At 60.1% G+C, this 227,150-nt stretch carries 212 protein-coding genes, 3 tRNA genes and 3 pseudogenes (1 of these 218 only partly in view); 107 read left to right on the forward strand and 111 right to left on the reverse strand.

The window, feature by feature from the left end; genetic code table 11:
* Positions 1-117: 117 nt before the first annotated feature.
* The 10 genes from EIY72_RS01285 (at position 118) to pdeM (ending at position 13,130) form a co-directional block, all read left to right on the forward strand.
* Positions 118-2,568 (forward strand): penicillin acylase family protein, encoded by a 2,451-nt coding sequence (locus EIY72_RS01285; RefSeq protein ID WP_093225955.1) that lies wholly within the window; start codon positions 118-120, stop codon positions 2,566-2,568.
* Positions 2,569-2,746: 178 nt separating this feature from the next.
* Entirely contained in the window at positions 2,747-3,778 is a 1,032-nt protein-coding gene (locus EIY72_RS01290) for a ligase-associated DNA damage response exonuclease (RefSeq protein ID WP_093225957.1), read from the forward strand.
* Positions 3,775-5,445, forward strand: a complete 1,671-nt coding sequence (locus tag EIY72_RS01295) for an ATP-dependent DNA ligase (protein ID WP_093225961.1) — start codon at positions 3,775-3,777, stop codon at positions 5,443-5,445. The genes EIY72_RS01290 and EIY72_RS01295 overlap by 4 nt, the downstream gene beginning before the upstream one ends.
* 224 nt (positions 5,446-5,669) lie before the next feature.
* The gene (locus tag EIY72_RS01300; RefSeq protein ID WP_093225964.1) at positions 5,670-6,452 is read left to right on the forward strand and encodes a transporter substrate-binding domain-containing protein; all 783 of its coding nucleotides are present in this window, start codon (positions 5,670-5,672) and stop codon (positions 6,450-6,452) included.
* A gap of 56 nt (positions 6,453-6,508) precedes the next feature.
* Positions 6,509-7,237, forward strand: coding sequence for an ABC transporter permease (locus tag EIY72_RS01305; protein WP_093225967.1), 729 nt, complete (start codon positions 6,509-6,511; stop codon positions 7,235-7,237).
* A complete protein-coding gene (locus EIY72_RS01310; protein WP_093225969.1) occupies positions 7,234-7,944 on the forward strand; it encodes an ABC transporter permease in 711 nt (236 codons plus the stop codon). Before EIY72_RS01305 ends, EIY72_RS01310 begins: the two co-directional genes overlap by 4 nt.
* A gap of 28 nt (positions 7,945-7,972) precedes the next feature.
* Positions 7,973-9,091 carry a succinylglutamate desuccinylase/aspartoacylase family protein gene (locus EIY72_RS01315; RefSeq protein WP_093225971.1) on the forward strand — a complete coding sequence of 373 codons (1,119 nt, stop codon included), beginning with the start codon at positions 7,973-7,975 and terminating at the stop codon, positions 9,089-9,091.
* A gap of 13 nt (positions 9,092-9,104) precedes the next feature.
* The gene (locus EIY72_RS01320; RefSeq protein ID WP_093225973.1) at positions 9,105-9,869 is read left to right on the forward strand and encodes an ABC transporter ATP-binding protein; all 765 of its coding nucleotides are present in this window, start codon (positions 9,105-9,107) and stop codon (positions 9,867-9,869) included.
* 106 nt (positions 9,870-9,975) lie between these two features.
* Positions 9,976-12,465, forward strand: a complete 2,490-nt coding sequence (locus tag EIY72_RS01325) for a ligase-associated DNA damage response DEXH box helicase (RefSeq protein ID WP_093225975.1) — start codon at positions 9,976-9,978, stop codon at positions 12,463-12,465.
* A complete protein-coding gene (pdeM, locus tag EIY72_RS01330) occupies positions 12,462-13,130 on the forward strand; it encodes a ligase-associated DNA damage response endonuclease PdeM (protein ID WP_093225978.1) in 669 nt (222 codons plus the stop codon). The genes EIY72_RS01325 and pdeM overlap by 4 nt, the downstream gene beginning before the upstream one ends.
* A 115-nt stretch (positions 13,131-13,245) precedes the next feature.
* Here the strand turns inward: pdeM and EIY72_RS01335 are convergent, their stop codons facing one another.
* Together EIY72_RS01335 and dcd are read right to left on the reverse strand one after the other, a co-directional pair.
* Positions 13,246-13,455: a hypothetical protein gene (locus tag EIY72_RS01335; RefSeq protein WP_093225980.1), complete on the reverse strand. Its 210-nt coding sequence runs from the start codon at positions 13,453-13,455 to the stop codon at positions 13,246-13,248.
* Positions 13,456-13,562: 107 nt separating this feature from the next.
* Complete coding sequence (gene dcd, locus EIY72_RS01340) at positions 13,563-14,129, reverse strand: dCTP deaminase (RefSeq protein WP_007954988.1); 567 nt, start codon at positions 14,127-14,129, stop codon at positions 13,563-13,565.
* Between the two features lie 353 nt (positions 14,130-14,482).
* Here dcd and EIY72_RS01345 point away from each other — a divergent pair, with 353 nt between their 5' ends.
* A complete protein-coding gene (locus EIY72_RS01345; protein ID WP_002554837.1) occupies positions 14,483-14,692 on the forward strand; it encodes a cold-shock protein in 210 nt (69 codons plus the stop codon).
* Between the two features lie 125 nt (positions 14,693-14,817).
* Here EIY72_RS01345 and EIY72_RS01350 read toward each other — a convergent pair whose 3' ends face one another.
* Entirely contained in the window at positions 14,818-15,825 is a 1,008-nt protein-coding gene (locus EIY72_RS01350; RefSeq protein ID WP_093225983.1) for a DUF481 domain-containing protein, read from the reverse strand.
* Positions 15,826-15,960: 135 nt separating this feature from the next.
* On the opposite strand from EIY72_RS01350, the gene EIY72_RS01355 reads away from it, so the two are divergent.
* The 4 genes from EIY72_RS01355 to EIY72_RS01370 all read left to right on the forward strand — a co-directional run bounded on the left by EIY72_RS01355 (position 15,961) and on the right by EIY72_RS01370 (position 20,776).
* Positions 15,961-16,341: an MGMT family protein gene (locus EIY72_RS01355; RefSeq protein ID WP_231985606.1), complete on the forward strand. Its 381-nt coding sequence runs from the start codon at positions 15,961-15,963 to the stop codon at positions 16,339-16,341.
* A 44-nt stretch (positions 16,342-16,385) separates the two neighbouring features.
* Positions 16,386-17,945 carry an AmpG family muropeptide MFS transporter gene (locus tag EIY72_RS01360; RefSeq protein WP_093225986.1) on the forward strand — a complete coding sequence of 520 codons (1,560 nt, stop codon included), beginning with the start codon at positions 16,386-16,388 and terminating at the stop codon, positions 17,943-17,945.
* 142 nt (positions 17,946-18,087) lie between these two features.
* Positions 18,088-19,803 carry a proline--tRNA ligase gene (locus tag EIY72_RS01365; RefSeq protein WP_093225988.1) on the forward strand — a complete coding sequence of 572 codons (1,716 nt, stop codon included), beginning with the start codon at positions 18,088-18,090 and terminating at the stop codon, positions 19,801-19,803.
* Positions 19,804-19,822: 19 nt separating this feature from the next.
* The gene (locus EIY72_RS01370; RefSeq protein WP_093225991.1) at positions 19,823-20,776 is read left to right on the forward strand and encodes a hypothetical protein; all 954 of its coding nucleotides are present in this window, start codon (positions 19,823-19,825) and stop codon (positions 20,774-20,776) included.
* A gap of 50 nt (positions 20,777-20,826) precedes the next feature.
* On the opposite strand, the gene dinB is transcribed toward EIY72_RS01370, so the two are convergent.
* Entirely contained in the window at positions 20,827-21,888 is a 1,062-nt protein-coding gene (gene dinB, locus EIY72_RS01375) for a DNA polymerase IV (protein ID WP_093225994.1), read from the reverse strand.
* Positions 21,889-22,187: 299 nt separating this feature from the next.
* Between dinB and EIY72_RS01380 the strand changes: the two genes are divergently transcribed.
* The 4 genes from EIY72_RS01380 (at position 22,188) to EIY72_RS01395 (ending at position 26,788) form a co-directional block, all read left to right on the forward strand.
* Positions 22,188-22,264: transfer RNA gene (locus EIY72_RS01380), tRNA-Met, on the forward strand.
* A gap of 231 nt (positions 22,265-22,495) precedes the next feature.
* A tRNA-Met gene (locus EIY72_RS01385) sits at positions 22,496-22,572 on the forward strand.
* Between the two features lie 278 nt (positions 22,573-22,850).
* On the forward strand, positions 22,851-25,493 hold the full coding sequence (gene mprF, locus EIY72_RS01390) for a bifunctional lysylphosphatidylglycerol flippase/synthetase MprF (protein WP_093225998.1): 2,643 nt from the start codon (positions 22,851-22,853) through the stop codon (positions 25,491-25,493).
* Positions 25,493-26,788 carry a virulence factor family protein gene (locus tag EIY72_RS01395; protein ID WP_093226001.1) on the forward strand — a complete coding sequence of 432 codons (1,296 nt, stop codon included), beginning with the start codon at positions 25,493-25,495 and terminating at the stop codon, positions 26,786-26,788. The genes mprF and EIY72_RS01395 overlap by 1 nt, the downstream gene beginning before the upstream one ends.
* A gap of 256 nt (positions 26,789-27,044) precedes the next feature.
* Here the strand turns inward: EIY72_RS01395 and EIY72_RS01400 are convergent, their stop codons facing one another.
* On the reverse strand, positions 27,045-28,946 hold the full coding sequence (locus tag EIY72_RS01400) for a potassium transporter Kup (RefSeq protein WP_093226004.1): 1,902 nt from the start codon (positions 28,944-28,946) through the stop codon (positions 27,045-27,047).
* Positions 28,947-29,237: 291 nt separating this feature from the next.
* Here EIY72_RS01400 and rimO point away from each other — a divergent pair, with 291 nt between their 5' ends.
* The 5 genes from rimO (at position 29,238) to EIY72_RS01430 (ending at position 33,521) form a co-directional block, all read left to right on the forward strand.
* A complete protein-coding gene (gene rimO / locus EIY72_RS01410; RefSeq protein WP_093226007.1) occupies positions 29,238-30,575 on the forward strand; it encodes a 30S ribosomal protein S12 methylthiotransferase RimO in 1,338 nt (445 codons plus the stop codon).
* Between the two features lie 201 nt (positions 30,576-30,776).
* Positions 30,777-31,250, forward strand: a complete 474-nt coding sequence (locus EIY72_RS01415) for a GNAT family N-acetyltransferase (RefSeq protein ID WP_093226010.1) — start codon at positions 30,777-30,779, stop codon at positions 31,248-31,250.
* Between the two features lie 105 nt (positions 31,251-31,355).
* A complete protein-coding gene (locus tag EIY72_RS01420; RefSeq protein WP_093226013.1) occupies positions 31,356-32,066 on the forward strand; it encodes an rRNA pseudouridine synthase in 711 nt (236 codons plus the stop codon).
* Positions 32,067-32,144: 78 nt separating this feature from the next.
* The gene (locus EIY72_RS01425; protein ID WP_093226016.1) at positions 32,145-32,615 is read left to right on the forward strand and encodes a YehS family protein; all 471 of its coding nucleotides are present in this window, start codon (positions 32,145-32,147) and stop codon (positions 32,613-32,615) included.
* A gap of 135 nt (positions 32,616-32,750) precedes the next feature.
* Entirely contained in the window at positions 32,751-33,521 is a 771-nt protein-coding gene (locus tag EIY72_RS01430) for an SDR family oxidoreductase (RefSeq protein ID WP_093226019.1), read from the forward strand.
* Between the two features lie 25 nt (positions 33,522-33,546).
* On the opposite strand, the gene EIY72_RS01435 is transcribed toward EIY72_RS01430, so the two are convergent.
* From EIY72_RS01435 to EIY72_RS01450, 4 genes are all read right to left on the reverse strand, one after another.
* Positions 33,547-34,782, reverse strand: a complete 1,236-nt coding sequence (locus EIY72_RS01435; RefSeq protein WP_093226023.1) for an RNA polymerase sigma factor — start codon at positions 34,780-34,782, stop codon at positions 33,547-33,549.
* Positions 34,782-35,267: an SRPBCC family protein gene (locus tag EIY72_RS01440; protein WP_093226026.1), complete on the reverse strand. Its 486-nt coding sequence runs from the start codon at positions 35,265-35,267 to the stop codon at positions 34,782-34,784. Before EIY72_RS01440 ends, EIY72_RS01435 begins: the two co-directional genes overlap by 1 nt.
* A gap of 26 nt (positions 35,268-35,293) precedes the next feature.
* Positions 35,294-35,638, reverse strand: coding sequence for a YciI family protein (locus EIY72_RS01445; RefSeq protein WP_093226029.1), 345 nt, complete (start codon positions 35,636-35,638; stop codon positions 35,294-35,296).
* A gap of 79 nt (positions 35,639-35,717) precedes the next feature.
* On the reverse strand, positions 35,718-36,143 hold the full coding sequence (locus EIY72_RS01450; RefSeq protein ID WP_093226032.1) for a YybH family protein: 426 nt from the start codon (positions 36,141-36,143) through the stop codon (positions 35,718-35,720).
* A 142-nt stretch (positions 36,144-36,285) separates the two neighbouring features.
* On the opposite strand from EIY72_RS01450, the gene EIY72_RS01455 reads away from it, so the two are divergent.
* Complete coding sequence (locus EIY72_RS01455) at positions 36,286-36,771, forward strand: GNAT family N-acetyltransferase (RefSeq protein ID WP_093226035.1); 486 nt, start codon at positions 36,286-36,288, stop codon at positions 36,769-36,771.
* Between the two features lie 67 nt (positions 36,772-36,838).
* Here the strand turns inward: EIY72_RS01455 and EIY72_RS01460 are convergent, their stop codons facing one another.
* From EIY72_RS01460 to EIY72_RS01470, 3 genes are all read right to left on the reverse strand, one after another.
* Positions 36,839-37,327: a GNAT family N-acetyltransferase gene (locus tag EIY72_RS01460; RefSeq protein ID WP_093226037.1), complete on the reverse strand. Its 489-nt coding sequence runs from the start codon at positions 37,325-37,327 to the stop codon at positions 36,839-36,841.
* A 103-nt stretch (positions 37,328-37,430) separates the two neighbouring features.
* Positions 37,431-37,916 carry a GyrI-like domain-containing protein gene (locus EIY72_RS01465; RefSeq protein ID WP_093226040.1) on the reverse strand — a complete coding sequence of 162 codons (486 nt, stop codon included), beginning with the start codon at positions 37,914-37,916 and terminating at the stop codon, positions 37,431-37,433.
* A 68-nt stretch (positions 37,917-37,984) separates the two neighbouring features.
* Positions 37,985-38,605: a LysE family translocator gene (locus EIY72_RS01470; RefSeq protein ID WP_231985607.1), complete on the reverse strand. Its 621-nt coding sequence runs from the start codon at positions 38,603-38,605 to the stop codon at positions 37,985-37,987.
* Between the two features lie 181 nt (positions 38,606-38,786).
* On the opposite strand from EIY72_RS01470, the gene alaC reads away from it, so the two are divergent.
* A complete protein-coding gene (alaC, locus tag EIY72_RS01475) occupies positions 38,787-39,998 on the forward strand; it encodes an alanine transaminase (RefSeq protein ID WP_093226043.1) in 1,212 nt (403 codons plus the stop codon).
* 239 nt (positions 39,999-40,237) lie between these two features.
* Here the strand turns inward: alaC and EIY72_RS01485 are convergent, their stop codons facing one another.
* Positions 40,238-41,590, reverse strand: a complete 1,353-nt coding sequence (locus tag EIY72_RS01485) for a GntP family permease (RefSeq protein ID WP_093226046.1) — start codon at positions 41,588-41,590, stop codon at positions 40,238-40,240.
* Between the two features lie 81 nt (positions 41,591-41,671).
* Entirely contained in the window at positions 41,672-42,205 is a 534-nt protein-coding gene (locus EIY72_RS01490; RefSeq protein ID WP_093226049.1) for a gluconokinase, read from the reverse strand.
* 215 nt (positions 42,206-42,420) lie between these two features.
* On the opposite strand from EIY72_RS01490, the gene gntR reads away from it, so the two are divergent.
* Positions 42,421-43,452, forward strand: a complete 1,032-nt coding sequence (gene gntR / locus EIY72_RS01495) for an HTH-type transcriptional regulator GntR (protein WP_093226052.1) — start codon at positions 42,421-42,423, stop codon at positions 43,450-43,452.
* 53 nt (positions 43,453-43,505) lie between these two features.
* Here the strand turns inward: gntR and EIY72_RS01500 are convergent, their stop codons facing one another.
* The gene (locus EIY72_RS01500; protein WP_093226055.1) at positions 43,506-44,378 is read right to left on the reverse strand and encodes a LysR family transcriptional regulator; all 873 of its coding nucleotides are present in this window, start codon (positions 44,376-44,378) and stop codon (positions 43,506-43,508) included.
* Positions 44,379-44,498: 120 nt separating this feature from the next.
* On the opposite strand from EIY72_RS01500, the gene EIY72_RS01505 reads away from it, so the two are divergent.
* The 3 genes from EIY72_RS01505 (at position 44,499) to EIY72_RS01515 (ending at position 46,329) form a co-directional block, all read left to right on the forward strand.
* The gene (locus EIY72_RS01505) at positions 44,499-44,930 is read left to right on the forward strand and encodes a PACE efflux transporter (protein WP_093226058.1); all 432 of its coding nucleotides are present in this window, start codon (positions 44,499-44,501) and stop codon (positions 44,928-44,930) included.
* 54 nt (positions 44,931-44,984) lie between these two features.
* Positions 44,985-45,617 carry a glutathione S-transferase family protein gene (locus tag EIY72_RS01510; protein WP_093226061.1) on the forward strand — a complete coding sequence of 211 codons (633 nt, stop codon included), beginning with the start codon at positions 44,985-44,987 and terminating at the stop codon, positions 45,615-45,617.
* 148 nt (positions 45,618-45,765) lie between these two features.
* A complete protein-coding gene (locus EIY72_RS01515) occupies positions 45,766-46,329 on the forward strand; it encodes a hypothetical protein (RefSeq protein ID WP_093226064.1) in 564 nt (187 codons plus the stop codon).
* Between the two features lie 55 nt (positions 46,330-46,384).
* On the opposite strand, the gene EIY72_RS30270 is transcribed toward EIY72_RS01515, so the two are convergent.
* The 6 genes and pseudogenes from EIY72_RS30270 to EIY72_RS01540 all read right to left on the reverse strand — a co-directional run bounded on the left by EIY72_RS30270 (position 46,385) and on the right by EIY72_RS01540 (position 51,872).
* Positions 46,385-46,924: a methyl-accepting chemotaxis protein gene (locus tag EIY72_RS30270; RefSeq protein ID WP_371315376.1), complete on the reverse strand. Its 540-nt coding sequence runs from the start codon at positions 46,922-46,924 to the stop codon at positions 46,385-46,387.
* A gap of 6 nt (positions 46,925-46,930) precedes the next feature.
* Positions 46,931-47,704, reverse strand: a pseudogene (locus EIY72_RS30275) (PAS domain-containing protein); the annotation flags it as partial.
* A gap of 664 nt (positions 47,705-48,368) precedes the next feature.
* Positions 48,369-49,382 (reverse strand): ABC transporter substrate-binding protein, encoded by a 1,014-nt coding sequence (locus EIY72_RS01525; RefSeq protein WP_093226070.1) that lies wholly within the window; start codon positions 49,380-49,382, stop codon positions 48,369-48,371.
* Positions 49,379-49,921, reverse strand: a complete 543-nt coding sequence (locus EIY72_RS01530) for a sigma-70 family RNA polymerase sigma factor (protein WP_093226073.1) — start codon at positions 49,919-49,921, stop codon at positions 49,379-49,381. Before EIY72_RS01530 ends, EIY72_RS01525 begins: the two co-directional genes overlap by 4 nt.
* A 190-nt stretch (positions 49,922-50,111) precedes the next feature.
* Positions 50,112-50,903, reverse strand: coding sequence for a phosphate/phosphite/phosphonate ABC transporter substrate-binding protein (locus EIY72_RS01535; protein WP_093226075.1), 792 nt, complete (start codon positions 50,901-50,903; stop codon positions 50,112-50,114).
* Between the two features lie 27 nt (positions 50,904-50,930).
* Positions 50,931-51,872 (reverse strand): fatty acid desaturase, encoded by a 942-nt coding sequence (locus tag EIY72_RS01540; protein ID WP_093226078.1) that lies wholly within the window; start codon positions 51,870-51,872, stop codon positions 50,931-50,933.
* Positions 51,873-52,199: 327 nt separating this feature from the next.
* On the opposite strand from EIY72_RS01540, the gene EIY72_RS01545 reads away from it, so the two are divergent.
* Entirely contained in the window at positions 52,200-52,619 is a 420-nt protein-coding gene (locus tag EIY72_RS01545) for a GNAT family N-acetyltransferase (protein WP_093226081.1), read from the forward strand.
* 31 nt (positions 52,620-52,650) lie between these two features.
* On the opposite strand, the gene def is transcribed toward EIY72_RS01545, so the two are convergent.
* The 3 genes from def to EIY72_RS01560 all read right to left on the reverse strand — a co-directional run bounded on the left by def (position 52,651) and on the right by EIY72_RS01560 (position 54,518).
* The gene (def, locus tag EIY72_RS01550) at positions 52,651-53,190 is read right to left on the reverse strand and encodes a peptide deformylase (protein ID WP_093226084.1); all 540 of its coding nucleotides are present in this window, start codon (positions 53,188-53,190) and stop codon (positions 52,651-52,653) included.
* On the reverse strand, positions 53,187-54,149 hold the full coding sequence (locus EIY72_RS01555; protein WP_093226087.1) for a YihY/virulence factor BrkB family protein: 963 nt from the start codon (positions 54,147-54,149) through the stop codon (positions 53,187-53,189). Before EIY72_RS01555 ends, def begins: the two co-directional genes overlap by 4 nt.
* Before the next feature lie 177 nt (positions 54,150-54,326).
* A complete protein-coding gene (locus EIY72_RS01560) occupies positions 54,327-54,518 on the reverse strand; it encodes a CsbD family protein (protein ID WP_093226090.1) in 192 nt (63 codons plus the stop codon).
* Between the two features lie 200 nt (positions 54,519-54,718).
* Here EIY72_RS01560 and EIY72_RS01565 point away from each other — a divergent pair, with 200 nt between their 5' ends.
* Positions 54,719-55,096 carry a hypothetical protein gene (locus EIY72_RS01565; RefSeq protein WP_008054262.1) on the forward strand — a complete coding sequence of 126 codons (378 nt, stop codon included), beginning with the start codon at positions 54,719-54,721 and terminating at the stop codon, positions 55,094-55,096.
* Between the two features lie 237 nt (positions 55,097-55,333).
* Here the strand turns inward: EIY72_RS01565 and fadD1 are convergent, their stop codons facing one another.
* A complete protein-coding gene (gene fadD1, locus EIY72_RS01570; protein WP_093226093.1) occupies positions 55,334-57,031 on the reverse strand; it encodes a long-chain-fatty-acid--CoA ligase FadD1 in 1,698 nt (565 codons plus the stop codon).
* 356 nt (positions 57,032-57,387) lie between these two features.
* Positions 57,388-59,076, reverse strand: a complete 1,689-nt coding sequence (gene fadD2, locus EIY72_RS01575) for a long-chain-fatty-acid--CoA ligase FadD2 (protein WP_093226096.1) — start codon at positions 59,074-59,076, stop codon at positions 57,388-57,390.
* 245 nt (positions 59,077-59,321) lie between these two features.
* Here fadD2 and EIY72_RS01580 point away from each other — a divergent pair, with 245 nt between their 5' ends.
* A complete protein-coding gene (locus EIY72_RS01580; protein ID WP_093226099.1) occupies positions 59,322-60,266 on the forward strand; it encodes an alpha/beta hydrolase in 945 nt (314 codons plus the stop codon).
* Between the two features lie 40 nt (positions 60,267-60,306).
* Positions 60,307-60,777 carry a MaoC family dehydratase gene (locus EIY72_RS01585; RefSeq protein ID WP_007995982.1) on the forward strand — a complete coding sequence of 157 codons (471 nt, stop codon included), beginning with the start codon at positions 60,307-60,309 and terminating at the stop codon, positions 60,775-60,777.
* Between the two features lie 126 nt (positions 60,778-60,903).
* Here EIY72_RS01585 and EIY72_RS01590 read toward each other — a convergent pair whose 3' ends face one another.
* Positions 60,904-61,371, reverse strand: coding sequence for a ferritin-like domain-containing protein (locus tag EIY72_RS01590; RefSeq protein ID WP_093226101.1), 468 nt, complete (start codon positions 61,369-61,371; stop codon positions 60,904-60,906).
* 202 nt (positions 61,372-61,573) lie between these two features.
* On the opposite strand from EIY72_RS01590, the gene EIY72_RS01595 reads away from it, so the two are divergent.
* Positions 61,574-61,810, forward strand: a complete 237-nt coding sequence (locus tag EIY72_RS01595; protein WP_003227425.1) for a DUF3820 family protein — start codon at positions 61,574-61,576, stop codon at positions 61,808-61,810.
* A gap of 21 nt (positions 61,811-61,831) precedes the next feature.
* Positions 61,832-63,013, forward strand: coding sequence for an aminotransferase class V-fold PLP-dependent enzyme (locus EIY72_RS01600; RefSeq protein ID WP_093226104.1), 1,182 nt, complete (start codon positions 61,832-61,834; stop codon positions 63,011-63,013).
* Between the two features lie 3 nt (positions 63,014-63,016).
* Here the strand turns inward: EIY72_RS01600 and EIY72_RS01605 are convergent, their stop codons facing one another.
* From EIY72_RS01605 to zwf, 4 genes are all read right to left on the reverse strand, one after another.
* Positions 63,017-63,742 carry an intradiol ring-cleavage dioxygenase gene (locus EIY72_RS01605; protein WP_093226106.1) on the reverse strand — a complete coding sequence of 242 codons (726 nt, stop codon included), beginning with the start codon at positions 63,740-63,742 and terminating at the stop codon, positions 63,017-63,019.
* 196 nt (positions 63,743-63,938) lie between these two features.
* The gene (locus EIY72_RS01610; protein WP_093226109.1) at positions 63,939-64,604 is read right to left on the reverse strand and encodes a bifunctional 4-hydroxy-2-oxoglutarate aldolase/2-dehydro-3-deoxy-phosphogluconate aldolase; all 666 of its coding nucleotides are present in this window, start codon (positions 64,602-64,604) and stop codon (positions 63,939-63,941) included.
* Positions 64,605-64,621: 17 nt separating this feature from the next.
* Positions 64,622-65,335 carry a 6-phosphogluconolactonase gene (gene pgl, locus EIY72_RS01615; RefSeq protein ID WP_093226112.1) on the reverse strand — a complete coding sequence of 238 codons (714 nt, stop codon included), beginning with the start codon at positions 65,333-65,335 and terminating at the stop codon, positions 64,622-64,624.
* On the reverse strand, positions 65,322-66,791 hold the full coding sequence (zwf, locus tag EIY72_RS01620; protein WP_093226115.1) for a glucose-6-phosphate dehydrogenase: 1,470 nt from the start codon (positions 66,789-66,791) through the stop codon (positions 65,322-65,324). Before zwf ends, pgl begins: the two co-directional genes overlap by 14 nt.
* Positions 66,792-67,019: 228 nt before the next feature.
* Here zwf and EIY72_RS01625 point away from each other — a divergent pair, with 228 nt between their 5' ends.
* Entirely contained in the window at positions 67,020-67,880 is an 861-nt protein-coding gene (locus EIY72_RS01625; RefSeq protein ID WP_197678872.1) for a MurR/RpiR family transcriptional regulator, read from the forward strand.
* Positions 67,881-68,124: 244 nt separating this feature from the next.
* Here EIY72_RS01625 and EIY72_RS01630 read toward each other — a convergent pair whose 3' ends face one another.
* The 11 genes from EIY72_RS01630 to edd form a co-directional block, all read right to left on the reverse strand.
* A complete protein-coding gene (locus EIY72_RS01630; protein WP_093226121.1) occupies positions 68,125-68,979 on the reverse strand; it encodes a D-hexose-6-phosphate mutarotase in 855 nt (284 codons plus the stop codon).
* A gap of 112 nt (positions 68,980-69,091) precedes the next feature.
* Positions 69,092-70,438 (reverse strand): carbohydrate porin, encoded by a 1,347-nt coding sequence (locus EIY72_RS01635; RefSeq protein WP_093226124.1) that lies wholly within the window; start codon positions 70,436-70,438, stop codon positions 69,092-69,094.
* A gap of 124 nt (positions 70,439-70,562) precedes the next feature.
* Positions 70,563-71,723, reverse strand: a complete 1,161-nt coding sequence (locus EIY72_RS01640) for an ABC transporter ATP-binding protein (RefSeq protein WP_093226127.1) — start codon at positions 71,721-71,723, stop codon at positions 70,563-70,565.
* A gap of 2 nt (positions 71,724-71,725) precedes the next feature.
* The gene (locus tag EIY72_RS01645) at positions 71,726-72,571 is read right to left on the reverse strand and encodes a carbohydrate ABC transporter permease (RefSeq protein WP_093226130.1); all 846 of its coding nucleotides are present in this window, start codon (positions 72,569-72,571) and stop codon (positions 71,726-71,728) included.
* Positions 72,564-73,472, reverse strand: coding sequence for a carbohydrate ABC transporter permease (locus EIY72_RS01650; protein ID WP_093226133.1), 909 nt, complete (start codon positions 73,470-73,472; stop codon positions 72,564-72,566). Before EIY72_RS01650 ends, EIY72_RS01645 begins: the two co-directional genes overlap by 8 nt.
* Positions 73,473-73,628: 156 nt before the next feature.
* Entirely contained in the window at positions 73,629-74,930 is a 1,302-nt protein-coding gene (locus EIY72_RS01655) for an ABC transporter substrate-binding protein (protein WP_093226135.1), read from the reverse strand.
* Positions 74,931-75,060: 130 nt separating this feature from the next.
* Entirely contained in the window at positions 75,061-76,320 is a 1,260-nt protein-coding gene (locus tag EIY72_RS01660; RefSeq protein ID WP_093226137.1) for a D-mannose isomerase, read from the reverse strand.
* Between the two features lie 242 nt (positions 76,321-76,562).
* Complete coding sequence (locus EIY72_RS01665; RefSeq protein ID WP_093226139.1) at positions 76,563-78,032, reverse strand: ATP-binding protein; 1,470 nt, start codon at positions 78,030-78,032, stop codon at positions 76,563-76,565.
* Positions 78,022-78,753 (reverse strand): response regulator, encoded by a 732-nt coding sequence (locus EIY72_RS01670; RefSeq protein WP_093226141.1) that lies wholly within the window; start codon positions 78,751-78,753, stop codon positions 78,022-78,024. Before EIY72_RS01670 ends, EIY72_RS01665 begins: the two co-directional genes overlap by 11 nt.
* Positions 78,754-78,929: 176 nt before the next feature.
* Complete coding sequence (locus tag EIY72_RS01675) at positions 78,930-79,889, reverse strand: glucokinase (RefSeq protein ID WP_093226143.1); 960 nt, start codon at positions 79,887-79,889, stop codon at positions 78,930-78,932.
* Positions 79,886-81,712, reverse strand: a complete 1,827-nt coding sequence (edd, locus tag EIY72_RS01680; protein ID WP_093226145.1) for a phosphogluconate dehydratase — start codon at positions 81,710-81,712, stop codon at positions 79,886-79,888. The genes EIY72_RS01675 and edd overlap by 4 nt, the downstream gene beginning before the upstream one ends.
* A gap of 220 nt (positions 81,713-81,932) precedes the next feature.
* Between edd and gap the strand changes: the two genes are divergently transcribed.
* From gap to EIY72_RS01720, 9 genes and pseudogenes are all read left to right on the forward strand, one after another.
* Positions 81,933-82,934 carry a type I glyceraldehyde-3-phosphate dehydrogenase gene (gene gap, locus EIY72_RS01685; protein WP_093226148.1) on the forward strand — a complete coding sequence of 334 codons (1,002 nt, stop codon included), beginning with the start codon at positions 81,933-81,935 and terminating at the stop codon, positions 82,932-82,934.
* Positions 82,935-83,158: 224 nt separating this feature from the next.
* Positions 83,159-83,677, forward strand: coding sequence for an RNA polymerase sigma factor (locus tag EIY72_RS01690; RefSeq protein WP_093226150.1), 519 nt, complete (start codon positions 83,159-83,161; stop codon positions 83,675-83,677).
* A 112-nt stretch (positions 83,678-83,789) separates the two neighbouring features.
* Positions 83,790-84,755, forward strand: a complete 966-nt coding sequence (locus EIY72_RS01695; RefSeq protein WP_093226152.1) for a FecR family protein — start codon at positions 83,790-83,792, stop codon at positions 84,753-84,755.
* A 122-nt stretch (positions 84,756-84,877) separates the two neighbouring features.
* On the forward strand, positions 84,878-87,442 hold the full coding sequence (locus tag EIY72_RS01700; protein WP_093226154.1) for a TonB-dependent receptor: 2,565 nt from the start codon (positions 84,878-84,880) through the stop codon (positions 87,440-87,442).
* Between the two features lie 112 nt (positions 87,443-87,554).
* Positions 87,555-88,157 (forward strand): biliverdin-producing heme oxygenase, encoded by a 603-nt coding sequence (locus tag EIY72_RS01705; protein WP_093226157.1) that lies wholly within the window; start codon positions 87,555-87,557, stop codon positions 88,155-88,157.
* Positions 88,158-88,319: 162 nt separating this feature from the next.
* Positions 88,320-88,712 (forward strand): YbaN family protein, encoded by a 393-nt coding sequence (locus EIY72_RS01710; RefSeq protein WP_093226160.1) that lies wholly within the window; start codon positions 88,320-88,322, stop codon positions 88,710-88,712.
* A gap of 486 nt (positions 88,713-89,198) precedes the next feature.
* Positions 89,199-90,215: pseudogene (locus tag EIY72_RS30280) on the forward strand (methyl-accepting chemotaxis protein); the annotation flags it as partial.
* 102 nt (positions 90,216-90,317) lie between these two features.
* Complete coding sequence (locus tag EIY72_RS30285; RefSeq protein ID WP_427678349.1) at positions 90,318-91,073, forward strand: methyl-accepting chemotaxis protein; 756 nt, start codon at positions 90,318-90,320, stop codon at positions 91,071-91,073.
* A gap of 179 nt (positions 91,074-91,252) precedes the next feature.
* The gene (locus tag EIY72_RS01720) at positions 91,253-92,602 is read left to right on the forward strand and encodes a CoA transferase (protein WP_093226166.1); all 1,350 of its coding nucleotides are present in this window, start codon (positions 91,253-91,255) and stop codon (positions 92,600-92,602) included.
* Between the two features lie 4 nt (positions 92,603-92,606).
* On the opposite strand, the gene EIY72_RS01725 is transcribed toward EIY72_RS01720, so the two are convergent.
* Together EIY72_RS01725 and arcD are read right to left on the reverse strand one after the other, a co-directional pair.
* Positions 92,607-93,470, reverse strand: coding sequence for a DNA-3-methyladenine glycosylase family protein (locus tag EIY72_RS01725; protein WP_093226169.1), 864 nt, complete (start codon positions 93,468-93,470; stop codon positions 92,607-92,609).
* Positions 93,467-94,894 carry an arginine-ornithine antiporter gene (gene arcD / locus EIY72_RS01730; RefSeq protein WP_093226172.1) on the reverse strand — a complete coding sequence of 476 codons (1,428 nt, stop codon included), beginning with the start codon at positions 94,892-94,894 and terminating at the stop codon, positions 93,467-93,469. The genes EIY72_RS01725 and arcD overlap by 4 nt, the downstream gene beginning before the upstream one ends.
* A gap of 317 nt (positions 94,895-95,211) precedes the next feature.
* On the opposite strand from arcD, the gene EIY72_RS01735 reads away from it, so the two are divergent.
* The 8 genes from EIY72_RS01735 (at position 95,212) to EIY72_RS01770 (ending at position 104,892) form a co-directional block, all read left to right on the forward strand.
* Complete coding sequence (locus tag EIY72_RS01735) at positions 95,212-95,574, forward strand: DUF5064 family protein (RefSeq protein ID WP_093226175.1); 363 nt, start codon at positions 95,212-95,214, stop codon at positions 95,572-95,574.
* 210 nt (positions 95,575-95,784) lie between these two features.
* Positions 95,785-97,293 (forward strand): sigma-54-dependent transcriptional regulator, encoded by a 1,509-nt coding sequence (locus EIY72_RS01740; RefSeq protein WP_093226178.1) that lies wholly within the window; start codon positions 95,785-95,787, stop codon positions 97,291-97,293.
* A 409-nt stretch (positions 97,294-97,702) separates the two neighbouring features.
* Entirely contained in the window at positions 97,703-98,086 is a 384-nt protein-coding gene (gene gcvH, locus EIY72_RS01745; protein ID WP_093226181.1) for a glycine cleavage system protein GcvH, read from the forward strand.
* 11 nt (positions 98,087-98,097) lie between these two features.
* Positions 98,098-100,950 (forward strand): aminomethyl-transferring glycine dehydrogenase, encoded by a 2,853-nt coding sequence (gene gcvP, locus EIY72_RS01750; RefSeq protein WP_093226183.1) that lies wholly within the window; start codon positions 98,098-98,100, stop codon positions 100,948-100,950.
* A 115-nt stretch (positions 100,951-101,065) separates the two neighbouring features.
* Positions 101,066-102,442 (forward strand): L-serine ammonia-lyase, encoded by a 1,377-nt coding sequence (locus EIY72_RS01755; protein WP_093226185.1) that lies wholly within the window; start codon positions 101,066-101,068, stop codon positions 102,440-102,442.
* 124 nt (positions 102,443-102,566) lie between these two features.
* Positions 102,567-103,691 (forward strand): glycine cleavage system aminomethyltransferase GcvT, encoded by a 1,125-nt coding sequence (gene gcvT, locus EIY72_RS01760; RefSeq protein ID WP_093226188.1) that lies wholly within the window; start codon positions 102,567-102,569, stop codon positions 103,689-103,691.
* A 405-nt stretch (positions 103,692-104,096) separates the two neighbouring features.
* Positions 104,097-104,309, forward strand: a complete 213-nt coding sequence (locus EIY72_RS01765; RefSeq protein ID WP_007977299.1) for a cold-shock protein — start codon at positions 104,097-104,099, stop codon at positions 104,307-104,309.
* A gap of 94 nt (positions 104,310-104,403) precedes the next feature.
* A complete protein-coding gene (locus EIY72_RS01770; protein WP_093226191.1) occupies positions 104,404-104,892 on the forward strand; it encodes an RDD family protein in 489 nt (162 codons plus the stop codon).
* Between the two features lie 67 nt (positions 104,893-104,959).
* Here the strand turns inward: EIY72_RS01770 and nadA are convergent, their stop codons facing one another.
* From nadA to EIY72_RS01865, 19 genes are all read right to left on the reverse strand, one after another.
* A complete protein-coding gene (gene nadA, locus EIY72_RS01775; protein ID WP_093226194.1) occupies positions 104,960-106,018 on the reverse strand; it encodes a quinolinate synthase NadA in 1,059 nt (352 codons plus the stop codon).
* Positions 106,019-106,287: 269 nt separating this feature from the next.
* A tRNA-Lys gene (locus EIY72_RS01780) sits at positions 106,288-106,363 on the reverse strand.
* A gap of 63 nt (positions 106,364-106,426) precedes the next feature.
* Positions 106,427-107,119: a 7-cyano-7-deazaguanine synthase QueC gene (queC, locus tag EIY72_RS01785; protein ID WP_093226200.1), complete on the reverse strand. Its 693-nt coding sequence runs from the start codon at positions 107,117-107,119 to the stop codon at positions 106,427-106,429.
* A gap of 1 nt (position 107,120) precedes the next feature.
* Positions 107,121-107,768, reverse strand: coding sequence for a 7-carboxy-7-deazaguanine synthase QueE (gene queE / locus EIY72_RS01790; protein WP_007995628.1), 648 nt, complete (start codon positions 107,766-107,768; stop codon positions 107,121-107,123).
* A gap of 166 nt (positions 107,769-107,934) precedes the next feature.
* A complete protein-coding gene (gene ybgF / locus EIY72_RS01795; RefSeq protein WP_093226203.1) occupies positions 107,935-108,780 on the reverse strand; it encodes a tol-pal system protein YbgF in 846 nt (281 codons plus the stop codon).
* A 6-nt stretch (positions 108,781-108,786) separates the two neighbouring features.
* Entirely contained in the window at positions 108,787-109,284 is a 498-nt protein-coding gene (pal, locus tag EIY72_RS01800; RefSeq protein ID WP_003178634.1) for a peptidoglycan-associated lipoprotein Pal, read from the reverse strand.
* 52 nt (positions 109,285-109,336) lie between these two features.
* Positions 109,337-110,617: a Tol-Pal system beta propeller repeat protein TolB gene (tolB, locus tag EIY72_RS01805; RefSeq protein ID WP_197678874.1), complete on the reverse strand. Its 1,281-nt coding sequence runs from the start codon at positions 110,615-110,617 to the stop codon at positions 109,337-109,339.
* A 17-nt stretch (positions 110,618-110,634) separates the two neighbouring features.
* Positions 110,635-111,714, reverse strand: coding sequence for a cell envelope integrity protein TolA (gene tolA, locus EIY72_RS01810; RefSeq protein ID WP_093226207.1), 1,080 nt, complete (start codon positions 111,712-111,714; stop codon positions 110,635-110,637).
* Complete coding sequence (tolR, locus tag EIY72_RS01815; RefSeq protein ID WP_162276464.1) at positions 111,714-112,166, reverse strand: protein TolR; 453 nt, start codon at positions 112,164-112,166, stop codon at positions 111,714-111,716. Before tolR ends, tolA begins: the two co-directional genes overlap by 1 nt.
* A 23-nt stretch (positions 112,167-112,189) precedes the next feature.
* Entirely contained in the window at positions 112,190-112,885 is a 696-nt protein-coding gene (tolQ, locus tag EIY72_RS01820) for a protein TolQ (protein WP_060539647.1), read from the reverse strand.
* Positions 112,875-113,342, reverse strand: a complete 468-nt coding sequence (ybgC, locus tag EIY72_RS01825; protein ID WP_093226212.1) for a tol-pal system-associated acyl-CoA thioesterase — start codon at positions 113,340-113,342, stop codon at positions 112,875-112,877. The genes tolQ and ybgC overlap by 11 nt, the downstream gene beginning before the upstream one ends.
* 127 nt (positions 113,343-113,469) lie before the next feature.
* Positions 113,470-114,531 (reverse strand): Holliday junction branch migration DNA helicase RuvB, encoded by a 1,062-nt coding sequence (ruvB, locus tag EIY72_RS01830; RefSeq protein ID WP_093226215.1) that lies wholly within the window; start codon positions 114,529-114,531, stop codon positions 113,470-113,472.
* Positions 114,532-115,140 carry a Holliday junction branch migration protein RuvA gene (gene ruvA, locus EIY72_RS01835; protein ID WP_093226218.1) on the reverse strand — a complete coding sequence of 203 codons (609 nt, stop codon included), beginning with the start codon at positions 115,138-115,140 and terminating at the stop codon, positions 114,532-114,534.
* A 114-nt stretch (positions 115,141-115,254) separates the two neighbouring features.
* Entirely contained in the window at positions 115,255-115,779 is a 525-nt protein-coding gene (gene ruvC / locus EIY72_RS01840) for a crossover junction endodeoxyribonuclease RuvC (RefSeq protein WP_093226221.1), read from the reverse strand.
* A 158-nt stretch (positions 115,780-115,937) separates the two neighbouring features.
* Positions 115,938-116,684 carry a YebC/PmpR family DNA-binding transcriptional regulator gene (locus tag EIY72_RS01845; RefSeq protein WP_093226224.1) on the reverse strand — a complete coding sequence of 249 codons (747 nt, stop codon included), beginning with the start codon at positions 116,682-116,684 and terminating at the stop codon, positions 115,938-115,940.
* A 129-nt stretch (positions 116,685-116,813) separates the two neighbouring features.
* Positions 116,814-118,589 carry an aspartate--tRNA ligase gene (gene aspS / locus EIY72_RS01850; RefSeq protein ID WP_093226227.1) on the reverse strand — a complete coding sequence of 592 codons (1,776 nt, stop codon included), beginning with the start codon at positions 118,587-118,589 and terminating at the stop codon, positions 116,814-116,816.
* A 122-nt stretch (positions 118,590-118,711) separates the two neighbouring features.
* Positions 118,712-118,933, reverse strand: a complete 222-nt coding sequence (locus tag EIY72_RS01855; protein WP_007977333.1) for an FmdB family zinc ribbon protein — start codon at positions 118,931-118,933, stop codon at positions 118,712-118,714.
* A 142-nt stretch (positions 118,934-119,075) separates the two neighbouring features.
* Positions 119,076-119,405, reverse strand: coding sequence for a ribbon-helix-helix domain-containing protein (locus tag EIY72_RS01860; RefSeq protein WP_093226230.1), 330 nt, complete (start codon positions 119,403-119,405; stop codon positions 119,076-119,078).
* A 268-nt stretch (positions 119,406-119,673) separates the two neighbouring features.
* A complete protein-coding gene (locus EIY72_RS01865) occupies positions 119,674-120,144 on the reverse strand; it encodes a Dps family protein (RefSeq protein ID WP_093226233.1) in 471 nt (156 codons plus the stop codon).
* Between the two features lie 307 nt (positions 120,145-120,451).
* Here EIY72_RS01865 and EIY72_RS30195 point away from each other — a divergent pair, with 307 nt between their 5' ends.
* Positions 120,452-121,054 (forward strand): cold-shock protein, encoded by a 603-nt coding sequence (locus tag EIY72_RS30195; RefSeq protein ID WP_093226237.1) that lies wholly within the window; start codon positions 120,452-120,454, stop codon positions 121,052-121,054.
* Between the two features lie 76 nt (positions 121,055-121,130).
* On the opposite strand, the gene EIY72_RS01875 is transcribed toward EIY72_RS30195, so the two are convergent.
* A complete protein-coding gene (locus EIY72_RS01875; protein WP_093226239.1) occupies positions 121,131-121,337 on the reverse strand; it encodes a SlyX family protein in 207 nt (68 codons plus the stop codon).
* Positions 121,338-121,340: 3 nt separating this feature from the next.
* A complete protein-coding gene (locus tag EIY72_RS01880) occupies positions 121,341-121,766 on the reverse strand; it encodes an HIT domain-containing protein (protein WP_093226241.1) in 426 nt (141 codons plus the stop codon).
* Positions 121,767-122,664: 898 nt separating this feature from the next.
* On the opposite strand from EIY72_RS01880, the gene EIY72_RS01885 reads away from it, so the two are divergent.
* Entirely contained in the window at positions 122,665-123,996 is a 1,332-nt protein-coding gene (locus tag EIY72_RS01885; protein WP_093226243.1) for an OprD family porin, read from the forward strand.
* Positions 123,997-124,136: 140 nt separating this feature from the next.
* On the opposite strand, the gene EIY72_RS01890 is transcribed toward EIY72_RS01885, so the two are convergent.
* Together EIY72_RS01890 and EIY72_RS01895 are read right to left on the reverse strand one after the other, a co-directional pair.
* Complete coding sequence (locus EIY72_RS01890; RefSeq protein WP_093226245.1) at positions 124,137-124,976, reverse strand: mechanosensitive ion channel family protein; 840 nt, start codon at positions 124,974-124,976, stop codon at positions 124,137-124,139.
* Positions 124,977-125,113: 137 nt separating this feature from the next.
* Positions 125,114-125,599 carry a YajQ family cyclic di-GMP-binding protein gene (locus EIY72_RS01895; RefSeq protein ID WP_077045697.1) on the reverse strand — a complete coding sequence of 162 codons (486 nt, stop codon included), beginning with the start codon at positions 125,597-125,599 and terminating at the stop codon, positions 125,114-125,116.
* A gap of 142 nt (positions 125,600-125,741) precedes the next feature.
* Between EIY72_RS01895 and EIY72_RS01900 the strand changes: the two genes are divergently transcribed.
* Genes EIY72_RS01900 through EIY72_RS01910 form a run of 3 tightly spaced genes read left to right on the forward strand, consistent with a single transcriptional unit; the run spans position 125,742 to position 129,325 of the window.
* Entirely contained in the window at positions 125,742-126,659 is a 918-nt protein-coding gene (locus tag EIY72_RS01900; RefSeq protein ID WP_093226247.1) for a putative 2-dehydropantoate 2-reductase, read from the forward strand.
* A 45-nt stretch (positions 126,660-126,704) separates the two neighbouring features.
* Positions 126,705-128,741 carry a sensor histidine kinase gene (locus EIY72_RS01905; protein WP_093230714.1) on the forward strand — a complete coding sequence of 679 codons (2,037 nt, stop codon included), beginning with the start codon at positions 126,705-126,707 and terminating at the stop codon, positions 128,739-128,741.
* A gap of 2 nt (positions 128,742-128,743) precedes the next feature.
* On the forward strand, positions 128,744-129,325 hold the full coding sequence (locus EIY72_RS01910) for a cob(I)yrinic acid a,c-diamide adenosyltransferase (RefSeq protein ID WP_093226249.1): 582 nt from the start codon (positions 128,744-128,746) through the stop codon (positions 129,323-129,325).
* Positions 129,326-129,421: 96 nt separating this feature from the next.
* On the opposite strand, the gene EIY72_RS01915 is transcribed toward EIY72_RS01910, so the two are convergent.
* From EIY72_RS01915 to secA, 4 genes are all read right to left on the reverse strand, one after another.
* Complete coding sequence (locus tag EIY72_RS01915) at positions 129,422-130,366, reverse strand: Nudix family hydrolase (RefSeq protein WP_093226253.1); 945 nt, start codon at positions 130,364-130,366, stop codon at positions 129,422-129,424.
* Positions 130,367-130,370: 4 nt separating this feature from the next.
* Complete coding sequence (locus tag EIY72_RS01920) at positions 130,371-130,994, reverse strand: glutathione S-transferase family protein (RefSeq protein WP_093226256.1); 624 nt, start codon at positions 130,992-130,994, stop codon at positions 130,371-130,373.
* 134 nt (positions 130,995-131,128) lie between these two features.
* Complete coding sequence (argJ, locus tag EIY72_RS01925; RefSeq protein WP_093226259.1) at positions 131,129-132,346, reverse strand: bifunctional glutamate N-acetyltransferase/amino-acid acetyltransferase ArgJ; 1,218 nt, start codon at positions 132,344-132,346, stop codon at positions 131,129-131,131.
* Positions 132,347-132,468: 122 nt separating this feature from the next.
* Entirely contained in the window at positions 132,469-135,204 is a 2,736-nt protein-coding gene (gene secA / locus EIY72_RS01930) for a preprotein translocase subunit SecA (protein ID WP_093226262.1), read from the reverse strand.
* 308 nt (positions 135,205-135,512) lie between these two features.
* On the opposite strand from secA, the gene EIY72_RS01935 reads away from it, so the two are divergent.
* Positions 135,513-135,968 carry a DUF721 domain-containing protein gene (locus EIY72_RS01935; protein ID WP_093226265.1) on the forward strand — a complete coding sequence of 152 codons (456 nt, stop codon included), beginning with the start codon at positions 135,513-135,515 and terminating at the stop codon, positions 135,966-135,968.
* Between the two features lie 83 nt (positions 135,969-136,051).
* On the opposite strand, the gene EIY72_RS01940 is transcribed toward EIY72_RS01935, so the two are convergent.
* The gene (locus EIY72_RS01940; RefSeq protein ID WP_093230718.1) at positions 136,052-137,533 is read right to left on the reverse strand and encodes a helicase HerA-like domain-containing protein; all 1,482 of its coding nucleotides are present in this window, start codon (positions 137,531-137,533) and stop codon (positions 136,052-136,054) included.
* A 186-nt stretch (positions 137,534-137,719) separates the two neighbouring features.
* On the opposite strand from EIY72_RS01940, the pseudogene EIY72_RS30490 reads away from it, so the two are divergent.
* Positions 137,720-138,751: pseudogene (locus tag EIY72_RS30490) on the forward strand (HAMP domain-containing protein); the annotation flags it as partial.
* Positions 138,752-138,844: 93 nt separating this feature from the next.
* Positions 138,845-139,609, forward strand: a complete 765-nt coding sequence (locus EIY72_RS30495; RefSeq protein ID WP_442587043.1) for a methyl-accepting chemotaxis protein — start codon at positions 138,845-138,847, stop codon at positions 139,607-139,609.
* Positions 139,610-139,712: 103 nt separating this feature from the next.
* Here the strand turns inward: EIY72_RS30495 and EIY72_RS29820 are convergent, their stop codons facing one another.
* Positions 139,713-139,883: a hypothetical protein gene (locus EIY72_RS29820; protein WP_165939578.1), complete on the reverse strand. Its 171-nt coding sequence runs from the start codon at positions 139,881-139,883 to the stop codon at positions 139,713-139,715.
* A gap of 100 nt (positions 139,884-139,983) precedes the next feature.
* The gene (purU, locus tag EIY72_RS01950; RefSeq protein ID WP_093226271.1) at positions 139,984-140,832 is read right to left on the reverse strand and encodes a formyltetrahydrofolate deformylase; all 849 of its coding nucleotides are present in this window, start codon (positions 140,830-140,832) and stop codon (positions 139,984-139,986) included.
* A 337-nt stretch (positions 140,833-141,169) separates the two neighbouring features.
* Here purU and mvaT point away from each other — a divergent pair, with 337 nt between their 5' ends.
* Complete coding sequence (gene mvaT, locus EIY72_RS01955; RefSeq protein WP_007933316.1) at positions 141,170-141,547, forward strand: histone-like nucleoid-structuring protein MvaT; 378 nt, start codon at positions 141,170-141,172, stop codon at positions 141,545-141,547.
* 98 nt (positions 141,548-141,645) lie between these two features.
* Here mvaT and sbcB read toward each other — a convergent pair whose 3' ends face one another.
* A complete protein-coding gene (sbcB, locus tag EIY72_RS01960; protein ID WP_093226276.1) occupies positions 141,646-143,076 on the reverse strand; it encodes an exodeoxyribonuclease I in 1,431 nt (476 codons plus the stop codon).
* A gap of 186 nt (positions 143,077-143,262) precedes the next feature.
* On the opposite strand from sbcB, the gene EIY72_RS01965 reads away from it, so the two are divergent.
* From EIY72_RS01965 to EIY72_RS01990, 6 genes are read left to right on the forward strand one after another with little or no spacing between them, the layout of a single operon-like run.
* The gene (locus EIY72_RS01965; RefSeq protein WP_093226278.1) at positions 143,263-143,988 is read left to right on the forward strand and encodes an RDD family protein; all 726 of its coding nucleotides are present in this window, start codon (positions 143,263-143,265) and stop codon (positions 143,986-143,988) included.
* Entirely contained in the window at positions 143,985-144,962 is a 978-nt protein-coding gene (locus tag EIY72_RS01970; protein ID WP_093230720.1) for a stage II sporulation protein M, read from the forward strand. The genes EIY72_RS01965 and EIY72_RS01970 overlap by 4 nt, the downstream gene beginning before the upstream one ends.
* Positions 144,949-146,493 (forward strand): DUF4129 domain-containing protein, encoded by a 1,545-nt coding sequence (locus tag EIY72_RS01975; RefSeq protein WP_093226281.1) that lies wholly within the window; start codon positions 144,949-144,951, stop codon positions 146,491-146,493. Before EIY72_RS01970 ends, EIY72_RS01975 begins: the two co-directional genes overlap by 14 nt.
* Positions 146,490-147,653, forward strand: a complete 1,164-nt coding sequence (locus EIY72_RS01980; protein ID WP_093226284.1) for a DUF4350 domain-containing protein — start codon at positions 146,490-146,492, stop codon at positions 147,651-147,653. Before EIY72_RS01975 ends, EIY72_RS01980 begins: the two co-directional genes overlap by 4 nt.
* The gene (locus EIY72_RS01985) at positions 147,650-148,651 is read left to right on the forward strand and encodes an AAA family ATPase (protein WP_093226287.1); all 1,002 of its coding nucleotides are present in this window, start codon (positions 147,650-147,652) and stop codon (positions 148,649-148,651) included. The genes EIY72_RS01980 and EIY72_RS01985 overlap by 4 nt, the downstream gene beginning before the upstream one ends.
* On the forward strand, positions 148,648-149,979 hold the full coding sequence (locus tag EIY72_RS01990; protein ID WP_093226290.1) for a DUF58 domain-containing protein: 1,332 nt from the start codon (positions 148,648-148,650) through the stop codon (positions 149,977-149,979). The genes EIY72_RS01985 and EIY72_RS01990 overlap by 4 nt, the downstream gene beginning before the upstream one ends.
* Positions 149,980-150,089: 110 nt before the next feature.
* On the opposite strand, the gene EIY72_RS01995 is transcribed toward EIY72_RS01990, so the two are convergent.
* The 3 genes from EIY72_RS01995 to EIY72_RS02005 all read right to left on the reverse strand — a co-directional run bounded on the left by EIY72_RS01995 (position 150,090) and on the right by EIY72_RS02005 (position 152,275).
* Positions 150,090-150,992 carry a hypothetical protein gene (locus EIY72_RS01995; RefSeq protein ID WP_132680097.1) on the reverse strand — a complete coding sequence of 301 codons (903 nt, stop codon included), beginning with the start codon at positions 150,990-150,992 and terminating at the stop codon, positions 150,090-150,092.
* Between the two features lie 306 nt (positions 150,993-151,298).
* Positions 151,299-151,658: a PilZ domain-containing protein gene (locus EIY72_RS02000; protein ID WP_093226293.1), complete on the reverse strand. Its 360-nt coding sequence runs from the start codon at positions 151,656-151,658 to the stop codon at positions 151,299-151,301.
* 233 nt (positions 151,659-151,891) lie between these two features.
* Complete coding sequence (locus EIY72_RS02005) at positions 151,892-152,275, reverse strand: tetratricopeptide repeat protein (RefSeq protein ID WP_093226296.1); 384 nt, start codon at positions 152,273-152,275, stop codon at positions 151,892-151,894.
* Between the two features lie 173 nt (positions 152,276-152,448).
* Here EIY72_RS02005 and pyk point away from each other — a divergent pair, with 173 nt between their 5' ends.
* On the forward strand, positions 152,449-153,900 hold the full coding sequence (pyk, locus tag EIY72_RS02010; RefSeq protein WP_093226299.1) for a pyruvate kinase: 1,452 nt from the start codon (positions 152,449-152,451) through the stop codon (positions 153,898-153,900).
* A 112-nt stretch (positions 153,901-154,012) separates the two neighbouring features.
* Here pyk and EIY72_RS02015 read toward each other — a convergent pair whose 3' ends face one another.
* Genes EIY72_RS02015 through EIY72_RS02025 form a run of 3 tightly spaced genes read right to left on the reverse strand, consistent with a single transcriptional unit; the run spans position 154,013 to position 156,826 of the window.
* The gene (locus EIY72_RS02015) at positions 154,013-154,762 is read right to left on the reverse strand and encodes an enoyl-CoA hydratase-related protein (RefSeq protein ID WP_093226302.1); all 750 of its coding nucleotides are present in this window, start codon (positions 154,760-154,762) and stop codon (positions 154,013-154,015) included.
* Between the two features lie 29 nt (positions 154,763-154,791).
* Positions 154,792-155,727: an iron-sulfur-binding ferredoxin reductase gene (locus EIY72_RS02020; RefSeq protein WP_093226305.1), complete on the reverse strand. Its 936-nt coding sequence runs from the start codon at positions 155,725-155,727 to the stop codon at positions 154,792-154,794.
* Positions 155,720-156,826: a GGDEF domain-containing protein gene (locus EIY72_RS02025; protein WP_093226308.1), complete on the reverse strand. Its 1,107-nt coding sequence runs from the start codon at positions 156,824-156,826 to the stop codon at positions 155,720-155,722. The genes EIY72_RS02020 and EIY72_RS02025 overlap by 8 nt, the downstream gene beginning before the upstream one ends.
* Before the next feature lie 446 nt (positions 156,827-157,272).
* Here EIY72_RS02025 and EIY72_RS02030 point away from each other — a divergent pair, with 446 nt between their 5' ends.
* From EIY72_RS02030 to EIY72_RS02050, 5 genes are all read left to right on the forward strand, one after another.
* Entirely contained in the window at positions 157,273-158,796 is a 1,524-nt protein-coding gene (locus tag EIY72_RS02030; RefSeq protein ID WP_085689500.1) for a fumarate hydratase, read from the forward strand.
* Between the two features lie 142 nt (positions 158,797-158,938).
* Entirely contained in the window at positions 158,939-160,705 is a 1,767-nt protein-coding gene (locus EIY72_RS02035; protein WP_093226310.1) for a sensor histidine kinase, read from the forward strand.
* On the forward strand, positions 160,699-162,024 hold the full coding sequence (locus EIY72_RS02040) for a sigma-54-dependent transcriptional regulator (protein WP_093226313.1): 1,326 nt from the start codon (positions 160,699-160,701) through the stop codon (positions 162,022-162,024). The genes EIY72_RS02035 and EIY72_RS02040 overlap by 7 nt, the downstream gene beginning before the upstream one ends.
* A 51-nt stretch (positions 162,025-162,075) precedes the next feature.
* Positions 162,076-162,276 (forward strand): hypothetical protein, encoded by a 201-nt coding sequence (locus tag EIY72_RS02045; protein WP_093226316.1) that lies wholly within the window; start codon positions 162,076-162,078, stop codon positions 162,274-162,276.
* A gap of 58 nt (positions 162,277-162,334) precedes the next feature.
* Entirely contained in the window at positions 162,335-163,654 is a 1,320-nt protein-coding gene (locus tag EIY72_RS02050; protein ID WP_093226319.1) for an MFS transporter, read from the forward strand.
* A 66-nt stretch (positions 163,655-163,720) separates the two neighbouring features.
* Here the strand turns inward: EIY72_RS02050 and EIY72_RS02055 are convergent, their stop codons facing one another.
* On the reverse strand, positions 163,721-164,476 hold the full coding sequence (locus EIY72_RS02055; protein ID WP_093226323.1) for a COG4705 family protein: 756 nt from the start codon (positions 164,474-164,476) through the stop codon (positions 163,721-163,723).
* A 200-nt stretch (positions 164,477-164,676) separates the two neighbouring features.
* On the opposite strand from EIY72_RS02055, the gene EIY72_RS02060 reads away from it, so the two are divergent.
* Positions 164,677-164,910, forward strand: a complete 234-nt coding sequence (locus EIY72_RS02060; protein ID WP_093226326.1) for a hypothetical protein — start codon at positions 164,677-164,679, stop codon at positions 164,908-164,910.
* Positions 164,911-165,057: 147 nt separating this feature from the next.
* Positions 165,058-165,687 (forward strand): flavin reductase family protein, encoded by a 630-nt coding sequence (locus EIY72_RS02065; RefSeq protein WP_093226329.1) that lies wholly within the window; start codon positions 165,058-165,060, stop codon positions 165,685-165,687.
* On the opposite strand, the gene EIY72_RS02070 is transcribed toward EIY72_RS02065, so the two are convergent.
* Together EIY72_RS02070 and EIY72_RS02075 are read right to left on the reverse strand one after the other, a co-directional pair.
* Positions 165,688-165,918, reverse strand: coding sequence for a hypothetical protein (locus EIY72_RS02070; RefSeq protein WP_093226331.1), 231 nt, complete (start codon positions 165,916-165,918; stop codon positions 165,688-165,690).
* A 41-nt stretch (positions 165,919-165,959) separates the two neighbouring features.
* The gene (locus tag EIY72_RS02075; protein WP_093226334.1) at positions 165,960-166,313 is read right to left on the reverse strand and encodes an antibiotic biosynthesis monooxygenase family protein; all 354 of its coding nucleotides are present in this window, start codon (positions 166,311-166,313) and stop codon (positions 165,960-165,962) included.
* A 338-nt stretch (positions 166,314-166,651) separates the two neighbouring features.
* Between EIY72_RS02075 and EIY72_RS02080 the strand changes: the two genes are divergently transcribed.
* Positions 166,652-167,581 (forward strand): AraC family transcriptional regulator, encoded by a 930-nt coding sequence (locus tag EIY72_RS02080; RefSeq protein ID WP_093226337.1) that lies wholly within the window; start codon positions 166,652-166,654, stop codon positions 167,579-167,581.
* Between the two features lie 149 nt (positions 167,582-167,730).
* Here the strand turns inward: EIY72_RS02080 and EIY72_RS02085 are convergent, their stop codons facing one another.
* The 6 genes from EIY72_RS02085 to EIY72_RS02110 all read right to left on the reverse strand — a co-directional run bounded on the left by EIY72_RS02085 (position 167,731) and on the right by EIY72_RS02110 (position 175,161).
* Entirely contained in the window at positions 167,731-168,786 is a 1,056-nt protein-coding gene (locus EIY72_RS02085) for an ABC transporter ATP-binding protein (RefSeq protein ID WP_093226340.1), read from the reverse strand.
* A 15-nt stretch (positions 168,787-168,801) separates the two neighbouring features.
* Positions 168,802-169,650 (reverse strand): ABC transporter permease, encoded by an 849-nt coding sequence (locus EIY72_RS02090; RefSeq protein ID WP_093226343.1) that lies wholly within the window; start codon positions 169,648-169,650, stop codon positions 168,802-168,804.
* Positions 169,647-170,555: an ABC transporter permease gene (locus tag EIY72_RS02095; protein WP_093226346.1), complete on the reverse strand. Its 909-nt coding sequence runs from the start codon at positions 170,553-170,555 to the stop codon at positions 169,647-169,649. The genes EIY72_RS02090 and EIY72_RS02095 overlap by 4 nt, the downstream gene beginning before the upstream one ends.
* 203 nt (positions 170,556-170,758) lie before the next feature.
* Complete coding sequence (locus EIY72_RS02100; protein WP_093226351.1) at positions 170,759-171,862, reverse strand: extracellular solute-binding protein; 1,104 nt, start codon at positions 171,860-171,862, stop codon at positions 170,759-170,761.
* Between the two features lie 216 nt (positions 171,863-172,078).
* Positions 172,079-173,527, reverse strand: a complete 1,449-nt coding sequence (locus EIY72_RS02105; protein WP_093226355.1) for an aldehyde dehydrogenase family protein — start codon at positions 173,525-173,527, stop codon at positions 172,079-172,081.
* Positions 173,524-175,161 (reverse strand): 5-guanidino-2-oxopentanoate decarboxylase, encoded by a 1,638-nt coding sequence (locus EIY72_RS02110; RefSeq protein ID WP_093226358.1) that lies wholly within the window; start codon positions 175,159-175,161, stop codon positions 173,524-173,526. The genes EIY72_RS02105 and EIY72_RS02110 overlap by 4 nt, the downstream gene beginning before the upstream one ends.
* A 160-nt stretch (positions 175,162-175,321) precedes the next feature.
* Between EIY72_RS02110 and EIY72_RS02115 the strand changes: the two genes are divergently transcribed.
* A complete protein-coding gene (locus EIY72_RS02115; protein ID WP_093226360.1) occupies positions 175,322-176,203 on the forward strand; it encodes a LysR substrate-binding domain-containing protein in 882 nt (293 codons plus the stop codon).
* Between the two features lie 56 nt (positions 176,204-176,259).
* Here the strand turns inward: EIY72_RS02115 and EIY72_RS02120 are convergent, their stop codons facing one another.
* Positions 176,260-176,874: an NAD(P)-dependent oxidoreductase gene (locus EIY72_RS02120; protein ID WP_093226363.1), complete on the reverse strand. Its 615-nt coding sequence runs from the start codon at positions 176,872-176,874 to the stop codon at positions 176,260-176,262.
* A 157-nt stretch (positions 176,875-177,031) separates the two neighbouring features.
* Entirely contained in the window at positions 177,032-177,907 is an 876-nt protein-coding gene (locus EIY72_RS02125; RefSeq protein WP_093226365.1) for an MBL fold metallo-hydrolase, read from the reverse strand.
* 119 nt (positions 177,908-178,026) lie between these two features.
* On the opposite strand from EIY72_RS02125, the gene EIY72_RS02130 reads away from it, so the two are divergent.
* Together EIY72_RS02130 and EIY72_RS29825 are read left to right on the forward strand one after the other, a co-directional pair.
* Positions 178,027-178,932: a LysR family transcriptional regulator gene (locus tag EIY72_RS02130; RefSeq protein WP_207919385.1), complete on the forward strand. Its 906-nt coding sequence runs from the start codon at positions 178,027-178,029 to the stop codon at positions 178,930-178,932.
* A gap of 351 nt (positions 178,933-179,283) precedes the next feature.
* Positions 179,284-179,460, forward strand: coding sequence for a hypothetical protein (locus EIY72_RS29825; RefSeq protein ID WP_165939579.1), 177 nt, complete (start codon positions 179,284-179,286; stop codon positions 179,458-179,460).
* A 9-nt stretch (positions 179,461-179,469) separates the two neighbouring features.
* Here EIY72_RS29825 and EIY72_RS02135 read toward each other — a convergent pair whose 3' ends face one another.
* Positions 179,470-180,366 carry a helix-turn-helix domain-containing protein gene (locus EIY72_RS02135; protein WP_093226370.1) on the reverse strand — a complete coding sequence of 299 codons (897 nt, stop codon included), beginning with the start codon at positions 180,364-180,366 and terminating at the stop codon, positions 179,470-179,472.
* A gap of 323 nt (positions 180,367-180,689) precedes the next feature.
* Between EIY72_RS02135 and EIY72_RS02140 the strand changes: the two genes are divergently transcribed.
* Positions 180,690-182,207 carry an MDR family MFS transporter gene (locus tag EIY72_RS02140; RefSeq protein WP_093226373.1) on the forward strand — a complete coding sequence of 506 codons (1,518 nt, stop codon included), beginning with the start codon at positions 180,690-180,692 and terminating at the stop codon, positions 182,205-182,207.
* A gap of 109 nt (positions 182,208-182,316) precedes the next feature.
* Here the strand turns inward: EIY72_RS02140 and EIY72_RS02145 are convergent, their stop codons facing one another.
* From EIY72_RS02145 to EIY72_RS02160, 4 genes are all read right to left on the reverse strand, one after another.
* Entirely contained in the window at positions 182,317-183,165 is an 849-nt protein-coding gene (locus tag EIY72_RS02145) for a cache domain-containing protein (protein ID WP_093226376.1), read from the reverse strand.
* Positions 183,166-183,289: 124 nt separating this feature from the next.
* Positions 183,290-184,165 (reverse strand): coiled-coil domain-containing protein, encoded by an 876-nt coding sequence (locus tag EIY72_RS02150; RefSeq protein WP_093226379.1) that lies wholly within the window; start codon positions 184,163-184,165, stop codon positions 183,290-183,292.
* Between the two features lie 118 nt (positions 184,166-184,283).
* Positions 184,284-185,276 carry an NAD-dependent epimerase/dehydratase family protein gene (locus EIY72_RS02155; RefSeq protein ID WP_093226382.1) on the reverse strand — a complete coding sequence of 331 codons (993 nt, stop codon included), beginning with the start codon at positions 185,274-185,276 and terminating at the stop codon, positions 184,284-184,286.
* Between the two features lie 54 nt (positions 185,277-185,330).
* Positions 185,331-186,224 (reverse strand): LysR family transcriptional regulator ArgP, encoded by an 894-nt coding sequence (locus tag EIY72_RS02160; protein WP_093226385.1) that lies wholly within the window; start codon positions 186,222-186,224, stop codon positions 185,331-185,333.
* Between the two features lie 96 nt (positions 186,225-186,320).
* Between EIY72_RS02160 and EIY72_RS02165 the strand changes: the two genes are divergently transcribed.
* From EIY72_RS02165 to EIY72_RS02210, 10 genes are all read left to right on the forward strand, one after another.
* Entirely contained in the window at positions 186,321-186,722 is a 402-nt protein-coding gene (locus tag EIY72_RS02165) for an ACT domain-containing protein (protein WP_093226388.1), read from the forward strand.
* Positions 186,723-186,728: 6 nt separating this feature from the next.
* Positions 186,729-187,331: a LysE/ArgO family amino acid transporter gene (locus EIY72_RS02170; protein ID WP_093226391.1), complete on the forward strand. Its 603-nt coding sequence runs from the start codon at positions 186,729-186,731 to the stop codon at positions 187,329-187,331.
* Between the two features lie 177 nt (positions 187,332-187,508).
* A complete protein-coding gene (locus EIY72_RS02175) occupies positions 187,509-188,105 on the forward strand; it encodes a superoxide dismutase (RefSeq protein ID WP_093226394.1) in 597 nt (198 codons plus the stop codon).
* Positions 188,106-188,437: 332 nt separating this feature from the next.
* The gene (locus EIY72_RS02180; protein WP_093226397.1) at positions 188,438-190,489 is read left to right on the forward strand and encodes a putative bifunctional diguanylate cyclase/phosphodiesterase; all 2,052 of its coding nucleotides are present in this window, start codon (positions 188,438-188,440) and stop codon (positions 190,487-190,489) included.
* Positions 190,490-190,745: 256 nt separating this feature from the next.
* Positions 190,746-192,092 (forward strand): imelysin family protein, encoded by a 1,347-nt coding sequence (locus EIY72_RS02185; protein ID WP_093226400.1) that lies wholly within the window; start codon positions 190,746-190,748, stop codon positions 192,090-192,092.
* Between the two features lie 189 nt (positions 192,093-192,281).
* Positions 192,282-193,709 carry a di-heme oxidoreductase family protein gene (locus tag EIY72_RS02190; RefSeq protein ID WP_093226403.1) on the forward strand — a complete coding sequence of 476 codons (1,428 nt, stop codon included), beginning with the start codon at positions 192,282-192,284 and terminating at the stop codon, positions 193,707-193,709.
* 30 nt (positions 193,710-193,739) lie between these two features.
* Complete coding sequence (locus EIY72_RS02195; protein WP_093226406.1) at positions 193,740-194,804, forward strand: imelysin family protein; 1,065 nt, start codon at positions 193,740-193,742, stop codon at positions 194,802-194,804.
* A gap of 14 nt (positions 194,805-194,818) precedes the next feature.
* Positions 194,819-195,916, forward strand: coding sequence for a DUF1513 domain-containing protein (locus EIY72_RS02200; protein ID WP_093226408.1), 1,098 nt, complete (start codon positions 194,819-194,821; stop codon positions 195,914-195,916).
* 137 nt (positions 195,917-196,053) lie between these two features.
* Positions 196,054-197,202 carry an efflux RND transporter periplasmic adaptor subunit gene (locus EIY72_RS02205; RefSeq protein ID WP_093226411.1) on the forward strand — a complete coding sequence of 383 codons (1,149 nt, stop codon included), beginning with the start codon at positions 196,054-196,056 and terminating at the stop codon, positions 197,200-197,202.
* Positions 197,203-197,215: 13 nt separating this feature from the next.
* Positions 197,216-200,254: a multidrug efflux RND transporter permease subunit gene (locus tag EIY72_RS02210; RefSeq protein WP_093226414.1), complete on the forward strand. Its 3,039-nt coding sequence runs from the start codon at positions 197,216-197,218 to the stop codon at positions 200,252-200,254.
* Positions 200,255-200,312: 58 nt separating this feature from the next.
* Here EIY72_RS02210 and EIY72_RS02215 read toward each other — a convergent pair whose 3' ends face one another.
* The 5 genes from EIY72_RS02215 to colR form a co-directional block, all read right to left on the reverse strand.
* Positions 200,313-200,537, reverse strand: a complete 225-nt coding sequence (locus EIY72_RS02215; RefSeq protein WP_093226417.1) for a hypothetical protein — start codon at positions 200,535-200,537, stop codon at positions 200,313-200,315.
* Positions 200,538-200,539: 2 nt separating this feature from the next.
* Positions 200,540-201,253: a lipopolysaccharide kinase InaA family protein gene (locus tag EIY72_RS02220; RefSeq protein ID WP_093226420.1), complete on the reverse strand. Its 714-nt coding sequence runs from the start codon at positions 201,251-201,253 to the stop codon at positions 200,540-200,542.
* Positions 201,254-201,257: 4 nt separating this feature from the next.
* Positions 201,258-201,926 carry a class I SAM-dependent methyltransferase gene (locus tag EIY72_RS02225; protein ID WP_093226422.1) on the reverse strand — a complete coding sequence of 223 codons (669 nt, stop codon included), beginning with the start codon at positions 201,924-201,926 and terminating at the stop codon, positions 201,258-201,260.
* Positions 201,927-202,073: 147 nt separating this feature from the next.
* The gene (locus tag EIY72_RS02230) at positions 202,074-203,354 is read right to left on the reverse strand and encodes a sensor histidine kinase (RefSeq protein ID WP_093226424.1); all 1,281 of its coding nucleotides are present in this window, start codon (positions 203,352-203,354) and stop codon (positions 202,074-202,076) included.
* Complete coding sequence (gene colR, locus EIY72_RS02235; RefSeq protein WP_093226426.1) at positions 203,344-204,027, reverse strand: two-component system response regulator ColR; 684 nt, start codon at positions 204,025-204,027, stop codon at positions 203,344-203,346. The genes EIY72_RS02230 and colR overlap by 11 nt, the downstream gene beginning before the upstream one ends.
* A gap of 202 nt (positions 204,028-204,229) precedes the next feature.
* Between colR and EIY72_RS02240 the strand changes: the two genes are divergently transcribed.
* Together EIY72_RS02240 and EIY72_RS02245 are read left to right on the forward strand one after the other, a co-directional pair.
* On the forward strand, positions 204,230-206,179 hold the full coding sequence (locus tag EIY72_RS02240; RefSeq protein ID WP_093226428.1) for an LTA synthase family protein: 1,950 nt from the start codon (positions 204,230-204,232) through the stop codon (positions 206,177-206,179).
* 54 nt (positions 206,180-206,233) lie between these two features.
* The gene (locus EIY72_RS02245; RefSeq protein ID WP_093226431.1) at positions 206,234-206,977 is read left to right on the forward strand and encodes a phosphatase PAP2 family protein; all 744 of its coding nucleotides are present in this window, start codon (positions 206,234-206,236) and stop codon (positions 206,975-206,977) included.
* 181 nt (positions 206,978-207,158) lie between these two features.
* Here the strand turns inward: EIY72_RS02245 and groL are convergent, their stop codons facing one another.
* The 4 genes from groL to EIY72_RS02265 form a co-directional block, all read right to left on the reverse strand.
* Positions 207,159-208,805, reverse strand: coding sequence for a chaperonin GroEL (gene groL / locus EIY72_RS02250; protein ID WP_093226434.1), 1,647 nt, complete (start codon positions 208,803-208,805; stop codon positions 207,159-207,161).
* Positions 208,806-208,854: 49 nt separating this feature from the next.
* Positions 208,855-209,148 carry a co-chaperone GroES gene (locus tag EIY72_RS02255; RefSeq protein WP_017126247.1) on the reverse strand — a complete coding sequence of 98 codons (294 nt, stop codon included), beginning with the start codon at positions 209,146-209,148 and terminating at the stop codon, positions 208,855-208,857.
* 248 nt (positions 209,149-209,396) lie between these two features.
* Positions 209,397-209,873, reverse strand: a complete 477-nt coding sequence (locus tag EIY72_RS02260; protein WP_093226437.1) for an FxsA family protein — start codon at positions 209,871-209,873, stop codon at positions 209,397-209,399.
* Between the two features lie 67 nt (positions 209,874-209,940).
* The gene (locus EIY72_RS02265) at positions 209,941-210,672 is read right to left on the reverse strand and encodes a HugZ family pyridoxamine 5'-phosphate oxidase (protein ID WP_093226440.1); all 732 of its coding nucleotides are present in this window, start codon (positions 210,670-210,672) and stop codon (positions 209,941-209,943) included.
* 162 nt (positions 210,673-210,834) lie between these two features.
* On the opposite strand from EIY72_RS02265, the gene EIY72_RS02270 reads away from it, so the two are divergent.
* The gene (locus tag EIY72_RS02270) at positions 210,835-211,593 is read left to right on the forward strand and encodes an SDR family oxidoreductase (protein WP_093226443.1); all 759 of its coding nucleotides are present in this window, start codon (positions 210,835-210,837) and stop codon (positions 211,591-211,593) included.
* Positions 211,594-211,658: 65 nt separating this feature from the next.
* Here the strand turns inward: EIY72_RS02270 and apbC are convergent, their stop codons facing one another.
* Complete coding sequence (gene apbC, locus EIY72_RS02275; RefSeq protein ID WP_093226446.1) at positions 211,659-212,753, reverse strand: iron-sulfur cluster carrier protein ApbC; 1,095 nt, start codon at positions 212,751-212,753, stop codon at positions 211,659-211,661.
* Positions 212,754-212,939: 186 nt separating this feature from the next.
* On the opposite strand from apbC, the gene metG reads away from it, so the two are divergent.
* From metG to EIY72_RS02315, 8 genes are all read left to right on the forward strand, one after another.
* Complete coding sequence (metG, locus tag EIY72_RS02280; protein ID WP_093226449.1) at positions 212,940-214,991, forward strand: methionine--tRNA ligase; 2,052 nt, start codon at positions 212,940-212,942, stop codon at positions 214,989-214,991.
* 145 nt (positions 214,992-215,136) lie between these two features.
* Complete coding sequence (locus tag EIY72_RS02285) at positions 215,137-215,706, forward strand: electron transport complex protein RnfA (RefSeq protein WP_093226452.1); 570 nt, start codon at positions 215,137-215,139, stop codon at positions 215,704-215,706.
* Positions 215,703-216,722: an electron transport complex subunit RsxB gene (gene rsxB / locus EIY72_RS02290; protein ID WP_093226455.1), complete on the forward strand. Its 1,020-nt coding sequence runs from the start codon at positions 215,703-215,705 to the stop codon at positions 216,720-216,722. Before EIY72_RS02285 ends, rsxB begins: the two co-directional genes overlap by 4 nt.
* A complete protein-coding gene (locus tag EIY72_RS02295) occupies positions 216,709-217,695 on the forward strand; it encodes an RnfABCDGE type electron transport complex subunit D (RefSeq protein WP_093226458.1) in 987 nt (328 codons plus the stop codon). Before rsxB ends, EIY72_RS02295 begins: the two co-directional genes overlap by 14 nt.
* On the forward strand, positions 217,692-218,303 hold the full coding sequence (locus EIY72_RS02300; protein WP_093226461.1) for an RnfABCDGE type electron transport complex subunit G: 612 nt from the start codon (positions 217,692-217,694) through the stop codon (positions 218,301-218,303). The genes EIY72_RS02295 and EIY72_RS02300 overlap by 4 nt, the downstream gene beginning before the upstream one ends.
* Complete coding sequence (locus EIY72_RS02305) at positions 218,296-218,880, forward strand: Rnf-Nqr domain containing protein (RefSeq protein WP_093226464.1); 585 nt, start codon at positions 218,296-218,298, stop codon at positions 218,878-218,880. The genes EIY72_RS02300 and EIY72_RS02305 overlap by 8 nt, the downstream gene beginning before the upstream one ends.
* Before the next feature lie 25 nt (positions 218,881-218,905).
* On the forward strand, positions 218,906-219,544 hold the full coding sequence (nth, locus tag EIY72_RS02310) for an endonuclease III (protein WP_093226467.1): 639 nt from the start codon (positions 218,906-218,908) through the stop codon (positions 219,542-219,544).
* A gap of 106 nt (positions 219,545-219,650) precedes the next feature.
* Positions 219,651-219,830: a PA3496 family putative envelope integrity protein gene (locus EIY72_RS02315; protein ID WP_093226470.1), complete on the forward strand. Its 180-nt coding sequence runs from the start codon at positions 219,651-219,653 to the stop codon at positions 219,828-219,830.
* Between the two features lie 81 nt (positions 219,831-219,911).
* Here EIY72_RS02315 and EIY72_RS02320 read toward each other — a convergent pair whose 3' ends face one another.
* A complete protein-coding gene (locus EIY72_RS02320) occupies positions 219,912-220,538 on the reverse strand; it encodes a response regulator transcription factor (protein ID WP_093226473.1) in 627 nt (208 codons plus the stop codon).
* A 524-nt stretch (positions 220,539-221,062) separates the two neighbouring features.
* On the opposite strand from EIY72_RS02320, the gene EIY72_RS02325 reads away from it, so the two are divergent.
* Positions 221,063-221,668 (forward strand): hypothetical protein, encoded by a 606-nt coding sequence (locus EIY72_RS02325; RefSeq protein ID WP_093226477.1) that lies wholly within the window; start codon positions 221,063-221,065, stop codon positions 221,666-221,668.
* 113 nt (positions 221,669-221,781) lie between these two features.
* On the opposite strand, the gene EIY72_RS02330 is transcribed toward EIY72_RS02325, so the two are convergent.
* Both EIY72_RS02330 and EIY72_RS02335 read right to left on the reverse strand, forming a co-directional pair.
* Positions 221,782-222,999 carry an argininosuccinate synthase gene (locus EIY72_RS02330; RefSeq protein WP_093226480.1) on the reverse strand — a complete coding sequence of 406 codons (1,218 nt, stop codon included), beginning with the start codon at positions 222,997-222,999 and terminating at the stop codon, positions 221,782-221,784.
* 129 nt (positions 223,000-223,128) lie between these two features.
* Positions 223,129-224,034 carry a flagellar protein MotY gene (locus EIY72_RS02335; protein WP_093226483.1) on the reverse strand — a complete coding sequence of 302 codons (906 nt, stop codon included), beginning with the start codon at positions 224,032-224,034 and terminating at the stop codon, positions 223,129-223,131.
* Between the two features lie 159 nt (positions 224,035-224,193).
* Here EIY72_RS02335 and pyrC point away from each other — a divergent pair, with 159 nt between their 5' ends.
* The gene (gene pyrC, locus EIY72_RS02340) at positions 224,194-225,240 is read left to right on the forward strand and encodes a dihydroorotase (protein WP_093226486.1); all 1,047 of its coding nucleotides are present in this window, start codon (positions 224,194-224,196) and stop codon (positions 225,238-225,240) included.
* Positions 225,237-225,914, forward strand: coding sequence for a ribonuclease T (gene rnt, locus EIY72_RS02345; protein ID WP_093226489.1), 678 nt, complete (start codon positions 225,237-225,239; stop codon positions 225,912-225,914). The genes pyrC and rnt overlap by 4 nt, the downstream gene beginning before the upstream one ends.
* Before the next feature lie 189 nt (positions 225,915-226,103).
* Here rnt and EIY72_RS02355 read toward each other — a convergent pair whose 3' ends face one another.
* The gene (locus EIY72_RS02355; RefSeq protein WP_093226492.1) at positions 226,104-226,706 is read right to left on the reverse strand and encodes a peroxiredoxin; all 603 of its coding nucleotides are present in this window, start codon (positions 226,704-226,706) and stop codon (positions 226,104-226,106) included.
* Between the two features lie 303 nt (positions 226,707-227,009).
* Between EIY72_RS02355 and EIY72_RS02360 the strand changes: the two genes are divergently transcribed.
* Positions 227,010-227,150: the 5' portion of a bacterioferritin-associated ferredoxin gene (locus tag EIY72_RS02360; protein ID WP_093226494.1), read on the forward strand. 78 nt of this gene lie beyond the right edge of the window; 141 of the gene's 219 nt are visible here — the first part of the coding sequence; it begins with the start codon at positions 227,010-227,012; the stop codon falls past the right edge of the window.

A 227,150-nucleotide genomic window follows, 5' to 3' on the forward strand; every position in this document is an offset into this window, starting at 1 on the left:
TGAATGGACGGTTTGCCGGACAAATGCAGAAATAACTTTCCAGCCCGCTTGCGCGGCCATCGACGGCTCACTAACGTAGCGGCTTTATTGCGCCACCACCCCCGCAGGAGCTTTGCCATGGCCTCGCCAGCCCTTTCTCGATTTCTACCCCGGTTCGGCGTTGCCGCAGCAGTAGCCGGCGCGTTGAGCCTGACCGGTTGTCAGAACTTCAACGCCCAGGAGACCCTGCCGCCCACGTCCGGCGTGCAGCCTCTCAAAGGACTGGCGCAGAACGTCTCGGTGCGCCGCAATGCCATGGGCATGCCCCTGATCGAGAGCAACAGCTTCCACGACGCCCTCTTCGCACTCGGCTACGTGCACGCCAGCGACCGCATCACGCAAATGGCGACCCTGCGCCTGCTGGCCCAGGGTCGCCTGGCGGAAATGTACGGCGCGGACCTGCTCGACGCCGACCGCTACATGCGCGCGGTCAATCTGAAGAAAAGCGCCGGTGAGTTGTACAAGGCCTCTTCGCCGCGCCTCAAGCGCTTCTTTGAAGTCTATGCACGCGGGGTCAACGCCTACCTGTTCCGTTACCGCGACAAGTTGCCGACCGATCTCGCCGCCACCGGCTACAAGCCTGAATACTGGCAACCGGAAGACTCGGCGCTGATTTTCTGCCTGTTGAACTTCAGCCAGTCGGCCAACCTGCCGGAGGAGATTTCCTCGCTGGTGCTGGCGCAAACCGTCACCACCGACAAACTGGCCTGGCTGACGCCGTCCGCCCCCGACGAAAAACTGCCGCTGGCTGAGAGCGAAAAACTGCAAGGCATCAAGCTCAACGGGCAAGTCCCCGGCCTCACCGAGCTGAGCAAGGCCACCGGCCAACTGGCGGACCTGAACCTGCTCGGCGCCACTTCATCGAATAACTGGGCTATCGCGCCGCAACGCAGCCGCAGCGGCAAGAGCCTGCTGGCCAACGACAGTCATGGCCCGCTCGGCGTGCCGTCGCTGTTCACTTACGTACAGATCCGTGCGCCGAAGTATCAGGCCTCCGGCGTGACCATCGCCGGCTTGCCGATGGTGCTGGGCGGGTTCAACGGCAAAGTGGCCTGGAGCATGGCCGCCGTGATGGGCGATAACCAGGACCTGTTCCTGGAGAAAATCAAACGCCAGGGCAGCGGCCTCACCTACGAAAACAACGGCAAGTGGCAGCCAGTGATCGTGCGCAACGAAACCTACTTCGTCAAAGGCCAGCGCCCGCTGCGCGAAGCAGTGTACGAAACCCGCCACGGACCATTGCTCAATAGCGCCCAGGGCACCACGCTGGCCAATGGTTTTGGCCTCGCCTTGCAGACGCCGAGCTTCACCGACGATAAAACCCTGGATGCGTTTTTCGACCTGACCCGCGCCCAGACTGCCGAGAAAGCCTCGGACGCCAGCCGGGAAATTCGCGCCATCGCCCTGAACATGGTGTTCGCCGATGCCAGTAACATCGGCTGGCAAGTGACCGGCCGCTACCCGAACCGCCGCGAAGGCGAAGGCTTGCTGCCGTCACCGGGTTGGGAAGGCCGTTACGATTGGGACGGTTATGCCGACCCGATGCTGCATCCCTACGATCAGGACCCGGCCCAGGGCTGGTTGGGGACCGCCAACCAGCGGGTCATTCCCCATGGCTACGGCATGCAATTGTCCAACTCGTGGGCGGCACCGGAGCGTGGCGAGCGTCTGGCCGAACTGGCCGGTGCGGGCAAGCACGACAGTCGCAGCCTGATCGCCATGCAGTACGACCAGACCACCACGTTTGCCATCAAGTTGAAGAAGATGTTCGAGGCGCCGGGCATGGCCCAGCCGCTCAAGCAGGCGATCAATGCATTACCGCCAGCCGATCGGGCCAAGGCGCAGGAAGCCTACACTCGCTTGATGGCGTTCGACGGCAAACTCAGCCCGACTTCGGCCGACGCGGCGATTTACGAACTGTTCCTGCAAGCCAGCACCGAACAGATCTTCCTCGACGAACTGGGCCCGAAAACCAGCCCGGCGTGGCAAGCCTTTGTTGCCAACGGCCAGTTGTCCTACGCGGCCCAGGCTGATCACCTGCTGGGGCGTGAAGACAGCCCGTTCTGGGATGACGTGCGCACCCCGCAGAAAGAAGACAAACCGGCTATCCTCGCACGCAGCCTTGCCGCAGCGATCAGCGCCGGCGATAGCCAGTTGGGCGGCGATCACCGCGCCTGGCAATGGGGCAAGCTGCACCGCTACGAGTGGAAGAACAGCAGTGGCCAGGTCGTGCGCGGCCCTGTCGCCGCCGGCGGCGATCAGACCACCCTCAACACTGCCGCATTCGCCTGGGGTCAGGACTTCAACACCACGCGGGCACCGGCTGTACGCTTCATCGTCGACTTCGGCCAGTCCGAACCGCTGATGGCGCAGAACGGCACCGGCCAGTCCGGCAACCCGGCGAGCCCGAACTACCTCAACAGCATCGAGCCGTGGCTCAAGGGTCAGTACATGAGCCTGCCGATGCAGCCGCAGAACTTTGACAATGCCTATGGCAAGACGCGGCTGACACTCACCCCAGGCAAATAATCCCCCCCACTGTAGGAGCGAGCTTGCTCGCGATGGCGCCCTGTCAGACAACATCATTGCTGACTGATACACCGCCATCGCGAGCAAGCTCGCTCCCACATTTGCCGATGAAATCCGATAGAACTTCTCGCCTCCCGCCCTGCTCATAGCTAACAAGTCCCACCACTCCGGCACCGCCATGGACCTTGTCATCTCGCGTCCCGAAGGTTTGTATTGCCCTGCAGGCGATTTCCATATCGATCCGTGGCGCCCCGTCGAGCGCTCGGTGATCACCCACGCCCACAGTGATCATGCCCGCGCCGGCAACCGGCACTACCTGGCGGCGTCTCCCGGGGAAGGCCTGTTGCGCACGCGGCTGGGCCAGGACATCAACCTGCAAACCCTGCCCTACGGCGAACGGCTGCTGCACCACGGTGTGATCCTCAGCTTTCATCCCGCCGGCCATGTGCTGGGTTCGGCGCAACTGCGCCTGGAATACGGCGGTGAAGTCTGGGTCGCCTCCGGGGACTTCAAGACCGAAGCCGACAACACCTGCACACCGTTCGAACCGGTGCGCTGCGACACCTTCATCACCGAATCGACCTTTGGCCTGCCTATCTACCGGTGGCAACCCCAGGCGCAGGTGTTTGCCGAGATCAATCAGTGGTGGCAGGCCAACGCCGCGCAAGACAAAGCCAGCGTGCTGTTCTGTTATTCGCTGGGCAAGGCGCAACGAATCCTGCATGGCATCGATGCCACCATCGGTCCCATCCTGGTCCACGGTGCCGTTGAACCGATCAATCAGGTGTACCGCGATGCCGGGGTGTATCTGCCGCCGACCCTGCATGCCAGCGAAGTGAAAAAGAGCGACCCGATGATGCGCAAGGCGCTGATCATCGCGCCACCCTCCGCCGGCGGCAGTAGCTGGATGAACCGCTTCGGCGACTACAGTGATGGTTTCGCCAGTGGCTGGATGCGCGTGCGTGGCACACGCCGACGCCGTGGCGTCGATCGCGGTTTCGTCCTGTCCGACCACGCCGACTGGCCCGGATTGCTGTGGGCCATCGAACAGACCGGTGCCGAACGGGTCATGGTCACCCATGGTTCGGTGGCAACCCTGGTCCGTCATCTGCGCGAGCAGGGCCTCGACGCCAGGGCGTTCGACACCGAATACGGCGATGAAGACGAGGCGGTGACCGACGAACGCGAACACGCCGAGGTGCTGTCATGAAAGCGTTCGCCGAGCTCTATGCCGAACTCGACGCGTCCACCTCGAACAACGTCAAACTGGCGGCCATGCAACGCTACTTCGCCAGCGCCGCAGCGGAAGACGCCGCCTGGGCGGTGTACTTTTTATCCGGCGGGCGTCCGCGGCAACTGGTGCCCGTGCGGGTGTTGCGCGAGCTGGCGGTGGCGTGTTCCGGCCTGAGCGAATGGCTGTTCGAGGAGAGTTACCAGGCCGTCGGCGATCTGGCGGAAACCATTTCCCTGGTGTTGCCGGAATCGCCACATCGCTCAACCGACGGCCTGGCCAGCTGGATCGAAGACAAGCTGCTGCCATTACGCGGTGCAACTCCGCAGGCCCTTGCCGCTCAGCTTCCGGCGCTATGGGCACAATTGGACCGCAGCAGCCTGATGGTCTGCATCAAACTGATCACCGGCAGTTTTCGCGTCGGCGTGTCCAAGCTGCTGGTGACGCGCGCACTGGCCGCGATGGCCCACCTGGACAGCAAGCGTGTCGCCCAACGCATCGTCGGCTACACCGACTTGAGCCATCGCCCCGATGCCGCCAGCTATTTGAAGCTGATCGCCCCCGAGTCATCCGATGAACACGCGCAACGCGGCGGCCAGCCCTACCCGTTCTTTCTCGCCCATGCCCTGTCGCCCGCCGTTGAACAATTTGATGCCGTACTCGGCCCTGTCGAGCAATGGCAAGCGGAATGGAAATGGGACGGCATTCGCGCGCAAGTGATCAAGCGCGACGGCCAATTGTGGATCTGGTCGCGGGGTGAGGAACTGGTCACCGAGCGCTTTCCGGAACTCGGCAGCCTGACCCAGGACTTGCCCGACGGGACCGTCATCGACGGCGAAATCGTGGCCTGCAAGAGCGGCTTCTCAGGTGATCAAGCAACGCTGGAACCGGCGGTCTTGCCGTTCGCGCTGTTGCAGCAGCGCATTGGTCGCAAAACCCTGGATCGGAAAATTCTTGCAGAAGTGCCAGTAGTGGTTCTCGCCTACGACCTGCTCGAATATCAGGGCGAGGACTGGCGCAGCCGGACCCAGCAAATCCGCCGCGAACAACTTGAGCAGGTGGTCTGTGAATGTGCCAATCCGTTCCTGCGCCTGTCTCCACTGTTGAAAGGTGACAGCTGGGCGGACCTTGCCCGGCAGCGAGAAGCCTCGCGCAAACTCGGCGTCGAAGGCTTGATGCTCAAGGCCCGGGACGCCCTGTATGGCGTCGGCCGCACCAAGGACATGGGGGTGTGGTGGAAATGGAAAATCGATCCGTTCAGCGTTGACGCTGTACTCATCTACGCGCAACGCGGCCATGGTCGCCGCGCCAGTCTTTACAGCGATTACACCTTCGCGGTCTGGGACGGGCCACCGGGCGCCAGCGAGCGCAACCTGGTGCCTTTCGCCAAGGCCTATTCCGGGCTGACCGACGAAGAAATTCGCCAGGTCGACAACATCGTGCGCAAGACCACCATGGAAAAATTCGGCCCGGTGAGCAGCGTTCAGCCAAGTCTGGTATTCGAACTGGGTTTCGAAGGCATCGCCCTCTCGCGCCGACACAAAAGCGGCATCGCCGTGCGTTTCCCGCGCATGCTGCGCTGGCGCAAGGACAAGACAGTAGAGGAAGCCGACAGCCTGGCGACCCTGCAAAACCTGCTCGGCTAACCCTTCGTGCAACGCAAAAATTAATTCTTTTTGTTCCAAGCTGGTGCGGTCATTTCCTTGCGCCCGATTTCGTGCATAAATCTGCCTCCGGCCATTCTCCGCGCGCCTTTTAAAACGCTCGTTCGGCACTCTGGTTCGGAAATTGCTACTTTCAATAGGTCTCACGCTTCCAGTAACAATAATTCTGCGCCACAAGCGCTCATATTGGTTTTAGGGATTGAATAATGAAAAAAGCATTGCTGACCCTTTCTGCACTGGCATTGTGCGTGGCTGCTGGCTCCGCCCTGGCCAAGGAGTACAAGGAACTGCGTTTTGGCGTTGACCCGTCCTATGCACCGTTCGAGTCGAAAGCGGCCGATGGCAGCCTGGTCGGCTTCGACATCGACCTGGGGAACGCGATCTGCGCCGAGCTGAAGGTCAAGTGCAAGTGGGTCGAAAGTGACTTCGACGGCATGATCCCGGGCCTGAAGGCCAACAAGTTCGACGGCGTGATCTCGTCGATGACCGTGACCGAAGCCCGTGAGAAAGTCATCGACTTCTCCAGCGAGCTGTTCTCCGGCCCAACCGCTCTTGTGTACAAGAAAGGTTCCGGCATCTCCACCGACGTCGCCTCGCTCAAGGGCAAGACCGTCGGTTACGAGCAAGGCACCATTCAGGAAGCCTACGCCAAGGCCATCCTCGACAAGGCCGGGGTGAAAACCCAGGCCTACGCCAACCAGGACCAGGTGTACGCAGACCTGACTTCCGGTCGTCTCGACGCCGGCATCCAGGACATGCTGCAAGCCGAACTGGGTTTCCTGAAGTCGCCACAGGGTGCCGATTTCGAAGTCAGCAAGCCGGTGGATGACCCTCTGTTGCCAGCCAAGACAGCTGTCGGCATTAAGAAAGGTAACACCGAGCTGAAAGCCCTTTTGGATAAAGGTATCAAAGCGTTACACGATGATGGCACCTACGCCACCATTCAGAAGAAACACTTTGGCGATCTGAACCTGTACAGCGGCAAATAATGCCCGGCGCCCATCTCGCGATGGGCGCTTTTTTCATCCGATCAGGTTGCTGATTTATGTTCGAAACCCTCTTACAAAATCTGGGGCTCTCTGCCTTCAGCCTCAAGGGCTTCGGCCCGTTGCTGATGCAAGGCACCTGGATGACGATCAAGCTGTCGGCAATGTCGCTGTTGGTAGCCGTGTTGCTCGGGCTGCTGGGCGCCAGTGCCAAGTTGTCAAAAATCAAACTGATGCGCGTGCCTGCCCAGCTCTACACCACCCTCATTCGCGGCGTGCCGGACCTGGTCCTGATGCTGCTGATTTTCTACAGCCTGCAAACCTGGCTGACGTCGTTGACCGACTACATGGAATGGGAATACATCGAAATCAACCCGTTCAGCGCCGGGGTCATTACCCTGGGCTTCATTTATGGTGCGTATTTCACTGAAACCTTCCGTGGCGCGATTCTCGCCGTGCCGCGGGGCCAGGTCGAAGCCGCCACCGCCTATGGCCTCAAACGCGGTCAGCGCTTCTGGATCGTGGTGTTCCCGCAAATGATGCGTTATGCCCTGCCGGGCATTGGCAACAACTGGATGGTGATGCTCAAGGCCACCGCCCTGGTGTCGATCATCGGCCTGGCCGATCTGGTCAAGGCTGCCCAGGACGCCGGGAAAAGCAGCTATCAGTTGTTTTACTTCCTGGTGCTCGCCGCGCTGATCTATCTGCTGATCACCAGCGCGTCCAATTTCATTCTGCGCAGGCTTGAACGTCGTTACTCCGCCGGCACACGGGAGGCAGTACGATGATCGAACTCCTGCAGGAATACTGGAAACCCTTTCTTTATACCGACGGCCAGAACATCACCGGCCTGGCCATGACCCTGTGGCTGCTCAGCGCTTCGATTTTCTTCGGTTTCCTCGTATCGATTCCGCTGTCCATCGCCCGGGTCTCGACCCACCGCTACATCCGCTGGCCGGTGCAGTTCTACACCTACCTGTTTCGCGGCACGCCGCTGTATATCCAGTTGCTGATTTGCTACACGGGGATCTACAGCCTGGCGGCAGTGCGTGCACAACCGCTGCTCGACAGTTTTTTCCGCGATGCGATGAACTGCACCATCCTGGCATTCGCCTTGAACACCTGCGCCTACACCACGGAGATCTTCGCCGGTGCCATCCGCAGCATGAACCACGGTGAAGTCGAAGCGGCCAAGGCCTATGGCCTGACCGGTTGGAAGCTGTATGCCTACGTGATCATGCCCTCGGCCCTGCGTCGCTCGTTGCCCTACTACAGCAACGAAGTGATCCTGATGCTGCACTCGACCACCGTGGCGTTCACCGCGACCATCCCGGACATCCTGAAAGTAGCGCGGGACGCCAACTCGGCGACCTTCCTGACGTTTCAGTCGTTCGGCATCGCCGCCTTGATCTACCTGACCGTCACCTTTGCGCTGGTCGGCCTGTTCCGCCTTGCCGAACGCCGATGGCTGGCCTTCCTCGGGCCGACCCACTAAGGCTCAATACCGTTTCAGGAAACAACCAATGCGCCACCAGACACATGACCTGCTGGCCCCGCTGCCGGGGACAGCACGACAGATCCACAGTTTTCACTTCGGGCCCCAAGCGGCCAACGGCAAGATCTACATCCAGGCATCCCTGCATGCCGATGAAATGCCCGGCATGCTGGTCGCCTGGCACCTCAAGCAGCGTTTGACGGAGCTGGAAGCCGCCGGGCGCCTGCGCAGCGAAATCGTCCTGGTGCCCATCGCCAACCCGGTGGGCCTGGAACAGGTGCTGATGGATGTACCGCTGGGCCGCTACGAGCTGGAAAGCGGGCAGAACTTCAATCGCTGGTTCGTCGATCTCAGCGAAGAAGTCGGCAACGCCGTCGAAGGCTTGCTCGGTAATGACCCGCAAAGCAACCTGCGACTGATCCGCAACCATCTGCGCGAGGCACTGGCACGGCAGACGGCCGATACCCAACTGCAATCCCAGCGCCTGACCCTGCAACGACTGGCCTGCGATGCGGACATGGTGCTCGACCTGCACTGTGATTTCGAAGCCGTCGCGCATCTGTACACCACCCCCGAAGCCTGGCCACAGGTCGAGCCGCTGGCCCGCTACATCGGCGCCGAAGCCAGCCTGCTGGCCACGGATTCCGGTGGCCAGTCGTTCGATGAATGCTTCACCCTGCTCTGGTGGCAGTTGAAAGAGCGCTTCGGCGAACACTTCGACATTCCGTCGGGCAGCTTTTCGGTGACCGTTGAATTGCGCGGCCAGGGCGACGTCAATCACCCCCTGGCCAGCCTCGATTGCCAGGCGCTGATTGACTACCTGACCCACTTCGGCGCGATTGCCGGTGAGCCGGCTCCACTGCCTGAGCTGCTCTATCCGGCGACACCACTGGCCGGTGTGGAACCGGTCGCCACGCCGGTCGGCGGCCTGCTGGTGTTCAGCGTGTTACCGGGCGAGTACCTGGTAGCCGGGCAATTGATCGCCGAAATCATTGACCCGATCACCGATCGGGTCACTCCCGTCCATTGCTCCACCGCCGGGCTGATGTACGCCCGTTCGCTGCGTCGCATGGCCACCGCCGGCATGGTCATCGCCCATGTCGCAGGTGCCGAAGCCTATCGCAGCGGCTATCTACTTTCGCCTTGAGGATGCATGCCCCATGTACAAATTGACCATCGAAGGCCTGCATAAAAGCTACGGCGATCACGAGGTGCTCAAAGGTGTTTCGCTCAAGGCCAAAACCGGCGATGTCATCAGCCTGATCGGCGCCAGTGGTTCGGGTAAAAGTACCTTCCTGCGTTGCATCAACTTTCTCGAACAGCCCAACGACGGCGCCATGAGCCTCGACGGCCAGAGCGTGCGCATGATCAAGGATCGCCACGGCATGCACGTGGCCGATGCCGACGAACTGCAACGGATCCGCACGCGCCTGGCCATGGTGTTCCAGCACTTCAACCTGTGGAGCCACATGACCGTGCTTGAGAACATCACCATGGCCCCGCGCCGGGTGCTGGGTTGCGACAAGAAAGAAGCCGAAGACCGTGCCCGGCGTTATCTGGACAAGGTGGGCCTGGCCTCCCGTGTCGCCGATCAATACCCGGCCTTTCTCTCCGGTGGCCAGCAACAACGGGTCGCCATTGCCCGCGCACTGGCCATGGAACCGGAAGTGATGCTGTTCGACGAGCCGACCTCGGCGCTCGACCCGGAACTGGTGGGTGAAGTGCTCAAGGTGATCCAGGGCCTGGCCGAGGAAGGCCGGACCATGATCATGGTGACCCACGAAATGAGCTTCGCCCGCAAGGTGTCGAGCCAGGTGCTGTTTCTGCATCAAGGGCTGGTGGAAGAAGAAGGCGCACCGGAAGACGTGCTGGGCAATCCGAAGAGTGAGCGGTTGAAGCAATTCCTCAGCGGCAACCTGAAGTAAATATCTGTGGGAGTGGGCTCGCCCGCTCCCACAAAAACAAAGCAATTAAACTTGTTCCAATCTCCTGCGGTCACTGAAGGAACACCTTCAGAGCGCACTCCGCGGCATGGGAACCTCCCCCGACTACGCCAGACAATGGTTCACCGCTCGCGGCTGGAAGCCGTTCGCCTTTCAGAAACAGGTGTGGACGGCGGTAAAGCAGGGTCAGTCCGGGCTGCTCCACGCCAGCACCGGTGCCGGTAAAACCTATGCGGTCTGGTTTGCCGCACTCAATCGTTTCGCCCCAACGGCGCCTCTCGCTGAAACAACGCGCAAACGCAAACCCGTCGCCGAACCGCTGACGGTGTTGTGGATAACCCCCATGCGCGCGTTGGCTGCCGACACCGCGAGGGCACTGCAAACACCGCTGCTCGATCTGCAAATTCCCTGGAGCGTCGGTCTGCGCACGGGCGATACCAGTAGCAGCGAACGGGCGAAGCAGAGTCGGCGCCTGCCCACCACGCTGATCACTACCCCGGAAAGCCTGACCCTGATGCTGGCCCGTGGCGATGCACAATCAGCACTGGCGAGCTTGCGTATGGTGGTGGTCGACGAGTGGCACGAACTGCTCGGCAACAAGCGCGGCGTGCAGCTGCAACTGGCCCTGGCGCGCTTGCGCCGTTGGCAGCCGCAGCTGATTGTCTGGGGCATTTCCGCGACACTGGGTAATCAGGCCCACGCCGAACAGGTATTGATCCCGCAAGGTGGCGGCATCAGCGTGCAGGGCCAGAGCAGCAAGTCGTTGCGCGTCGATACGCTGATTCCGCCCGCCATCGAGCGCTTTCCATGGGCCGGGCACATCGGTTTGACGATGTTGCCGCAGGTTGTCGCCGAACTCGAATGCAGCCCCAGCACGCTGGTGTTTACCAACACCCGTGCGCAAGCGGAGATCTGGTATCAAGCCTTGCTCGAGGCCCGTCCGGACTGGGCCGGTCTGATCGCACTGCACCACAGTTCGCTGTCGCGCGAGACCCGCGACTGGGTTGAGCGTGCGCTCAAGGACGGCCAGCTCAAAGCCGTGGTTTGCACGTCCAGCCTGGATCTGGGCGTGGACTTTCTGCCGGTGGAGCGTGTGCTGCAGATCGGCTCGGCCAAAGGTGTCGCACGACTGATGCAGCGTGCCGGGCGTTCCGGGCATGCACCGGGGAGAGCATCACGGGTCACATTGGTGCCCACCCACAGTCTTGAGTTGATCGAGGCGGCCGCGGCCCGGGACGCCGTGGCGCAACGACGCATCGAACCGCGGGTCTCACCGGACAAGCCGCTGGATGTGCTGGTCCAGCATCTGGTCAGCATCGCGTTGGGCGGTGGTTTCCTGCCCGATGAGCTGTACGAGGAAGTTCGTGGCGCCTGGGCTTACCGCGACTTGAGCCCGGCTGACTGGGCCTGGGCGTTGGCTTTTGTGCGCCACGGCGGGCTTTCCCTGACGGCTTATCCGGATTATCGCCGGGTCGAGCCTGATGAACAGGGCGTGTGGCGTGTCCCCGATGCACGACTGGCGCGGCGTCATCGCATGAGCATCGGCACCATCGTCAGTGATGCAAGCATCCAGTTGAAGTTCTGGAGCAAGGGCGGTGGCGGCAAGCAACTGGGCAGCGTCGAGGAAGGTTTCATCGCGCGCCTCAGGCCCGGCGACGGTTTCTTGTTCGGCGGACGTTTGCTGGAACTGGTTCGAGTGGAAAACATGACTGCCTACGTCAAGCGCAGCACCGTCAAGAAAGCCGCCGTGCCGCGCTGGAATGGCGGGCGCATGCCGCTGTCGAGCGAGTTGGCCAATGCCGTGGTGGCGCGATTCAGCGCGGCCGCCCAGGGCGAACTGCTCGGCCCGGAAATGCAGGCATTGCGTCCGCTGCTGGCGCTGCAACAGCGCTGGTCCGGCCTGCCGACCGAAACCAGTCTGTTGGCCGAATCGCTGAAATCCCGCGAAGGCTGGCATCTGTTCCTGTATCCCTTCGCCGGGCGCCAGGTGCATCTGGGCCTGGCCAGCCTGCTGGCCAGGCGCATCAGCCAGCGCCAGGCCGTGACCTTTTCCATTGCCGTCAACGATTACGGCCTGGAATTGCTCAGTGCGACCGCTGTGGATTGGTTCGAACAACTGAACCCCGACCTGCTGAAACCCGATCATCTGCTGGAAGACGTACTCGCCAGCCTCAATGCCGGCGAACTGGCCTTGCGTCGTTTCCGCGAGATTGCCCGGATCGCCGGGCTGGTGTTCGCCGGTTACCCCGGTGCAGCGAAAAGCACGCGTCAGGTTCAAGCTTCCAGTGGATTGTTCTTCGAAGTGTTCAAGCAGTACGACGCCGGTAATCTGCTGCTGGCCCAGGCAGGAGCAGAAGTCTTGCGCGAGGAGCTGGATATTCGCCGCCTCGAACAGACCCTGGAACGGATCAACCGACTGCGCCTCGACCTGCATGGGATCAAGCGCCCGACGCCCCTCGCCTTCCCTTTGTTGGTGGAGCGCATGCGCGAAAGCATGAGCTCGGAAAAACTCGCCGACCGTATCCGACGACTGATCGGTGATCTGGAAAAATCCGCCGAATCGCGGAAAGCGCAATGAACGCCCCTTATCCCGTAAGACTGGCGGGCGAAGAGCTGTGGCTGTTGCCGCAGAAAGCCATGTATTGGCCGGTGCAGCAGGCCTTGCTGGTGGCAGACGTGCATTTCGGCAAGGCTGCAGCTTATCGCAGCTTTGGCCAACCGGTGCCTCGGGGTACCACGGCGCAAAACATTGCACGGCTGGATGGCCTGTTAGCGAACCTGCCCGTTCGCCAGCTGATTTTTCTCGGCGACTTCCTCCATGGCCCCGGCTCCCATGCCCAAGCCACTCTTCAAGTCCTGGCCGAGTGGCGCGGGCGACACCCTGACCTGGCCATGACACTAATCCGTGGTAATCACGACAAAAGCGCCGGCGACCCACCTGCGGCGCTGAACATTCGCGTCGTGCCCGAGCCTTTTCTGTTTGGGCCGTTCGCCTTGCAGCATGAGCCACAACCGCATCCGGACCGGCATGTGCTGGCCGGTCACGTACATCCGGTCTATCGGCTGAAGGGTCGAGGGCGGCAAAGTCTGCGACTGGCGTGCTTCAGGCTGGGCCAGGACGTCAGCCTTTTACCTGCCTTTGGCGCATTTACCGGCGGGTATCAGGTCACGCAGGACGAGCACTGCAAAATCTTCGTTATCGGCGATAACGAAATCTGGCCTGTGACCCCCGCGAACCTGTAGGAGCGAGCTCGCTCGCGATGGTCGTTAACGATAACGCGGGGCGCCTGATGCCCCACGGCGTTCGCTGGTTCATCGCGAGCATGCTCGCTCCTACAGCAGGCAGATCCAATTGAAATCAGACCACAGGCGCAGGCGGTGGCTCATCCGGAAGGGTGGGCTCACCGGGCTCGGTAGGCTGTTCATTGGGGGTATCGGGATCAGGCTGGCCGGGGATGCCTCCTGCCATACTGACGGGCGGATGGGCCAGCAATGACCAGGCCAGAACGCCAACCTGATTGGGTTCCAGCCTTGCCAGTTCGGCACTGATGCGCGGATCGATCTTCATTCGGTACTCCTGAGCGATAGCCCGATCCGCCTTGCGTGGATCGGAGCAGTACACCCCATAGAGTGTACGCTCGCTGAAGAATTCCCGACGTCGGTCAGACGGTTGACTCAGGTACGCGGCAGGGTCACGCCACGCTGGCCCTGGTACTTGCCGGCACGGTCCTTGTAGGAGACTTCGCATTCCTCGTCGGATTCGAGGAACAGCATCTGCGCCACGCCTTCGTTGGCGTAGATCTTCGCTGGCAGGTTGGTGGTGTTCGAGAACTCCAGGGTCACCTGGCCTTCCCACTCGGGCTCGAGCGGGGTGACGTTGACGATGATGCCGCAGCGCGCGTAGGTGCTCTTGCCCAGGCAGATGGTCAGGACGTTGCGTGGAATACGGAAGTATTCAACGGTCGTGGCCAGAGCGAAGGAGTTCGGCGGAATGATGCAGACGTCACTGTGGACATCGACGAAGCTGCCGGCGTCGAAGTTTTTCGGATCGACGATGGCCGAATTGATGTTGGTGAACACCTTGAAATGATTGGTGCAACGCACATCGTAGCCGTAGCTCGACACACCGTAGGAGATCACACGGCTGTCGTCGCTGCCACGTACCTGGCGCTCGACGAACGGCTCGATCATGCCGTGTTCCTGCGCCATGCGGCGAATCCACTTGTCCGATTTGATGCTCATGGCGGGTGTCCTGAATAGCGAGGTCGAAAAATTCTGTTGGGCATCTTACCGGGCGCGCCGCCGGGTTCAAAGTCCGCGCTGCAATTCTCGCCGAACATGCAGGAAATACGCGCCCTGGCGACGAACCGTCACACCGCCGATCCCTAAAACGGAGAAACCTTCGCAAGAAGCATTGGCACGTTCCGGAAAAAGGGTTAAGGTGGCGCCACTGTGCTGCTTGTGTCACTGAGAATCTCTACACGATATGTTGAATTTCGATCCAACCATCTACAAGAATTTTTCCTGCTCTTTGCACTCAGTCTCGGCCAGGGTTCTTCCTGAGTCGCAGTTATCTTTGTTCAAGGAGTTACACCATGTCTAATCGCCAAACCGGTACCGTTAAGTGGTTCAACGATGAAAAAGGCTTCGGCTTCATCACTCCACAATCCGGTGACGACCTGTTCGTTCACTTCAAAGCTATCCAGTCCGACGGCTTCAAAAGCCTGAAAGAAGGCCAACAGGTTTCTTTCATCGCTACCCGCGGTCAGAAAGGCATGCAAGCTGAAGAAGTTCAAGTTATCTAACTTGTACTTGCTTTAGTAAAAAGCCCCGCCCTTAACAGCGGGGCTTTTTTGTGGGCGAGTATTTTTCAGCCCACAAAAAAAGATCGCCCGAGCGCAGGCCCGGACGATCCCGATATTGACGATGTTTACCAGGTCACGCCAAACCCCGCCGTGTACCGGGTCTTGTCCAGATCCGCATCATCCGTGCCGCTGATGATGTCGCGTTCAGCCTTCAGATTCAGCGACGCCCAGTCAGTTACCTTGTAGCGCAGCCCCATCTCCGCATCCAGCGCGTAATTGGCCACGTCCGACAACGGCTTGCCGAGCTCGCCGTTAGTGAAAAATTCGACCTTCTTGCCAATCAGGTAACGGTTGTAGTCCCACTTCATGGCGACGGAGTAGAAGTTGTCCTTGCTGCCATCGGCAAACTCATAGTCGGTATGGTTGAGCAGCGAGCCCAGGGAGAAGGCCCCAAGCTCGTCATCCCAGAACTGATAACCGGGACCGGTACCGACCGTGCGCTGCCGGGACAGGTCTTCGACCTTGTCACGCTTGTACACCAGGCGCCCCTGCCAGAACCATTTATCCGTGAGGAAGCGGTCGATGGAGTACTCGGCGCGCCAGTTGTCGGTGGTCACCACATCGTCCTGGAACTCACGGTTGTACTCACCTTCGGCCGTGTGCCGCCAGCGACCATGGCGCGCTGTGGTCTTGAAATCGACGTCGTAGTCGTCGGTCTTGTTTTCCGCCCGCTGATAATCCAGCGCCACGTCGACATTGCCCTTCCACACCAGATCCTCGACCACGGGTTTGGGCTTGAGAATCTGCTGCACGCTGGCCAACTCCACGGTCTTGGGCGCTTCACCATTGGCCAGGGTCACTTTGCCGTCATCCGCCGCTTTCAGCGACTTGGCTTTCTCCCCGGTGTAGGCATCCTGCTTGACCAGCAACTCCTGATCGCTTTCCAGGGTTTTTACCTGTTTCCAGTCGATGGTCACGCCACCGGCGTACGCGGTCTGTATCAGCAGTTTGCCACCGTCGAACAGGGTTATCTTGCCGCTGAGCTTGTCGCCGTTCTTCAACCACACGGTGTCGGCAAGCAAGGGCGTCGAGGCGCAGGCCACCGCCACGCACAACAGGGTTCTGGATAACATAAGCAAATACAGGCTCAGTTGGCGAAAAAAGGCGGCATTATCCGTTGGAACAACGCCCTAGCAAGGACTGACCCGACGAATTCCATCGAGTTCATTTCGAAACAACCCGCGCACGAATTACTCTATAGGAAGGTAATGCAGGCTTTTTCAGGGAACACACCGGTGACCGACTCAATAGATGAACCCGAAAGCCCGGCGCAAATCCGACGCACGGCGCTGTATCTGACGCTCGCCCAAGTACCCGAAGGTAAAGTCGTGAGCTACGGTCAATTGGCAGAGCTGGCGGGACTGGGCCGCGCCGCCCGCTGGGTCGGCAGGACACTCAGCCAGCTACCGGGCGACAGCAAATTGCCCTGGCACCGGGTGTTGGGCGCCGGCGGACGCCTCAGCCTGCCGGCAGGCAGCGTTTCGGGGGACGAACAGCGTGCACGTTTACGAACCGAAGGGGTCAGTATCCTGAACAATCGTGTTGATATTCAGCGCCATGGCTGGCGCCCGGTAGAGCACAGCGGTTAGAGTGCGCGCTTTGTTTTCGTATTTCTTGAGGCAGACTCCAGCCCATGCCCCGTAAAACCTGGCGCGCCGCGCTCGCCGCCTATGCCAGCCCTTCGACACTCGTGCTGTTGCTGCTTGGTTTCGCCGCCGGCTTGCCTTACATGCTGGTGTTTTCGACGCTTTCGGTCTGGCTGCGTGAAGCCGGTGTGGCTCGCGAAACCATTGGCTATGCAAGCCTGATCGGCCTCGCCTATGCCTTCAAATGGGTATGGTCACCCCTGCTCGACCAGTGGCGCCTGCCCTTGCTGGGCAAGCTCGGTCGACGACGTTCCTGGCTCGTACTGTCTCAGTCGCTGGTGATCCTCGGCCTGATCGGCATGGGCTTCTGCGACCCACAAAAACACTTGTCCTGGCTGATCGCCATTGCCGTCGTGGTTGCGTTCGCCTCGGCGACGCAAGACATCGCGGTCGACGCCTACCGCCTGGAAATCGCCGAAGACAACCGCCAGGCCGCCCTCGCCGCCAGCTACATGTCCGGCTACCGGATCGCCGCGTTGCTGGCCACGGCCGGCGCGCTGTATTTCGCCGAAGGTTTCGGTTCCACTGGCTTCAACTATCAACATTCCGCCTGGGCCGGCACCTACGTGCTGTTCGGCGCGCTGATGGTGCCGGCACTGCTGACCAGCCTGTTCATGCGCGAACCGCCGGTGCCCCTGCGCACGCAATTGCAGGCCGGGCGCTACAGCTTCGCGCACCAACTGGCATCGGTATTCGTGCTGATCGTCTTGCTGGTTTCCGTACCGGCGATGTTCACCCAGCTCTACAACACTGACTTTGCCAGCGTGCTGTTCCATGGTGTCAGCCTGCTCGACCTGCTGCTGGAAGACCGCGCGTTCCTGCGTGCCATTCTCTACACCCTCCTCACCGCCCTGTGCCTCTCGGCCATGGGCCGTCGCGGACTGGCGCCAGTGCTGACACCGGTCAATGACTTCATCCTGCGTTATCGCTGGCAGGCATTCCTGCTGCTCGGGCTGATCGCCACCTATCGGATGTCCGATACGGTGATGGGCGTGATGGCCAACGTGTTTTATATCGACCAGGGCTTCACCAAGGACCAGATCGCCAGCGTCAGCAAGATTTTCGGCCTGATCATGACCCTGGTGGGCGCCGGCATGGGCGGCCTGCTGATCGTGCGCTTCGGCATTCTGCCGATCCTGTTCATCGGCGGTGCGGCGTCCGCTGCCACCAACCTGCTGTTCCTGATGCTGGCCGACATGGGCCCGAACCTGCAGATGCTGATCGTGACCATTTCCCTGGACAACTTCAGTTCCGGCATGGCGACCTCGGCGTTCGTGGCCTATCTATCGAGCCTGACCAACCTCAAGTTCTCCGCCACCCAGTACGCCCTGCTCAGCTCGATCATGCTGTTGCTGCCGCGCCTGATCGGCGGCTATTCCGGGGTCATGGTGGAAAAATTCGGTTACCACAACTTCTTCCTGATCACCGCGTTGCTCGGTGTTCCGACCTTGGTGCTGATTGCCCTGCACTGGTTCCAGGAAAGCCGCCGCGAAGGTCCGACCCCCACGCCGGAGCCGGTACAGGCACCGGTCGCCGAAGAATCGTAGGATCTTTACACAGGAAATTTCGCAGGAGGCGGTACGAATTCCGCCCCCTGCCACACCACCGACCGCACGCCTGTACGCCAGCGGATCTCGCCCGTACAATGCTCCGTCATTTCTCGTCATCAGCAATCGATAACGGCCAACCATGCGCACCAGTCAATTTTTGCTCGCCACACAGAAAGAAACGCCTTCCGACGCGGTCGTGATCAGCCATCAGCTGATGCTGCGCGCCGGCATGATCCGCAAACTCGCCTCGGGCCTGTACACCTGGCTGCCGATGGGCTTGCGAGTGATGCGCAAGGTCGAAGCCGTCGTTCGTGAAGAAATGAACGCTGCCGGTTCTCTCGAAGTGTTGATGCCGAGCACCCAGCCAGCCGAGCTGTGGCAGGAATCCGGGCGCTGGGAAGAGTACGGCCCTGAATTGCTGCGTTTCAAGGATCGCCACGGTCGCGATTTCTGCGCCGGCCCGACCCATGAAGAAGTCATCACCGACCTGATGCGCAACGAATTGAGCAGCTACAAGCAGCTGCCGATCAACCTGTATCAGATCCAGACCAAATTCCGTGACGAAATCCGCCCACGCTTCGGCTTGATGCGCGGCCGCGAATTCATCATGAAGGACGCCTATTCGTTCCACGCTGACCAGCCTTCGCTGCAGGTCACCTACGACCGTATGCACCAGGCGTACTGCAATGTGTTCACTCGCCTGGGCCTGAAGTTCCGCCCTGTGGAAGCCGACAACGGCTCTATCGGTGGCGCCGGTTCCCACGAGTTCCACGTACTGGCCGAGTCCGGCGAAGACGACATCGTCTTCAGCAACGGCTCCGACTACGCGGCGAACATCGAGAAAGCCGAAGCCGTACCGCGTGAAACCTCCCGCGCTGCGCCAAGCGAAGAACTGCGTCTGGTCGATACCCCGGACACCAAGACCATCGCGGCCCTGGTGGAAAAATTCAATCTGCCGATTGAAAAGACCATCAAGACCCTGATCGTCCACGCCGAAGAAAAAGGCAAGCTGATCGCCCTGATCATCCGCGGCGACCACGAACTGAACGAAATCAAGGCAGCCAACCAGCCTGGTGTCGCCAGCCCGCTGGTCATGGCCTCCGATGCCGAACTGCGTGACGCCATCGGCGCCGGCGCCGGTTCCCTCGGCCCGCTGAACCTGCCACTGCCGATCATCATCGACCGTTCGGTCGAGCTGATGAGCGACTTCGGCATCGGTGCCAACATCGACGACAAACACTACTTCGGCGTGAACTGGGAGCGTGACCTGCCGGTTCCAACCGTTGCCGACCTGCGTAACGTCGTGGCCGGTGATCCGAGCCCGGACGGCAAAGGCACTCTGGAAATCAAGCGCGGCATCGAAGTCGGCCACATCTTCCAGCTGGGCAACAAGTACAGCAAGGCGATGAAGTGCGAAGTGCTGGGCGAGAACGGCAAGCCGGTCACCCTGGAAATGGGTTGCTACGGTATTGGCGTGTCCCGCGTGGTGGCCGCCGCCATCGAGCAGAACAACGACGAAAACGGCATCATCTGGAGCGATACCCTCGCGCCTTTCCAGGTTGCCCTGGTACCGCTGCGCTACGAAACCGAGCAGGTGCGCGAAGCCACCGACAAGCTGTACGCGGAACTGACCGCCGCCGGCTTCGAAGTGCTGCTGGATGACCGTGACAAGAAAACCAGCCCGGGCATCAAGTTCGCGGACATGGAGCTGATCGGCATTCCGCACCGCATCGTGGTCAGCGACCGTGGTCTGGCCGAAGGCAACCTGGAATACAAGAGCCGCACCGAGGCCGAAGCGCAAGCGCTGCCGGTTGCCGATGTGCTGTCCTTCCTTCAGGCCCGCATCCGCCGCTGATACCAGATATAGAGACGTCATGTTCAAGCGAAACACCTTAGGCCTCGGTGGTGCCGCCCTGTGCGGCTCCCTGCTGGTCAGCGGCTGTGCCAATCACATGTCGCAACGCAGCGAGCACGAGGAACGGGTCGAGCGCAAACTGCTCGATCACAGCCTGCAGGTCGAGGTTGGCGAGCCCAATGTGCTGGAACTGCCGCAGCGACGGGTGAAAATCCACGAGCAGAAGACCTTCGAAGTCACCGAGTACGAAGTGACGCGTCACTACGACCGCTACACGCCGTACCAACCCTGGCGGGAGATCTACGAGATCCCGCTGGGCGCGGTTGCGGTGGTGGCGGGCGCAGCAGCCAACGTGGTCAACGTGTTTGCCCTCGGCAACCTGCCGGACAGCATGACCAAGGATTGGCTCAGCTACGGTATCGCCGGGCTCAACCCGTTCATGAACGTGCAGTCCCATGGTCGCGCGCAGCAGAACCTGGCCGGCATCGACGAAGTCCAGCGTGACAAGCGCACGGAATATTCGAGCCTGCCCTGGAGCGAGCGCCCGGTGGAGGTCAAGGCCGGCAAGGAAACGTTCGAGCTGAGCACCGACAAGAACGGCATCCTGCGCCTGAACCTGCTCGACAGCCCGTTCGCCGAACATGACATCAACCATCTGACCCGCTTGCTGATCAGGGTCGAAGACGCCCAGGACAATGTCCACACCGATGCGGCCCTGGCAATCAGCAGCACGTTGCGTAGCAAACTCTATGAAGCTCACGGCTTGATCTACGACGATCTGGAAGGCGATGACGTCAGCCAGTGGGTTCACCGGGTCAAGCGCCTGTCAGAACTGGGTCTTGAAGAAGAAGCCAACGAGCTGGAACAGAGCCTGATCGAGCTGACACGCAATGATCCGGAGTTGCAGCGAGAATTCCTCAAGTCGCTGACCCGGGATGGCGAACGCCTGGTTGCCAACCCGGAACTCAATTAAGCGCTACCACCAAACAAAAACGCAGCCATGGCTGCGTTTTTTGTTTGTGCCTAGCGCTCGAACAGCTCCATCTGTTCATACCCGCCGCGCAAATCCTCCAGCCTCACCCCAACCCCGAGCAAGCGCACCGGTTTGCCACCGCGATTGAACGCTTGGGTGAGCATCAACTGATAGCTGCCCAAATCCCGCCCTGCCCCGGCCTGCTCCAGGGTGGTCTGGGTGAAATCGTGGAATTTCACTTTGACGAAGGGCTTGCCCGGTCGATAGCTGCTGTCGATTCGTGCCATGCGCCCGGCCAGGGTGTCCAGCAACTCAGGCAACTTATCCAGACAGCTGCGCAAATCGGGCAGGTCGACATCGTAGGTATTTTCCACGCTGATCGACTGACGACGACTGTCGTTATGCACGACCCGCTCATCAATCCCACGCGCGAGGCTCCAGAGTCGTTCGCCAAAACTGCCGAATTCGCGCACCAGCGCCAACTTGTCCCACTCCCGCAACTGCGAGCAATCGGCAATGCCGAGTTTGCCCAGTCTGTCAGCGGTGACCTTGCCGACCCCGTGCAACTTGCTGACCGGCAGGCCGCTGACGAAATCCTCGACCTGATCCGGAGTAATCACGAACAAACCGTTGGGCTTCTTCCAGTCACTGGCGATCTTGGCGAGAAACTTGTTCGGCGCCACGCCCGCAGACACGGTGATATGCAATTGATTGGAAACGCGGCGACGGATGTCCTGGGCGATCCGCGTAGCGCTGCCGCCAAAATGCGCGCTGTCCGAAACATCGAGGTAAGCCTCGTCGAGCGACAGGGGCTCGATGATCTCGGTGTAATCGCGAAAGATCGTATGGATCTCCTTCGACGCTTCTCTATAGGCATCCATGCGCGGCTTGACGATGGTCAGGTCCGGACAGAGCTTCAAGGCATGCCCCGAAGACATGGCCGATCGCACGCCATAGGCTCGCGCCTCGTAATTGCAGGTCGCAATCACGCCCCGACGGTCTGCCGAGCCCCCCACCGCCAGCGGTTTGCCGGCCAGGCGCGGGTCGTCGCGCATTTCGATGGCGGCGTAGAAACAGTCACAATCGACGTGGATGATCTTTCGCTGAGTCATATCAAAGCAGTGTTCATGGCAGGAAAAGGCGTCAATGCGTGCCGGATAAACAGTATCGCACCGACACCTGTATATAGCACCAGTAGTCTGAATGTTCTTCTGCTTACGTAGGAGGAGTCGCTGCAGAATTTATTTTTTCAATCGAAAAAACACTTTCGATAGAGCCGCAGCCCTTGCCCTGCCTGCGTCTCAGCCTGACAAGCGACGACATTTTGCAGCTAAGCAATTGAACCAGAACAGCTTTTTTCAATATTGGCGGTTGACACCCCCACGTATCTCTATAGAATGCGCCACACAGACGCGGGATGGAGCAGTCTGGTAGCTCGTCGGGCTCATAACCCGAAGGTCGTCGGTTCAAATCCGGCTCCCGCAACCAAACATCAAAAAAGGCTACTCGAAAGAGTGGCCTTTTTTGTGCGTGCTCGTTTTTCACTGCCCTGCCGCCAACCGGCGCACAGCGCAGAATCGCAGCGAAACAAGAAATCGTTCTGATTCCGAAACTTAAGTAGCACCTGCGACCGTTTGACGCGATTGAACGTTTATTTGACCTGCCGCCGGATTAACGGTTGACACCCCGGAGTTTCTCTATAGAATGCCGCCACACAGACGCGGGATGGAGCAGTCTGGTAGCTCGTCGGGCTCATAACCCGAAGGTCGTCGGTTCAAATCCGGCTCCCGCAACCAAACATCAAAAAAGGCTGCTCGAAAGAGTGGCCTTTTTTGTATCTGTTGAAAAAGTCCTTTCGCAACAATGATCTGTCACTGTGTAGCACGCCGTTCGAGGTCTGCAATGCGCTGAGTTCCGTCTATGCTCTATCGCAAGCTAAACCCTCTACGACTGATAGCACGTCGTCCCCGTCATCCGGTGATAGGCGTTAATATTTGTGATTATTTTTTTCTACAGGGATTGGTAACTTGGCTGGATACCTCCATCCTGTCGCGCACAATCCAAGAGGTGATTGATGCGCGCCAACTCGTCTGATTCACAAGACACCGTCACCGCGACACAACCGATCAAGGCTGAGCGTCTGCGCCTGCTTGATCGTTTGAGCAAATACCGTCAACCCATCGGATTGGCGGTAACCCTGCTGTTGTTCGCGATCGCCCTGATTGCCTGCCGACATTTGTTGAGCGAGCTCGACCTCTACGCCCTGCACGACTCGATCCTCGAAGTGCCCAAGCCTGCCTTGCTCGGCGCCCTGGGCGCCACCGTGGCCGGCTTCATTATTCTGTTAGGTTACGAATGGTCGGCCAGTCGCTATGCCGGCGTGAACCTGGCCCCGCGCACACTGGCCCTCGGCGGCTTCACCGCGTTCGCCATTGGCAACGCCATCGGCCTGTCGATGTTGTCCGGCGGTTCGGTGCGCTACCGTCTATATGCACGGCATGGCCTGGGGGCGGCCGAAGTCGCCCACATGACGCTGTTCGCCAGCCTCTCCCTGGGCTGCGCCCTGCCCCCGCTGGCCGCACTGGCCACCCTGAGCAACCTGCCCGCCGCCTCCACGGCACTGGGCCTCTCAGAGACCTTGCTGGGCAGCATTGCCGCAGCGGTGCTGGTGTTGTTCTCGGTGCTGGCCATCGGTATCTATCGTCGCCGCCTGCCGGAACAACCTTACGAGGATAATCTGCTGGTTCGGGTCGGCCGTCGCACGTTGCGCCTGCCAGGTCGCCGCCTGACCTTCCTGCAACTGATCATCACCGCGCTGGACGTGGCCGCCGCCGCGACCGTGCTTTATCTGTTGCTGCCCGAAGCTCCGCCCTTCGGCGCGTTCCTGCTGGTCTACCTGCTGGCCCTGGCCGCCGGCGTGCTCAGCCATGTACCCGGTGGTGTCGGCGTCTTCGAAGCCATCCTGCTGGCGGCATTCTCCGACACCCTCGGTGCCGCGCCACTGGCCGCTGCCCTGCTGCTCTATCGCTTGATCTATGTGGTGCTGCCGTTGCTGGTGGCCTGCCTGTTCCTGCTGATCAATGAAGGCCAGCGCCTGTTCCAGACACGCCAGACCCTGCGCGCAGCCTCGGGCCTCGCGGCGCCGATTCTGGCCTTGCTGGTGTTCATGTCCGGCGTGGTCCTGCTGTTCTCCGGCGCGACGCCGGAAATCGACACCCGCCTTGAACACATCGGCTTCCTGATCCCCCATCGCCTGGTTGACGCCTCGCACTTCGGTGCCAGCCTGGTCGGCGTGCTGTGCCTGTTGCTGGCCCAAGGCCTGCGCCGGCGCCTGTCGGCCGCGTGGATGCTGACCACCATACTGTTGCTGGTCGGCGCCCTGCTCTCGCTGCTCAAGGGATTCGACTGGGAAGAAGCGAGCCTGATGGTGCTGACCGCGAGCCTGCTCGGGGTTTTCCGTCGTTCGTTCTATCGGCCAAGCCGCTTGACTGAAGTGCCGTTCTCGCCGCTCTACCTGGTGTCCAGCCTGTGCGTGCTCGGTGCATCCATCTGGCTGCTGCTGTTCGCCTATCAGGATGTGCCGTACAGCCATCAGCTGTGGTGGCAATTCACCCTCGACGCCGACGCCCCGCGCGGCCTGCGCTCGTTGCTCGGCGCCGCGGTACTGCTGGTGGTGGTGTCGCTGACCTGGCTGCTGCGCACCGCGCGTCCGACCATTCACCTGCCGATGGCCGAAGAGCTGGAGCGCGCGAACAGGATTCTGATGGCCTCCGCGCAGCCCGATGGCGGCCTGGCCCTGACCGGTGACAAGGCGCTGCTGTTCCACCCCAACGACGAAGCCTTCCTGATGTATGCCCGCCGTGGCCGCAGCCTGGTGGCGTTGTATGACCCGATTGGCCCAGGCCAGCAACGTGCGGAAATGATCTGGCAGTTCCGCGACCTGTGTGACCTGCATCACGCCCGTCCCGTGTTCTATCAAGTGCGCGCCGAGAACCTGCCGTACTACATGGACATCGGCCTGACGGCGATCAAGCTCGGTGAAGAGGCCCGGGTCGACCTCAAGCGCTTTGATCTCGAGGCCAAGGGCAAAGAGATGAAAGACCTGCGCTACACCTGGAACCGTGGCACCCGTGATGGCCTGTCGCTGGAAATCCATGAGCCGGGTCATGCGCCGATGGATGAACTCAAAGTCATTTCCGATGCCTGGCTGACCGGCAAGAACGTCCGTGAGAAGGGCTTCTCCCTCGGCCGCTTCAGCGATGACTACCTCAAGTATTTCCGCATAGCGGTGATTCGTTTCGAAGGACGCCCGGTCGCGTTCGCCAACCTGCTCGAGACCTACGGCCACGACCTGGCCAGCCTCGACCTGATGCGCGCGCACCCGGACGCCCCGAAGCTGACCATGGAGTTCATGATGGTCGGCCTGATCCAACATTATAAAAACCATGGATACGCGCGCTTTAGCCTGGGCATGGTGCCGTTGTCGGGGTTGCAACCCCGTCGCGGTGCACCACTGACCCAGCGCCTGGGCTCGATGGTATTCCGCCGTGGTGAGCAGCTCTACAACTTCCAAGGCTTGCGCCGCTTCAAAGACAAGTTCCAGCCTGACTGGGAACCCCGTTATATGGCCGTGCCCGCCGGACTCGATCCGTTGGTGGCACTGGCCGACACTGCTGCCCTGATCGCGGGCGGCTTGACTGGATTGGTGAAACGCTGATGATTCAACGCTCCCTGAAGTACATCCTGGCCGCATTGATTGTGCTGGCCGTGATTCTCGGTGGCGGTTACTGGTACCTGAAACGCCCGGCACCGGAACCGACCCTAGAACAGCTGACCCCGGCCGACGGCACGGCGATAACCCGCGTCATCCCCGGCACCCGCCCCCGCGCCCAAGTGCTGGTGGCAGTCAATGACGAGCAAAAACTCAGCGACCAGCAACTGCTGACCCTGAGCCGCAGCGGCTCGGCGCAGATCGTTCAGGTGATCCTGCCCAAGGACTGCCTGCTGCAAAGCCGCGCCCTGCAAACCGGCCTGCGTGAGCTTAATGGCCCGGCGACCCTGGTCAGCGGTATCGGCCCCGGCGCCGTGCTGGCCTGGCGCTGGCTGGCCGAGCAGAAAGACGACAAGGCCCAGGCCGTCTCTGTTGACCTGGCCCTGGAAAAAGGCGGCTGCACCCACCTGTTCCCGAAAAGCGCCGCCCACGGCCACTGGCTGGTGGCCTGGAACGACAACCCGGACGATGCCAGCGCCGGTTTCGTGCGCGATCAACCCAACGCCGAAACCAGCATCAGCGACTACGACATCAACCTGCCGCAAGTGCTGAACAACGAACTGCGCAAGATCCTCGTCGGTGGCGACAAGGCCGCGGGCGGCCTGCAGATCCCGGTGGTCGAAGTGCCTGCAGGCCAGGCCAAGGACACCGTGACCCTGTTCCTCTCCGGTGACGGCGGCTGGCGCGACCTTGACCGCGACGTGGCGGGCGAGATGGCCAAGATCGGTTATCCGGTGGTCGGCATCGACACCCTGCGCTACTACTGGCAACACAAGAGCCCGGAACAGAGCGCCCTCGACCTCGCCGAGCTGATGCAGCACTACCGGCAGAAATGGGGCACCAAACGCTTCATCCTGACCGGCTACTCCTTTGGCGCCGACGTACTGCCGGCCATCTACAACCGCCTGGCCGAGTCCGAGCAGAATCGCGTCGATGCGATCATCCTGCTGGCCTTCGCCCGCACCGGCAGCTTCGAAATCGAAGTTGAAGGCTGGCTGGGCAACGCCGGCAAAGAGGCCGCCACCGGTCCGGAGATGGCCAAGTTGCCGGCCGCCAAAGTGGTGTGCATCTACGGTGAAGAGGAAGCCGACGAAAGCGGCTGCACCGACAAGACCGCCGTGGGCGAAGCCATGAAGCTGCCAGGTGGCCATCACTTCGATGAAAACTACCCGGCACTGGCCAAGCGTCTGGTGGACATCATCGAGAAGCGCCAGCCGAAGGACGAAACGGCGGCGGAGTGATCCACGCCGCAACAAAAAAGCCCTCGCTGCCTGACGGTCGCGGGGGCTTTTTCATTACAGCAAACACCACATTCCCCCAGTAGGAGCGAGCATGCTCGGGGCGGCGTTCCGACGATGGCGGCGTGTTAGTCAACATTGATGTCGCTTGTTACATCGTCATCGCGAGCATGCTCGCTCCTACAGGGGAAGTTTCGTAGTTAGCGAGCACAAAAAAGCCCCCACTGCCGCAAGGCAACGGGGGCTTTTTGTCAGTGGCTTACATCTCCACCTGCGTCCCCAGCTCAATCACCCGGTTCAGCGGCAGGTTGAAGAAGCGCAAGTTGCCGTTGGCGTTCTGCAACATGAACGCAAACAGCGCCTCACGCCAGCGCGACATCCCTTCCAGCTTGGAGGCGATGACCGTCTCACGACTGAGGAAATAGGTGGTGCGCATCGGGCTGAAATCCAGCTCGTCGAGGTGGCAGAGCTTCAGCGCCTTGGGCACGTCCGGCTCGTCGGTAAAACCAAAGTGCAGGATCACCCGGAAGAAGCCTTCGCCATAGGAATCGACTTCGAAGCGGCGCGATGGCGGCACCCGCGGAATGTCTTCGTAGACCACCGTCAGCAACACCACCTGCTCGTGCAACACCTGGTTATGCAGCAGGTTGTGCAACAGCGCATGGGGCACGGCATCCGGGCGCGCCGTCAGGAACACCGCGGTGCCCTGCACTCGATGCGGCGGTTGTACGGCGATGCTGCTGATGAAGATCGGCAGCGGCAGGCCACCTTCGTCGATGCGCTCGACCAGCAACTGCTTGCCGCGCTTCCAGGTGGTCATCAGGATGAACAGCGCGAGACCGGCGACCACCGGGAATGCACCGCCCTGGACGATCTTCGGCACGTTGGCGGCGAAGTACAGGCCATCGACCAGCAGGAAGCCCAGCAGGATCGGCACCACCAGCACCGGTGGCCACTTCCACAGCAGCAGGATGACCGCCGACACCAGGATGCTGGTCATCAGCATGGTACCGGTCACGGCCACGCCGTAGGCCGAGGCCAGGGCGCCGGAGGACTCGAAGCCCAGCACCAGCAGGACCACGCCGACCATCAGCGACCAGTTCACCGCGCCAATATAGATCTGCCCTTGCTCGGCGCTGGACGTATGGCGGATGTGCATGCGTGGAATGTAACCGAGCTGGATCGCTTGGCGGGTCAGGGAGAACGCACCGGAAATCACCGCTTGTGAGGCGATCACTGTGGCCAGGGTCGACAGGCCGACCAGCGGAATCAGTGCCCAGCTCGGCGCCAGCAGGTAGAACGGGTTGCGCGCCGCTTCCGGATCGCCCAGCAGCAAGGCGCCCTGGCCGAAGTAGTTGAGCACCAGTGCCGGCAGCACGAGGATGAACCAGGCACGGGCAATCGGTTTGCGGCCAAAGTGGCCCATGTCGGCATACAGCGCTTCGGCACCGGTCAAGGCCAGCACCACCGCGCCGAGGATCGCCACGCCCATGCCCGGGTGCTCTCTGAAGAAGCGCACGCCCCACAGCGGGTTCATGGCCTTCAAGACTTCCGGGTGCTGGGTGATGCCGTAGACGCCCAGCGCGCCCAGCACCAGGAACCAGGTGACCATGATCGGCCCGAACAGGATGCCGATGCGCGCCGTACCGTGGCTCTGGATCAGGAACAGCCCGACCAGTACGACCAACGACAATGGCACCACCCAGTGGTCGATGCCGTCGAAGGCCAGCCCGAGGCCTTCAATGGCCGAGAGTACGGAAATCGCCGGGGTGATCATGCTGTCGCCGTAGAACAGCGCCGCGCCAATCAGCCCGCACACTACCAACAGCGAACGCAGTTTGGTCCGGTGGCCCGCCGCCCGCCGCGCCAATGCGGTCAGGGCCATGATGCCGCCCTCGCCCTGGTTGTCGGCACGCAGCACGAACATCATGTACTTGATCGACACGACCCAGATCAGCGACCAGAAAATCAGCGCCAGGATCCCCAGAACCCCGTCATGGTTGACCGGCACGCCATACCCGCCGGAGAACACTTCTTTGAGGGTGTACAACGGACTGGTGCCGATATCGCCATAAACCACCCCGACTGCCGCGACCAACATGCCGATCGGCTTGACCGCCGAATGTTCGGCGCCCGCAGTCTGACTACTTGCCTGACCCATCCACCACTCCTACTACCCAGACTCGGGCTTCTTTAAAGAAGCACTATGCTTTGATGTGCAGCATGCGCCGTTTTACTTCACGTTACAGACGTTTTGTTGACTATAAAAAATCAGTAAAGCGTTACGGCGCGAAGCATAGCGCAGCACTCGTCGTATTTCCCTGCATAAAGCTGGTCAAGTGCGTCTCTCATCGCTAGAATTGCGCACTTTTTGATCAGAGGCGTGCATCAAGCGCCCGTCCGTCGTCTTGCCACACCCGGCACGAGGCGTCACAAAACACCGAGGTTAGACATGTCCACCACTCCTGCGTCGGCCAATCCAAAGGTTGGCTTCGTATCCCTGGGCTGCCCCAAAGCACTGGTCGACTCCGAGCGCATCCTTACCCAGCTGCGCATGGAAGGTTATGACGTTGTGTCCACCTACCAGGACGCCGACGTCGTGGTCGTCAACACCTGCGGCTTCATCGATTCCGCCAAGGCCGAGTCCCTGGAAGTGATTGGCGAAGCCATCAAGGAAAACGGCAAGGTCATCGTCACCGGCTGCATGGGCGTCGAAGAAGGCAATATCCGCGACGTGCACCCAAGCGTGCTGGCCGTGACCGGTCCGCAGCAGTATGAGCAAGTGGTCAACGCCGTGCACGAAGTCGTGCCGCCGAAACAGGACCATAACCCGCTGATCGACCTGGTGCCGCCACAAGGGATCAAGCTGACCCCGCGCCACTACGCCTACCTGAAGATTTCCGAAGGCTGCAACCACAGCTGCAGCTTCTGCATCATCCCGTCGATGCGTGGCAAGCTGGTCAGCCGCCCGGTGGGTGATGTACTCGACGAGGCCCAGCGCCTGGTCAAGTCCGGCGTCAAAGAGCTGCTGGTGATCTCCCAGGACACCAGCGCCTACGGCGTCGACGTCAAGTACCGCACCGGTTTCTGGAACGGCGCGCCGGTGAAAACCCGCATGACCGAACTCTGCGAAGCCTTGAGCACCCTCGGTGTCTGGGTTCGCCTGCACTATGTTTACCCGTACCCGCACGTGGACGAACTGATCCCGCTGATGGCCGCCGGCAAGATCCTGCCGTACCTGGACATCCCGTTCCAGCACGCCAGCCCGAAAGTGCTGAAGTCGATGAAACGCCCGGCGTTCGAAGACAAGACCCTGGCGCGGATCAAGAACTGGCGTGAAATCTGCCCGGACCTGATCATCCGTTCGACCTTCATCGTCGGCTTCCCGGGCGAAACCGAAGAAGACTTCCAGTACCTGCTCAACTGGCTGACCGAAGCCCAGCTCGACCGCGTCGGCTGCTTCCAGTACTCGCCCGTCGAAGGCGCACCGGCCAACGACCTGGACCTGGAAGTGGTGCCGGACGACGTCAAGCAGGACCGTTGGGAGCGCTTCATGGCGCACCAGCAGGCCATCAGCTCGGCGCGCCTGCAAATGCGCATCGGCCGTGAAATCGAAGTGCTGGTCGATGAAGTCGACGAGCAAGGCGCGGTTGGCCGCTGCTTCTTCGATGCCCCGGAAATCGACGGCAACGTATTCATCGACAACGGCAGCAACCTCAAGCCCGGCGACAAGGTCTGGTGCAAAGTGACCGACGCCGACGAATACGACCTGTGGGCTGAACAGATCTGACCTGTAAGAGCGAGCCTGCTCGCGATGCGATCCGGCCCTCAACACATCGTTGACTGATCCGACGTTATCGCGAGCAAGCTCGCTCCCACATGATTTTTTCTGCTCCGAAGCCCCGCATCCCCTTGGATGCGGGGCTTTTTTACGGCTATCGTTTGAGATTGAACGGATTCACCTCACTCACAGCAAAAGGGGCAGGCGGGCATGCGTCAGCATTCGGTCATCCACACACCGAAACAAAGCGATTTCGAAGAATTGACCCGGGTCTGGGAGGCCTCGGTGCGCGCCACCCATGACTTTCTGCCGGACAGCTACATTGAGCTGTTGAAGAACCTGGTGCTGACCCGCTACCTCGACATGGTCATGCTGATCTGCACCAAGGATTCGAACCAGCGCATTACCGGGTTTGCCGGGGTGGCGGCGGGCAAGATCGAAATGCTCTTCATCGATCCGGCCCATCGCGGCCAGGGCCTGGGCAAGAAGCTGCTGCGCTATGCCCTGGAACACCTCAACGCCGATGAACTGGACGTCAACGAGCAGAACCCGCAGGCCCTGGGGTTCTACTTCAAGCAGGGCTTTGAAGTGATCGGACGCTCGGAAGTCGACGGCATGGGCCAGCCGTATCCGCTGCTGCACATGCGCATGCGCCACGCAGAACAACTGACGCGTAACGGCTGATACACAGACTCCACGCCCACAAAAAGCCCCTGCGGCAAAATGCTTCCGGGATTAACCGGCGCCCAGCAGGTACAATGCCTACCCCCTTTTTGTTACGGCCCTGACATGACTGACCCGATTCGTCTCTCCAAACGCCTCATCGAACTCGTCGGCTGTTCCCGTCGGGAGGCTGAGCTGTTCATCGAGGGCGGCTGGGTCACCGTCGATGGCGTCGTGATCGACGAGCCGCAGTTCAAGGTCGACACCCAGACAGTCGCACTGGACCCGGAGGCCAAGGCCACCGCGCCGGAGCCGGTGACCATCCTGCTCAACGTGCCCGCCGGCATGGACGCGGACACCGCCATGGCAACCCTCAGCGCCGAGACCCTGAGCGAGGAGCACCGCTACGGTAAACGCCCGCTGCGTGGCCACTTCGTGCGCCTGACTGCCAGCACCGACCTGCAGGCCAATGCCAGCGGCCTGCTGGTGTTTACCCAGGACTGGAAGATCCTGCGCAAGCTCACCGCTGACTCCAGCAAGATCGAGCAGGAGTACGTGGTCGAAGTGGAAGGCGATATGGTGGACCACGGCCTCAATCGCCTGAACCACGGCCTGACCTACAAGGGCAAGGAGCTGCCGGCGGTGAAAGCCAGCTGGCAGAACGAAAACCGCCTGCGCTTTGCCATGAAGAATCCACAGCCGGGGATCATCGCCCTGCTCTGTCAGGCCGTCGGCCTGAGCGTCATCGGCATCCGTCGCATCCGCATTGGCGGCGTGTCCATCGGCAAGGTGCCCGTGGGGCAATGGCGCTACCTGTCCGGCAAAGAGAAGTTCTAAGAGTCTCCCGGTTGCCCTACATTTTTCGGCGCGGCAGTTATCTGCGGCGCCCACAGCGAAATCATCAGGACCGCACACATGATTCATAACGACGTACTGCGCAGCGTGCGCTACATGCTCGACATCAGCGACAAGAAAGTCATCGAGATCATCAAGCTCGGCGGCATGGACGTGGCCCTGGCAGACCTGGTGACCTACCTCGACAAGAAAGAGGAAGACGAAGAAGGCTTCGTGCGCTGCCCCGACGAAGTCATGGCGCACTTTCTCGACGGCCTGGTGATCTTCAAGCGCGGCAAGGACGACAGCCGTCCGCCGCAGCCCATCGAAGTGCCGGTGACCAACAACATCATCCTGAAGAAACTGCGCGTCGCCTTCGAACTGAAGGAAGACGACATGCACGCGATCCTCAAGGCCGCCGAATTCCCGGTGTCCAAGCCGGAGCTGAGCGCGCTGTTCCGCAAGTTCGGCCACACCAACTACCGCCCATGCGGCGACCAGTTGCTGCGCAACTTCCTCAAGGGCCTGACCCTGCGCGTACGTCCACAGTAAGAAGAAGCCCCCGTAGACGCTGGCCAGCCAGTGCCTGCGGGGTCGAATGCCTGCCTATTCCGCGCAAAAATAGTGGCTCCGCTTTCGGCATCTGACGGCTAGGGTGTAATGACCCTCAAGTCCTCAGGATTCGCCATGCATCCCTACTTTTCCCTGCAAGGCCGCACCGCACTGGTGACCGGCGGCACCCGCGGTATCGGCAAAATGATCGCCAAGGCCTACGTCGAGGCCGGCGCCACCGTGTACGTCTGTGCCCGTGACGTCGAAGCCTGCCTGCAAACGGCGGACGAGCTCGGCGCCCTCGGCCGCTGCCATGGCATTGCCGCCAACCTGGCCACCGAGGAAGGCGTGCAGCAGCTGGCCGCCCGTCTGGGCGAGCAGATCACTCACCTCGACATTCTGGTGAACAACGCCGGCACCACCTGGGGCGCGCCATTGGAGAGCTACCCGGTCAAGGGCTGGGAAAAGGTCATGCAGCTCAACGTGACCTCGGTGTTCAACTGCATCCAGCAGTTCCTGCCCCTGCTGCGCAAGGCCGGCTCCGAAGCCAACCCGGCACGGATCATCAACATCGGCTCCGTGGCCGGGATCTCCTCTTTCGGCGAACAGGCCTACGCCTATGGGCCGAGTAAAGCCGCGCTGCATCAACTGTCGCGGATTCTGGCGCGGGAACTGGTCAGCCAGCACATCAACGTCAACGTGATTGCGCCAGGGCGTTTTCCGAGCAAGATGACCCAGCACATCGGCAACGATGAACAGGCTCTGGCCCAGGACACGGCGCTGATCCCGATGAAACGTTGGGGCCGCGAGGAAGAAATGGCCGCGCTGGCCATCAGCTTGGCCAGTACTGCCGGTGCCTACATGACCGGCAATATCATTCCCCTCGATGGTGGATTCAGCCTTTAGGCATCACGAATGCGGCTTTCGGCCATCATTCCAGCGCCTTGAGCCGCTCCTCGATGAATTGCCGCTCGGGTTCCTGCCGAGTCAGCTCCAGCGCACGCTGATAGGCCTCCCGCGCCTCCTCCACCCGGCCCAACTGCCGACAGAACTCGGCCCGCGCCGAATGCGCCAGGTGGTAATCGAGCAGTTCGCCCCGCGCCAGAATGGCCTCCACCAGCGTAAGTGCCGCCAGCGGACCATCGCGTTTGGAGATCGCCGCGGCGCGATTCAACTCAATCACCGGCGACGGCATGGCCCGTTGCAACACGTCATACAAACCGACGATTTGCTCCCAATCGGTATCCGCAGCCGTCGCCGCCTCGGCATGTACCGCGGCAATCGCTGCTTGCAGGCAATAAGGCCCGAAGCGCCGCGAGGCCAAAGCGCGCTCGATCAAGCCGCAGCCTTCGGCGATGAGCTCGGCGTTCCACAGCGAACGATCCTGCTCGTCCAGCACGATCAGTTTGCCGTCCTTGTCAGTTCTGGCCGGCCGTCGCGATTCATGCAGCAGCATCAACGCCAGCAAACCCATGACTTCCGGTTCCGGCAGCAACTCCATCAGCAGGCGGCCCAGGCGGATGGCTTCGCGGATCAGGTCCTCGCGAATCAGCTCTGCGCCGCCGGACGCCGAGTAGCCTTCGTTGAATACCAGATAGATTACCCGCAGCACGCTATCCAGGCGTTCCGGCAGTTCGCCGAGGGTCGGCACCTGATAGGGGATTTTCGCGTCACGAATCTTGGCTTTCGCCCGCACGATGCGTTGGGCGATGGTCGCTGGGGCCGACAGGAAGGCCCTGGCGATTTCTTCGGTGGTCAGGTCGCACACTTCGCGCAGTGTCAGCGGGACTTGCGCATCCGCCGCCAGCGCCGGGTGACAACAGGTGAAGATCAGCCGCAGGCGATCGTCTTCCACGTCTTCTTCACTCCACTCGACCTGCTCCAACTCCTCCAATTGCGCGATCAGCAGCGGCTGCGAAGCGGCAAATCGCGCGCGCCGGCGCAAAGCGTCTATGGCCTTGAAGCGCCCGGTGGACACCAGCCAGGCACGCGGGCTGGCGGGCACACCGTCCCGCTGCCAGCGTTCGACCGCGACGAAAAACGCCTCGTGCAAGGCTTCTTCGGCGAGGTCGAAATCCCCCAGCAAACGGATCAGGGTCGCCAGGATGCGCCGCGAGTCCTCGCGGTAAACCTGCTCGACCCGTGCCGCGACCGATACACCCAACATCAGTCGGGCAAGCCTTCGATCAGCGTGACCATGCGGTCCAGGCTTTGTCCCCAGCCATCGTGAAAGCCCATGGCCTCGTGGGCCTGACGATCCTCTTCGGACCAATGCATGGCGCGCGCGGTGTACAGGGTCTTGCCGTGTTGCTCTTCGAAGGTCACCTCGGCGGTCATGAACGGTTTGCCCGAGGGAATCCAGCCCGGTACGAAGGCGTCGGTAAACACCAGCCGCTCTGGCGCGACAATCTCCAGGAACACACCCATGGTCGGGTACTCGGCACCGTCCGGGGCGCGCATCAGGGTGCGAAACTGGCCGCCGACCCACAGGTCCATGTCGCATTCGGGGGTGGTCATGCCATGGGGCCCCCACCACTGGGCGAGCAAACCCGGCTCGGTCCAGGCTCGGAAGACTTTTTGCGGGGGCGCATCGATCAGGCGGCTGATCGATAATTCAATCGGGGCTTTCTGCTTGGCAGCTGACGAACTCATCGGGACACTCCTGTTTATTGTTGTTTTCAGACGTTCAACTGGCGAATCGGACGGACCTCGACACAGCCAACCCGGGCTGCCGGAATATCCTTGGCCACCTGGATGGCTTCGTTGAGGTCCCTCGCATCGATCAGGTAGAAGCCGGCCAACTGCTCCTTGGTTTCAGCGAACGGGCCGTCGGTGATCGACACCTTGCCGTTGCGCATGCGCACCGTGGTCGCGGTCTGCACCGACTCCAGCGCTTCGGCAGCGATCATCCGGCCACTGCCCTGGATGGACTCGGCATAGGCCAGGCACTCTTCATCCTTCGGGCTTTCCGGCAGCGAATGCAGCAAGTGCTCATCGCTGTAGACCAGGCATAGATACTTCATGAATCTCTCCAGGATCGAACGGAACAACTATGGGCGCAGTTGAAGGGTTTGCGCGGTTTGCCGACCAATAACGCGGCCGTCAGGGCTTCAGATCGAACAAGGCCGCGCCGCTGGCCATGTCGAAGGGCGCCGACCAGTGCTCATGCACGATTGCCCACACGCCGTTGACCTGACGATAGCCCGCCGTGCCACGCATCCAGCAGGACTGGGTTTCACCTTTGTCGTTGGTGCCGCCGCAATGGGCCAGCCAGTGGGCGAAAGCGGTCTCCTGACCCGCTTCGATGCGGATGTCGTGAAACTCGAAGATGTGCGGGCCCGGGCACATCTCCATGCAGTCCTGCCAATGGGCGCGGTACGCGGCCTTGCCCTTGAATTGCAGGGCTTTCACTGCATCGAAGGAGACGATGTCGTCGGCGTACAGGGCCATGATCTGGTCCACGTTCTTGGCGATGACGGCCTGACGATAGGCCTCGATCAAGTTCTGAATCTGGGTGTGCGCACTCATGGTGGTTCTCCGTGGTTTTCATAAGGAAGACACCCTTTGTCGATTGGGCGAACGCCGAATCGACAGCCTAAATAAAAATAAATCCATCGGAGCAAACTCGTTAGAATTCGAAACACATTCGTGTTGGAAAAAGGACACTCCAGTGACAGCTCGTCTCGTGCCGTATGAAAGCCTGAATGCGCTGCAACGCCAGCAGGTCGAGGCCATCGAAGTACACCCGGAGCAGGTGCGCTTCAGCGGCGATATTCACGGTGCCTTGCACACCCTGCTGTCCAAACCGGGCCCCGGCGTCAAAGGCTTTGCCTTGCTGGCCGAAGACCTTCCCGTAGCCTTCCTGTTACTCAAACGCCCGCCGGTGCTACCGGCCTGGGCCGATGAGCACAGCGCGACCCTGCACGCCCTGCAAGTCGATCAGCGCGCCCAGGGCATGGGTTACGGCAAGGCGTGCCTGCAAGCGTTGCCCGAGGCAGCGCGCCAGGCATGGCCGGAAATCAAGGGGCTGGAGTTGTCGGTGGACGCGGACAACGAAGCGGCGATTGCGCTTTATGGTCGGTATGGTTTTGTCGACAGTGGCGAAGCGTATCGGGGGCGGATCGGCTATGAGCGACGGATGGGGATGGTGTTCTGATCCCACTTGAATCGACACCTGGAATTATTGTGGGAGCAAGCTCGCTCCCACAGAGGATTTTTGCCGCTTAGAGCGTCAACACCATCTCATGCCAAGCCATCCCGCCATGGTCGGATGCCGATGGCTTGATATAGGCAAAGCCGAAACCGGCATACAACGGCACATGCCGTTCCTTGCACATCAAGTTGATGCTGACCTTGCCCATGGCGCGCATGCGCTCGATGAACTCGTTCATCAGGCGCTTGGCCAACCCCTGTCCCTGATAATCGGGGTGCACCACCACCGACATGATCACCACGTGCGGGCCGTCCGGGTCGTGGCCGATCAGCTCCTTGAACGCCTCGTCCGACATTTCCACTTCAAAGGCTGCGCCGGAATTGATGAAGCCGGCGACCACGCCGTCCACTTCGGCGACGATAAAACCCTCGGGCCAGGTCGCGATGCGCGTGGCGATTTTTTCTCGCGTCGCGGCCTCGTCACCTTCGTAGGCGAGGGTTTCGATGGCAAAGCAGCGGTCCAGGTCAGCGGGCGTGACGTTGCGAATGACGGTGTTCATGGCAGCTCGGAATCAGCGGGGGGAAGGCTGCGATGATAGACAATCGGCGGCGCTTTGGAACAGCTCCAGTGACGGATCGGCCATCCGCCGCTGGAGAACAGCTTCACACCTTGAGCGGCACCCAGATCTCCAGCGTGCCGGTGTGCAGTTTCGGGTTGAAATCTTCACTGTAGCGCTCCAGCTCCGGCGCATCGGCCACCACTCGCCCCGACCGCGGCAGCCAGGTGTCGAAGATGTAGCGAAAGGTCTGCGGCAAGGCACTCAGCGGGCCTTGATGCTCGAACACTGCGTATTGCTGCGGCTGGATTTCGATCCAACGGTACTTTTCCGGCAAATCGTCGAGTTTGCTGATCTCGACCCCGGCAATGTATTCGAAGCCGCCCTTGCCGTCGAAATTGCAGCAGACGCCGTAGGTCACTTCGCCTTTCTGACCGGGAATCCGGCCCAGATGCGGGATGAACTTCTCCCAGAGTTCGGGAATGTCCTGGGTGGTCTGCGGGCTGAATCGCCCGCCAAAGCCTGCAATGAGCAGGAAGTGACCGTGTTCCAGACGCGGCTCCGTCAGTGCAACGCGTGCTTGCTCTTCCATGACTCGACTCCTGACGCACAAAAAATGGGTTCGGCTGGGAGTATAGAAGCCACAGCCGATTCGCCCAGTTACAGGGCGTGCAGCTGCTCGACGGCAGCTGCGCCGAAAAATTCGTTATAGCCAGATAGGATCACGTACACCGCGAAATAGCAGAAGATCGCCGCCGATGCCATGTACGAGTAGCGCAACAGCTTGTCCCCCAGCAACTTGCCGCCGTGGCTCGCGGCGAAGCACAGGCCGGCCGACCAGAGCAGACCGGCACAGAGGAAACCACCGAGGAACAGTGCCGAACTCATGGGGCCACCACCGCCGGATCGGGCAATCAAGGTGCCGCCCACGGCGGCGAACCAGAGAATCGCGCTGGGCGAAGACATGGCGAGGAAGATCCCGCGGAAAAACTCCTTGCGATGGGAGTTGTGCCCCACCTCCGCCGTTTGTGCCAGGACCGCTTCATGGTGAATAGCCGAATGGATCATCTTCACCGCGAAGTACACCAGCAACGCCGAGCCGCCGATCCACAGGACCCAGCGCACCGTCTCGTATTGCAGCAGGACGGTCATGCCGGCCAGGGCCAGCACGGCGTAGATCAGGTCACCGACGCAGGTCCCCAGGCCCAGGGCAAAGCCTTGAAAATAGCCGCGCTGCATGGCCAGGGTGATCATCGCGATGTTGGCGACGCCGATAACCAGTCACAGCGAAAGGCTCAGCAGGAAGCCGCTGGTAAATTCCATCAAACCCTATCCTTCGGAAAAATTTGTTTACATCGAGGCTGGACAGTCTGCCACAGCTGCCCGTACATTCCGCCACAGGTCACCGCAGTGACCAGCGTCGCTCGGACGGTTCCGGGCGCTTACGTTATCCGAGGCAACAATGGCCGAACAAGGTTCGCCGCGCCGCTTTGCGCGCATAGATCGACTCCCCCCCTACGTTTTCAACATCACAGCCGAGCTGAAGATGGCCGCCCGACGCCGTGGCGAAGACATCATCGACTTGAGCATGGGCAACCCTGACGGCGCCACGCCACCGCACATTGTCGAGAAACTCGTGCAGGTTGCCCAGCGCGAAGACACCCACGGCTACTCCACGTCCAAGGGCATTCCGCGCCTGCGCCGGGCGATTTCCAACTGGTACAAGGAACGCTACGAGGTCGACATCGACCCGGAAAGCGAAGCCATTGTCACCATCGGCTCCAAGGAAGGCCTGGCGCACCTGATGCTGGCCACCCTGGACCAGGGCGACACGGTGCTGGTGCCCAACCCGAGCTACCCGATCCACATCTACGGTGCCGTGATTGCCGGCGCCCAGGTGCGTTCGGTGCCGCTGGTGCCGGGGGTGGATTTCTTCGCCGAGCTGGAGCGGGCCATTCGCGGTTCGATCCCCAAGCCGAAAATGATGATCCTCGGCTTCCCGTCCAACCCGACCGCACAGTGTGTGGAACTGGACTTCTTCGAACGGGTGATCGCCCTCGCCAAGCAGTACGACGTACTGGTGGTGCACGACCTGGCCTACGCCGACATCGTCTACGACGGCTGGAAAGCGCCGTCGATCATGCAGGTGCCGGGGGCCAAGGACATTGCGGTGGAGTTCTTCACCCTGTCCAAGAGCTACAACATGGCGGGCTGGCGCATCGGCTTCATGGTCGGCAACCCGGAACTGGTCAACGCCCTGGCGCGGATCAAGAGCTACCACGACTACGGCACCTTCACCCCGCTGCAAGTGGCGGCGATTGCCGCGCTCGAAGGCGATCAGCAATGCGTGCGCGACATCGCCGAGCAGTACCGGCAGCGCCGCAACGTACTGGTCAAGGGCCTGCATGAACTGGGCTGGATGGTGGAAAACCCGAAGGCGTCGATGTACGTCTGGGCCAAGATCCCCGAAGCCTACGCGCACCTGGGTTCGCTGGAGTTCGCCAAGAAACTGCTGGCCGAGGCCAAGGTCTGTGTCTCGCCGGGTGTTGGCTTTGGTGAGTATGGCGACGATCACGTGCGCTTCGCGCTGATCGAGAACCAGGACCGGATTCGCCAGGCCGTGCGCGGGATTCGCGGAATGTTCCGGGCGGATGGGTTAGTCAGCAAACCCTGATCCCTGACACATAACCAATTGGAATCACACTACTGTGGCGAGGGAGCTTGCTCCCGCTCGGCTGCGAAGCAGACGTAAAAACCGCTAGACGCATTCTTCCTGATGTAACGCGGCGTCTGGTTTGGGGCCGCTTCGCAGCCCAGCGGGAGCAAGCTCCCTCGCCACAAGAAGTGCACATCTACAATGTTTTTCCACAAAAAAACCGCATCGCTGCGGTTTTTTTGTGTCTGCGCTATCGCTTAAACGAACATCGACAACAGCAGAATAAAGCCTAAACCCACCACCGACAGGATGGTTTCCATCGCCGTCCAGGTCTTGAAGGTTTCGGCCACGGTCATGTTGAAGTACTGCTTGACCAGCCAGAAACCGGCGTCGTTGACGTGGGACAGGATCAGCGAGCCGGCACCGGTGGCCAGCACCAGCAGCTCACGGTTGACCCCGGGAATCATCCCCACCACCGGCACCACGATGCCCGCGCCGGTAATGGTCGCCACGGTCGCCGAACCGGTGGCGATACGAATCACCGCCGCCACCAGCCAGGCCAGCAGGATCGGCGAGATCTGTGCGTTGACCGCCATGTGGCCGATCACATCACCCACACCGCTGGTCACCAGCATCTGCTTGAAGCCACCACCGGCACCAATGATCAGGATGATCGCCGCGGTCGGCGCCAGGCTCGCGTCGAGCAGCTTGAGGATCTGCTTGGAATCGATGCCCTGACGGTGACCGAAGGTGTACAGCGACAGCAGCAAGGCCAGCAGCAGCGCCGAGATCGGGTGACCGACAAAGTCCATCAGGGTGCGGAAGAAGTGACCGTCCGGCAGCACCACGTCGGCAAAGGTCTTGAGCAGCATCAGGAACACCGGCAACAGCACGGTGATCAGGGTGATGCCGAAGCTCGGCAGTTCCTTGGCGTCCGGTTCGCGGGCCAGTTGCGCCACCAGCTCCTGGTTGGCCACACCCGGGATGTATTTGGAAATGAAGGTGCCGTAGATCGGACCGGCAATGATGGCCGTCGGCAACGCCACAATCAGGCCGTACAGGATGGTCTTGCCGATGTCGGCACCGAATACACCGATGGCCAGCAGTGGGCCCGGGTGCGGCGGCACCAGGCCATGCACTGCGGACAGGCCGGCGAGCAGCGGGATACCGATCTTGATGATCGACACGCCTGTGCGCCGCGCCACGATGAACACCAGCGGAATCAGCAGCACGAAGCCGATTTCGAAGAACAGCGGAATGCCGACCAGGAACGCGGCGAACATCATCGCCCACTGCACCTTGTCCTTGCCGAAGGCGCGAATCAGCGTCTGCGCGATCTGATCCGCACCGCCGGATTCAGCCATCATCTTGCCGAGCATGGTGCCCAGGGCGAGGATGATGCCGACGAAACCGAGCACGCCACCAAAACCGTCCTGGAACGCCTTGATGATGGTGCCGATCGGCATGCCGGAGGTCAGGCCGAGAAACGTGGCAGCGATGGTCAGCGCAATAAAGGGGTGCAACTTGAACTGGGTGATCAGGACGATAAGCCCGACCACCGTGACCACTGCATCGAGCAGCAGAAACGTCTCGTGGGACATGCCAAACATGGGGGGTGTCTCCTGGTTGTTGTTGTTATTAAAGCGGGTTAATCAGAGGCCGTGAGGACAGCGCTGTCTTTGCAAGCACACTCATACCGCCTGCTTCAGGCCGTTGGCCTGCCACCAGACATGTGCTTGCGAAGCGAGTTCTTCGACGCTGTTAATCGAAGCATTGAGCGCCAGGGTCAACGGCTCGCCCTTGGGCGACTCGAGGGTGGCGAACTGGCTTTCGATCAAGGTTGCCGGCATGAAATGCCCCGGCCGATGGGACACACGCTCGGCAGCGACTTCAGGGGTCAGCTCAAGAAACACGAAACCCAGGCCCGGCAAGGCACTGCGCAGACGCTCGCGATAAATGTGCTTGAGCGCCGAACAGGTCAGCACCGGACGCTTGCCGAGGGCATCGACGCGGCGCAATTCATCGCACAGGCTGTCGAGCCAGCCGGCACGGTCTTCATCGTTCAGGGGGATACCCGCGCTCATCTTTTCGATATTGGCGGCAGGGTGGAAAGAGTCGCCTTCAATGGCAGTGGCGCCGCTCAGTTGGCACAGGGCCTCGCCGACGGACGTCTTGCCGCAACCGGCAACGCCCATGATGACCAGGGCGGTGATGGGATGATTCATGTAACACCTCAGCGCGCAGACAGCGCTACCTTTGCCAGTTATGACACTAGACCAAAAGCAGAAGTTGCCGACGCCTTTCTTGTCATTTTGTGGGTTGCAGCAGGTTTGTTGCCCAACGCCAAAAAGCGAGGATCAGGCAACCCTCGCTCACGCATTTGCAGCCGCATTGAGACAGCGCTACCTTAGTGCCTTGAATTTTGTTTGGCAAGCCGTCGATGAACCCAACCAAGAACGATAAAAATACCCGCACCACGGGCCGCCCTACCCTCAACGAAGTCGCTCGCCTGGCTGGCGTCAGCCCGATCACCGCGTCCCGCGCGTTGCGTGGGGTGAACACGGTGGCCACCGAGCTTGTGGAAAAAGTCCAGAAAGCCGCGCTCGAACTCAACTACGTGGTCAACTCCGCCGCCCGCGCCCTGGCCTCGGCCCAGAGTCATTCGGTGGTGGTGTTGGTGCCCTCGCTGTCGAACCTTTTGTTCATCGACACCCTGGAAGCCATCCATCAGGTGTTGCGCCCAAAAGGCTTCGAAGTGCTGATCGGCAACTTTCACTATTCGCGGGAGGAAGAAGAAAACCTGCTGCGCAATTACATGGCCTATCAACCCCGTGGCCTGTTGCTGACCGGTTTCGACCGCACGGAAAGTTCGCGGCGGATGATCGAAGCCAGCAACATTCCCTGCGTGTACATGATGGAGCTGGACAGCGCCGCCGGGCTCAATTGCGTCGGTTTCTCGCAACTGGCCGCCGGTGAAACCGCCGCCGAACACCTGCTGTCCCGCGGCCGCAAGCGCCTGGCCTACATCGGCGCGCAACTGGATCAGCGCACCCTGCTGCGCGGTGAAGGCTTCCGCAAGACCCTGCAAAAGGCCGGTCTGTACGACCCGGACCTGGAAGTACTGACCCCGCGCGCCTCCTCCGTCGGTTTGGGTGGCGAGCTGTTTCTGCAACTGCTGGCGGCCCATCCCGACGTGGATGCGATCTTCTTCGGCAACGACGACCTGGCCCAGGGCGCGCTGCTGGAAGCCATGCGCAACGGCATCAGGATTCCGGAACAAGTGGCGATTCTCGGCTTCAACGACTTGCCGATGTCGGAACACATGGTCCCGCGTTTGAGCAGCATCAATACGCCGCGAGAAGCCATAGGCCGGCGCGCGGCGGAGCAGATGCTGACGCTGATGGCCGGCAACACCGTGGCCAAGCCGGTGCAAGACATGGGGTTTGAGTTGAAGGTACGCGAGAGCACTTGAGCAGCCCGCTAACTGTGGGAGCCGCCGCAAGCCGGCTCTCTGGCCTGCGGATCTCAACGCCCCATCAACTCCACGAACGCCAATGCGCCCTTCTGCAACGGTCGACGCTTGAGCCACACCGCGTGCACCGGCAATACCAAACCATTGTCGATGTTGCGAAAGTTCAGGCGCTTGAGCCGGCCGGCATCCAGCAAGGGCTGCACCACCGACAACGGAAAATTGCCCCAGCCCAGGCCCGCTTCGACCATTTCCAGCGCCATGTCGAGGGTGTCGGTGCGCCAACAGGATTCGGCCACCAGCGGCCGGGTTTCGCTGATCGGCAGATCGCGACTGGCGACAATGATCTGCCGTACCTGCACCAGGTCTTCGAGAAACAGATCCTGCCCTGCCAGCAACGGATGGTTCGCCGCCAAGGTAGCAATCACCCGTTCGTTGCCGACGAACTGGAAACGCTCGAGCACGTTCACGCTCAATCCGGCGAACGCCAGACAAACGCTGACCCTGCCACTGTGCAGCATGGCCAGTACATCATCCTGCGGCGCGCTCAATACTTCGACCTCCAGCAGCGGGAAGCGCGCGGCGATGATCTTGATCGCCTCCAGCAAAGGCGCCTTGTCGATGTCTGCCACCACGCCAATCGACAACTTGCTTTCCAATCCCAGCGACAGCTCGACGGCATGCACCTGCAATTGCTTGAGCTGGTCGGCGATCAACCGCGCATGGGGTACCAGCGCACTGGCCATGGCCGTGGGCACTGGCTCGCGATGGCTGCGGTCGAACAGCGCGTAGCCCAATTCGGCTTCGAGGTTGGCAATGCCCATGCTCACCGCCGAAGGCACCTTGCCCAGGGAGCGGGCGGCGGCGGAAAACGAGCCGCGTTCGATCACCGCGAGAAACAACTCGATGCTGTCGCTGTTGAAGTTCATCCATCGTCCTGTCAATAAACCTGAAAGCTTCTAACTTTTTCTGTCAGGTCTATTGAAGCTATCTTTCGCCGCCTTCGCCAGCACCGCTGGTTCCCGGTTCGCAAGAAAGAGGCAATCCCCATGCAAGGCGTCAAACGCAAACTGGTCTATGTATCGCTCTACGAAATCATCGGCATGACCTTTTCCGCCCTCGGCCTGGCCCTGCTGTCGGGCACCTCACCGGGCAGCACCGGACCTCTGGCAGTGATCATCACCAGCATCGCGGTCAGCTGGAATTTCATCTACACCTCGCTGTTCGAGCGCTGGGAAAGCCGCCAGACCTTGCGCACCCGCACCGTCAAGCGGCGCATCGCCCACGCCGTGGGGTTTCAACTAACCTTGATAGTGTTCCTCATCCCGTTGATCGCCTGGTGGATGAACATCAGCTTGGTGCAAGCCTTCCTGCTCGACCTGGCGCTGATCATTTTCATCCCCTGCTACACCTTCGCCTTCAACTGGTTATTCGATCGTACGTTCGGCTTGCCGGCGTCGGCGCTGCCGGATCCGGCCTGAGGCAGCGAAGTCTGTTAACTTTCCGCAGCGTCGAATCGCTAACGGAGTAGCCCCATGGAACACACACTGAAGATTCTCGGCAAAGCCTCGTCCATCAACGTGCGCAAAGTCCTGTGGACCTGCGAAGAGCTTGGCATTGCCTATGAACGCGAGGACTGGGGTAGCGGTTTTGCCTCCACCCACAGCCCCGAGTTCCTGCGGCTCAACCCCAATGCCCAGGTGCCGGTGATCATCGATGAGGCCGGTGTGCTCTGGGAGTCCAACACCATCTGCCGCTACCTGGTGGGCAAACATCACCACCACGACCTGCTGCCGGGCGAACCGGCGGCGCGGGCGCGGGTGGAGCAGTGGATGGACTGGCAAGCCACCGAGCTCAACCCGTCCTGGAGTTATGCGTTCATGTCGCTGGTGCGCAAGGACCCGGAATACCAGGACGCCCATCGCCTGGTTGTCGGCGCACGCGGCTGGAACCAGAAAATGGCCATCCTCGAACATCAGCTGGCGACCACCGGCGCCTATGTCGCCGGGCCACGCTTCACCCTGGCCGATATCGTCATCGGCCTGTCGGTCAATCGCTGGTTGATGACGCCGATCGACCGTCCCGACTACCCCGCCGTCGACGAGTACTTCCAGCGCCTGGCCCAGCGTCCGGGGTTTCTCAAGCATGGCTGCAACGGCTTGCCTTGAATTGCCGCCCGGCGGCAAACACTGACCGGCCACGCGCCTGAGCATTGTCGCGAACAAATCCTAAGCCATTGATTTAAAACAAATAATACTGAGAGGCACGCTATTTGCTGAAGAGAGGCATCATCCTTTGCCACAAGGTCTCGTCATCATGTTGGTCAGCGCCAATTCATCGTTAGTCACCCCACTGCCGAAAAAACCCGGCGACGATCCTTCCTCGGATGCCGCCGCCGGCCTGCAAAGCGGCGTGCAAGCGGCCATGAACCTGGCCCTGCAGAACAATCTGCAAGCGCAATCCAACGCCACCAAACAGGTGCAGGATTCCGCCACCCAGCTCACCACGCAGCAAGTCAGCGAAGCGACCAAGATCAGCGACAACGTCGACGAAGCCTTCGCCAAGACCCGCGTCAACCTGCAGGCCACCGATGCCACCGGCACCGCCAAGACCAGCACAACCTCGGCCACCGATGAGTTCAAGGACTACATGAGCAAGACGCCGGAACAGCGTTTGCACGACAGTATCCTTAAAGAAATGGGCCTGACCGAAGAAGACGTGAAGGCCATGCCGCCGGAGCAACAGCAAGCGGTGGCTCAGGAAATTGCCAATCGCATGAAGGACAAGATCCAGATCGCTCAGGCTGACAAGGCATCCACGGCTAGTCAGACTGACACCGGCAGCGCCCAGGTCACCGACAAGTTCCTCGCTTCGCTCTGAACCTCGCCGCATAAAAAAGGGGCCCTCTACCGGGCCCCTTTTTCATTTGCCGCAATCAGTTCAATTGCAGGGTCGAATTGAACTGACTGATCGCATCAACCACATGACGCGAACCCTGTTGAATTTCCAGAATCACCTCCCCCGCTTCGTTCGCCAGCTCCACCCCAAGCCCGGTTCGGCTCAGGCTGGACTGCATGCTTGACACCGCACTGAGCGACAGGTCGTGGTTCTTGCGCACCACTTCGACGATCTCCAGCGTCGCCTGGCTGGTGCGTGCCGCCAGGCTGCGCACCTCGTCGGCAACCACGGCAAAGCCGCGCCCGTGCTCCCCGGCGCGCGCCGCTTCGATGGCAGCGTTCAGGGCCAGCAGGTTGGTCTGGTCGGCAATGCCGCGAATGGTCTGCACAATGGTGCCGATGATGTCGGATTGTTTGCTCACTGCATCGATGCTCAGCGCAGCCTGGTTAAGGTCGCGGGAAATGTCCTGAATGATCTGCACCGTCTGCTGTACCACTTCCGAGCCTTTGCGCGCGCAGGCATCGTTCTGTACCGAGGTGCTGTGGGCCGATTCAGCGGCGGTTTGCAGGGTGGTCATCTGCTGGGTGATGTCGCTGGCGAACTTCACCACTTTGTAGAGACGGCCCTTGGCGTCGAACAGCGGGTTGTAGGACGCTTCGAGGAACACGGTCTGACCTTGCTTGTTCCGACGCTCGAAACGGTGCGAGTGATATTCGCCGCGATTGAGCGACGCCCAGAAATTCTTGTACGCCTGGGACTCGCTTTCGGCACGATGGCAGAACAGGCTGTGGTGCTGGCCCTGCACCTCATTGAATGAATACTGCATGGTGTTCAGGAAATTCTCGTTGGCCTTGGTTACCCGGCCTTCCGGGGTGAACTCGATCACGGCCATGGACCGGCTGATGGCCGCCAGCATGCTTTCGTTTTCGTGTTCCTTGTTGACCCGGGCGGTGATGTCGGTGGCCACCTTGATCACGCTTTTTACCTGGCGGTCGGGGCCGAGCACCGGCATGTAGCTGGCCTCGAGCCAGATCTCCCGGCCACTCTTGTGCAGACGCGAAAAGGTCCCGCTGATGGGCTCGCCGCGGGCCAGGTCACGCCACAATCGGGTGTAGTCCTCGCTGCGATAGAACGCTTCTTCACAGAAGATCCGGTGATGTTTGCCACGCACTTCTTCTGCGCTGTAGCCCATGGCGCTGCAGAAGTTTTCGTTGGCATCGATGACGATGCCGTCGGGGGTGAACTCGATCATTGCCATCGAACGACTGATCGCCGCCAACTTGGCGTTGGCCTCGGTCAGGGCGCAACTGAAGCGTTCGATTTCCAGCAGGTCAGCCTTGTGATGTAGGTTGAACATTGTCGTATCACCTTAAGCGCGGTCTTTTGATTGTTGAAAGTTGCTGGTCTTTCAAATCCACCACTACGTTCCATGGAACAGGCACACACGCAACCCTCCACACAGAAGGGTTTGTCAGGTGATAAATGATGATCAATCGGAGGGTCCCTGGGACGGCACACTCATCAAGACATCCTTCTCTTGATAGCCCGCACGCGGGCCAGCCCTAACAGTTTCAAAAACAAAATCCATTTAGCAGACCGCTCCCTGTTGGTCAGTGACGGTGCCTTGGGTTGCGCACTCTGTCGGCAGAATCTCGACCACCTCGTCGACCACCAAAAAGCGTTCGACATAGTTAGTTACAAGTGATGATAGACAGCTACCTTGGCCTTGCAAGGCCACTAGTCGGCCAGTATCGAGGACAAAATCGGTTCAGCCGGGTGGTTGCTCGCTGTTTATTCAGCATAGCTGGCTGGGGCTGGGTTGCAGGCGAAGGTGATGTGGACCGCGAAGGGGCGCTGTCATTTTTGGCAGCGGAGGGACCGGAATAGAGGGTGGCTTTGGATCCCATCGCGAGCAAGCTCGCTCCCACATGGGATCGAGGCTATCCACAACGTTGGTGGTCACCCTCAACCTCTGTGGGAGCGAGCTTGCTCGCGATGGCTATCTATCGGCTATCGGAAAATTACAGGCTGGCGCCCACTTTAGAGGCCACCTCTCTCGGCACCCAGCCGTGCCACACCTGCGGTTGTTCGCGCAAAAACGCTTCGGCTACTTCACGAGGCTTCTGCCGCTTTTCGCTCATTTGCGCCAAAGTCTGGTTCAACAGATCAATCGGCAAATCGACCTTTTCAAAGAAACTCACCAGGTCCGGGTACTGCGCTTTGAACGGCGCCGACACACCGATGGCCAGGCTGGCCGGCATCGAGCGCGTGCCTTTCGGGTTTGGGTTTGTGGCATCGGCCAGGGTCTTCCAGGCTTCGGCGTCGAATGGCGGCTCATCCAGTTTCACCAGTTTGAAACGCCCCAGCAGTGGCGTCGGCGACCAGTAGTAGAACAGCACCGGCTTGCCCCGACGAATCGACGACGCCACTTCGGCGTCCAGCGCGGCACCTGAGCCGGTGCGGAAGTTGACGTAGCTGGCGGTCAGGTCATAGGCCTTGAGCTTCTGGCTGTTGACGATCTCCGAGGTCCAGCCGGTCGGGCTGTTGAGGAAGCGTCCACGGCTTGGGTCCTCGGGGTCGCGGAACACGTCCTTGTACTTCGCCAGATCGGCCACCGATTTCAACTCAGGTGCCAAGGGCTTGATGCCGCGCTCGGGGTCGCCCTTGATCACGTACTCGGGCACCCACCAACCCTCGGTGGCCCCTTTGACCGTATCGCCCAGGCCAAACACCTTGCCTTCGGCGGCGGCCTTCACCCACGCCGGACTGCGCCCGGCCCACTCTTCGCCGATGACTTGAATGTCGTTCTTGGCCAGCGCTGCTTCAAGACTGACGGTACTGCCCGGCAAGGTATCGGTCGGGTAGCCATAACCTTTCTCGACGATCAACCGCAGAATCTCGGTGATCAGGCTACCGCTTTCCCAGGTAATGTCGCCAAAGTGAATGGGCGCGTTTTTTTCCGTGGCCCCGGCCTGATTGGCCAGAAGGCTGAGCGCCAGCAGCGAACTGCCGAGCAGGGTTTTGATCGATCTCATGCGGACCTCGTCAGGGTTGGATTCCAGGAATGATTGGCGCTGTGCCGGGCGCACAGGGCTTGCGAGCGGGTCATGTAAACGCTGACCGAGCGCTGGGAAATGCCCAGCTCGGCGGCGATTTGCGGGTAAGTCAGGCCATCTATGCGTGACAGGAGAAAGGTCTTGCGGACCTTGCTCGGCAAACGCTCGAGGGAGCGATCAAGGCCATGCAGCGTCTGGTTGATCTGTGCCAGCTCTTCAGGCGAAGGCGTGGGCGCTTGATCAAGGTGCTGCAACTGGTCGAGGTGCCGGCGTTCAACGTTGCGTCGCCGCCACCCTTCGAAGACCAGGCGTCGGGCGATGGTGGTCAGCAATGCCCGCGGTTCGCGAATGGGCGTGAGGCTTGGCGATTCGAGCAGTTGCACGAAGGTTTCGGCGGCAATGTCTTCGACACCGGCACTGGCACCCAAATATTGGTGTAGGTGATTGCACAACCAGGGGTAATGGGCGCGAAACAAGGCGCCCACGTCGATGCGATGGGACAGGTCGGTGCCGGACATAGAGGCTCCAGAGTTAGGGGTCGCTGAATGTCCGGTGGTCCGGTGAGGCGAATCCTAGCAAGGCGCCTTATTCTTTAATAATACTTAAAACTTATTTTTATATTCCTTTTCAGAGTTACAGATTTTCATCGACTGACAGGTCGTCTTCGCGAGCAAGCTCGCTCCCACAAAGACTGGTGCGTGCTCACCCTCAGCGCAATATTCCGAACCCCAACGCTTCAGCCTCTCGCTGGTAATCCAGAACGACCTCGTAGTCATCTTCTCCAGCGGGCAAAACCTCTGGTAGGCCAAGTATCTCGACCACATCCGGCAGCTCACGCAGTGCCTGGTTCATCACCCGCAACAGCTCTGCCGTTTGCTGATCACTGACCGTCGCTGCCGTGATAAACGGCAAGGTCGGGCTGAAGGCGCTGCGTGCCACCACTCGCAGCCCTGCCACTTCCGCTTCGGCATGGCGCGCCAGATAAGCGAAGGTCACGCTGTCGATGGCAGCCAGGTCGGCACGCCCTTCGCGCAACCAGCGCAGGCTTTCACGGTGGGCGCCGCTGATGGCGACCTCGCGGAAGAAATGCCCGTCCTGCTGCAAGGCTGCCAGTCGATGGCGCAACAGGTTCATGCCACTGTTGGAATCTTCGCCATTGATCACGCCACGGCTGCCGCGAAAGTCCGCCAGGCTTCTTCGCGGATCGTCGATGCGCCCCAGGATCAGGCTGCAATGATTGCCGCCGCTGCTGTCCGGCAGTTCATAAAGAGGTCGGCCCAGCACACGAACCTTGCCGCGTAATGCGGTCATCAGCGGGTAGCCACAGGTTTGCGTGAGCAGCAATTCCGGAGACAGCCACAGCGCTGTCAGCGACAGACCCTGGGCATCTCGACGAGTCGCGCCCAGCAATTCGACGATGCGCGTCAGCCAGCGCTCATTGGCCTGCCGGATGGGCTCCGGGGCGACGTACATCAGCAACTCGGCAAAGTGTTGGGTCATCAACCATTGTCCATGTCATTCAAAAAATCAGTAAAACGGGTGCCGCGGACTATCGATGGCTTTCACCCCATATACCCGCCACAACTGCCCATACCCCTGCACCAGAAACCCGCCACTGCGTGCCACCCACTGCTCGCGACGACTGCGATAGACGCGCGGCAGGTCGTACCAGGGCAGCCCCGGCAGATCGTGATGCACCAGGTGAAAGTTCAGGTTCAGGAACAGCCAGCGCCACGGCCAACCAGCCTCGTTGAGCACGGTGCGCTGCTGTGGTGCTGCATGGGGTCGATGTTCATAGTAGGAGCGAACCATCGCAATCGACAGCGCCGGCACACTGATCAGCAACAGGTAGTGCCACACCGGCAGCGCGCTGAAATGCGCAATCCACAGCAGCATCACGACCGTCAACGAGCCGTGACTCGCCCACATCAGCCAGGCATGGCGATCACCGGCCAGCAGACGCTGCAGTTCTTCCCGGGCCAAGCCGAACAGGGCCAGCGGCGCGCCGACAGCAAAGCGACCGAACGTGGTCTTGTTCAGCCAGTGCAGGCTGCGCGCGAACATCGAACTGCCCTGCCATTGCTCGGCGCTCAGGTAACGGCTTTCCGGATCGCGACCAGGCAGCGTCAGGTCTTCATCGCGGTGATGCAGTAGATGACTGTCGCGATAAAGCGTGTAGGGATACCAGACAGCGAACGGCGCATAACCGAGGATTTTGTTGACCGCAGGCCAGCGTGTCGGATGACCGTGCAGCAATTCATGCTGCACTGACAACCACAGCACCAGCAGTGGAATCAGCAACAGCGTACTAACCCACACCCCCAGCCAATGGCTGCCCAGCAGGATGCCGAACCATGCGGTATACACGCCGATCAGCAACAGCCAGGTCGGCCATTCGCTGCGAGCGGTGAAGCGGCGGCGCAGGCTTTCAATTTCTCGTTGGTGGGCACTGTCGAAGTAATGGGGCATGGCGTTGCTCGGATCGGGAACCAGTCCCTTTCTGTGCAACTGCCTGGGGAAATCTTGCAGATTTTTTACAGGTACCGTTCCCACCTTGCGCGGGAACGGTACGTCAACGCTGGTTCAATGGCCGAACACGCCGACCTTCTTGGCCTTCTTGTCGGCACGCTTTTCAATGGCGGTCTTGGCCGGTTTCTTTTTCGCGGCTTTCTTTGAATCCATACCTTTGGACATGATGCGTACTCCACTCACAGGGGATGTGAGATCAGGTATACACCTATCCGTGCGCCGGCGTTCTTTTATAATCGCCGCTTTGCCCAGCGACAGCCCAAGACCATGCCTGATACCCGATTCACTCGACTCGACGAGCAGCTGTGGCCGTTGATGAACAAGTTCTACCGTGCCCATCAGTCGTCGATGAAAGCGGTGCGCGATGCCCAGTTGTGGGTGGCGCGACGTGATGAGATCGTGGCGGCGCTGTGTTTGCGCCCGGTCGCTGGCGGGCATTGGCTGACGGGGTTGTTCGTCGCTCCGGCCTGTCGTGAGCAAGGGCTGGCAGGGGCGCTGATTGCGGCGGCAATAAAGGATTGCGAATTGCCGGTGTGGTTGTTCTGTCATCCGGATTTGCGCGGGTTTTATGAGGGTCGGGGGTTTACCTTCGACCCGGAGATGCCCTACGCGATGGTTGAGCGCTTGAGCCGTTATGCGCGCAGCAAGCCGATGATTGCGATGGGGTGGGTGCCCACTCAAATCTGATGCGGATTTTTTGTAGAGGTTGGTTATGGCTTCAGTCGTCGGCGTTCGGGTCGAGATCGGGGAACATCACTTCGGTGAAGCCGAACTTGCTGAAATCGGTGATGCGCGACGGGTACAGGCGGCCAATCAGGTGATCGCATTCGTGCTGCACCACCCGCGCATGGAAACCTGAGGCGACGCGCACGATCGGCTGGCCCTTGGGATCGACGCCTTCGTAGCGAATGTGCTGGTAACGCTGTACCGCACCGCGCAGGCCGGGTACCGACAGGCAACCTTCGTAGCCCTCCTCCAGGGTCGGACTCAGCGGCGTGATCAACGGGTTGATCAGGATGGTCTGCGGCACGGCTTCGGCATCCGGATAGCGCTCGCTGTGCTCGAAGCCGAAGATCACCAGTTGCAGATCGACACCGATCTGCGGCGCCGCCAGACCAACACCGCCGACGCTTTCCATAGTCTGGAACATGTCGTCGATCAGTTGCCACAACTCCGGGCTGTCGAACATCTCGGTCGGGACCGGCGGGGCAATACGCAGCAGGCGTTCATCGCCCATTTTCAGAATGTCACGAATCATGATCCGGCTTCGTCAGAGGTCGGCTTGAGCGAGTGATCGCGCCCGATGCCCGACACGTGGTGTTTTTCGTCCTGGCCAGGGCCATGCTCACCAGGGACTTTTTCCCCGGGGTCCTTGCCTTCGTTGGACATGTGTTCGATCACCGCATTCATCTCCGCGCCGAGCAGCAGCACGGCAGCGGAAATGTAGAAGTACAGCAACAGCACGATGATCGCGCCGATACTGCCATACATGGCGTTGTAGTTGGCGAACTCCTTGACGTACAGACCAAAGCCCAGCGAGGCAATGATCCACACCACCACCGCCAGCACGCTGCCTGGGGTGATGAAGCGAAACTCCTGTTTGACGTCAGGCATCACGTAATAGATCAGAGCCACCGCAACCATCAACAGAATCACGATCACCGGCCAGCGCGCGATGGTCCAGACCGTGACGATGAAGTCCTCGAGGCCGACCTGCGAGGCAATCCAGCTCATCACTTGCGGCCCGAGCACCATCAGCGCGGCCGCGATCAAGAGCATGCCGGCGATGCCGACGGTGTAGAAAATCGACAGCGGAAAACGCTTCCACACCGGCCGGCCTTCAGCCACGTCATAGGCGGCGTTCATTGCGCTCATCATCAGCCGTACACCGGCAGACGCGGTGTACAGCGCGATCACGATACCCACGGACAACAAGCCACCCTTGGACTGCTGCAACTGATCGATCACCGGGTTGACCTGCTCCAGCGCCTGGGGTGGCAACACCAGTTCCGATTGCAGGCGCAGCCAGCTGAAAAAGTCCGGCAAGTGCAAAAAGCCGATCAGGGCAATCAGGAACAGGATGAACGGAAACAGCGAAAACAGCATTTGATAGGCCAGCGCCGAGGCATAGGTCGACATCTCGTCTTCGATGAACTCGGTGACCGTGCGCAACATCACACGGTGCAGGGGCAAGCCTTTCATGTCCGGGAAAATCATTAGCGTCTCCATTCGCCGCAGTGAACAGTGGGTTGAAGTCGTGGCGACTCAGGGGCGGTGTGCTTTCATCACGGTAGCCCAGTTGGCGACTTTGAAACAAATTCCGGGCTCAAGTTCAGGCTGACACAAAAACGGCCATCCGTGGATGGCCGTTCCTGACGCGTATCAACGACCGGATCAGGCCTTGTCGATGCCTTTCTTCAACGCATCCTTGGCTTTGCCCACCGCTTGCTGGGCTTCGCCTTTCTTTTCCTGCATCACGCCTTCGGCGCGCATCTTGTCGTTGCCGGTGGCCTTGCCGACGCCTTGCTTGACGTTACCGGCGGCTTCGTTGGCCATGCCTTTTACTTTATCGCCTGTGCTGCTCATGGTGATTCTCCTGCTTGCATGTCGATGGAGGAAAATTCGTTACACAAGGTTGACCGAGGGCGTTTGCAGGGAGTTTCATTTATTTTCACCACGGCATTTCATCGTTCAGTGCAGGTTGGGCTTTATGTTTGCCGGCCAACCCCCGAGAATGCGCCACACATTCAGGCCAAGCACTGAAGATCCAACCCCGTAGGAATGTTATGAAACTCGATAAAAAGCAGGCCATTGCCCGTAGAAACCAGGAACTGGGCGGTGCGGTGCTCGGCGTCAACAACTGCCACTTCGCCGAACTGAACCGCAACCGCAACATCTGGTGGTTCGACCTGCCGGTGACGCGCCTGGCCATCGGTCAGTACGAGTGGATTCACCTGCTGATGCACACCCCGGCCACCGACGAACTGCTGCACCTGAAAGTGCCAACGGTGTTCCTGCGCGAGAAGCTCGAAGGCCTGGTGGTGCGTAACGAAGGCAAGCGTAAGGCGGCCTTGAGCCTGGAGCTGAGTGCGGACAAGGATTCCTTCCTGCAGGACATGCGCCCGGCGGGGACCAATGTGAATTTCGCGCCGTTCCGGCAGTAAGATTGCGGGAGGCCCCTCTCCCCTCACCCTAGCCCTCTCCCGGAGGGAGAGGGAACTGACCGAGGCGCGTGGGCAAGTTACGCCGACCTGAAATTTCGAGTCGAACTCAGGTTTTGAAGTACACGCGAAAGGCCCCCTCTCCCTCGGGAGAGGGCTGGGGTGAGGGGCAGGTTCACCGCTTAATTTAAGCCTTGCTCTGTACCAACAAAAAGCCCCGCATCTGCGGGGCTTTTTGTTTTACGCGGCGCTCTTGGCCTTGATCTTCTTCAGCTCTTCGTCACGCAACTCGCGGCGCAGGATCTTGCCGACGTTGGTGGTCGGCAACGCATCGCGGAACTCCACCGAGCGCGGCACCTTGTAGCCGGTGACGTTGGCACGCATGTGCTCCATCACCGCTTCCTTGGTCAGGGTCACGCCCGGTCTGGCGACGATGAAAATCTTGATCGCCTCGCCGGATTTCTCGTCCGGAATACCAATGGCCGCGCATTGCAGCACGCCCGGCAGCGTAGCCAGCACGTCTTCGAGTTCATTGGGGTACACGTTAAAACCGGAGACCAGGATCATGTCTTTCTTGCGATCGACAATACGCATGTAGCCATCAGGCTGGATCAACGCGATGTCACCGGTCTTCAACCAGCCTTCGCTGTCGAGGATTTCATCGGTGGCTTCCTGGCGCTGCCAGTAGCCCTTCATGACTTGCGGGCCCTTCACGCACAGCTCGCCGATTTCGCCCATCGGCTGTTCGACGCCGGCATCATTGACGACTTTGCAGAGGGTCGAAGGCACCGGAATGCCGATTGTGCCGACCTGGATGTTCTGGATCGGGTTTACCGTCGCTACCGGGCTGGTTTCGGTCATGCCGTAGCCTTCGCAGATGGCGCAACCGGTCACTGTTTTCCAGCGTTCGGCAGCGGCCAGTTGCAAGGCCATGCCGCCGGACAAGGTGACTTTCAACGCCGAGAAATCCAGCTTGCGGAAACCTTCGTTGTTGCACAGCGCCACGAACAGCGTGTTCAGGCCGACGAAACCGCTGAACTTCCACTTGGACAATTCCTTGACCATCGCCGGCAGGTCGCGCGGGTTGCTGATCAGGATGTTGTGGTTGCCGATCAGCATCATCGCCATGCAATGAAAGGTGAACGCATAGATGTGGTACAGCGGCAACGGCGTGATCAGGATCTCGCAGCCCTCGTTGAGGTTGGAGCCCATCAGCGCCTTGCACTGCAGCATGTTGGCGACCAGGTTGCGGTGGGTGAGCATCGCCCCCTTGGCCACGCCCGTGGTGCCGCCGGTGTATTGCAACACTGCGACATCACCGCTGTTCGGGTTGGCTTCGGCGACTGGCTGGCCCAGGCCCTTGCTCAGTACGTCATTGAACTTGACGGCCTTGGGCAGGTGATAGGCCGGCACCATCTTCTTCACGTACTTGATGACGCTGTTGATCAGCAGGCGCTTGAGCGGCGGCAACAGGTCGGCCACTTCGGTGACGATCACGTGCTTGACGGAGGTCTTCGGCACAACGGTTTCCGCCAGGTGCGCCATGTTGGCCAGGCACACCAGGGCTTTGGCACCGGAGTCGTTGAACTGGTGTTCCATTTCCCGCGCGGTGTACAGCGGGTTGGTGTTGACCACGATCAACCCGGCGCGGATCGCACCGAACACGGCTACCGGGTACTGCAACACGTTGGGCAGTTGCACGGCGATTCGATCACCGGGCTGCAAATCGGTATGCTGTTGCAGATAAGCGGCAAAGGCACCGGACAATTCGTACAGTTCACCGTAGGTGATTGTCTTGCCCAGGTTGCTGAATGCCGGCTTGTTGGCGAAGCGTTGGCAGGACTGCTTCAGCACTGCCTGAATATTCGGGTACTCGTCTGGATTGATGTCGGCAGCAATCCCAGCTGGGTACTTATCCTTCCAAAAGTCTTCGATCATGGAAGCCCACTCCTCAGCAACGCGAATTCAGCACCGCATTTGATGCGATTATTATTGGTGTTTGTTTAAAGGTGAATCCGGCTTTTACAGCAGGCCCGGAAGTCACAAAGCGCGCCGAGAGTAGCAGCTTTGCCAAGGGTCGACTAGAGCCAAAAGCGGCCTCTACGGTCACATTTGTGACTCAAGACCACGAAACGGTCATTTTAGAGCAAAAAACCTATATGTCGCTGAAAGCCCCGTATTCCGGGGCCTTCAAAAAAAAATCGCGAGCAGGCTCGCTCCCACAGGTTCAACAGAAACCTTTGTGGGAGCGAGCTTGCTCGCGATCCGCGCGATGCGCGGCCATTCACCACCGATTAAGCGATATCCCGCAACTCCCGCCGCAATATCTTGCCCACCGGCGTCATCGGTAGCGACTCACGCAAGACAATGTGTTTCGGCACCTTGTACGCGGTGAAATTCTCTTTGCAGTAGGCCTTCAACTCTTCAAGACTGACACCGGCCTCCCGCGCCACCACGAACAACTTCACCGCCTCCCCCGAACGCTCGTCAGGCACGCCGATCACCGCGCAGTTGGCGACTTTCGGATGGGCCATGACCACGTCTTCGATCTCGTTGGGGTACACGTTGAAACCGGAGACGATGATCATGTCCTTCTTGCGATCGACAATGCGCACGAAACCGTCCGGATCGATCACCGCAATATCGCCGGACTTGAACCAGCCTTCGCCATCCAGCACTTCGGCGGTGGCCTCGGGCTTCTGCCAGTAGCCCTTCATGATCTGCGGGCCCTTGATGCACAACTCGCCACGCTCGCCCAAAGGTTGTTCAACGCCTTCGTCATTGATGACTTTGAGCGAGGTGCCCGGCACCGGCAGGCCGACCGTACCGAGTCGCGACTGGTCGCCGTAGGGGTTGGTGCAGGCGACAGGGGAAGTTTCGGTCAGGCCGTAACCTTCGGTGATGCGGCAACCGGTCAGTTCTTCCCAGCGTTCGGCCGTGGCCTTGACCAGCGCGGTGCCACCGGAGTTGGTGAGCTTGAGGGAAGAGAAATCCAGGGTCTTGAAGTCCGGGTGATCCATCAACGCGACGAACAGCGTGTTGAGCCCCAGCAGCGCCGAGAAACGCCAGTTCTTCAGCTCCTTGATGAAGCCGCCGATGTCCCGCGGGTTGGTGATCAACACGTTGTGATTGCCCGAGACCATCATGCACATGCAATTCGCGGTGAAGGCATAGATGTGATACAGCGGCAGCGGCGCGACCATAACCTCCTGCCCTTCGCGCAACAACGGTTGGCCGTCGCTGCCGAACTGCTCCAGGCACGCGCGCACTTGCTGCATGTTGGCCACCAGGTTGCCGTGGGTCAGCATCGCGCCCTTGGCCAGGCCCGTGGTGCCGCCGGTGTATTGCAGCACAGCGATGTCGTCGAGGCCCACGTTCAAAGGCTTGATGCCCAGGCCACGGCCCATGCGTAGCGCACTCCTGAACGAGATGGCCTGAGGCAAGGAGTAGTCAGGGACCATCTTCTTCACCCTCTTGACCAGGGTGTTGACCAGCCAGCCCTTGGCGGTGGGCATCAAGTCGCCCATCTTCGCTTCAATCAGGTACTGGATATCGGTGTCGGGCAGCACTTCCTGGACTTTCTGGCCGAACATGTTCAGGTAGACCAGTGCCCGGGCACCGGAGTCCTTGAACTGATGGCGCATCTCCCGCGCGGTGTACAGCGGGTTGGTGTTGACCACCACCAGCCCGGCGCGCAAGGCACCGAACACGGCAATCGGATAATGCAGGACGTTGGGCATCTGCACCGCGATGCGGTCGCCCGGCACCAGGTCGGTGTGGGCCTGCAGGTAACCGGCAAACGCTGCACTGTGGCGTTCCAGTTCGGCATAGGTCAGGGTCACGCCCATATTGCTGAACGCAGGTCGGTCAGCAAATTTCTTGCAGGAACGCTCGAACACCTCGATCACCGACTTGTAGGCCCCGACATCAATGTTCAGGGGGACGCCGGCCGGGCGTTTGTCATTCCAGAAATCAGGTTGCATTGTTCTTGTCCTCTTACCTGAGCCTATCCGATACCGTTATGTGCCGATCATCAAAAAACCGGCAGCTAAAACGGAGCTTCACGGACACTAGCAGTTATGGCGATTCAGGCAAATATGCCCACAACCGTCATTGATCACGTGAATCTTGATGCCGTTGTGTGGCCTGATCAGACGCAGGGCGAAGGATGCGCTATAAAATGCAACGAGCTGTTTCCGACCCGGCAGCCCCATGCAAAGGAACCGCAATGATCCATGACACTTTCTGGCTGACGACCAGCGATCACCAGATTCTGTTCGTCAATCAGTGGCTTCCCGAAGGCAGCCTCAAGGCAATGATTCTGCTGGCCCATGGCATGGCCGAGCACAGTGGTCGTTACGCCCCTCTCGCGGAAAAACTCTGCGCCCAGGGGTATGGCGTGTGCGCGCCGGACCAGCGCGGGCACGGCAAAACTGCCGAAAACGGTACGCTCGGGCATTACGCCGACGATGACGGCTGGTGCACGGTGGTCAGCGACCTGGCCAAACTCAACCAGCACATCGGCCAGCACTATCCCGGTATTCCGATACTGCTGCTGGGTCACAGCATGGGCAGCTACATCGCCCAGGCCTACCTGTTGCATCACAGCGCCAGCCTGCACGGGGCGATTCTCAGTGGTTCGAACTTCCAGCCCGTGGCGCTCTATGGCGTGGCGCGGCAGATCGCCCGCCTGGAACGCTGGCGCCAGGGTCCGAAGGGGCGCAGCGCGCTGATCGAGTGGTTGTCGTTCGGCTCGTTCAACAAGAAATTCAAGCCTGCACGTACGCCGTTCGACTGGCTCAGCCGCGATCCGGCCCAGGTCGATCTGTACATCAACGATCCGCTGTGCGGCTTTCGCTGCACCAATCAACTGTGGGTCGACCTGCTCGGTGGCTTGCAGCAAATCAGCAAAGCGTCCAATCTCGCCCAGATCGACCCGGGCCTGCCGCTGCTGGTGATTGGCGGTGAATGTGATCCGGTGAGTGAAGGCAAACGTCTCAAGGATCTGGCCGACGCGCTGCGTGCGGCCGGCAGCCGGCACCTGCAATTGACCATTTACCCGCAGGCACGCCACGAACTGTTCAACGAGAGCAATCGCGATGAAGTCATCGCCGACGTGCTGAACTGGATCGCACAGGCCTTGAGCACCCCTCGGCCACAGCGATCCGAATAGTTTTTCCGTATTCATTAATTCGTGACAGGAATAGAGACAGATGACCCAGGTTACCAACACCCCTTACGAAGCCCTTGAAGTCGGGCAGACCGCCAGTTTCAGCAAGACCGTTGAAGAGCGCGACATTCAGTTGTTCGCCGCGATGTCGGGCGATCACAACCCGGTGCACCTGGATGCCGAATACGCCGCCAGTACGATGTTCAAGGAGCGCATCGCCCACGGCATGTTCAGCGGTGCCTTGATCAGTGCCGCCGTGGCCTGCGAACTGCCTGGGCCCGGGACCATCTACATCGGCCAGCAAATGAGCTTCCAGAAGCCGGTGAAGATCGGCGACACCCTCACCGTGCGCCTGGAAATCCTCGAAAAGCTGCCAAAGTTTCGCGTGCGCATCGCCACCCGCGTGTTCAACCAGCGCGATGAGCTGGTGGTGGATGGCGAGGCGGAAATCCTTGCGCCGCGCAAACAGCAGAGCGTGACCCTGACCACCTTGCCGGCGATCAGCATCGGCTGATTGTTCCTGCCATAAAACAATGTGGGAGCGAGCTTGCTCGCGAATGGGCCAGATCATTCAACATCGGTGTTGAATGTCAGTCCGTCATCGCGAGCAAGCTCGCTCCCACAGGTTTTTCAGTGTTGCTTACGAACGGGCGCGAGCCTGGTTACGCAGGGCCTTGACCTGATCGTGGTTGCGTTGCACGCCGTGGTACTGGCGTTCAACCAGGTCACGAATACCGACCAGGTTGTGCTTGTTGATTTTCTCCATGGCATCGCGGTAAGCCTTCAGCGCATGGTCTTCACCGCGCTCGGCTTCGTTGAGCACGGCTTCTTCGCCCTTGCCGGTGAACATCGACTTCACGTCGACCCAGCGACGGTGCAAATCACCGCTGACACTGGTGGTGGTTTCCGGATCGCCACCCATCGAACGCACGGCGGATTGCAATTCGGCCGCAGCGGCCGCGCAATCGGCAGAACGATTCACGAACAGGGTTTTGAGTTCCGGATGCTTGATGTCTTCAGCGCAAGTCTTGAACCCTTCCTGACCGTCCTTGCTGGTTTCAATCAGGTCGTTGAGTACAGAAATCGCTTCTTTATTCATGTCGGTCATTTTTCAATTCCTTGCGGTGGATGAAGGTGTAATAGGTATTGCACCCTGCATGCCAGCTTGGAAGTTGTTATTTTTTACTTAGATATCAATAAGTTATTCATTATCCAGAAATCTGTATCCGTTTTATTTGCATGATCTGTCAATTGGCCTGCATGCAGAATGCCTGTATTTTCCAGACTGACTGAATCAAGACGACCGAGCGATGAACCCTGAAAAACTTGAACTGCTGATCACCCGGGAAATGCCTTTCGGCAAGTACAAGGGACGCATCATTGCCGACCTGCCCGGCCCGTACCTCAACTGGTTCGCCCGCGAAGGTTTCCCCCATGGCGAACTCGGTGGCCTGCTGGCACTGATGCAGGAGATCGATCACAACGGTTTGTCGGACCTGCTCGAACCGCTACGCGCCAAACACGGCAAGCCTGCCCCGCGTCACTGATTCATTCACTGAGTAGCCCCCATGCCCGATAACACCCGACGCGCCCGTGACGAAGACTTCTGGCAAACCTTTGCCGATCGCTACGACAGCGAACCCGGACCGATCAATCTGGAAAACGGTTATTTCGGGCGCATGTCGCGCACGGTGGTTGAGGAGTATCAGCGCAACATCGAGCTGATCAACCGCAGCAACTCGGTGCATGTGCGTCAGCGTTTCGAACCCGTCGACGGCCTGAGGATTCGTGCTCAGCTGGCCCGACTGATGGGCGTGCCCGCCGATGGCATCGCCCTCACCCGCAATGCCACCGAGGGTCTGCAGTCGCTGATTCGCAACTACAACCGTCTGCAACCCGGTGATCAGGTGCTGTTCTGCGACCTGGAGTACGACACGGTCAAGGGCGCCATGGGCTGGCTGGCGCGCCATCGCGGCGTCGAAGTGATCGAGATCGAGCACGCGCACCCGGCGACCTACGACAGTTTGCTCAATAACTACCGCGAAGCTTTCGCCCGTTATCCGCGCCTGAAATTGATGGCGCTGACCCATGTCACCCACCGCACCGGCCTGGTGATGCCGGTACAGGCCATTGCTGCCGCCGCGAAGGAACAGGGGATCGACGTGATCCTCGACGGCGCCCATGCCCTGGGTCAAATCGAGTTTGACCTGAACGAGCTGGGCATCGTGTTCGCGGCCTACAACCTGCACAAGTGGATAGGCGCCCCGCTGACCCTGGGCTTTCTGTACATAGCACCTGAGCACCTGGTCGACATCGACCCGGACATGGGCGAGATGCACTTCCCGGTCAGCGACATTCGAGCCCGTACCTCCTACAGCACGCCGAACATACCGGCCCTGATGACCTTGCCGCTGGTGCTTGAAGAACATGCTGCGATGGGCGGTGCTGCTGCCAAAGGCGCGCGGCTCAACTATCTGCGCAACCGCTGGGTCAACGCGGCGCGTAAGTTACCGGGTATCGAGGTCCTGACACCCGATGACCCGCGACTGTATTGCGGCATCACCTCGTTGCGTTTCACCGATCACAACGACCAGCAAGTGATGGCTGAGCGACTGCTCCATGATTACAACCTGTTCACCGTTGTACGTACTGGCGCGGCGTGTGGCCCGTGCATCCGTATCACGCCGGGGCTCACCACCACGGCGGCCGACATGGATGCACTGATCAAGGCGCTGACCGAACTGAGCTGACCCTCAGACGGTGTACTTGTCGAAGTCTTCTGGCCTGATCTGCGTCGACACGGCAAAGGTGTCGATGCCGATGGTCATGTGCCCGAAAAATCCGTCCTCGTTCGAATCCCGACCCAAGGTGTGCACGCTCAGGGTCGAGCCTTCACCGCCCATGCTGGTGTAGAAAAAGTCCTGTTCGTTGCTCAGTGCCGGTACCGCTCGACCGCTGTATTGCCGCCCGTTGAGTACTGAGCGCGACGCCACGTCCGGCAGGTAAAGCTGCCCGACCCAGGCGACATGGCGCTCTTCCAGATGATTGTTGCCGGCGGTAATGCGCACCGCGACGTGAATGTGCAAGGCACGACCGGCGTAGTAACCCGGATAGATCGTGGTAAAGCGCACGATGCCCGCCTGGTCGCTGAACTGCGCACCGCGCAGCCAGGTATCGTCATCGGTTCGAGGAACTGCACCGATGTCGCCGGACTCGGCTTCGATGTCCGGATTGATTTTGCTCCAACCCGAATAGGCTCCCCGTGCATTGCAGTGCCAGATGTCCACCAGCGCGTCGGGCACCGGCTCGCAAGTCATGGCATCGACCAGGGCCAGGCGCAGCACCAGGGGAACTCCGTCGACACCTTCGCTGATGTTTCGGCGGATCAGGTTCGGGTTACGAAAATAGGGGCCGGCAATCTGCTCCGGAGACAGAAGGCAGACCGGGGTTGCAGGTGCATCGGGGGTAATGACGTCCATGACGTTCTCTCTTCCATAAGATGAACTTCAGGTTAGCGCTGGATGCATGTACAGAGGCGATAACTATGTATCGCAGGATGTCCTTTTCCCGGATAGCTGAAAATCCCAGGCTTTTTCCAGGCCAAAAAAAAACGGTGCACCGACCAAGCGCACCGTAAAGCCGTAGAACACACAACGAAGTGTCGGGGTGAAGCGATCAGTCCAGCAGCGCCAGGGCCTCGGCGGTGCATTCCTGAATGCGGGCCCAGTCGCCGTTCTTGATCCACTCCGGATCAAGCATCCAACTACCACCCACGCACATGACGTTTTTCAATGCCATGTAGCTCTTGATATTGGCCGGACCCACGCCGCCAGTCGGGCAGAATTTCACTTCGCCGAACGGACCGCCCAGGGCCTTGATGGCCGCGACGCCACCGCTGACTTCGGCGGGGAACAGTTTGAAACGGCGATAGCCCAGGCCATAACCTTCCATGATGCCCGAGGCATTGCTGATGCCTGGCAGCAGCGGAATCGGGCTGGCAACGCTGGCTTCCAGCAGGTCACGGGTGATGCCTGGGGTGACGATGAACTGCGAGCCTGCCGCTTCAGCCGCCGCCAGCATCTGGCGATCAAGCACGGTGCCAGCACCGGTCACCAGTTCCGGACGCCGCTCGCGCAGGATCTGGATGGCCTTGAGACCGAACTGCGAGCGCAGGGTCACTTCCAGGGCGGTCAGGCCACCGGCGGCAAGGGCGTCGGCCAGCGGCAGGACGTCCTGCTCACGGGCGATGGTGATCACCGGCAAAATCCGCGCCTTGGCGCAGAGGTTGTCGATCAGGGTCACTTTATCCGCCATGGAAACGGTTGGGGATGGATTTGTCATAGCGGCTGTTCCTTGGCTCATGGGCACCAGTAAATCTCTAACGTGGGTTGCAAAAACGCGCGAATCGGCATGGCGGCAACATCATCACCGGCCAATGCGGCATCGAGGGTGGTCAGCTTGGACTGACCGGAAATCGACAGAATCTTGTGTTTGGCCGAAGCCAGCAGTGCACGGCTCATGGTCAGGCGCTGACGCGGCACGGTCGGCGCCATCATCGGCCAGCAGCGACGAATGCCATCGGCTTTCAGGGCTTCGGCGAGGTTCGGGCTGTTGGGGAACAGCGACGCGGTGTGACCGTCATCACCCATGCCCAGCACCAGCACATCGATCACCGGCAACTCGGAGAGCAGACGATCAGCCTGCTCGGCCGCCTCTTCCAGATTGGCGCTGGCGCTGTACAGGCTGAGGAACTGCGCCTTGGCCGCCGGACCTTGAAGCAGGTAGCGCTTGAGCAGACCGGCATTGCTGTCGGCGTGCTCGACCGGTACCCAGCGTTCGTCCGCCAGGCTGATCACCACGTTCGTCCAATCCAGCGGCTGCTTGGCCAAGTGCTGGAAAAACGCCACGGGGCTGCGCCCGCCGGAGACCACCAGGGTCGCCGTGCCTTGCGCTTCAATCGCCTCGCTCAGTTGTTTGGCCACCGCCAGTGCCTGGCCTTCAGCCAGTTGCGCCGGGTTCTTGAACTCATGGGCGCTGACGCCCTGAGGCAATTCGAGTTTAGATATCGCCATACCACGACCTCCCGTCCCGCGTGATCAGAGCAATGGAGCTCATGGGGCCCCAGGACCCGGCCGCGTACGGCTTGGGCGCATCACCGGATTTTTTCCACCCGGCGATCAACTGGTCACACCACTTCCACGCGGCTTCGATTTCATCTTTACGGACAAACAGGTTCTGATTGCCGCGCATCACTTCCAGCAACAACCGTTCGTAGGCATCGGGGATCCGTGCACTGCGCCAGGTGTCGGAAAAATTCAGCTGCAACGGACCGCTGCGCAGCTGCATGCCCTTGTCCAGGCCTTGTTCCTTGGTCATCACGCGCAAGGAGATGCCTTCGTCCGGTTGCAGGCGGATAATCAGCTTGTTGCTGATTTGCAGGCGCTGCTCGGGAGCGAAGATGTAGTGCGACGGTTCCTTGAAGTGGATGACGATCTGCGACAGCTTCTGCGGCATGCGCTTGCCGGTGCGCAGGTAAAACGGCACGCCCGCCCAGCGCCAGTTGCGGATGTCGGCGCGCAGGGCAACGAAGGTTTCGGTGTCGCTCTGGGTGTTGGAATTCGGTTCTTCCAGGTAACCGGGCACCGACTGCCCTTCACTGTGCCCGGCAATGTACTGGCCGCGCACCACCTGGGTGGTCAAGCCTTCCGGGCTGATCGGCGCCAGCGCCTTGAGGACCTTGACCTTCTCGTCGCGGATGCTGTCGGCGGAGAGGTCGGCCGGCGGGTCCATGGCAATCAGGCAGAGCAGCTGCAACAGGTGATTCTGGATCATGTCGCGCAGCTGACCGGCCTTGTCGAAGTAACCCCAGCGGCCTTCGATGCCAACCTTCTCGGCCACGGTGATTTCCACGTGGGAGATGTAGTTCTGGTTCCACTGGGTTTCGAACAGGCTATTGGCAAAACGCAGGGCAATCAGGTTCTGCACCGTCTCTTTGCCCAGGTAGTGGTCGATACGGTAGGTGCGGTTCTCCGGGAAGTACTGCGCCACCGCGTCGTTGACCTTGCGCGACGACTCCAGGTCCGAGCCGATAGGCTTTTCCAGCACCACACGGGTGTTTTCGGCCAAACCGACTTTCGCCAGGTTCTCGCAGATCGCACCGTAGACCGCTGCCGGCGTGGCGAAGTAGGCAATGACGCGCTGTGCGGTACCGGCCATTTCGGCCAGGGCGACATAATCTTCAGACTTGAGGAAGTCGACGTGCAGGTAGCTCAGGCGCGCCAGGAAACGCTCGACCACGGCTTCGTCGAGGTCTTTGGCTTCGACGTAGCGGCGCAACTCGGCGGCGATGAACGTCAGGTGCTCCTGTTCGCTGCCAGCCTCACGGGCCAGCGCGATGATCCGCGTGTCCTCGTGCAACAGGCCTGCGCCGTCGAGTTGATAGAGGGCAGGAAACAGCTTGCGCAAGGCCAGATCGCCGAGGGCGCCGAACAAGGCAAAGGTGCACGGTTCAACCGTAATCGAGAGCATGATGTTTGTTCTTTTATCAAGTTAAGCTACAAATACCTTTTTTCAAGGCATCACTCAAGGGGAAATGTAGTAATAACCACAACATTTCCGCAAAATACAGATTCCGAGTGGTGGTCGGTCGGAGCCATCAGTAGGATAGGCCACCGTGACGGGCCTCACCAAAGGCCCTTTTTGCATTAGCCGCGCGCTTATCGGCGCCGGTGAATCAAGGAATTTCATATGGACCGCGTGCGGAATTTACTGGAACAAATCCAGAATCGCCTTGAAGAGCTGAACAAGGCCGAGCGCAAAGTCGCCGAAGTGATCCTGCTCAACCCGCAGCAAGCCACTCGGTTCAGCATCGCCGCCCTCGCCCAGGCTGCCTCGGTCAGCGAACCGACGGTCAATCGTTTCTGCCGTTCGTTCGGCGTCAGTGGCTACCCCGAACTCAAGTTGCAACTGGCCCAGAGCCTGGCCAGCGGTGCCGCTTATGTCAGTCGTGCCGTCGAGGCCGATGACAATCCCGAGGCCTATACCAAGAAGATTTTCGGCAGCGCCATGGCCTCGCTGGACAGCGCCTTGCAGGCCCTGGACCCGAACCTGATCAGCCGCGCTGTCGACCTGCTGATCCAGGCCCGGCAGATCCATTTCTTCGGCCTAGGCGCCTCGGCGCCGGTGGCGCTGGATGCGCAGCACAAGTTCTTCCGCTTCAACCTCGCCGTGACGGCCCATGCCGACGTGCTGATGCAGCGCATGATTGCTTCGGTGGCGCACACCGGCGAGCTGTTCGTGATCATTTCCTACACCGGCCGCACCCGCGAACTGGTGGAAGTGGCGCGAATCGCCCGGGAGAACGGCGCTTCGGTACTGGGCCTGACCGCCGAGAACTCGCCACTGGCCAAGGCCAGCACCCTGAGCCTGAACATTCCGTTGCCAGAGGACACCGACATCTACATGCCGATGACTTCGCGGATCATTCAGTTGACCGTGCTCGACGTGCTGGCCACCGGCATGACCTTGCGCCGAGGCGTGGACTTCCAGCCACATCTGCGCAAGATCAAGGAAAGCTTGAATGCCAGCCGGTATCCGGTTGGGGATGAGTTCAACTGAAGATCAAAAGCCCCTCACCCTAGCCCTCTCCCGGAGGGAGAGGGGACTGACCGGGGTGTCTTACGTCCGATATCGACCTGAACGACCGAGTCGATTGTAGATACCGATCACCGCGGCCTCTCGCTTGGCCAAGCCAAGATCACCGCCGTAGTCGCAGGTCGATGTACATAGCCAATTCAACTCGGTCAGTCCCCTCTCCCTCCGGGAGAGGGTTAGGGTGAGGGCAGCGATTCAACTGACACACTCAAGCACCCACCCAAGCCTGCAAACTCAAATGCGCCTTCTCCCCCGGCGCCAAATGCAGGCTGTCGGTCCCCCCCGCCGCCGCTTCAACACAGACAAACTCCGAGATCTCATCCCAAGTCACGCCCAACAACGGCCGTGTCCCCGGATGCCAGACCACGGTGTCCGCCGTCTCCCCGGTATCGATGCACAACGCCCGCTGCCAGGCATGGTCGTTGAGCTGCAATTCGCCGTCATGCTGGAACACTCGCTGACAGCCGCCATCGACGCGCAACTCGCCTTCCTGCTGGCAAACCTGACGGCTCAACTGGTCATAACCCTGTGCGCCTTCGAGGCCAGACAGCGCTACCTCACCAACGTCACCAATACGCCAGTAAGCGTGCAAGGCCTGGCTCAACTGGCACGGCATGTCGTCCTGATGCTCGGTACTCAAGCGCAGATCCATGCGTTCGCCCAGGTGCGCATGCAGGTCGACCTGCCAATCACACAGCTTCAACTGCCAGTGCAAATGCACGCCGTCGTCCTCACTGCGGCTGTCGAGCAGCTTCCAGTCGAGCAGGCGTGCCCAGCCATGGGACGGCCAGGCGTTTTCACTCGGATGACGCCCATACCAAGGCCAGCACACCGGCACGCCACCACGAATGGCGCCGACCTGCGGCCACTTCGCCGCACACCACAACCAGGGTTTCTGACCCTTGGGCTGGAAGTGCAACAACTGCGCGCCCTGACGACTGAACACCGCCTGGCACAGCGGATGATCGATCACCAGCACGTCGCGGGTCTGATAGCGTTCCCAGGCAAACACCGGACGTTCGCGCAGGGATTTGAAGAAGCGTTGTAGCGGATGCTCAAGCATGTGCCACGGTCCTGAAAATCATCTTTGCCGGGGTGCGCCACCCCAAAAAAAAGCGGACAGCCTGGGCTGTCCGCAAAAATGCGCACATGGAGAGAAGCTTATCGCAGACCCGTCAGAACACCGACTGAATTTTCAGGCCGGCCACCAGCGCGTTGTCGACTTCATCCACACCACCCGGGTGAGTGATGTACTGCAGGTTTGGACGCACGGTCAGCCAGTTGGTGACGTGGAAACCGTAGTTGATCTCGTAGTTGTATTCGGTTTCACGAATAGGCGAGAACACCGGGTTGTCGTAGTCCGAGACTCCATTGGAAGCGTTGACCAGTTCGGCGTTTTTCTTCACGTCGTCGTTAACGTGAATGCGCGCGAAACCGATGCCGACGTCGTCTTTCGGACGCGCATCGAACGGACCTTTGTACACGAACATCAACGACTGGTAGTTGTCGATGAAGTTGGTGTCCTTGTCGTGGAAGGTCGCGTTGGCCGCAATGTTCAGGCCGCGAGAAGCATCGCCATTGTGGCTGGTGAGTTGCTGCTGAGCGACAAACCAGTAGCCGTGCTTGCTGTCGTGGACGCGATACGGGTTGCCGCTGGTTGCAGCGTTCTGACCGTTGTCGTCTTCGAGCACGTCATCGGCAGGCGCGGTGCTCTTGTAGTAACCGACGCGGTATTCGCCTGGCAGGCTGTTGACCTTCGGCGACCAGACCAGCTCGACCGGCAATACAGTACCGGCAGTGCCGCTACCGCTCAGCTTGAAGCCGTTGCCGTGTTCCAGCTGCGACGGGTTCTGGTTGTACGCGCCGATCTGCGCGTAGAGCTCGTCGTTGATGTTGTACTTGATGCGCAGCGCCGCCTGGCTGACCGGCCAGTTGTACCAGATGTTGGTCGCCCAGTTACCCACCTGGGAGCCGCAGAACGCCAGGTTCTGGAATTCGCACGGGAAGGTGTTGAAGTCTTCGCCTTCACCGAAGTAACCGGCCTTGACGTCCAGCTTGTTGTCGAAGAACTGGTGCTGAATCCACAACTGGGTCAAGCGGACCATGTGCCCACGGCCATAGACCTCTTGCGAGGAACTCAGGGTGCCGGCACGCGGATCGCCAATGCGGTCGTTGGAGATGTTTTCGCCGTTACGGTTGGTCAGCTGGATCTTGGCCTGGGTGTTGTCCCAGCCCAGCAGTTTTTGCAGGTCCAGCGCCGCGCCCAGACCAAACTGGTCGCTGTAGCGCGCGGTCTTGTCATCGTTGAAGCCGCCATGCAGGTTGCCGCCGACTTCACCGACGTAATCCATCTTGATGTCGATACCCTGCTCGATCAGCTTGGTACGCTCGCCACCCCAATCGCCCGTCATCCACTTGGAGTCGGAGCTGAACGCTTCATCGGCCATGGCATTGCCGGCCAGGACCAGTGCTGCCGCGGCTGACACTTGGCAGATCAACCGGGCCTTGTTCTTCATCTTCATCCCTACATCCTCGTTTTATTGTTATTAACTTTTACGTTTCCAACGCGGTTACATCAGGTGCGAAGGATGTCTGCATCCAACGCAAATCCCCCAGTGGGAGCAGGTTTGCTCCCACCTTTGATCTTCAGCGGCCCTTGAACTGGGCGACATTGGCACTGTGCGCCTCGGCTTTCGCCGTGCCGGCCACACCCAGACGCTCACCGGTCTTGGCATCGAACAGCAGCACTTTTGACGGATCGAATTGCAGGGTCAGGGTTTCGCCCACGGCCGGCGCCACGTCCGGTGCCAGGCGGCAGCAGACCTTGGTGTCATTGAGGTTGACGAAAACCAGCGTGTCCGGACCTGTTGGCTCGGTGACCTGGACTTCCGCCTTGATGCTCGGCAGGCCATTGCCTTCGCCGTTCGCCAGTACGATCTGCTCAGGGCGCAGGCCGAGGATCACTTCGCGATCTTCCAGTCCTGCGTCCTGCATGCCCATCGGCAGCTCACAACGGGCCTGGCCGCTGTCGAGCAGTGCCAACAGACGACCGTCCTTGCGCTGCAATCGCAGGGGGATGAAGTTCATCGGCGGCGAACCGATGAAGCTCGCCACGAACAGGTTGGCCGGATCGTTGTAGATCTCTTTCGGCGTGCCGAACTGCTGGATGATGCCGTCCTTCATCACCGCCACCTTGTCGCCTAGGGTCATCGCTTCGATCTGGTCGTGGGTCACGTAGACGGTGGTGGTCTTCAGGCGCTGGTGCATCAGTTTCATTTCGGTGCGCATCTCGACCCGCAGCTTGGCGTCGAGGTTGGACAGCGGTTCGTCGAACAAATAGATCTTCGGCCGCCGCGCCAGGGCACGCCCCATCGCCACACGCTGCTGCTGACCGCCGGAGAGCTGGCCAGGCTTGCGATTGAGCAGGTGTTCGATCTGCAACAACTTGGCCACGCGCGCGACTTCTTCGTCGATCGCCGACTGGCTCATCTTGCGAATCTTCAGGCCGAACTCGATGTTCTCGCGCACGCTCATGGTCGGGTACAGCGCGTAGGACTGGAACACCATGGCGATGTCACGATCCTTCGGGCTCATGCCGCTGACGTCCTGGTCGCCGATCATGATCGCGCCGCCGGTGATGGTTTCCAGGCCGGCGATGCAGTTCATCAGGGTCGACTTGCCGCAGCCCGATGGCCCGACAAGGATCAGGAACTCACCGTCCTTGATCGACAGTTCGATGTTCTTCAGGGTGTCCGGCAGGCCGGCACCGTAGGTCTTGTTTACGTTGCGAAGTTCGAGCGTTGCCATGATTACCCCTTGACTGCGCCGGCCGTCAGCCCGCGCACGAAATACTTGCCTGCGACCACATAGACCAGCAGGGTCGGCAGCCCGGCGATCATCGCCGCTGCCATATCAACGTTGTATTCCTTGGCCCCGGTGCTGGTGTTGACCAGGTTGTTCAGCGCCACCGTGATCGGTTGCGAGTCGCCGCTGGAGAACACCACACCGAACAGGAAGTCGTTCCAGATCTGAGTGAACTGCCAGATCAGGCAAACCATGATGATCGGCGTCGACATCGGCAGGATGATCATGCGGAAGATGGTGAAGAACCCCGCACCGTCCAGGCGTGCGGCCTTGATCAGCGCATCCGGAATGCTCACGTAGTAGTTACGGAAAAACAGCGTGGTGAACGCCAGGCCGTAGACCACATGGATGAACACCAGGCCAGTGGTGGTGCTCGCCAGGCCCATCTTGCCGAGGGTGAACGATGCCGGCAGCAGCACGGTCTGGAACGGCAGGAAGCAGCCGAACAACAGCAAACCGAAGAACAGCTGCGAACCGCGGAAGCGCCAGAACGACAGCACGTAGCCGTTCAACGCACCGATGGCGGTGGAGATGACGACCGCCGGAACGGTGATCTTGATCGAGTTCCAGAAGTAACCGTCGACCGTGGCCCAGGCCTTGATCCAGCCGATGCCGGTGACCACGGTCGGCCAGCTCAGCAGGTTGCCGGTGCTGATGTCTTCCGGGGTCTTGAAGCTGGTCAGCAGCATGACGACCAGCGGAATCAGGTACAGCAGGACGGCGAGAATCAGCACCGCGTAGATCGCGATGCGGCTCAGGCTCAGGGGTGGTTTGGCAGCGAGACTAGTCATGACGCTTGGTCCTCAGCTCGGAGTACAGGTAAGGCACGATGATCGCGAGAATCGCACCGAGCATCAGAATCGCACTGGCCGAGCCCATGCCCATCTGGCCGCGACTGAAGGTGAAGGAATACATGAACATCGCCGGCAAATCGGAGGAGTAACCCGGGCCACCGGCGGTCATCGCCGCCACCAGGTCAAAACTCTTGATCGCGATGTGCGCCAGGATCATCACGGCACTGAAGAACACCGGACGCAGGCTCGGCAACACCACCTTCCAGTAGATGGTCGGCATGCTAGCGCCGTCGATCTGCGCGGCGCGGATGATCGATTGATCAACGCCACGCAGGCCGGCGAGGAACATCGCCATGATGAAGCCCGAGGCTTGCCAGACCGCGGCAATCACCAGGCAATAGACCACGCGATCCGGGTCGATCAGCCAGTCCAGGCGGAAGCCTTCCCAGCCCCAGTCACGCAACAATTTGTCCAGGCCCATGCCCGGGTTGAGCAGCCATTTCCAGGCGGTACCGGTGACGATCATCGAGAGCGCCATCGGGTACAGGTAGATGGTGCGGATGAAGCCTTCGCGGCGGATTTTCTGGTCGAGAAAAATCGCCAGTGTCACGCCGATCACCAGGGTGATGCCGATGAACATGCCGCCGAACACGGCCAGGTTCTTGCTCGCCACCCACCAACGGTCGTTGTCGAACAGACGGGCGTATTGCGCCAGGCCTGCCCATTTGTAATTCGGCAGGAAGGTCGAGGTGGTGAACGACAGAACGAACGTCCACAGGATGTAGCCATAGAAGCCCACCAGAACGATGAACATGCTCGGCGCCAGCACCAGTTTCGGGAGCCAACGCTGCAATGCATCGAACGGCGAGGCCTTGCTGAACACAGCAACAGAACTCATGGGAAAATCCAGTACAGGGAATTGAAACTACAGTGACATCCCTTGTGGGTGTGGGCTTGCTCGCGAGAGCGGTGTATCAGACGACGGATGGAGCGACTGACACGTCGCCTTCGCGAGCAAGCCCGTTCCCAAAGGAGGGGCCGATGGTGCTACCGGTTATTTGGCCGACTGAATCGCCGCACCCAGTTTCTTGGCCGCATCGGCCGGGTCGGCTTTCGGGTCGTTGATGTAGTTGGTGACTACGTCAAAGAACGCGCCCTGCACTGCCAGCGTGGTCGCCATGTTGTGCGCCATGCTCGGTTGCAGGCCGCCGGACTTGGCGTCCGCCAGAAAGTCCTTGGCCGCGGTCTGGGCGCAGGAGTCGAAACCGTACTTGCCCATGTCGGCGAGCATGTCGTTACGCACCGGGATCGAGCCCTTGTTGATGCTGAAGACTTTCTGGAAGTTCTCGCCCAGCACCACTTTGGCGATGTCCTGCTGACCGGCAGCGGTGCCTTTGTCTTTCTGCTTGAACACGGCCAGCGAGTCGATGTTGTAGGTGAACGCCTTGTCGGTACCCGGGAACGCTACGCACTCGTAGTCCTTGCCGGCGACTTTCTTCGCGGCAGTCCATTCGGACTTGGCCCAGTCACCCATGATCTGCATGCCGGCCTTGCCGTTGATGACCTTGGCCGCTTCCAGGTTCCAGTCCTGACCCTTGCCGTCGACGTCCATGTAGGTCGCGACTTTCTTCAGCTCGGTCAGCGCCTTGATCATTTCCGGACCAGTCAGCGCCTTGTTGTCCAGGTCGACCAGGGCTTTCTTGTAGCCATCAACCCCCATGACCGAGAGCACTACGGCTTCGAACACAGTGCTGTCCTGCCAAGGCTGACCGCCATGGGCCAGCGGGATGAAGCCTGCAGCCTTGAGCTTGTCGCCGGCGGCGTAGAATTCTTCAAGGGTGGTCGGGTTCTTGGTGATACCGGCTTTCTTGAAGACTTCCGGGTTGATCCACAGCCAGTTAACCCGGTGAATGTTCACCGGCACCGCCACGTAATCACCGTCGTACTTCACGGTATCGGAGACTTTCTTGTCGAGCAGGCTGTCCCACTTCTCTTCTTTGGAAACATCTTTCAGGACGTCAGTGTCGAGCAGGCCGGTCGACGCCCATTCCTGGATGTCCGGGCCCTTGATCTGGGCCACGCCAGGCGGGTTGCCGGCTACGGCACGGCTTTTCAGCACGGTCATTGCCGTTGCACCGCCACCACCTGCGACGGCGCCGTCTTTCCAGGTGAAACCGTCTTTTTCGACTTGGGCCTTGAGCACATCAACGGCCGCTTTTTCACCACCAGACGTCCACCAATGCACGACTTCCACCGTACCTTTGGAATCGGCGGCGGACACACTGAGCGGCAGGAGAGCAAGCGGGAACAGGGAGGCGACAGAAATGACAGTAGCGAGGCGAGAAATCGCATTCATCTGAGATGTACCTTTCTTGTTGTTATGCATGCAAGTCTGGTGCTTGCGCTGCACAAGAGTTTAAACAGCAGGATTCCCGTCGCAGGTAACGAAGGGACGTGCAAATGTCACCACATGGTTACACGATCAGTTACGTAGCAGGGCTCTGGGACAATTGCGCCAGCGCCGAAGCCATACTCGGCGACAAGGGTAGCCGAGGAATCAGCAGCGCCTGCCAGGCGTGATACAGGTCGGGTTTGCCTGCCCAGATATCGGCACTCGGGATGTTTTGCGGGTTGAGCTCGTGATGCCAGCTGCCATCACAACGGTCGATGAAATGCGTTTCGCAAAACTCCCAGAACTGGCGGTACCAGGTTTCGTATTGCGCATCGCCGGTGCGTTTGAGCAACGCGCTGGCCGTGGCGCTGGCTTCGCAATGGGTCCAGTGCAGCCGATGGCGCACCACGGCCTTGTTGTGCCAGTCGAGGGTGTAGACGATGCCCGGCGCGCCATCGACATCCCAGCCGTGCCGGCAATTGGTTTCGAAGAGTTTCTGCGCGTCGCAGACCAGCCACCCGGGCGTGAGCATGCCCGCCTGTACGCGCGCCGCTTCGAGGTGCAGCAGCAACCGCGCCCACTCGAAACCGTGGCCGGGCGTGGTGCCGTAAGGGCGGAAGCCATCGGCAGGATTGTCGTGGTTGTATTCGCGCAGGGGTTGCCAGTCGCGGTCGAAATGCTCGATCACCAAATAGTCGTTGGCGGCGGCGTGGCCATGAATGATCCGCTCGACGATGCGTTGCGCCCGTACCAGCCAGCGTGGGTCTTCGGTGACATCCGCCAGTGCAAGGAAGGCTTCGGTGGCGTGCATGTTGCTGTTGGCGCCGCGATAGGCTTCCTCTTCGCTCCAGTCGCGATTGAAGGATTCGCGCATGGCGCCTTCGGCTTCGCTCCAGAAATAGCTGTCGATGATGTCGATGGCGTCATCGAGCAAAGCCTGGGCGCCGGGGCGTCGAGCCACCACCGCCGAACTCGCCGCCAGGGCGACGAAGGCATGCAGGTAAGCGTTCTTGCCGGTGTTGCCGTCGCGATGTCCGGCGCTGGCGAACCAGCCGCCATGCAGTGCATCGCGCAATGGCCCGCGCAGCGCTGCGATGCCGTGATCGACCAGTTCGGCGTACCCCGGCAAGCCCTGGATGTGCGCCATGGCGAAGCTGTGGGTCATGCGCGCGGTGTTCATGGTTTCGGCCTGGGCGTCGGCCGGGAGGCGACCTTTTTCGTCGAGGTTGCCGAAGCCCTCAGGCAGTTTCGATGCCTTGGCAAACGCCAGCAGGCGCAGGCCTTCGGCGGCGAGCCAGTGCTGGTGGGCAGGCGCGTTCAGCCAACTGTTGAAGGCAGGTTGGAAGTGATCCATGGGTGGCCTTTTTTGTTGTTATGACTGCGGGGAGTCTAAACAACGGGCCGCGGCGGGCTTGTAACGAAGGGGACGGGGTTTGTCACCATTCAGTGACAATCACCCAATGTTGTGGCGAGGGATATTTGTGGCGAGGGTGCTTGCTCCCGTTGTGGCGCGACGCGGCACCCAAAAAGAAGGCCTGCTGCGCAGTCCAGCGGGAGCAAGCTCCCTCGCCACATGGGTAAGAGTAAGGCTCAGGCTTAATCAACACCCCGAGGCAATTGCAGGGTCACGCGCAAGCCTCCCTCACGCAGATTCTGCAAGCTCACCTCGCCGCCATGGCTGTGGGCAATATTGCGCGCAATGCCCAATCCCAACCCATAGCCCTGCTGCTGCCCGGCCAGACGAAAGTGCGGTTCGAACACCTGCTCCAGGCGCTGCTCCGGCACGCCCGGCCCCTCATCGTCGACGTGCAGCACAAACACATTTTCGTCGTCTTCGACATGCAGATGCGCGTTCTGCCCGTACTTCAAGGCATTGTCGATCAGGTTGCCAATGCAACGCTTGAGCGCCAGCGGTTTGCCGGGGTACGCCGCCAGTGCCCGACCATCCTGGGTCACGCGTCCGTTGCCGGTGGGCGCCAGGTAAGGTTCGACCAGACAGTGCAGGACATGGTTGAGATCAACCGGCTCGATATTCTCGTGGATGTCGGTGTCCTTCACACACTGCAGCGCACCCTTGACCAGCAACTCCAACTCATCCAGGTCGCGGCCGAACTTGGCTTGCAGCTTTTCGTCTTCGAGCAATTCCACGCGCAAGCGCAGGCGGGTGATCGGTGTGCGCAAGTCGTGGGAAATCGCACTGAATAGCTGGCTGCGCTCAGTCAGGTAACGGCTGATGCGCTCACGCATGGTGTTGAAGGCACGCCCCACTTCCACCACCTCGCTGCCACCGCCCTCCGCCACCGGCTCGACGTCAGCACCCAGGGACAGATCCCGTGCCGCCAGCGCCAATCGCTTGAGCGGCCGGCTCTGCCAATGCACCAGCAGGCCGATGAACAACAACAGAAAACCACTGGTCAGGACGATGAACCACACCTGCTGCGCCGGCAGGCCTTGTTCTTCCAGGCTGGTGTAGGGCTCGGGCAGCAACGAGGCGATGTACAGCCACTCGCCCGGCGCCATCTGGATCTGGGTGACCAGCACCGGCGGGTTCACCGGTTCCAGTGTCAGCGCGTAGTGTGCCCAGGAGCGCGGCAGTTCATCGAGCTTCAGGCCGGCATTGAAAATCCGCAGGTCCTCCGGACTGACGAAGGTGACCGAGATATCGGTGTCATGGCCCAGGGACTCACGCAGCACTTCGTCCACCGCTTTCATCACCGCCGCTTTGCGCGGGGTGGTCGGCAGCACTTCCATGCCCAGGGGTTTGTCGTTGAGCGTCACCACGAAGCGGGTGCCGCCCATGCTGCGCAGTTGATCGAGGACCAGCGGGCGATAAGCCACCGGCAGCGAACGGAAGTAACTGACGCTGGCGGTCATCGAGTGCGCCAGGCTGCGGGCACTGGTGACCAGGCCTTCAAGCTGTGTAGCGCGCAGTTGCGAGACCCAGATCACACTCGACAGGGTTTGCGCGAAAAGCACCGCGAGCAGGGTCAGCAGCAACATCCGCCCGAGCAGCGAACGTGGCATCGGCACCTTGGCGGCGAACTTGCGCAGCGACTCAGTGACCATTGCCGGCAACCACATTGGCCGCCAGTTGGTAGCCACTGCCACGCACGGTGCGGATCAGCCGTGGCGGCTTTTCCGTGTCGCGCAGGCGTTGGCGCAGACGGCTGACCGCCATGTCGACGATACGATCGAGCGGCATCAGGTCGCGCCCGCGGGTGGCGTTGCCGATGGTGTCGCGGTCGAGGATTTCCTGCGGGTGATCGAGGAACAGTTTCAGCAAAGCGAAATCGGCGCCGGAGAGAATCACTTCTTCGCCGTCGACGTGGAACAGGCGGTGACTGACCATGTCCAGGCGCCAGTCATCGAAGGCAAGCACTTCGCCGCCGCTGCGCTCCTGGCCGAACTGGGCACGGCGCAGCAGGGCCTTGATCCGCGCTTGCAGTTCCCGTGGGCTGAAGGGTTTACCGAGATAATCGTCCGCCCCCAGTTCCAGGCCAATCACGCGATCGGCCTCATCGGAGCTGGCAGTGAGCATGATGATCGGCACTTGTGCCTGGCGTGGGTGCTGGCGAACCCAGCGACACAGGCTGAAGCCGTCCTCGTCCGGCAGCATCACATCAAGGATCACCAGATCGCTCGGCGCGTCGTTCAAGGCCTGGCGAAAACCGGCGCCGTCGGGCGTGGTACGCACCTGAAACCCGGCACGGGTCAGGTAGGTGTCCAGCAACTCGCGTATCTCCTGATCGTCATCGACCAACAAAATCGACTTGTTGACTGAGCTCACGGGGCGGCGTCCTTGATATTGGAATTGTGCGGATTATGCCTTAGCGCTGATCTTACAAACACCACAGAACCAATGTGGGAGCGAGCTTGCTCGCGATGGCGTTTTTACATTCAACATCTCTGTTGACTGACCCAGCGTCATCGCGAGCAAGCTCGCTCCCACAAGGGGATGGCATTTCAAGCGAGGCTGGATTGCTCCAGCGCCACACCCGCCCCCATCAACCCGGAATACGGCGCCGTCACCAGCCACACCGGTATCCCCTTGAAGTAATCGCTCATGCAGCCCTTGTCGGCGAAGCAACGGGCGAAACCGCTTTGCACGAAGAAATCGGCAAACCGCGGAATCACGCCACCGACAATGTACACGCCACCGCGCCCACCGGTGGTCAGCACGTTGTTGCCGGCCACACGGCCGAGCCAGCAACAGAACTGCTCAAGGACTTCCAGGGCAATCGGGTCACCTGCCAGGCCGGCCGCGGTGATCGCTTCCGGCGTTTCCAGTACCGGCGCATGCCCGTCCACCGCACAGATCGCCCGGTAGACACGCGGCAAGCCGCCGCCGCTCAACGCGGTTTCCGCACTGACATGGCCGATCTCATTGAAGATGTGCTGCCACAACTGGGTTTCGCGCGGGCTGCTCAGGGGCAGGTCAACGTGACCGCCCTCCCCCGGCAATGCGGCGAAGCGGCCATCGCCGAGGTCGAGCAAGGTGCCGACGCCCAGGCCGGTGCCCGGGCCGATTACCACCGCCGGGCGCAGCGGCTCCGGCGCGCCTTCGCAGACCACGCGGAATTCGCCCGGCTGCAAACGGGTCATGCCCAGGGCCATGGCCGAGAAATCATTGACCAACAGCAGTTGATCGACCTGCAAGGTCGCGCAGAAACCCTTGCGACTCAGGCGCCAATGGTTGTTGGTGAAGCGGAATTCGTCGCCGCTCACGGGACCTGCCACCGACAGGCACACCGAGCCGATCGAACCCGGCGCCAGGCCGAGCCCGCTCAGGTAGAGACTGATCGCCTCTTCGGGGCTGGCGTGGTCCGCCGTCGCCAGCACCTGGACCGATTCCAGCTGCTGGTTTTTCCACAACGCGAAACGCGCGTTGGTGCCACCGATGTCACCGACCAAAGCCAGTCTCAATTAAGCGTCTCCAGGGCAGAAGTGAAGGCGCTGGCGCCCTGCTCCGCCGAGCTGAAGGCCATGCGCATGAAACCGAACAGCTCGCGACCGGTGCCGATGTTGTTGCCCAACAAACCCTTGGCCGGCGTACGCGCTGCAAATTCTTCGGCGTCCACCTTAAGCTCCAGGGTGCCTTTGACGCCATCGACGCGGATGATATCGCCCTCTTGTACCCGCGCCAAAGGACCGCCCACAAATGCTTCGGGACTGACGTGGATGGCCGCCGGGATTTTCCCGGAGGCGCCGGACATGCGTCCGTCCGTCACCAGTGCCACCTTGAAACCGCGATCCTGCAACACGCCGAGGAACGGCGTCATCTTGTGCAGCTCCGGCATGCCATTGGAGCGCGGGCCCTGGAAGCGCATCACCGCGACAAAGTCCTTCTCCAGCAAACCGGCCTTGAACGCATCAGCCAGGTCCTGTTGATCCTGGAACACCATGGCCGGCGCTTCGACGATCTGGTTTTCCAGGGCCACGGCCGAGACCTTCATCACGCCGCGACCGAGGTTGCCCTCCATCACACGCAGGCCACCCTCCGCCGAGAACGCACGGGCGACCGGGCGCAGAATGCTTTCGTCGAGGCTGTCGGTCACACCTTCGCGCCAGACCAGCTCGCCGTTGTCGAGGAACGGCTCCTGGGTGTAGCGGCTCAGGCCATGGCCCATCACGGTGTTGACGTTTTCGTGGAGGAGGCCGGCTTCGAGCAGCTCGCGAATCAGGAACGACATGCCGCCCGCCGCCTGGAAGTGGTTGATGTCGGCCTTGCCGTTCGGATAGACGTGGCTCAGGGTCGGCACGACTTCGGAGAGGTCGGCCATGTCCTGCCAGGTCAGTTGAATGCCCGCCGCCATGGCGATGGCCGGCATGTGCAGGGTGTGGTTGGTCGAGCCGCCGGTGGCGTTGAGCGCGACGATCGAGTTGATCAGCGAACGTTCGTCGACGATTTCGCCGATCGGCATGAACTGGCCGTTCTGTTTGGTCAGGCGCGTTACCTGGTGCGCCGCCTCACGGGTCAGGGCATCACGCAGCGGCGTGTTCGGGTTGACGAAGGACGCGCCCGGCAGGTGCAGGCCCATGACTTCCATCAGCAACTGGTTGGTGTTGGCCGTGCCGTAGAAAGTACAGGTGCCGGGGCTGTGGTAGGACTTCATCTCCGATTCCAGCAGCTCCTCGCGGGTCGCCTTGCCTTCGGCGTACTTCTGGCGCACGTCGGCTTTCTGCTTGTTGGAAATGCCCGACACCATCGGCCCGCCCGGGACGAAGATCATCGGCAAATGGCCGAAGCGCAGCGCGCCCATCATCAGGCCCGGGACGATCTTGTCGCAGATCCCCAGCATCAGCGCGCCATCGAACATGTTGTGGGACAAGGCCACGGCGGTGGACAAGGCGATTACTTCACGGCTTGGCAGGCTCAGTTCCATGCCCGGCTCGCCCTGGGTCACGCCATCGCACATGGCTGGGGTGCCACCGGCGAACTGGCCGACCGAACCGATCTCGCGCAGGGCCTTCTTGATCATTTCGGGGAAGACTTCGTACGGCTGGTGCGCCGAGAGCATGTCGTTATATGACGAAACAATTGCGATGTTGGCGGAGTTCATCATCCGCAGGCTGTGCTTGTCGTCGCTGCTGCAACCGGCCACGCCATGGGCGAAGTTGGCGCATTGCAGCTTGCCGCGTGTCGGACCGTCGCTGGCCGCACCGCGAATCAACGCAAGGTAGGCCTCGCGCGTGGCGCGGCTGCGGGCGATAAGCCGTTCGGTGACCTCAAGGACGCGGGGATGCATGTGTAGAACTCCAGGCTAACGGATGTGGCGACCTGATTGTCTATGCTGATCAAAGCCCGGTGTCGATGGAATGACAGACGGTTTTTTTGACCGGTTGGACCAGTTGATTCAGGTCGCTCGTTGTAGATTGAACAAAATATTGCCATCAAAAAGGCTTGTTTTCTATTTTTTTGCGAATAATCTTGTAATTCCAACAACAAAACGACGGTAGCGCAGGTATATGACTCTTCGAATCGCAATCAATGGCTTTGGCCGCATCGGCCGTAACGTACTGCGCGCACTCTATACCCAGGGCTACCGTCAGGATCTGCAAATCGTCGCCATCAATGACCTGGGCGACAGCGCGATCAATGCACATCTGCTGAAATACGACACCGTTCATGGCACGTTCGATGCGGATGTCCAGCACGATCAGGAAAGCCTCACGGTCAATGGCGACCGTATTTCGGTAAGTGCCATCCGCAACCCGGCCGACCTGCCCTGGGCTGCGGAAAAGATCGATGTGGTGTTCGAATGCACCGGCCTGTTCACCGACCGCGCCAAAGCCGCCGCGCATATTACGGCCGGCGCACGCAAAGTGATCATCTCGGCCCCGGCCAAAGGCGCCGACGCCACCGTGGTTTATGGGGTGAACCACGACATTCTGCGCCAGTCGCACCAGATCATTTCCAACGCATCGTGCACCACCAACTGCCTGGCGCCGGTGGCCCAGGTGCTGCACCGCGAGCTGGGCATCGAAAGCGGCTTGATGACCACCATCCATGCCTACACCAACGACCAGAACCTGACCGACGTCTACCACACCGACCCGTACCGCGCCCGTTCGGCGACCCAGAACATGATCCCGAGCAAGACCGGCGCGGCCGAAGCCGTGGGCCTGGTGCTGCCGGAACTGGCGGGCAAGCTGACCGGCATGGCCGTGCGTGTACCGGTGATCAATGTGTCGCTGGTGGACCTGACCGTGCAGCTCAAGCGCGAAGCCTCGGCCGATGAGGTCAATGCGCTGATGAAGGAAGCCAGCCAGCACTCGAAGATTCTCGGCTACAACACCCTGCCGCTGGTTTCCAGTGACTTCAATCACAACCCGCTGTCGTCGATCTTCGACGCCAACCACACCAAGGCCAGCGGCAAACTGCTCAAGGTACTGGCCTGGTACGACAACGAATGGGGCTTCTCCAACCGTATGCTCGATAACTGCCTGGCGTTGTGCAACGCGGAGTAATCCACAACACTCTTGTAGGAGCGAGCACGCTCGCGATGGACGTCAACGATAACGCGGGGCACCAGACAGCCCGCGTTGTTTCCACCTCCATCGTCGGAACGCCGCCCGGAGCATGCTCGCGCCTACAGGTTTTGTAGGCTTTACATTGCGCTGACAAATCAAGACTTGACCACTCGCACAGATGATAAGCATTATCATTCGCTCGAAATGGATCAGGTTCTCCCGTGAGTCAGTCGCGCTTCAATCATGTTTTCCTCACCCAGCGCACCTCGCTGCTGCGCACGCTGGAGCGGATGGTCAACAACCACAGCACCGCCGAAGACCTGCTGCAGGAAACCTACCTGCGCGTGACCCGGGCGCTGAGCGAGCGCGCCATCGATCACCTTGAACCCTTTGTCTTCCAGACCGCACGCAACCTGGCGCTGGACCATTTGCGCGCGCGGCGCATCCACTCGCGCACCATGGTCGACGATGTGCCGCAGGAGGTGATGCACAGCATCGCCGCCCCCACCAGCAGCGCCGAAGACGCCGCACACGCCGAACAATTACTGGAGCGTCTGAACGTGAGCCTCAGTGAGCTCAGTAACCGCCAACAGCGAATCTTCATCCTCAGCCGTCTGCACGGACACAGCTACCAGCAAATCGCCGACGAACTCAGCGTGTCCCTGAGCACCGTGCAAAAAGAGCTGAAGCTGATCATGTCGATCTGCATTGGCGTGGCCGATCGCCTGAACGCTGACTGACCAGCAACATTCCCCACCGACTGCACTGATCATCGGGCTTTGCTACCCTGCCCAGACTTTTTACGCTTCACTAAAAAAAACAGCCGTGCACAGACACTGCCGAGGAAACACCGTGACGGACAATCACCGCTCCCCTGAGCCTTCGCCGGCGCAGGACCCCGCAAGCGCGATGGACCAGGCGTTGGACTGGCTCATCGTGCTCGGCTGTCCTGACGAGGAGCAGACCCGGCAGTTCCACGTCTGGCTCGACGCCGACCCGTTGAACGCCCAGGCCTTCGCCAAGGCCCAGGCGATCTGGGACGGCCCGCAGGTGGCGCAATGCGCGCAAAGCCTGGCCGCTCGCCCGGCGAAAATCAGCGTACTGTCACGACTGCGTCCGCACTGGAAACCCCTGGCCACCGCTGCGGTGCTGCTGCTCGGCCTGTTCAGTTTCAGCAACCTGCCGATGCGCCTGCAGGCCGATCACCTGACCGTGGTCGGTGAGCGCCAGCGCCTGCAACTGGAGGACGGTTCGAAAGTCCTGCTCAATACCAACTCAGCCTTCTCCAGCACCATCAACGACAAACAACGCGTTGCGCGCCTGTACCAGGGCGAGGCGTTTTTCGAAGTGCCGGCCAATCGCGGCCAGCCACTGGAAATCGATGTCGGCCCGATCACCGCCAGCGTTCACGACACCGCGTTTGCCGTGCGCTACCTCGATGGCGTGGCACAGGTGCGGGTGCAGCGTGGCGATGTCGATCTGCGTGCGACCCGGGACGATGCGCGGGTGCGCTTGTCCGCCGGGGAAAGCATCCGCATCGGCCCCAACGGTTTCGACCGCCCGGCCAAACTCGACGCCGCCACCGACCTGGCCTGGGTCCAGGGGCGACTGGTGTTCGAGAACTGCCCGCTGAATCAGGTGCTGGCGGAACTGCGTCGCTATTACCCGGGTTGGATCATCAACACCAACGAGCAGTTGGCCGACATTGCCGTGACCGGCAACTATCGCCTCGACCAGCCGCTGGACGTGGTGCGCTCACTGGCACACATCACTTCGGCACGGCTGCAGGAATTCCCGGCGCTGGTCATCTTGAACTGAATGAGAATTATTTTTACTCGATAGCGAAATCCCGTTCGTCTCGTTATAGCCAATGCAATTGATTCGCATCTCACCATGCCGATCAGCACCTATAAAGATTCGTGCGACACGGAGCGCTATCGATGTCCTCTCGCCTCACCCGCCAGACCTCTTCACCTTCCCGCGTGCTGTCACTCCTGACCGCTGCCATCCTGATGGCCGGCGCTGCACCGCTGATGGCCGCCACCGCTGCCGAACAGCAGACGCGCAAGATGGGCGACTACGCCTTCGCCATTCCTCAGCAGTCGCTGGTCTCGGCGCTCAACGCCTTTACCGCTGTCACCGGCTGGCAGGTCGGCGTGTCGTCGGAGCTGACCCAAGGTGTCGCCTCGCCGGGTGTGCGTGGCTCGCTGCCGCCGGAGAAAGCCCTGGAGCGCCTGCTGGTGGGGACCAACCTGAGCTATCGCAAGCTGGGCAACAACAGCATCGTGCTGGAAAAGCGCAGCGGTAGCAGCGCCCTGAATCTGGACCAGGTGACCATCAGCGCCACCCGCAACGAGCAGAGCGTGAACAGCGTACCGAGCACCGTCACCGTGCACACCCGTGAAGAACTGGACCGCAACAACGTCAACACCATCAAGGAACTGGTGCGCTACGAGCCCGGTGTTTCGGTGGGAGGCGCAGGCCAGCGTGCCGGCATCACCGGCTACAACATCCGCGGGATCGATGGCGACCGCGTGTTGACCCAGGTCGACGGCGTGCAAGTGCCAGACGGCTTCTTCAACGGTCCCTATGCCCAGACCAACCGCAACTATGTCGACCCGGAAATCGTCAAGCGCGTGGAAATCCTCCGCGGCCCGGCCTCGGTCCTGTACGGCAGCAACGCCATCGGCGGCGCCGTCAGCTACTACACCCTGGACCCGGACGACATCATCAAGCCGGGCCAGGATGTCGGCGCGCGCCTGAAAACCGGCTACAGCTCCGCTGACGAAAGCTGGCTGACCTCGGGCACCGTGGCCGGCCGTACCGGCGACTTCGATGGCCTGCTGCACCTCAGCCAGCGCAACGGTCATGAAACCGAATCCTACGGCGAAACCGGCGGCACCGGCTTGAACCGCACCGAGGCCAACCCTGAAGACGTGCGCACCACCAGCGTGCTGGCAAAAATGGGCTGGAACTACGCTGACGACGCACGCCTGGGCCTGACCTACGAGCACTACAAGGACGACCGCGACACCAATCAGTTGAGCGCCGTGGGCGGCCCGTTCAACGCCGGTCGCGGCTTCGGCTTCTACAAGGCCCGCGGCGGTAATGACACCATCACCCGCGAACGCTTTGGCCTGGAGCACAGCTTCGGCCTGGACAGCGCACTGGCCGACAACATCAAGTGGTCGCTGAACTACCAGATCGCCAAGACCGACCAGAGCACCGAGGAAATCTACGCGCCGTCGCGGACCGTGCTACGTAACCGCGACACCACCTACAAGGATCGCCAGTGGGTGTTCGATGCCCAGGCCGACAAGTCGTTTGTCATCGCCGACACCGATCACCTGGTGACCTACGGCACCACCATCAAGCAGGACAAAGTGACCGGCCTGCGTACCGGTACCGGCACCTGCCTGACCGTGGCCGGCACCTGCCGGGTGATCGGTGCGCCAAGCGCCAGCGACACGCTGACACCGGCCAGTGACTTTCCGGACCCGACCATCAACAGCTACAGCCTGTTCGCCCAGGATCAGATCAGTTGGGGTAACTGGACCTTCCTGCCCGGCGCCCGCTACGACTACACCGAACTCAAGCCGCACATCACCGACGAGTTCCTGGCCACCGCCGACCAGAGCGGCAATGGTTCCATCAGCGACGAGACCAAGACCTGGCATCGCCTGTCGCCGAAGTTCGGCACCACCTACAGCTTCAACGATCACTACACCTGGTACGGCCAATACGCCGAAGGCTTCCGTACGCCGACGGCCAAGGCTCTTTATGGTCGATTCGAGAACATCGCCGGCGGCTATCAGGTAGCGCCCAACCCGGACCTCGAACCGGAGAAAAGCAAAAGCTACGAAACAGGTCTGCGCGGCAACTTCGAGCAGGGCTCGTTTGATGTAGCGGTGTTCTACAACAAATATCGCGACTTCATCGACGAGAACGCCATCACCCCCGGCTACACCGAGACCACGTTCCAGAGCAACAACATCAAGCACGCCACCATCAAGGGTGCCGAGGTCAAGGGACGTCTGAACCTTGATGCCTTTGGCGCGCCACAAGGTCTCTACACCCAGGGTTCGGTGGCGTATGCCTATGGTCGCAATGACGACAGCGGCGAACCGCTCAACAGCGTCAACCCGCTGACCGGTGTGTTCGGTCTCGGCTATGACCACGACAACTACGGCGGCTTGCTCAGCTGGACGCTGGTGAAGAAAAAAGATCGCGTCGACAGCACCACGTTCAAGACCCCGGACGGCACCAGCACTCAGTTCAAGACCCCGGGCTTCGGCGTTCTGGACATGAGCGCGTTCTACAAGGTGACTGACGATGTCACCGTCAGCGGCGGCGTCTACAACCTGACTGACAAGAAGTACTGGCTGTGGGATGACGTGCGCGGCTACGACAGCGTCGGCGAAGCCTCGGTGACGCAACCGGCCAACCTCGATCGCCTGACCCAGCCGGGTCGCAACTTCGCGGTCAACCTGATCTGGGACATCTGATCGGGACGTCCTCGGCGAGCGGCCCTGTCAGCGCTCGCCGAGGATTTTTTACTGTCAGGCGCCGGCTGATTCGTCTCGTTAGCAAGCGCCTCTTCTTTCCCAAGGATTTGCCATGACTACCCAGGACACCGCTCAACGCCCCCACCTGCGTTCGCAACGCTTGAACCAGATCACCCATGAGCCGCACAGCAAACTCGATGCGCTGGTCAAAGCCCATGCACCGTTCGAAACCCAGGCCAACTTCGCCCGTTTCGTGGTGGCCCAGTACCTGTTCCAGTCGGAACTGGTCGCGCTGTACAACGATGCCGAACTGACCGCCATCGTCAGCGACCTGCCAGAGCGCTGCCGCGCCGACGCGGCCAAGGCTGACCTGGCGGACCTCGACACCGAAGTGCCGGCCCCGGTTACCGGTGCCCTGAAGAACCCGAGCAAGGCCGAAGCCCTGGGCTGGATCTTCGTTTCCGAAGGCTCCAAGCTTGGCGCAGCTTTTCTGATCAAGCGTGCCGTGGGCCTGGGCCTGAGCGAAACCTTCGGCGCCCGTCACCTCGGTGAACCCGCCGGTGGCCGTGCCGAAGGCTGGAAGCGTTTCGTCAAGACGCTGGACGGTCTGGAGTTCACTGCCGAGGAAGAAGCTGCAGTGGAAAAAGGCGCCATCGATGCGTTCAATCGCTTCACTGTATTGCTGGAACAGGCATACGCCACTGAAGCGGCCTGATTGATCCCCGCATCCTTGTAGGAGCGAGCATGCTCGCGATAGCGGACTGATATTCAATAGAGATGTCGGCTGTCAGACCGTAATCGCGAGCAAGCTCGCTCCCACAAGGGGGCGTTGTAATTCTGTAAGATCTCGATTCGCCTCACGTATTGCCTTGAGCCCATGCCCGCTTCTTCCTCGAAAATCTCGCGCCTCCTATTCGGTCTGCTGGCCTATGTCAGCCTGGGCATCGGCCTGATTGCGATCGTCATTCCCGGTCTGCCGACCACCGAGTTCATCCTGTTGGCCGCCTGGGCCGCGACCCGCAGCTCGCCGCGCCTGAGTGCCTGGCTGGAGAACCATCGCCTGTTCGGCCCGATCCTGCAGAACTGGCGCAACGGCAAGATCATCGCCCGTCGAGCCAAGATCAGCGCCACGGTCAGCATGCTGCTGTGCGCCACCTTGATGCTGGTGATGCTCGATCACGGCTGGCCGGTTTACCTGGCCATTGCCGGCATGAGCCTGGGCAACCTGTGGATCTGGTCACGACCGGAATCCCTGCCAAAAGTGTCGTAAGACTGCGTTTACCGGCGGCAAATCCTCCACGCTTTTTTACTATTTTTAACGCCATTTTCGGCACATTTTCCTGCGCAAACGTTCAACCACTACCGTTCGTCGGGTTGTCATTCATGTAACCTCGTCGCCACGCCGATGTGCATTGAATGGCGCTAAATGGATTTAGCGTGCCGAGCCCTGAGCGCTCGCAGCCAACACTTCATCCATTCGCGAGTTCGCCCTATGTTCGACTCACTGTCCATCCGCCTGAAAATCGTCCTGTTGTCCGGTCTGTGCCTGTTGGGTGTAGTCGCGCTGATAGTGGGTATGAACATCTACCAGACCCGTCAGAACAACGGTCTGGTCAATGATTCCAGCAGCAGAATGCTCACCGCCAGCGTGCAGGACCTGCTCCAGGCCAAGGCGGCCGAGCAGGCGGTGCGGGTGCAGAAGACCTTCGGCGAAACCCTGACGGTGGTCACCGCGCTGGTGGACCAGATCCAGGACATGCGCACCCTGGCGGCCAAGCGCTCGCTGGAACCCGGTGCCTTGCGTGAAGAGTTGAACCTGAGCCTGAAAACCGCCTTCGAGCGCAACAGCAAAGTGTTGGGCGTCTGGCTCGCCTTCGAACCCAATGGCCTGGACGGCAAGGACAGCGAGTTCGTCAACGATGCCGCGCGCCAGTCCAACGAGGCCGGTCGCTTCGCCACCTATTTCAGCCGCGCCGGGGGCGAAACGCTGAACACGATCATGGTCGAAGAGGACATGACCAAGACCACCCTGAACCTCAGCGGCACGCCCTACAACGTCTGGTACACCTGCCCGCGGGACAGCAAGCGCATCTGCCTGCTCGACCCGTACGCCGATACCGTCGGCACCAAGGAAGTGCTGATGACCACCATTTCCGCGCCGCTGGTGGTGGATGGCAAGTCCATCGGTGTGGTCGGTGTCGACATCGCTCTCGATGCCCTGCAAGCGGCGGCCGTTGGCTCCCAACGCGAGCTGTTCAACAGTGCCGGGCACATGCTGATTGTCTCGGGCACCGGCGTGCTCGCCGCCTACAGTGCCGACGCCGGTAAAGTCGGCAAGAACATCGGTGACACCCTGGGCGCGGACGGCAAGGACGTCATGCAACTGCTCGGCGGTGGTGCGCCAAAAATCCTCCAGCAGGGCGACCTGATCCGTGCCGTGTACCCGGTCAGCCCGATTCCGGACGCCAAGCCCTGGGCCGTGGTGATCGACCTGCCCAAGCAAGTGCTGCTGGAAGACTCGGTGAAACTGCAGGCGGTGCTCGACGATGCCCAGCAAAGCGGCACGATCAAAGCCGTGCTGGTGGCGGTGATTGCCGGCGTGATCGGACTGCTGCTGATCTGGCTGACCGCCTCCGGCGTAACCCGCCCCATCAACAGCGTGGCGGTCATGCTCAAGGCGATCGCCAGTGGCGACGGTGACCTGACCCAACGCCTGCACTACAGCAAGAAAGACGAGTTGGGCGAACTGGTGAGCTGGTTCAATCGTTTCCTCGACAAGCTGCAACCGACCATCGCGCAGATCAAGCAAAGCATCACCGACGCCCGCGGCACTGCTGATCAGTCTTCGGAGATCGCCCGTCAGACCAGCGAGGGCATGCTGGTGCAGTTCCGCGAAATCGACCAGGTCGCCACCGCTTCCAACGAAATGAGCGCCACCGCCCACGACGTCGCCAACAGTGCCTCGAACGCGGCCAGCGCCGCCAAGGGTGCCGATCAGTCGGCTCGCGATGGCATGGCGATCATCGAGCGCAGCACCCGCGACATCAATCAACTGGCCGACGAGGTCAGCAAGGCGGTGACTGAAGTCGAGGCGCTGGCGGTCAACAGCGAGCAGATCGGTTCGGTGCTGGAAGTGATCCGCAGCATCGCCGAACAAACCAACCTGCTGGCCCTTAACGCCGCGATCGAAGCGGCCCGTGCCGGTGAAAGCGGTCGCGGCTTCGCGGTGGTTGCCGACGAAGTACGCAACCTGGCCAAGCGCACCCAGGATTCGGTGGAAGAAATTCGCCTGGTGATCGAGCGCATCCAGTCCGGCACCCGCGGCGTGGTGGCGACCATGCATTCGAGCCAGACCCAGGCCCACAGCAACGCCGGGCAAATCCAGCAAGCGGTTCAGGCCCTGGGCAAAATCAGCGACGCGGTGACCGTGATCAGCGACATGAACCTGCAGATCGCCAGCGCCGCCGAGCAACAAAGCGCCGTGGCCGAAGAGGTCAACCGCAACGTCTCGGCGATCCGTACCGTGACCGAAACCCTGACCGGCCAGGCGACTGAATCGGCGCAGATCAGCAATCAGCTCAACTCGCTGACCACCCAGCAGATGAAATTGATGGATCAGTTCCGCGTGTAAGCACACATCCCCCTGCAGGAGCGAGCCTGCTCGCGATAGCAATCTGTCAGTTATTACTTTGGCGGCTGACACACTGCAATCGCGAGCAAGCTCGCTCCCACAAGGGATTGCCCACAGGGATCTTCATCTGGCTTGAGGTTTTTTGATCTAAGATCGGGCTCTCTGACGGAGGGCCTTCGATGACTGATCTGCTCACATCCATGCAAGCCGCACTGGACTTGCCTCACACGCCGCTCCCTTTCCTCTCCAGCGGCGCCCTGCCCTCGGCGTTTGCCGTCACCGATCTGGCCTGCGCCAGTATCGGCGTGGCGGGCCAGGCCGTCAGCGAATTACTGCACCAACAAACCGGACACTTGCCGTCGGTGGCAGTCGACCGACGGCTGGCCTCCTTCTGGTTTGCCAGCTCAATTCGCCCGACAGGCTGGAGCGTGCCGCCGTTGTGGGACCCGGTGGCCGGTGACTACGCCACCCGCGACGGCTGGATTCGCCTGCACACCAATGCGCCGCATCATCGCGCCGCTGCCGAGAGCGTGCTCGGTGCCTGTGTGGATCGTGCAGCGATGGCCAGCAAGGTGGCGCAGTGGACCAAGCGCGATCTCGAACAGGCCGTGGTCGACGCCGGTGGCTGCGCCGCCGAGATGCGCAGCTGGCAAGCGTGGCAACGCCATCCTCAAGGTCAGGCGGTCAACGCTGAACCGCTGGTCCTGTTCACCCGTCATCAGGGTGAAAACCGCACTGAGTGGAAAGGCTCAAGTGACCACCCGCTCGCCGGGATCAAGGTACTGGATTTGACCCGGGTCCTCGCCGGCCCCATCGCCAGCCGTTTTCTCGCCGGCCTTGGCGCCGATGTGTTGCGCATCGACCCGCCGACCTGGAACGAACCCGGTGTCGTGCCTGAAGTCACCCTCGGCAAGCACTGTGCACGCCTCGATCTGCACAAGACGGCAGATCGCGCGGTCTTCGAAAACCTGCTCAGGGACGCCGATGTGCTGCTTCACGGCTACCGCGCCGACGCACTCGAACGTCTGGGCTTCGGTGTGAGCGAACGACAGCCACTCAATCCCCGCCTGATCGATGTCTGCCTCAATGCCTACGGCTGGAGTGGCCCCTGGCTGAACCGTCGAGGTTTCGACAGCCTGGTGCAAATGAGCAGCGGCATTGCCGAGGCCGGCATGCATTGGCAAGGTGCGGACAAACCGACGCCCCTGCCAGTACAGGCGCTGGATCACGCCACTGGGTACTTGATGGCGGCCAGTGTGATTCGCTTGTTGGCGCAGCGACTGCACAGCGGCCAGGCGGGTTCTGCGCAATTGTCACTGGCACGCACGGCAGCGTTGTTGATCGGGCAAGGAGCGGGGTCGGTTGAGGCGTTGCGTGGGGAAGACGAGTTGGATCAGGGACCGCAGATTGAGCGGACACCATGGGGGCCGGCGCGTCGGTTGCGGCCACCGGTGAATATTTCAGGGACGCCATTGCACTGGGCATTGCCAGCCTCTGAGTTGGGTTCACATCGTGCACAGTGGTGGTGACGAACTAATCGCCCCGACTCAACGACGTCCACAACAGCTGCGCCGCATACCCCCGATAGGGCCGCCAACCCTCAGCCCGCGCCAATAATTGCTTCGCTGTCACCGGCCCACCCTCCAGCGCCGCCAGGGCATTGATCAGGCCGATATCGCCATTGGGGAACCCATCCATCTCGCGCAACTGGCGCAACGCAACGTACTGCGCAGTCCAGTCGCCAATGCCGTGCAGGGCCAGCAGCCGGCCGACGCCACCTTCGCGCCCCGGCTCAAACAACCGGGGATCATCGAGCAAGGCTTGCGCCACACCCGATAACGTCCGACCGCGACTGCGGGGCATGCCCAACGCCGCCAGATCCGCCGCTGCCAACACCTCTGCCGTAGGAAACACATGGCTCAGCCCCGGCACTGGCGTGTTCAGTGCAACGCCATACTGCGCCACGAGTTTGCCCGCCAGTCTGATCGCTGCAACCACGGTAATCTGCTGCCCCAGCACGGCACGAGTAGCCAGTTCCAGCCCATCCCAGGCGCCCGGTACGCGAAGCCCCGGACGCTGGCCAATCAGGGCCTGCATCAGTGGATCGGCCGCCAGGTGCCGGTGCATCGGCACAAGGTCGGCGTCCAGATCAAACATCCGCCGCACGCGGCTGATGATGTCAGGCATGGCAGCCGGGTCGGGAAAATCCACGCTCAGTTCAAGGGCGTCTGCAGTGCCGGGCCGAATGGAAAAACTACCCTGCTGGCCACCCAGCCCGATGCTGCGTGAGTAAACATCCTCGACGACGGTTTCCAGCCCGGTGATTGCCCTTGCCCGCAAGAACCCCAGCATCGCCGGCCAGTCATAGGGCGGCTGGTACGCCAGCATCACCTTCATAAGCTCAACAGCCCGCTGTACAAGGCATAAGCGGCCAGCCCCGCGCCGCTGATCACGCAGGTGAAGATGCCTTTCTCGATCGCTGTGAACAGTGGCTTGCCCTGTTCATGTCGCGCCTTGGCAAACAGGATCACGCCAGGGGCATAGAGCAGCGCCGAGAGCAGCAGGTATTTCAATCCTCCAGCGTAGAGCAGCCACAGCGCGTAACAGACCGCAGTGGCGGCAATCAGCAGGTCCTTGCTGCGCTCGCCCGGCGCCTGCTCATAGGTTTCGCCTCGCCCGCTCAACAGCAGCGCATAACCTGCCGACCACAGATACGGCACCAGAATCATCGATGACGCCAGGTAGATCAGGCTGGTGTAGGTGCCGGCGGAAAACAGCGTGATCAGCAGAAACAGCTGGATCATGGCGTTGGTCAGCCACATGGCGTTGACCGGCACATGGTTGGCGTTTTCCTTGGCCAGGAAGGCCGGCATGGTTTTGTCCTTCGCCGTGGCGAAGAGAATTTCGGCACAGAGCATGGCCCAGGACAACAAGGCTCCCAGCAGCGAAATCGCCAGCCCGACACTGATCAACAACGCGCCCCACGGGCCAACGATATGCTCCAGAACCGCCGCCAGCGACGGGTTCTGCAGCTTCGCCAGTTCCGGCTGGGTCATGATGCCCAGCGACAGCACGTTCACCAGCACCAGCAACGCCAGTACGCCGATAAAGCCGATGACCGTCGCCCGGCCGACGTCCGAGCGTTTCTCGGCCCGGGCCGAATACACGCTCGCACCCTCGATGCCGATGAATACAAACACAGTGACCAGCATCATGTGGCGCACCTGGTCCATCACACTGCCGAATGCCGGGTTCTCGTGTCCCCAGAAATCCAGGACGAAGATATCAGCCTTGAAGGCCACCCCCGCAATCACGATGAACATGACCAGCGGCACGATCTTGGCGACGGTAGTCACCTGGTTGATGAACGCCGCCTCCTTGATTCCGCGCAGTACCAGGAAATGCACAGCCCACAACAGCACCGACGCGCAGGCAATGGCGATCGGCGTGTTGCCTTCGCCAAACACCGGAACGTAATAACCCAGGGTGCTGAACAGCAAAATGAAGTAGCCGACATTGCCCAGCCAGGCACTGATCCAGTAGCCCCAGGCGGACGAAAAGCCCATGTAGTCACCGAAGCCCGCCTTGGCGTAGGCGTACACCCCGGAGTTCAGCTCCGGTTTGCGATTGGCCAGGGTCTGGAACACGAATGCCAGGGTGAGCATGCCGACGGCGGTAATCCCCCAGCCAATCAGGATCGCTCCGGCTTCCGCACGCGCTGCCATGTTCTGCGGCAGGGAAAAGATCCCGCCACCGACCATCGACCCCACCACCAGCGCGATCAGTGCGCCCAGGCGAAGCTTTTGCGGTGGTTGCGACATGTCGGGTGTCTCCATTCACGGGCGTCAACTGAACGGGTGAAGCGTAATAAGCTTTGTGCGATTGCGCCAACCTACGGGGATCCGGGTCAGCGCGGCGAATGAGCTCTTTTGTGATCTAACGCAGGCAACCTGTGGATTCCCACGCCATACTGCAAGGGTCGTGGTGATAGGCGTGTCGAACATCCACGCCATCGCTCAGAGCAAGGCGGGTACAAGTTGCAGTACCGGCGTATCTGGCATCACCTATCCGCAGATGAAACTTCGGGGACAGGCGTAGCGTCTGCCCTGATTCAAGACCTTTTGAAGGAGAGTCGACAATGGCAATGTTCGAACCCGGCCACCTGCACCTCGAGCGACATGCGATCGGCAAGGACGATGTCAGCTACGACATCAGCATCGATTACGAAGTCAGCCAGGACCCCAAGGAAGGCAAGGGGATGCTGTTCAAGATGCACGGCAGCATTCAGAACAAGGACATGAGCGAGTCGTTCTTCCTGCCCAAGGACATGGCCTGCAACTTCGCCAGCAATGTCACGCGCATTGCCGAGAAGCACGGGATTCCCAAGACCCACAGCAACATGGGCTCGGTCCACAAGCATTACGACCTGATGTTCGAGGATGTACGCGAACAGTTGGGCATGAAATCGGGAGATCCGGTCAAACCCGAACACCTCGAGTAACCCTTACTCCCGGTGAACGCTGTACCTGTGGGAGCGAGCTTGCTCGCGATGGTCGCCAATGATGACGCGGGTTTGCAGATGCTCCGCGGCGCTTACGGGTTTATCGCGAGCAGGCTCGCTCCTACAGGTGTTGCATCACGCTGATTTCACCTCGACCCCCGCCCCAAGGCATACTTGCCACCCTCCGCCTCCAGAACCCAACACCGCCCCATGCGTATCCACGTCAGCTTCATCGACCGCGTCGGCATCACCCAGGAAGTACTGGCCCTTCTCGGCGGCCGCAACCTCAACCTGGATGCGGTGGAAATGGTCCCGCCCAACGTCTACATCGACGCCCCGACCCTGAGCCCGCAAGTGCTCGAAGAGCTGCGCGATGCCCTGTTCAGTGTGCGCGGCGTGCAAGCGGTGACCGTGGTCGACATTCTGCCCGGCCAGCGCCGGCACTTGCAGCTCGACGCCTTGCTGGCGGCCATGACCGACCCGGTGCTGGCCCTCGACAGCGATGGCAAGGTGCTGCTGGCCAACCCGGCGCTGATTGCGCTGTACGGCCGCGAGCCGGCGGGTGAAAGCGTCGCCGACCTGTTTGCCGACCCTGGGTTGCTCGACACGCTGCTTGAACACGGCTTTCGCCTGCCGCTGCGGGAAATCACCGTCAACGGCCAGACCTTGCTGCTGGATGCGACGCCTATCACCGATGCCGGTGCCCTGCTGACCCTGTATCAACCCAACCGGATCGGCGAACGACTCTCGGCATTGCACCACGATCACGCCGAAGGCTTCGATGCCCTGCTGGGCGACTCGCCGGTGATCCGCACCCTCAAGGCCCGCGCCCAGCGAGTGGCGGCCCTCGATGCGCCGCTGTTGATTCAGGGCGAAACCGGCACCGGCAAGGAGCTGGTGGCCCGTGCTTGCCATGCCATCAGCGCCCGCCACAGTGCGCCGTTTCTGGCGCTCAACTGCGCGGCCCTCCCGGAGAACCTCGCCGAAAGCGAACTGTTCGGCTACGCCCCCGGTGCCTTCACCGGCGCACAACGCGGCGGCAAGCCGGGGCTGATGGAGCTGGCGAACCAGGGCACGGTGTTTCTCGACGAGATCGGTGAGATGTCGCCGTACCTGCAGGCCAAGCTGCTGCGCTTCCTCAACGACGGCAGCTTCCGCCGCGTCGGCGGGGATCGCGAGGTAAAGGTCAACGTTCGTATTCTCAGCGCGACCCACCGTGACCTGGAGAAAATGGTCAGCGAAGGTCTGTTCCGCGAAGATCTGTTCTATCGCCTCAACGTGCTCAATGTCGAAGTCCCGCCGCTGCGCGAGCGCGGCCAGGACATCCTGTTGCTGGCCCGCTATTTCATGCAGCAGGCCTGTGCGCAGATCCAGAGGCCGATCTGCCGGCTTGCGCCGGGCACCTATCCGGCGCTATTGGGCAACCGCTGGCCGGGCAACGTGCGCCAGTTGCAGAACGTGATCTTCCGCGCCGCCGCCATTTGCGAAAGCAGCCTGGTGGACATCGGCGACCTCGACATCGCCGGCACCTCGGTGGCGCGCCAGAGCGACCACGAAGTCGACAGCCTGGAACAGGCCATGGACGAATTCGAGAAAACCTTGCTGGAAAAACTCTACGTCAGCTATCCCTCGACCCGGCAACTGGCCACCCGCCTGCAAACCTCCCATACGGCGATTGCCCATAGGTTGCGCAAGTACGGGATTCCCAACAAGCCCTGAAAGCATCTCATTCAATGCGGGCTTGCTCGCGATTGGGTTGTGCCAGTGACATCAATGGTGCCTGACACTGCTCATTCACGAGCAAGCTCGCTCCCACAGGTGCCTGACGACACGTCAAAAACGAACTCCACCTGTACTGAAAGCGCTACAGCGGAACGATATCGCTACACCCCTCTTTGATCACGGCTGTGCAAGGCTTTGATCCACCTCGGCTTTTATCCTAGACACACGCCGTATCGATTTCGCTACAGCGATTGAATTTCAGCGCATGTCAAAACCATCCAAGGCATTGATAAATAACAACAAAAGCAACGTTGGCCGTGTTCTTGCTATGTACTCACGCATAACCAGGGCACCGCCCAAGTATCAATCGCGTCCACCAGACGAGTCTGGCCCCTTAGGAGTTTCCATGAGCGAGTTGCGTTTTACTGAAGATCACGAATGGCTGCGCACCGAAGCTGACGGTAGCGTCACCGTTGGCATCACCGCTTTCGCCCAGAACGCCTTGGGCGACGTGGTTTTCGTTCAACTGCCGGAGCTGCAGTCCTACGAAAAAGGCGCCGAAGCCGCCACTGTGGAATCGGTCAAGGCCGCCAGCGGCGTGTACATGCCGCTGGATGGCGAAGTGCTGGAAGTGAACCCGGCGCTGGACGACAGCCCTGAACTGGTCAACGAAGATCCGCTGGGCGAAGGCTGGTTCTTCCGCTTCCAGCCAAGCGACGCCTCGGCGGTCGCCAAACTGCTCGACCAGGACGCCTACGACCGCCTGATCAAAGCCCAAGCCGACGCCTGAGGAGCACCGACATGACTCAAGTACAACTGACCACCGCCAACGAATTCATCGCCCGTCACATCGGCCCGCGCGCCGGTGACGAGCAGGCCATGCTCAACAGCCTCGGCTTCGACTCCCTGGAAGCCCTGAGCGCCAGCGTGATCCCCGACAGCATCAAGGGCACCAGCGTGCTCGGCCTGGAAGACGGTCTGAGCGAAGCCGATGCCCTGGCCCTGATCAAGTCCATCGCCGCTAAAAACCAGCTGTTCAAGACCTTCATCGGCCAGGGTTACTACGGCACCCACACGCCGTCGCCGATCCTGCGCAACCTCCTGGAAAACCCGGCCTGGTACACCGCCTACACGCCGTACCAGCCGGAAATTTCTCAAGGTCGTCTTGAGGCACTGCTGAACTTCCAGACGATGATCAGCGACCTGACCGGCTTGCCGATCGCCAACGCTTCCCTGCTCGACGAAGCCACCGCCGCTGCCGAAGCCATGACTTTCTGCAAGCGCCTGAGCAAGAACAAGGGCAGCCACCAGTTCTTCGCCTCCGTGCATTGCCACCCGCAAACCCTCGACGTACTGCGTACCCGCGCCGAACCGCTGGGCATTGAGGTGGTTGTCGGCGACGAGCGCGAACTGAGCGACGTAACGCCATTCTTCGGCGCCCTGCTGCAATACCCGGCCAGCAACGGCGATGTATTCGACTATCGCGCACTGACCGAACGTTTCCACGCTGCCAACGCACTGGTAGCGGTCGCCGCTGACCTGCTGGCCCTGACCCTGCTGACCCCGCCGGGCGAATTCGGCGCCGACGTGGCCATCGGCAGCGCACAACGCTTCGGCGTGCCGCTGGGCTTCGGTGGCCCGCACGCGGCGTACTTCTCCACCAAGGACGCATTCAAGCGTGACATGCCGGGCCGCCTGGTCGGTGTCTCGGTCGACCGCTTCGGCAAGCCGGCCCTGCGCCTGGCAATGCAGACTCGCGAGCAACATATCCGTCGCGAGAAGGCCACCTCGAACATCTGTACCGCACAGGTTCTGCTGGCCAACATCGCCAGCATGTACGCCGTGTACCACGGTCCGAAAGGCCTGACCCAGATTGCCAAGCGCGTGCATCACCTGACCGCGATCCTCGCCAAAGGCCTGAACGCGCTGGGCCTGACCGTCGAGCAGGAAACCTTCTTCGACACCCTGACCCTCAAGACTGGCGCGCAGACCGCAGCCCTGCACGACAAGGCTCGCGCCCGGCAGATCAACCTGCGCGTGGTCGACGGCGAACGCCTCGGTCTGTCCCTCGACGAAACCACTACCCAGGCCGACGTCGAAACCCTGTGGGCTCTGCTGTCCGAAGGCAAAGCCCTGCCGGACTTCGCCGCCCTCGCCGCGTCGGTTAACAGCACCCTGCCGGCCGCCCTGGCCCGTCAGACGCCAGCTCTCAGTCACCCGGTGTTCAACCGCTACCACTCGGAAACCGAGCTGATGCGCTACCTGCGCAAACTGGCGGACAAGGACCTGGCGCTGGACCGCACCATGATCCCGTTGGGTTCGTGCACCATGAAACTCAACGCTGCCAGTGAAATGATCCCGGTGACCTGGGCCGAGTTCGGCGCCCTGCACCCGTTCGCCCCGGCCGAGCAAAGCGCCGGCTATCAGCAACTGACCGATGAACTGGAAGCGATGCTCTGCGCCGCTACCGGTTACGACGCGATCTCCCTGCAACCGAACGCCGGTTCCCAGGGTGAATACGCCGGCCTGCTGGCCATTCGCGCCTACCACCAGAGCCGTGGCGAAGACCGTCGCGACATCTGCCTGATCCCGTCCTCGGCCCACGGCACCAACCCGGCCACCGCCCAGATGGCCGGCATGCGGGTCGTCGTCACCGCCTGCGACGCCCGTGGCAACGTCGACATCGAAGACCTGCGCGCCAAGGCCATCGAGCACCGCGAACACCTCGCCGCGCTGATGATCACCTACCCGTCGACCCACGGCGTGTTCGAAGAAGGCATCCGCGAAATCTGCGGGATCATTCATGACAACGGCGGCCAGGTGTACATCGACGGCGCCAACATGAACGCCATGGTCGGCCTCTGCGCGCCAGGCAAGTTCGGCGGCGACGTCTCGCACCTGAACCTGCACAAGACCTTCTGCATCCCCCACGGCGGTGGCGGCCCGGGCGTCGGCCCGATTGGCGTGAAATCGCACCTGACCCCGTTCCTGCCGGGCCACGCCCAGATGGAGCGCAAGGAAGGCGCGGTCTGCGCGGCACCGTTCGGCAGCGCGAGCATTCTGCCGATCACCTGGATGTACATTCGCATGATGGGTGGCGCCGGTCTCAAGCGCGCCTCGCAGCTGGCGATCCTCAACGCCAACTACATTTCCCGTCGCCTCGAAGAGCACTACCCAGTGCTCTACACTGGCGGCAACGGCCTGGTGGCGCACGAGTGCATCCTCGACCTGCGTCCGCTGAAGGACAGCAGCGGCATCAGCGTCGATGACGTTGCCAAGCGTCTGATCGACTTCGGCTTCCATGCCCCGACCATGTCGTTCCCGGTGGCCGGCACCTTGATGATCGAGCCGACCGAAAGTGAATCCAAAGAAGAACTGGACCGCTTCTGCGACGCCATGATCCGCATCCGCGAAGAAATCCGCGCGGTGGAAAACGGCACCCTGGACAAGGACGACAACCCGCTGAAAAACGCTCCGCACACTGCGGCTGAGCTGGTCGGCGAGTGGTCGCACCCGTACAGCCGCGAACAGGCGGTCTACCCGGTTGCCACGCTGATCGAAGGCAAGTACTGGCCACCGGTCGGTCGCGTCGACAACGTGTTCGGCGACCGCAACCTGGTCTGCGCCTGCCCGTCGATCGAAAGCTACGCTTAAACGGATGTGGGGCAGGTAAACCTGCCCCTTTTTCCAGAACACCACAAAACCCTGTGGGAAATGCATTAAGCCTGACATTCCGCCAATTCCTATAACAAGAAACCGGAGAACAACCATGTCGTTAAGCGTGTTCGACCTGTTCAAGATTGGCATCGGCCCCTCCAGCTCCCACACCGTCGGCCCGATGCGCGCGGCTGCGCGTTTCGTTGAAGGCCTGCGCCGGGACGACCTGCTGGAAGCCAGCGCCTGCGTCAAAGTCGAGCTGTACGGCTCACTTGGCGCCACCGGCAAGGGCCACGGCAGTGACAAGGCCGTGTTGCTTGGCCTGGAGGGCGAACACCCGGACACCGTGGACACCGAAACTGTCGCTGCTCGTCTGCAACAGATCCGCAGCAATGGCCGCCTCAACCTGCTCGGCGAACACAGCATTGCGTTCAACGAGAAAGAACACCTGGCGATGATTCGCAAACCCTTGCCCTATCACCCCAACGGCATGATCTTCCGCGCCTTCGACGCCGCTGGCCTGCAAGTCCGCAGCCGCGAGTATTACTCGGTCGGCGGTGGTTTTGTGGTCGATGAAGACGCGGCCGGTGCCGATCGAATCGTCGAAGACGCCACACCGCTGACCTTTCCGTTCAAAACCGCCAAGGAACTGCTCGGCCATTGCGCCACCTACGGACTGTCCATCAGCCAGGTGATGCTGACCAACGAAAGCGCCTGGCGGCCCGAAGCGGAAACCCGCGCCGGCCTGCTGAAAATCTGGCAAGTGATGCAGGACTGCGTGGCCGCCGGTTGCCGTAACGAAGGCATCCTGCCCGGTGGCTTGAAGGTCAAGCGGCGGGCTGCCGCGTTGCACCGGCAACTGTGCAAGAACCCGGAATCGTCGTTGCGCGATCCGCTGTCGGTGCTTGACTGGGTCAACCTCTACGCATTGGCGGTGAACGAAGAAAACGCCAACGGCGGGCGCGTCGTTACCGCGCCCACCAACGGTGCTGCCGGGATCATTCCCGCCGTGCTGCATTACTACATGCGCTTCATCCCCGGCTCGAATGACGACGGCGTGGTGCGTTTCCTGCTGACCGCCGCCGCCATTGGCATCCTGTACAAGGAAAACGCTTCGATCTCCGGCGCCGAAGTCGGCTGCCAGGGCGAAGTGGGCGTGGCCTGTTCGATGGCCGCCGGTGCGCTGTGTGAAGTGCTGGGCGGCAGTGTGCAGCAAGTGGAAAACGCCGCTGAAATCGGCATGGAACACAACCTCGGCCTGACCTGTGACCCGATCGGCGGGCTGGTGCAAGTGCCTTGCATCGAGCGCAACGCCATGGGCTCGGTCAAGGCCATCAATGCCGTGCGCATGGCCATGCGCGGTGACGGCCAGCACTTTGTCTCCCTCGACAAGGTCATCCGCACCATGCGCCAGACCGGCGCCGACATGAAAAGCAAATACAAGGAAACCGCCCGCGGCGGTCTGGCGGTCAACATCATCGAGTGTTGATCTTCACATCAATGCCCTCTCCCATGGGAGGAGAACCGTATCCGGCCCCCTCTCCCTCCGGGAGAGGGCTGGGGTGAGGGGCTTTTGATCTTTCACCCTCTAAGCACTAATCAAGGAGTCCCGCATGTCCACCGAACAACTGTTGAAAACCCCGTTGCACGCACTGCACATCGAACTCGGCGCCCGCATGGTGCCGTTCGCCGGCTACGACATGCCGGTGCAATACCCCTTGGGCGTGATGAAGGAGCACCAGCACACCCGTGAACAGGCCGGGCTGTTCGATGTCTCGCACATGGGCCAGATCCGCCTGACCGGCGCCAACGCCGCCCAGGCCCTGGAAACCCTGGTCCCGGTAGACATCATTGACCTGCCAGTGGGCATGCAGCGCTATGCCATGTTCACCAACGAAACCGCTGGCATCCTCGACGACCTGATGGTCGCCAACCTGGGTAACGACGAACTGTTCCTGGTGGTCAATGCCGCCTGCAAGGATCAGGACCTGGCGCACCTGCGCAAGCACATCGGCGCACAGTGCACGATCGAGCCGCTGTTCGAGGAGCGCGCCCTGCTCGCCCTGCAAGGCCCGCAAGCCGTGACGGTACTGGCGCGCCTGGCACCGGAAGTGGTCGGGATGACCTTCATGCAGTTCGCCCGTGTGAAACTTCTGGGTGTGGATTGTTTTGTCAGCCGCTCGGGTTACACCGGCGAAGACGGTTTCGAGATTTCCGTCCCGGCCGCCAATGCCGAAGCCCTGGCACGCGCGCTGCTGGCCGAGCCGGAAGTGGCCGCCATCGGCCTCGGTGCACGTGACTCCCTGCGCCTGGAAGCCGGTCTGTGCCTGTACGGCCACGACATGAACACCGAGACCTCGCCCATCGAAGCCAGCCTGCTCTGGGCGATCTCCAAGCCGCGCCGTGCCGACGGTGCACGGGCCGGTGGCTTCCCGGGCGCAGAAACAGTATTCGCACAACAACAGGCCGGGGTCAGCCGCAAACGCGTCGGCCTGCTGCCCCAGGAGCGCACGCCCGTGCGTGAAGGTGCAGAAATCGTCAACGAGGCCGGCGAGATCATTGGCAGCGTCTGCAGCGGTGGTTTCGGTCCGACTCTGGGAGGCCCGTTGGCCATGGGTTATCTCGACAGTGCCTACATCGCACTGGATACCCCTGTCTGGGCAATCGTACGTGGGAAAAAGGTGCCTTTGCTTGTAAGCAAAATGCCATTTGTTCCACAACGCTACTACCGTGGCTGATTAACTGTTCCTATAAGTAACGCAGTTGCGTTAACACTGCACTAATGTGTAACGCAACTGCCATAAAATAGTGCATTGTTTTAGCTTTAAGCTTCGATTATGAACTTTGCTTATAACGATCGAAAACAATTGAACAAAGGAAACGTATAAGGCTGCACTAGTGGACTGACTAAGTGCCATCAACCTGAGCAAATACGGGCCCTCGCGGGGGCTTGTTTTTCCTCCCGTAGTTGGCGTAGAGTTTGTTCACTGTGTTTGCATGGGTCGCTTGGAATCGTGACCTGGGCAGTAGCCTACAAGTTAGCTACATCCCGTTCGACGTCTTCTTACTCTCCTGCAACCAGCCCCAGTACTCTTTCATGAGAAAGAGACTGTCATTAATTTTTGCGTCAAAGGAAATAAGAAATGTCCCAACGTCAGAGCGGTACCGTCAAGTGGTTTAACGACGAGAAAGGTTTTGGTTTTATCACTCCTGAAAGCGGTCCGGATCTGTTCGTACATTTCCGTGCCATCCAGGGCAACGGCTTCAAGAGCCTGAAAGAAGGCCAGAAAGTGACTTTCATCGCCGTGCAGGGCCAGAAAGGCATGCAGGCTGACGAAGTACAAGCAGAAGCCTAATCTTCTGTAACGAAAAAGCCCCTGATGCTGACATCAGGGGCTTTTTTGTGCGCGCAAATCCGTAAAATGGCTTCTTTTTCCCCGAGAGCCTGCCATGTCGAAACACCTGCTTACTCCCCAGGGCGATTTTCCTGCCGCTGGCCTGGGTCGTCGCCTGGCAGCCATGTTCTACGACTTCCTGCTGTGCACCGCCCTGCTGATCGTCACCAGCGGCGTCTACAAGATGATCCAGATGGCGATCATCGGCGAAGAAAAGATGCGCACCCTGACTGAAGCCGGCGCACTGGACGGCGATCCGCTGCTGTCGACAGTCCTGCTATTCGTGCTGTTTGGTTTCTTCGCCAAGTTCTGGACCTGGTCAGGTCAGACCCTGGGCATGCAGGTCTGGTGCATCCGCGTGCAGAACGCCGATGGCTCGTCCATCAGCCTGTGGCAGGCGCTGTTGCGCTTTGTGGTGTCGATCGCTTCGTGGCTGTGTGTCGGCCTGGGGTTCATCTGGCCGCTGTTCGACAAGCAGAAGCGAAGCTGGCACGACATGTACTCCAGCACGCAGTTGGTGCAGATTCCGAAGAAGACAAAGTAACTGAACTGATTAAAAACACTGTGGGAGCAAGCTCGCTCCCACATTTTTACAGCGTAACTGACAAACCTCAGGCGTTACCCGCCAACTTCAACCGCGCCGCGGCGGTGAAATCGAGCATGCGCTTGAGCGGACGAATGGCCTGCGGCACCAGGGCCGGGTCGACGAAGATCTCGTTCGCACCTTCTTTCAAGCTCTTCAGGGTGCGCTCCAGCGTGTTCATCGCCATCCACGGGCAATGCGCGCAACTTCGGCAAGCTGCGCCGTTACCGGCCGTAGGCGCTTCGATGAAGACCTTGTCCGGGCACAGCTGCTGCATCTTGTAGAAGATGCCGCGGTCGGTGGCCACGATCAGCGTCTTGTTCGGCAGGCTTTGCGCTGCTGCGATCAATTGACTGGTGGAACCGACGGCATCCGCCAACTCGATCACCGATGTCGGCGATTCCGGGTGCACGAGGATCGCCGCATCCGGGTACAACGCCTTCATGTCTTCCAGTTGCTTGGACTTGAACTCTTCGTGAACGATGCAGGCACCGTCCCACAGCAGCATGTCGGCACCGGTCTGGCGCTGAATGTAGGTGCCCAGGTGCTTGTCCGGTCCCCAGATAATGGTCTCGCCGTTGTCCATCAGGCTTTCGACGATTTCCAGGGCGCAGCTTGAAGTCACCACCCAATCCGCGCGAGCCTTTACCGCAGCGGAGGTGTTGGCATAAACCACCACGGTGCGCTCCGGATGCTGGTCACAGAACGCGGAAAACTCGTCCACCGGGCAACCCAGGTCCAGCGAGCAGGTCGCTTCCAGGGTCGGCATCAGGATGCGTTTCTCGGGGTTGAGGATCTTGGCCGTCTCCCCCATGAATTTCACGCCGGCCACCACGACCGTCTTGGCCGGGTGCGCGTTACCGAACCGGGCCATCTCCAGCGAGTCGGAGACACAGCCACCGGTCTCTTCGGCCAGGGCCTGAATGACAGGGTCGCAATAGAAGTGAGCCACCAGCACCGCGTCCTGAGCCTTGAGCTCGGCAGCGATGGCAGCACGATAATGAGCCTCTTCGTCGGCGGTCAGCGGCTTGGGCTGTTTGGCGTCGAGGTGGGCTTGAACCAGAAGGCGTTCGGAAATCTGCGTCATGTTCGCAAGACCTGCAGGCGCATTCGCGCGAAAGTCGAGTATACACCCGGCTCCGGACCCTTCTGGGTACCGCCGGGAAAGTGAGTATGGATCAGGCACGGACAGCGTTGAAGCTGCGCAAGGCTACAGAATATCTCCAGGATGCAAAAGATGATTCTGACTTGCGTCATATGGAACAGTCCGCAGACGCAGACTTAAATCGCGGGCAAAAAAAAATCCGGAAATCCTCACTTGCGTGGGCCTTCCAGACTTTTAAAACTGCTTGAAAATGGTGGGTCGTGTGGGATTCGAACCTACGACCAATTGGTTAAAAGCCAACTGCTCTACCAACTGAGCTAACGACCCGCTGTGTGGTGGCGCGTATAATACTGATTTCTAAGGACTATTCAACACTTATTTTAAAATAATTCAAAAATAAGGTGTTGGATCACTGATTCCGGCTGCGACGAAGCCTTCTGCACGCAGACGGCAGCTGTCGCACTTGCCGCACGCACGACCTTCATCGTCGGCCTGATAGCAGGAAACCGTCAGCCCATAGTTCACCCCAAGCTTTACCCCTGCCTGGACGATCTGCGCCTTGCTCAGGTTCTGCAGCGGCGCCTGGATACGGAAGCCATTGCCCTCAACCCCGGCCTTGGTCGCCAGGTTGGCCATGCGCTCGAACGACTCGATGAACTCGGGGCGGCAGTCCGGGTAACCGGAGTAATCCACCGCATTGACGCCAATGAAGATGTCACGCGCGCCGAGCACTTCAGCCCAGCCCAGGGCCAGGGACAGGAACACCGTGTTACGTGCGGGCACGTAGGTGACCGGTATGCCTTCACCCAGTTCTTCGGGAATGTCGATGCTGCTGTCGGTCAGCGCCGAGCCACCCATGCCATTGAGGTTGAGACCGATCACCTTGTGTTCAACCACACCCAGGTCGCGGGCAACCCGTGCGGCAGCGTGCAGCTCGGCGTGAGAACGCTGACCGTAATCGAAACTCATGGTGTAGCAGCTGTAACCTTCGGCGCGAGCCATGGCCACGACCGTTGCCGAATCCAGGCCGCCGGAGAGCAGGATGACCGCACGTTTTTCAGCATTGTTCAGTTGTTCAGTCATTTCAGCGCCCCGGCTCGTCATTCCAAAGATATTTATGCAGCTGCAGTTGCAGGCGTACCGGCAGATTGTCCGCCACCACCCAGTCAGCCAGATCCCGTGCATTGAGGTCATGGTGGCTGGGCGAAAACAGCACTTCGCCGGCGCGCTGGTCCAGACCGTACTGGATCAGCTTGGACACCGACCAGTCATAGTCTTCACGCGAGCAGATGACAAACTTCACCTGATCGTTGGGCGTCAGCAGCTCAATGTTTTCGTAACGGTTGCGATGTGCTTCTTTCGAACCCGGGGTTTTCAGGTCGACGACGCGACTGACCCGGGAATCTACCGCCGAGATGTCGATAGAACCACTGGTTTCCAGTGACACTTCGTAACCGGCGTCGCACAGGCGCTTGAGCAATGGAATGGCGTTGGGCTGTGCCAGGGGCTCACCGCCCGTGACGCAGACATAACGCGGACGAAAGCCGGCCACTTGCTCGAGGATATCGTCGAGCGTACGGATGGTGCCGCCGGTGAAGGCGTAGGCGCTGTCGCAGTATTGGCAACGCAGTGGGCAACCGGTCAGGCGCACAAAAACGGTGGGCAGCCCGGCAGTCCGCGTTTCACCCTGCAACGAGTAAAAAACTTCGGTGATTCTCAATGTGTCTTGCATAGTCGCCACGGGCGTAACAGCTAAACAGGCTGTCCGCCTCCGTCAGGCACTTCAAGGAACCCCGGCAACGCGCAGGCTCCAGAAAGCGTGTTTCATAAAAGGGCGTGAATTCTAACGAAAAAACCCGCGACTGGCGCGGGTTTCTTCTTGAACGGGTCAAGCAGGCTTACATGCGTTGCAAATCACGTTGGGCCAACTGAGCGGCGGAAGTGCCCGGGTATTGGGACACAACCTGTTGCAGAATACCCTTCACCCGGTCAGTGTGACCCAGGCGGCGTTCTACATCAGCCAGCTTATACAGCGAATCAGGCACTTTGGCGTGCTTTGGATACAGCTGTGAAACCTTGGCGAATGCCTGACCTGCACCTTGCAGATCACCCTTGGCCAGGTTCACTTCGCCCAACCAGTACTGGGCATTGCCCGCGTACTGGCTGTTCGGGTACTTGCGAAGGAAAGCCGAGAAAGCCTGGCTGGCCTTGTCGAAGTCCTTGGCCTTGATCAGGTCGAAGGCAGCATCGTAGTAGAGCTTTTCCTTCGCCGGATCCGCCGGCTCACTGCCGGCTGCCGGGGCTTGAGTGGCGGCAGCGGCTGCGCCGGCTCCAGCACCTGCGGCGGCACCGGGGGCATTCAAATCACCACCGGTGGAAGAATTATCAGGAGTCGCGGCTGGTGCAACGCCGGTTCCTATGCGCCGATCAAGATCCTGGTATCGCTCCAGGTTTTCCTGCTTCATGCGCGCAACATCATTTTGCAGTTCTTCGATCACACCCTGTTGGCGCGAGATCTGCTCCTGCATTTGTTGCAGTTGGTTGAACAGCTGGCCCTGTGCCGAGACAGGGGTCGAAACCCCTCCCCCGGCATAGGCGCCGTTCGTACCGTAACCCGCAGGCGGATAACTGCTCCCGCTATTGTTATAACCGGAGTTGTCATCGACCACAGGAACCGCAGCCCACACCGCAAGCGGTGCGAGACTGAGAGCCAGAACAGTTACAGCACGACGGCACGTTCGCATGACGAATTACTTACGCAGTTCGACGCGACGGTTTTGAGCCCAGGACTGCTCGTCGTTGCCGGTAGCAACTGGACGCTCTTCGCCGTAGGAAACCAGTTCCAGCTGAGCTGGGGAAACACCTTGCAGTACCAGGTAGCGCTGAACGGCTTTCGCACGACGCTCGCCCAGTGCCATGTTGTACTCACGAGTACCACGTTCGTCGGTGTTGCCTTCCAGAACAACGCGAGCGCCGTTTGCTTTCAGGTCCTTGGCGTGAACGTCCAGAGCGCGCATGGCTTCTGGCTTCAGGTCAGAACTGTCGTATTCGAAGTAGAAAGTGGTGATAGCGCGCAGAGCAGCTTCTTCGCTCAGGGAACCGTCAACTGCACCGGTGTTTGCGCCGTAACCAGCGTTTGGATCTACCGCGCCTTCACCGGCATTGTCGCCGCCTTTGGACGAGCAACCTACAGCTACAGCCATGGCCAGTGCCAGCGCAGCAAATTTACCAAACTTCAGCATTTCCATCGTGAAACTCCTAATGAACCCCAGTGTGTTAAGTAAAACGTATAGCGCCGCGTCAGTTCAGGTAAGGGGACCAGGAAGGTTCTCTGACTTCGCCTTGTGCGGTAGGAAGCGGGAGCCTTACGCGTCCATTGATGGACACGAGCATCAAGACTCCCCGGCCCTGCTGGCGGGTGGCGTAGATTACCATGGTGCCGTTGGGCGCAACAGTAGGCGACTCGTCCAGAGTGCTATCAGTGAGTATCTTTACACTGCCGCGCTGCAAATCCTGGGCCGCCACCTTGAAATTGGTGAAACCATCCTGACGGTGAATCATGACAAGCGTCTTTTCATCAGCCGACAGTTTAGGGTTGGCGTTGTAGTTACCGATGAACGTCACACGTTCAGCACCGCCACCGCCTGCGCTGGTCTTGTAGATCTGCGGCTTGCCGCCACGGTCAGACGTGAAGTAGATGGTCGAGCCATCCTTGCCCCAGTACGGTTCGGTGTTGATGCCGGGACCGTTGGTAACACGGGTAATTTGACGCGAACCGAGGTTCATCACGTAGATGTCCGGATTGCCGTCCTTGGACAGCACGAACGCCAGGCGATTGCCATCCGGCGACCAGGCTGGCGCACCGTTGAGGCCTTCGAAGTTGGTGATCTGCTCACGGCGACCGGTGTCGATGTTCTGCATGAAAATGCGTGGACGCTTCTGCTCGAAGGAGACATAGGCGATGCGCTTGCCATCCGGCGCAAAACGCGGCGACAGGATCGGTTCGCGCGATTGCAGCAGGGTCACGGCGCGGGCACCGTCGTAGTCCGAACGCTGCAGGGTATAGCGCGTGTTGTTCTCGGAGAAACGCTCGGCCGTTACGTACAGCAGGCGAGTCGAGAACGCACCTTTGATACCCGTGAGTTTTTCGAACGACTGGTCAGAGATGTAGTGCGCCATATCGCGCAGTTGATCTACACCACCCGATACGCTGCCGGTCAGCACTTGCTGTTCGGTCGCGACGTTGAACAGTGCGTATTGCACCTGCAGGCGACCACCCGCCGGCACGATGCTGCCGACCATGACGTACTGGGCACCCAGCGCCTTGAAGTCGCGGAAGATGATTTCGCTGGCCTGGCTAGGCTGGCTGATCATGTTCTGCTTCGGAATCGGCGAGTAGTAACCCGAGTTGCGCAAATCGTTACCAATGATTTCCGCCATATCATCCGGCAGTACGCTGCCGCCCTGGAAACCGAACGGTACAACGGCGATCGGGGTCGCCCGATCGCTGCCGCTGGTGACCAGAATGTTTTTTTCGTCAGCCATCGCGATCCCTGCCATGCAGCAGATCACGACGAGCATTCCTCGTAGGAGGTTTCTCACGGGGCTAGATCCTCAGGTGTGAATGTCATCTTGAATGAACGATACGGAGCAAAATCGCTCGGCTTCATTCCCTGCATTTCTGTCAAACGTCCAATATTCTTCACTGCCGCTACGGCTGAAGCGTCAAAGGGACCGTCACCACTGGACTTGAGTACCTTGACAGAAGTCACCGTACCGTCCGGCAACATGCCGATTTGCAGCTGAACCGTCATGCCTTTGCGGGCCGAAGGTGGACGAGCCCAGCCTTCCGCTGCACGGATCCGAATCAGGTCATCGAAACTGCCGGCGACCTCGTCACCCTGCTCATCGGCCAAGGCCTGCTGCCGCTGTGGCGTGTCGGAAAGCAAATCTGCAAGGGCCTGAGCCTTCTTGTCTTCGGCAGATTTTTTCGCCGCGTCCTGCGATTTCTTCTTCGCAGCATCGGCAGCAGCTTTCTTCTTCGCGTCTTCGGCGACTTTCTTCTTCGCCTCTTCAGCTTCAGCTTTCTTCTTGGCGTCTTCCGCGGCTTTCTTTTTCGCGTCTTCGACGATCTTCTTCTTCGCTTCTTCAGCGGCCTCTTTCTTGGCCTCTTCTTCAGCAGCCTTCTTGGCTTCTTCTTCGGCTTTCTTCTTGGCTATATCAGCTAATTGTTTCTCTTCTGCCTTCTTGGCTTCCGCGGCCTTTTTCGCATCGTCGGCTTTCTTGGCTTCATCAGCCTTTTTCGCCTCGTCCGCTTTCTTGGCTTCGTCGGCCTTCTTGGCTTCCTCGGCCTTTTGAGCCGCTTCCTCTTTCTTTTGTTCCGCAGCCTTCACCGCTTCCTGCTCGACCTTCTTCTGCTCCAGCTGCTCTTCTTCAGTCTGGCGTGCGGCGGACTTCTTCGCCTCACCCGCAATCTTCTGATTGGTCTGGGTAGTTGCCTGACTTTTCGATTTCAGCTGGTACAAGGTCGCCTGGACAATCGGCTTGGCCGGCGGCAACTCAGGCGTAAAGGCGAAACTGACGAACAACATGCCGAATACCAGCACGTGCAAGCCAATCGCCCAGACGCTGGGCCAGAAGTAGCTTTCCGAGGCGGAGGGCTCTCGCTGTTGCTGCATCAGGGCGCCTCGGTAATCAAGCCAACATTACCGACCCCGGCTTTCTGCAACCCGCCCATGGCCCCCATGACGGCGCCATAATCGACACTCTTGTCACCGCGAATGAAGACCTGGGTGTGCTTGCCGCCTTCGTTGCCGGCACGAATGATCTTGGTCACCGCGTCGGTCATTTGCGGCAAGGTCATGGCCTTGTCTTGCTGCTTTTCTGTATCGACTTCGCTGCCAAGGTTCCAGTAGTAGGTCTTGTCAGCCTTGATCGAAATGGTCAGGACCTGGGTGTTGTTGTCCTGCGGCAAGGCTTCACTGGAAACCTTGGGCAGATCAACTTTCACGCCCTGATTGAGCATGGGCGCAGTCACCATGAAGATGACCAGCAGTACCAGCATCACGTCGATGTAGGGCACCACGTTCATCTCGGCAACCGGCTTGCGCTTGTTTCGCGCTCGAGCGATTAAAGCCATGGGTAATTACCTGCTTATTCTTCGCTGGTGTGCACTTTGCGGTGCAGGATCGCCTGGAACTCGTCGGCGAAGGTGTAGTAGCGGCTCAGCAGGGTTTCGCTGCGAGCAGAGAAGCGGTTGTAAGCGATAACGGCCGGAATCGCGGCGAACAGACCGATTGCGGTAGCGATCAGTGCTTCGGCAATACCCGGTGCCACGGTGGCCAGGGTCGCCTGCTGCGCGGTCGCCAGACCACGGAAGGAGTTCATGATGCCCCACACGGTACCGAACAGACCGATGTACGGGCTCACGGAACCGACGGTGGCGAGGAACGGCAGGCTCTGTTCGAGTTTTTCTTCTTCGCGGGAAATGGCCACGCGCATGGCACGGGCCACGCCTTCCATGACCGCTTCAGGGTCAACGCCAGGCTGCTGACGCAGACGGGAGAACTCCTTGAAGCCGGCACGGAAGATCTGCTCGACGCCCGAATCCGGGTCCGGGTTGCTGCCGGCCTGACGATAGAGCTTGGACAGGTCGATCCCCGACCAGAAGCGCTCCTCGAAGCTCTCCAGGGCACGTCGACCGGCACGTATCAGATTGCTGCGCTGAAAGATCATGATCCATGAGGTCACCGATGCGGCTACCAGGGTCAGCATTACCAGTTGCACCACGATACTGGCATTGCTGACCAGGCTCCACATGGAGGAATGGTCGACGACGTTAGCTTCCACGCTTTATCTCCTGCGTTGAGTGTGTACCCGCGCCGCTTACGTCGGCGAAGGCCGCTCGTAAAGCTTCGGGAATGGCCCGGGGTTTCAAACTGTTGGTGCGCACACAGGCCACCAGAAACTGCCCTTCACAGAGCAGCGCATCATCCGTTGCCCGCCTGACCTGCTGCTTGAAGCGCAGGCTGACACGGTTCAATTCGATTACTTCAGCGCTTACCAGCAGTTCGTCATCCAGTCGCGCCGGCGCGTGATAGCGCGCTTCGCTGGAATGCACGACGAACAACAGGTCCTCCCCTACCAGCTGCGATTGGGCAAAGCCCAGCTCTCGTAGCCGCTCGGTTCGAGCCCGTTCCATAAACTTGAGGTAATTAACGTAATACACGATGCCGCCCGCATCGGTGTCCTCGTAATAAACGCGACAACGATGTGCGAACGACTCAAGCCCGTTTTGCGCGCGCATACTCTAGTGCTTACTCCTCAGGTTGCCAATCCGGCCAGGCAACTGTTTTTCGTTGATCCAAGGCTTTATCGTCAAAGTACGGTCCTGGGACCCTACATTGCCCGAAAAAATCGGCTCACAATGTTAATTAATCGTCAGCTGCGTCGAGAAACTCGTCTGCCACGGGCATTTCGCCCAATCGTGACGGAATGTTTAAACCGAAATGCAGGTAAGCATGACGCGTCACCACTCGCCCCCTTGGCGTGCGCATGATGTAGCCCTGCTGGATCAGGTAGGGCTCCAGCACGTCTTCAATGGTATGACGCTCCTCGCTGATGGCCGCGGCCAAGCTATCGACGCCAACCGGCCCACCGTCGAACTTCTCGATCATGGTCAACAACAGACGCCGGTCCTGGTGGTCGAAGCCACGCTCATCCACATCCAGCAGGTTCAACGCCAGGTCGGCAATCGGCTTGGTGATGTGACCCTTGGCGCGAACTTCGGCGAAATCGCGCACCCTGCGCAACAAACGGTTGGCGATTCGCGGCGTGCCGCGGGCGCGGCGGGCGATTTCAAATGCGCCCTCCGGGTCCAGCGGCAAGCCCAGGATCCCGGCTGAACGACTGACAATGGTCGACAGGTCGGCGTTGCTGTAGAACTCCAGACGCTGGACGATACCGAAGCGGTCACGCAACGGGTTGGTCAGCATCCCCGCCCGCGTTGTCGCGCCGACCAGAGTGAACGGTGGCAGGTCAAGCTTGATCGAACGCGCGGCCGGGCCCTCACCGATCATGATGTCGAGCTGGAAGTCTTCCATGGCCGGGTACAGCACTTCTTCGACAATCGGCGACAAACGATGGATTTCGTCGATGAACAGCACATCGTGGGGCTCAAGGTTGGTCAACAGCGCCGCCAGATCGCCCGGGCGCTCCAGCACCGGGCCCGAGGTGCTCTTGATCGACACGCCCATTTCCTGGGCGATGATGTTCGCCAGGGTGGTCTTGCCCAATCCTGGCGGGCCAAAAATCAGGGTATGGTCCAGCGACTCGTTACGCCCACGCGCCGCCTGAATGAACAGCTCCATTTGCTCGCGCACTGTCGGCTGGCCAATGTACTCGGCCAGGCTGACCGGGCGAATGGCCCGGTCCTGAACCTCCTCGCGGTCGCGGGGGGCGGTCGTGGCGGCAATCAGTCGATCGGCTTCAATCACTTAGATCATTCCCTTCAAGGCACGGCGGATCAGGTCTTCGCTGCTCAAGCCTTTCTCCTTGATCGAAGAAATCGCCTTGCTGGCCTCCTGTGGCTTGTAACCCAGGGAGATCAGCGCGCTGACCGCGTCATTTTCGGCGGTATTGACCGGCGCCGGGCCATCCGGCTGGTTCGGCACCAGGGCGAACATGGCCGGAACGGTTTCCCAGGCCTTGAAACGGTCCTTGAGTTCGACCAGCAATCGCTCGGCGGTTTTCTTGCCGACCCCGGGCACCTTGGTCAGCGCCGAGGTGTCCTGGGACTGCACGCAACGCACCAGCTCGTCGACTTCCAGACTCGACATCAGCGCCAGCGCCAGTTTCGGCCCAACACCGTTGAGTCGGATCAGTTCACGAAAAAAATCGCGCTCGCGCTTGCCGACAAATCCATAGAGTAACTGCGCGTCTTCACGCACGACCAGATGGGTGTGCAAGGTCAGCGGCTCACCGACAGACGGCAGGCGATACAAGGTGGTCATGGGCACTTCAAGTTCATAACCCAGACCGTTTACATCCAGAATCAGATGCGGAGGCTGCTTTTCAGCCAGGGTGCCGCGCAAACGTCCAATCACGTTACAAATCCTTGAGCGTTGGCCGGCGTTGGGCCAGCGACTGACAGAGCGAGGAAGCGGCGCCGGCAAATCAGGCGTCCGTCCTTCATCTCATGAAAACGATTGCTGATGCTATCAGAGACGCAGGCGCCCGCCACGACTGCGTGCCGCACCCAGACCATGCGGCAGCAGGCTGGAGCGGGTGTGCGCATGGCAAATGGCGATGGCCAGGGCGTCCGAAGCATCGATCTGCGGTTTGCTGGTCAGCTTCAACATGTGCATGACCATCATCTGTACCTGCTCCTTGTTGGCCGCACCGGTGCCTACCACGGCTTGCTTGACCTGGGTCGCGGTGTACTCGGCGATCTCCAGGCTTTCCTCGGCGCCAGCGACAATGGCTGCGCCGCGTGCCTGCCCCAGTTTCAAGGCTGAATCGGCATTGCGCGCCATGAACACCTTTTCGATGCCCATGGTCACCGGACCGTAGGTCTGGATGATTTCCCGCACCCCGCGATAAACAATCTGCAAGCGCTCATGCAGCTCACCGCCGCCGGTGCGGATGCAACCGGAAGCCACGTATTCACAACCACGACCGGTATCGCGAACCACGCCATAACCGGTAATGCGCGAACCGGGGTCGATACCAAGAATTAGAGTCATAACGCCTGCGGGTGAAGTAAAAGCACGAAATTCAATACAGCAAATAACAAATGTGGGAGCTGGCTTGCCAGCGATGACGGTGTGTCAGGCAACATCATGTTTCGATGTACCGACGCCATCGCTGGCAAGCCAACTCCCACAGAGGAGACTAGTCGCCCTTATCCGAGCTGCGCAGCCACCGATTCCGGGATATCCGCGTTGGAGTAGACGTTTTGCACGTCATCCAGGTCTTCAAGCATGTCGATCAGCTTGAGGACTTTCTCGGCGCCTTCCAGATCCAGTTCGGCACTGGTGGTCGGCAACATGACGATTTCCGCGTCATCACCTTTGAAACCCGCCGCTTCCAGCGCGTTACGCACGGCATAGAAACCGGCAAACGAGGTGAAGACGTCGATGGAGCCATCTTCGTTGGTCACCACGTCATCGGCATCGGCTTCCATCGCCGCTTCGATCAGCGCGTCTTCGTCCACGCCTTGGGCAAAGGAAATCTGTCCCTTGCGCTCAAACAGGTAGGCCACCGAACCATCGGTCCCCAGGTTGCCGCCGCACTTGCTGAAGGCGTGACGCACGGCCGCTGCGGTGCGGTTACGGTTGTCGGTCATGCACTCGACCATCACCGCCACGCCGCCCGGACCGTAGCCTTCGTAGGTCAACTCGACCACATCGTCGGTATCGGCAGCACCGGTGCCCCGGGCAACCGCGCGATCGATGATGTCGCGACTCATGTTCGCGCCAAGGGCCTTGTCCAACGCCAGGCGCAGACGTGGATTGGAACCCGGATCACCGCCACCCTGACGGGCAGCGACGGTCAGTTCACGAATCCACTTGGTGAAGATCTTGCCTCTCTTGGCATCCTGACGTTCTTTGCGGTGCTTGATATTCGCCCACTTGGAATGACCTGCCATAACTCGCTCCGAATTCTCTTTGAAACATTGCTCGCCGCGCGACATCGCATCGGCGGGCAAACAGAAATCCTGTAATGCCTTGTCTATAAAGAAAGGGCGCATCCAGTGATGCGCCCTTTCAGGTCAGCGTTACTCGGCCTTAGGCGTTTCGCGCAGACGAATGTGCAGCTCGCGCAGTGCCTTGGCATCGACCACACCCGGCGCCTGAGTCATGACGTCTGCCGCGCTCTGGGTTTTCGGGAAGGCGATCACTTCACGGATCGACTGGGCGCCGGTCATCAGCATCACCAGGCGATCCAGGCCGAAAGCCAGGCCACCGTGCGGCGGTGCACCGTACTTCAGGGCGTCGAGCAGGAAGCCGAACTTCTCTTCCTGTTCCGCTTCGTTGATACCGAGCAGACGGAACACCGACTGTTGCATCTCTTTGCGGTGGATACGGATCGAACCGCCACCCAACTCGGTGCCGTTCAACACCATGTCGTAGGCACGGGACAGAGCGCCGGCCGGGTTGGCTTCCAGCTCTTGCGGCGTGCACTTCGGTGCGGTGAACGGGTGGTGCAGAGCACTGAAGCTGCCGTCGTCGTTCTCTTCGAACATCGGGAAGTCAACGACCCACATCGGAGCCCACTTGCAGGTCAGCAGATCCAGGTCGTGTCCGAGCTTGATACGCAGGGCGCCCAATGCTTCGCTGACGATCTTGGCCTTGTCGGCACCGAAGAACACGATATCGCCGTCGACCGCACCGACGCGATCGAGGATCACGTTCAGGTTGGCTTCCGGAATGTTCTTCACGATCGGCGATTGCAGGCCTTCAACACCGGCAGCACGCTCGTTGACCTTGATGTACGCCAGGCCCTTGGCACCGTAGATGCCGACGAACTTGGTGTAGTCGTCGATCTGCTTGCGCGGCATGCTCGCCCCGCCTGGAACGCGCAGTGCGGCGATACGGCATTTCGGATCGTTGGCCGGGCCGCTGAACACCTTGAAATCGACTGCCTTGAGCTGGTCGGCAACGTCGACCAGTTCCAGTGGGTTACGCAGGTCCGGCTTGTCGGAACCGTAACGACGCATGGCCTCTTCGAAGGTCATGTGCGGGAACTCGCCGAACTCCAGATCCAGCACTTCCTTGAACAGGTTGCGGATCATGCCTTCGGTGAGGCCCATGATGTCTTTTTCATCGAGGAAGCTGGTCTCGATGTCGATCTGGGTGAATTCCGGCTGACGGTCTGCACGCAGGTCTTCGTCACGGAAGCACTTGGCGATCTGGTAGTAACGGTCGAAGCCGGCGACCATCAGCAGTTGCTTGAACAGCTGCGGCGATTGCGGCAAGGCGAAGAACGAACCGGCGTGCGTACGGCTTGGCACCAGGTAATCGCGAGCACCTTCAGGGGTGGCGCGGGTCAGGATCGGCGTTTCCACGTCGAGGAAGCCGTTCTCGTCCAGGTAGCGACGGATGCTGGTGGTCATGCGCGAACGCAGACGCAGCTTCTCGGCCATTTCCGGGCGACGCAGGTCGAGGAAGCGATAGCGCAGGCGGGTTTCTTCGCCGACGTCGGAGAATTCGTTCAGCGGGAACGGCGGGGTTTCCGCTTCGTTCAGCACTTCCAGCTCGTAGCCGAGGACTTCGATCATGCCCGACGCCATGTTGGCGTTGGTGGCACCGGCCGGACGCAGGCGAACCTTGCCGGTGATCTTCACCACGTATTCGCTGCGCACGCGGTCGGCGGCGGCGAAAGTTTCAGCACGATCCGGGTCGAACACTACCTGGGCCAGACCGTCACGATCACGGATATCGAGGAAAATCACCCCACCGTGGTCACGGCGACGATGAACCCATCCGCAAAGGGTAATTTCCTGGCCGTCCAGGCTTTCGTTCAGTTGGCCGCAATAATGGCTGCGCATCATGGTAGTGGTTTCGCTTCTCGTAATTCGAAATTCGGTTGGAGGCCTTGGGCACATCCGCTGATGGGATATTGCAAGAACTCACGCGTGTCGTTCAACTCGGGTCACAACTCAGGAGCCAAGCCTTAGTCAGCTTTGTCGCCACCGGCCAGGTTCTTCTTGGAACCGGTCTTGAAATCGGTTTCGTACCAACCGGTGCCGCTGAGGCGGAAACCCGGCATGGACAGCATCTTCTTAAGCTCTGGCGCCTGACAGGCAGGGCAGTCGACCAGCGGGGCGTCGCTGATCTTTTGAATGGCTTCCAACTGATGACCACAGGAAGCACATTGATAATCGTACATCGGCATGGAGGTTGTCTCGGCGATCAGATTGCTACCGCATACGCGGGGTTTTGCGGCAAAGAGCGGGATTATATCCATTAAATGCAGCCTGTGCAGCCGTAACACTGCACAGACCGACGCTCTACCTGCCAGCTGCCGTACGCCAATGTCACGCCCCTGCCATTTCCACCTTGAGACTGTGCACCACGCAAACCACCCGTACCAATGCACTGAAGTTTCGAACGCCGCCATGACGCAGGTGAACCTCGCGATCCACATGGGACAACAGCGTACTGACCGAGCAATGGTTGGCCTTGGCCATTTCGCCCAAAATATCCCAGTAAACCTGCTCCAACCGTAAACAGGTTGCGAAACCATTCAATCGTACCGAGCGCGAACAGGGTTGGGCCAACCCCATGTCAAACTCGCGGGCGAACGGATCGAACCGAATAGGCCTGTCAGATCCTGTTCTCCTTTCTTCCAGCCTGCCGTAAACCATAACGTTGACACTCCTTTGCCATCACTGGTTTTCCATAAGTACAACTGTCGGTCGACTTATAAAAACGCACGCGCAAAGGTATATCCAGACGACTTTATGCCCCTTCGACGTAGGATAAGCCAACAGCCATTGGCAGATCATGGAGCGCGTCCTACGCCGGGTGGTTTCCTACGCCGCGCAGTACAAAATCTTTCTGCAAAGAGGGGTTATGAGCTACACAAAAAAACGCGGGCAACCGTTAAATAGCGTCACCCGCGCATTGAGGCTGTTACTGATCCAGAAGTGAGCGCAGCATCCACGCAGTTTTTTCATGAACCTGCATGCGCTGGGTCAGCAAATCCGCAGTGGGCTCGTCGCTGACCTTGTCCAGCAACGGGAAAATGCCCCGCGCCGTCCGTGTAACCGCTTCCTGACCTTCGACCAGCTGCCTGATCATGTCTTCAGCATTGGGCACACCCTCTTCCTCCTTGATCGAGGACAGACGCGCATAAATGGAGTAGGCACCCGGCGCAGGGAAACCGAGGGCGCGAATACGCTCGGCAATCGAATCGACCGCCAGCGCCAGCTCGTTGTATTGCTCTTCAAACATCAGGTGCAGGGTGCGGAACATCGGCCCGGTAACGTTCCAATGGAAATTATGGGTCTTCAAATAGAGTACGTAGGTGTCCGACAGCAGGCGTGAAAGCCCGTCGACGATGGACTTGCGGTCTTCTTCACTGATACCGATATCGATTGCCATGCGTTTCCCCTAAAGGTGATGAATTTCATCCAGCAGGTGCAGGACCACTCTAGCAAGCCCTCCCCCATGTCGCAGCCCCGATATTCGGCGAAACATGCGACAAATCGCCCCGATGAACCGCCGGACGCCCTGATTTGAGTAGCCTGCAGCTTTGCTGTTAAATAGGCAGCGTGTCGTCAGTGCCTATTTTTTCGGGTACGGCGCATAGGCTGATACCGGGTACGTGTCCAACGCCTCTTATTGTTTTGAAGCGAACCGTGCGCCATCAGCTCTTCCTTGTGAGCTGTCTTAACGTGAGTCAATCAAAATGTTGAAAATCGTCCATCTGTTGATAGGCGCAGCGGCTCTGCTGCTGTCCTTCATTCCTGGCCTGCGATCCGAGGCCTTACCTTACCTGCAACAACCTGACGCGCTGTACCTGGCCTTTTTCGGCCTGCTCAATCTCACTCTTGCTCCTGTCATTCCTTACTGGAACAAAGGTCCGCGCCATCAATTGCAAAACCTGGTCAGCGCTCTGCTGGTTCTGGCCGTGGTCCTGCAAATCCTGACGCTGTTCGCGCCGATGCCTGTCATCGCCGGCCAACCTGCCGTTCTGTTCAGCCTGGTCACGGCATTCGTTGCCGTTGCCCTGCATCTGGCCATCAGCTTCTACAAATCATCACCGGCCGCCGCTTCGCCAAGCTACGACATGAGCAACCGTGATACCGGTACCGTGAAGTGGTTCAACACCTCCAAAGGCTTCGGCTTTATTTCCCGCGACTCCGGCGACGATATCTTCGTGCACTTCCGGGCCATTCGCGGTGAAGGTCACCGCGTCCTGGTCGAAGGCCAGCGCGTGGAGTTCTCGGTCATGAACCGCGACAAAGGCCTGCAAGCCGAAGACGTCATCGCCGCCCTGCCGCGCCGCTGATTCAAGGCTGAAAAAAACCGCGAACAGCCTGGCTGTTCGCGGTTTTTTTTGACCTGCACTTGCTGCCGGAAGTCGATCAATAGTGCGGTGGCGGCGCTTCCTCTTCAAAAGACTCGAACTGCCCGACCATTTCCTCCTGACGCTTGAGCAAGGCCGCCATTTGCAATTGCAGGCGCTCGACCACTCGTTGCTGCTCAACCAGCACATCATTCAACGCTTGAATGGTGTCGTCCTGAAACGCCAATCGGCTCTCCAGATCGGTAACGCGCACTTCAAGGCTCATGATTCAGCCCTCCAGAAACGTGAAATCATCGGTCAACACCACCCGCAGGCGTTCGCGAATCGCGGTGACCTGCTCAGGGCTGTAAGGCTTGGCCGGGTGCTTGCCCCAGACCGGGGCTGGCCACGCAGCATCCTCTCGCTTACGCACAATGACATGCATGTGCAACTGGCTGACGACGTTGCCCAACGCCGCAACATTCAGCTTGTCCGCATCGAACGAATCCTTGAGCAGCTCCGACAAGGCCGTCGTTTCCTGCCACAACTGCTGCTGCTCGGCGACATCCAACTGAAATATCTCGCTGATAGCTTCGCGACGAGGCACCAGGATAAACCAGGGATAATTCGAGTCATTGGACAGCAGTAACCGACAAAGCGGGAAATCCCCGATCGTTAACGTGTCTTGTTGAAGCCGTGGATCTAGAGCGAACACTGTGCGTACTCCCGCCGGGTCATCATTTTCAGCTTAGCGGCCCTCCAGACGGAGAGCATGCCAAGCGACTGGACGGCAGCATACCTGCGAATGCGCCACGCTTCACGACGAACCTCATACATGACAGACCATTGCTGCGCCCCGCTCTCGGATGAGACATTTTTTGCCGGCGCGCACCAATGCAGAACCGCTACCCAGTCAAAAACCACGGAAATGACTGATTAACAAGGATGTGATCATGCTCGACGAGCAGTCGAACTGTGTGAATTCAGAACAGTGCAAAAATTTTTTGCACCAAAACCGCACAGTGTGTCTACGCTGAATGCTTCGACATCCGCCTTTTACCCACCAAAGGGGTGAACCGGTAACATTTTTGGATGTCACGCAGTCAACACAGAGCTGTGCAACATAATGCACAACCCGGCGTCAAGCCCCCAGGAATAGTGGGTGAACCCCCGGGTTTACGAGGCTTTTACGGTATCCGGCAAGCATTGTGAAAAAATCGTCAGCTTTCCGATGATTTGTGCACGGTTGTTGCATTAATACCCAGCATTGCCTGCGGGACCTTCTCCGGAAGTGAACGTCCTGCAGGTAACAAAAACAGTGGCAAGGCAGCCCGTTGGAGATTCAAACGTTTCACCAGGACTCTTTTTACCGACGCCAAGGCTCATGAAACAGCATTAAAGTTGTCAGCCCGGTTGCGTTGGCGTTGTAAATTTGCGACATCTAGCAAGCTGATTACGACAGGGTCGTAAAGATGCCGAAAGGTTAGATACGCAAGTATCGCCAACATTGTCGGCGTGATATAAGTTTGCGCCGACACAAAAAGAAAGAGCCGCCCAGATAATAAAACAGGTGGGACGGCAGTACTCTTCTAAAACCAAAGGAGCAAATCACGATGCGCGTGATGAAGTGGAGCACAATCGCACTGGCAGTTGCAGCGGCAGCCAGTACCCAATTGGCTACGGCCGAATCTTTCGTAAGTGACCAGGCAGAGGCCCCAGGCTTCGTTGAAGGCGCTAAGCTCGACCTGCTGCTGCGTAACTACTACTACAACCGTAACAAGAAAGACGGTGCAGTAGACGACAAAGACTGGACCCAAGGCTTCCAGGGCAAGTTCAGCTCCGGTTACACCCAGGGCACTATCGGTGTAGGCGTTGAAGCTTGGGGTCAACTGGCCATCAAACTCGACGGTTCCGACAAGTACTCGGGTTCGGGCAACATGACTGTCGGCTCCGATGGCGAAGTCAACAACAGCCAGGGTAAAGCCGGCGCAGCGATCAAGTTCCGCGTCTCCAAGACCGAGCTGAAAATCGGCGACCAGCAGCCTACCACCGCTCCAGTATTCGCTGTTGGCGGCTCCCGTATCGACTACCAGACTGCCAGCGGCATCCAGCTGCAGAGCAGCGAAGTCAAGGATCTGGACCTGGAAGGCGGTCACTTCTACTCGTCGACCAGCCAGGACAGCAACGCCCGTAACGGCGGTCTGTGGTCCCAGTACGGTAACGTCGAGTCGAAATCCATCGACTACCTCGGTGGCAAGTACGCTATCACCGACAACCTGACCGCATCGCTGTATGGCGCCAAACTGGAAGACATCTGGAACCAGTACTACGCCAACGTGAACCTCACCACTCCATTCGGTGGTGACACTTCGCTGAACACCGATTTCAACATCTACCGCACCACCGATACCGGTGACAAGCTGGCAGGCGAAATCAGCAACACCGCTTTCTCCCTGGCGACCGCGCTGTCGTTCCTGAAAGCACACACCTTCACCCTGGCCTTCCAGAAAGTGAACGGCGACACCCCGTTCGACTACATCGGTGTGGGCAAGAACAACCGCGGCGGCGACTCGATCTTCCTCGCCAACTCCGTTCAGTACTCTGACTTCAACGGCCCGGGTGAAAAATCCGTTCAGGCTCGTTATGACCTGAAAATGGCTGAGTACGGCGTACCGGGTCTGAGCTTCATGACTCGTTACATCAAAGGTTGGGACATCGACGGCACCAGCATGGCTGCTGACAGCCCGTACCGTGCATACGGCTACGGTGAAGATGGTCGCCATCACGAGACCAACGTCGAGGCCAAGTACGTAGTTCAAACCGGCCCTGCGAAAGATCTGTCTTTCCGCATCCGTCAAGCTTGGCACCGTGGCAACACCGACCAGGCTGAAGGTAACATCGACGAGTTCCGTTTCATCGTCGACTACCCGCTGTCGGTTTTGTAATCGCATCCAGTTAGTTTGCGGTAACAAACAAAAGGCCCATCTTCGGATGGGCCTTTTTTGTTGTCTCGAGAGCCAGATTTTATCGGGCCGTTACAGCACCTGCCTGACTTTCAGGTCAAACAAGTGCCGATTAGCCATCATTACACAGCAGGTTCCTGAACCACGCGAAGAACACGCTGTGGAAACGGAACATCAACGCCCGCTTCTTTCAATCGATCACGGGACAGTTCATTGAACATGAACATTACATCCCAGTAATCCGCGGTCTTGACCCAAACACGCAAAGAAACAGTAATCGAACTGTCGCCCAGCGTCGAAATAACGGCTTGCGGTGCCGGATCGGTCAGAACACGCGGATCCTTGGCCAGATCGAGCAATACATGGCGGGCTTTCTGCAAGTCCGCTTCGTAGTTCACGCCCACATCAAACACGACTTTACGGGTCGGCTGGCGATTGGTGTTGGTGATGATGCCATTGGACAAGTTACCGTTTGGCACGATGATGGTCTTGTTGTCGCCGGTACGCAGCACGGTGTGGAAAATCTGAATGCTGTCGACGGTGCCGGCAACGCCCTGGGCTTCGATCCAGTCACCGATACGGAACGGGCGGAACAACAGGATCAGCACGCCGCCGGCGAAGTTCGCCAGACTGCCTTGCAGCGCCAGGCCAATGGCCAGACCCGCCGCACCGATTGCAGCAACGAACGAAGTGGTTTCGACGCCGATCATCGATGCCACGCTGACAATCAGCAGGATCTTGAGAATGATGTTCGCCAGGCTGCTGATAAAGCCTTGCAGGGCCAGGTCGGCGTTACGCAGTGCCAGCAGGCCACCGAGCTTTGCCGTAACCTTGTTGATCAACCACCAACCGATGGCCAGGGTGATCACCGCCAGCAGCACACGGCTGCCGTACTCCATGATCATCGGGATCCAGGCCTGAGAGGCCTTGACCAGATTGTCGACTTCAGCGTTCAAGTCCATCGTGCTTACTCCTGTTTCCGGCTACCCGGCTCGCAAAAAATAAAACGGCAGAAAGATCGAACCGCCACGGGCTCGATCGTTTCTGCCGTTGCTTGGGCCTCCGACGCCAAAAACGCCCAGAGGTTCCCGCCTGAAGATCAGTCGCGGAAGTTGTTGAACTGCAGTGGCATGCCGAATTCCTTGGCACGCAGTGCCGCGATGGCTTCCTGCAAGTCGTCACGCTTCTTGCCGGTAACACGTACCTGCTCGCCCTGGATGGCGGCCTGCACCTTCAGCTTGGCGTCCTTGATATGCGCCACAATCTTCTTCGCCAGCTCTTTGTCGATGCCTTCCTTGAGGACCGCTTCCTGCTTCATCAGCTTGCCCGAAGCGAATGCATCCTTGACCTCGAGGCATTGCACGTCGATTTTGCGCTTGACCAGGGCCAGCTTGAGGATCTCAATCATTGCCTCAAGCTGGAAATCCGCTTCGGCGGTGAGATTGACGGTCAGGTCTTTTTCCTTGAACTCGAAGCTGCCCTTGCCTTTCAGGTCATAACGACGATCGAGTTCCTTGACGGCGTTCTCGACCGCGTTGGTGACTTCGTGTTTGTCCAGTTCGGATACCACGTCGAACGACGGCATGTAATCTCTCCAATTGATAGGGCGTACTCGATCACGATGGAGCACGCCTGGCTTGCGGTTAAAATCCGCGCTGATTATAACGGGTCTTTCCCATCATTCACTGCGAGCCGCCGATGCACGCCTCAAACAGAGCAAAAAGCTGATGTCCACCACCTGGCACGTTCTCGGCGCCGGCAGTCTTGGCACGTTATGGGCCACCCGCCTGGCGCGGGCAGGCATGCCGGTCAAGCTGATCCTGCGCGATGCCGCGCGATTGCAGGCGTATGAGACGGCTGGTGCTTTGACACTGGTAGAACACGGCGCGGCGCATCAGTATGCCGTGCCTGCCGAAACACCCGACGCCCATCAGCCAATCAACCGTTTGTTGGTGGCCTGCAAAGCCTACGACGCACAAAAGGCTGTCGCACAACTGTTGCCACGTCTGGCACCGGGCGCCGAAATCATCCTGTTGCAAAACGGCCTCGGCAGCCAGGACGCCGTAGCCGCCCTGGCGCCACAGGCGCGCTGCATCTATGCCTCCAGCACCGAAGGCGCCTTTCGTGATGGCGACTGGCGCGTGGTGTTCGCCGGTCATGGCTTCACCTGGCTGGGGGATGCGGGCCACCCTGTAGCGCCCGTCTGGCTGGACGACCTGAGCGCTGCCGGCATTCCCCACGAATGGAGCACCAACATCCTCACCCGCTTGTGGCGCAAGCTCGCCCTCAACTGTGCGATCAACCCGTTGACGGTGTTGCACGATTGCCGCAATGGCGGCTTGCAGGCGCATCGTTGCGAAGTTGCCACCCTGTGCGGCGAACTGGCCGAGCTGCTCGAACGTTGCGGTCAACCGGCCGCGGCGGAAAACCTCACGCAAGAAGTGGAACGGGTGATCCAGGCCACCGCAGCCAACTACTCGTCGATGCACCAGGACGTCGCCAGTCAACGTCGCACCGAAATCAGCTATCTGCTGGGTTACGCCTGCAAAGTCGCCGCGCGCCATCAGGTCAACCTGCCGCACCTCAATCAACTGCAACAACGGCTCATCAGCCATCTGCACAGCCTTGGATTGCCCAGCGACTGAGCAGCGGCTACGCTGGCCACTTGTTCCTTTTCAGCGATGAACCTGATGCCATTGCGCCAGCGTCTTGAAAACCTGCCTGTCGGCCAGAAACTGCTGGCCGCCCTGCTGGTGCTGTTGATCACCATCCTGTTGGTCGCCAACCTGACCTTCATCAGTGCCGCGTACTACATCTCCCAGGAAAGCATGGCGCCCCAGGCCCTGCAGACCATTGGCCGACTGGTGTCCAACCCGAGCCTGGCGTCCGAGGCCCTCGATTCACCACAGAGCGCCGAACGTCTGCTCAAGGAGCTCAACAGTTACTCGCCGCTACGGGCGGCCGCCCTGTACGACGGCAAAGGCGATCAACTGGCGCAATTGCAGCATGGCGACCAGCTGGAATTGCCGAAACGCTACCGGCATATCGAAGAATGGCAGGCCACCGAGTTTCGCAGCAACCAACTGATCACCCTGCCCCGCCCCGGCTCGGCACCGGGTCATTTGTTGCTGGTGGCCACCAGCGAACTGCCTGTTGCCTTCTACACCGGCACGCTGACGGCCAGCCTCGGGATTCTGATCTTCAGTGTGTTGTTGTGGCTGGTGATTGCCCGCCAGATCAAACGCCTGATTACCCAGCCGATCCATCAACTCGAAGAGCTGTCCCGCCAGGTCACCCGCGAAGAGAACTATGCCCTGCGCGCCTCCCGGGGCAACCACGATGAAATCGGCAGCCTGGCCGAGGCCTTCAACACCATGCTGTCGCGCATCGAGGCGCGGGAGCAGCAACTGAAGCGTGCCCGCGACGACTCCCAGGCCGCCTACGATCAGGCCCAGGGCCTGGCCGAAGAAACCCGGCATACCAACCGTAAGCTGGAACTCGAAGTCCAGGTGCGCAGCAAGATCGAGAAAAAACTCACCGGCTTCCAGAACTACCTCAACAGCATCATCGACTCGATGCCCTCGGCGCTGATCGCCCTCGATGAACAGCTGTATGTCACGCAGTGGAACCAGGAAGCCAGCGCCCTCTCCGGCACGCCGCTGGACGAGGCCTTGAACCAGCCAATTTTTCTCGCCTTTGAACCGCTGAAGCCATTCCTGCCGCAGCTCAAGCAAACCGTCGAACAGCACACAGTGGCCAAGATCGAGCGGGTGACCTGGGTCAAGGATGACGAACCCAAGCACTATGCCCTGACTTTTTATCCGCTGATGGGCGGTGCCGGGCGGGGCGTGGTGATCCGCATCGACGACATCACCCAGCGCCTGTCCCTCGAGGAAATGATGGTGCAGTCGGAAAAAATGCTTTCGGTTGGCGGCCTGGCAGCAGGCATGGCCCACGAGATCAATAACCCGCTGGGCGCGATCCTGCACAACGTGCAAAACATCCGTCGACGCCTGTCAGCGGATCTGCCAAAAAACCTTGAAGTGGCTGAACAGGAAGGCATCCCGCTGGCCACTGTCAATCAGTACCTGCAAGTACGCGAAGTGCCGCAACTGCTCGACGGCATCCAGCAAGCCGGCGCCCGCGCAGCGAAAATCGTTACGCACATGCTCAGTTTCAGCCGCCGCAGTACCCGGCAGATGGCACCGTGCGACTTGCCTGCGCTCATCGATCAGGCTGTGGAAATCGCTGGAAACGACTTTGACCTGGCCATTGGCTTCGACTTCAAGGGCCAGGCCATCATTCGTCAATTCGATCCGGCATTGGGCCCGGTGCCAGGCACCGCCAACGAGCTGGAACAAGTACTGCTCAACCTGCTGAAAAACGCCGCGCAAGCCATTCACCAGCGCGACGACGACAGCGAGCCCGGACGCATCATCCTGCGCACGAAACTCAACCCGCCCTGGGCGGAGATCCAGGTTGAGGACAACGGCATCGGCATGAGCGAAAACGTGCGCAAACGCACCTTCGAGCCGTTTTTCACCACCAAGGAAATTGGCCAGGGCACCGGCCTGGGCCTGTCGGTGTCGTATTTCATCATCACCAACAACCACAAGGGTCAGATGGAAGTGCAATCGACCCTGGGCCAAGGCACCTGTTTCACCTTGCGCCTGCCCTTGGCGAGCACCCCGCTCGTCTCTCAAGAACTGAATCTGCTATCGAGGTAACCATGGGCTTTCGCTTGTCGAAGATATACACCCGCACCGGCGACAAAGGCGAAACCGGACTGGGCGATGGTCGTCGTGTGCCCAAGGATCACCCGAGGATCGAAGCCATTGGCGAAGTGGACACACTGAATAGCCAGGTGGGGGTATTGCTGGCCGGGTTGGCGGCGCAAGCCGATGCTTTTCCCGGATTGCAGGAGGTCATCGAAGTGTTGGCTCCCTGCCAGCATCGTTTGTTCGATCTGGGCGGTGAGCTGGCGATGCCGGTGTATCAAGCGTTGAATGCTGCGGAAATCGAACGACTGGAAGCCGCCATCGATGTGTGGAATGAAGAACTGGGGCCATTGGAGAATTTCATTCTGCCCGGTGGTTCTGCGCTGATCGCCCAGGCCCACGTCTGCCGTAGCCTGGCACGTAGCGCCGAGCGCCGTTGCCAGCAGTTGAATGCGCTTGAACCGCTGGCCGGGGTTGGCCTGGCGTATATCAATCGGTTGTCGGATTTGCTGTTTGTCGCGGCGCGGTTGATCGCCAAGCGCCAGGGGGTTGCCGAGATTCTCTGGCAGCCGGCGGCGAAGCCTGAGGTTTAGGCAGCGCCGGTAAGGCCTTCATCTCCGGAGCGGCGCCCGCAGCGAGCTTGCTCCGGGCGGCGTTCCGACGATGGCGTGAGAAGCTTCAACGCAGAATCAAGCCTCAGGCCAAAACGCCCGAATTCCCGCCACGCCCTGTGCACCCACGCCCCAAGCCTTCTCAACGTCCGCCGGGCCCACGCCGCCCAGCAAAAACACCGGCTTGCTGAATCCCTCGATCAGGCTCGATGCCTGTTCCCAGCCCAGCGGCTGAGCATCAGGATGGGTCAGCGTCGGCTGTACCGGCGACAAGGTGACGAAGTCCACCCCCATCTGTTCCGCAAGTGCCAGTTCCTCAGCGTTGTGGCAGGACGCCGCCAACCAGCGCGAAGCAGGCAATGGACGACCGGCGGCCGCGTACTTGCGCAGCTGAGCCGAGGTGATGTGCCAGCCCGCGGAGGGGAAGTCACCCAGCCACTCGAACGGCCCCTTGAGCATCAACTGCGCCTTGCCGGCACACAGGCCTACGGCGTCCACCGCCAGGTCGCGATACTTCGGGTCGTACCCGTTAGGCGCGCGCAACTGGATCAGCTTGATGCCGCCGGCAATGGCTTTCTGAATGCCGCGCAGCAGGACTGGGGTTTCCAGGTCTTCCGGGGTAATCAAATACTGCGCCGGCAACTTCGCCGCCGCCACGATCGGCTGATTGGCCGCCGGGAACTCGTAGCTCGCCAGGTCACGGGGCGCCACCCATTCCAATGGCTGCCCTTCGGCGCCGTGGGGTTCGCCGGTAAACGCCGAAACCTCCCAGACATCCAGCAACACCTGCTTGTCCGGGTAATCGTGACGAACCTTGATCAGGGGACGTGCTGCGCCCACAACAATGCCCAGCTCTTCATGAAGTTCGCGGGCCAGCGCAGTTTCCACCGACTCATCGGCTTCGACCTTGCCGCCTGGAAATTCCCACAGACCACCCTGGTGCTGAGTATCGGCACGCCGGGCGATCAGGATTTTGCCGCTGCCGTCACGGATAACGGCGGCGGCGACATGTACTCGTTTCACCTTACTACTCCTCCAGTCCAGCCTTCTGCCAGGCCTTGAACGCCGGCCATTGGTAGAGGGTTTCGACGTAAGCCTGGTCAACAGCCGACAGTTTCACCTGATAGGTGCGCAGACGCACGGCAATCGGGGCAAAAAACACATCGGCCAGGCTGATGTGACCGAACAGGTACGGCCCGGCCTCAGTGGCGACCGCCCGGCATTCCGCCCACAACGCCGACATGCGTTCGATGTCCGCTGTTACGTCAGCCGGTACCGGTGACAGCGGCGCATCGTGGCTCAGGTCAAACGGCATGTTGCCGCGCATGGCAAAGAAACCGCTGTGCATCTGCGCACACGCCGAGCGCGCCTGGGCACGGGCAGCCGTATCTGCGGGCCAGAGGCCTTTGTCAGGGAACTGTTCGGCCAGGTATTCGGCAATCGCCAGGGAATCGGCGATGGTGCCGTGTGCGGTTTTCAGCAGCGGGACCTTGCCGGTCGGTGAATGCTTGAGCAAGCGCTCACGGGTGTCCGGCTGGTTCAGTTTGATCAGTTCTTCGCTGTAGGCAGCGCCGGTCAGGTCAAGCGCCAGGGCGCCACGCAGGGACCAGGAAGAAAGCAGTTTGTCGCCGATGATCAGGTGCAGGCTCATATTCGGGACCTTTAAACAGGGGGGACAGACCAGTCTAGCCAGCAACTGACAGACCGCCATCGGGAGCGGGCTCTCCCCCCACAATCGTTCCGGGAATGTGGGGGCGAACCCGCTCGCGAACGGGCGATAGGGCCTTACGTACGGTACTCGGCGTTGATCTTCACGTATTCGTGCGACAGATCAGTGGTCCAGATGGTTTCGCTGCAATCGCCACGACCGAGTTCGATACGAATGGTGATTTCTTCCTGCTGCATCACCGCCGCACCCTGAGCCTCGGTGTAAGTCGCCGCGCGTGCGCCACGGCTGGCAATGCACACGCCCCCCAGGAATACGTCGATCTTGCTCACATCCAGGTCCGGCACGCCGGCACGACCAACAGCCGCCAGAATACGGCCCCAGTTCGGGTCGGAGGCAAACAGGGCGGTCTTGATCAGCGGCGAGTGGGCCACGGTGTAGCCGACATCCAGGCATTCCTGATGGTTGCCGCCGCCATTGACTTCAACGGTGACAAACTTGGTCGCGCCTTCACCGTCACGCACGATGGCCTGGGCCACGTCCATGCACACCTCAAACACCGCTTGCTTGAGCTTGGCGAACAATTCGCCTTCGGCACGGGTGATTTCCGGCAGGGAAGCCTGACCGGTGGCGATCAGCATGCAGCAGTCGTTGGTCGAGGTGTCGCCATCGATGGTGATACGGTTGAACGACTTGTTGGCGCCATCGAGCAACAGGTTTTGCAGGACATCGCGGGAGACCTTGGCGTCAGTGGCGATGTAGCCGAGCATGGTCGCCATGTTCGGGCGAATCATGCCGGCGCCTTTGCTGATGCCGGTCACGGTGATGGTCACGCCATCATGCTGGAACTGGCGGCTGGCACCCTTGGGCAGGGTGTCGGTGGTCATGATGCCAGTGGCGGCGGCTTCCCAGTTGTGGATCGACAGGTCGTCCAGGGCGGCCTGCAACGCGCCTTCGATCTTCTCGACCGGCAATGGCTCACCAATCACACCGGTGGAGTACGGCAGCACCAGGCTGGCGTCGACGCCGGTCAGCTCAGCCAGTTTCGCGCAGGTGCGCTCGGCGGCGGCCAGGCCCGGCTCGCCGGTACCGGCGTTGGCATTACCGGTGTTGGTCAGCAAGTAACGCACCGGACCTTGTACGCGTTGCTTGGCCAGGATCACCGGCGCTGCGCAAAAGGCGTTCAGGGTGAACACACCGGCAACCGTGGAGCCTTCAGCGCAGCGCATGACCACCACATCCTTGCGCCCCGGGCGCTTGATGCCCGCCGAGGCAATACCGAGTTCAAAACCGGCAACCGGGTGCAACGTTGGCAAAGGACCAAGACCAACAGCCATGAATGCGCTCCTTAACTAGAAGTTGTCTGCACCGTTACAAGGAAAACGGTGGTTTGAATGGTAAAACGCCGCGACGGCAGAAGCCGGTCGCGGCGCGGGTATTTCAGCGTTTGAAACGGGTTTTACTGGATCTGCCCGTGGCAATGCTTGAATTTCTTGCCCGAACCGCAGTAGCACAACTCGTTGCGGCCCAGCTTCTGCTCGTTGCGAACTGGCGCGGCGGCGAGGGCAACATCGACCTCTTCGCCCAACACTTCCGGCTGCTCAAGACCTGGGGCCTCTTCATGCAGGAACTGCATGCGTGCCGCCAGTGCTTCGGCTTCCTGACGCAGACGCGCTTCTTCTTCGGCCGGGTCTTCGCGGCGAACCTGAACGTGAGACAGCACACGAATCGAGTCGCGCTTGATCGAATCCAGCAGCTCGGAGAACAGCGTGAACGACTCGCGCTTGTATTCCTGCTTCGGGTTCTTCTGCGCATAACCACGCAGGTGGATACCGTGACGCAGGTGATCCATGGTCGACAGGTGGTCTTTCCACAGGTCGTCCAGAACGCGCAATACGATTTGCTTCTCGAAGGTGCGCAGCGCTTCGGCGCCCGCCTGGTCTTCTTTCTCGTTGTAGGCCGCCACCAGTTCCTGCATCAGTTTCTCACGCAGGGTTTCCTCGTACAGGTGATCGTCTTCGTCGAGCCACTGCTGGATCGGCAGCGCTACACCAAAATCGCTCTGCAACGCGGCTTCCAGACCGGCCACATCCCACTGCTCAGGCAGCGATTGTGGCGGAATGTGCGCGCTGACAGTGGCGTTGAGCACGTCCTGACGGAAGTCAGCGATGGTCTCACCGATGTTGTCGGCGGCCAGCAACGTGTTACGCATGTGATAGATCACTTTACGCTGTTCGTTGTTGACGTCGTCGAACTCGAGCAGTTGCTTACGAATGTCGAAGTTGCGGCCTTCAACCTTGCGCTGAGCCTTTTCGATGGCGTTGGTCACCATGCGGTGCTCGATCGCTTCGCCAGGCTGCATGCCCAGGGCTTTCATGAAGTTCTTCACCCGATCAGAGGCGAAGATGCGCATCAGGCTGTCTTCCAGCGACAGGTAGAAACGGCTGGAACCGGCGTCGCCCTGACGACCGGCACGACCACGCAACTGGTTGTCGATACGGCGCGATTCGTGACGCTCGGACGCGATCACCTGCAAACCGCCCGACTCGAGCACTTGCTGGTGACGCTTCTGCCAGTCGGCCTTGATCTGGGCAATCTGCTCAGGGGTCGGGTTTTCCAGCGAAGCCACTTCTACTTCCCAGTTACCGCCCAACAGGATGTCGGTACCACGACCGGCCATGTTGGTCGCGATGGTCAGTGCGCCTGGGCGACCGGCCTGGGCGATGATCTCGGCTTCCTTTTCGTGGAACTTGGCGTTCAGAACCTTGTGTTCGATGCCTTCCTTCACGAGCAGCGCGGACATGTGCTCGGAGGTTTCGATGGTCGCAGTACCCACCAGCACAGGACGGCCAGCCGCCATGCTTTCCTTGATGTCATTGACGATCGCCGCGTATTTCTCTTCGGCGGTCAGGAACACCAGGTCGTTGTAGTCCTTACGGGCCAACGGCTTGTTGGTCGGGATAACGATGACCGGCAGGTTGTAGATCTGATGGAATTCGAACGCTTCGGTATCGGCCGTACCGGTCATGCCGGACAGTTTTTCGTACAGACGGAAGTAGTTCTGGAACGTGGTCGATGCCAGGGTCTGGCTTTCGGCCTGGATGTTCAGGTTTTCCTTGGCTTCGATGGCCTGGTGCAGGCCTTCGGACAAACGGCGACCCGGCATGGTACGACCGGTGTGTTCATCGACCAGTACGACCTGACCTTCCTGCACGATGTATTCGACGTTGCGGTTGAACAGCTTGTGCGCGCGCAGACCGGCGTAGACGTGGGTCAGCAGGCTCAGGTTGTGCGCCGAGTACAGGCTTTCGCCTTCGGCCAGCAGACCGATGCTGGTCAACTGGTCTTCGATGAACTGGTGACCGGCTTCGTTGAGTTCGACCTGACGGGTCTTCTCATCGACGGTGAAATGGCCTTCCTGAGTGACGACCCCTTCGACTTCTTCGACGTGCAGCTTGAGTTTCGGGATCAGTTTGTTGATCTCGATGTACAGCTTGGAGCTGTCCTCGGCCTGACCGGAAATGATCAGCGGGGTACGGGCTTCGTCGATGAGGATGGAGTCGACTTCGTCGATTACGGCGAAGTTGAGTTCACGCTGGAATTTCTCTTCCACGCTGAACGCCATGTTGTCGCGCAGGTAGTCGAAACCGAATTCGTTGTTGGTGCCGTAGGTGATATCGGCGGCGTAGGCAGCCCGCTTCTCTTCCGGCGGCTGGAATGGCGTCACGATGCCCACGGTCAGGCCGAGGAATTCATACAGCGGGCGCATCCAGTTGGCGTCACGGCGGGCCAGGTAGTCGTTCACCGTCACAACGTGCACGCCCTTGCCGGACAGCGCGTTGAGGTAAACGCCCAGGGTACCCACCAGGGTCTTGCCTTCACCGGTACGCATTTCGGCGATCCGGCCTTCATGCAGGGTCATGCCGCCGATCAGCTGGACGTCGAAGTGACGCATACCCATGACGCGCTTGCCGGCTTCACGGGCAACCGCGAAGGCTTCCGGCAACAGCTTGTCGAGGGTCTCCCCCTTGGCAATGCGGTCCTTGAACTCTGCGGTCTTGGCGCGCAGCTGATCGTCCGAAAGGGCGACCATCTTCTCTTCGAAGGCATTGACGAATTGCACCGTCTTGAGCATGCGTTTGACTTCACGCTCGTTCTTGCTTCCAAAAAGTTTCTTTAACAAAGGCGCAAACATATCGGCAGGATCTTCCACACTAAAGGGATGGAGGGCGGCCCCGTGAGTCGCCCGTGCAGCCCTCATGGCCGCATGCGAACGAGCATTCTACCCGGAAACGATGGTGAGGAAAGTGGCGTTATTCCACGATGCTGGCTCAGCGCTTTGACGGGGCTCACTTTAAATAGGGGCGTTTTGCTCAACTTCAAGCCGTTCACGACAGAAGTTAGTTGTTGATTTAATGGGTAAAGCAGGGACAAAAGCAATGGGTCAGGCTCAACCAGTGCTTTCTGCTACCATGGCAGCTCTGTTACTTCAGGTGTCTGATCATGGCATTTCGCCCTCTTACGGCCAGAGCACCCGCCGTTCTGCTTCGCGAAGCCAAACCGCTCAAAGCCATACTTGGCCACGCGCAACGCCTGGGCCACTTGCAACGCCTGCTCGAAAGCCAGCTGCAACCCGCTGCCCGCGAACATTGCCATGTAGCCTCCTGGCGCGAAGGCAGTTTGTTGCTGATCGTCACGGATGGTCACTGGGCCACGCGTCTGCGTTATCAGCAAAAGCGCCTGCAAAGGCAGCTGCAAATGTTTGATGAGTTTGCCAGCCTGACGCGAATTCTTTTCAAGGTGCAACCACCCACCGTCCAGCAAGGCGCGGCCGGGCACACCATGGATTTGTCGGATGATGCCGCTGCGACCATTCAGGCGACCGCGGACGGCATCAGCGACCCGAACCTGCGGGCAGCGCTGGAACGCCTGGCGGCGCATGCCAAATCCAGAAGCTGATACAAAATCAATGTGGGTTTGAACCTGCTTGCGAAAGCAACATGGCCCAGGCTCACCCCCCACATTGTTCGAACTGACCCAAATTAGCGGCGCTTGCTGCCACCCAACAATGATCCCATCAAACCCCGTACCAACTGCCGTCCCAGTTGATTGGCGGCCTGACGCATCGCCGATTTCAGTGCCTGGCCGGCTGCCGTGCCGAGAAACTCGCCCGCCTGCTCGGTGAAGCTTGGCTCTTGCGGAGCCGGTTTATCTGGTGCCGCTTCCGGCGCCAGGCCCTTGCGTCCCATCAGTACCTCGTAGGCCGACTCGCGATCGATGGGTTTGTCGTAGCGCCCTTGCAACGGCGAGCCGGCGATCAGTGCCGCCCGTTCAGCCTCGCTCAATGGCCCGATCCGCGATTGCGGCGGCGCGACCAGCACGCGCTGGACCATTTCCGGCGTGCCCTTTTCCTGCAAGGTGCCCACCAGCGCCTCGCCAATGCCGAGTTCGGTCAGCACCGATAACGTATCGAATGCCGGATTCGGCCGAAAACCGTCCGCCACCGCCCGCAGGGATTTCTGCTCTTTGGCGGTGAACGCGCGCAACCCGTGCTGAATACGCAAGCCCAGCTGGGCCAGGACGTTGTCCGGCAAATCCCCCGGCGACTGGGTGACGAAATACACGCCCACCCCCTTGGAACGAATCAGCCGCACCACCTGCTCCAGACGATCGCGCAATGCTTGCGGCGTACCGTTGAACAGCAGATGCGCTTCGTCGAAAAACAGTGCCAGCAGCGGTTTGTCGGCGTCGCCACGTTCGGGCAGTTGTTCGAACAGTTCAGCCAGCAGCCACAACAGGAAGGTCGCGTAGACTTTCGGCGCGTCATGCACCAGCCGGCTGGCATCGAGCAGATGGATGCGCCCACGACCATCGGCATCAGGTTGAAGAATATCCTCGAGCTGCAGTGCCGGTTCACCGAACAAGGCTTCGGCGCCTTGCTGTTCAAGGACGGCCAGGCGCCGCAGCAGCGCCTGGCTGGAACCGGTGGTCATCAGCGCGGCGTCATCGCCGAGTAGCTGCGGGTTGTCGCGCAGGTGATTGAGCAGCGCCTTGAGATCCTTCAGATCCAGCAGCAACAGACCTTCGCGGTCCGCCACCTTGAAAGCGGCATAGAGCGCCGACTGCTGACTGTCGGTCAGTTCCAGCAGGCTGCCCAGCAGCAACGGCCCCATTTCACTCAAGGTTGTACGCAGTGGATGACCGGACTGACCCTGTACATCCCACAAGGTGACCGGATACGCCTGAGGCTTGTGATTGAGCCACGGCATCCCGGCAATGCGCTCGGCAACCTTGCCCTGGGGATTACCCGCAGCGCCCAAACCGCATAAATCGCCCTTGATATCCGCGGCGAACACCGCCACACCGGCATCGCTGAAGGCCTCGGCCAGGCGTTGCAAGGTCACGGTCTTACCGGTGCCGGTTGCCCCGGCGATCAAGCCGTGACGGTTGGCCAGGCGCATGGCCTGAGCGATGGGCTGACCGGCGAGATCGGCACCGATAACGAGTTGCGATGAGTCAGGCATTTGATCACCCATGGTTAATCTTTAATCAGGATCGGCCGATAGACATGACGACAGACCAGTCTGATAACTCGGTCGGACATTTCCCTAAGGACAGCCGGAAATTTCACCTTTTACCCATGCTCTGCCGTGCACACACCCGTAAAAAACACGCTTCGAGCATATAAGACCTTAGCGGAACCCCAAGCCATGAACAAAAATCTGCGCTTCAGCCATAAAATCCTGCTTGCCGCCGCCCTTATCGTTATTGCCGCCTTTGCCTCGTTTACGCTGTACAACGATTATTTGCAGCGTAATGCCATTCGTGAAGACCTGGACAATTACCTGCAGGAAATGGGCAGAGTCACTGCCAACAATATCCAGACCTGGTTGAACGGCCGTAGTCTCCTTATCGAGAACCTGTCACAAACCGTCGCCCTCAATCCTGACACTGATAATGTGTCGAAACTGCTAACGCAAAAAGCCATCACCTCGACCTTCATGGGCGCCTACCTGGGCAGCAAGGACGGCTCTTTCATCATTCGCCCCGATAGCAAGATGCCCGACGGCTATGACCCTCGTGCACGCCCTTGGTACAAGAGCGCCCAGGGCACCAGCAGTTCAGCGCTGACCGAACCCTATATGGACCTGGCCTCCGGGCAACTGGTGATCTCCATCGTCAACAGCGTGGTCAAGGACGGGCAAAACATCGGCGTCGTTGGTGGCGACCTGAGCCTGCAAGTGATCGCCGACAGCCTCAATGCCCTGGATTTCGACGGCATGGGCTACGCCTTCCTGGTCAGCGCCGATGGCAAGATCCTCGTCCATCCCGACAAAGCGCTGGCAATGAAAACGCTCAAGGATGTCTACCCGCAGGATACGCCGGCGATCAGCAGCCAGATGAGTGAAATCCAGGTCGACGGCAAAACCCGCATCGTGACCTTCACCCCGATCAAGGGCCTGTCGTCGGTCAACTGGTACATCGGCCTGTCGGTCGACAAGGACAAGGCCTTCTCGATGCTCAGCCAGTTCCGCACTTCGGCTGTCATCGCAACCATCATTGCCGTGGCCATCATCATCGCCCTGCTCGGCATGCTGATCCGCATCCTGATCCAGCCGTTGCACGTCATGACCCGGGCCATGGCCGACATCGCCGATGGCGAAGGCGACCTGACCAAACGCCTGACGATCGTCAATAACGATGAATTCGGCAGCCTCGCCACCGCGTTCAACCGCTTTGTGGAGCGCATCCACGGCTCGATCCGCGAAGTTTCTTCGGCCACCGGGCAGGTCAATGAAGTGGCATTACGAGTCGTGGCCGCGTCCAACTCGTCGATGTTCAATTCCGATCAGCAAGCCTCGCGCACCAGCAGCGTGGCAGCGGCGATCAACCAGCTCGGTGCCGCCGCCCAGGAAATCGCGCGCAACGCCGCGCAAGCGTCGAGTCAGGCCAGCGATGCCCGCAGCCTGGCGGAGGATGGCCAGCAGGTGGTCGATCGCAGCATCACCGCGATGAATCAACTGTCGAACATGCTCAGCGCCTCGAGCACCAACATCGAATCGCTGAACAGCAAGACCGTGAACATCGGGCAGATTCTCGAGGTGATCACCAGCATTTCCCAACAGACCAACCTACTGGCACTCAACGCTGCGATCGAAGCTGCACGGGCGGGTGAAGCCGGACGTGGTTTTGCCGTAGTAGCTGACGAAGTGCGTAACCTGGCGCACCGTACCCAGGAGTCGGCGCAACAAGTGCAGACCATGATCGAAGAGTTGCAGATCGGCGCCCGGGAATCGGTCAGCACCATGAGCGACAGCCAACGTCACAGCCAGGACAGCGTGGAAATCGCCAACCTGGCGGGCGAGCGCCTGAACAGCGTGACCCTGCGCATCGGTGAAATCGATGGCATGAACCAGTCGGTAGCGACGGCGACCGAAGAACAGACCGCGGTGGTCGAGTCGATCAATGTCGACATTACCGAGATCAACACGTTGAACCAGGAAGGCGTGGAAAACCTGCAATCGACACTGCGTGCGTGCTCGGATCTTGAGCAGCAGGCGGCGCGGTTAAAACAGTTGGTGGGCAGCTTCCGCATCTAACGACCCGCAACCCTCCCCACAGTCTTTCCCCACCGGAGAGAGGCTGTGGGGAACCTCCTCACACCTCGCCTCTACCTCTCGCCTTCAATCGAACCGCTATCCCTCACTCCGCGTTTTCGTCTGAGTCCTGCTGCAACTCTTTCCACAACTGCGCGGCGTCGGGAAACTCGGTACCGACTTCCGGCCCCATATCCTCCGGGTCGTAACGGCTCAAGCAGCCCTCGCCGAGGGTGGCGGGTGCCCTGGAAGTGGCTTTGTCCAACGGATCGGCCATGGTCATGTCCCCTGTTCGGAAATGGAGCCGCAGAAACGGCGAAGGGCCTGAAGCGATTGAACGCCCAGGCCCTTCGAATTTCAACCGTTGCGCGTCGGGATCAGAACACCACGGTTTTGTTGCCGTGCACCAGAACGCGGTCTTCAAGGTGATAACGCAGGCCACGGGCCAGCACCATCTTCTCGACGTCACGGCCGAAACGCACCATGTCTTCGATGCTGTCGCTGTGGCTGACGCGCACGACGTCCTGTTCGATGATCGGACCGGCGTCCAGCTCTTCGGTCACATAGTGGCAAGTCGCGCCAATCAGTTTCACGCCGCGCAGGGAAGCCTGGTGATACGGCTTGGCACCGACGAAGGACGGCAGGAAGCTGTGGTGAATATTGATGACCTTGTGGGCATATTCACTGCACAACTCGGGCGGCAGGATTTGCATGTAGCGGGCCAGGACCACCACTTCGGCATCGTGATGCTTGACCAGGCGCGACACTTCGGCGAACGCCGGCTGCTTGTCCTGTGGATTGACCGGAACGTGGTAGTACGGAATGCCGTGCCATTCGACCATGCTGCGCAGGTCGTCATGGTTGGAAATCACACAGGAGATTTCGCAGTCGAGTTCATCGCTGTGCCAGCGGTGCAGCAGGTCGGCGAGACAGTGCGACTCGCGACTGGCCATCAGTACGACGCGCTTTTTCTGGGCGGTATCGGTGATACGCCAGTCCATCGAGAACTCTTCGGCGATCGGCGCAAAGGCTTCGCGCAGGGCTTCGATACCAAAGGGCAGCGAATCGGCACGAATTTCGTGACGCATGAAGAACCAGCCACTGAGATTGTCCGAGTGATGGCTCGCTTCAGTGATCCAACCGTTGTGTGATGCCAGAAAGTTACTGACTTTGGCAACGATGCCAACACGGTCCGGGCAGGAAATCACCAGGCGAAAGGTGCGCATGAGGGGGGAACTCCAGAAACTCGCAAAGGCCGCCATTCTAGCGATTGCGCAGCAAAACTGCAGTATTGATGACGTTTTGTCCCGTCGGAAGGTCGCCATGCCCGGGAAAAGGGCGCCTCGCCCACGCCCGTGAAGTGTTCTTGCAGGACATCTTCAATTGTTTATTTGTAAATAACCGTTTGCACGAGATGACACTAATAACAGCACAACCAAAAGCGCCAAATTTGCTGCACAATAATTAAAATAATCAGCGCTTAAATGTTTACTTGATGAAACACCCTGACTATTATTGCCGCACTGTCACCTGCCATCCAGCGCACAACATAAGGTAGTCATCATGTCCCTGATCAACGAATATCGCGCCACCGAAGAAGCAATCAAAGAGCTGCAAGCCCGTTTGAAGAACCTGTCCCAAGACGACAAACTGCAAACCGAGCTGGAATTCGAAGGCAAACTGCGCACCCTGATGGGCGAGTACTCCAAATCCCTGCGTGACATCATTGCGCTGCTGGATCCGGAATCCAAAACCAAGGCGCCACGTGGCGGCGCGGTAAAAACTACCGGCACCAAGCGTGCACGCAAAGTTAAACAATACAAAAACCCGCACAACGGCGAAGTCATCGAAACCAAAGGTGGCAACCATAAAACTCTGAAAGAGTGGAAAGCCAAGTGGGGCGGTGACGTGGTTGAAGGCTGGGCTACCCTGCTGGGCTAAGCCACAGCGCTTGTCGCAGACGGATCCGTGACAAAAAGAACGCCAGCGAATGCTGGCGTTTTTTTATGGGTGAAAATTAACCTCGAGCATGTTCGAATTCAAAGATCCAAACGCGTGCGTAAACCCACGATATGATTTTGCCACTCATCCAGCACCTGCAGCTGAGTCGGCGTTGCGCTAATACGCAACTGGGTCGCGGCCTCTAGAAAACTTTCGAGGGTATTGGGTGCTCCCCATTCAGGGCTCGACAAGCGATTCTGACAAAACACCCGCCAGCGTTCCTGCTCTTCAAAACTCAAGGTATCGGCAAAGTTGCGCGCGCGATATCGAAACAATAATTCAGGTAAACGTTCATCATCGAACGGCCAGGTTTGCTGCGCTAATTGCAGCGGGTCCACAGTCCGTACTTGCTCGCACAAACGGCGATCCCGATCACCAATAAATCCATCGTATAACTGTTGCTCCGGGTCTTCACTCTGGGCGAATTCTTCACGGGAATAGATGGCGGAAATTTTATCCTGCCAGATCTTCTGCGTGTCACTTAATCGCAACGCACGCTGCTGATACAGCGACATATCCAGCCCGAGACGTTGCTGATCTTCTGCGCGAAGTACCGCCAAGGGTGCCATGACCGGGCACTTGTTGATGTGGATAAGTTTCAGGGGAACTGGCAACTCTCCTTCGGCCAGATCTTCGCGACGGGTATACAAGCGCTGGCGCAGGGTGTCGGCATCCAGGTCGAGCAGGCCCTGTGGATCAAGCCGAAGATCGCAGACGATCAGCGCATTCTTGTTGCGCGGATGCCAGGCCAGCGGCAGTACCACGCCCACGTAGCTGCGTGCCGCCGAAAAGCGCCCGGACACATGCACCATCGGTTGCAGCAGGCGAATCTGATCGAGGACCTTCTGCTTGCTGCGCAACTGGAACAGCCATTCATAGAGTTTGGGTTGTTTCTCCCGAAGCAGACGCGCCAGGGCGATGGTTGCACGCACGTCCGACAACGCTTCGTGCGCGCTGCCATGGTCAAGGCCGTTGGCAGCGGTCAGACGTTCGAGCTTGAGCGTTACCCGGCCCTCTTCATCCGTTGGCCAAACGATGCCATCGGGACGCAAGGCATAGGCGGCGCGCACCACATCGATCAGGTCCCAGCGACTATTACCGCCCTGCCACTCCCGTGCATAGGGGTCGAAAAAATTTCGATAGAGACTGTAGCGGGTCATCTCATCGTCGAAACGCAGGGTGTTGTACCCCGCGCCGCAGGTACCCGGCGCGGCGAGTTGGGCATGCACGCGGGTCATGAAATCGGCTTCGCTCAGTCCGCGTGCTTGCAGTTGCGCCGGTGTGATACCGGTAATCGCACAGGCGGCTGGGTGCGGCAGGATGTCATCGCTGGGCTGACAGAAAAGATTGACCGGCTCGTCTATTTCGTTGAGATCGAAGTCCGTGCGCAGCCCGGCCATTTGCAACGGGCGGTCACAACGAGGGTTGATGCCGGTGGTTTCGTAGTCGTACCAGAAGATAGAGGTCACGGGCGATTCCTGAACTGAAGATCGGCGAAGTCTAGGCGTTCACATCCTGCTCCGGCCAGTCAGATCGTCATTCAAGCACTTCGCATGATTCAAGGGGCGATACACAGTTATGTGTTTTCCCCACGCGCAGGCTGCTAGCATCGAAAGAACACTCATCCCGATCCAGGCCACATTTTCAGGTTGCCCATGCTCGAGACCACAGCACTGCCAGGGAATGCAACGCTGTCACCGCCAGTGGACACGCGGTATCACGTCGAAACGCCGGAAGGCGTCGACCTGCCACTGCGCCCGGCCGGCCTGGTGGTTCGCGCGATGGCGTTTGCCATCGATCTGGGCTTGCGGGGTTTGATCCTCGGTGTGCTGTTCATTGCCCTGGCGATGTTGGGCAAACTCGGCGCCGGGCTGGGCTCGATCCTGACGTTCGTGGTGAGCTGGTGGTACATGGTGCTGTTCGAAGTGTTCAACCAGGGGCGCTCGCCGGGCAAGCAATGGATGGGCCTGCAGGTGATCCAGGACGACGGCACGCCGATTGGCGGCTCCGCTTCGTTATTGCGCAACCTGCTGCGCGTGGTTGACCTGCTGCCGTTCGGCTATTTCCTCGGCGCCATCACTTGTCTGCAACACCCCCACTTCAAACGCCTCGGTGATATTGCTGCCGGAACGCTGGTGATCTACCGCGAACAACCGTTGACCCGCCCCGTCATCCCTGAAGCTACGCCTTGTCGCCCGAGCTTTGCCCTGACACTCAGCGAACAGCGGGCCATTCTCGCTTTCGCTGAGCGTCAGAGCGCACTCTCCCAGGCACGAACCAATGAACTGGCCGCCATCCTTGCCGAACCTTTGCAGGTGCCCAAACCGCAGGCAGTGGCCGAGCTCAACGGCATCGCTCGCGGCCTGCTGGGGCCGACATGAAACAGAGCCTTTTTGAACAGCGGCACAAAGACCAGTGGGAGCAGTTTGCCCACACGCTGGAGCACCTGGAGAACGACAGGAAGGCCCGTGATCCTGGCCATTTCCCCAACGACTACCGACGCCTTTGCCAGCACCTGGCGCTGGCCCGGGAGCGCGGTTACAGCAGTTTTTTGATCGACTCATTGCAGCAACAGGTGCTGCGTGGGCACCAACAACTGTATCGCCATCGCAGTCGGTTGGGCGCCAACGTGCTGGCGTTCATTCTCGCCGGTTTTCCGCGGCTGGTGCGTGACCAATGGCGCTTCGTTCTCGCGGCCTGCCTGCTCTTCTTCGGCAGCCTGATCGGTTTCGGGCTGCTGGTTTATCTGTTTCCGGACTTGATCTACAACCTCATTCCCGCCCCACAGGTCAGCGACCTGCAAAGCATGTACGACCCGGTTGCCGGTCACCTCGGACGCACAGTCGAACGGGCCGCCAGCGAGGACTGGGTGATGTTCGGCTACTACATCATGCACAACATCGGCATTGCCTTTCAGACTTTCGCCAGTGGTTTGCTGTGGGGACTGGGCAGTGTGTTCTTCCTGATTTTCAATGGCCTGATGATCGGTGCGGCGGCAGGGCACCTGACGTACGTGGGTTATGGGCAAACCTTCTGGTCCTTCGTGATCGGCCACGGTGCTTTCGAGCTCAGCGCCATCGCCCTGGCCGGTGCCGCGGGCCTGCAACTGGGCTGGTCGTTGATCGCGCCCGGGCGCCTGCCGCGTGGCGAGGCGCTGAAACAGGCGGCACGCAAGAGCGTGCTGATGATCTGCGGCGTCATGCTGTTCCTGCTGATTGCAGCCTTTATCGAGGCCTACTGGTCATCAATGACCGGGCTGACCGCGAGGACCAAGTACCTGGTCGGCACGGCGCTCTGGCTGCTGGTAGTGGTTTATCTGATTTTTGCCGGACGCCAGCGCCATGCGCCTGAGTGACGCCACGGTGGTGATTCGGCCGCGCACCACCTGGGAAGCCATGGACCTTGGCGTTCTCCTGAGCCAGCAGCATCGACGGCTTTTAATGACAAGCTGGGCGCTGGTCACCTTTCCGGTTTTCGCCCTGCTCACCTGGGTGTTTTGGGATTCTCCCACCCTCGCGGTATTCATTTTCTGGTGCCTCAAACCCGCGTACGAACGCCTGCCTCTCCATATCCTGTCCAAAGCCCTGTTCGGTGAAACACCTACCCTCAAGCAGGCATTGCTTCAATTGCCCCGGTTGCTCAAGCCACAACTGCTGGCCAGCCTGACCTGGCGTCGCCTGAGCCTGCCCCGCAGTTTTTTGCTGCCCGTGGTACAGCTTGAAGGCCTGAGCGGCCACCCGCGCCAGCAACGTCTACAGGTTCTGTTGCAGCGAGACGCCGCGCCGGCACGCTGGCTGACGATCATTGGCGCTCACCTGGAGGGCGCGTTATGGATCGGCCTGATGGTGCTGTTCTATTTGCTTCTGCCACACCAGATAGAAACCGACTGGAGCTGGCAGTCACTGATCAGTGCTGCCGATCAGGACTGGCGTTGGCTGGAGCACCTGACCAATGTTTTCTACGTATTGATCCTGGTGGTGTGGGAGCCGATCTATGTCGCCTGTGGCTTCTGCCTTTACCTGAACCGACGCACCACGCTGGAGGCCTGGGATATCGAACTGGTGTTTCGCCGCCTGTGCCATCGTCTCGCCAGCGCCGGCGGCGTGCTGATACTGGTCCTGATGCTATGGATGCCCGCACCGAACGGGGTATGGGCCGCCGAACCGGATATTTCTCCCGACAGCCCGCGCCTGCTCGACCAGCCCCTGACCAGCCAGGCAGCCCGGGACGGCATCAAGGCCATCCTCGATCAGGCACCGTTCAAGAACAGGGAGACGGTGACGCGCTACAGCTTTGGCGAGGACAAACCGGACAGCAGGAGCGACGGCGACGGTAAAACGCCTGAATGGCTCAAGGCTTTGCTCAAGCTGTTTCTCAATCAACGCTTTGGCGCACTCACGACCGTGATTGAAATTCTATTGTGGGGCGCTGTCCTGGGCGGTGCGGTGTTGTTGATCTGGCGTTATCGCGACTGGATGAGGGCGTTCGTCAGTCGAATACCCAAGTTGAAATCCAGCGCAGTGCGCACCCGGCCACAACAGGCTTTCGGCCTTGATCTAAAACCCGAGTCCTTGCCCGACGATATTGCCGCCAGCGCCGAACGCCTGTGGCAGTCCAATCCTCGTGCTGCCCTCGGGTTGCTCTATCGCGCACTGCTCAGCCGTCTGGTGCATGACTTCAACCTGGCACTGAACGTGGCCGACACTGAAGGCCAGGTGCTCAAGCGAGTCGAGCAATTACAACAACCGGCCTTGCTGACGTTCAGCAAAAACCTGACAGGGCACTGGCAGAGCATGGCCTATGGTCACCGCCTGCCGCCACCGCATGCGCAACAGGAGTTATGTAACGCCTGGCGCAACCTGTTTGAACCGGGAGCGACTCCGTGAGCCGGCGTTGGGGGCTGATGCTGGGCGTGCTCGGCGCTGCGCTGCTGTGCGCCTTGGGCGTTTACCTGTACCTCAAGGCCACGCCCTATCAAATCGAGATCGACCACGGCCCTTCGCCACAAGCACGCAACAACCCTTATCTGGCGGCCGAACTGTTCCTGCGCAAGCAGGGCCTGACCGTCAACCACGCCAATGGCCTTGATATCCTGCCCAGCCTCGACCCGCGGCAACACAGCCTGTTGCTGCTCGGCGACCGCTATAACATGACCCCGCGGCAGATTGATCAGGTCATGAACTGGACCCGCGCCGGTGGCCGGTTGTTGTTCGTCGCCGAATCGCTTTGGGACGAGAAACTGCGACAGAGCAATGACCTGTTGCTCGACCGCGTCCAACTGCACCAGTTGCTCAGCAAAAACCTCAAGGACCTGCCGCCCGACGTCAATGACGATCCCTACCCCAACCTGACCAAGCTGTATCTGGAGGACGAGAACGCACCGGCCTATGCCGGATTCGATACGGCGTTCCACCTTGAAGACCCGAAAAATCTCGCCCAGTCCTGGGCCAACAGCGCCAAGGCCACCCACATGATGCAACTGAACCACGGCCTCGGTTCCATCATCGTCGTCACCGACGCCGACCTGTGGAAAACCCCGCACATCGAGCAATACGACAATGCCTGGTTGCTCTGGTACCTGACCGCCGACACCGCTGTGACGCTGATTTTCAACACCGACCGCGACAGCCTGCCAACCCTGCTGCTGCGCTATTTTCCTCAAGCACTGGTGGCTCTTGTCGCGCTGATCATCCTCGGCTTCTGGCATTTTGGTGTGCGTCAGGGGCCGCTGATCGAAGCGCCACCGAAGGCTCGCCGACAACTTCTGGAACACCTGCGTGCCAGCGCCGACTTCCTGCTGCGGCGCAACGGCCAGGCGCACCTGCTGCATGCCTTGCAACAGGACATCCTGCGCCGGGTTCGGCATCGCCATCCAGGGTTCGAACAACTGCCGGTTGCCGAACAATGGCTGGTGCTTGCGCGCCTGACCGGTCAATCCACTCGCACTATCAGCCAGGCCATGATCCCACGAGCGAAACCACGACTGGCCAGCGTCGAATTCAGCCGCCAGGTTGCCCACCTGCAATCCTTGAGGAATGCCCTATGAGTGAAGCCATCGAGCCCGATGCAACGAGCCATGCCGCTCAACAACGCCATCGCGCCAGCCAACTGGCCCAGGGCGTGCGCCGTGAACTGCAAAAAGCGCTGATCGGTCAGGACAGGGTGATCGACGACGTCCTGACCGCGCTGATTGCTGGCGGGCATGTACTGCTCGAAGGCGTACCCGGATTGGGCAAGACCCTTTTGGTGCGGGCCCTCGCCCGTTGTTTTGGCGGCGAATTCGCACGTATCCAGTTCACCCCTGACCTGATGCCCAGCGATGTCACCGGCCACGCGGTGTACGACCGCCAGGCCGAACAGTTCAAGCTGCGCAAAGGCCCCTTGTTCACCAACTTGTTGCTGGCGGACGAAATCAACCGGGCGCCGGCCAAAACCCAGGCGGCACTGCTTGAAGCCATGCAGGAACGTCAGGTCACCCTCGAAGGCCGGGCCCTGCCGATTGCGCAACCGTTCATAGTGCTCGCCACGCAGAACCCGATCGAACAGGAAGGCACTTATCCACTGCCCGAGGCTGAGCTTGACCGCTTCATGCTCAAGGTGCGCATGGACTACCCCGATGCCGAACAGGAGTTGAACATGGTCCGCCAGGTCAGCCGCTCGACCCGCGCCGACATGCTCGATGTACAGCCCATGCGCACCTTGCTGCAGGCCAAGGATGTACTGGCCCTGCAACGCATTGCCGGCGAGCTGCCGCTGGACGATCAGGTGCTCGATTACGCCGTGCGAGTCGCCCGTATGACCCGCACCTGGCCGGGTTTGATCTTCGGCGCAGGGCCACGGGCCTCTATCGCGCTGGTGCGCTGCGCACGGGCCCGGGCGTTGCTGCGAGGCGGCGAGTTCGTGATTCCGGATGACATCAAGGGTTGTGCACTGGCCGTGTTGCGTCATCGCGTACGCATCGCGGCGGAGCTGGATATCGATGGTCTGGATATCGATCAGGTGCTTCAGCAAATGCTCGATCAGATCCCGGCACCGCGTCTGTGAAACCTTCGCGTTTGATGCTGATATGGCTGCTGGTCCTGCTGGCCTGCGGCATCGCACTGGGCGCCGCCCGGGCCCTGGAGTACGAGGTCTCGCCATCTCTCAGCGCGATCAGTTGGGGCTTGTTGCTGGCGCTGTTGATCCTGGCCTTGCTCGATGCCGTGCGCCTCAAGCGCCTGCCAACTCCCCGAGTGAAACGCCAGATGCCCGGCAGCCTGGCACTGGGTCGATGGAGCGAGGTGCAACTGAGCGTTGAACATGATTTCAGCCAACCGCTGGCTGCCCAACTGTTCGACCACGTGCCCCCGGGCTTGAGCATCGAGCACCTGCCGCTTTCGGTAGAACTGCAACCGGGTCAACTCAGCCACGTCAGTTATCGGTTACGCCCGCTCAAGCGAGGCCATTTCACCTTCGTTCATTGCGAAGTCAGCCTGCCAAGCCCCTTCGGCCTATGGTCTGACCGACGCTTGCTCGCTGTGCCCGACAGCACCCGGGTCTACCCCGACTTCGCCCGGGTCTATGGCGGACAGTTGCAGGCTGTGGACAACTGGCTCAGCCAGATCGGCGTGCGCCAGAAACAGCGACGCGGCCTGGGCCTGGAATTCCATCAATTGCGCGAGTTTCGCGAGGGCGACAGCCTGCGTCAGATCGACTGGAAAGCCACCGCACGCCAGAGCACGCCCATCGCCCGTGAGTACCAGGACGAACGCGACCAACAAATTGTCTTCATGCTCGACTGTGGCCGACACATGCGCAGCCAGGACGATGAACTGGCCCATTTCGACCACGCCCTCAATGCCTGCCTGCTGCTCAGTTATGTGGCCTTGCGCCAGGGTGATGCGGTGGGCTTGAGCACCTTGGCCAGCGAGCGAGCACTCTATCTCGCCCCCGTCAAAGGCGCAGCTCATCTGAATGCTTTGCTCAACAGCGTGTACAACCTCGACAGCACCTCACGCCCGCCCGACTATGAGACTGCCGTCACCCATTTGCTTGCTCGTCAGAAGCGAAGGTCGTTGGTGATCCTGGTGACTAACCTGCGGGACGAAGACGATGAAGCGCTTCTCGCTGCGGTCAAGCGCCTGAACAACAGTCATCGGGTGCTGATCGCAAGCTTGCGCGAAGAAATTCTTTACAGCCTGAGACACAAACCAGTACAGACCTTGTCCGACGCACTGGTTTATTGCAGCGCAGTGGACTATTTGAATGCACGGGGTGCGGTCCACGAACGGTTGAGCACGAATGGTGTGCAGGTCCTGGATGCACGACCAGGGGAACTGGGAAGCCAACTGGTTTCGCATTACTTGAGTTTAAAGCGTAGCGGGAGTGCTTGACCTGACTTAACAGGAGGCCGTTTTCTGAACGGACGCCATCACATGTTATCGATGACGTCGCTGGATATTCACAGCGTCCAAAAGTCCAAAGCGTGGGCCAGGTTCCCTGTTCAGCTATTGTCCTTATCCACAAGTAAAGCTGACTTGGCTGCGATCAAATTGAAAGTAACTGGCGCACTTGGCGCAGACGGATATCCTTGAAAGCCTTGAACCGCCTTGATTGTATATTTCCCCTTACCTAGATCAAGGTCGACATTCCAAAAACCGTCATACACATTAGCATTTGCTATAAGAACACCATCATCATCAGTTAGAAAAACCACACTTGCGCCGACAAGACATGAACCAGCCAACAACAATTTCCCTTCAGGCAGTTCGTCGCCATTCTGTGGCATGAGAATCTCAGGCGGTGGTGGAACAGCTACATCCGTTCGAAAGTTAGCCGCAACATATATTGATGAGATCCCTCCTAACGTTTGGTTGACATACACACTTTTGAACCCTTTTCCCCAATCACGAGCAATATGCCATGAAGAGCCGGAAACAACCGCATCACCGGAAACGCCTGTCTGGGTTTCCACATAGCTGACCTTCGCCCCCGGAATTACACCATCACCCTTGACCTCAATGATACCCTCGGGATGACTAGAGTGAGCAGGTGGTGCAGTAACTCGTAGCATGGGTAACGTTGGCGCGTCCTCCATTCGCAAAGTCCCCGATTGAGCCCAGTGGCTATAAATACTAGCAACAGACTGGTACTGAATTCTGAAATAGAAATTCTTCCCCGGAGTGGTTAGGTCAGCAGGCATATCAAAACCATGCAACATTGGCCCCCATCCCGGCGCCGTTGTTACCTTACGGATCAACCTGCCATCAAGTTCATAAAAGTAGATATTACATTTAAAAAATGGAATAGGGATCATTGCCCCAACAGTGAAGCCTCGTCCAACCCCCCCTGAACGGGGACTTATAGAACTCGGTGGTGGCAAAATTTCCATTCTCTCACTGATCATGATTTCCCTCACTTTTGCGGTTCGTGGAATATTCCACGTATTACTTTTAGCAAATAATCAACTGAGGATTAACCTGACAGAAATGACAGTTCCGATGAATGGCCATCCATGCCAAAGCAAGCAGCTCGACAGTTCGAAGCCGCTTCCAAATAAAGACATTGGAGCCAAGCTGGCATGCCCGCGTAACCACTCCGAGCAGGCGGTGATGGTGAATGACCAGAACTCATTGTTCTCAGGCCACGCAACAACAGACTCGCTGAGTGAATTGAAACAATCTCAATCACGATTTGCGTGGCTGCCTGCCACTTACACCGAAGCCGGCAACGGCAGAAAACTGAAGTACTGGCGCAATGCCTCCACCAGTTGCCCATACTCCGGAGGCGCCCGTTGCAGGCTGAACCCGGCGTCATAGTGATGAGGGGTTGCGTCTTCATGACACCACAGGCAGCACGCGCGCAGATCAATGGCCTGCGTGCGGCCATCACTGACCGGTATCTTCAGGCGCAAATCGAAATCGGCGCCGATCATCATCGGTAATTGACTGATCAGCATCAGTCCGTCTTCGGAAACGTTGCCCAGATACCCTATGGGTTTGTCAGTGATTCCGTTGAAGACTTTCAGGAAGTACGGCAGTTGGTGACGCTCGATCCGTCGGTCGGTAAACATGAGAAATTCGCCATGCAAGGCCCTTAAGCAGAGCCGCACTACTGCTCCGGAACGGGTCTGCCTGGCAAGGTGCCCGCTCTCTCTGTTCCCGGTGCGCCAGTCCTTGCAGCGCTGAGTCTTGCCAATGCCGGTCACAGATGTTGCCCCGGATTCGAGCGGTCGGGCTGCAAATCCGGTTTCTTCGACTATAGCTCACCCACGCCGGTGAGCCAGCCATCAGATGATAACCGCCATCAGAACTGGGTCGGTTTGACCGCCGAGGCACTGCGGGTCGGGTAATGGCCCAAGCTCTCCAGGGTTTCGATCCGGGCGCGGGCGCGGTAGGCATATTCGCTCTGCGGGTACGAGGCCATGATGAACTGATAGGTCTGCACCGCGTCGACAAACATCTTCTGCCGCTCCAGGCACTGACCGCGCATCATCGAGACTTCCGGCCATACATAAGGGCGTGCACGGCTGTCGCGCTCGACCTTGGACAGCTCCAGCATCACCTGCTCGCAATTGCCCCGGTCATAGGCGCTGTAGGCATTGTTCAAGTGATGGTTCATGGCCCAACGGGTGCAGCCGGTGGCACTGAGGGCACCGACGGCAAGGGCAGCAACGAGTACGAATCGCATGGGGAAAATCTCCTGTCTTGAACGCTGTATCGACCTGTGGGGGAAAATCTTCAGGCGTGCGCACGCAAAGTTGCAACGTTCAATAAAGAAAGTATTAAGTAGTGCAAACGAACAATGACTACAACTTCGGAGCATAGTAGCCTCACTCAGCGCTTGAACTCAGGAGTCTTTGCATGTCCGTCCGTCGTACCAAAATCGTAGCCACCCTTGGCCCGGCCAGTAACTCGCCGGAAGTTCTCGAACAGCTGATCCTGGCTGGCCTGGACGTTGCCCGCCTGAACTTCTCCCACGGCACCCCGGACGAGCACAAGGCTCGCGCCAAGCTGGTGCGTGACCTGGCGGCCAAGCACGGTCGCTTCGTCGCCCTGCTGGGTGACCTGCAAGGCCCGAAAATCCGTATCGCCAAGTTCGCCAACAAGCGCATCGAGCTGAAGATCGGTGATCAATTCACCTTCTCCACCAGTCATCCGCTGACCGAAGGCAACCAGCAAGTGGTCGGCATCGACTACCCGGACCTGGTCAAGGACTGCGGCGTGGGCGACGAGCTGCTGCTCGACGACGGCCGCGTAGTGATGCGTGTCGACACCGCCACTGCCACCGAACTGAACTGCACCGTGACCATCGGCGGTCCGCTGTCGGACCATAAAGGCATCAACCGTCGCGGCGGTGGCCTGACCGCACCTGCCTTGACCGACAAGGACAAGGCGGACATCAAGCTCGCCGCGGAAATGGAAGTCGACTACCTCGCCGTGTCCTTCCCCCGTGACGCTGCCGACATGGAATACGCCCGTCAACTGCGCGACGAAGGCGGTGGTACCGCCTGGCTGGTGGCGAAGATCGAACGCGCCGAAGCCGTGGCCGACGACGAAACCCTCGATGGCCTGATCAAGGCGTCGGACGCTGTGATGGTTGCCCGTGGCGACCTCGGCGTGGAAATCGGCGACGCCGAGCTGGTCGGTATCCAGAAGAAGATCATTCTGCACGCACGCCGCCACAACAAGGCGGTGATTGTCGCGACCCAGATGATGGAGTCGATGATCCAGAACCCGATGCCGACCCGCGCCGAAGTGTCCGACGTGGCCAACGCCGTGCTCGACTACACCGACGCCGTGATGCTGTCCGCTGAATCCGCCGCTGGTTTGTACCCGCTGGAAGCCGTGCAGGCGATGGCGCGTATCTGCGTCGGCGCCGAGAAACACCCGACCAGCAAGACCTCCAGCCACCGTATTGGCAAGGAATTCACCCGCTGCGACGAAAGCATCGCGCTGGCGACCATGTACACCGCCAACCACTTCCCGGGCGTGAAGGCGATTATCGCCCTGACTGAAAGCGGCTACACCCCGCTGATCATGTCGCGTATCCGTTCGTCGGTACCGATCTACGCGTTCACCCCGCACCGTGAAGCCCAGGCTCGTGCCGCGATGTTCCGTGGCGTGTACACCGTACCGTTCGACCCAGCTTCCCTGGCTCCGAACGAAGTCAGCCAGAAAGCCATCGACGAGCTGGTCAAGCGCGGCGTCGTGGAGAAAGGCGACTGGGTCATCCTGACCAAGGGCGACAGCTACCACACCACCGGTGGCACCAACGGCATGAAGATCCTGCACGTGGGCGACCCGCAGGTCTGAGTGACCCGCTGAAAAACGAAAGCCCCGCCATGTGAATGGCGGGGCTTTTTGCTTTCTGATCCTGAAGGTGTGTTGTCTGGTCGGGCCCTTTCGCGGGCAAGCCAGTTAAAACTCAATGCCGATTGATAAACCCGGACAACGCCGCCATCGCCTCCGGCGAACGCAACCGTTGGGTAAACAAGGCGCCCTCTTCCTCGATCACCTTGCGCAGCACTTCCCGATCCGGGGCCTTCATCAACTGCTTGCTGATGCGCACCGCCTCCCTCGGCAGTGAATCGAAGCGCAAGGCCATCTCCCGCGCCCTGGCCAACGCCTCTTCGCCGCTGCCCAGCGCTTCACTGGCAATCCCCCAGGCCGCAGCCTGTTCGCCATTGAAACCCTCTCCAAGCAACAACAATTCAGCCGCTTTGGCGTGCCCGAGCAAGCGCGGCAAAATCAGGCTGGAACCAAACTCCGGGCATAAACCGAGGTTGACGAACGGCATGCGCAAGCGCGCATCGCGGGCCACGTAGACCAGATCGCAATGCAGCAGCATCGTTGTGCCAATGCCGACGGCAGCCCCTGCCACCGCGGCGATCAGCGGTTTGCGGCACTCAAGCAGGTTGAGCATGAAGTGGAACACCGGGCTGTCGAGATTGCTCGGTGGCTGCTGGATAAAATCAGCAATGTCGTTGCCGGCGGTGAAACACTCGCTGGAACCTGTGATCAGCACTGCGCTGATGTCCGGGTCACTGTCGGCCTGCTTCAAGGTTTCGGCCAAATGAGAATACATCGCCCGGGTCAGGGCGTTTTTCTTGTCCGGGCGATTCAAACTCAGGGTCAGCAAACCGCGTTCACGTTCAACTCGGATGGCATCGGTCATGGCAGGTCTCGCGTCTGGGAAGTCAGCGCTCAACCACGGGGCAGGAACACATCGGCCAGCAGTTGATTGCGCGGCAGTCCCGCCAGGTACAGGCGCCGGGCAAAGGCATCGACACTGTCGGGGGCTCCGCAGAGTAAGGCCAGGGTTTGCCGGGAAACAAGCCGCAGTTGCGCCAAAGCCGCAGGCAGCTCGGCCGGGGTCCACAGCTCGATGCTGAGATTCTCGCGACCGTCGGCCATGGCCTGCAGGGGCTTGGCCAGATAATGCTCATCAACATCATGGGCCAGGTGAATGACCCGGATAGCGCCCTGGTGATTGTGCCGCAACGCTTCGCGCAAGACGCCAAACAAGGGCGCCAGCCCGGTGCCCGCCGCCATCAGCCAAAGCGGTCGAATCTGCCAGTCGGGGTCGTAATGCAGGGCCCCTCCCCGCAGCTCGCCAAGACGGATCGGATCGCCGATGCGCATCTGCCTTGCCGCATCGCTGAACGCGCCAGGCTCACGACAATCGAGGTGAAACTCCAGATAGCGTTCTTCTTGCGGCAAGCTGGCGAGTGAATACGGCCGCGCCACATTGCCCGCCCACAACACCAGATGCTGGCCGGCGCTGTAACGCAACGGGCGCTGTGGAATCACCCGCAAACGCAGGACCGTCGCGCTTAGCCAATCGACGGCGGCGATCTCGGCCGGGCGGCCATCGAGTTGCGGATCAAAGGCATGCACCTGCAAGTCTTCGACGACCTGGCACTGACACGCCAGGCGCCAGCCCTGCTCGCGCTGATCCGCACTCAAGGCATCCGGCCGGTTATCGCTCGGCTGTCCTTGCACGCATTGCACCAGGCACGCATGGCAACTGCCGGCGCGACAGCTGTAAGGCACCGACACGCCGTTCTGATTCAGCGCATCGAGCAGGTTGCTGCCTGATGCCACCGACCATTGTCGGTCACCGACCCGCAGCTCAGGCATCGACGTTCTCCCAGGCTGCCGCGCAACGGTTGCGACCATCACGCTTGGCGCGATAGAGCGCCTGGTCGGCCCGCTGCAAGGCATCGTCCAGGTCATCGCCCAGTTCGAGCAAAGTCATGCCGGCCGACAGGCTGAGGTTGCGTACATTCAGGCCGACCATCTCGACATCGGTAAAGGCGATGCGCAACCGCTCACAACAGGCGGTCAGGCGCTCGGCGTCACAATCGGGCAACAACACCACGAACTCTTCACCGCCGTAACGTGCCAGTACATCACCGTCTCGCAGGCAGGCGGTGGCGACACCGGCAAAGGCCTGCAACACCTGGTCGCCGGCGGCATGGCCGTGCACGTCGTTGATACGCTTGAAATGGTCCAGATCGATCAACGCCAGACCATGCACGACACCCAACTCCATGGCGCCCAGCTCGCGAGAGGCCAGGCGCAGGAAATGCCGGCGATTGAACAGACCTGTCAATTCGTCGGTGGCCACCAGGTCTTCCAGTTGCCGCATCATGCCGCGCAAAGTGTCCTGGTGGGCCTGCAAGGCAAATCGCCGCTGGCGCATACGATGCCGCGAAGCCTGCACATAACGGGCGTACAGAACCAGCCAGACCAGCACGATCAGCAGCACGCAAACCTGCAAGGCCGCCATCGCCGGGTCCGCCAGTTGGAAATGGTAAGCGTCCCACAAGGTGATCGCGCTGAAGCTGAAGAACACCAGCAGCGCACAACGGACGAAGGCGCGGCGTGATAAATGGAACAGGCCAAATAGCAGGATCAGGATGTAAAACACCAGGAATGCACCCCGGGCCTCATCCAGATTGGCAATCAGCCAGGTTTGCCAGGCCAGCCCCAGCAACACTTGCACCTCGGTCAGGCTGGGGTCGGCCAGGCGCAGGTTGAAGCCGCTGTAAAACACCGCGAACAAGGCCGCCTGGCTGATCACCACCAGTGCGCTGCCGACGGCGACACCCGACAGGGGCTCATCGTAGTGGCCGGTAAAATACGCCAGCCACAGCAGTACAAGGGCCAGCGCATAGGTGCCGGCCGCGAGGGCAAAGCGTTTGAGCAACAGTCGCTGGATGGCGTTATGGGTCAATCGATGACTCACCAAATGAAAGGAGACTGACAGAGCGTCCTACTCTACAGGCCGTATGTCACTTTAGTGGCGCGGTTGGAAAATGACCATTCAATTTTCGACAGTCGTTAGCCGTCCTCATCCTGTGGCGAGGGAGCTTGCTCCCGTTCGACTGCGAAGCAGTCGTTAATCGTCTATGGAGTGCAGGGTCGCTTCGCGCCCCAACGGGAGCAAGCTCCCTCGCCACAAAAGCAATACACCGCTGCTTGCCGCTTCAAACTGTGCTTATGCGACCAACGATTGACTACCGGCGGGTGTGCCCTTGAGCGAGGCGCGGTATACTGCCGCGCCTTTTTAGCGTCGCGCCAGCATGCCCGGCGTGCCTTGAAAGGTGCTTGCAACCGACCGATGCACCCAAGCTGCAAGCACCTTATTGAATGTTCCCGTCTTTTAGAGGAGCGCGACTCATGACCGTGATCAAGCAAGACGACCTGATTCAGAGCGTTGCCGACGCCCTGCAGTTCATTTCCTATTACCACCCCGTGGATTTCATCCAGGCGATGCACGAAGCCTACCTGCGCGAAGAATCGCCGGCAGCCCGTGACTCGATGGCCCAGATCCTGATCAACTCGCGCATGTGCGCCACGGGTCACCGTCCGATTTGCCAGGACACCGGCATCGTCACCGTGTTCGTGCGTGTCGGCATGGACGTGCGCTGGGATGGCGCCACCATGAGCCTGGACGACATGATCAACGAAGGCGTTCGTCGCGCCTACAACCTGCCGGAAAACGTCCTGCGTGCCTCGATCCTCGCCGACCCGGCGGGCGCTCGCAAGAACACCAAGGACAACACCCCGGCCGTTATCCACTACTCCATCGTTCCGGGTAACACCGTGGAAGTGGACGTGGCGGCCAAGGGCGGCGGTTCCGAGAACAAGTCGAAAATGGCCATGCTCAACCCGTCCGACTCGATCGTCGACTGGGTACTCAAGACCGTTCCGACCATGGGCGCCGGCTGGTGCCCACCGGGCATGCTCGGCATCGGTATCGGCGGCACCGCCGAGAAAGCCGCGGTGATGGCCAAGGAAGTGTTGATGGAGTCCATCGACATCCACGAGCTCAAAGCCCGTGGCCCGCAGAACCGCATTGAAGAAATGCGCCTGGAGCTGTTCGAGAAGGTCAACCAGCTGGGCATCGGCGCCCAGGGCCTCGGTGGCCTGACCACCGTGCTCGACGTGAAGATCATGGATTACCCGACCCACGCCGCTTCGTTGCCGGTGTGCATGATCCCCAACTGCGCCGCCACCCGTCACGCGCACTTCGTGCTCGACGGTACTGGCCCGGCCTCGCTGGAAGCGCCACCTTTGGACGCCTACCCGGAAATCGTCTGGGAAGCCGGTCCGTCGGCCCGTCGTGTCAACCTCGACACCCTGACCCCGGAAGACGTACAGAGCTGGAAGCCGGGCGAAACCGTCCTGCTCAACGGCAAGATGCTCACCGGTCGCGACGCGGCGCACAAGCGCATGGTCGAGATGCTGAACAAGGGTGAAACCCTGCCGGTGGACCTCAAGGGTCGCTTCATCTACTACGTCGGCCCGGTTGATCCGGTCGGTGACGAAGTGGTGGGCCCTGCAGGTCCGACCACCGCAACGCGGATGGACAAGTTCACCCGTCAGATCCTCGAGCAAACCGGCTTGCTGGGCATGATCGGTAAATCCGAGCGTGGTCCGACCGCGATCGACGCGATCAAGGACAACAAGGCCGTATACCTGATGGCCGTCGGCGGCGCCGCTTACCTGGTCGCCCAGGCGATCAAGAAGTCCAAGGTGCTGGCGTTCGCCGAACTGGGCATGGAAGCGATCTACGAGTTCGAGGTCAAGGACATGCCGGTGACCGTTGCGGTCGACAGCAAGGGCGAGTCCGTACACATCACCGGTCCTGCCATCTGGCAGCAAAAGATCAGTGAAAGCCTGGCCGTCGAAGTGCAATAAACCGCACTGAAGCCAGTTGAAAAAACCGGTTTGTCGGCAACGACAGACCGGTTTTTTTTCGTCTGCCCAGCGCTACGGCAGCGAGAGAAGAACATCGCACATGCTATGGTGCTCCCCCCTATTTCTGCCTGTTGCACTTCGTATGCTGCCGACCTCCCGTTCCCTGCGCCTGGCGCTCTATACCCTGCTGATCATCGCCGGAGCCGCCATCGCCGCCAGCCTGGCCATGCGTCACGCCGTGCGTCAGTCAATGGTCGAGGACGCAGCCCGCGCCAATCAGCAATTGGCCCTGTACGCCACATCGTTGCACACGCTGATCGAGCGCTACCGGGCCCTGCCCGCCGTGCTCGCGCTGGACCCGGAACTGCGCTCGGCGCTCAAGGGACCGGTCAGCGCTGAACTGCAGGACGCACTCAACCGCAAGCTGGAAAAAATCAACGGCGCCGCCGAGTCCTCGACCCTGGAACTGCTCGACCGCAACGGCCTGGCCATCGCCGCCAGCAATTGGCGCCTGCCCAGCAGTTACGTCGGCCACAACTACGGTTTTCGCCCCTACTTCAGCCAGACCCGCACCCAGGGCACCGGGCGTTTCTATGCCGTCGGCGTGACCAGCGGCATTCCGGGGTACTTCCTGTCCAGCGCGGTGACCGATGACGACCAGCAGTTCCTTGGTGCCATGGTGGTCAAGCTGGAGTTTCCCGAGCTTGAGCGTGAATGGCGCCAAGGCAGCGACACTCTGCTGGTCAGCGATGCCCGCGGGATCATTTTCATCGCCAATCAGCCGGGCTGGCGCTATCGCCTGCTCAAGCCTCTGGACGACAGCGACCATGCCGAACTCAAGCGTACTCGCCAATACGACAAGCAACCGCTGACGCCGCTGGATTTTCAATCCCTGCGCCGCTTCGACGACAACAGTGACCTGGCGCGAGTCGATGGCCCGGATGGCAAGACCGACTACCTGTGGGAATCCCTGCCCCTGACTGCCGAAGGCTGGACCCTGCACCTGCTGCGCAAGCCGCAGATGGCCTTCGAAGACAGCCGCAACGCCGCGCTGGCCGCTGCCGGCCTGTGGCTGACCCTGGTGTTTCTGCTGCTGTTTCTCAACCAGCGCTGGCGCCTGGCTAAGATGCGCCAGCGCAGTCGCGAAGAACTCGAACTGCTGGTCGAAGAACGCACCCGTGACCTGCGCACGGCACAGGAAGGCCTGGTGCAATCCGCCAAGCTCGCTGCGTTGGGACAGATGTCCGCTGCCCTGGCCCACGAGATCAATCAGCCGCTGACCGCGCAACGCATGCAACTGGCGACGCTAAGGCTGCTGCTCGATCACGGTCGGGTCGATGACGCCTACAAGGCGCTCAAGCCTGTGGATGAAATGCTCACGCGCATGGCAGCCCTGACCGGTCACCTGAAAACCTTCGCCCGCAAAAGCCCCAGCGGCCTGCGCGAACGACTGGACCTGGCGACAGTGGTCGACCAGGCCTTGCAACTGCTCGATACCCGACTGCGCGACGAACAGGTCAGCACCGTCCTGCACCTGACACGTCCGGCCTGGGTGCGTGGCGATGCCATTCGCCTCGAACAGGTGCTGATCAATCTGCTGCGCAATGCGCTGGATGCCATGCAGGACAAGCCCTGCAAGCGTCTGGAAATCCGCCTCGAAGCCGACGAGCAATTGTGGCGCCTGAGCGTGATCGACAACGGTGGCGGCATCGCTGAAGAACATCTGCCCAAGGTGTTCGATCCGTTTTTCACCACCAAACCGGTGGGCGACGGCCTGGGCATCGGGCTGGCAGTTTCCTTCGCCATCGTCCACGAATCCGGTGGGCGCCTGAGCGCCGACAATCACGACAAGGGTGCGGTGTTCACCCTGACCCTGCCCATCGACCTGGAGGTGCCTGCGCCATGCTGAACTCGGTGATGGTAGTCGACGATGAAAGCAGCATTCGCAGCGCCGTCGAGCAATGGCTGAGCCTGTCGGGATTCGAGGTGCAGCTGTTCAGCCGTGCCGATGAGTGCCTGGCGCAACTGCCAAAACACTATGCCGGGGTGATTCTCAGCGATGTACGTATGCCCGGCATGAGCGGCCTGGAACTGCTGGCCGAAGTACAGCGCCGCGACGCCGACTTGCCGGTGATCCTGCTGACCGGTCATGGCGATGTGCCGATGGCTGTGGATGCCATGCGTGACGGTGCCTACGATTTTCTCGAAAAACCCTTCAGCCCCGAGACCCTGCTCGGCAGCCTGCGTCGTGCCCTCGACAAACGCCGGCTGGTCCTGGAAAACCGCGCCTTGCACGAGCAGGCGGACCACCGCGCCAGGCTCGATGCGACGTTGCTGGGTGTCTCCCGCGGCCTGCAAACCTTGCGGCGGCAGGTGCTGGACCTCGCGTCGTTGCCGGTCAACGTGGTGATACGCGGTGAAACCGGCAGTGGCAAGGAACTGGTCGCTCGCTGTCTGCACGACTTCGGGCCACGGGCCGACAAACCCTTTGTCGCGCTGAACTGCGCAGCGATTCCCGAGCAACTGTTCGAAGCCGAGCTGTTCGGTCATGAGAGTGGTGCCTTCACCGGCGCCTCCGGCAAACGCATCGGCAAGCTTGAATACGCTGACGGCGGCACGCTGTTTCTCGATGAAATCGAAAGCATGCCACTGGCGCAGCAAGTGAAACTGCTGCGGGTGTTGCAGGAGCAGAAGCTCGAGCGCCTGGGTTCGAACCAAAGCATTCGCGTCGACGTGCGGATCGTTGCCGCGACCAAACCGGATCTGCTGGATGAAGCGCGGGCCGGACGTTTTCGCGAAGACCTGGCCTATCGGCTGAACGTCGCCGAACTGCGCCTGCCGCCATTGCGCGAGCGCCGTGAAGACATACCGTTGTTGTTCGAAACCTTTGCCCAAGGTGCAGCCGAGCGTCTGGGACGTCGGTTTCCACCGTTGAGCGGGCCACAGCTGAGCCATCTGCTGAGCCATGACTGGCCGGGCAATGTGCGCGAGCTGGCGAATGTCGCCGAACGACAGGTACTGGGGCTGGACGAGCCGGCACCTGTCGGCATCGAGCCCGGGCAATCACTGGCCGCACAGCAGGAAGCTTTTGAAGCGCAATGCCTGCGCGCCGCATTGACCCGGCACAAGGGCGATGTGAAGGCCGTGCTTGAAGAGCTGCAACTGCCGCGACGCACCTTCAATGAAAAGATGCAGCGGCATGGGCTTGCCCGTGAGATGTTCCTGTAGCGTCAGGACCGGCCTCATCGCGAGCAAGCCTGCTCCCATAATGACCGTGCGATGCCCGATTTCGAAGGCACCCAGGAAATCTGTGGGAGCGAGCTTGCCCGCGATGAGGCCAGTTCAAACAACAAAAAGCCACAGCTGCAAATAAGCAACTTTCCGCTCACCACTTACGAAAAACAAGCGGATTTCCGCTCATTAAAACGCCTCACCCCCTCTAAACCGGCCCTCTCCCCGTTGGCACAGCTCCTGCTATAGCCCTCGCAGGCTGCGTTTCAACGCGCTCCACAAAAACAAATAAACGAAGGATCCTTCAATGGATAACTCCAATACCCTGCCCACTGGGTCGGCTGCCGTGTCCGCCGCACCCCGAACCACCTCCAGCCGCATCAAGTCGATTTTCAGCGGTTCTGTCGGCAACATGGTCGAGTGGTACGACTGGTACGTCTACGCCGCGTTCTCCCTGTACTTCGCCAAGACATTTTTCCCCAAGGGCGACACCACCGCACAACTGCTCAACACCGCCGCGATCTTCGCCGTCGGCTTCCTGATGCGTCCGATCGGCGGCTGGCTGATGGGCCTGTACGCCGACAAGGTCGGACGTAAAAAAGCGCTGATGGCCTCGGTGTACCTGATGTGCTTCGGTTCGCTGTTGATTGCCATCAGCCCAGGCTACGAAGTCATCGGCATCGGTGCGCCGATCCTGCTGGTGTTTGCGCGCTTGCTGCAAGGCCTGTCGGTCGGTGGCGAATACGGCACCTCGGCCACTTACCTGAGCGAGATGGCGACCAAGGAACGTCGTGGTTTCTTCTCCAGTTTCCAGTACGTGACCCTGATCTCCGGCCAGCTCATCGCGCTGGGCGTACTGATCGTCCTGCAAAACCTGCTGACCACCGAACAGCTGTACGCCTGGGGCTGGCGCATTCCGTTCGCCATCGGCGCGCTGTGTGCCGTGGTGGCGCTGTACCTGCGTCGTGGCATGGAAGAAACCGAGTCGTTCACCAAGAAGGAAAAAGCCAAGGAAAGCGCGATGCGCACCTTGATGCGTCATCCTAAGGAACTGTTGACCGTGGTCGGCCTGACCATGGGTGGCACCCTGGCGTTCTACACCTACACCACTTACATGCAGAAGTACCTGGTGAACACCGTCGGCATGAGCATCTCCGACTCCACCACCATTTCCGCCGCCACCCTGTTCCTGTTCATGTGCCTGCAACCGATCATCGGCGGTCTGTCGGACAAGATCGGTCGTCGTCCGATCCTGATCGCCTTCGGCGTGCTCGGGACGATTTTCACCGTGCCGATCCTGATGACCCTGCACACCATTCAAACCTGGTGGGGCGCGTTCTTCCTGATCATGGCTGCACTGATCATCGTCAGCGGCTACACCTCGATCAACGCCGTGGTCAAAGCCGAACTGTTCCCGACCGAAATCCGCGCGTTGGGTGTCGGCCTGCCGTATGCACTGACCGTATCGATCTTCGGCGGCACCGCTGAATACATCGCGCTGTGGTTCAAGAGCATCGGCATGGAAACCGGTTACTACTGGTATGTCACCGCGTGCATTGCCGTGTCGTTGCTGGTGTACATCACCATGAAAGACACCCGCAAGCACTCGCGGATTGTCACTGACTGATCGTCACCATCGATACTGGCTGTACCGGCCCATCGCGGGTTTACCCGCGACGGGCTCACCTCGATATCAGGTCAACTCGGCAACCTGACGTTTGCCGAACCTGTTCTGCGCGTACGAAGCCCCCGCAATCAACACCACCAGAATCCCCGCCAACACCAGCGAAGAACCGACAGTGCCGAAATCCAGGCCACCCTTTTCATGGGGCTTGGTCAGGAAGTCGCCCAGCGTCGCGCCGAATGGGCGAGTCAGCACAAAGGCCACCCAGAACAGCACCACCGACGAAATTTTGGTGAAGTACTTGAGCAACACCACGACGGCTATGGTCGAGCCGATCAGCAACGCGCCGCCGGCAAAGCCGAGGCCGGAATCGTCCGCCAGGTAATCGCCGAGCGCGGTGCCCAGGGTGTTGGAAAACAGAATGGCCATCCAGTAGAACATCTCGCCGCGGAAGGTCTGCACCTTGGTCACGTTCAGCGAATCGCCGCTCAGGCGCCAGGCGGCAAAGATCCCCAACAGAATCGCGATCAGGATCATCGAGCCAGTGGCGTACCCCAGGCCCAAGGTGCGGTCCATGAAATCGGACATGGTGGTGCCGGCCGTGCTGGTCGACAGGATCACGATCCAGTACAGCACCGGCTTGTAAGTCTTCGACATCAACTGCGTGACCAGGGTCAGCACAAACACGCTGATCAGGATCAGCGAGCTGACGGCATAGCCGACGTTGAGGGTCATCGACAGCAGGTCACCGGCGGTTTCCCCCAGGGTCGTCGCGCAGATTTTCATCACCCAGAACGCCAGGGTGATTTGAGGCAATTTGTTCATCGCGGGAAAAGCTCCAATGGTCGTGGCGGCCGAACTCTCGATTTCGGCCAGCGCGCAGACTGGCGGCCCGGCAGTGAAAAATGGGTCGGGGCTTTATGAAAAATCTGTCACGAAGGCAAAAAACCGAATTAATCACCAATTAATGCGCGCCGCCCACCCTGTAAATGTGCAACGTCGCCACTGAAACAGGAGTGACCACCATGAAAACCCAACTGTTCCTCGCCCTGGCCCTGAGCGTTCTGGCCGCCAATACCTTCGCCGCCGATGGCTACGACAAGACCGGTTCGGCCACCTTCGAGTCCGGCGCCAGCGCCGCCATCCAACAATCCCGTTCGGGCACCTATGCCTCGGACGGTTTTGACAAAACCGGCACCGCAGGCGCCATTGCTTCCGATGGTTTCGATAAAACCGGGACGGCCGGTGCCATCGGCTGATCGTGGAGAAACACCCACAGCCCGGCTTCGGCCGGGCTTATTCTTTTTGCGCAGTGATGAAAGTGTCCTGTGATCGTCGTCTGACTGGAAAACCGCGGCGCTTGCTTGCACCATGGTCTCCCACAGCACGAACCCAGGAATGCCTCCATGCCCGACGACATCCACTTCTATGAACCCGCCAACGGTCACGGCTTGCCGCACGACCCGTTCAACGCCATCGTCGGCCCGCGTCCCATTGGCTGGATCTCATCACAGGATGCCGAGGGCCGCTTGAATCTCGCGCCCTACAGCTTCTTCAACGCCTTCAACTACATTCCGCCGATCATTGGTTTTTCCAGCGTCGGGCGCAAAGACAGCCTGAACAACATCGAGCAGACCGGTGAATTCGCCTGGAACCTGGCAACCCGGCCATTGGCCGAGCAGATGAACCAGAGCTGCGCGATGGTCGGGCCAGAGGTCAACGAGTTCGAACTCGCCGGGCTCACACCTGCCGCGTCGAAAGTCATTCAGGTACCACGGGTGGCCGAAAGCCCGGTGTCCTTCGAGTGCAAGGTCACGCAGATCATTCAGTTGCAACGGGCGGACGGCAACGTGGTGCCGAGCTGGCTGATCCTCGGCGAAGTGGTCGCCGTGCACATCGCCAAGTGGCTTTTGAAGGATGGGGTTTACGACACCGCCGCGGCAGAACCGATTCTGCGCGGCGGCGGGCCAGCGGACTACTTCCAGCTGGGGCCTGAGGCATTGTTCAAGATGTACCGCCCGGGGGCGGTGAAGTGATCACCAGAGCAGGTCGGTGTTTTCCTGCACGTCCTTGAGGTGGGTCAGCTCCTTGGCCGCCGCCAGATCGGCTTCGTGGGCGGTCTTGAAGATCTGCCCGTCCAGCACTTTATGAAAGCGCGGGGCGCCGGAACCACCCAGTGCTTTGACGGCGATGGCGGCGTGGTATCCACCCTCACCCGGTACTACAGCAGATACAGCTTCGAAGTGTTCAAAGGCTTTGCGTGCCATGTGGCGAATCCTGGCTGGTTGAGAATGCCATCATTAAACCCTCAACCAGCCAGTTTGTGTACCGGGGCCCCGGACTCATGCACGGCTTGAATGGCCGACACTTCCCTGAAGGTATGGAAATCCAGGCTGTTGACCACCAGCTCTTGCACCAGCTCGGCGAAAATCTGCATCGCCGGGGTGCTGAAATACGCGGTCATGGCCTGTTGATGAGTCCAGAAACCGGAGACCAGCCACAACTCCGGGTCGCACTGGGACTGCTGCAAGACAAAGTTCAGGCAGCCTGGCGCGTCGCGAGAAGGTTCGATCAGGGCACTGAGGCGTAAACCCAGCTCCGCTGAACGCCCGGCGCGCGCACGAACGAAGGCCATATGACTGACGGGGATGTGCTTTGACATGTTCAACCCTCCCGGGGAGTCGCGTGGCAGCCGGGGGACGGGCTGCGACAGGATCAAAGGTTAAGGGCCGCCGCGTCTGGGTCGTTAGTCAATTTCTGCCGGCGCGTTGCACAATCCTGCGAAACTGCGCGCAGTGGATGTAACGGCCAGTCAAATCCTGTCATCGTTGCGTCACACGGGTTTCAAGCAAGTTTGCCCCATCAGGGGCCGTCATAGCGGCACCGTCGGTCGAGCCGGTGCAGAATCAGGCAAGCATTTGACAGGATGTGTCTACCACCGCCCATTGCACAAACTTATGCTTTGCCTCCATCACCCCTGCCTTGCCGAGGATGCCGCGCATGTCGTCTTTCGATCAAATTGAAGTGCCGCTGGACATCGACATGGAAAAGCAACGTGCGGAACTGGCGGCAATCATTCGCCGAAACACCGCCGAAGACGGCAACTATGCAACGGCCGTCGACTCGCTGTTCATGTCGCGCCACAGCAAATCCCACGACTTCAGCCCGGGCCTGGCGCAGCCGGCGCTGTGCATCATGGCCCAGGGGCGCAAGGAAGTGCGGCTGGCGGACGAGTACTTCAACTACGACCCATTGCACTATCTGGTGGTCTCGGTATCGATGCCCTTGAGCGGGCGCATCGTCGACGTATCGGCAGAGGAGCCGATCCTGTCCCTGCGCCTGGACATCGACCCGACGGAAATCACCGCCTTGATCGCCGACGCAGGACCACTGGGCGTACCGACCCGGCCGACCGGGCGCGGCTTGTATGTCGAACGGCTCGACACCGCGATGCTCGATGCGGTGCTGCGCCTGGCGCGACTGCTCGACACCCCGAAGGACATTGCCATGCTCGCACCGTTGATCCGCCGGGAAATTCTCTATCGGTTGTTGCGCAGCAAACAGGGCCATCGTCTCTACGAGATTGCCGTTGCCAACAGTCAGAGCCATCGGGTCAGTCAGGCGATCAAATGGCTCAATGGCAACTTTGAGCAACCGTTGCGCATTGATGATCTGGCCAGGGAAGTGAACCTGAGCGTGTCGACCCTGCACCACCGGTTCAAGGCGATGACAGCCATGAGCCCGTTGCAGTATCAGAAGCAGTTGCGCCTGCAGGAAGCGCGGCGGTTGATGCTGGCCGAAGGGCTGGAGGCTTCGGCGGCAGGTTATCGCGTGGGGTATGAAAGCCCTTCGCAATTCAGCCGGGAGTACAGCCGTTTGTTCGGCGCGCCGCCGTTACGGGATCTGGCGCGGTTGCGGCTGTCGGTGTGAGCGGGTTTCTTTGTAAACAGTGCCGGCCCCTTCGCGAGCAAGCTCGCTCCCACAGTTGATCGGTAGCGGTCACAGGTTTTGTGAACACTGGAGATCCAATGTAGAAGTGAGCCTGCTCGCGATCAGGGCCGGCAAGGCCTACATCTGGGTCAGGCCCCGAGAACCCGGCAAGCCTCCGCCGGCAAGGTCACCGACACCGGATTGCCAATGCTCAGACCAATGTCCTGACACGGCGTACTCAACGCGGTAAAGGTCACGCCGGAACACTCCACCGTCGTCTCGATGGTCGCGCCGATATCGCGCACGAAGGTCACCTTGCCCAACAAGCGGTTGCCCGCCGTTGCCTGCGGCGCCGACAGCTGCAAATCTTCCGGACGAATCAGCATCTTCACCTTTTCACCTACCACAATGCTGCTGCAGATCGGCACTTGCAGGGCGTCACCGCCCGGCAAACCGACTTTGCCGTCACCCAGTGCCGTGGCCGGGAAGATGTTGCCCGAACCGATGAAGTCGGCGACGAATTCATTGGCCGGGTGCCGGTAGATTTCGATCGGCGTACCCACCTGCTGCACCTTGTGCTCACCCAGCACGACGACGATATCGGCCATGGTCATGGCTTCACGCTGATCGTGGGTGACCATGATGGTGGTGATGTTCAGGCGCTGTTGCAGTTGGCGGATCTCGACCTGCATCGACTCACGCAACTTGGCGTCGAGTGCCGACAGCGGCTCGTCGAGCAAGAGGATCTTCGGGTGCGAGGCAATCGCCCGGGCAATCGCCACGCGCTGGCGCTGTCCACCGGACAACTTGGCCACCGGCCGGTTGATCATCGGCTGCAACTGAATCAGTTCCAGCAGTTCCACCACCCGCGCCTGCTGATCGGCCTTGCTCACCCCACGCAGCTTCAGCGGATAGGCAATGTTCTCGCCCACGGTCATGTGCGGGAACAGCGCCAGGGACTGGAAGACCATGCCGAAGTTACGCAAGTGCGCCGGGGTGTTGCCGATGTCCTCGCCATCCAGGCGAATCTCGCCGCCGGTCAGGGTTTCCAGCCCGGCGATCATGCGCAGCAGGGTGGTTTTGCCGCAGCCCGAAGGCCCGAGGAAACACACCAGCTTGCCTTCCGGCAAATGCAGGTTCACATCCTTTACCGCGCAGGCCGAGCCGTAATGTTTCTCGACGTTTTCCAGAATCAGACCAGTCATGTTGCACCTCAAGAATCAGAACGAAACGCCGCCTTCGCCAACCAACTTTTCAAGCGCCCAGATCAGGACGAAGTCGATCAGCACGATCAGCACGGCAAACGAGAAAACGGTTGGATCGAGCGAAGACACGGTGCGGCTGTACATCCAGATCGGCACGGTCATGACGTCGATGGTGTAGAGGAAATAGGTCACGGTGAATTCGTTGAACGAGACGATAAACGCCAGCAGCATGCCCGCCAGAATCCCCGACTTCATCAGCGGTACCACCACGTCGACAATCGCCCGCATCGGTGACGCGCCGAGCATCTGCGCGGCCTCCTCCACTTCGGTGCCGATGGACAGCATGGCCGCCGTGCAGTTCTTCACCACGAACGGCAAGGCCAGGATCACGTGGGCGATCACCAGTCGCGAAGTGGTCATGTGGAACGGCAGGCTGTCGAACACCAGCAGCAGGGCCAGGCCCAATACCACCATCGGGAACACCAGCGGCAACGACATCAACTGCATTGCCACGGCCTTGCCGCGAAATTCACAGCGGGTCAGCGCATAGGCGGCGGGCACCGCGATCAGCGTGGCAAACACCATGGTCAGGCACGACACCAGCAGGCTGGTGGTCATGGCCTGGCCAAGGCTCAGCACATCGCTCGCATCCGGCGAGACGAAAGTGTGCCAGGCCGCCTTGTACCATTGCAGGCTGTAGCTGCTCGGCGGGAAGTCGAGGTTCGACGCGCCGCTGAACGACATCACGATCATGGTCAGGATCGGCAACACCGCCAGCAGCAGGATGAAGCCCGAGAGGATGCCGGCAAACTTGCCGGTTTCACCCGGCAGCAGCGACAGGCGCTTCTTGGTCAGGGTACTCATTGCGAAGCCTCCAGCAGACGGCGACGACGGCCGGTGATGTATTCGGACAAGGTCATGATCGCCAGGGTCGTGACAATCAGCACCACACCGGCAGCAGACGCCGCAGGCCAGTTCATCAACGGGGCGATCTGGTCATGCACCATCACCGCCAACATCGGCACGCGCCGGCCACCGAGCAGCAAGGGCACCACGAAACTGCTGGCGTTGTAGGCGAACACCAGGGTCGCGCCGGTGATGATGCCGGGCAGGCTCATCGGCAACACCACCTGGCGGAACACCTGGAAGCGACTGGCGCCCAGGGTGGCCGCCGCCTCTTCGTAGCTGCGGGCGACGCCGCGCATGGCGCTGGCGATCGGCAACACGGCCAACGGGAAAGCGGTTTGCACCAGGCCCATCAGCACGCCGTTCTGGTTGTACAGCAGCATGATCGGACGCTTGATCAGCCCCAGGCCCATCAGCGCCTGGTTGAGCATGCCGCCGGGGCCGAGGATCACCAGCCAGCCGTAGCTTTGCAGCAGCAGGTTGACCAGCAAGGGCAGCAACACCGCCGCAAGAAAGATCCGCCGTACGAAGGGCGAGGTCAGGCGCGACATGGTGTAGGCCACCGGGATCGCCAGCAGCACGGCAATCACCGCACTGATCAGCGCCAGGCGCAGGGTCAGCATCAGCGACTTGAGGTAATAGGGTTCGAGCAATTGGGCATAGCTGGCCAGGCTGAACCCGGACCACTCGGCGCCCTTGGTGCCCACACTCATGCGCAGCACCAGCAGGCTGGCGGCGATCAGCACACCGAGGAACAGCATCGACGGCGACAGGAAAAACCAGGCGCGCGCCGTCGGCGAAACACCGCGGTTGGCGCGCACGGGGGCGACACTCACCGGATGGGTCAGAGGTTGGTGTTCCATAGCAAAGGTCTCGTCAATGGAAAGCGGGACGACTGTGATTCGGCAAAACCTGTGGCGAGGGAGCTTGCTCCCGCTGGGTCGCGAAGCGGCCCCAATCAATCACCGCGTGAATCCAGATAGATCGCGGTGCCTGGTGTTGCGGCTGCTGCGCAGCCGAGCGGGAGCAAGCTCCCTCGCCACAAAAGAGCTGTGAATCTCAGAAATCAGGAAGAAAAGATTTCCGTGTAACGACGAATCCATTGGTCATGCACGGTGGCCAGGAAGGCGTTGTCGTGCATGATCGCCTTCTCGGCAATCTGCTCCGGCGTGAGGATGTACGGGCTCTTGCGCGCTTCGGCGGAGATGATCGCCTTGGCGTTGACCGGACCGTTGTAGATGTCCTCAGCCATCTTGCCCTGCACCAGCGGGTCAAGGGAGTGGTTGATGAAGGCGTAGGCCATGTCGGTGTCGCCCGGACGGTTCTTCGGCATCACCGACTGCATCAGGTCGGTGTAGAAACCTTCCTTCATGCCGAAGGTGGCGCTCAGGCCGTAGTTCGGGTCGCGGATCTGTTTCGGGAAGAAGGCCGGGGCGTACAGGCCACCCATGTCCAGGGAACCGGTGCGGAACAGCTCGGCGATCTGGTTCGGGTTCTCGCCCAGGGTCACCACGCGATCCTTCAGCTCGGCGAGTTTCTTGAAGCCAGGCTCGATATTGTGCTCGTCACCACCGGCCAGTTTGGCGGCGATGATGATCAGGTCCATGGCCTCGGTCCAGTTCGGCGGCGGCAGGAAGATGTTCGGTGCCGCCTCGGCGTCCCACAGGGAGGCGTAGCTGGTCGGCGCTTCTTTCTGGGTGCGGGTGCTGTAGACCAGGCTGTTGCACCACAGCAGGTAACCGATGCCGTGGCCGTTGGCGCCGGTGCGGTATTTCTCCGGCACGTCGACGATGTTGGGGATGCGATTGAGGTCGGGTTTTTCGAGGAGGTTGGCGGCGGCCAGACCTTCGGCGCCGACACCGGCCAAAGTAATGATGTCGTACTGCGGACGATCACCACCGGCCTTGAGTTTGGCGACCATCTCCGAGGTACTGCCGGTGCGGTCGGCGATGACCTTGCAGCCGTACTTGTCTTCGAAGGTTGCCGCGATGTTGCGCAGTGCGGCCAGCCCGGTGTCATCGGACCAGGTCAGCAGACGCAGGGTCTTGCCGGCAAAACGTGTGTCACTGGCATTAGCCTTGATGAACGGCATGCTCATCGCCGCTGCTGCCACCGAGGCTACGCCTACGGTCTTGATGAATTGACGCCTGTTCAGATCATGCTCGCCCATAACGGACTCCCTTTGTTTTTGTAGGTATAAGGCAGGTCGAAACTGTTGCATCCGCGCGGCTGGATCAGCATTTCCCCCCGTATTTTCGGGGCTTTGCCGAACCAGCTGGCTCATCCTGAGGTCGTGTAAAACCTCTGACTATCGATAAAAACTCATTGAAGCCATGACGCCGGCGCATGCCTCATCGGGAGGCATGCGCACACCTTTTTCGTGCCGTCAGACGGCGCGAATCACGTGTTTGATTTCCTGGAATGCCTGCAAGCCCCACGGCCCCAATTCGCGGCCGATGCTGCTCTGCTTGTAACCACCCCAGGCGGTCTGCGGGAAGATCACCTGCGGTGCATTGATCCACACCAGGCCCGCCTGCAAGGCGTTGGCGACACGGTCAGCGGTCTCGGCATTGCGCGTGACTACGCTTGCGACCAGACCGAACTGGCTGTCGTTGGCCAGGGCAATCGCCTCGGCTTCGGAAGCGAAACTGCGCACGCAGATCACCGGGCCGAAAATCTCCTCGTTCCACAGCGCACTGCTCTGGGGCACGTCAGTGAACACCGTCGGCTGCAAGAAATAACCGCGCGGCAAATGCGCCGGGCGATTACCGCCGCACACCAGTCGGGCGCCAGCACTCAGACCACGATCGATATGGCCCAGCACGCGCTGGTATTGCGCCTGGTTGACCAGTGCGCCCATTTCCACGTCCGGATCGAACGGGTCGGCGACGCGAATGGCTTCGGCACGAGCCTTCACTCGAGTCAGGAATTCATCGGCCAGTTCATCGGCAACCAGCACGCGGCTGGTGGCGGAGCACATTTGTCCGGCGTTGAAGAAACCACCACCGCAGGCCACGTCCACCGCCAGGTCGAGATCGGCATCCGCCAGCACCAACAGCGAAGATTTGCCACCCAGCTCCAGGCTCACGCCCTTGACCGTTTCCGCCGCCCGCTGCATGACTTGCACGCCGACCGCGTTGCTGCCGGTGAACGACACCTTGGCGATGCGCGGGTCCGCCGAGAGTGGCGCGCCCACGGCCAAACCGGTACCGCACACCAGGTTGAACACGCCGGCCGGTACACCGGCCTCAGCGATGATGGTTGCCAGTTCCAGCTCCGGCAGCGGCGTCACTTCCGACGGCTTGAGCACCACGCAGCAACCGGCGGCCAGGGCCGGGGCGAGTTTCCATGCGGTGGTGACCATGGGAAAGTTCCACGGCACGATCAGGCCGACCACACCGCACGGCTCGCGGCGCAGGCGTGCGCTGAAATCGTCGGTGGGCAGCTCGACAGTGCTGTCCTGTTTGGCGTCCAGGCCTTCGGCGAGACCGGCGTAGTACTCGAACGTGGCGATCACATCGTCGACGTCAATGGTCGCTTCGAACTGTGGCTTGCCGTTGTTGCTCGATTGCAGGTGCATCAGTTTTTCGCGATTGGCCTGCACGCCAGCTGCGATCTTGCGCAGAATCGCACCACGTTCGGCGCCGGTGGTTTTCGACCAGTCGGCGAACGCTTTGGTCGCGGCACCGACAGCTTGATCGACCGCATGTTCGTCACCGCCATTGACCGTGGTCAGCAGCGCTTCGGTCGCCGGGTTGATCACCCGCAGGTGTTCATTGCCGGCCGACCATTGGCCATTGATGTACAGGCCGTCGAGGTTGGTTGGGAAACTCATTTCGACACCGCCTTCATCCACTCGCGCTGGTCGATTTCAATCAGGGTCGGGCCCTGACGATCCGAGGCCGCACGCAGTGCGCCACGCAGTTGCTCGACGCCGCTGACCGCTTCGGCGGCGCATCCCAGGGCCTTGGCAACACCGATGAAGTCCGGGGTGTAGATGTCCACGCCCACTGGCTCGATGGCGCGGTTGACCATGTATTTCTTGATCTCTTCGTAACCCTGGTTATTCCACAGCAGCACGATCACCGGGGTGCGCGCTTCGACGGCGCTGGCCAGTTCCGGCAGGGTGAATTGCAGACCGCCGTCGCCGATCAGGCACACCACTGGCGGACGCGTGCCGTTTTCGGCGCTGCCGCCGAGCCAGGCGCCAATCGCCGCCGGCAGTGCGTAACCGAGGGTGCCGTAGCCGGTGGACGAGTTGAACCAGCGACGCGGACGCTCCGGGTTGAAGGTCAGGTTGCCGGTGTACACCGGTTGCGTGGAGTCGCCGACGAACACCGCATTCGGCAGTTCGTGCAGCACGGTTTCGAGGAAGCGGGTCTGGGCCAGGGTTGGCGCATCCCAGGTGGTGGCCAGTTCTTCGCGCAAACGCGCGGCACGCACCTGGCCCCAATCGTTGCGACGTTCAGCCAGCGATTTGTGCGACAGCGCACTGAGCAAGGCTTGTGCAGCGTTGCGCGAATCAGCTACCAGAGCTACGTGCGGCGGGTAGTTGCGCACGGTCTGGTCCGGGTCGATGTCGATGCGCAGCAGCTTGCCGGGAATCTCGAAACCACCGGCGAAGGTCACATCGTAATCGGTCTCGGCCAGTTCGGTGCCGATGGCCAGCACCACGTCAGCTTCAGCGACCAATGCGCGAGTGGCGACCAGGCTCTGGGTCGAGCCGATCAGCAGCGGGTGAGCGGACTCCAGCATGCCCTTGGCGTTGATGGTCAGCGCGACCGGAGCGTCCAGCAGTTCGGCCAGTTCGGTCAGCTCGGCAGCGGCATCGATGGCACCGCCACCGGCGAGGATCAGCGGACGCTGGGCGCCAGCGAGCAATTCGGTCATGCGCGAAACAGCGCTCGGCGAAGCGCCGGCGCGGTCGATATTGACCGGCAGGCTGGCGAGCAGGTCATCCGCCTCTTCCACCAGCACGTCCAACGGAATTTCGATGTGCACCGGACGCGGACGACCGGCCTGGAACAGCGCGAAAGCACGGGCCAGTACGACCGGCAACTCCGCCGCCGACATCAGGGTGTGGGAAAACGCGGCAACGCCTGCACACAGCGCGCTCTGGTTCGGCAGCTCATGCAGCTTGCCGCGACCGCCGCCCAACTGGCTGCGCGATTGCACGCTGGAGATCACCAGCATCGGGATCGAATCAGCGTAGGCCTGGCCCATGGCGGTGGTGATGTTGGTCATGCCGGGGCCGGTGATGATGAAGCACACACCCGGCTTGCCGCTGGTGCGGGCGTAGCCGTCGGCCATGAAGCCGGCGCCTTGTTCATGACGAGGGGTGACGTGGTTGATGCTCGAACGGGCCAGCCCGCGATACAGCTCCACGGTGTGAACCCCGGGAATGCCGAACACCTGCTCGACCCCGTAGTTTTCGAGTAACTTGACCAATACTTCGCCGCACGTCGCCATGTGAATTGCCCTTCTTGTTCGTTTGAGACGCCGGGCATGCGCTGTGTTTATGATGGATTGGCAGGCCCGGGAATGGCCTCATTGGAACGGGCGACACGTAGCCGCAACAATGGATAAAAAGTCATACTAGCCATGTCCTCACGTCATACCTTGGATCTCCATGAAACGACTGCCTCCCCTGCCGGCGCTGCACACTTTTCTGATTACCGCGCAGTGCTGCAACTTCACCCGTGCTGCCGAACAGCTGTTTATCACCCAGGGCGCGGTCAGTCGGCAGATCGCCGGGCTGGAGGACTTTCTCGGATATGAACTGTTCGTCCGCCAGGCACGAGGCCTGGACCTGACGGCAGAAGGACGCGAATGGCTGCCACGGGTGCAACAGATTTTCGCCTTGATCGACGAAGCCGTAGAGCAGACCGGCGAGAAGCGCGAGACCCTGCAACTGAAGGCCCCAACCTGCGTCATGCGCTGGTTGCTGCCGCGTTTGCTGCAATGGCAGAAGGAGCGTCCGGAGGTGCCCGTGGAACTGACCACCACGGTCAAGCACGGTGTGGATTTCCATCGCGAGCAGTTCGACGCAGCAGTGATGTACGGCCCGCCGCCGGACGGTTCGCTGGTGTCGCAAAAACTCTTCGATGAACAACTCACGCCGGTGTGTTCCAGACCGATGCTCGAAGGCCCCACGCCTTTGCAGTCACCGGCCGACCTGCAACAGCACCTGTTGCTGCATCCGACCCGGGATGAACGGGACTGGAAGGCCTGGCTGAAGGCTGCCGACGTGCACTTGACCAACGTCGGCAAGGGCCAGCATTTCGAAACCCTGGACCTGGCAATGTCGATGGCGTCACAAGGCACGGGGGTGGCGATTGGCGATTGGTCGCTGATCGGCGATGACCTGGATGCCGGACGGCTGGTCATGCCTTTCGATCTGAAGGTGACAACGGGGTTGGGGTATTACCTGGTATTCCCGGAAAAACCCGCGCCTTCGCCGAAGTTGCGCGAATTGATGGGCTGGTTGGTGGAGCAGGCGCAGTCGCGCTAAGCGCGAATTCCCCCTGTGGGAGCGAGCTTGCTCGCTCCCACAAATGATCCGGGAACTCAGTACCCGACAGCAAAGCGCTGCCGCGAATGCTTCGGTGCTTCCACCTCATCGAGCATCGCAATCGCGTAATCGGCAAAGGTTATCCAGCTTCGCCCTGCACTGCTCACCAGCAAATCATCCTTGCCGATTCGGAATGATCCAGTGCGCTCGCCCTCGACAAACTCCGCCGACGGCGACAGGAAGGTCCAGTCCAGCTCCTTTTCCTGACGCAGATTTTCCAGGAACAACGCACCGGCGCCCGCCTCGGCCTTGTACTCGTCCGGAAAGCCCTTGCTGTCGATCACCCGCGTGCCGTCCGGCAACAACAGCGAACCGGCACCGCCCACCACCAGCAGGCGTTTGACCCCGGCCGCTTTCACCGGCCCGACCACCGCGCTGGCTGGCAAGGTGGCGAAATGCGCAGCGCTGATTACCACGTCATGCCCCTTGATCGCCGCTTGCAACGCGGCGGAATCGAGTGCATCGACATTCTTGCCGACCACACCGTCACGGGAACCGATTTTCGAGGTATCACGGGCGATGGCAGTGACGCTGTGGCCGCGACGCAGGGCTTCTTCCAGCAACTGGCTACCGGCACGACCGGTGGCGCCGATGATTGCGATTTTGCTCATGATGCTCTCCAGACAGGGTTGGCTTGATAAATTTTCTGTGGCGAGCGAGCTTGCTCGCGTTGGGCTGCGCAGCGGCCCCAAAAATCTTGCGAGTGCTGCGCACTCGAGCGGGAGCAAGCTCCCTCGCCACAAATGCGGCTGCAAAAATGTGTGTGGATCACCACTTCATCTCGCCCTTGGCGACCTTCGCGCTCAGCTCCAGGGAGCTTTCATCACCCAGGGTCGGATAGCGCTTCTTCATCGCGGCGATCAATGCCGCAGAATCTTTTGCCTTGGCGGCCTCTTCATCGAACGCCTTGATGTAGTCAGCAGTGAACTGCACCGCTGCCAGCGAATGGTTGCCGTTGCCGAGGAAATGCCCCGGCACCACGGTTTTCGGTTTCAGGGTTTCGATGGAATGCAGCGTAGCCAACCAATCGGCATGGGACTGCGCGCTTTGGGTGTCGGCCATCCACAGGTGAATGCCTTGCGCCACCACGACACCGCCGACCACGGCCTTGATCGACGGAATCCACACGAAGCTGCGGTCCGGTTGCGGACCCTCAAGTCCGACCACCTGCAACTTCTGCCCTTCAAGGATCAGGCTGTCCCCCTTGAGCACCTCGGGCACCAGGGTTTTGGCCGGTACATCCGCGCCCATCTTCGGTCCCCAGAACGCCAGTTTGCCGTCGACGGTGTGCTTGATGTGGTCAACGGTCGGCTGCGAGGCGAGCACCCTGGCCTTGGGGAATGCCGCGGTCAGGGTGTCGAGGCCGAAGTAGTAATCGGGATCACCATGGCTGATGTAGATAGTGGTCAGTTGCTTGCCGCTGGCGCGGATTTTTTCCACCAGTTGTTCGGCCTGGGATTTGCCGAATTGCGCGTCCACCAGGATTGCATCTTTCTCACCGCTGACCAGCACCGAGGTCACCGGGAAAATCGCTTTTTCGCCGGGGTTGTAGACATCCAGCGTCAAGGTCGATGCACTGGCGTGGGCGGCGAAGCCGAGGACAGTGGCCAGGAATACGCGTTTGAAAGAGGTGAAGCCGATCATTGTTCACACCGTTATCAGAATGGAGAAGCCGAGTGGGCATGGGCACAAAGCTTAGTTGCCTGACTCAGTACAAAAAATGCGATGCTTGGACATAGTTTGTTTCTGAAAGCGGGCAAATCATGGATCGTCTACAAGCAATGCGCGTGTTCGTCACGGTGGTCGACCTCGGCAGCCAGTCGGCGGCGGCCGATCATCTGGAGCTCTCGCGGCCAGTGGTATCGCGTTATCTGGCGGAACTGGAAGACTGGGTCGGCGCACGCCTGATGCATCGCACCACACGCAAGTTGAGCCTGACCGCCGCCGGCAATGAAATCCTGCCGCGCTGTCGGCAGATGCTCGACTTGACTGCCGACATGCAAGCCGCCGTCAGTGAACCGGACGATGCGCCACGCGGGCTGCTGCGCATCAGCGTCAGTACTTCCTTCGGCCAGGCACAACTGGCGGACGCCATGGCGGCGTACGTCAAACGCTACCCCGGTGTCAGCGTCGACCTGCAGATGCTCGATCGCACAGTGAACCTGGTGGATGAACGCATCGATCTGGCGATCCGCACCAGCAATGACCTCGACCCGAACCTGATCGCCCGCCGCCTGACAGTCTGCCGCTCGGTGATTTGCGCCTCCCCCGCTTACCTGCGCGAACATCCGGCGCCACAACGGGTCGAGGACCTGAGCCGGCATAACTGCCTGACCCATTCCTATTTCGGTAAAAGCCTGTGGCATTTCGAGCAGGACGGCGAGCCGGTGTCGATACCGGTGCAAGGCAACATCAGCGCTAACGAGGCCAGCACCTTGTTACGCGCAACCATCGCCGGCGCCGGGGTGGCCATGCTTCCTACCTATCAGGCGGGTGTGCATATCCACAGCGGCGAGCTGGTGCGCCTGCTGCCCGCCGCCGAACCCCGGCAGATGAACGTGTACGCGGTGTATGCCTCGCGCAAGCACATGCCGGCGGCGCTGCGCAGCTTGCTGGATTTTCTGGTGGAAAGGTTTCCGCAGGAACCGGCGTGGGATATTGGCCTGTAACAGAAACCTCCGTTTGGGAGCTAATGCCGTTCAATTAAGCAGATCTTCAGTTAGTGAGTTGACCTGTGGAGAGAGAGCTCGCTCCCGTTTGAGTGCGTAGCACTCACAAAAATATGCTGGAATGCCGATTTTTCGGGGCCGCTGCGCAGCCCAACGCGAGCAAGCTCGCTCGCCACGAGAACTGGAAATGCTCAAGATTTGCTTGAGTGAACAGCACTCTCATGAGGGAACCGGCTTGTTGGCTCCAAGGCACCATCAATGTGTTGAATACCGCGTTATCGCTGGCAACCCGGCGCCGCTGACCTATGCTCAAAGTAATACCCAAGGGTATGCGTTCAGAGGTCAAACGCCATGAACATCAAAACAAGAAGATACATCGCCATCTTCCTCACCTGTGCGTTCACGCTCGGGCTCTACGGTGCTGCGGCCTGGCGAGTGGAACAGTTGCGCAACCTGCCCCGCGAATACGCGAGCTGCAACTTCGAGCGTTGCATCCCGCATAACGCGACTCTCAACGCCCTGCGCTGATGCAAAGGCTCAGGTGTCGGTGTCCTGATCGGCCTTCAAGCGGTCGCGGAAGGCTTTGGGTGAAATTCCCACTCTGCGCCGGAACAGCCGGGTGAAGTTGGTCGGATCGGAAAAGCCCAAGACATCGGACATTTCATAGATGGTCATGCTGGTGTAGGTCAGCAGGCGCTTGGCCTCGAGCAGTTGCCGCTCATGCATGATCTGCAAGGCCGGTTGCCCCGCCAGTTCACGGCAAGTGCCGTTGAGGTGCGACACGGAAATGCCCAATCGATGGGCCAGGTCCTCGACCTTGACGTGCTGCCGGTACGTCTCTTCCACCAACTGAATAAATCCGTTGAGGTATTCCCGGGCTCGTTGTGGTCGTGCCTGTGCCGTACGCCGCTGAAGCACCTGGCGGCTGAGCCAGACGACGATCACGCTCAGCAGCGAATGCATGAGCATTTCCCGCGCCGGCTGATGGCTGTTGTATTCGTTCTGCAAGGCACTGAACAGGCTGTCGAGGTACCCGCCGTCCTTGCCGGCCGGGTAACTGTCGGCCTGCTCCAGGGCATTGAACGAATGCCCCAGTTGCACCTGCAGTTGAGCCACCAGCGGTGCTGCCAGTGTCACCACATACCCTTCCACGTCCTCGGAAAAGCGAAAACCATGCACCGACAAGGGTGGCAGGATCTGGATCGCCGGTTCCGTCAGATTTGAACGCTGGCCTTCGATTTCAAGCTCTGCCTGACCTTTGAAAACGAAGAGCAACTGGCACAAATCGGCATGACGGTGCGGATTGATGTGCCAATGATGTTCACGGCTGCGTTTGGAAATGGTTTCGCAATGAAGCAGATCGGGGGTCGGCCACTCCAGGCTTTCCCCATAGAGTTTGAATACTGGAATCGAAGGCAGGTCAGGCTTGTTCATCACGTCAATCCAGGCCTCGGAGTTGATGACGGGCGATAATCGCACCGATTGGCAGAATGCACAGGGCTCGCTTCAGTTTTCATCTCCAATTGACGGGCTCACGAGGAAAAATTGCAAGCGCTCGTCCTGCAAAAGTCAGCTCCGCCCGTCAGTCATCGTTGCGCGGTCGATCAAATGTAACGGCTATGTGTAGATAACTTCATGTTGGAAAACATGGCGTGCTTGCGTGCGAGGCTATCGAATAGCTGCCTACCGATTTAAACTGGCCCATATTCCCCGTTCGTTCCACCCGGGCGGGTCAATTTCTGTCCGCAGGTTCCCCCGTGACCAATCTTCACCAGCCTGACACGCCTAAACCGGCCATCCGCAGCGTGCTGATCGCCTTGATGCTGGCGATCTTCCTCGGCGCACTGGACCAGACCATCGTCGCCGTTTCCATGCCGGCCATTTCCGCGCAATTCAAGGATGTCAGCCTGTTGGCCTGGGTGATCTCCGGCTACATGGTGGCAATGACGGTGGCGGTGCCGATCTACGGCAAACTGGGTGACCTGTACGGGCGGCGCAAGCTGATGCTGTTCGGCATGGGTTTGTTCACCTTGGCCTCGGTGTTCTGCGGCATGGCCCAGAGCATGGAGCAACTGGTGCTGGCGCGGATTTTCCAGGGCATTGGCGCCGGCGGCATGATTTCGGTGAGCCAGGCGATCATCGGCGACATCGTGCCGCCCCGCGAACGGGGTCGCTATCAGGGTTACTTCAGCAGTATGTATGCCGTGGCCAGCGTCGCCGGGCCGGTGCTCGGCGGCTACATGACCGAATACCTGTCGTGGCGCTGGGTGTTCCTGATCAACCTGCCGCTGGGTTTGGGGGCGTGGCTGGTGGCCAACCGCACCCTGGTCGGCCTGCCGATTCCGCAACGCAAACCGGTGATCGATTACCTCGGGACGTTGCTGATGATCATCGGCCTGACCGCGTTGCTGCTGGGCATCACCCAGGTCGGCCAGGGTCATTCGTGGCGCAGCAGCGAAGTGCTGGCCCTGCTCGCCAGTGCCGTGCTGGTGCTGGGCTTGTTCGTCGCTCACGAACGGCGGGCGCGGGAGCCGTTGCTGCCCATGCACCTGTTCGCAAACCGCAATGCAATCCTGTGCTGGTGCACGATTTTCTTCACCAGCTTCCAGGCCATTTCATTGATCGTATTGATACCGCTGCGCTTTCAAAGTGTGACCGGCGCTGGCGCCGACAGTGCCGCGCTGCACCTGCTGCCACTGGCCATGGGGCTGCCGATCGGTGCGTATTTCGCCGGTCGCCGGACCTCGGTCACCGGTCGCTACAAACCGATGATTCTCACCGGCGCCCTGCTGATGCCGATCTCGATTCTCGGCATGGCCTTCAGCGCGCCGCAAGCCGTGGTGCTGAGCAGCCTGTTCATGTTGCTCTGCGGGATTTCCTCGGGCATGCAGTTCCCGACGTCGTTGGTGGGGACGCAGAACTCGGTAGCACAACGGGACATAGGCGTGGCCACCAGCACCACCAACCTGTTCCGTTCGCTGGGTGGCGCAGTGGGCGTGGCCTTGATGTCGGCGCTGTTGCTGGCGCTGTTGCAGGATTCCAGTTTCGCGCACCTGGCCGGTTCTTCCTTGATGGCCGAGGGCAGTTCGGGGAATGTGTTGCTTGATGGTTTGAACGCCGCACCGGGTGATGCCCAGAACGCCTTGCGCGCCGAGCTGCTGCTGACATTCCGGCATCTGCTGATGGTCAGCGCGGCAGTGTCGTTGCTGGGATTGGCGGCGGCGATTGCCATGCCGAACATGCTGTTGCGTGGGCGGGAGGACAAGGCCAAGTAATCACATCGGGCTAACTGCATTCACGAGCAAGCTCGTTCCCACAAGGGTTCTTCGTAGATCAATGTGGGAGCGAGCCTGCTCGCGGAAGCGACTTTTCAGACAATCTCCGTCAAGGGCTGTAATACCCGACTGCTACCAGAAAGTGCCCGACCTTCTTCAGGTACGCATGCTTGTTCTCGACCTTGCCGGTCACCGGGTTTTTCCAGCGGTATTCATACTCGCCATGGTCCTGCGTCGCCATCATTGCCAGGATCGGTTCACCCACCGGCTTGTCTTCCGGGTCTTCGATCTTGCTGAAATCGGTGTTGATCAAACGCAGATTGGTGCCGTGAGCCACGTAGCGTTTGGTGTCCAGATCGACCACAAACACGTACAGGTCATCCTGCAAATAGCCGCCCTTGAGGGAATTGATCGCCGTCAACGTGCCTTTCTCGTCCTTGGCCAGATCCATCGCCGCCTTGTTGAGAAGGGCCATCGCCTGCTCCGCTGAAGCGCGCGGCATGTAATAGCCCACGGCCAGGATCCGGTCGCCGACGCGCTGGTAGTAGACATGCTTGCGTTCGACCTTGCCGTCGGCCCAGTTCTGCCAGCGATATTCGGCCTGCTGAATGCCGTTGCCCTCAGGAACCTTCAGCGCATCCTTGAAGGTTTTCTGCAGGTCCGGCCCCAGGACCTCCGACACGTCCCGGCCAATCAGCGCCGAAGAAGGCCCGCCGCTGGCGAGCATCACACCCTTGGTGTCGAGGACAAAGACATAACGGTCCTTGTCGACGAATTCGCCCTGACGACTGAACGCCGCAAAGGCCTTGTCGCCATTGTCGTGGTAGTAGGCCAGGGCTTTTTCCAACAAGGCGACGGCCGCTTTGCTGTCATCCTTTTCCGTCCCGGCGGCGTGAACCTGACCCAGGCACAGCACCAGCATGCCGCACAGCCAGGTCAATTTATGCAGAAACCCCATTGCGCATCCCTCGTCTTGTTGGTGTTTTCAAGAGCGTAGACGGCAATGGGGCATGTATGGATATTCAGCGAAGAGCAGTGTGCGGACAAACCCTTTGCCGGCCAAGCCGGCAAAGGGACGTGACTCATTGGCGGGCGCGCAGTTGCTGCTGCAGGTTTTGAATCTGCGCCTGCAGGGTGTTGATGTTGCGGGTGACCTGACCCCGGAACGCATCGAACTCGGCAGTGTTGGTCGAACCCGGCGCTGCAACCGGGCGATTGTCCTGCTCGCTCTTGAGCACAATCATGTCCTGTTCCAGACGCTCGATGGCGGCGCTCGGGTTGCCTTGTTTCTTCAAGGTGGCGATATCGGCGCTCAGGCTCTTGAGCTGGGCATCGACTTTTTCCGGATCGGTCGCCGCGCTTTTAAGTGCGGTCAGTTCACTGCTCAGGGTTTTGACCTGCGCCTGCAGCTGCGTATTGGCGGCCTGTTGCTCGGTGTTCTGTGCGGTCAACTGTGCCAGGCGCTTGTCCAGCTCGGTGGTTTGCGCGGTCATCTGCGCCAGACGTTTGTCCAGCTCGGACGCCTGCCCGGCCACGCCTTGCTGCTGGGTGCTCTGGTCCTGCAGACGGTTTTCCAGTTGCTTGATTTGCAACTTCAAGGCTTCGCTGTCGGTGGTGACGTTGGTCTGGCTAGCGACAACCTTGCCGGAAATGTCCTGCAAGCGCCCCGCCGCTTCCTCACTGATGCGCGCGAAACTTTCCTGGGTCGCCACCAGTTGCTGCTCCATCAGCGAAATCTGCTGAAAGCTCCACCAGGCGAGGCCTGCGAACGCGAAGAACAAGGCACCAACCAGGGCCCACAACGGCCCGGTACTGGCCGACTTGACCTTGACCACCGGCGCAGTGCGCGAATGCACCGCCGTGCGCGTGCTGGGCGGAAAGTCATCGTCGTCGAGCACGTCTGCACGCAAGCTGGGCACATTGTCAAAGTCGTCGTTGGCATCGTTTCGCATGGGCATTGAATCAACCTTTGTGAATCACATGATGGCTTTGTGCCGCGCAGTATAAACCCCACAGCCGCATTCATTGACCTTTAAGCCCGGTACCCGGTTCAACAAGGGGGTGCTGCAAGCTTTTTCAGCGAATGTCCTGGGCCTTCCACCAGCCACAGAACTCGTCGAGCGCCGTCCACAGGCTGACCTTGGGATCGTAATCCAGATAGTGCCGGGCGCGGCTGATGTCCAGGGTGAAATTTTTGTTCATCACTTGCATGCTCAAGCGCGACAAAGTCGGCTCGGGGCGCCCCGGCCACAATTTGCAAACGCCCTCGTTGAGCGCGGCAACGCTGTAGGCCAGGCCGTAGGAACGGTACTTGGTCACCTGCGGGACTTCCATTTTTCGCATGACGTAATTGACCACATCCCACAAAGGCACCGGCGTACCGTTGCTGATGTTGTAGGCCTTGCCCAACGCAGAGCCACTGGCCAGCAAGCTGCTGAGCAACGCCTCGTTGAGGTTTTGCACGCTGGTGAAATCGACCTTGTTCAGGCCATTGCCGATGATTGCCACGCGGCCCTTGCGTTGCATGTTCAGCAGGCGCGGGAAGATGCTCATGTCGCCGGCCCCGGTGACGAAGCGCGGGCGCAGGGCCAGGGTTTCCAGGCCGAACTCCTGGGCACCGAAGACCTTCTGCTCGGCCAGGTACTTGGTGGCTGCATAGTGATGCTTGAAGCGTTTGGGCACCTGTTCTTCAGTCAGGTCGAGATGGTCACGGCCATCGAAGTAGATCGACGGCGACGACAGATGCACCAGGCGCCGAACCCGCTGCTTGAGGCAGGCTTCGACGACGTTTTCGGTGACCTGGACATTGCCCTGATGGAAATCCTGGTAGCGCCCCCACAAACCCACCGCGCCGGCGCAATGCACCACGGCCTCGACATCCGAACACAGCTCGCGTGCCAGCTCCGGGTCACTCAGATCGCCCTGGATGAACTCGGCGCCACGGCGCACCAGGTGCTCCACGCTTTCGGCCCGGCGACCGTTGACCCGTACGTCCAGGCCCTGCTCCAGGGCGAAACGCGCAAAGCGTCCGCCGATGAAGCCGCTTGCGCCAGTGACCAGAATTTTCATGTAGTGCTCCGAATATTTCGTTTTACGTATTGCGTGTGGACTTGACGCTGCCGATCAGTCCAACGGCACCAGCCATTGTTTCGAGGCGCTTACCAATTGCTCGGTGAGCAAGCCCAGTAACTGACCGCCATTGCGCCAATGATGCCAGTACAGCGGCACATCGATGGGTTTATCTGGCAACAGCTCAAGCAAGGTGCCGCGTTCAAGTTGCTCGCGCACCTGTAATTCCGGAACCAGGCCCCAGCCGAGTCCGGCTTCGGTCAAGCGGATAAAACCTTCCGAGGAAGGACATAGATGGTGTTCGAATCCGCCGACCACGCCCAGCGACGCGAGGTAGCGATGTTGCAGAAAGTCGTCCGGGCCGAATACCAGCGCCGGCGTGCGGGCCAATTGCTCGGCGCGCACGCCATCGGGAAAATGCCGGGCCAGAAACGCCGGGCTGGCCAGCGCCCGATAGCGCATCGCCCCCAGCAACACGCTGCGCGCACCGGCCACCGGGCGCTCACTGGCACACACGCACGCGGCCACTTCGCCGGCACGCATGCGTTTGAGGCCGACGGTCTGGTCCTCGACCACCAGGTCCATCAATAGATGCTGCTCTGCGCAAAACTCGCCCACAGCCTGTGCCCACCATGTGGCGAGGCTGTCGGCGTTCAAGGCAATCCGCAGGCGCTCCGGCAGCCCTTCTTCATCCAGTGCCGGCACCAGGCTTTGCAGATCCCGCTCCAGTAAACGTACCTGCTGCACATGGTTGAGCAGACGCCGACCGATCTCGGTGGGTGTTGGCGGTGTGGCCCGCACCAGGACCGGTTGGCCGACCCGTGCCTCCAGCAATTTGATGCGTTGCGAGATCGCCGATTGCGACAGCCCCAGTACTTGCGCTGCGCGCTCGAAACCGGCTTGTTCGACCACGGCGGCCAGGGCAGAGAGTAATTTGTAGTCGAACATCAGTTTTCCTAATGAGCGATCAGCATGATTTGTTTTTCTTATACAGCGTTTGCACTGAAAATGCCCGGCAAGCACTCTTGAACAAGGAACACCACAATGGCTGGCGAAACTTCATTGGCAACGCTGCTGCGCAGCATGAGCCCGCAACTCAACGCTGGCGAATACGTGTTTTGCACCCTGCGCGACGGGCAACTGCCGGCGGATCTGGACATCATCGGCAGCTTTCGCGAACAGGAAGGTCTGACGCTGATCCTGGAACGATCCCAGGCCGAACAGGCCGGATTCACCTTCGACTACATCGCCGCCTGGATCACCCTGAACGTGCACTCGGCCCTCGAAGCGGTTGGCCTGACGGCTGCGTTCGCCACGGCACTGGGCAAGGCCGGCATCAGCTGCAACGTGATTGCCGGCTACTACCACGACCATTTGTTTGTCGGTCTGGCCGATGCCGATCGCGCCCTGCAAGTGCTGCGCGATCTGGCCGCCAACGGGGAGTAAACCAGCATGTGGCAAAGTTATGTAAATGGCCTGTTGGTGGCCTTCGGCCTGATCATGGCCATCGGTACGCAGAATGCGTTCGTCCTCGCGCAAAGCCTGCGGCGGGAACATCACCTGCCGGTTGCCGCGCTCTGCGTGATCTGCGATGCGATCCTGGTGGCCGCCGGGGTGTTCGGTCTGGCCAGCGTGCTGGCGCACAATCCGACACTGCTGGCGATTGCCCGCTGGGGCGGCGCAGCATTTTTGATCTGGTACGGCAGCCAGGCGCTGCGTCGGGCATTTTCAAAACAGAGTCTGCAACAGGGCGAGAACCCGACTGTGCGCTCGCTACGGGCGGTCATGCTCAGCGCCTTGGCGGTGACGTTGCTCAACCCGCACGTGTACCTCGACACCGTGCTGCTGATCGGCTCCCTCGGTGCACAACAGACCGAACCGGGTGCCTACGTGGTAGGCGCGGCGAGTGCATCATTGCTGTGGTTCTTCACCCTGGCCCTGGGTGCCGCCTGGCTGGCGCCGTGGCTTGCCCGACCGAGCACCTGGCGCATTCTCGACCTGCTGGTGGCGATCATGATGTTCGCGGTAGCGTTGCAATTGATCAGCGCCGGCTGACTTATTCCAAAAGGCTCTGGAACCTCTATTCCACACAGTTGTTGCGTGGTTATGCCGCCACCCCGGTGCTATGATCCCAATCCCTGCGCCGCAAAGAGTACAAACTCCCCGGCGCTTGTCTGGCCGCCCGTGATCGGCCTTGCGCTCACCGCAACTGACCTGATTAGGAGAATCAAGATGGCTTTCGAATTGCCGCCACTGCCGTACGCACACGATGCCCTGCAGCCGCACATTTCCAAGGAAACGCTGGAATACCACCACGACAAGCACCACAACACCTACGTCGTGAACCTGAACAACCTGGTGCCAGGCACCGAGTTCGAAGGCAAGACCCTGGAGCAGATCGTCAAGACCTCCTCGGGCGGTATCTTCAACAACGCCGCTCAGGTCTGGAACCACACCTTCTACTGGAATTGCCTGGCGCCAAACGCCGGCGGTCAACCAACCGGCGCGCTGGCTGAAGCCATCAACGCTGCGTTCGGTTCGTTCGACAAGTTCAAGGAAGAGTTCAGCAAGACTTCCATCGGCACCTTCGGTTCCGGTTGGGGCTGGCTGGTGAAAAAGGCTGACGGTTCCCTGGCCCTGGCCAGCACCATCGGCGCCGGCAACCCGCTGACCAACGGCGACACTCCGCTGCTGACCTGCGACGTCTGGGAACACGCCTACTACATCGACTACCGCAACGTTCGTCCAAAATACGTAGAAGCGTTCTGGAACCTGGTGAACTGGAAATTCGTAGCTGAGCAGTTCGAAGGCAAGACCTTCACCGCTTAAGCTCGACGCCAGTCAAAAAAACCCGGCTTTTGCCGGGTTTTTTTTTGATACTTTTCGAAGAATTATCTGACAATAAAACCAGCCCTTTCCCCCCTTGCTCCAACGCCACAGGCGGCTAACATCAAATCAACGGAAAAAAACTCTTTATCCCGCTCAAGTTGAAGGACTCGACAACCGACACAGTGCTAATAGGCTAGCAATATAAGACAGCTGCATAACGGCCAGGCTGCAGGCAAAATCCCTCAGGGATCATTGACCCTTTGACTGCCATTACGGGATTGCCAATACTCATGGCAACTTGATGCTACCCGCACGGAACAAGGAATAACCCTTTGAAGCTGGAACTCAAGAACAGCTTGTCGGTGAAGTTGCTCCGGGTCGTGCTCCTGTCGGCATTGATCGTCGGTGTGGTCTTGAGCTGCGCGCAGATTGTTTTCGATGCCTATAAAACCCGGCAGGCCGTCGCTGGCGATGCCGAGCGTATCCTCGACATGTTCCGTGACCCTTCGACCCAGGCCGTGTACAGCCTCGACCGCGAGATGGGCATGCAGGTGATCGAAGGCCTGTTTCAGGATGACGCGGTACGCCAGGCGTCCATCGGCCATCCCAATGAAGCGATGCTCGCGCAAAAATCCCGCGACCTGCAGCATTCCAACAGCCGCTGGCTGACCGACCTGATTCTCGGCCAGGAACGCACTTTCACCACCCAACTGGTCGGGCGTGGGCCGTACAGTGAGTATTACGGCGACTTGAGCATCACCCTCGACACCGCCACTTATGGGCAGGGTTTCATTGTCAGCTCGGTGATCATTTTCATCTCCGGCGTGCTGCGCGCCCTGGCAATGGGCCTGGTGCTGTACCTGGTCTATCACTGGCTGTTGACCAAGCCGCTGTCGCGGATCATCGAACACCTCACGGAAATCAATCCGGACCGCCCAAGCGAACACAAGATTCCACAGCTCAAGGGTCACGAAAAGAACGAACTGGGTATCTGGATCAATACTGCCAACCAGTTGCTCGAATCCATCGAGCGCAATACCCACCTGCGCCATGAAGCGGAAAACAGCCTGCTGCGCATGGCCCAGTACGACTTCCTTACCGGCCTGCCGAACCGTCAGCAACTGCAGCAGCAACTGGACAAGATCCTCGTCGACGCCGGCAAACTGCAGCGTCGTGTCGCGGTGTTGTGTGTCGGCCTCGATGACTTCAAGGGCATCAACGAACAATTCAGCTACCAGACCGGCGACCAACTGCTGCTGGCCCTGGCCGATCGCCTGCGCGCCCACAGTGGACGCCTCGGCGCCCTCGCCCGCCTGGGTGGCGACCAGTTCGCCCTGGTTCAGGCCGATATCGAGCAGCCCTACGAAGCCGCAGAACTGGCACAAAGCATTCTCGACGACCTGGAGGCGCCCTTCGCCCTCGATCATCAGGAGATTCGCCTGCGCGCTACCATCGGCATCACCCTGTTCCCCGAGGACGGTGACAGCACCGAGAAGTTGCTGCAAAAGGCCGAGCAGACCATGACCCTGGCCAAGACCCGGTCGCGCAATCGCTACCAGTTCTATATCGCCAGCGTCGACACCGAGATGCGCCGCCGTCGCGAGCTGGAAAAAGACTTGCGAGACGCGCTGCTGCGCAACCAGTTCTACCTCGTCTACCAGCCGCAGATCAGCTACCGCGACAATCGCGTGGTCGGTGTCGAAGCGCTGATTCGCTGGCAGCACCCCGATCACGGCCTGGTACCGCCGGACCTGTTCATCCCGCTGGCCGAACAAAACGGCACCATCATCGCCATCGGTGAATGGGTGCTGGACCAGGCCTGCAAGCAACTGCGCGACTGGCACGACCTGGGCTTCAGCGAACTGCGCATGGCGGTCAACCTGTCCACGGTGCAACTGCACCACGCCGAGCTGCCGCGGGTAGTCAACAACCTGCTGCAGATGTATCGCCTGCCACCCCGCAGCCTGGAGCTGGAAGTCACTGAAACCGGCCTGATGGAAGACATCAGCACCGCCGCCCAGCATCTGCTCAGCCTGCGTCGTTCCGGCGCGTTGATCGCCATCGACGACTTCGGCACCGGTTATTCGTCCCTGAGCTATCTGAAAAGCCTGCCGCTGGACAAGATCAAGATCGACAAGAGCTTCGTGCAGGACCTGCTCGATGACGATGACGACGCCACCATCGTTCGCGCGATCATTCAGCTGGGCAAGAGCCTGGGCATGCAGGTGATTGCCGAAGGCGTGGAAACCACCGAGCAGGAGGCCTACATCATCTCCGAAGGCTGCCACGAAGGTCAGGGTTATCTCTACAGCAAACCCCTGCCGGCGCGGGAGTTGAGCGTTTACCTGAAACAGGCCCAGCGCAGTAACGCCGCCATCCTGTAATCCCGCCACACCCCATGTGGGAGCGAGCTTGCTCGCGATGGACGCGAACGAAAACGCGTACATCCCGGATGCACTCGCTGCCCGTTGGCTCATCGCGAGCAAGCTCGCTCCCACCGAAAAGCCGTGTCCTTGGCCGGGCAAATAAGAAATATTTCCAACCCCAACCCTTTACACATAATGCGAAAGATTTGCATTATGTCGCAGTTTTGCGCGCGCAAAGCGCCCGTCCACCCCCTATCGAAGCAGGATGTTCGCCATGATTCGTATGCCCCTGGCTACCGCCAGTCTGTTGGCCATCGCTATTGCCCTCGCCGGTTGCGGCGAAGGCAAAGACAAAGAAAAAGCTGCTGCGCCTGCACCGGCCGCCGCTGCTGCATCGGCCCCGGCCGCTGCACCTGCCGCGAACGGTAAAGTCGACGAAGCAGCGGCCAAAGCCGTTGTCGCCCACTACGCCGACATGGTTTTCGCCGTTTACAGCGATGCCGAATCCACCGCGAAAACCCTGCAAACCGCCGTTGATGCCTTCCTCGCCAAGCCGAACGCCGACACCCTGAAAGCCGCCAAGGCCGCCTGGGTTGCTGCACGCGTACCTTACCTGCAGAGCGAAGTCTTCCGCTTCGGCAACACCATCATCGACGACTGGGAAGGTCAGGTGAACTCCTGGCCCCTGGACGAAGGCCTGATCGACTACGTCGACAAGTCCTACGAGCACGCCCTGGGTAACCCGGGTGCCACCGCCAATATCATCGCCAACACTGAAATCCAGATCGGCGAAGACAAGGTCGACGTCAAGGACATCACCCCGGAAAAACTCGCCAGCCTGAACGAGCTGGGCGGTTCCGAGGCCAACGTCGCCACTGGCTACCACGCGATCGAATTCCTGCTCTGGGGCCAGGACCTGAACGGCACCGGCCCTGGCGCCGGCAACCGTCCGGCTTCGGACTACCTGGAAGGCGCTGGCGCCACCGGTGGCCACAACGACCGTCGTCGTGCCTACCTGAAAGCCGTGACCCAACTGCTGGTCAGCGACCTGGAAGAAATGGTCGGCAACTGGAAGCCGAACGTGGCCGACAACTACCGCGCCACCCTGGAAGCCGAACCGGCTGAGAGCGGCCTGCGCAAAATGCTCTTCGGCATGGGCAGCCTGTCCCTGGGCGAACTGGCGGGCGAGCGCATGAAAGTGTCCCTGGAAGCCAACTCCCCGGAAGACGAACAGGATTGCTTCAGCGACAACACCCACAACTCGCACTTCTACGATGCCAAAGGCATTCGTAACGTGTACCTGGGCGAATACACTCGTGTCGACGGCACCAAGATGACCGGCGCCAGCCTGTCGTCCCTGGTGGCCAAGGCTGACCCGGCTGCCGACACCGCGCTGAAAGCCGATCTGGCTGCCACCGAAGCCAAGATCCAGGTCATGGTCGATCATGCCAACAAGGGTGAGCACTACGACCAGTTGATCGCTGCCGGCAACACGGCCGGTAACCAGATCGTGCGCGACGCCATCGCGTCCTTGGTCAAGCAGACCGGTTCGATCGAAGCCGCAGCCGGCAAACTGGGTATCAACGACCTGAACCCGGACAACGCTGATCACGAATTCTGATCACCGCTGGCTGAATGAAAAAGGCGACCTTCGGGTCGCCTTTTTCGTGCCTGCACCTATGCCCCCTGTAGGAGCGAGCTTGCAGGTGAACACTTGCCCCATATCAAGCAAACGATAATTCCTCTTATTCAAATTCCCATCCCCTGTTAGACTTTGCGCCCTTGTTTTGCTCGCCCCGCAGGATGTCTGATGCCCCCGCTGCCTCTTCGCTTGTCCGCACTGTTTCTGGCCCTGGGCCTGAGTGCCTGCGATGACGCCCCGCGTTTCACCCAGGCAGAACCCGGTGAGGCCCGCTCCGGTGGCAGCACGACCGTGCGCAAGACCGATCAGAATGCCTTCTCGCTGCCCTCCGCCAACCTGCCGCCATCCCGTCGGGTGGACTTCAGCGTCGGCAACAGTTTCTTTCGCAGTCCCTGGGTGATCGCACCCTCGACCACCACCGCCCGCGACGGCCTCGGCCCGTTGTTCAACACCAACGCCTGTCAGGGTTGCCACATCAAGGATGGCCGTGGTCATCCACCGGGACCCGGCGACGCGAATGCCGTATCGATGCTGGTGCGTCTGTCGATTCCCGACGCTCCTGCCTACGCGAAAGTCATCGAGCAGCTCGGTGTCGTGCCTGAACCCGTGTACGGCGGCCAGTTCCAGGACATGGCCGTCCCCGGCGTCGCGCCCGAAGGCAAGGTACGGGTCGATTACACGCCGGTGCCGGTCCGCTTCAAGGACGGCACACTGGTCGAACTGCGCAAACCGAGCCTGAACATCACTCAACTGGGCTATGGCCCGATGCACCCGGATACCCGTTTCTCGGCACGGGTGGCCCCGCCCATGATCGGTCTGGGCCTGCTCGAAGCCATCCCCGAAGAGGCGATTCTGGCCAATGCCGAGACTCAGGCGAAAGCGAAGAACGGCATAGCCGGACGCCCGAATCACGTCTGGGATGACGCTCAGCAAAAGACCGTCCTCGGACGATTTGGCTGGAAAGCCGGGCAACCGAACCTCAATCAACAAAATGTTCACGCGTTTTCTGGTGATATGGGCCTCACCACCAGCCTGAGACCCTTTGATGACTGCACGGACGCGCAAACTGCCTGCAAACAGGCGCCCAATGGCAATGGCCCGAATGGCGAGCCGGAAGTCAGCGACAACATCCTCCGCCTGGTGCTGTTCTACACCCGTAACCTCGCCGTACCGGCACGCCGCGATGTCAACGCGCCCGAAGTGCTGGCCGGCAAGAACCTGTTCTATCAGGCCGGCTGCCAGAGCTGTCACACCCCCCAATACACCACGGCCGCCAACGCCGCAGAACCTGAACTGGCCAATCAAGTGATTCGCCCCTACAGCGATCTGCTGCTGCATGACATGGGCGAAGGCCTGGCCGACAACCGCACGGAATTCCAGGCCGGTGGCCGCGACTGGCGCACCCCGCCGTTGTGGGGCATCGGTCTGACCCAAGCGGTCAGCGGACATACGCAATTTCTGCATGACGGTCGCGCCCGCAATCTGCTCGAAGCCGTGCTCTGGCATGGCGGCGAGGCACAGGCGGCGCAGCAACAGGTTCTGTCTTTCAATGTCGAGCAGCGCGCTGCGTTGCTGGCGTTTTTGAATTCCCTTTAACACCCCCCAAGCCTTCCGCGGGAGCCCAAGATGTTTCGTCCCAAATTACTGTTCACCAGCCTTGCCGCCCTTGCCCTGGGCGCTTGCTCGCCACAGGACCCGCAAGCGGTCACCTCGGCGGCCATCGCCAAATCGGTGATCCTGCCGACCTACACCCGCTGGGTTGAGGCCGATCGCCAATTGGCCGTTAGCGCGCTGGCCTACTGCGAAGGCAAGGAAACCCTGGAAACGGCCCGTGCCGACTTCCTGCACGCGCAAAAAGCCTGGGCCGAGCTGCAACCGCTGCTGATCGGGCCGCTGTCTGAAGGCAACCGCTCCTGGCAAGTGCAGTTCTGGCCGGACAAGAAAAACCTGGTCGGCCGTCAGGTCGAGCAACTGGTCACCGCCCAGCCGCAAATCGATGCCGCCGCCCTGGCCAAGTCCAGCGTCGTCGTGCAAGGCCTGTCGGCCTACGAATACATTCTGTTCGACAGCAAACCTGACGTGGCCAACGCTGAGCAGAAAGCCAAATACTGCCCGCTGCTGGTGGCCATCGGCGAGCGTCAGAAGCAACTGGCTGAAGAGATCCTGAAGAGCTGGAACAACACTGACGGCATGCTCGCGCAAATGAGCAAGTTCCCGAACCAGCGCTACGCCGACTCCCACGAGGCCATCGCTGACCTGCTGCGCGTGCAGGTAACGGCCATCGACACCCTGAAGAAAAAGCTCGGCACGCCGATGGGCCGCCAGAGCAAGGGCGTGCCGCAGCCGTTCCAGGCCGACGCCTGGCGTAGCCAGCAATCGCTGACCGGTATGGAAGCCAGCCTAGCGGCCGCCAAAACCGTCTGGGAAGGCGTCGACAACAAGGGCCTGCGCAGCCTGTTGCCGAGCGAGCAAAAGCCGCTGGCCGACAAGATCGATGCCGCGTACGCCGCTTCGCTGAAACTGTTCGCCAGCAACCAGCGCTCGCTGACCGAAATGCTCGGTGACGATGCCGGTCGCCAGCAACTCAACGATCTGTATGACAGCCTCAACGTCGTCCATCGCCTGCACGAAGGCGAACTGGCCAAGGCGCTGGGCATTCAACTGGGCTTCAACGCCAACGATGGTGACTGATGAGGGCGAGTTCCATGTTGCGACGTCAGGCTCTGACACTGGGAAGTTTGCTGCTGGGTGCAGTGACGCTGGGCGGCTGGAAGCTGTTCAGGCAAAAGGACCAGGGCCCGTTGCTGCTGTCGGCGCGGGACGATAGCGACGGCCAGCATTACGCCGTCGGTTATCGGCTGGACGGCACCCAGGTGTTCGCCACCCGGGTCAACCAGCGTTGCCACGACATCATCAACCACCCGACGCAGCCGATCGCCTTGTTCGTCGCCCGTCGCCCGGGTACCGAGAGTTACCTGATCGACCTGCGCGAAGGCACGCTCCTGCAAACCGTGGTGTCGCAGCCGAACCGGCATTTCTACGGGCACGCAGTGATTCACAAGGACGGCGACTGGCTGTACGCCACTGAAAACGACACCACCGATCCGGGTCGCGGCCTGCTCGGCGTGTACAAGTTCGAAGGCGCACGGCTGGTGCACAGCGGCGAGATCTCCACCCACGGCATCGGCCCGCATCAGGTGTCGTGGATGCCCGATGGCGAAACCCTGGTGGTGGCCAACGGCGGCATCCGCACCGAGGCGGAAAGCCGGGTCGAGATGAACCTCAACGCCATGGAACCGAGCCTGGTGCTGATGCAGCGCGACGGCACCCTGCTGAGCAAGGAAACCCTCGCCCAGCAGATGAACAGCGTGCGGCACATGGGCATCGCTGGCGACGGCACCATCGTCACCGGCCAGCAATTCATGGGCGCGTCCCACGAATCCTCGGAGCTGTTGGCGATCAAGCGCCCCGGCCAGCCCTTCGTCGCGTTCCCGGTACCGGAACATCAGTTGCAATCGATGGGGCACTACACCGCCAGTGTCGCGGTACACAGCGACCTGCGCCTGGTGGCGTTGACCGCACCCCGGGGCAACCGCTTTTTCATCTGGGACCTGGACAGTGGCGAGGTGCGCCTGGACGCCCCCCTGCCCGACTGCGCCGGCGTCGGCGCTGTCGCCGATGGTTTTGTCGTGACGTCCGGTCAGGGACGCTGCCGTTATTACGATTGCCGCCAGACAAATCTTGTTGCAAAACCACTGGAGCTGCCGGCAGGGCTCTGGGACAACCATCTGCATTTAATCTGAACACAACCCTCTACCCCGTAGGAGCTAGCTCCTACGGGGCTGGCGCTTGCCTGCAAGAAGTGCCAGTTGGAATCCCTCTCCCACTCGCGGTAATGTGCCCTACTGTCTCACCTGATTTTCTCCAAGGAACTGGAAATATGCTGCGTCGCCGCATGCTGATCATGTTGGGTGTTGTGCTGTTGATCGTGTTGATTCTGGGCGCCTACAAGGCGTTCTCCATCTACACGATGATCCAGGGTTTCTCTGCGCCCAAACCGCCCATCAGTGTCGCGGTGGCGACGGCGGCGGAACGTCCCTGGCAAGCGCGCCTGCCTGCGGTCGGGACACTCAAGGCGCTGCAGGGTGTAGACCTGAGCCTGGAGATCGCCGGCACTGTCACCGACGTGCAGTTCGAATCAGGACAGAAGGTCAAGGCCGGGCAACCCATCGTGCAACTCGACAGCGCCGTGGAAACCGCCCTGCTGGAAACCGCACAGGCCGACCTCGGCCTGGCCCAAGTGGACTACACCCGTGGCAGCCAACTGGTGGGCAGCCAGGCTATTTCCAAAGGCGAATTCGATCGACTCTCGGCCGTCCTGAAAAAGAGCAAGGCGACGGTCAATCAGCTCAAGGCATCCCTTGAGAAAAAACGCATCGTAGCGCCGTTCAGCGGCACCATCGGCATTCGCCTGGTGGACGTCGGCGACTACCTGGCCAGCGGCACCAAAATCGCCACCCTGCAAGACCTCAGCAGCCTCTACGTCGACTTCTTCGTGCCCGAACAGTCAGTGCCGAAAATTGCCATTGGCCAGCCCGTACAGGTCAACGTCTCGGCGTACCCGGCGCAGGAATTCCCCGGCACCATCAGCGCGATCAACCCGAAAGTGGAAAACAGCACGCGCAACGTGCAGGTCCGCGCCACCCTGGCCAACCCCGATGGCAAGCTGCTGCCGGGCATGTTCGCCAGTTTGCAGGTGCAACTGCCCGACTCCCAGCCGCGCATTGTCGTGCCGGAAAGCGCCATCACCTACACGCTCTACGGCAATTCGGTGTACGTGGCCGTAGAAAAGAAAGCCGAAGACGGCAGCGTGGAAAAGGACGCCAAGGGTCAACCGGTGCTGATCGCCGAGCGGCGTTTTGTCGAAACCGGCGAGCGTCGCGAGGGCCAGGTGATGATCACCAAAGGCGTGCAGAAAGGCGAAACCGTGGTCACCGCCGGCCAGATCAAACTGGACAACGGCGCGCACATTGCCATCAGCGACGACAAGACCCTAGCCGAGAAGAACAGCCCGCCCAAAGCGGACTGATCAAGGAACCCCCATGGCTTTTACCGATCCGTTCATCCGCCGTCCGGTCCTCGCGACCGTGGTCAGCCTGCTGATTGTCCTGCTGGGTTTCCAGGCCTGGAGCAAGCTGCCGCTGCGTCAGTACCCGCAAATGGAAAACGCCCTGATCACGGTGACCACCGCCTACCCCGGGGCCAACGCCGAGACCATCCAGGGCTACATCACCCAGCCGCTGCAACAAAGCCTGGCCAGCGCCGAAGGCATCGACTACATGACCTCGGTCAGTCGGCAGAACTTTTCAGTCATTTCAATCTACGCGCGGATCGGCTCCAACAGCGACCGCCTGTTCACCGAACTGCTGGCCAAGGCCAACGAAGTCAAGAACCAGCTGCCCCAGGACGCCGAAGACCCTGTGCTGAGCAAGGAAGCGGCCGATGCCTCGGCGCTGATGTACATCAGTTACTACAGCAAGGAACTGACCAACCCGCAGATCACTGATTACCTGTCGCGAGTGATCCAGCCGAAACTGGCGACACTGCCGGGCATGGCCGAGGCCGAGATTCTCGGCAATCAGGTGTTCGCCATGCGCCTGTGGCTGGACCCGGTAAAACTGGCCGGCTTCGGCTTGAGCGCCAGCGACGTGACCAATGCCGTGCGCCAGTACAACTTCCTCTCTGCCGCCGGCGAAGTGAAAGGCGAGTACACGGTCACCAGCATCAACGCCAACACCGAGCTCAAGTCCGCCGAAGCTTTCTCCGCGATACCGCTCAAGGTCAACGGCGACAGCCGCGTGCTGTTGCGCGACGTGGCCCGGGTGGAAATGGGCGCGGAAAACTACGACACCATTAGCTCGTTCGGCGGCACGCCTTCGGTGTACATCGGCATCAAGGCCACGCCCGGCGCCAACCCGCTGGAAGTGATCAAGGAAGTGCGCAAGATCATGCCGGAACTGGATGCCCAGCTGCCGCCGAACCTCAAGGCAGAAATCGCCTACGACGCCACGCTGTTCATCCAGGCCTCGATCGACGAAGTGGTCAAGACCCTGTTCGAAGCGGTGCTGATCGTCATAGTGGTGGTGTTCCTGTTTCTCGGTGCCCTGCGCTCGGTGGTGATCCCGGTGGTGACCATCCCGCTGTCGATGATCGGCGTGATGTTCTTCATGCAGATGATGGGTTACTCGATGAACCTGTTGACCCTGCTGGCGATGGTCTTGGCCATTGGCCTGGTGGTGGACGACGCCATCGTGGTGGTGGAAAACATTCACCGCCACATCGAGGAAGGCAAGACACCGCTGGACGCCGCCATCGAAGGCGCCCGGGAGATCGCCATGCCGGTGGTCTCGATGACCATCACCCTGGCAGCGGTGTATGCGCCCATCGGTTTCCTGACCGGTCTCACCGGGGCGCTGTTCAAGGAGTTCGCCCTGACCCTGGCCGGCGCCGTGGTGATCTCCGGGATCGTCGCCCTGACCCTTTCTCCGATGATGTGTGCCCTTCTGCTGCGCCACGACGAGAATCCGAGTGGCCTGGCCCATCGCCTGGACAGGATTTTCGAAGGCCTCAAGCGCCGCTACCAGAGCCTGCTGCACGGCACCCTCAACACCCGGCCGGTGGTGCTGGTGTTCGCCGTCATCGTGCTGTGCCTGATTCCGGTGTTCCTCAAGTTCACCAAGTCGGAACTGGCACCGGACGAAGACCAGGGCATCATCTTCATGCTGGCCAATGCCCCGCAACCGACCAACCTCGACTACCTGAACACCTACACCGACGAGTTCATCTCGATCTTCAAGGCGTTCCCGGAGTATTACTCGTCGTTCCAGATCAACGGCTTCAATGGTGTGCAATCGGGCATCGGCGGTTTCCTGCTCAAGCCATGGAACGAGCGCAGTCGCAGCCAGATGGCGATCCTGCCCGAGGTTCAGCACAAACTTGCCGGCATTACCGGATTGCAGGTGTTCGGTTTCAACCTGCCGTCCCTGCCCGGTACCGGCGAAGGCTTGCCGTTCCAGTTCGTCATAAACACCGCCAACAACTACGAGTTGCTGCTGCAGGTGATGGACCGGGTGAAAAAACGCGCCATGGAGTCGGGCAAGTTCGCGTTTGTCGACGTTGACCTGGCCTTCGACAAACCGGAAGTGGTGGTGGATATCGACCGCGCCAAGGCTGCGCAGATGGGCGTTTCGATGCAGGATCTGGGGGGCACCTTGGCGACCTTGCTCGGCGAGGCGGAAATCAACCGTTTTACCGTTGATGGTCGCAGCTACAAGGTCATTGCTCAGGTCGAGCGGCCCTTCCGGGAAAACCCGGACTGGCTGAGCAACTATTACGTCAAGAACAACCAGGGCGAACTGCTCGCCCTGTCGACCCTGATTACCGTGACCGATCGCGCACGACCACGGCAATTGAACCAGTTCCAGCAGCTCAACTCCGCCATTCTGTCCGGGGTGCCGCTGGTGAGCATGGGCGAAGCCATCGATGCCGTGCGCCAGATCGCCCGGGAAGAAGCACCAGCCGGTTTTGCCATCGACTTTGCCGGTGCTTCGCGGCAGTACGTTCAGGAAGGCAGTGCGCTGTGGGTGACGTTCGGCCTGGCACTGGCGATCATTTTTTTGGTGCTGTCGGCACAGTTCGAGAGTTTCCGCGACCCCTTGGTGATATTGGTCACCGTTCCCCTGTCGATTTGCGGCGCATTGATTCCGCTGTTCCTCGGCTGGTCGAGCATGAACATCTACACCCAGGTCGGGCTTGTCACCTTGATTGGTCTGATCACCAAGCACGGCATCCTGATCGTCGAATTTGCCAACCAGTTGCGCAAGGACAAAGGCCTGACTGCACGTGAAGCCGTTGAAGAAGCGGCAGCCATTCGTCTGCGCCCGGTATTGATGACCACGGCCGCGATGGTGTTCGGCATGGTGCCGTTGATCATTGCTACCGGTGCCGGTGCGGTCAGTCGATTCGACATCGGCATGGTGATTGCCACCGGCATGTCGATCGGCACCCTGTTCACACTGTTTGTATTGCCCTGCGTGTACACATTGTTGGCCAGACCCGACCGACCTCAGGAGCACCTGTAGGAGCCGCAAACAAAAAGGCCTCGCGAATGCGAGGCCTTTTATCTGAGCATCGATGGCTTCAACTTTGCGGTCTCATGCCTTGGGAAAGCCCGAATACGAACAGCAGTAAATCATGATCGGGCTGTGTGGCCACCGATTGCTTGGCAACCCGTGGCAACGGACAATGTTCTGCGCTCATCGAGCTGATGACCTGAGGGCGAGGTTGCTCCCAGGCTGCCACCGCGAGTGAGGCAACTGCCAAGGCGCCAACCAGAAACAAACCTCGTGCAATTTCGAGTTTCATTGCTATAAACCCTTGATAGCGCTGCCAAACGCCGTCTCATAAAAGTAGACCAGTTTTTTCCAGTCAGTGTCGTTGAACGACGAGTGGCGGCGCAATTGCTTCATGTCATGGGAGGCGGCTTGATGAGCCGTCATGCGTTGCCGGCACTTCTCCAGATCAATCAGCGCCACCTCGACTTTCGCCCCATCGCCATCGCCGGTGACGCGAACAAAAACGTGTTTGATGTAGATACAGCTGTGCTGCCAACGGCCCTTGTGCATGCGCGCCAGGTTGTCGGCCAGATCTTTGAGAACCCGATCATGCACCGCCTCGCCATGACGTTCGCGACCGCCACCGGCGTACCAGTGTTCGATTTCCTCGAAGCCGTCCAGGGATTTGGTCACGAGCAAGGCGCGCCATTTATGCACAGGATCGCGCTGGGCACCGCAGAAAACGATTTCCGGTACACGCACGCCGAGTTTGCTAACACCGGTGAGCGCATCACGCTCGCGCAAAACAGTGGGACGTCCGAACGGGTGCAGCCAGCTGCGGTAGATGTGCCCGGTCTGACGTTTCGCGTACAGCAACTGTCCATCGCTGCCCATCACGCGCTGCACACCACTTTCCCCGCCGCGACGGACGTTAGGCTCCTCGACCCACTCACCACGTTGATTCCAGAAGTAATCGAAGCGGTCCTGAGAGGAGACTTCCGTTTCTGTCGCGTACTGTACTGCCATCCTGTTACCTCTTGCGTAATACGTAAACTCGCCACATGGCATAGAGCGGAATAAAGTCCAATTGTTCCTGAATACGGAACCCCGCCTGCTCAAATTCCTTTTCTACCGTAGCAGCTGGTAACACAAAACGGTTTTGGTAACCTTCCTGCCCACGGGTTTTCTCCGCGCGCTTGCGTTTCCAGGCCTTGAAATTGCCATCTACCCACAGCGAAACGATCACGCTATCACGAGTGACCCGCTCAAACTCGCGCAAAATCGTCAGTCGATGCTCGGCTTCACCGATGTGGTGGAGCAAACGCATGCAGAAAATGCAGTCGACAGCGTTGTCGGGCAAAGCAATGTCGAAGGCAGATGTGTGCAAGGGTCGTACCCGTTTCACCACATCGGCAGGTTGTGCCTGCATGGCGACCTTCAGCATGGACTCCGAATTATCGGCGCCGATGATCACGCGATTGGGCTTTTCCGCCAACAACGGCCAGAAACGCCCGGCACCGCTGGGCAGATCAAGTACCAGGCCCGGCTCCCCTACCGCCGACAGTGCCTTGCGTGCCAGTTGCTCATCACGCCAGTGGGACAGGCGCCGACCAAGGCCTTCCTTATGCTTGCGCAGGTAGCGCTGAGCATGTTGATCATCATACTTTTCGGAAAAATCCAGCTTGATCGGGCCTTCCATTATCGAGGTCTCCTGAACGTCAGATGGCTACTACCATAGGCAGCGCCTTGTCAGCTACAGGTCATGCGATTGTGAAAATAATGTTGAGCAAAGGCCCTAATCAATACAGGATTTTACAAAGATTCACTCCGCGTTGAAAACAAAGGATCAACGTTTTGCTTCGGTCAAGTCCACCTGAAACCTGCAACCTTGCGGCTCCATCGTGGTCAGGCTGACACTCCAGCCCTGGTTCTCGCAAATCCGTTGCACCAATGACAACCCCAGTCCCAGGCCTTCTCCACGCTTCTCGCTACCGCGCACGAAAGGCTCGAACATCGCCTCACGTTTTTCCTCGGGAATGCCCACGCCGCTGTCTTCGACCACAAACCCTGAATCGTTCAGGGTTAAACGGATAAACCCGCGTTCTGTGTAATGCAGCGCGTTACGCAGCAGATTACCCATCACGGCGTGCAGAAGCGTTGCGTTGTAGCGAGTAGGGAGTGGCTGACCCGGCTCGAAAATCAGCTGCAGGCGTTTTTCTTCAATGGGCTCGCGCCACAAACCGAGCAAACCATCAGCCACTTCACTCAATGTCTGTTGTGGCGACATGCTGGCGTCTTCACGCTGGGCACGGGCCAGCATCAGGAAGGTTTGCACCAGCTCGCGCATTTCCGTGCAGGCTCGCGCAATCCGCTCGACCTGAGAACGGCTGCGCTGATCGAGCGCCGGATTTTCCAACAGCAGCTCACAAGAACTGGCCAGGATCATCAAGGGTGTGCGCAGTTCGTGGCTGACATCACTGGTAAATAGCCGCTCGCGAGTCAGGGCCTGACGCAGGCGTCCGAGTGTCGCGTCAAAAGCCACGGCCAACTCACCCACTTCATCGGCGGCGTAATCCGGCGCAAGAGGAGGCGCCAAGCCCAACAGTTGATCGCGATGACGCACCTGACGGGCCAATCGGACCACAGGCGCCATGACCTTGCGCGCCAGCAGCCAGCCAAGAAACACAGCCAGGGCCACACTCAAGACGAAACCGACCAGCACCACGGCAAACAACACCCGCTCACGCTCTTCGAAATCACTCTGGTCCTGCAACAGCACGTAACGACGTCCGTCGACGATTTCGACGATGGCGTGATACGACAGGTGCTCGCGGAACACTTCATGAAATCCGGGCTCGAGGTGCCGCAGGTCCTTGGGCAGCTCGAAATCGCCTTGGCCGCCGCTGAAATAGAACAATTGATCCGGCTCGGGACGGTGGCTCCAGTCAGTGATGTTGTCCATCAGCAACAGGCGTTGCAGATCGCCGCCCAACCCCGCCGAAATCAGCTTCTCTTCCACCAGATGCACGGTGGCCACGATGCCCATGGCAAAGGCCCCCGCCACCAGCGCGCACATCAACGCAAAGGCAATGATGATCCGCTGCGAAAGACTCTGCTTAAACTCCATCACGGCCCTCGGCCAGGCGATAGCCTACACCGTGTACGGTTTGCAGCAGCGGCGTGGCGAACGGTTTGTCGATCACCTGGCGCAGTTGATGGACATGGCTGCGCAGGCTGTCGCTGTCCGGGCAGTCGTCGCCCCACAGTGCCTCTTCGAGGATTTCGCGGCGCAGCACATGGGGGCTTTTCTGCATCAGAACCGCCAGCAACTTCAGGCCGACCGGGTTGAGCTTGAGCAGTTTGCCTGCGCGGGTAACTTCCAGCGTATCGAGGTCGTAACTCAGGTCACCGACTTGCAGGGTACGGCGTCCGCCGCCCTGGGTACGGCGCATGACCGCCTCGATGCGCGCCGCCAGTTCCGACAGGGCGAACGGTTTGATCAGGTAGTCATCGGCACCGGACTTGAACCCTTGCAGACGGTCGTCCAGTTGATCGCGGGCAGTGAGCATGATTACTGGTGTGTCGCGACGGGCGTCTTCGCGCAGGCGTTTACACAGCGTGTAACCGTCAATGCCGGGCAACATGATGTCGAGCACGATCAGGTCGTAGTGCTCGGTGGCCGCCAGGTGCAGGCCAGACAGTCCGTCCTGCGCGCAATCCACGGTGTAGCCTTTGAGCCCCAGGTAATCGGCCAGGTTGGCGAGGATATCGCGGTTGTCTTCAACCAATAGAATTCGCATGGGGGTTTCTCCGTACACAGTAACAGCCGTCATGGCTCGCGCAGCTTAAGGCCAAGTCTGGCTCAGGGCTAGGGAAAGCGCTGAGTGGAATAAATTCGCTCAATCAAAACACTGGATTGACAAGTTTTTCACTCTTGATTCACAACCTGTCTACAGTGGCAGGTCGAAACTGTCATACGAATGAAATAAGGATAAGTAGACAATGGACTCTTTAAAGACAGCGCCCATGCGCTTTCTGCTGCTTGTAACCGGCGCCTGGCTGGTTATCTTCCTCCTGACCCGAACTGTTCTGCTCCTCACTCACCTGGATGAAGCCGATAGCGGGTTCCTCTCGGTGTTCGGCATCGGCCTGCTTTACGACCTGGGTTTCCTTGCCTACGCAGCCTTGCCGATGGGTCTCTACCTGTTGCTCTGCCCTCCGGCCCTGTGGCGCCGTCGCGGCCATCGCTGGTTCCTGCAGGGCCTGCTGACGGTCAGCCTGTTCGCCATGCTGTTCACCTCGGTGGCGGAATGGCTGTTCTGGGATGAATTCGGCGTACGCTTCAACTTCATCGCGGTCGACTACCTGGTGTATTCCGATGAAGTGCTGAACAACCTGCTTGAGTCGTATCCGATCGGTACCTTGTTGAGCATTCTTGCCGTCGTGGCCGTGGTCCTGAGTTTTGCCCTGCGCAAAGCGTTCAATGCCGCGCTGGATGCACCGTTACCAGCGCTGCGCGGACGCCTGCTGAATGCGTTGGGTCTGCTGGTGGTGGCTGGCCTGAGCCTGCAACTGCTCAGCCAGGATGCACCGCGTGCCCAGGGCGGCAATGCCTATCAGAACGAATTGGCGAGCAATGGCCCGTATCAATTCTTCGCCGCCTTCCGCAACAACGAACTGGATTACCCACAGTTCTACCAAACCCTGCCGTCGGCCGTAGTAGCCCAGCAGATCCGCACGGAACTGGCCGAGCCCAACGCGCACTTCATCGGCCAGGACCCGCAGGACATTCGCCGCAAGATCGACAACCCGGGCACCCTGCGCAAGCCCAACATCGTGCTGGTGACCATCGAAAGCTTCAGCGCCAAGTACATGGGCAGCAACGGCGATGATCGAAACCTGACACCCAATCTGGATGCCCTGCGCAAACAGAGTCTGTACTTCAACAATTTCTACGCCACCGGCACCCGCACCGACCGTGGCCTGGAAGCCATCACCCTGGCGATCCCGCCAACACCGGGGCGCTCCATCGTCAAGCGCGTGGGCCGCGAAAGCGGCTTTGCCAGCCTCGGCCAGCAACTCAATGCCGTCGGCTACGACAGCGTGTTCGTCTACGGCGGTCGCGGTTATTTCGACAACATGAACGCGTTCTTCGGCGGCAACGGTTACCGGGTGGTCGACCAGAGCAGCGTCGATGAGGCCGAGATTCACTTCAAGAACGCCTGGGGCATGGCCGACGAGGACCTGTATAAACAGACCCTGAAACTGGCCGACGCCGACTACGCCAGGCAGCAGCCCTTCCTGCTGCAATTGATGACGACCTCCAACCATCGTCCGTACACCTACCCGGACAATCGGATCGACATCAAATCCGGTAACGGTCGCGATGGCGCGGTGAAATACACCGACTATGCCATCGGCCAGTTCCTCGAGCAGGCGCGGCAAAAGCCGTGGTTCGACAACACGATCTTCGTATTCGTCGCTGACCACACCGCGGGCAGCGCCGGCAAGGAAGACCTGCCGATCAAGAACTACCAGATCCCGCTGTTCATTTATGCACCGAAACTGATCGAAGCCCGGGAAACCGCACAGCTGGCCAGTCAGATCGACCTCGCACCGACCTTGCTGGGCCTGCTCAACCTGGATTACGAGTCGACCTTCTTCGGGCGTAATCTTTTGCAAGACAACCCCTTGCCGCCGCGCGTGGTGGTAGGCAACTATCAGCACCTGGGGTTATTCGACGGTAAGGACCTGGCCATTCTGAGCCCGCGTCAGGGCCTGCGCCGCCACGATGAAGCACTGACCGACAGTCGTGAATCCCGCGCAACGGCCAATGATCCGTTAATATCCCGCGCCATCACCTATTACCAAACCGCCAGTTATGGCTTCAAGCAGCAGCTGCTTGGCTGGAAAGCGCCCAAGGAAGGCATCAGCCAAATCAGCGAACGATAACCGGATAGCCCCGGGCTGATGCCCCGGGGCTTTTTCCTTTGCTCTGGAACCACCATGTCATCCTCCGTTGTCCGCCCTGCCTCGCGCCCATTGAATTTCTGGGTGTGCCTGGGCATTCCTGCCGTTGTGGCAATCATTCTGGTGTTGCTCGAACTGACCTCGCTGGACATGTACCTGGCCAATCTGTTTTACGACCCGGCCGCCGGCGGCTTCGTCGGCCGGCACAGTTACTTCCTGGAAAACATCCTCCACGAACGGGCCAAGCAAGTGGTCATCGCGTTTTCGGTGTTTGCCGTGCTGGGTTACATCGCCTCGTTTTTCGTCGCCAAACTCAAACCCTACAAGCGTGAACTGGGCTGCCTGGTGCTATCCCTGGGTCTGGCGACCTCTTTCGTCACGCCGATGAAAGCCGTTACCGCGGTGCAATGTCCGTGGAGCCTCGAGCAGTTTGGCGGTCACGAAACCTACAGCGAACTATTGAGCCATCGCCCTCACACCGACAAGCCTGGCCGTTGCTGGCCGGGTGGTCACGCCGCCACCGGTTTCACCTTGTTCGCGCTGTTTTTTGTACTGCGCGATCGCCGCCCACGTATGGCACGCGCGGCGTTCGTCTTCGCCTTTGCGCTGGGCTCGGTGTTCTCTGTCGGCCGGATGATGCAGGGCGCGCATTTCTTCTCGCACAACGTGTGGACGGCGGTCTTCTGCTGGCTGATCTGCCTGGGGTCGTATTACTACATTCTTTATCGGCCTTCGAGGAAGGCCAATCAGATGGGTAACGCTACGCCCGTCAACGCCTGAAATACTGCTCCAATGTGAAAGCAAAACTGCTCGCGAAACGCGCCGAACCCTCAGCGATGATGTTGACTGAGATATCGCCATCGCGAGCAAGCTCGCTCCCACAAAGTCCGATTTGACCGGGCAATAAAAAACCCCGCCTGCTTGCGCAGACGGGGTTTTTGCTTACCGGGGTAAGGCTGGCTTACATCATGCCGCCCATGCCACCCATGCCGCCCATGTCTGGCATACCGCCGCCAGCTGCACCTTCTTTCTTCGGTGCATCAGCAACAGCGGCTTCGGTGGTCAGGATCAGACCGCCGATCGAGGCTGCAGCTTGCAGAGCCGAACGGGTTACCTTGGTTGGGTCCAGGATACCCATTTCGATCATGTCGCCGTATTCGCCAGTCGCAGCGTTGTAGCCGAAGCTGCCTTCGCCGTTCTTGACCTTGTCGACCACTACGCTTGGCTCGTCGCCGGAGTTGGCAACGATCTGACGCAGCGGCGCTTCAACAGCGCGACGCAGTACAGCGATACCCACGTTCTGATCAGCGTTGTCGCCTTTCAGCTCGGTCAGTGCTTCCAGAGCACGGATCAGGGCCACGCCACCGCCAGGTACCACGCCTTCTTCAACGGCTGCACGGGTCGCGTGCAGGGCGTCTTCAACGCGGGCTTTCTTCTCTTTCATTTCAACTTCGGAGCCAGCGCCAACCTTGATCACTGCAACGCCGCCGGACAGCTTGGCCAGACGCTCTTGCAGTTTTTCACGGTCGTAGTCCGAGGAAGTTTCGGCAACCTGGGCACGGATCTGGTTGATGCGTGCTTCGATGTCGCCTTGAACGCCAGCACCGTCAACGATGATGGTGTTTTCCTTGGACAGGGTGACGCGCTTGGCGTTGCCCAGGTGCTCCAGGGTGGTGCTTTCCAGGCTCAGGCCGATCTCTTCGGAGATAACGGTACCGCCGGTCAGAACGGCGATGTCCTGCAGCATGGCCTTGCGACGGTCGCCGAAGCCTGGAGCCTTGACGGCTGCAACCTTGACGATGCCACGCATGTTGTTCACAACCAGAGTCGCCAGGGCTTCGCCTTCAACGTCTTCGGCCACGATCAGCAGTGGGCGGCCGGCTTTGGCTACAGCTTCCAGCACAGGCAGCATTTCGCGGATGTTCGAGATCTTCTTGTCGACCAGCAGGATCAACGGGCCGTCCAGCTCAGCGACCATGGTCTCTGGCTTGTTGACGAAGTACGGGGACAGGTAGCCACGGTCGAACTGCATGCCTTCAACAACCGACAGTTCGTTTTCCAGGCCCGAGCCTTCTTCAACGGTGATCACGCCTTCTTTACCGACTTTTTCCATGGCTTCGGCAATGATGTCGCCGATGGAGTTGTCGGAGTTGGCGGAGATGGTACCTACCTGAGCGATGGCCTTGGTGTCGGCGCATGGCTTGGACAGGGCTTTCAGTTCCTTGACGATCGCGATGGTCGCTTTGTCGATACCGCGCTTCAGGTCCATCGGGTTCATGCCGGCAGCGACGGCTTTCAGGCCTTCGTTGACGATCGACTGAGCCAGAACGGTAGCGGTGGTGGTGCCGTCGCCTGCGTCATCGTTGGCACGGGAGGCAACGTCTTTGACCAGCTGCGCGCCCATGTTTTCGAAACGGTCTTCCAGTTCGATTTCTTTGGCTACGGAAACGCCGTCCTTGGTGATGGTCGGAGCGCCGAAGCTCTTCTCGATGATCACGTTACGGCCTTTCGGGCCGAGGGTCGCTTTTACTGCGTCAGCCAGGACGTTGACACCGGTGAGCATTTTCTTGCGGGCGGAATCGCCGAATTTAACTTCTTTAGCAGCCATGATCGATATTCCTTAAATACTTTGAAGTAGCGGGAAAATGAGCGGGTAATCAGCCTTCGATAACAGCGAGAATCTCGTTCTCAGCCATTACCAGCAGGTCTTCGCCGTCGACTTTCACAGTGTTGCTGCCGGAGTAAGGACCGAACACAACCTTGTCGCCCACCTTGACGGCCAGTGCACGCACTTCACCGTTGTCCAGCACACGGCCGGTGCCGACTGCCAGAACTTCACCGTGGTTGGCTTTTTCAGCAGCCGAACCTGGCAGGACGATACCGCCAGCGGTTTTCTTTTCTTCTTCGCTGCGACGGATGACGACGCGGTCATGCAGAGGACGAAGCTTCATTGTCGATCTCTCCTAATTGTGGTTTTCATCGGCCGGTGTAGTCCCGGCGGGTTTAACAAAGTCCGGCGGAGCCGGGTGCGGCTCGACAAGCGAGACGCGGAAGTCTGTCTGGTGTGATCACCAGAAACCTTGCGGTGACCGTTACATAAGGGCGCATAAGCTTATTACAAGGGCGGCTGACGAAAAATTTTCAGCGCGAGGGTCCACAAACGAACACGGCACCCGAAGGTGCCGTGTGCGCAATGGTTTTACTTGGTATCGCGATGTTCGAATTCGCCTTCGATCACGGTCGGTTCACGCCCCAGCGGCTCGCGAGGTGCGGGACCGCCACGGGGTTGCAGGTCATCGGCGAACGCGCGCTGACGCATGGCCTGCTCTTCGGCACGCTGGCGCATTTTATTGGCCAGCAGACGACGACTGAACGGCAGCAACATGCACACACCGATCACGTCGCTGATGAAACCAGGCAGGATCAACAGACCGCCAGCCAGTGCCAGCATCAGACCTTCGAGCATGGTCTGCGCAGGCAGTTCGCCACGATTCAGGCTTTCACGGGCACGCAGCGCCGTGGCCAGGCCAGCGACACGCAACACGAACACCCCGAGCATCGAGCCGAGAATGATCAGCAGCAGGGCCGGGAAAAACCCGATAGCCCCTGCTACTTTGACGAATACGAACAGCTCCAACACCGGGAACAGCAGAAAGAGCAACAGAAAAGGGCGCATCAAATGGTTCCTCAACGCAAGAATAGCCTTGCCAGTTCACATTAGATGACGTCGCCGTTTCGTGAATTCAAGCGTCGGCCACCTCATTTTTCGGCCAATGGTCGGCGTGAGCCAGAGAAACCAAGGCTTCGCGGACTTGTGTCGGGGTATTACAAGGCGTCGGGAACGGCAGCCAGTGCAGGCCCTGACCGATGCGCAAGTGCATGCCTTCAGTGTCGATACCGGCCAGTTGCGCCGGAGCGGTTTTCGGCAAGCCGGTGAGTTCGACGTAATGGGCAATGGCCTTGGCGTGATCGGCGTTCATGTGTTCGACCATGCTCACCTCGGCCTTGCCGGCAAACGGGTTGGCCAGGGTCAGTTCATTGACCCAGTGAATCGCGCCGAAACCGCCGATGTAACGATGGCGCACAGGCTTGAGCACCCAGAAGTCGAAATCGTGGGCCTTGTGGTAATTCTGCGAATCCGGGAAATAGCGATAGTAGCGCTCGGCAGCCGCTTCAATGGCGGCTTCGTCCTCGATCTGTTGCGCCTCGGCCAGGTAGGTCAGGCGCCCCACCGCTTGTGCGTCTTCGGCACCGCGCTCGCCGACGAAGAGCGAGCACTTGGGGTCTTTTTGCAGGTTATGGGTGTGCTGGGCAATGCGGCTGATCAGGATCAGCGGCCGGCCCAGCGCATCCAGGCAATAAGGCACCACGGAGCCGAACGGGTAACCCGGCATCGATTTGGAGTGCGTGGAAAGCACGCCACGGTATTCCTTGAGGAGCAGTTCTCGTGCATGCTTGGCCGTGTTTACGCTCAATTTATGACTCCTTAAATAGAATCCGTCAGAAAAACGGACGGCCTGCTGGTGAAAGTTCCAGCGCGCCATCGGGGAAATTCTCATGTGCAACCGGCCACGTCAGGTGCAGATCGAGAGGCTCTCTGCAAGGAAACCACTCAGACCTGCTACCGGGGCATGCGAATGCAACTCACTGACAAAGTAATCATTATCACTGGCGGTTGCCAGGGTTTAGGCCGCTCCATGGCCGAGTATTTCGCCGGCAAAGGCGCGAAGCTCGCTCTGATTGATCTCAATCAGGAAAAGCTCGACGCCGCCGTCGCGGCCTGCAAGGCACAAGGCGTCGAAGCCCGCGCCTACCTGTGCAACGTCGCCAACGAAGAGCAGGTCACCCATATGGTCGCCCAGGTCGCTGAAGACTTCGGCGCGATCCATGGTCTGATCAACAACGCCGGTATCCTGCGCGACGGCCTTCTGCTCAAGGTCAAGGACGGCGAAATGACCAAGATGAGCCTGGCGCAGTGGCAGGCAGTGATCGACGTCAACCTGACCGGCGTGTTCCTGTGCACCCGTGAAGTGGCGGCGAAAATGGTCGAGCTGAAAAACAGCGGCGCGATCATCAATATCTCGTCGATTTCTCGCGCGGGCAACGTCGGTCAGACCAACTACTCCGCGGCCAAAGCCGGTGTTGCAGCCGCGACCGTGACCTGGGCCAAGGAACTGGCGCGCTACGGCATTCGTGTCGCCGGCATTGCACCGGGCTTCATCGAAACCGAAATGACCTTGGGCATGAAGCCTGAAGCGCTGGAGAAAATGACCTCGGGCATTCCACTCAAGCGCATGGGCAAGCCGGAAGAGATCGCACATTCGGCGGCTTACATCTTCGAGAACGACTACTACACCGGTCGGATTCTGGAAATGGATGGCGGGTTGCGGATCTAACGCTCGGCACAAAACACTGTGGGAACGAGCTCGCTCCCACAGGTTTCAGCGTCAGCTGATGGACATCAATCGTCGCTGATGCTGATGTTCGGCATCGCCGGCGTCAGCGCTTCCTGCAACACGATCCGCGCACCGACGTGGCGCGCCAGTTCCTGGTAAACCATCGCGACCGGGCTGTCGGGCTCGGCGATCACCGTTGGCTTGCCGCCATCGGCCTGCTCGCGGATTGCCATCGACAACGGCAGCGAAGCCAGCAGCTCGACGCCGTACTGGCTGGCCAGTTTCACGCCGCCACCCTCACCGAACAGATGCTCCGCATGCCCGCAATTGGAGCAGATGTGCACGGCCATGTTTTCCACCACACCCAGCACCGGAATGTTGACCTTGCGGAACATCTCGACGCCCTTGCGCGCATCCAGCAACGCCAGGTCCTGCGGGGTAGTGACTATCACCGCACCGGCCACCGGCACTTTCTGCGCCAGGGTCAGTTGAATGTCACCGGTGCCAGGCGGCATGTCGATGACCAGATAGTCCAGGTCGCCCCACGCCGTTTGCGTGACCAGTTGCAGCAAGGCGCCGGAGACCATCGGGCCACGCCAGACCATCGGCGTGTTGTCGTCGGTCAGAAAGGCCATCGACATCACTTCGACGCCATGGGACTTGAGCGGCACGAACCATTTCTGGTCCTTGACCTCGGGGCGGGTGCGTTCGGGAATGCCGAACATGATGCCCTGGCTCGGACCGTAGATGTCCGCATCGAGAATCCCGACCTTGGCACCTTCACGGGCCAGCGCCAGCGCCAGGTTCGCAGCCGTGGTCGACTTGCCCACACCGCCCTTGCCGGAGGCCACGGCTACCACGTTTTTCACGTTGGCCAGTCCCGGAACCTGGGCCTGCGCCTTGTGCGCGGCGATCAGGCAATTGATCTCGACACGGGCAGCGGTCACGCCATCCAGGCCTTCGATGGCCATTTGCAACATCTGCGACCAGCCACTCTTGAACAGGCCGGCAGCGTAACCCAGCTCCAGCTGGACGCTGACGTTGCCGCCCTGGATGTCGATGTTGCGCACGCACCCGGCGCTGACCGGGTCCTGGTTCAGATAAGGGTCGGTGTATTGGCGAAGGACGGCTTCCACCGCTGCGCGATTGACGGCGCTCATGGGCAACTCCGAAAACAGGACTTTGAAGAGATGGTGAGTATCGTACCTGTTCTGATCAGCGGACGGGGTGCCGAAAACACCTCAAACCTGCAGGTCGCTCATCCGCTGAAACAGGCACACGGGGTGAAAAATATGCGCCGGCGCTTTATAGTGGCCGACCTCCGTCTCATCAAGTAGCCGAGCCCCATGTCCGAGCCACGCAAGATCCTCGTCACCAGCGCCCTGCCCTATGCCAATGGTTCGATTCACCTCGGCCATATGCTGGAGTACATCCAGACCGATATGTGGGTGCGCTTCCAGAAGCACCGCGGCAACCAATGCATCTATGTCTGCGCCGACGACGCCCACGGTTCGGCCATCATGCTGCGCGCGGAAAAGGAAGGCATCACCCCGGAACAACTGATCGCCAACGTCCAGGCTGAACACAGCGCCGACTTTGCCGACTTCCTGGTCGATTTCGACAACTTCCACTCCACTCACGCCGAAGAAAACCGTGAGCTGTCGAGCCAGATCTACCTGAAGCTGCGTGACGCCGGGCACATCGCCACGCGTTCGATCACCCAGTATTTCGACCCGGAAAAGAAAATGTTCCTGGCCGACCGCTTCATCAAGGGCACCTGCCCGAAATGCGGCACCGAAGACCAGTACGGCGACAACTGCGAAAAATGCGGCGCGACCTATGCACCGACCGACCTGAAAGACCCGAAATCGGCGATTTCCGGCGCAACGCCCGTGCTCAAGGACTCCCAGCACTTCTTCTTCAAGCTGCCAGACTTCCAGCAGATGCTGCAGACCTGGACCCGCAGCGGCACCCTGCAGGACGCGGTGGCCAACAAGATCGCCGAGTGGCTGGATGCCGGCCTGCAACAGTGGGACATCTCCCGCGATGCGCCGTACTTCGGTTTCGAGATCCCGGGCGAGCCAGGCAAGTACTTCTATGTGTGGCTGGACGCGCCGATCGGCTACATGGCCAGCTTCAAGAACCTGTGCAACCGCACGCCGGAACTGGACTTCGACGCGTTCTGGGGCAAGGACTCCACCGCCGAGCTGTACCACTTCATCGGCAAGGACATCGTCAATTTCCATGCGCTGTTCTGGCCAGCAATGCTCGAAGGCGCGGGCTACCGCAAGCCGACCGGGATCAACGTGCACGGCTACCTGACCGTCAACGGTCAGAAAATGTCCAAGTCCCGCGGCACCTTCATCAAGGCCCGTACTTACCTGGATCACCTGTCGCCGGAATACCTGCGCTACTACTACGCGTCCAAACTGGGCCGTGGCGTCGACGACCTCGACCTGAACCTCGAAGACTTCGTGCAGAAGGTCAACTCCGACCTGGTCGGCAAGGTCGTCAACATCGCCAGCCGTTGTGCCGGCTTCATCCACAAAGGCAATGCCGGCGTGATGGTCGACACCAACGCCGCGCCTGAACTGACTGAAGCTTTCCTCGCCGCTGCACCAGGCATTGCCGACGCCTATGAAGCCCGCGACTTCGCCCGCGCCATGCGCGAGATCATGGGCCTGGCCGACCGCGCCAACGCCTGGATCGCCGACAAGGCACCGTGGTCGTTGAACAAACAGGAAGGCAAGCAGGATGAAGTCCAGGCCATCTGCGCCACCGGCGTCAACCTGTTCCGCCAGCTGGTGATCTTCCTCAAGCCGGTCCTGCCGTTGCTGGCCGCCGATGCCGAGGCCTTCCTGAACGTCGCGCCGCTGACCTGGAACGACCACAGGACGCTGCTGGCCAACCATCAGCTGAACGAGTTCAAGGCCCTGATGACGCGCATCGACCCAGTCAAGGTGCAAGCCATGACCGACGCCTCGAAAGAGGACCTGACCGCCAGCCAGACCGACACCGGCGAAAGCGCACCTGCCGGCAACGGCGAACTGGCCAAGGACCCGCTGTCCCCGGAAATCGAGTTCGACACCTTTGCCGCCGTCGACCTGCGCGTGGCCCTGATCGTCAAGGCCGAACACGTCGAAGGTGCAGACAAGCTGCTGCGCCTGACCCTGGACATCGGTGACGAGACGCGCAACGTGTTCTCCGGGATCAAGAGCGCCTACCCGGACCCGTCCAAGCTCGATGGCCGCCTGACCATGATGATTGCCAACCTCAAGCCACGGAAAATGAAGTTCGGCATCTCCGAAGGCATGGTGATGGCCGCCGGTCCTGGCGGTGAAGAGATCTACCTGCTCAGCCCTGACAGCGGCGCCAAGCCGGGTCAACGGATCAAGTAAGGTCCGCGGCAAATCAATCCCACAGTCGGGCCTGGCGCGACTGTGGGATTTTCATTTCTGGCCCACTCCTCGCCATTGCCGGATAATGCCTAAGCTTTTCTGAACCTCTTCTGCAGGCGAACATACCTGCATCATCGGCACGACCATGACTGAAATCCTGCTCACGCTCTTCAGCGCCGCCCTGATCAACAATGTCGTGTTGCACTGGCCACTGGGCGTCGATCCACTGCTGGGCAGCGAGCGCCGTCAAGTGCATGCCCTGGGCATCGCTACCACGTGCCTGACGCTGCTGGTGGGTGGGTGTGGCTACGGGATCTTCCAATGGGTTCTGCTGCCGCTGGACGTGACGGCCCTAAGCCTGTTTGTGTTCCTGCCGTTGAGCGTGTTGCTGATCAAACCGTTGCTGAAATTGCTGACCAGGGTATTTCCAACACTGTCGTTCGACGGTCTCTGGCCGCTGTTGCTGGGCAATGCGGGCGTACTCGGCGTGGCACTGCTCAATGCTCAAGAGGACAAAGGCCTCTTTCACGCCATCGCCATGAGCCTCGGTGCCGGGCTGGGTTTCTGGCTGGTGCTGAGCCTGTTCAGCGACCTGCGCCAACGCACCGTCGATAACGATGTTCCCCTGCCATTTCGCGGCTTGCCGATCGATCTGATCGGCGCCGGCCTGATTGCAGTGGCTTTTCTCGGATTCAGTGGACTGATCAAAACATGAGTCTGATTCAACGCATCGATGCCCTCCTGCCGCAGACCCAATGTGGCAAATGTGGCCACCCCGGATGCAAACCGTACGCAGAAGGTATCGCCCAAGGCGAACCGATCAACAAATGCCCGCCGGGCGGCAATGAAACCATCGCGGCCCTGGCCGAACTGCTGAAAGTGCCCGTACTGGAACTGGACATCAGTCGCGGCTCGGCGCCCGCGCAGATTGCCTACATTCGCGAGGCCGAATGCATCGGCTGCACCAAATGCATCCAGGCTTGCCCGGTGGATGCCATTGTCGGCGCGGCAAAACTGATGCACACGGTGATCATCGACGAATGCACCGGCTGTGATCTGTGCGTGGCGCCGTGCCCCGTGGACTGCATTGAAATGCATCCTTTACCGCTCGATAGCGTGCTGCCCGTCGTCGGCGGACTGGCTTTCACCGCCGAGGCGCAGCAGGCCCGGACCACCAAACGCAATCATGCACGGCGTCGTTTTGAATCTCGCAATGCACGCCTGCTGCGCGAGGAGCAACAAAAACAGGCCGAACGCCTGGCCCGCCAACAGCGTGCGGCGCAACCTGCCGAATCGGTGCTCGACCCTGTGCAAGCCGCCCTCGAACGTGTGCGCGCACAGAAGCTTGCCAATGCCGATGCAGCCTTGAAAAAAGCCAAGATCGACGTAGCGATGAGCCGTGCGCAGTTGCATAAATCGCTAAAGGCCTTCGGCCATCCGCCGACCTTCGAACAGCAATCGCAACTGATCGTTCTGCAGCAACAATATGAAGCGGCCGAACAAACGCTGGCGCAACTGGAAAGCTCCACCCCGCCCGCTCCTGCGCCCAAGCCATCGGTGGCCGCACCCGCAGCGGACGCTGATTTGAAACGAGCGAAGATTCAGCTGGCGATGCGCCGTGCCGAACTGAAGAAGGCCCAGGCCAGCGACGCTCCTGCAGAACAGATTGAAACCCTGGAGCGCGCGGTCAGCGAAGCCGAGCGCCTGGTGGATGCCCATGCCGCCCCTTGAACCGGTTGATGATCGCCTGCAGCAAGCCATGAAGTGGGTGCTGCTGGCGCTTCTGCCCGGCGTGTTCGTCGCCTTCTGGTTTTACGGCTGGGGCGTACTGATCAACCTGATACTGACGGCACTGTCGGCACTGGCGGCTGAAGCAGCCGTTTTGCAGTTGCGCAGACGGCCGCTGATGCCGACCTTGAGTGACGGCAGTGCGCTGGTCAGTGCCACGTTGCTGGCCCTGGCGCTGCCGGCGTACTGTCCCTGGTGGTTGCCGATCAGCGCTGCCGCGTCCGCCATGCTGTTTGGCAAGCACCTGTACGGTGGCGTAGGCAACAACCCGTTCAACCCGGCCATGCTCGGCTTCGCTCTGGTGATGGTGACCTTTCCACAACCCATGACCCATTGGCCTTCGCCCCATGGCGTGGATTTGCTCAGTGGTTTGCAGCAAGTGTTCGGTTTCGGCAAGCTCCCGGATGCCTGGGCACAGGCCACGGCGCTGGACAGCCTGCGGATCAACAAAAGCCTGACCATGGATGAATTGTTTGCCAGTAACCCGGCGTTCGGACACTTCGGCGGCCGCGGTGCGGAATGGCTCAACCTGGCGTTCCTCGCCGGTGGCGCCCTGTTACTGCACCGACGGGTGATCAGTTGGCACGCACCGCTCGGCATGCTCGCCAGCCTGTTCATCATCAGCCTGCTGTGCTGGAACGGCTCGGGCTCCGACTCACACGGTTCGCCGGTGTTTCATCTGCTCACCGGCGCGACCCTGCTGGGAGCGTTTTTCATCATCACCGAGCCAGTGTCCGGTGCTAAAAGCCCGGGCGCCCGGTTGTTGTTCGGTGCGGGGGTCGGCGTCCTGACCTATCTGATACGCACCTGGGGCGGATACCCCGATGGTTTGGCCTTTGCCGTCCTGCTGATGAACTTATGCGTACCGGCCCTGGAGCGCTTCATCCTGGCCAGACAGAACCGGACGGTCCCATGAACCGTGCAGCAAGCACAGCGATCGTCGCACTACTGGCCATCGTCGGGATTGGCGCTACGTATCTGCTACAGCGCAGCAGCGCGCCGCATTTTGCGGCCGAGCAACGCCTGATCGACAGTCGTCAGTACCTGGATGTTCTCCCGCCAGAACGCTACGACAATCAGCCGCTTGAACAGCCTCTTCCCCTTGAAAACAGTAAACTGGCAAACAGCACGTTGCTCACCGCTTACCTGGCAACCAAAGCCGGACATCCTGCCGCCGTGCTACTGCGCAGCCAGACAACTGGCTACGCCGGCCCTCTTGAGCTGTTGATTGCCATCGACGTCAACGGCCGACTGCTGGGCGTCAAAACGCTTAAGCAAACGGAAACACCCGGGCTCGGGGCTCGCATCGCCGACTGGCCGAACACCTGGCTGCAGGCATTTTCCGGCAAGTCCCGGAACGAACCCGATGACAGCGGCTGGGCGCTAAAGAAGGATCAGGGACAGTTCGATCAGATTGCCGGCGCAACGATCACCTCGAGAGCAGTGATCAACGCCGTACATGACGCATTGCGTTACTTCGACGAACACCGCCAACAACTGTTTGGGAGTTCAACCGGTGAGTAGATCATTCACGCTCCTCAACTCACTGATGTTGACACCACTGCTGGGCGCCACGGGTTCGCTGGTGACGGCCCTGGGACTTTGGCTGATGTTCACCGTGGTAACCTGCGCCTTTGGTCTGTGCATGGGCTTTTTACGCTCGCGATTGGCACCTGCCACTCATCTGTTGGCAGCCATCTTCATCGCGGCAACACTGACCAGTTGCGTGCAACTCCTGCTTCAGGCCTGGTCATTGCCATGGCAGCAACAGCTGGGGATCTATGCCGCATTGATTGCCTTGCAATGCCTCGTGCTTGAACACGGCGGTTTCTTTCAAACCACCTGGCCCGAGCGCCTACGCCTGACCGGCGTGTTGGGTGCCTTGATGATGACACTGGGCGTGCTGCGCGAAATCATTGGCGGCGGCACACTGGGCAGCCACCTGACCTGGCTGTTCGCTAACGCGTCACCCGATTGGCACGGTTGGATACTGTTGACGGACGGCGGCTTGCGCCTGGTGACGCTGCTCCCAGGCGGGTTCATTCTGCTGGGGCTGTTGATTGCTGCCTGGCAGGCCTGGCGTTCAACACCTTCACATTGATTGCATCCGAGGAAAGACCTCTTACATGAATGCTGCAAAACGCCTGGAAATTTTCCGCAGACTGCACGAAGACAATCCGGAACCGAAAACCGAACTGGCCTATTCCTCTCCGTTCGAATTACTGATTGCCGTGATTCTCTCGGCGCAATCGACCGACGTCGGCGTCAACAAGGCCACGGCAAAACTATTTCCGGTGGCCAATACCCCAGCCGCTATTCATGCCTTGGGCGTCGAAGGGTTGTCGGAATACATCAAGACCATCGGCCTGTACAACAGCAAAGCCAAAAACGTGATCGAGACGTGCCGCCTGCTCGTCGAACGGCACGGCGGGGAAGTGCCGCAAACCCGTGAGGAACTGGAAGCCTTGCCCGGCGTTGGCCGCAAAACGGCCAACGTCGTGCTCAACACCGCTTTCCGCCAATTGACCATGGCGGTGGACACGCACATTTTCCGTGTCAGCAACCGTACCGGTATCGCACCGGGCAAGAATGTGGTGGAGGTTGAGCAAAAGCTGATGAAGTTCGTGCCCAAGCAGTATCTGCTCGACTCCCATCATTGGTTGATCCTGCACGGGCGTTACGTATGCCTGGCCCGCAAGCCCCGCTGCGGAAGCTGTCGGATCGAGGATTTGTGCGAATACAAGCTCAAAACATCCGACGATTGAGCCGCTATTGGATTTCGGGATCAGCCGATTGAAAAAATCTTTTTTACCCGCCGGGCGATTGTCGATATAAGGAGCGCCAAAGGCCTTCTTAGCCTGGAGTAGCTAAATGAGTACTGGCAAAGAGCAATTGGACGTAGAGGACGACTTCATCGCCGCTGAAACCGACGACGCTGAACCGGTGGCTGAAGTAGCAAAGACCAACCTGAGCAAACGCCGAACCATCGACAATTTGCTGGAGGAGCGCCGACTGCAAAAGCAATTGGCCGATTACGATTTTGACTTATGACCATTAAAAGCCTCCCTGACCGGAGGCTTTTTTATTACCTGCTCGCCTTCGCCAGGCGTTTCGTGCCTTGAACCTGCGGCATTACTGCAGCCCATTACGCTGAGCCAACTCGATCAGGTCAACCAGCGAGCGTGCGTTGAGTTTTAGCAACAATCGAGTCTTATAGGTGCTGACGGTCTTGTTGCTGAGAAACATACCATCGGCTATTTCCTTGTTGGTCTTGCCTCTGGCCAACTGCTGCAAAACCATCATTTCGCGTCCGGACAACCTGTCCACCATATCCGCTTCACTGGCGTTACCCAGACTTGCACGTACGGTGTGCAATGCCTGATTGGGGAAATAACTGTAGCCTGACTGCACCGCCTTTATTGCACTGAGCAACTCCGTCAGATCCTGCTGCTTGCACACATAACCGGCAGCACCTGACTGCATGCAACGCATGGAAAAATGACCTGGCGCCTGTGATGTCAGAATTAATACTTTTATTGGCATTGCCGTCGATGAAAGACGCGCAATTACTTCCAACCCGTCAAGTTTCGGTATCCCGATATCCAGAATGATAATGTCCGGTTCAAGTTCACGAGCCAGTTGCAACGCATCCACGCCATTATCGGTTTCTGCGATGACTTCGTAGCCATGACGTTCCATCAGCATACGCACCGCAAGACGAATGACAGGATGATCATCGACGATCAGCACTTTGTTCATGGGCAAGTCCAATTTTCGCTGTTCGAATTTTTAGAGCCCGCACAATAGCCTAGTCGTTTCACCCATTGCATGCTGCCACTCCCGGCCATCCTCACCAAGAGACATTCCCTACAACCATCACAGATTATTCTTACAAAAAAGCCTTGCTCCCTCCCCGAAAAAAACGCCATTCGAAATTAAACTCCGCACCTTCAAACATTTTTTTGTATCAATTCACATCAAGAAAAATACGAACACGCACACTAAGCCACACTACCGAATCCAACTTATCCACATACACAATTAAAAAGTAACGGATAATTTCTCAATCAACATTCATACCAGAAACATCACAAGCCACTTATTCACTCGCCCATACAGGGAAGATTCAACATTGAATAATTATGATATCAGGCAACAATAAACCGCATCGCCACAAGAACGAGAGTAAGCACAAACGGGACAAAACATATTACCCTGTCTCACTCCAGCCCTCCCTTCCCTGATTCAACATTGAGAAAGCCGAATTCATATGAGTAAAAAATATGACCCTACGCCAAAGAAGAATCACCAACCCAATGACCATCATTGCGATATTCGCGACTCTGTCTGAAGCGTCGGCCGCTGTTTCGCTACCCTTTCTCAATGACGATGAAAGAGACCTCTATGTCTGGTTTCTGATCAGCTTTCCCTTTTATCTGTTGTTGCTTTTCTTCGCCACGCTCAACTTCAACTATCGCTCACTTTATGCACCTTCCGATTTCAGGCAGGAAGAGCATTTCATGAATATCAGGGAGCAATCAGACCGCGCGCCCGCCAATGCGCAGGCACCACCACTCGAGGCCGCGCCTAATACCGCATGCGTCGCCGCTCACGTTGCTCAGCTGCCATTGGCGGCAAAAGACCTGCACATCATTGATGCGTGCGCGACAAGCGAGAAAAAGGATATTGCAGGGCTTCTGGGAAAAATCGGTAAACCACAGGAAAAAGCTGTGCACGTGGTGGTGTTTGTCACCAGTGCCGAATCAGACGCCTTATTGAAGGCAGATGTGCTCAAGCATTTGAAGCGGACCAGGAAACGCCATGCAATGTTCTGTCTCGCCTACAACTTGAATTCCCACAGACTGAGTGTTCTCGAGCATGTCGAGTAACCCGTCAAAGGAAGGAAAGTGCAACATCCCGGTGTCATGTCACACCGAGCATTCTTCAGATCCGTGGCCTCGTCGATGACGAGACCACGGATTCGATTACAGGCTCAGAGGGCTCAGAACAGCTTGCGGCCCTTGTTGGCTGCAATGCGCATGCGCAGCGCATTGAGCTTGATGAAACCTGCCGCGTCCGCCTGGTTGTAAGCGCCGCCATCTTCTTCGAAGGTGGCAATGTTGGCGTCGAACAGCGAGTCGTCAGACTTGCGACCGGTAACGATCACGTTGCCCTTGTACAGCTTCAGGCGCACCACACCGTTCACGTTCACCTGGGAAGCATCGATCATCTGCTGCAGCATCAGACGCTCAGGGCTCCACCAGTAACCGGTGTAGATCAGGCTGGCGTATTTAGGCATCAGCTCGTCTTTGAGGTGAGCCACTTCACGGTCCAGGGTGATCGATTCGATCGCACGGTGCGCGCGCAGCATGATGGTGCCGCCTGGAGTTTCGTAGCAGCCACGGGACTTCATGCCCACGTAACGGTTCTCGACGATGTCGAGACGGCCGATACCGTGTTCACCACCGATACGGTTCAGGGTCGCGAGCACAGTGGCCGGAGTCATTTCGACGCCGTCCAGGGCCACGATGTCGCCGTTGCGGTAGGTCAGTTCCAGGTACTGCGGCTTGTCCGGCGCGTTTTCCGGGGAAACGGTCCAGCGCCACATGTCTTCTTCGTGCTCGGTCCAGGTGTCTTCCAGCACGCCGCCTTCATAGGAGATGTGCAGCAGGTTGGCATCCATCGAGTACGGGGATTTCTTCTTGCCGTGGCGCTCGATCGGGATCGCGTGCTTCTCGGCGTAGTCCATCAGCTTCTCGCGGGACAGCAGGTCCCACTCGCGCCATGGTGCAATCACTTTCACACCTGGCTTCAAGGCGTAGGCGCCCAGTTCGAAACGAACCTGGTCGTTACCCTTGCCTGTGGCGCCGTGGGAAATGGCGTCAGCGCCGGTTTCGTTGGCGATTTCGATCAGGCGTTTGGCGATCAACGGACGAGCGATGGAAGTACCCAGCAGGTACTCGCCTTCGTAAACGGTGTTGGCGCGGAACATCGGGAAAACGAAATCGCGCACGAACTCTTCGCGCAAGTCGTCGATGTAGATCTCTTTGACGCCCATGGCCTGAGCCTTGGCGCGTGCAGGTTCGACCTCTTCGCCCTGACCCAGGTCAGCGGTAAAGGTCACCACTTCACAGTTATAAGTATCCTGCAGCCACTTGAGGATCACCGAAGTGTCCAGGCCGCCGGAATACGCCAGAACGACCTTGTTTACGTCCGCCATGCCATCACTCCACGGGGTTCTACGGAAAGCCGAGAAGTCTACCGCTCATGCAGGATAATTTACAGTGGCGCGACAGCTTATGACGACGAAGCGACAGATTATGTCGAGAGCGCGACGATGACCCGCAGGTCAGGAAGTTGCCGTGACACCGGGTTTCGTTGCCTGAGGCGCGACCTGTTCCGCAGGGGCTCCGCGTTCCAGGCGCACCGCCACACGACGGTTCTTGGCGCGGTTGGCATTGTTGGTATTGGGCGCCAACGGGTAACGCTCGCCATGGAAACGCAGGGTGATCTGCGACTCCTGGATGCCATTGGCCTTGAAGAAGTCCATCACCGCCAGCGCCCGGCGCCGCGACAGCTCGCGGTTGGTCAAGCGATTGCCGCTGTTGTCGGAGTGGCCATCCAGCTCGATGTGATTGACCGTCGGATCGGCCTTCATGTACTCAAGCATCACCTGCAGCCGGGCCTTTGCCGCTGCATCCAGATCGATGCCACCGCCAGGGAAGCCGACCTCGGACTGTTTCACCTGATCAAAATTCTGTGGCAACAACTTGGCCACACAGCTTTGGTAATCGCTAAACGCCTTGTTGAATTTAACCGGTAGCAAACGCACCTCAGACACCCGGCCATCGCTCGAGGCACGGCGTATTACCGGGCTGCGTCCATCCATCAGGCCGCTGATCAGGCGTCCGGCCTGAACCTGCGAGCTGTTGAACAAGACATCGCCACTGCCGATTCTCACCGTCCCCAGGTTGATGTCTTCACGCCCCGGCTGCCAGGGTGCCGCTGCTGCCAACAGGGTCGCCGAACCGCCACCCAGCATCGGGTTGTAGGTTTTCAGACGAAACGTGGCTTGCTCGCCGGCGCGACGCACGAACTCGCCCGCACCGAAATCGGTGATCGGTTGAGTCAGACGACATTCGAACTTGTCCCCTTCGACCGTCCACTCAATGTTCTCCAGACGGGTCTGGAAGGTGAGCGCCATCGCGGGAAGGCTGGCAAACACACTGAGCAAGGCTAAATAACGCTGGCGCACAGGAGGCTCCACTGGCTTCTACAACAAAAAGACCGACACACAGATGTTTACGGCATACCTGTTGGATATCGGAAGCTTCCCGCAAAACTTGATAGCGAGTGCCTGCAAGAGTCTTTTCCGGTAGCATTCCCCTGAGTTTGACCCGCCTGGAATCCCCTCATGTCCGACCGCCTGACCCTGCTGCGTCCCGACGACTGGCACATTCATCTTCGCGATGGTGCCGTGTTGCCCAATACCGTCGCGGATGTCGCGCGCACCTTTGGCCGCGCCATCATCATGCCCAACCTGGTACCACCGGTGCGCAACGCGGCCGAAGCCGACGGCTATCGCCAGCGGATTCTCGCTGCCCGCCCGGCCGGCAGCACCTTCGAACCGTTGATGGTGCTGTACCTCACCGACCGTACCCAGCCTGAAGAAATCCGCGCGGCCAAGGCCACCGGTTTCGTGCACGCCGCCAAGCTGTACCCGGCCGGCGCGACCACCAACTCGGATTCTGGCGTCACCAGCATCGACAAGATTTTCCCCGCTATCGAGGCCATGGCCGAAGTCGGCATGCCGTTGTTGATCCACGGTGAAGTCACCCGTGGCGATGTCGACGTGTTCGACCGCGAGAAAATCTTCATCGACGAGCACATGCGTCGTGTGGTCGAGCGTTTCCCGACGCTCAAAGTGGTGTTCGAACACATCACCACCGCCGACGCCGTGCAGTTCGTCAACTCGGCCCCGGCCAACGTGGGCGCGACCATCACCGCGCATCACCTGCTGTATAACCGCAACCACATGCTGGTGGGCGGGATTCGGCCGCACTTCTACTGCCTGCCGATCCTCAAGCGCAATACGCACCAGGAAGCCCTGCTCGACGCCGCCACCGGTGGCAGCGCGAAATTCTTCCTCGGAACCGATTCGGCGCCGCACGCCCAGCACGCCAAAGAAGCGGCGTGCGGTTGTGCCGGCTGCTACACCGCTTATGCGGCCATCGAGATGTACGCCGAGGCTTTCGAACAGCGCAATGCGCTGGACAAGCTCGAAGCCTTCGCCAGCCTCAACGGCCCGCGGTTCTACGGCCTGCCGGCCAATACCGATCGCATCACCCTGGTTCGCGAAGAATGGACCGCCCCCACCAGCCTGCCGTTTGGCGAGCTGACCGTTATCCCGCTGCGCGCCGGTGAAAAACTGCGCTGGCGCCTGCTGGAGGAACACGCGTGAGTGAAGACCATTTCGACGACGAACAGGAAGGCCAGGGCGGCTCAGGCGGCTCGCGCCATCCCATGGCGGCGCGGTTCCGTGGTTACCTGCCGGTTGTCGTCGACGTAGAAACCGGTGGCTTCAACTCGGCCACCGACGCCCTGCTGGAAATCGCCGCGACCACCATCGCGATGGATGAGAAGGGTTTCGTCTACCCGGATCACACCTACTTCTTCCGGGTCGAACCCTTTGAAGGCGCCAACATCGAAGCGGCGGCCCTGGAGTTCACCGGCATCAAGCTCGATCACCCACTGCGCATGGCGGTGAGTGAGGAAACGGCACTGAACGACATTTTCCGTGGCGTGCGCAAGGCCTTGAAGGCCAACGGCTGCAAGCGGGCGATTCTGGTCGGGCACAACAGCAGCTTCGACTTGGGCTTCCTCAACGCTGCGGTGGCGCGTCTGGACATGAAGCGCAACCCGTTCCATCCGTTCTCCAGCTTCGACACCGCCACACTGGCTGGCCTGGCCTACGGTCAAACCGTGCTGGCCAAGGCGTGTCAGGCTGCCGACATCGATTTCGACGGTCGTGAGGCTCATTCGGCCCGTTACGACACCGAAAAGACGGCGGAACTGTTCTGCGGCATCGTCAATCGCTGGAAACAAATGGGCGGCTGGGAAGATTTCGACGATTGATTTAATGCTGTCCTGTGGCGAGGGAGCTTGCTCCCGTTGAACTGCGCAGCAGTTCCATTTGGGGCCGCTTCGCTGCCCAGCGGGAGCAAGCTCCCTCGCCACAAGTCACCGCCAACAGCACTGGCTGTCGTCGCGCATAAAAAAAACCGGCCTCGATGGCCGGTTTTTTTTGTACCTGAAGCAGGTGCCTTACAGAGCAGCAGCGTGCTCGGTCAGGTAAGCCGCAACGCCTTCTGGCGAAGCGTTCATGCCTTTGTCGCCTTTTTTCCAGTTGGCAGGGCAAACTTCGCCGTGCTCTTCGTGGAATTGCAGGGCGTCAACCAGACGCAGCAGCTCTTCCATGTTACGGCCCAGTGGCAGGTCGTTGATGATCTGCGAACGGACAACGCCTTTGTTGTCGATCAGGAACGCGCCACGGAAAGCAACGCCGTCAGCGGACTGAACGTCGTAGGCCTTCATGATTTCCTGCTTGATGTCAGCAGCCATGGTGTAGCGAACTTCGCCGATGCCGCCGTTGTTCACCGGGGTGTTGCGCCATGCGTTGTGGGTGAAGTGCGAGTCGATCGACACAGCGACCACTTCAACGTTGCGAGCCTTGAACTCGGACATGCGGTTGTCCAGAGCGATCAGCTCGGACGGGCATACGAAGGTGAAGTCCAGTGGGTAGAAGAACACCAGGCCGTATTTGCCTTTGATGGCCGAGGACAGGGTGAAGCTGTCAACGATCTCGCCATTGCCGAGAACGGCCGGTACGGTGAAGTCAGGGGCTTGTTTGCCTACGAGTACGCTCATTGGATATCTCCTGGTGTATTAGCGTGAGTAACAAGGTTCGCGTCAGCCTGCCACCCTCAAGCGACAGCCCTGTGACACGAACCCCTGTCGCAAAAGACCGGCCATCATACACCGCGTGTCGGACCTGGCTTAGCTGTTTTTTCCCGGCCCGATAAAATCCATCATTACATTGCGCGTTGCGACCAACCGTTCGTCAGGCGCTCGCCCTTATGACGAGAAGTGCTCAGAAACCACTTTGACAATCATTCTCGTTAACATTAAGATCCATCGCAATTGAGTCACAATCAGCGACGGTCTTCCCCTATGTATGTTTGCCTTTGCACTGGCGTCACCGACGGTCAAATCCGCGATGCAATCTATGAAGGATGCTGCAGCTACAAGGAAGTCCGCCAGGCCACCGGCGTTGCCAGCCAATGCGGCAAATGTGCCTGCCTTGCCAAGGAA

This window comes from Pseudomonas vancouverensis, from assembly GCF_004348895.1.
GTDB lineage: Bacteria > Pseudomonadota > Gammaproteobacteria > Pseudomonadales > Pseudomonadaceae > Aquipseudomonas > Aquipseudomonas vancouverensis.

Excerpts from the sequence above, each read along its gene's own strand:
- EIY72_RS01525 (WP_093226070.1), bottom strand. The coding sequence starts at position 49,382 with ATGAGATCGATCAAAACCCTGCTCGGCAGTTCGCTGCTGGCGCTCAGC.
- EIY72_RS02005 (WP_093226296.1), bottom strand. The coding sequence starts at position 152,275 with ATGCGATTCGTACTCGTTGCTGCCCTTGCCGTCGGTGCCCTCAGTGCC.
- EIY72_RS02240 (WP_093226428.1), top strand. The coding sequence starts at position 204,230 with ATGGACTCTTTAAAGACAGCGCCCATGCGCTTTCTGCTGCTTGTAACC.
- nth (WP_093226467.1), top strand. The coding sequence starts at position 218,906 with ATGAATGCTGCAAAACGCCTGGAAATTTTCCGCAGACTGCACGAAGAC.
- pyrC (WP_093226486.1), top strand. The coding sequence starts at position 224,194 with ATGTCCGACCGCCTGACCCTGCTGCGTCCCGACGACTGGCACATTCAT.
- fadD2 (WP_093226096.1), bottom strand. The coding sequence starts at position 59,076 with ATGCAACCTGATTTCTGGAATGACAAACGCCCGGCCGGCGTCCCCCTG.
- EIY72_RS01890 (WP_093226245.1), bottom strand. The coding sequence starts at position 124,976 with ATGGACTTGAACGCTGAAGTCGACAATCTGGTCAAGGCCTCTCAGGCC.
- EIY72_RS01645 (WP_093226130.1), bottom strand. The coding sequence starts at position 72,571 with ATGACTAGTCTCGCTGCCAAACCACCCCTGAGCCTGAGCCGCATCGCG.
- EIY72_RS30495 (WP_442587043.1), top strand. The coding sequence starts at position 138,845 with ATGTTCAATTCCGATCAGCAAGCCTCGCGCACCAGCAGCGTGGCAGCG.
- EIY72_RS01460 (WP_093226037.1), bottom strand. The coding sequence starts at position 37,327 with ATGAACACCGTCATTCGCAACGTCACGCCCGCTGACCTGGACCGCTGC.
- EIY72_RS01985 (WP_093226287.1), top strand. The coding sequence starts at position 147,650 with ATGAGTGAAGCCATCGAGCCCGATGCAACGAGCCATGCCGCTCAACAA.
- EIY72_RS02245 (WP_093226431.1), top strand. The coding sequence starts at position 206,234 with ATGTCATCCTCCGTTGTCCGCCCTGCCTCGCGCCCATTGAATTTCTGG.
- queC (WP_093226200.1), bottom strand. The coding sequence starts at position 107,119 with ATGACTGAACAACTGAACAATGCTGAAAAACGTGCGGTCATCCTGCTC.
- EIY72_RS01845 (WP_093226224.1), bottom strand. The coding sequence starts at position 116,684 with ATGGCAGGTCATTCCAAGTGGGCGAATATCAAGCACCGCAAAGAACGT.
- arcD (WP_093226172.1), bottom strand. The coding sequence starts at position 94,894 with ATGTCGCAACCACCGCAAAAGCTTCGCCTGGGCGCACTGATCGCGCTG.
- EIY72_RS02020 (WP_093226305.1), bottom strand. The coding sequence starts at position 155,727 with ATGCCTGAGCTGCGGGTCGGTGACCGACAATGGTCGGTGGCATCAGGC.
- EIY72_RS01285 (WP_093225955.1), top strand. The coding sequence starts at position 118 with ATGGCCTCGCCAGCCCTTTCTCGATTTCTACCCCGGTTCGGCGTTGCC.
- EIY72_RS02065 (WP_093226329.1), top strand. The coding sequence starts at position 165,058 with ATGCCCGACGACATCCACTTCTATGAACCCGCCAACGGTCACGGCTTG.
- EIY72_RS02260 (WP_093226437.1), bottom strand. The coding sequence starts at position 209,873 with ATGCGCCCTTTTCTGTTGCTCTTTCTGCTGTTCCCGGTGTTGGAGCTG.
- EIY72_RS02000 (WP_093226293.1), bottom strand. The coding sequence starts at position 151,658 with ATGTTTACCGACCGACGGATCGAGCGTCACCAACTGCCGTACTTCCTG.
- EIY72_RS01515 (WP_093226064.1), top strand. The coding sequence starts at position 45,766 with ATGTTGGTCAGCGCCAATTCATCGTTAGTCACCCCACTGCCGAAAAAA.
- EIY72_RS02110 (WP_093226358.1), bottom strand. The coding sequence starts at position 175,161 with ATGGCGACGTGCGGCGAAGTATTGGTCAAGTTACTCGAAAACTACGGG.
- alaC (WP_093226043.1), top strand. The coding sequence starts at position 38,787 with ATGGCCGAACAAGGTTCGCCGCGCCGCTTTGCGCGCATAGATCGACTC.
- EIY72_RS02070 (WP_093226331.1), bottom strand. The coding sequence starts at position 165,918 with ATGGCACGCAAAGCCTTTGAACACTTCGAAGCTGTATCTGCTGTAGTA.
- EIY72_RS02130 (WP_207919385.1), top strand. The coding sequence starts at position 178,027 with ATGGATCGTCTACAAGCAATGCGCGTGTTCGTCACGGTGGTCGACCTC.
- EIY72_RS01770 (WP_093226191.1), top strand. The coding sequence starts at position 104,404 with ATGTCGAAACACCTGCTTACTCCCCAGGGCGATTTTCCTGCCGCTGGC.
- EIY72_RS02120 (WP_093226363.1), bottom strand. The coding sequence starts at position 176,874 with ATGAGCAAAATCGCAATCATCGGCGCCACCGGTCGTGCCGGTAGCCAG.
- EIY72_RS01655 (WP_093226135.1), bottom strand. The coding sequence starts at position 74,930 with ATGAATGCGATTTCTCGCCTCGCTACTGTCATTTCTGTCGCCTCCCTG.
- EIY72_RS02170 (WP_093226391.1), top strand. The coding sequence starts at position 186,729 with ATGTGGCAAAGTTATGTAAATGGCCTGTTGGTGGCCTTCGGCCTGATC.
- EIY72_RS01755 (WP_093226185.1), top strand. The coding sequence starts at position 101,066 with ATGTCGTTAAGCGTGTTCGACCTGTTCAAGATTGGCATCGGCCCCTCC.
- EIY72_RS01660 (WP_093226137.1), bottom strand. The coding sequence starts at position 76,320 with ATGGATCACTTCCAACCTGCCTTCAACAGTTGGCTGAACGCGCCTGCC.
- EIY72_RS01710 (WP_093226160.1), top strand. The coding sequence starts at position 88,320 with ATGCCCGCTTCTTCCTCGAAAATCTCGCGCCTCCTATTCGGTCTGCTG.
- EIY72_RS01445 (WP_093226029.1), bottom strand. The coding sequence starts at position 35,638 with ATGAAGTATCTATGCCTGGTCTACAGCGATGAGCACTTGCTGCATTCG.
- rimO (WP_093226007.1), top strand. The coding sequence starts at position 29,238 with ATGTCCACCACTCCTGCGTCGGCCAATCCAAAGGTTGGCTTCGTATCC.
- purU (WP_093226271.1), bottom strand. The coding sequence starts at position 140,832 with ATGCGCACCTTTCGCCTGGTGATTTCCTGCCCGGACCGTGTTGGCATC.
- EIY72_RS01610 (WP_093226109.1), bottom strand. The coding sequence starts at position 64,604 with ATGACAAATCCATCCCCAACCGTTTCCATGGCGGATAAAGTGACCCTG.
- EIY72_RS01740 (WP_093226178.1), top strand. The coding sequence starts at position 95,785 with ATGCGTATCCACGTCAGCTTCATCGACCGCGTCGGCATCACCCAGGAA.
- pyk (WP_093226299.1), top strand. The coding sequence starts at position 152,449 with ATGTCCGTCCGTCGTACCAAAATCGTAGCCACCCTTGGCCCGGCCAGT.
- EIY72_RS02185 (WP_093226400.1), top strand. The coding sequence starts at position 190,746 with ATGATTCGTATGCCCCTGGCTACCGCCAGTCTGTTGGCCATCGCTATT.
- aspS (WP_093226227.1), bottom strand. The coding sequence starts at position 118,589 with ATGATGCGCAGCCATTATTGCGGCCAACTGAACGAAAGCCTGGACGGC.
- EIY72_RS02330 (WP_093226480.1), bottom strand. The coding sequence starts at position 222,999 with ATGGCGGACGTAAACAAGGTCGTTCTGGCGTATTCCGGCGGCCTGGAC.
- EIY72_RS02195 (WP_093226406.1), top strand. The coding sequence starts at position 193,740 with ATGTTTCGTCCCAAATTACTGTTCACCAGCCTTGCCGCCCTTGCCCTG.
- EIY72_RS02220 (WP_093226420.1), bottom strand. The coding sequence starts at position 201,253 with ATGGCAGTACAGTACGCGACAGAAACGGAAGTCTCCTCTCAGGACCGC.
- EIY72_RS01605 (WP_093226106.1), bottom strand. The coding sequence starts at position 63,742 with ATGGACGTCATTACCCCCGATGCACCTGCAACCCCGGTCTGCCTTCTG.
- EIY72_RS02100 (WP_093226351.1), bottom strand. The coding sequence starts at position 171,862 with ATGGGCGAGCATGATCTGAACAGGCGTCAATTCATCAAGACCGTAGGC.
- EIY72_RS01355 (WP_231985606.1), top strand. The coding sequence starts at position 15,961 with ATGCAGGCTTTTTCAGGGAACACACCGGTGACCGACTCAATAGATGAA.
- EIY72_RS01315 (WP_093225971.1), top strand. The coding sequence starts at position 7,973 with ATGCGCCACCAGACACATGACCTGCTGGCCCCGCTGCCGGGGACAGCA.
- EIY72_RS01975 (WP_093226281.1), top strand. The coding sequence starts at position 144,949 with ATGCGCCTGAGTGACGCCACGGTGGTGATTCGGCCGCGCACCACCTGG.
- zwf (WP_093226115.1), bottom strand. The coding sequence starts at position 66,791 with ATGCTCTCGATTACGGTTGAACCGTGCACCTTTGCCTTGTTCGGCGCC.
- EIY72_RS01400 (WP_093226004.1), bottom strand. The coding sequence starts at position 28,946 with ATGGGTCAGGCAAGTAGTCAGACTGCGGGCGCCGAACATTCGGCGGTC.
- EIY72_RS02255 (WP_017126247.1), bottom strand. The coding sequence starts at position 209,148 with ATGAAGCTTCGTCCTCTGCATGACCGCGTCGTCATCCGTCGCAGCGAA.
- EIY72_RS02125 (WP_093226365.1), bottom strand. The coding sequence starts at position 177,907 with ATGATCGGCTTCACCTCTTTCAAACGCGTATTCCTGGCCACTGTCCTC.
- pdeM (WP_093225978.1), top strand. The coding sequence starts at position 12,462 with ATGAACGCCCCTTATCCCGTAAGACTGGCGGGCGAAGAGCTGTGGCTG.
- EIY72_RS01430 (WP_093226019.1), top strand. The coding sequence starts at position 32,751 with ATGCATCCCTACTTTTCCCTGCAAGGCCGCACCGCACTGGTGACCGGC.
- EIY72_RS02320 (WP_093226473.1), bottom strand. The coding sequence starts at position 220,538 with ATGAACAAAGTGCTGATCGTCGATGATCATCCTGTCATTCGTCTTGCG.
- EIY72_RS01535 (WP_093226075.1), bottom strand. The coding sequence starts at position 50,903 with ATGACCCAACACTTTGCCGAGTTGCTGATGTACGTCGCCCCGGAGCCC.
- EIY72_RS02175 (WP_093226394.1), top strand. The coding sequence starts at position 187,509 with ATGGCTTTCGAATTGCCGCCACTGCCGTACGCACACGATGCCCTGCAG.
- EIY72_RS01920 (WP_093226256.1), bottom strand. The coding sequence starts at position 130,994 with ATGAGCCTGCACCTGATCATCGGCGACAAACTGCTTTCTTCCTGGTCC.
- EIY72_RS02150 (WP_093226379.1), bottom strand. The coding sequence starts at position 184,165 with ATGCCCATGCGAAACGATGCCAACGACGACTTTGACAATGTGCCCAGC.
- EIY72_RS01665 (WP_093226139.1), bottom strand. The coding sequence starts at position 78,032 with ATGGTCACTGAGTCGCTGCGCAAGTTCGCCGCCAAGGTGCCGATGCCA.
- EIY72_RS01465 (WP_093226040.1), bottom strand. The coding sequence starts at position 37,916 with ATGGAAGAGCAAGCACGCGTTGCACTGACGGAGCCGCGTCTGGAACAC.
- EIY72_RS02285 (WP_093226452.1), top strand. The coding sequence starts at position 215,137 with ATGACTGAAATCCTGCTCACGCTCTTCAGCGCCGCCCTGATCAACAAT.
- EIY72_RS02115 (WP_093226360.1), top strand. The coding sequence starts at position 175,322 with ATGAAACGACTGCCTCCCCTGCCGGCGCTGCACACTTTTCTGATTACC.
- EIY72_RS01450 (WP_093226032.1), bottom strand. The coding sequence starts at position 36,143 with ATGAGTGCGCACACCCAGATTCAGAACTTGATCGAGGCCTATCGTCAG.
- EIY72_RS01860 (WP_093226230.1), bottom strand. The coding sequence starts at position 119,405 with ATGGTTTACGGCAGGCTGGAAGAAAGGAGAACAGGATCTGACAGGCCT.
- colR (WP_093226426.1), bottom strand. The coding sequence starts at position 204,027 with ATGCGAATTCTATTGGTTGAAGACAACCGCGATATCCTCGCCAACCTG.
- EIY72_RS01590 (WP_093226101.1), bottom strand. The coding sequence starts at position 61,371 with ATGACCGACATGAATAAAGAAGCGATTTCTGTACTCAACGACCTGATT.
- pgl (WP_093226112.1), bottom strand. The coding sequence starts at position 65,335 with ATGGCGATATCTAAACTCGAATTGCCTCAGGGCGTCAGCGCCCATGAG.
- EIY72_RS01325 (WP_093225975.1), top strand. The coding sequence starts at position 9,976 with ATGGGAACCTCCCCCGACTACGCCAGACAATGGTTCACCGCTCGCGGC.
- EIY72_RS01895 (WP_077045697.1), bottom strand. The coding sequence starts at position 125,599 with ATGCCGTCGTTCGACGTGGTATCCGAACTGGACAAACACGAAGTCACC.
- EIY72_RS01720 (WP_093226166.1), top strand. The coding sequence starts at position 91,253 with ATGACTGATCTGCTCACATCCATGCAAGCCGCACTGGACTTGCCTCAC.
- EIY72_RS02355 (WP_093226492.1), bottom strand. The coding sequence starts at position 226,706 with ATGAGCGTACTCGTAGGCAAACAAGCCCCTGACTTCACCGTACCGGCC.
- EIY72_RS01545 (WP_093226081.1), top strand. The coding sequence starts at position 52,200 with ATGCCTGATACCCGATTCACTCGACTCGACGAGCAGCTGTGGCCGTTG.
- fadD1 (WP_093226093.1), bottom strand. The coding sequence starts at position 57,031 with ATGATCGAAGACTTTTGGAAGGATAAGTACCCAGCTGGGATTGCTGCC.
- ybgC (WP_093226212.1), bottom strand. The coding sequence starts at position 113,342 with ATGCGCGCGCAAAACGGGCTTGAGTCGTTCGCACATCGTTGTCGCGTT.
- EIY72_RS01630 (WP_093226121.1), bottom strand. The coding sequence starts at position 68,979 with ATGCTTGAGCATCCGCTACAACGCTTCTTCAAATCCCTGCGCGAACGT.
- EIY72_RS01595 (WP_003227425.1), top strand. The coding sequence starts at position 61,574 with ATGAACCCTGAAAAACTTGAACTGCTGATCACCCGGGAAATGCCTTTC.
- EIY72_RS01555 (WP_093226087.1), bottom strand. The coding sequence starts at position 54,149 with ATGATTTTCCCGGACATGAAAGGCTTGCCCCTGCACCGTGTGATGTTG.
- EIY72_RS01650 (WP_093226133.1), bottom strand. The coding sequence starts at position 73,472 with ATGAGTTCTGTTGCTGTGTTCAGCAAGGCCTCGCCGTTCGATGCATTG.
- EIY72_RS01540 (WP_093226078.1), bottom strand. The coding sequence starts at position 51,872 with ATGCCCCATTACTTCGACAGTGCCCACCAACGAGAAATTGAAAGCCTG.
- EIY72_RS01725 (WP_093226169.1), bottom strand. The coding sequence starts at position 93,470 with ATGAAGGTGATGCTGGCGTACCAGCCGCCCTATGACTGGCCGGCGATG.
- EIY72_RS02210 (WP_093226414.1), top strand. The coding sequence starts at position 197,216 with ATGGCTTTTACCGATCCGTTCATCCGCCGTCCGGTCCTCGCGACCGTG.
- ruvC (WP_093226221.1), bottom strand. The coding sequence starts at position 115,779 with ATGACTCTAATTCTTGGTATCGACCCCGGTTCGCGCATTACCGGTTAT.
- EIY72_RS02050 (WP_093226319.1), top strand. The coding sequence starts at position 162,335 with ATGGATAACTCCAATACCCTGCCCACTGGGTCGGCTGCCGTGTCCGCC.
- EIY72_RS01360 (WP_093225986.1), top strand. The coding sequence starts at position 16,386 with ATGCCCCGTAAAACCTGGCGCGCCGCGCTCGCCGCCTATGCCAGCCCT.
- def (WP_093226084.1), bottom strand. The coding sequence starts at position 53,190 with ATGATTCGTGACATTCTGAAAATGGGCGATGAACGCCTGCTGCGTATT.
- EIY72_RS02165 (WP_093226388.1), top strand. The coding sequence starts at position 186,321 with ATGGCTGGCGAAACTTCATTGGCAACGCTGCTGCGCAGCATGAGCCCG.
- nadA (WP_093226194.1), bottom strand. The coding sequence starts at position 106,018 with ATGACGCAGATTTCCGAACGCCTTCTGGTTCAAGCCCACCTCGACGCC.
- EIY72_RS02090 (WP_093226343.1), bottom strand. The coding sequence starts at position 169,650 with ATGAGTACCCTGACCAAGAAGCGCCTGTCGCTGCTGCCGGGTGAAACC.
- EIY72_RS02190 (WP_093226403.1), top strand. The coding sequence starts at position 192,282 with ATGCCCCCGCTGCCTCTTCGCTTGTCCGCACTGTTTCTGGCCCTGGGC.
- queE (WP_007995628.1), bottom strand. The coding sequence starts at position 107,768 with ATGCAAGACACATTGAGAATCACCGAAGTTTTTTACTCGTTGCAGGGT.
- EIY72_RS02160 (WP_093226385.1), bottom strand. The coding sequence starts at position 186,224 with ATGTTCGACTACAAATTACTCTCTGCCCTGGCCGCCGTGGTCGAACAA.
- EIY72_RS01940 (WP_093230718.1), bottom strand. The coding sequence starts at position 137,533 with ATGCCTGACTCATCGCAACTCGTTATCGGTGCCGATCTCGCCGGTCAG.
- EIY72_RS01885 (WP_093226243.1), top strand. The coding sequence starts at position 122,665 with ATGCGCGTGATGAAGTGGAGCACAATCGCACTGGCAGTTGCAGCGGCA.
- EIY72_RS02215 (WP_093226417.1), bottom strand. The coding sequence starts at position 200,537 with ATGAAACTCGAAATTGCACGAGGTTTGTTTCTGGTTGGCGCCTTGGCA.
- EIY72_RS01420 (WP_093226013.1), top strand. The coding sequence starts at position 31,356 with ATGACTGACCCGATTCGTCTCTCCAAACGCCTCATCGAACTCGTCGGC.
- gcvH (WP_093226181.1), top strand. The coding sequence starts at position 97,703 with ATGAGCGAGTTGCGTTTTACTGAAGATCACGAATGGCTGCGCACCGAA.
- EIY72_RS01765 (WP_007977299.1), top strand. The coding sequence starts at position 104,097 with ATGTCCCAACGTCAGAGCGGTACCGTCAAGTGGTTTAACGACGAGAAA.
- tolA (WP_093226207.1), bottom strand. The coding sequence starts at position 111,714 with ATGCAGCAACAGCGAGAGCCCTCCGCCTCGGAAAGCTACTTCTGGCCC.
- EIY72_RS02300 (WP_093226461.1), top strand. The coding sequence starts at position 217,692 with ATGAACCGTGCAGCAAGCACAGCGATCGTCGCACTACTGGCCATCGTC.
- gcvP (WP_093226183.1), top strand. The coding sequence starts at position 98,098 with ATGACTCAAGTACAACTGACCACCGCCAACGAATTCATCGCCCGTCAC.
- EIY72_RS01300 (WP_093225964.1), top strand. The coding sequence starts at position 5,670 with ATGAAAAAAGCATTGCTGACCCTTTCTGCACTGGCATTGTGCGTGGCT.
- EIY72_RS01335 (WP_093225980.1), bottom strand. The coding sequence starts at position 13,455 with ATGAAGATCGATCCGCGCATCAGTGCCGAACTGGCAAGGCTGGAACCC.
- EIY72_RS01510 (WP_093226061.1), top strand. The coding sequence starts at position 44,985 with ATGGAACACACACTGAAGATTCTCGGCAAAGCCTCGTCCATCAACGTG.
- EIY72_RS01440 (WP_093226026.1), bottom strand. The coding sequence starts at position 35,267 with ATGAGTTCGTCAGCTGCCAAGCAGAAAGCCCCGATTGAATTATCGATC.
- EIY72_RS02035 (WP_093226310.1), top strand. The coding sequence starts at position 158,939 with ATGCTGCCGACCTCCCGTTCCCTGCGCCTGGCGCTCTATACCCTGCTG.
- dinB (WP_093225994.1), bottom strand. The coding sequence starts at position 21,888 with ATGACTCAGCGAAAGATCATCCACGTCGATTGTGACTGTTTCTACGCC.
- EIY72_RS02155 (WP_093226382.1), bottom strand. The coding sequence starts at position 185,276 with ATGAAAATTCTGGTCACTGGCGCAAGCGGCTTCATCGGCGGACGCTTT.
- EIY72_RS02080 (WP_093226337.1), top strand. The coding sequence starts at position 166,652 with ATGTCGTCTTTCGATCAAATTGAAGTGCCGCTGGACATCGACATGGAA.
- gap (WP_093226148.1), top strand. The coding sequence starts at position 81,933 with ATGACTCTTCGAATCGCAATCAATGGCTTTGGCCGCATCGGCCGTAAC.
- EIY72_RS02015 (WP_093226302.1), bottom strand. The coding sequence starts at position 154,762 with ATGACCGATGCCATCCGAGTTGAACGTGAACGCGGTTTGCTGACCCTG.
- metG (WP_093226449.1), top strand. The coding sequence starts at position 212,940 with ATGTCCGAGCCACGCAAGATCCTCGTCACCAGCGCCCTGCCCTATGCC.
- EIY72_RS01995 (WP_132680097.1), bottom strand. The coding sequence starts at position 150,992 with ATGATCAGTGAGAGAATGGAAATTTTGCCACCACCGAGTTCTATAAGT.
- EIY72_RS01900 (WP_093226247.1), top strand. The coding sequence starts at position 125,742 with ATGTCCACCACCTGGCACGTTCTCGGCGCCGGCAGTCTTGGCACGTTA.
- EIY72_RS01425 (WP_093226016.1), top strand. The coding sequence starts at position 32,145 with ATGATTCATAACGACGTACTGCGCAGCGTGCGCTACATGCTCGACATC.
- EIY72_RS01295 (WP_093225961.1), top strand. The coding sequence starts at position 3,775 with ATGAAAGCGTTCGCCGAGCTCTATGCCGAACTCGACGCGTCCACCTCG.
- mvaT (WP_007933316.1), top strand. The coding sequence starts at position 141,170 with ATGTCCCTGATCAACGAATATCGCGCCACCGAAGAAGCAATCAAAGAG.
- EIY72_RS01705 (WP_093226157.1), top strand. The coding sequence starts at position 87,555 with ATGACTACCCAGGACACCGCTCAACGCCCCCACCTGCGTTCGCAACGC.
- gcvT (WP_093226188.1), top strand. The coding sequence starts at position 102,567 with ATGTCCACCGAACAACTGTTGAAAACCCCGTTGCACGCACTGCACATC.
- EIY72_RS01310 (WP_093225969.1), top strand. The coding sequence starts at position 7,234 with ATGATCGAACTCCTGCAGGAATACTGGAAACCCTTTCTTTATACCGAC.
- EIY72_RS01320 (WP_093225973.1), top strand. The coding sequence starts at position 9,105 with ATGTACAAATTGACCATCGAAGGCCTGCATAAAAGCTACGGCGATCAC.
- EIY72_RS01635 (WP_093226124.1), bottom strand. The coding sequence starts at position 70,438 with ATGAAGATGAAGAACAAGGCCCGGTTGATCTGCCAAGTGTCAGCCGCG.
- EIY72_RS01585 (WP_007995982.1), top strand. The coding sequence starts at position 60,307 with ATGACCCAGGTTACCAACACCCCTTACGAAGCCCTTGAAGTCGGGCAG.
- pal (WP_003178634.1), bottom strand. The coding sequence starts at position 109,284 with ATGGAAATGCTGAAGTTTGGTAAATTTGCTGCGCTGGCACTGGCCATG.
- EIY72_RS30285 (WP_427678349.1), top strand. The coding sequence starts at position 90,318 with ATGCTGGTGCAGTTCCGCGAAATCGACCAGGTCGCCACCGCTTCCAAC.
- EIY72_RS01910 (WP_093226249.1), top strand. The coding sequence starts at position 128,744 with ATGGGCTTTCGCTTGTCGAAGATATACACCCGCACCGGCGACAAAGGC.
- EIY72_RS02040 (WP_093226313.1), top strand. The coding sequence starts at position 160,699 with ATGCTGAACTCGGTGATGGTAGTCGACGATGAAAGCAGCATTCGCAGC.
- EIY72_RS02325 (WP_093226477.1), top strand. The coding sequence starts at position 221,063 with ATGACCCTACGCCAAAGAAGAATCACCAACCCAATGACCATCATTGCG.
- EIY72_RS30195 (WP_093226237.1), top strand. The coding sequence starts at position 120,452 with ATGTTGAAAATCGTCCATCTGTTGATAGGCGCAGCGGCTCTGCTGCTG.
- EIY72_RS01640 (WP_093226127.1), bottom strand. The coding sequence starts at position 71,723 with ATGGCAACGCTCGAACTTCGCAACGTAAACAAGACCTACGGTGCCGGC.
- EIY72_RS01565 (WP_008054262.1), top strand. The coding sequence starts at position 54,719 with ATGAAACTCGATAAAAAGCAGGCCATTGCCCGTAGAAACCAGGAACTG.
- groL (WP_093226434.1), bottom strand. The coding sequence starts at position 208,805 with ATGGCTGCTAAAGAAGTTAAATTCGGCGATTCCGCCCGCAAGAAAATG.
- EIY72_RS01560 (WP_093226090.1), bottom strand. The coding sequence starts at position 54,518 with ATGAGCAGCACAGGCGATAAAGTAAAAGGCATGGCCAACGAAGCCGCC.
- EIY72_RS01500 (WP_093226055.1), bottom strand. The coding sequence starts at position 44,378 with ATGAACTTCAACAGCGACAGCATCGAGTTGTTTCTCGCGGTGATCGAA.
- EIY72_RS02055 (WP_093226323.1), bottom strand. The coding sequence starts at position 164,476 with ATGAACAAATTGCCTCAAATCACCCTGGCGTTCTGGGTGATGAAAATC.
- EIY72_RS01485 (WP_093226046.1), bottom strand. The coding sequence starts at position 41,590 with ATGTTTGGCATGTCCCACGAGACGTTTCTGCTGCTCGATGCAGTGGTC.
- EIY72_RS01395 (WP_093226001.1), top strand. The coding sequence starts at position 25,493 with ATGATTCAACGCTCCCTGAAGTACATCCTGGCCGCATTGATTGTGCTG.
- EIY72_RS29825 (WP_165939579.1), top strand. The coding sequence starts at position 179,284 with ATGAACATCAAAACAAGAAGATACATCGCCATCTTCCTCACCTGTGCG.
- EIY72_RS01350 (WP_093225983.1), bottom strand. The coding sequence starts at position 15,825 with ATGTTATCCAGAACCCTGTTGTGCGTGGCGGTGGCCTGCGCCTCGACG.
- EIY72_RS02295 (WP_093226458.1), top strand. The coding sequence starts at position 216,709 with ATGCCGCCCCTTGAACCGGTTGATGATCGCCTGCAGCAAGCCATGAAG.
- EIY72_RS01305 (WP_093225967.1), top strand. The coding sequence starts at position 6,509 with ATGTTCGAAACCCTCTTACAAAATCTGGGGCTCTCTGCCTTCAGCCTC.
- secA (WP_093226262.1), bottom strand. The coding sequence starts at position 135,204 with ATGTTTGCGCCTTTGTTAAAGAAACTTTTTGGAAGCAAGAACGAGCGT.
- argJ (WP_093226259.1), bottom strand. The coding sequence starts at position 132,346 with ATGGCTGTTGGTCTTGGTCCTTTGCCAACGTTGCACCCGGTTGCCGGT.
- EIY72_RS02205 (WP_093226411.1), top strand. The coding sequence starts at position 196,054 with ATGCTGCGTCGCCGCATGCTGATCATGTTGGGTGTTGTGCTGTTGATC.
- EIY72_RS30270 (WP_371315376.1), bottom strand. The coding sequence starts at position 46,924 with ATGACCACCCTGCAAACCGCCGCTGAATCGGCCCACAGCACCTCGGTA.
- EIY72_RS01290 (WP_093225957.1), top strand. The coding sequence starts at position 2,747 with ATGGACCTTGTCATCTCGCGTCCCGAAGGTTTGTATTGCCCTGCAGGC.
- EIY72_RS02145 (WP_093226376.1), bottom strand. The coding sequence starts at position 183,165 with ATGGGGTTTCTGCATAAATTGACCTGGCTGTGCGGCATGCTGGTGCTG.
- EIY72_RS29820 (WP_165939578.1), bottom strand. The coding sequence starts at position 139,883 with ATGGCCGATCCGTTGGACAAAGCCACTTCCAGGGCACCCGCCACCCTC.
- EIY72_RS01965 (WP_093226278.1), top strand. The coding sequence starts at position 143,263 with ATGCTCGAGACCACAGCACTGCCAGGGAATGCAACGCTGTCACCGCCA.
- EIY72_RS02270 (WP_093226443.1), top strand. The coding sequence starts at position 210,835 with ATGCAACTCACTGACAAAGTAATCATTATCACTGGCGGTTGCCAGGGT.
- EIY72_RS01935 (WP_093226265.1), top strand. The coding sequence starts at position 135,513 with ATGGCATTTCGCCCTCTTACGGCCAGAGCACCCGCCGTTCTGCTTCGC.
- tolB (WP_197678874.1), bottom strand. The coding sequence starts at position 110,617 with ATGCTCGTCGTGATCTGCTGCATGGCAGGGATCGCGATGGCTGACGAA.
- EIY72_RS02105 (WP_093226355.1), bottom strand. The coding sequence starts at position 173,527 with ATGAGTTTCCCAACCAACCTCGACGGCCTGTACATCAATGGCCAATGG.
- EIY72_RS02085 (WP_093226340.1), bottom strand. The coding sequence starts at position 168,786 with ATGACTGGTCTGATTCTGGAAAACGTCGAGAAACATTACGGCTCGGCC.
- EIY72_RS02095 (WP_093226346.1), bottom strand. The coding sequence starts at position 170,555 with ATGGAACACCAACCTCTGACCCATCCGGTGAGTGTCGCCCCCGTGCGC.
- EIY72_RS01370 (WP_093225991.1), top strand. The coding sequence starts at position 19,823 with ATGTTCAAGCGAAACACCTTAGGCCTCGGTGGTGCCGCCCTGTGCGGC.
- EIY72_RS01505 (WP_093226058.1), top strand. The coding sequence starts at position 44,499 with ATGCAAGGCGTCAAACGCAAACTGGTCTATGTATCGCTCTACGAAATC.
- EIY72_RS01875 (WP_093226239.1), bottom strand. The coding sequence starts at position 121,337 with ATGAGCCTTGAAGTGCGCGTTACCGATCTGGAGAGCCGATTGGCGTTT.
- EIY72_RS02060 (WP_093226326.1), top strand. The coding sequence starts at position 164,677 with ATGAAAACCCAACTGTTCCTCGCCCTGGCCCTGAGCGTTCTGGCCGCC.
- EIY72_RS01855 (WP_007977333.1), bottom strand. The coding sequence starts at position 118,933 with ATGCCGATGTACGATTATCAATGTGCTTCCTGTGGTCATCAGTTGGAA.
- dcd (WP_007954988.1), bottom strand. The coding sequence starts at position 14,129 with ATGAGCATCAAATCGGACAAGTGGATTCGCCGCATGGCGCAGGAACAC.
- gntR (WP_093226052.1), top strand. The coding sequence starts at position 42,421 with ATGAACCCAACCAAGAACGATAAAAATACCCGCACCACGGGCCGCCCT.
- EIY72_RS02030 (WP_085689500.1), top strand. The coding sequence starts at position 157,273 with ATGACCGTGATCAAGCAAGACGACCTGATTCAGAGCGTTGCCGACGCC.
- EIY72_RS01415 (WP_093226010.1), top strand. The coding sequence starts at position 30,777 with ATGCGTCAGCATTCGGTCATCCACACACCGAAACAAAGCGATTTCGAA.
- EIY72_RS02200 (WP_093226408.1), top strand. The coding sequence starts at position 194,819 with ATGTTGCGACGTCAGGCTCTGACACTGGGAAGTTTGCTGCTGGGTGCA.
- EIY72_RS01435 (WP_093226023.1), bottom strand. The coding sequence starts at position 34,782 with ATGTTGGGTGTATCGGTCGCGGCACGGGTCGAGCAGGTTTACCGCGAG.
- EIY72_RS02045 (WP_093226316.1), top strand. The coding sequence starts at position 162,076 with ATGCCCGATTTCGAAGGCACCCAGGAAATCTGTGGGAGCGAGCTTGCC.
- EIY72_RS01600 (WP_093226104.1), top strand. The coding sequence starts at position 61,832 with ATGCCCGATAACACCCGACGCGCCCGTGACGAAGACTTCTGGCAAACC.
- EIY72_RS01735 (WP_093226175.1), top strand. The coding sequence starts at position 95,212 with ATGGCAATGTTCGAACCCGGCCACCTGCACCTCGAGCGACATGCGATC.
- EIY72_RS01345 (WP_002554837.1), top strand. The coding sequence starts at position 14,483 with ATGTCTAATCGCCAAACCGGTACCGTTAAGTGGTTCAACGATGAAAAA.
- EIY72_RS01865 (WP_093226233.1), bottom strand. The coding sequence starts at position 120,144 with ATGGCAATCGATATCGGTATCAGTGAAGAAGACCGCAAGTCCATCGTC.
- EIY72_RS01365 (WP_093225988.1), top strand. The coding sequence starts at position 18,088 with ATGCGCACCAGTCAATTTTTGCTCGCCACACAGAAAGAAACGCCTTCC.
- EIY72_RS01580 (WP_093226099.1), top strand. The coding sequence starts at position 59,322 with ATGATCCATGACACTTTCTGGCTGACGACCAGCGATCACCAGATTCTG.
- rsxB (WP_093226455.1), top strand. The coding sequence starts at position 215,703 with ATGAGTCTGATTCAACGCATCGATGCCCTCCTGCCGCAGACCCAATGT.
- ybgF (WP_093226203.1), bottom strand. The coding sequence starts at position 108,780 with ATGCGAACGTGCCGTCGTGCTGTAACTGTTCTGGCTCTCAGTCTCGCA.
- EIY72_RS01490 (WP_093226049.1), bottom strand. The coding sequence starts at position 42,205 with ATGAATCATCCCATCACCGCCCTGGTCATCATGGGCGTTGCCGGTTGC.
- EIY72_RS02135 (WP_093226370.1), bottom strand. The coding sequence starts at position 180,366 with ATGAACAAGCCTGACCTGCCTTCGATTCCAGTATTCAAACTCTATGGG.
- EIY72_RS02315 (WP_093226470.1), top strand. The coding sequence starts at position 219,651 with ATGAGTACTGGCAAAGAGCAATTGGACGTAGAGGACGACTTCATCGCC.
- EIY72_RS01530 (WP_093226073.1), bottom strand. The coding sequence starts at position 49,921 with ATGTCCGGCACCGACCTGTCCCATCGCATCGACGTGGGCGCCTTGTTT.
- apbC (WP_093226446.1), bottom strand. The coding sequence starts at position 212,753 with ATGAGCGCCGTCAATCGCGCAGCGGTGGAAGCCGTCCTTCGCCAATAC.
- EIY72_RS01700 (WP_093226154.1), top strand. The coding sequence starts at position 84,878 with ATGTCCTCTCGCCTCACCCGCCAGACCTCTTCACCTTCCCGCGTGCTG.
- EIY72_RS02225 (WP_093226422.1), bottom strand. The coding sequence starts at position 201,926 with ATGGAAGGCCCGATCAAGCTGGATTTTTCCGAAAAGTATGATGATCAA.
- edd (WP_093226145.1), bottom strand. The coding sequence starts at position 81,712 with ATGCATCCCCGCGTCCTTGAGGTCACCGAACGGCTTATCGCCCGCAGC.
- EIY72_RS02075 (WP_093226334.1), bottom strand. The coding sequence starts at position 166,313 with ATGTCAAAGCACATCCCCGTCAGTCATATGGCCTTCGTTCGTGCGCGC.
- mprF (WP_093225998.1), top strand. The coding sequence starts at position 22,851 with ATGCGCGCCAACTCGTCTGATTCACAAGACACCGTCACCGCGACACAA.
- EIY72_RS01970 (WP_093230720.1), top strand. The coding sequence starts at position 143,985 with ATGAAACAGAGCCTTTTTGAACAGCGGCACAAAGACCAGTGGGAGCAG.
- EIY72_RS01905 (WP_093230714.1), top strand. The coding sequence starts at position 126,705 with ATGCCATTGCGCCAGCGTCTTGAAAACCTGCCTGTCGGCCAGAAACTG.
- EIY72_RS02230 (WP_093226424.1), bottom strand. The coding sequence starts at position 203,354 with ATGGAGTTTAAGCAGAGTCTTTCGCAGCGGATCATCATTGCCTTTGCG.